Source organism: Candidatus Formimonas warabiya (genome assembly GCF_002777255.1).
GTDB lineage: Bacteria > Bacillota > Dehalobacteriia > Dehalobacteriales > Dehalobacteriaceae > Formimonas > Formimonas warabiya.
On record NZ_CP017634.1, the window covers coordinates 922602 to 1153287 of the forward strand.

Here is a 230686-nt window from a genome sequence, read left to right on the forward strand (position 1 = left end):
TCCCTTTTCTGGCTGATAAATTTGGCGGTAGAAAAATTCGGGCAGTAGCAGTTGAACCGGCCGCTTGCCCTACCTTAACGAAAGGCGTGTTTGCCTATGATTTTGGAGATACTGCCAAATTAACACCGATTCTGAAAATGTATACCTTAGGACACGATTTTATGCCTCCCGGTATTCATGCCGGAGGATTAAGATATCATGGGGCTTCCCCCCTGGTAAGCCAGCTTTATCATGACGGCACGATTGAAACAGTTGCCTATACCCAGAATGAGGTCTTTGAAGCCGCAGTTACTTTTGCCCGCACGGAAGGAATTGTCCCGGCACCGGAAAGTGCCCACGCCGTGAAAGGGGCATTTGCCGAAGCCTTGGCGGCAAAAGAAGCGGGAGAAGAGCGGACCATCCTCTTTTCGTTGAGCGGCCACGGGTATTTTGACTTTGCCTCCTATGATGCTTATTTAGGAGGCAAATTGGAAGACATTGCATATAGTTCCGCTTCTGTCCAGGAGTCATTAAAGAAATTACCATCCATTAAATAAAAGCGCTTTGCGCTTTTTCGGAGGAATATTTTGATATCATAAGGGAAGCGCTTAGGCGCTTTCTTTTTTTACGCAGCGTCTTTCTTCCCCTTTCAAGTGGACGCTCCCTGTTTCTTTTGATATAATTAACAAATAATGCCGAAAAGGGAGATTATGATGGAACTGATTGTTTCACATAATAATGTGGATTTTGATGGCTTGGCTTCCATGATAGCGGCGCAAAAACTTTATGCCAAGGCTGTGATGGTTTTTACCGGCAAGCCAAAGAGAAACGTCCAAGAATTCATGGCTTTGTATAAGGATTCCATCGATATCAAGAATCCCCGTCTGCTGGATTTAACGAAAATAGACAGATTGATTGTAGTAGATACAAAAAACGCAAAAAGAATTGGTCATTTCCAGGATATTGCGGGGCAACCATCCGTTGAAGTAATCATCTTTGATCACCATCCGGACACAAAAGATGACCTTCAAGCTCATTTCATGGAATCTGAAACCGTGGGAGCCACCACGACCATCCTTGTGGAACATTTAATAAAGAACGAAGTCGGCATTAATTCTTTTGAGGCCACTGCTTTTGCCTTAGGTATCTATGAAGATACAGGCTCCCTTTCTTTTGCCAGTACCACCGTGCGGGATGTGAAAGCTGCTGCCTGGTTATTAGAGCAAGGAGCGAATCTTAAAGTCGTGAGAAACTATATGGAGCGGCCCCTCTCCGAAGAGCAGCAGGACTTATTTAATATCTTACTAAAGGAAACAAAAGTATCTTCCTTTCACGGCATCAAAGTCCACATTGCTTCCTGCTTCTTCCCGGAATACGTAGGAGGCCTGGATTCATTAACCCATAAGCTGGGAGAAATATTTGATAGCCAGGTGGTTTTTACCCTCGTAAAAATGGATGACCGCATTCATATGGTGGGAAGAAGTAATTTGGACACCGTCTCTGTGGGCGGGATTCTGAAATATTTTGGCGGTGCCGGGCATGAAAAAGCGGCGGCTGCGACGGTAAAGGACCAGGACTTAGCCCAGGTATTAGGTAAATTACAGGAAATTCTGCAGGAAAATATTAAACCGGAAATTAGAGCAAGAGATATTATGTCTGTTCCTGTGAAAACTATTTCTCTCAATCAGTCCATTCATGAGGCGGGAAAAATTATGGTCCGCTATGGCCATACCGGATTTCCCGTGATAGACGGGGAAAAAATGGTAGGGATTATCTCCCGGAGAGATGTGGAAAAGGCCCAATACCACGGGCTGGGGCATGCTCCGGTGAAAGGCTTTATGTCCCGAAACGTAAAAAGTATTGAACCGGATACACCTTTATCCCAAATTGAACAATTAATGATCGAAAAGGATATTGGCCGGCTTCCGGTGCTGGAACAAGACCGGTTACTAGGTATTATTTCCCGTACCGATGTCCTGAGGGTGATTCACGGCGCTTCTGTGCCGCACCCTTTTCAATCGCATGATTTTTCATCCTGTTCTGTGCATGAGGAGGATAACTTATGGGAAAAAATGAGGGCAGTGCTGCCGTCCCCTGTTTTTTACCTCATTGAACAAATCGGATCCTATGGGGACAGGGAATGTGTGCGCGTATACCTGGTTGGGGGGCTGGTCCGGGACCTTTTATTAGGAATTCCTAACGTCGATTTGGACGTGGTGGTGGAAGGAGACGGCTTATCCTTTGCCCGGGTTTTGGCAGAAACTTTTCGGGCCAAAATATCCTTACATGAGAAGTTTTCCACAGCCACATTATATTTGCCCGATGGGCTGAAAGTCGATGTGGCCACGGCAAGGACGGAGTATTATGAGTTCCCGGCGGCTTTACCCGTTGTGGAGACAGGGTCCTTGAAACAGGACTTGTACCGGAGGGATTTTACCATTAATGCCATGGCGGTAGGCCTTAATCAGGATACCAGGGGACATTTGGTTGATTTTTTTTGTGGAAAATCGGACCTGGAGCAAGGAATTATCAAAGTTTTATATAATCTTAGCTTTGTGGAGGATCCTACCCGGATCATGCGGGGAATCCGGTTTGTGCACAGATATGGCTTCAGGATGGAACCCGAAACCAAAAAATTTGCTCTTCAAGCCCTGGAACAAGGTCTGATGGAAAAAGTGTCTTTTTCCCGGCTCAAAGAGGAATTTATGTTAATATTACATGAAGAGAACTTTGCCCTGATCTTAGAAAATTTAAAGGAAATGGGCTTATGGGAACGAATTTTTCCGGAATGGACAATCTCGGAAGAAGTGATCAAGCTTTTAAAAGAGATTCCCCCCACATGGAGTTGGGTCAAAGAATATCTGGCCCCTCTTGACTTAAACCTGGTGATTTTATTGGTGTTATGCCATCATTGCTCGGAAATGCAAATTAGAACCTTAAACGAAAAATTTTCCTGGTCCAAGTTATATCGGAGCGCATTAGAAAAAATTTCTTGGAACAAGGAGCGTATTTTTCAGGAGTTGGCGACAAATTCCTTGTCCCCCAGCGGGGTATTCAGCCTGATCGGCGACTTACCGGCGGAAGCGATCGTCTATCTGATCCTGGTCAGCGATTGCCGGCAGAGAAAGGTGATCCGAAATTATCTTGAGGCGAAAAAAAACTTGTTTATGCATATTTCCGGGGAAGATCTAAAATGCTTAGGTGTAAAGCCGGGACCCAGAATGAAGCAATTATTGGACCGGGTAAGGAAAGAACGTTTAGATGGAAATTTAATTTCCCGTGCGGATGAAATGACCTATGTGAAAGCATTAATTCAAAGAGAAAGAGGAGATTAAATGCCGTTTGGAAATTTACTAGATTTTCTCATTTATATTCCGGCGATCCTAATCGGGATCACCTTTCACGAATTTGCCCATGGTTTTGTGGCCTACCGGTTAGGGGATCCGACCCCCAAGGATCAGGGCAGACTTACCCTCAATCCGGTAGCACATTTGGATCCTTTAGGCACACTGCTGCTCTTGTTTGCTCATTTCGGATGGGCAAAACCGGTTCAGGTAAATCCCTACTATTTTGAAGGAGATAAAAGACGGGGCATGATGATTGTATCCCTGGCCGGACCATTTATGAACGTGGTTTTGGCCTATTTAGGAGCTCTGTTGCTGGGACTGGCGTTGCGGCAGACCATTCCAATCAACGACATCATGCTCAAGTTTCTTTCCGATCTGGTTCAAATCAATTTGATTCTCGCTGCCTTTAACTTAATTCCGGTTCCCCCCTTGGATGGATCCAAAATATTGGCGGGAATTTTGCCCAGAGAATCGGCAAATTTTATTTACCGCATGGAACAGTATGGCCCCTTAATCTTAATGCTATTGATCGTAACAGGACTATCTCAGAATATTTTTGGTCCCATCGTCAAATTTTTAGCGATGATCATATTTACTGCCACAGGAATTCCTTATTCATATTAATAAAGAAATCAAGGAGCGAAAAAGATGAAAAAAGGCGTCATTTTTAGTGGGATGAGACCTACAGGCAAACTTCATTTGGGACATTTAAGCGTGCTGGAGAACTGGGTGAGACTGCAAAAAGAATATGAATGCTATTATGGCATTGTAGATTGGCATGCCTTGACTACGGGATTTGAAGACACCACAGAATTAAAAGAAAATATTAGGGAAATGGCCTTTGACTGGTTAAGCGTGGGCATCGATCCGGAAGAGAGTGCGGTGCTTGTGCAATCGGATGTGAAAGAGCATGGGGAATTACATCTTCTTTTATCCATGATTACTCCTGTTTCCTGGTTGGAAAGAGTACCTACCTATAAAGAGCAAATTAACCAGTTCGGTCAGGTCGGTAAAGATATCTCTACCTATGGATTTTTGGGCTATCCTTTATTGATGGCCGCCGATATCCTTGTATACCGGGCCACGGCAGTACCTGTGGGGGAAGACCAGTTGCCCCATTTAGAACTGACCAGGGAGATTGCCCGGCGCTTCAATAATATTTATCAAACCGGTATTATGACCGATCCCCAAGCTATTTTGGCGAAAGTAAAGCTTTTGCCGGGAATTGATAACCGCAAAATGAGCAAAAGTTACGGAAATGATATTGCCCTCAATGCCAGTACCGAGGAAATTCATGAAAAAGTCTCCCAAATGGTGACAGATCCTGCCCGCATTCGAAAAACAGACTTGGGTCACCCGGAAATATGCACCGTTCATACCTATCACACTTTTTATAATGAGCATGAAGTGCCTGATATCTGTGCCCGCTGTACCACCGGACAAATCGGCTGTGTGGCCTGTAAGAAACAATTAGCAGCAAAATTAGACCAGTTTATTGCCCCGATCCGGGAAAAGCGGGCGGAATTGGCCGCCCATCCGGAGATGGTGGAGGAAATATTGCAAAATGGCGCCCAAAAAGCCCGGGAGAAAGCTTCTCAAACGATGGAACTTGTGAGGGAAGCTATGAGAATTTGATGAAATACCAAATCAAATTAGCAGTATTTGAAGGCCCTTTCGACTTATTGCTTCATTTAATTGAAAAAAATGAAGTAGATATTTATGATATTCCAATTGCGGAGATCACCCGGCAATATCTGGCCTATCTGGATGAGATGAAAAATTTGGATTTAGAAATTGCCAGCGAATTTTTGGTGATGGCCGCTACCTTGCTAGCCATAAAAGCCAAAATGCTGCTTCCGAAATCTCCAGGTGTTCCGGATGACCCGGGTGAAGGGGCGGCGGATCCTAGAAACGAATTGGTGGAAAGGCTGCTGGAATACAAAAAATTTAAACAGCTCGCGGATTATCTGCAGGAGCGGGAAGAACTGCAGGGACAAATTTATTTTCGGCCCAATGAAGAAGAGGCTTTTCTTTCCGCCTTTCTGGATCAGAACCCTTTAGAAGGGGTTACCCTGGAAGATCTCGTAGCTGCTTTAGAAATTGTTTTGATAAAAACGGCTCAGGAAGATGTGATCAAAGAAATTCCCCGGGAAGAGATCACGATTAAGAAAAAGATGGATGATATTACCGCTCTTCTTCTTTTATCACCCCAAGGGATCTCTTTTTTCGGACTGTTCTCTTTTCCTGTTTCCCGGGTGGAAATTGTGGTGCAATTTTTGGCCCTTTTAGAACTAATCCGGATGCAATCCATTAAAGTCAGCCAGCCCGTCAATGGTGGGGATATTATGATTTTTACCGGCTGAGAAAAATAATCATGTGAGGGAAACGGAGTGGTGGCTGAAATGGGGATACTTTTTAGCGAGGAAACCAGATCCGGAATGGAATGCTTATTATTTTTAGCAGGAGAACCCCTGTCCATAGAAAAATTAACGGAGGTTACGGGAGCCGATCAGGAGACCGTGACCATTCTCCTCCAGGAATTACAGCAGTATTATCAGGGAAGAGGGTTTGAACTGGTGGAAATTGCAGGGGGCTGGCAATTTTGTACCCGCCCTGAATTTGCTCCGATCATTGAAAAGTTTTACCGTCCCAAGGCAAATCTCTTATCGAAGGCGGCTCTGGAAACTCTAGCCATCATTGCGTACAAACAGCCTATCACCCGGGTGGAAGTTGAAGAGATCCGGGGGGTAAAAATTGACGGCGTGCTGAGTACTTTATTAGAAAAAAATTTAGTCCATGATGTGGGAAGAAAAAACGGTCCCGGACGACCCATTTTATATGGGACCACGGTTCAGTTTTTAAATTATTTTGGACTTAAATCAGTGGAAGAATTACCTAACCCGGATCATCTCTCGTCTCCCTCTTCCGAAGAAGAAATATCAAACGAATCGTGAGATGATAAAGTTTTTCTTTGCATCTTGACAAACTGCCCATGCATATATTGTTAATACATGATGCGGGGGGTATTACGGTGCAAAGAGAAAACATGTTACCCGTTGTTCAGGAATTATTTAACTGGAAGAACAGTGTTCTTTTGACCGGCAATCTGGTGCATTTGGAAAGGCTTTATTCCGGTGATTCTGCCGCGCAAAAGTCTTTGGAAAAAGAAAAAAAGGTTCTTTCCGCCAAGCAAAGATCCGCATCCGCCAGAAATGCTAAATATATCGGCCATGTCACCCAAGTTTATCCCGGTCGAGTGATCCGGTCCGGCAATGTGATCAAAATGAACGTTAACGAAATCATTACCTGGGGATTAATTGAATTCGGCCGTTTACGGTATGAGCGCCAGCAGAATTTTCACGAGCTAACTTTAGAATATCAAGGGCAATGGCTGATAAAAACTGATTTCTACCGGTTGGAAGCCGGTGTTGCCACGATTCCCCGGCCCGTGGACAAAAATCTTCGTTACCCAGGGCAGCCCCGAAATACCGGGACAAATGTCTTTCGGGGTCAAAAATATGATCGGGCAGCCGCAGTACGGTACGCGCAAAAATGGTGGAATAATTATAATCCCAGCTTTCATTCCTTCTCTGTAGATTGCACGAATTATGTTTCCCAGGTATTGTATGCCGGAGGCATCCCCATGACCTATACGGGCAAAGCCAATACCGGGTGGTGGTATTCAGGAAGCGGCACACCGGAGGATAAGTGGAGTTATAGTTGGACGGTAGCCCATAGTCTCCGCTGGTATTTGGCATCAGGCAAAGGTACCTTGCGCGCTGAACCCGCGGATTCAGCACAGCTGTTACTTCCCGGCGATGTCATCTGCTATGACTGGGACGGTGACGGTGTTTGGCAGCATAATACCGTTGTGGTTGGCTTGAATGGAGACGGACAGCCGCTGGTGAATGCCCATACCAATAACAGTCAAAATCGCTATTGGGATTATCAGGATTCTCTAGCCTGGACAGAAAAAACCAAGTACCTTTTTTGGCGAATCCTGTCCTGAAAGCCCAAGAAGGTTGCCAACTCTTTCATTCAAAAGCGTAAATACTTACGCTTTTTTTGCTGCGCGGAATACTTTAAGGGAGAAAGAGGAAAAATATTGTAATCATAGATAGGATGGGGTTTCTTACCAGGGGTGAGACAGGTGAAATTTGTCATTTTATTTTTCGTGCTTTTAGGGGCTGTTGTTACCATTAGTTGGATTCCCCTACGGTTTAGAATTCATTTTTGTAAAGAAGGTAAAAATGATTTTATCAGTGTTACCTGGCAGTTAATACCCGGGATTTGGGGTATCACGGCAGAAATCCCCTTTATTAAAATTTCTTCCGGGGCGATTTGGCCGGCGATAAAAATGATTGCCCATGTAGAAGGAGAAAAAGGCCGCCACTTATGGGAGGAAGAAAAAATCTTGGACTTAAATTTAACGAACATGAAAAAAATTATGGCCTATCTGCCGGTAATCATGGAAAATACAAGGGAATATAGAATACTTAGCAAATGGCTTCTCAGTAAAATAACGGTGCGGGAGTTTTCCTGGTTCACGGAAATCGGTACCAATGAAGCGGCAAATACAGGTATGCTAACAGGAATACTATGGTCTGTAAAGCCAATGGCTTTTGCCTGGTTTTATCATTACGTAAAGAAATTTACCCGGCCCCCTGCCATAGGGGTAATTCCCAATTTCCAGAAGCAAATCGCCGCCTCAAATGTGCGCTGTATATTTGATGTGCGTTGCGGTCATATTATCATTGGTGGAATCAAAGCCCTATACATTTTCAAGAGAAAAGGTGGTGATAAATTTTGAGTGACCATCCCATTGAAGCCTTAATGAAAACTGCCATGGAAAGTATCAAGGAAATGGTTGATGTCAATACAGTGGTAGGAGACCCCGTGGAAACCCCGGACGGAACGGTAATCATTCCTGTATCCCGTGTTTCATGCGGTTTTGCGGCGGGGGGAGGCGAATATGATGTTCATCCCCCGGAGGAAAAAAACCAGCCGGGGAAATTACCTTTCGGCGGGGGCAGTGGTGCGGGAGTTTCCGTTCAGCCCATGGGATTTTTGGTAGTGGGTCAGAATCAGGTTCGACTGCTTCCGGTAGATGGTAACATGGTAGTGGATCGGTTGATTGATGTAGCACCACAGGTTCTGAATCAAATTCAGTCTATGTTTCAAAAAGGAAAAAATTATGGCAGCAATCACATGAGTAACGGTAGTATGTAATGAAAAATCCTGAAAGACTTTTTTCGGGATCCGGCTACCGGTTAACCGGAGGCCAGGAGAAAATTCTTTCTCCCGGTATAAAAAATTTCATTGATTATCCAATAAAGCGCTTTTTTTGAGCGCTTTTTTCGTTATTTTCCGTATTTTGGGGGAAGGAATTTCTTAAGGTGATCTTGAATAAACAAGATTGTCTTTTTTATTTTGGCAAAAATAATTTGGTATTATTTGGTTGTATTTTGCGGAGGTGACAACTTGAAACGTTTTTTCATTTTTTTACTTACCTTGTTTACTTTTTATTGGGGGATTTCCGGCGTAGCATTTGCCGCACTGGAGTTGAGCGCTAAATCAGCCATATTGATAGATGCCAGTTCCGGCCGCGTATTATTTGAAAAAAACGCCCATGAGAGTTTACCTCAAGCGAGTACAACCAAAATTACCACCGCTCTTATAGCTTTAGAACAAGCCAAACTTACCAAAAGAATCCGGGTACCCGATAATTTTGTAAACCCGGGAGAATCCAATATTTATCTGGAGCCCGGAGAAGTCCAAACCTTAGAAGATCTCATGTATGCTTTACTTTTAAAATCAGCAAACGACGCCGCGGAGGCCATCGCAATCGGCATAGCGGGCTCGGAAGAAAAATTCGTCGCCATGATGAACGAACGTGTGAGAGAATTAGGATTAAAAAATACCCATTATACCAATCCCCACGGATTACATAATGATGATCATTATACATCTGCCTATGATTTAGCCATGATTGCTCGGGAAGCCCTAAAGCATAAGGAATTTCAGGATATTATCGTCACAAACCGACATCTTCTGTCCTGGCCGGGCCATGATTACTCTAGAGTAGTCTATAATGCCAATAAATTGTTGAAAACATATGAAGGGGCAGACGGGGTTAAAAACGGCTATACCAAACAAGCCGGAAACTGTTTGGTGGGGTCGGCAACCCGGGACGGCATGCAGTTAATTGCCGTTGTTTTACATTCAAATGGCATGTATGATGAGGTATCGGCCCTATTGGATTACGGCTTTCAGAATTACCAAAAGAAAAATTTTTATGGATCTCGTCAGTTGATTAAAGATATTATGGTTGAGGGAGGAAAAACAGAACAGATCCGGGTCTTCACAAAATCCCCTGTTTCCGTTGCCTTAAGAGACAGCGAAATCGATCAGGTGCACCCAAAGATTTACCTTCCGGACAGTATTAAAGCGCCTGTAAAAGCAGGTCAAAGATTAGGTGCTGTGGTGATTCAAATCAATAAGGACATGACCGTCACCACAGAACTAATTGCAGGAGATAGCGTAAACCAGAAATCGTTTTTTGCTTATTTGTGGTATAAATTTATCAGTGCCTTTGATTTGTTTTTAGCTTAGACCCCGAAAAAAGCCCTTCCAAGGGCTTTTTTGCTTGGTATATTTTATAATTTGTCCTCATAAGAATGCAACATCAGTATGTTGGGAAAGGACAAATAATTTTGGTCAATATTATTTGGTTAATCCTATTGCTGGCAGGAATACTGGTGGCAGGAATAAACGGACGGATCGAAGTGGTAACAGAAGCGGCATTCCATGCAGCGAAAACCGGCGTGGAAATCTCTATTGAAATCATTGGCATCATGACTTTGTGGCTGGGGTTGTTAAAGTTAGCGGAAAAATCCGGTTTGGTCCAACTTTTGGCTAAATTTATCCGTCCCTTAGCAATATTGTTATTCCCCAGCATTCCGAAAGACAGTCCGGCATTAGGCTCCATTATTATGAATCTAAGCGCAAATGTTTTAGGATTGGGAAATGCCGCCACTCCCTTTGGGCTGAAGGCGATGAGTCAGCTTCAGCAGTTGAATAGGAACAAAGATGAGGCCTCCGACGCCATGATTACTTTTTTGGCCTTAAATACCTCTTGTATTACTTTGATTCCTGCCATGGTCATCAGCCTCCGGGTAAAAGAAGGTTCCGCAAATCCTGTGGAAATCGTCGGAACAACCATTGTGGCCACCGCCTGCGGGACAGTGCTTGCTATGATTTCCGACCATTATCTCCGGAATAAGTATTACCGTAACCACAAGAGGTGACCGACATGATGTACGCCCTTACTCAAATATCCCGTTGGGCGATTCCTGCTCTTTTATTCATCATTCCGCTCTATGCCCACCTGAAAAAAGTAAGTGTGTATGAAGTTTTTGTGGAAGGGGCTCAAGAAGGAATTACCACAGCAGTAAAGATTTTGCCTTACCTTGTGGGAATGCTCATTGCGATTAGTGTTTTTCGGGCTTCAGGAGCGATGGATTATTTGGTGGGATTTTTGCACCCTTTAACCGCTTTATTAGGGATACCGGGTGAGGTTTTGCCGCTGGCAGTGATGCGGCCATTATCGGGGAGCGGGGCATTAGGAATTACGGCGGAATTAATCCATCAATATGGCCCGGATTCCTTTATTGGTCGTTTGGCTTCCACCATGCAAGGGAGTACAGACACTACTTTTTACGTTTTAACCGTCTACTTCGGCTCTGTGGGTATCCGAAAATTTCGTTATGCAGTTGCGGTAGGACTCATTGCTGATGTTACCAGCTTTATTGCTTCGGTGATTATTTGTCACCTGTACTTTGGAGGATAATATAAAAACAGATTCCATGTTAGGTTTCAGTGAGACGACAGCAGGCAAAGTTGCCTGTTTTATTTTTTATTGTTATAATTTTCCCAAAGCATATAGAAGTGAGGTGGCATTGTGGAAGAAAGACTGCAAAAAATTCTTGCCCATGCCGGTGTGGCTTCCCGGAGAGCCTGTGAGGAATTGATACTTTCGGGAAAAGTAAAGATAGACGGCCGGGTGGTCACAGAATTAGGTGTGAAAGCTGATCCTGAACAAAATGTCATCGAAGTAGATGGGAAAAAAATCACGGAAATGGAAAAACTGATCTACATACTTTTGTTCAAACCTGCCGGGTATGTTTCTACCGTGCACGACCCGCAAAAAAGACGTACTGTGCTGGATCTAATCAGCGGAATAAAGGAGCGGGTTTATCCGGTAGGAAGACTGGATTATGATACTTCCGGACTATTGATTTTAACCAATGACGGTCAACTGACCCATGAACTGATCCACCCTAGCCGGGAAGTAGAAAAGACTTATCGGGCCATGGTAAAGGGGATTCCCCACAGTGTCAGCTTAAAGAAACTGGCAACAGGAATTGAGCTGGACGATGGGAAAACCGCCCCTGCCCAAGTAAAAATAAAAAAGACAGACGGAGATCATGCTTTAATTGATATTACCATTCATGAAGGGAAAAACCGTCAAGTAAGGCGTATGTTTACCGCAGTAGGCCATCCGGTGATTTGGCTTAAACGGATCGCCTTTGGTTTTTTGGATTTGGGGAAAATGAAACCGGGAGAATGGAGATATTTAACCAAACAGGAAGTGGAGAGATTAAAAAGCCTGAGCAAGCCTAAAGGGCCGGTACCCGGGTCCCGGTTACCGGAGTCCGGGAAGACCCTATAGACAAACTCCTTACTTTTTTAAAAATCATGAAAAAGCGCCTTGCGCTTTTTTCACCTGACTTAATTGGCGTAATTCTCCCTAGGGTGGGAGTCCAACGCCAATTAAGTCATGCATTAGCAGTTCTCACGCTGTATTAGCAGTTCTAAAACTTGCTTCAATGATGGGGGTATAAGGGTTTACCCAGGTTTTTGCCCCATTTTTCCACAAATTCTCCTCCTTGTTCCGTGAGGATATTTGCTACTTGATTTACTTTATCCTGATTAGTTTCAATGAGGACCAGTGTTTTTCCTTGGTCCACCTGGTCTGTATAAAAGTCGGCTCTCTCCTCGGATAACCCATAGTGCATTAAGGCGCGGGAAATACCGTTTTCCGGTTCCCGCTGGAGAAGTCCTGCCAGAGGACCGCCGGCGCTGATCTTTCCAAAGTCGGGGATATCTATGGTACCAGCCCCAATTAATACCCATTTTAGATCCGCTAAAGGGTTTAATTCTTCTGCGGTCTCCGCGGCAAAATCTCCGCTTATTTTCCGTACAAGAGAAATTTCACTGTTTGCCAGCCTTTTTGTTTCAATTTCTTTGAGGGCTTTTGCCCCATGGGTATAATTAAAAAATACTGCCGTTACCGCCCGGTGCATACTCATCTTTCTCATCTCCGATCATTTTTTTTTGCCGTGCTGTTGGTAATATCATGAGATAATCTTTTGTTTAATATTCAATATTACGGCAAACAATATGAAAAAAAGGTGGTGACATCCATGCCGCAATGTTTAAGATGCGGAAATACTTCTAATTTTGGCAGCAGCCGGCTGCCCAATACTACTCCTTGGGTAAATGGCGCTGTTTCGGCACTTGTGGGCAATTTCTCCGGAGAGGAGGTGAATTACCTGGAAAACATGGGCACAACTTTGGAAAACTCTGAGCAGGCTTTTGCTCATCCGGAAAGATATTTCGATACCTGTTCCGCATGTGGTTCTACCGATATTATTTGGCCCTAATTTTCGGCAAAATTTTATCAGATAAAAGGAAGTAAAAATATCATCTAGAATATTTTAGGGGGAGGGGATCATGATGGAGAAAGAAAAACTAGAAAAAGGCCTCATCCAGGTTTATACAGGCAATGCCAAAGGTAAAAGCACTGCCTCATTTGGATTGGCTCTTCGGGCGGCCGGGCATGGATTTAAGGTAGTGATTATTCAATTCATGAAAACCGGATCATTTTACGGGGAAATCACCAGCTTTAAACGTTTAGCCCCCGAAATAGAAATATACTCTTATGGAAAAGAGGGTTTTGTCCATCGAAGAGGGGTAACGGAGGAGGATATTGCGCTCGCCCATAAAGCCTTAGCGCATGCTGAGAAGGTAATGCTGTCACCGGATACCGATATTTTAATTTTGGATGAAATTAACAATGCCCTTTACTTTCAACTGCTCACAATTCAAGAAGTGATCAGCCTTCTTGATAAGAAGCCGGAGCAGGTGGAAATTGTTCTGACTGGACGGAATGCCCCCGAAGAAATTCTGGAAAGGGCCCACCTGGTCACAGAAATGAAAGAGATTAAACATCCCTTTCACCAGGGAATTAACAGCCGGAAGGGTATCGAGTATTAAGGGCGAGGAGAGATCAGAAAAATGAAATTTGTGCGTTTTGAGGTAGAAAATAAATGGTCTTATGGCATATTGAAAAATGATATTGTCCATCCAGTCCAAGGTTCCATTTATCATGATTTCACGGAAAGCGAAGCTGCATACCGTTTAGATGAGGTAAAACTTCTTGCCCCATGTGAGCCAAGCAAAATCCTGTGTGTGGGCCTGAATTATTCCGACCATGCCGCAGAAGTCGGCCTGACCATTCCTAAGTGGCCGGTCATTTTTATGAAGCCCCCCACCACAGTGATAGGCCCGGAAGAAAATATTATTTATCCTTCTTCTTTTGTTAAACGTTTGGATTTTGAAGCGGAATTGGCTGTAGTGATCAAAAAGAAAGCCCGGTACGTGGCTGAGGACAAAGCCTTGGAATTTGTCTTGGGGTATACCTGCGGGAATGATATTACCGCGAGAAACCTGCAGCCCAAAGAAGGACAATGGACGGTCTCGAAATCATTTGACACTTTTATGCCTTTGGGCCCAGTGATTGTTTCCGATCTGGGCTGGGACAATTTAGATATTCAGTGTATCCATAACGGCATGGTGAAGCAGTCATCCAATACCCGGAACCTGATCTGGGGGGTGCCTTTTTTGGTCAGCTACTTAAGCCAAGTGATGACGCTGTTGCCCGGAGACGTAATTATTACCGGCACACCTTCCGGAATTTCTTCCATGGAACCGGGGGATCGGGTTTCTGTGTCAATCACGGGGATTGGGGAATTAAGAAATACGGTGGCAAAACAAAAGGAGAGAACCCAGTGAAAAATGTCATTGTCGTAGGAGGTGGGGCTTCCGGAATATTCGCAGCAGTGAAGGCCCGGGAAATGGGCGCACGGGTAACCCTGATGGAAAAAAACAACCGGTTGGGGAAAAAAATGCTTATTACAGGAAAAGGAAGGTGCAATATCACCAATGCGGGAACACTGGATGATTTTATCGCCAATATTCCCGGTAACGGCCCCTTTCTTTACAGTGCTTTTTCCCTTTTATCCAATCAAGATACCATGGACTTTTTTCACCGTTTAGGCGTGCCGACGAAGGTGGAAAGAGGGGACCGGGTATTCCCGGTATCCGACCGGTCTGCTGATGTGGTGGAGGCTTTAAAAACTTATTTGCAAAAAATTGGCGTATCCTGCAAATATCATCTGACAGTAGAAAGCTTGGCTATTTCCCAAGGGGTGATGAAAGGGGTTGATACGGCCCACGGTTTTTTTTCTGCCGATGCCGTGATTGTCGCCACCGGGGGGGCATCCTATCCCGGCACCGGTTCTACCGGAGACGGATATCAAATGGCCCGGCAAGCCGGCCATACTATTGTTCCTCTGAAACCTTCCTTGGTTCCCCTGGAAACGGTAGAGCCCTGGGTAAAAGAACTTCAAGGTTTGACCTTAAAAAATGTGAAAGTCACGGCCTGGGCCGACGGGAAAATTCTATCCAGCGAATTTGGGGAAATGCTCTTTACCCATTTTGGGGTTTCCGGGCCGGTAATTTTGTCTTTAAGCAAAGTGATTACGGCATCCTTAGATCAGCATCCCCGGTCACCGGTTCAAGTGATCATCGACTTAAAGCCGGCGTTGTCCTTTGAACAACTGGATCAGCGCTTGCAAAGGGATTTCCAAAAGTATTCCCGAAAGTATCTGGCAAATTCTTTCACCGACTTGCTCCCCAAGTCCCTGATTCCTGTTTTTGTGCAATTATTGCCCATTTCGGGGGATAAGTTTGTCCATCAAATTACGAAGGAAGAAAGGGGGCAGATCATCAAGGGATTAAAAGAATTTACCGTGACGATTAAAAAGCCCCGGCCTTTAGCGGAAGCTATTGTCACCTCCGGAGGGGTTAGTGTAAAAGAAATCAACCCCAAAACCATGGAGTCAAAACGGGTGAAAGGTTTATTCTTTGCCGGAGAGGTTTTGGATATTGACGGGTTTACCGGAGGCTACAACCTGCAAGCCGCTTTTTCTACCGGTTTTGCCGCAGGCAAGGCAGCAGCCGAATAAAACAGTTGTCCATCGCATATCTTATAACGATAAACGTTGTTTAAGATAGGCGGGAGTGATTACTTTGAATAAACGGAGCTGGGAAGAAAAACTGTGGATCATCGTCGACAAAGGAGAAAAGATACTCCTCAGAGTGATCATTGTAGGTTTTGTTGCTTTAGTAGTTGTTCAATCCATGCTTACCAGTGATTCCATGCGGTTTTATTTAAGCTGGGCCGAACGTTTAGAGGGTCAACCCTTGCAAGAGTGGTCCAACCCTTCCGCACGGGTGATGGAATCCGAATCGACGGTTTTTGCTTACTTGACCGTGGAACTTGCTGATTTTTCTTCTTTAGCCAAAGCAAGAATTTTGATCAACGGCACAGAGGTTGCTGATTTCAGAAACAAACAGGTAACCATCAAGGTGTACCCGGATGATTTGATTGAAATCGACGGTTCTTTTTATGACCGACGATTAAAGTTTGAAATCATCGGCGTGTCCGATTCTATTGGGGAACCGACGCTTCATCAAGTGATCCAGACCTACCGCTCCGTGACGTCCTTGGGAAAAGTAAAGTTTAAATAAGTATTGCTATTTTGGCCATCTCTTCTTATAATAGGATTGTAGGATGGAAGGATGGTGATATAATGGTTGAATATTACACTCCTACCTGGAGTGTTTTTTTATTATTTTCTCCTTAAAATAAAATATTGGTTTGATGGCGAAAGGAGGCAAAGGGCCTTGACTTCATCTGGAAGCAAAAAAGTAGCATCAGCGGCCATTAAAATGGCGTTAACGGAAAGCCGGGAAGAGGAAAAGGATTTAAAAAAAGTTTATCAGGACCAGGGTATTCGAACTGCTGCAGTAGATTATGGGGGAGAATTTCTGTCATCGGTATCAAAGGTGATTGAACGTGCTGTGGTAGCCGCCAAAAGAGAAGGAGTCATCAAAGATACCCATTCCGATGAAGGCGCTGTGGCAGGAGCAACCCATGAAGCCTTATCTCAAATCATGCCGAAGAGCATCGGCTTAAATATCGGCGGCAAAATAGGCATTGCCCGGCAGCATGATCATGTGAGTGTGGCGGTATTTTTTGGCATCGGCATGATTCATTTGGATGAGGTAGCCGTGGGCTTGGCTCATCGAGCGGTATCGGAGGGAAGATAATGCCAGTACGGGGGATAAGAGGAGCAACATCTGTGGAAAATAATTCCCGGGAAGAAATCAGTCAGGCCACCAGGGAACTGCTCAGCATGATCATTGAAAAAAATGAGATCTGCTCGAAGGATATTGCCAGTGCTTTTTTTACGGTAACGAAGGATTTGAATGCGGAATTTCCCGCCCGGGTTGCCCGGGAAATGGGTTGGCAAACCGTCCCCATGATGTGCGGTTGGGAAATGGACGTGCCGGGAGCCTTGAAAGGGATTATCCGCATCATGCTTCATGTTAATACGGAAAAGTCTCAGAAGGAAATCAAACACATTTACCTGAAAGAAGCCGTGAAGCTTCGTCCTGATTTAGTAGGGTAGGTGAAAACATGCGCCTGTATTTTACCGGAATCACCAGTGTGGAGGATGCCCGAAAGGCCGTGGCATGGGGTGCCGCAGCCATTGGTATCAAAATGGGATACCAGGAAAGAGATGTCCACCCGGAAAAGGCCCGGGAGATCTTTTTAAAACTGCCGGTTTTTGTTTCCCGAGTGGGAATTTTTGCGAATGAGAAAAGATATGCCATTCAAGAATTAATTACCTTTTGCAGGCTGGACACCCTCCATTTTATTGGCAATGAGCAACCTCAGGATGTGGCACGCTTCCAGGAGCATGTGCTCAAGACCTTTAAGGAAGAGGAATTTGCCTCTATTGCGGACTATCCGGTTGAAGGAATTGTCTTACATGGGAAAACACACACCTTATTTCAAGAAAAACCTACTCTTTTTCAGGAAAAACTGTGCATTCTCACGGGACTACGTTCTGAAAAAGAATGGTGTGCGGCGGTAAAAAGCTGCCGACCTTTTGCTCTTCAATTGGATTTGTCCGATTTAAATGATGAAACGATAGAAAAACTGTTGAAATTATCATAACGAAACTGTGTTTATTCCCATGAATGGGACATACTGATCTTAAGATAAGGGGGAACGTATCATGATTGTGGTGATGAACCACGGGGTAAAAGATAATCAAATTGAAGCAGTGGTTTCCCGTTTACAAAACGAAGGTTTTAATATCCATCTTTCCAAAGGAGTAGAAAGAACCATTATCGGTGCGGTGGGAGACAAAACCAGGTTAAGCTGTATCGCCATTGAAGCCATGGCGGGAGTGGAAAAGGTAGTGCCGATTTTACACCCCTATAAATTAGCCAGCCGGGAGTTTAAACCGGAAAGAACCGTGATTCGGGTCCATGGGCTGGAAATAGGAGGGGACCAGGTACAGATCATGGCCGGCCCCTGTGCGGTGGAGAGCCGGGAACAGCTTTTGGAAACCGCCCACATTGTCCGGAATGCCGGGGCCACCATCCTCAGAGGCGGGGCTTTTAAACCTCGGACTTCACCTTACTCTTTTCACGGCTTGGAAGAAGACGGCTTAAAAATATTGGCGGAAGCACGGGAAGCTACCGGGATGCCCATTGTCACTGAAGTGATGGACACAAAAAGTGTGGAACTGGTGGCGGAATATGCCGACATTTTACAGATCGGGGCCCGCAACATGCAGAATTTTTTTCTTTTAAGAGAAGTGGCCAATACCAACAAGCCGGTTTTATTGAAACGGGGTCCCTCCGCCACCATTGAAGAGTGGATTCTGGCTGCGGAGTACATTATGGCCGGAGGAAACCGTCAGGTTATTTTCTGTGAGCGGGGCATCCGCACATTTGAAACAGCGACAAGAAATACTCTGGATTTAAGCTCCGTGCCTTTAGTAAAGAGCCTGACCCACCTGCCGGTGATTGTTGATCCCAGCCACGGCACAGGAAAATGGGCTTTAGTGACCCCGATGTCTAAAGGGGCCATCGCCTGCGGGGCCGATGGTTTGATGGTGGAAGTCCATCCTCGCCCGGCAGAAGCCCTGTCCGACGGACCCCAGTCGCTGACCGAAGAAAATTTTACGAAGCTTATTTCCGAAGTAGAAACCATCGCTGCCGCCCTGGGACGCCCCTTAGGCCGGCTGTAGGGTAAAGGGTTATGATGAATCAAATTACCATCATAGGGCTAGGTCTAATAGGGGGTTCCTTAGGCCTAGCCCTTAGTAACAGTAAAAAGATTCCTCAGGTAGTGGGATATGACATCGGACTTTCCTCCATTCAGGAAGCCGTAGCAAAGGGGGCGGTTCACTGGGGTACCACTGGATTGAAATTGGCTGTTGAGCATGCCGATGCAGTACTTTTAGCTGTTCCGGTGGGTCAAATGAAAAAGATTGTGCAGAATATTCTTCCTTTCTTAAAAAATCATTGTATAATATTTGATGTTGGGAGCACCAAGAACGATTTACTGCAGGAGCTTTCCCCCATGATTCCTCCTAAGATCTATTTGATTGGGGGACATCCTATGGCAGGTTCGGAGAGAGCCGGTATTTCCGGGGCACATCCCTATCTATTCGAAAATGCCATATTTGTGCTTACTCCCCAAGGACATTCAAATGAGCAAGCGCTGAAAACCGTAGTGGAACTGGTGGAACTGGTAGGCGCCAAAGTCAAAATGATGTCACCTGAAGTGCATGATCAGATCGTGGCCGGAGTGAGTCATTTACCTTATTTGGTGGCTGTTTCCCTTGTTAACACGGTGCATGAGCTGTCGGAAGAGCTTGTCGATGCTCCCTTATTGGCCGCCGGTGGCTTCCGGGACACCACACGGATTGCGGGGGGAGACCCTGTGATGTGGCGAGATATTTCTCTGTCCAACAGGGATAATATTATTAAGATGATTGATTCGTTTGAGAAACATTTAGCAGAAATAAAAAATACTTTAGAAATAAGGGATGAAAATAATTTAATCCATACTTTTACCCAGGCCCAGAAGAACAGGGAACAAATCCCCATCACTTACAGGGGGGCTTTACCCGAGGTCTATGAGCTTCTGGTCACGGTTCCTGATCAGCCGGGCATGCTATCCATCATTACCGGCAGTCTGGGAAACAGGTCGGTAAATATCTCTGAGATCGAGGTCCTCCAGGTCAGGGAAAACCAGGAAGGAACCATCCGCTTGGCTTTCCAAAAGAAAAGCGATTTGGATTGCGCGTTAGATATTTTGTTAAAGCAGGGAATCCCTGTTAAAAGGAGATAGATGATGAACGAAGTCATAAAAGGAATTTCCGGGAAAATTCAAGGGACCCTCTCTGTTCCCGGAGACAAATCCATATCTCACCGGGCGGTACTTTTAGGCAGTATTGCGGAGGGCCGTACAGAAATAGAAGGTTTCTTAATGGGGGAAGATTGTTTAAGCACGGTGGCCTGTGTGAGAAAGCTGGGCATCGAGGTGGAAACCCTTGCCCCGGGCCAGCTTCATGTTTTCGGCAAAGGACTCTTCGGTTGGCAGGAACCTAGAGAAATCTTGGATGCCGGGAATTCGGGCACCACCATGCGCTTGATGTTAGGGCTCTTAGCGGGCCATCCTTTTCATGCCGTAATGAAAGGCGATGCTTCTTTAAGCAGCCGCCCCATGGCTAGAGTGGTCGATCCCCTGCGCGCTATGGGTGCCAGGATAGACGGCAGGAATGAAGGGAAAAATGCTCCCTTGTCCATTCGGGGAGGAAATCTCCACCCCATCACCTATTCCTCTCCTGTATCCAGTGCTCAGGTAAAATCAGCTGTTTTACTGGCCGGGTTGTTCACGGAAGGCGAGACCACCGTGATCGAACCCGCCAAATCCCGTGACCATACGGAAACCATGCTGGCCTCTTTCGGCGCCCAAGTGAAGACAACGGGTTGTATCTCTACCGTCAAGGGCCTGCCCCGTTTAAAGGGTGAGAAAATTATGGTTCCGGGAGATATCTCCTCCGCGGCATTTTTTTTGGTCGCAGCGGCAATTACTCCTGGGTCGGAGTTAATGCTGAAAAATATTGGGGTTAATCCTTCCCGGACCGGCATTATTGATGTTCTTAAAAGAATGGGTGCCCAGATCACTTGTCAAAACGAAAGAATAGAAGCCGGAGAACCGGTAGCGGACATCCAGGTCAAACATAGTCATTTGCAAGGTATTACGGTAGAAGGCGACGATATTCCCCGCCTGATTGATGAAATACCGGTTTTAGCCGTGGCAGCCGCCCATGCTACGGGGACCACCGTGATTAAAGATGCGGGTGAACTGCGCGTGAAGGAAACCGATCGAATCATCAGCGTGGTTTCCCAGATGGCTGCTTTGGGCATGGATATTGAGCCGCGAGAGGATGGGATGGTAATCAGGGGAGGTCGGACCTTAAAAGGCACGGCCGTCAATAGTTTCCATGACCATAGAATCGCCATGGCTTTGGCTGTAGCAGGCATCTCGGCGGCAGGGGTAACAACGATTGAAAATGCCGAAAGTGTAAAAATATCTTTCCCCGGTTTTTTTGAGATGTTAAAATCTTTTTAATGATCTTACGGAGGAGCAAAATGGCAAAAAAAACAATTGCCATTGACGGGCCGGCGGGGGCGGGAAAAAGCACGGTAGCCCGTTTGGTGGCAAAACGGTTAAATTATCTCTATATCGACACCGGCGCCATGTATCGAGCCATCACATACAAGGTCATGCAGCAAAAAATACCCCTAGATGATCATCACGCGCTTACGGAACTGGCCCAAAACACGAATATCAAACTAATTAATAGGAATGGCAGGAATTTGGTTTTTTGTGACGAACATGACGTTACAGAACAAATCCGGGACCCGGAAGTTTCAAGAAATGTGTCCTTGGTTTCCTTAGTTCCCGGGGTGCGTCAAAAAATGGTCCAGCTCCAGCGTGAGATGGCCAGGGACGGCGGTGTGGTGATGGATGGCAGGGATATCTGTACGGTGGTATTGCCTGATGCCGACTGTAAGATATTTTTAACAGCCTCTGTGGAAGAAAGAGCCTGGCGAAGACGGAAAGAGTTTGAGGTAAAAGGCTATCCCATTTCTTGGGAAAGCGTCAAAGAAGATATTATGCAACGGGATTTACTGGATTCCCAAAGAGCGGTAAGCCCCCTTGTGAAATCACCGGATGCTTATTTGATTGACACCACCGGCCTGACGATAGATACGGTAATTAAGAGAATATTAAACCTTTGCCTGGGGGACGATTAAGGTGTACAGCTTTCTAAAAGGATTATTTACGTTGGTGCTCATTTTATTGGGACGGTGGAAAGTAAAAGGGAGGGAGCACATTCCTTCATCGGGCCCTCTGGTCGTTGTGTGTAATCACCGGAGTTATTGGGATCCCATTTTAGTGGGATGTGCCCTAAACCGGCAGGTACATTTTATGGCCAAGGCAGAGCTTTTTTCTTATCCCCTGCTGGGGACCGTTTTAAATAAAGTTGGCTCTTTTCCTATCAAAAGAGGGCAATCGGACAGAAATGCTTTAAGAACTGCCATAAATTTGCTGAAAGAAAATAAGATCATTGGGGTATTTCCTGAGGGCACAAGGAGTAAAACAGAAAATCTTTTGCCTTTTAAACCAGGTATCAATATGGTGGCCTACAAAGCCCAATGCCCCATTCTGCCTATGGCAGTAGTAAATTCAAGGAAAGTTCTTTTAGGCTGGTTTTATGCGGTAGAAGTGCGAATTGGTAAACCGATCGCATTTGCCTCCATGGATCAGCGGCCTTCTTCCGAAGTTTTGGAAGATCTCAGTGAACAGATTCGGCAGGCTGTCTCTGATCTGCTCAAATAAAACTGAAATACCGTTTTTTTTATCCTTGTGCAGGAATAATCTTTTTTTTACCGAATTGAAATAATGTTTGGGAAAAAAATGTATAAACTAATTAAGGTAGGTTTTCTTAGGGGTGAAACAGACCATTGCGGATTACGGTAGCAGAAAATGCCGGTTTTTGTTTTGGCGTAAAAAGAGCGCTGCAGTACGCGGAAGAGGCTGCAGCCAAGTTTGGTGAAGTTTTTTCTTTGGGGCCGCTCATTCATAACCCACAAGAAGTTGAGAGATTGGCTCATCATGGCATAAAATGGGTTAATGATATCAACGAGGTGGAAGGGAGACATGTGATCATCCGCTCCCACGGCGTAAGCCCCGAAGTATTTTCCGCTTCCAGTGAAAAAAATTTGGAGGTCATCGATGCTACCTGTCCCTTTGTCAAAAGAGCGCAGGGATATGCGAAATATTTGGCTGAAAAGGGTTTTTCTATCGTCATTGTTGGTGATAGAAACCACCCGGAAGTGGAGGGAATTATCGGATGGTCTAATCATACCGCCCTTGTTGTAGAAAGTGCTGAGGAAGCGGCAGAAATCCCCTTAGGAGAAAAAGTAGGGGTAATCGCTCAAACTACCCAGCCGGAAAACAGCTTCCAAAAAGTAGTTGAAGTACTCCAAAGGAGAAACCCTCAACTAAAAGTTTTTAATACAATTTGTCATACTACGGCCGAACGGCAAAACGCCGCTGCCGCACTGGCAAAAAAAGTCGATGTCATGTTTGTGATTGGCGGATTAAATAGTGCCAATACCAAAAAGCTGGCACGTATCTCCAGAGAAACCGGTACAACTACTTTTCATGTGGAAGAGGCATCCGATATTGATGTTTCTTGGCTAACGGGTGTAGAGAATGTCGGCATCACGGCCGGAGCGTCTACACCAGATTGGATTATTGAGGAGGTATTACAGAAGATGATGGAAATCAACGAGCATGAAGAACAAATGACACCGGAAAACAGTAACCAGAGTGAAATTCCGGAACAAGAGCTGACCCCGGAAGCACCCGAGGCAGAACCCACCCAACCGGAGACATCTTTTGCGGAGGCCTATGACGGCGAAATTAAACAAGTACGTCGAGGCGAAAGAATCTGTGGCACAGTGGTTCAGGTTCGGGATGGGGAAGTTTTAGTAGATGTAGGAAGCAAGTCTGAGGGAGTGATTCCCAGATCCGAGCTGTCCTTCTACGAAGCGGAAAACATACATGACGCCATTAAGGTAGGCGATCAAATAGAAGTTCTTGTCCTGAAAAGAGAAAATGACGAGGGTCATCCGGTGTTGTCCAAAAAACGTGTAGACCAAGAAAAAGTCTGGGAAAATCTGGGGAATGCCTGTTCATCCAAAGAAATTGTTGCCGGAAAGGTGATCGAGGTAGTAAAAGGCGGATTGTTAGTTGACGTAGGTGTGCGGGGGTTTGTTCCTGCATCCCTGGTCGATCTTGGCTATGTGGAAGATTTGTCCTCCTATGTGGGAAAAGACTTGCGCATGAAAATCGTGGAATGTGACCGTTCCAAAAACAAATTGGTTCTTTCTCCAAAAGCCGTTTTAGAAGAAGAGCTGCAAAACAGGAAAGCAGATACCTGGGCCAAATTAGAGGAAGGAATCACGATTAAAGGTGTGGTGCGCCGGCTTACCAATTTTGGTGCTTTTGTTGATATCGGAGGCGTCGATGGGTTGCTCCACGTCTCAGAAATGGCCTGGTACAGAGTAAATCATCCTTCTGATGTTTTGAAAGAAGGAGATAGTCTGGAAGTCTATGTTTTAGGAGTGGATAGAGACCACGAAAAAGTATCCTTAGGTCTGAAGCAATTGCTGCCCAACCCGTGGACCAATGCCGGAGAGAAATACCCTGTGGGATCCATCGTTGATGCAAAAGTGGTGCGTATAGCTCCTTTCGGTGCTTTTGTACAAGTTGAACCGGGTATCGAAGGACTGGTACACATTTCTCAGCTGGCACCCCAAAGGGTGGCCAAAACAGAAGATGTGGTGAAGCCCGGAGATCAGGTGAAAGTAAAAGTATTAGGTATTGACCTGGAAGCGAAAAGGATGAGTTTAAGTATTAAAGAAGCGAGCGGCGTCACGGTAGAAGAAGAGAAAAAAGAAGAAAATGTGGTGATCCCGGAAGAGGAAGGGCTGGGTGTGACCATCGGCGATATGCTTAAAATTGACGGGGAATAAAAGTTACCGGCTCGCGAGACGAAAATTTTGATACTTTTATGCACCAAAAAGCATGACATTTGTCATGCTTTTTTGTATATTCCTTGCGCATTTCGCAAAGCCTAACTAGTGAAAAAATGCATTCGGGAAAGGAGTTCAAATGATGCCGAAAGTACCCATTGGCATGATTATTTTAGTGATACTTTCCGTTTTAATTTACTTTGGCCTGGCCCAAAGAGTATTGGACCGCATGAAATTAACAGATAAAGGAGCCCTTGTCGTTATTGCCGGGATCATCCTCGGAAGTTTTATTGATATTCCCCTTGTCTCAGGAAGAACTGCTTTAAGTATCAATATAGGAGGGGCGATCATCCCTCTCATTTTTGCCGTTTATCTTCTTGTCACTGCCGGGACGACGAAAGAATGGGGCAGAGCATTGTTTGGTACAGCGGTCACAGCAGTATTATTGGTGACTGCCACCAGATTGCTTTCTGCTGAACCGGAAAATATGATGATCGATCCCTTATGGGTATATCCCATTATTGCAGGCGCGGTTGCTTATTTATTGGGACGGTCGAGAAGAGGCGCTTTTGTGACGGCGACGATGGGCGTAATGTTTGCCGATTTAGCCAATTTCGTTTGGTTGGCAGTAATCAATAGTCCGGGTCGTGTGGATATTGGAGGGGCAGGAGCTTTGGATGCCTTAGTGCTGGCCGGTATTCTTGCCGTCCTGCTGGCGGAAGGCGTGGGCGAGCTGCGCGAACGATTGCAGGGAGGCCCGGCTCTGGCAGATCGCCCCAGAAAACTTCTCCAAGGGTTAAAGAACCCTTCCCATTCGGATGAGGAAAGACAAAAGAAAGGAGAAGATCGTGATGAAAAATAGATTACGCTTGGTTGCCCTGCTTGCGGTTGTAATGATCGGATTTCCTTTCGTTGCCGGAGCGGTCTCTCACTGGACCCACTTACGCACCGTCGCTACGGCGGGGTGGTTTAGCTTTCTTGGCGTCAGTAATGAAACGGAAGCCCCGGAAGGGCATTATTTCACCATGGTGGATAATCTGAATAATGTCATTACTAAAACGGCCCTTCGTGTTAATGTTGGAGATGAATACTGGGCTGCCAACAACAAGCATTACCGGGTGATAAGCGTAAAAGGCTATACCGCAACCTGCAAATACCTGGGTACAGAAAATATCGTTTGGCAGGATGAATGGGATAACATTCCTGCTGTTACCGATCTCCCGGTACAATCAGACGCCAACAAAAAGAGTGTGATTGCAGTTTACCATACCCACAGTGATGAATCCTATATTCCTACCGACGGAAAATCCAGTATTCGGGCCCAAGGGGGAATATTTAAGGTAGGCGATGTCTTTACGGAAAAAATGAAAGACCTTGGCCTGACCGTCTATCATGATAAAACGCCTCACGATCCTCATGATGCAGGAGCATATCAGAGGTCCCGCAGGACCGCCGTAAAATTGCTTAAAAAACAACCGGCTATTGCCTTTGATGTGCATCGTGATGCCGTACCGGCTGAAGTATATGAACAAAAGATCGGCAGCCAACCCGTAACGAAAATAAAAATGGTCGTAGGGCGCCAAAATCAAAATAAGCAAGCCAATTTGGAATTTGCCAAAACCATGAAAGCAGCTATGGATAAGGCTCACCCCGGCTTATTTGAAGGAATTTTCCTGGCTCATGGGAATTATAACCAAGATCTGGGTCCCCGCATGATGTTGATAGAAGTTGGGTCCAATAAAAACAGCCGGGAAGATGCCCAAAGAGGAGTATCCTTATTTGCCGATGCTGTGCCCAAAGTCTTAGGAGTTTACCAAAACAGAGGAGCCCAATCCCCTTTTAATCAGATTGCCTCCCCTGGGCTGACAAGGTCAAAACCCGGATCCTGGCCTGCTGTTTGGTGGTTGCTGGGCATCCTGGTGGTAGGCGGTGGATTATTCCTCATCATTAGCACGGGCTCAGTGGGCGGTGGTGTGAAAAAATTGAAAGAATTTGCCGGTAGTGAATGGAAAAATGCGCTCAGCAAAAGAAAGCCCAAATAGGATGAGAACTTTTGTAAAAAATTTTTTCATGGCATGGAAGAGAACATGAAGATTATCTACTGCTGTTACGGAGGAAGTCATTCTTCTGTTACTGCCGCGGCCATCCATTTGGGGATGCTGCCCGGTACCAGAAGACCTACTTTTCAGGAGCTTCTCTCCGTACCCTTTTATGAGCAGCAAAAAGCGAAAGACCATGGCTATTTCCGCTTTATGGGCTTTGATGAATATCGAAATGAAGTGTATATCATCGGCAAACATAACTTAGGTCCTTCCTTTGAAAAAATAATTCGCCAGATCGGAGAAGCATTTCACATTGACCAACAAGAAATCGTCCTGGTTGATACCATGCCTTATGTGAATTTAGCGATGATGATCGGCGGGTTTACCTCAAGAAGGTTAGGGCTGGAAAGAATTGGCCGGCCCATTGTGATTCTGGGCACACAAAATGCCTATTTCAATTTAGTTTCTCTGGTGCATAGACTAAAAATTACTGTAGCCGGCGGGAGAACTACTAACGGAGGCACCACATGATCATACTATATTGCGGGTACAGCGGGGTACACTCTGCTGTGGTGGCTGCAGCTGCTCATTTGGGGAAATTACCCGGTAAAGGAGCAGTCCAGCCTCAACTGCCAGAGGTACCCTTTTTTGGTTCGCGGGTAACTCCCTATCAAATGCTTTTTCACGGAACCGACCAGAAAGGAAATAAAATTTACTCCTTAGGAGTAGGCCATGAAGCAAAATTGATATTTAAAGCAATCCGCAGTTTTTTAGATATTATGCATATTCCCTCAGGGCAACTGATTGCGGTTAACACAGCATTTCCTTTGGGGAGGATGTCCAAATGGGGAGAATATTTGGCTTTCAGAGGTTGGTACAAGGCAGGCAACTATCTTTCCCGGAAAGGCCTGAGGGAGGATTTGCCCGCCCTTATGGACTATCTGGAAAAGGAGCTAAGCAGGCGGGGCACTATTGACTTAATCCCTGGTATGATGGATAATAATGGGGAAATCATAGAAAGTGGTGGGTCCCTATGAGAGCAGAAATTTCCGGAGTTGTTCCCGGAAGTATTGGAGAAGAACTGGGCGTAAAAAAAGGGGACTTATTAAGAACCATTAATGGGATAGCCCCTGCCGATTTATTGGATTATCGTTATTTAAGCGCAGATGAGTTTATCGAATTAGAAATTGAAAAACCCCATCAGGAACGAGTAATCTTTGAAATTGAAAAGGACGAAGACGAAGATTTAGGTATCATTTTTGACCAGGATACATTTGACGGTATAAAAAGATGCAAAAATAAATGCATCTTTTGTTTCGTAGATCAAATGCCTCCTGATTTAAGAAATACCCTTTATTTAAAAGACGATGATTATCGTTTGTCTCTGCTCTATGGTAATTTTATTACCTTGACCAACATATCCACCCGTGAAATCTCACGCATCAAGGATATGCATATCAGTCCTTTATATATTTCCGTCCATTCCACAAACCCTGCTCTCCGGCAAAAGATGCTGGGTCATTCCCAAGCAGGACAAATTGTCTCTTATTTACGTGATCTAGCCCAAGCAGGTATTGAAATGCACACCCAAATTGTTCTATGCCCCGGTGTGAACGATGGAGAGGACTTATATGAAACCGTACATCAACTGTCCGCCTTTTGGCCTCACGTGCAATCCGTTGCGGTAGTCCCCGTAGGTGTGACAAAGTTTCAAAAAAATCCTTTGATCAGACCATTTACCGGGCCGGAAGCGCAGCATGTGGTTGAAACTGTTTCTCAATGGCAAAATAACTTTCAAAAGCATTTAAAAACTAATTTCGTGTATCTGGCGGATGAATTTTATCTTTTGGCCCAAAGGGAAATACCGCCCTATGACCATTATGAAGGATTTCCCCAAATTGAAAATGGGGTGGGACTGGTCCGGTCCTTTTGGACAAGTTTTCGGCAAGCGTCAGCACTGCTGCCGAAATCATTGGACCAGACCCGGAAAATAACCTTTGTAACCGGGCGTTCGGCACAGCCGGTATTAGGCCCCATCGTAAAAAGATTAAATCAAATCGATCAATTAGAGGTTGATTTAATTTCCCTGACCAATCATTTCTTTGGCCCGTCGGTTACTGTCGCGGGTTTACTTACGGGACACGATTTAATGGTAGGGCTCCGGGATTGGCGCCGGCAGTACAAACAAGATGATTGTCCGGAAATATTTGTTTCTTCTGTCCTGCTGAAATTTGGCGAAGACCTTTTTTTAGACAATATGACGGTTGATCAGGTAGAGAAAGCTTTAAAGATTATGATTCATGCCGTGGACCCGGTGGGGGAAAGCTTGATTCATGAAGTGATGCACCAGGGAGGCAAAAACCAGATATGATTCCTAGAAAGGCTGGATGGATATGAAACCGATTGTAGCAATTGTAGGTCGTCCTAATGTGGGAAAATCGACTTTATTTAACCGTTTTACCGGTGGCCGTACCGCTATTGTGGAAGATACGCCCGGAGTGACCCGGGACCGTTTATACCGGGATGCGGAATGGCTGGGCCGGGAATTTACCGTCATTGATACAGGAGGAATTGAGTTCTACGGGAAAGGGGGTATCATCGAAACCAAGGTGAAACAGCAGGCCCAGCTGGCCATTGAAGAAGCGGATGTCATTCTCTTTGTCGTGGATGGAAAAGCCGGGATTTCTCCCGATGATGAAGCGGCAGCCAATTTGCTGAGGAGAAGCAATAAACCGGTGGTACTGGCTGTAAATAAAATTGAGAATTATCAAAATCAAGATCTGATTTATGAATTTTTTAATTTAGGCTTGGGAGACCCTATCCCCATTTCAGCGGCCCATGGGATGAACACAGGCGACCTTTTGGATGTCATTGCCCAAAATTTCCCCCCCGATACCGCAGAAGACCTTCCCCCGGAAACGGTTAAAATTGCGGTGATCGGCCGACCGAACGTAGGGAAATCTTCTCTCGTTAATAAAATATTAGGGGAGGAAAGGTTAATTGTATCGGATGTGGCCGGAACGACCCGGGATGCCATCGATTCATTGTTTGAGCAGGATGGAAAGCATTATGTGATTATTGATACTGCAGGAATGAGAAGGAGAGCCCGGGTTCTAGAACCAACGGAAAGATACAGTGTGATTCGTTCTTTACGGGCTATTGATCGCAGCGATGTCGTATTGATGCTGATCGATGCTCTGGATGGGGTCACGGAACAAGATAAGAAAATTGCCGGCTACGCCCATGAAGCGGGCAAAGGAATGATCATCGTGGTGAACAAATGGGATGCCTTGGCAAAGGATGACAAAACCATGAACCGTTTTGACCGTCAGGTTCGGGAAGAAATGGCCTTCCTCCATTATGCCCCGATCTTATACATTTCGGCTCTTACAGGGCAAAGAGTCAATAAAATCCTGGAGATTGTTGATTTTGTCGCAGAACAACAGAATCTAAGAGTTACTACCGCCCGTTTAAATGAAGTCATTGATGAGGCTTTGGCCGTTACTCCTCCCCCTACCGACAAGGGACACAGATTAAAAATATTTTATGTGACCCAAATTGGGGTGAAACCGCCAAAATTTGTTCTGTTTGTGAATGAACCGGAGCTGTTACATTTTTCCTATGAGCGCTATCTGGAAAACCAGTTCCGGAAGAATTTTGGTTTTGAGGGTACGGCAATTTGGTTCATCATTCGCAAGAGAGAAAAAGAACAAGCATAAGTGTGCTACGATTTGAGACCAACTTATCCAAAATCGGGGGAGCGATAGGGAATGAAAATAGTGCTATTATTGTTAGCGGCATATTTTCTTGGCGGCATACCATGGGCATATCTCATTGCGAAGTGGACGCGAGGGATCGATATCCGTCAGTACGGAAGCGGAAACGTAGGATTTACAAATGCTTTGCGTACCATCGGCAAGGGTCCCGCTGTGCTGGTTCTCATTGGCGATATAGGGAAAGGAATTCTTGCCGTATTACTCGCCAAATATTTTGGCAACCCTACCATTGCTACCCTGTCGGGGCTGATGGTAGTGGTAGGTCATAATTACCCTTTAGTCTTAGGCTTCAGAGGAGGTAAAGGTGCTGCAGCAGGCTTCGGTGCCCTTTTGGCTTTACTTCCTTTTGAAGCTTTATTGGCTGTTTTAGTCTGGGGAATCACGGTTTTTTTTACGCGTTATGTTTCATTAGGTACTATTTTGGGTGCTTTTACAGTTCCCATTGCCACATTGATTTTGCAGGAAGATATTAATTATATTGCCTTCGGTGTGTTGGGAGCAGCATTTGTGATCTTAAAACACCACTCCAATATTTCACGATTATTTAAGGGAACCGAACGAAAAATAGGAGAGAAGAAATAGGAAGAATGATGAATCACATTACGGTTTTAGGTGCGGGGAGCTGGGGGACGGCCCTGGCCACACTTTTAGCAAGTAAAGGACTGGCTGTGAACCTGTGGGCACGGGATGCCAAATTTTGTGCAGAGATAGCCCGGGACCGGGAAAATCCCCGGTATTTACCCGGTATTAAAATTCCCCAGGAAATAAAAATATGTGCTGATTTGCCTCAGGCTCTTAAAAAACATCAAATGATTGTTTTATCCGTTCCATCTCAAAGCGTGCGGGAAATCGCCAAAGCGATCAAGCCCTATCTGTCGCCGGAGACAATGATCGTAAATACGGCAAAGGGATTTGAAACCGAAACTTTGTTGAGACTTTCCCAAGTTTTATGTGAGGAACTTCCTACTTATTGCGGGGAACAGATCGGGGTTTTGTCCGGGCCGAGCCACGCGGAAGAAGTAGCCGTCAGACTGCCCACCGCCGTCGTGGTGGCCGCCAATCATCAAGATGTGGCGGAAACTATTCAGGATACGTTTATGACTCCTTTTTTCCGAGTTTACACCAATATGGATCTGGTGGGTGTGGAAATTGCCGGGGCTTTAAAAAATATCATTGCTTTAGGCACGGGAATTTCCGACGGATTAGGATACGGTGATAACACCAAGGCCGCCATGATCACCCGTGGTTTGGCAGAAATCACCCGGTTGGGGCTGATCTTGGGCGCAGAGGCGCAAACTTTTGCCGGTTTGGCCGGCATCGGCGACCTGGTGGTTACGTGCACCAGCATGCACAGCCGAAACCGCCGGGCCGGGATCCAAATTGGACAGGGACATCCCATAGATCAAGTGTTAAGTAAGATGGGAATGGTGGTAGAAGGTGTAAGCACTACCCGTGCGGCCCATGCTCTTGCTCGGAAGGTGGGCGTAAGCATGCCGATCACAGAAGAAACTTATCAGGTGCTTTTTGAAGGAAAGGAACCGGTCGAAGCTGTAACAAGCTTAATGAGCCGATGCAAAACCCACGAAGGCGAAAAAGAAATGCTGGGATAAAAAATTATACATATTCTGATGCGAACGAGCATAAAAAGTATGGAAAAACTTCCGTACTTTTTTTGTTGGTCATAATTCCCAGTACGAATCATATATATAAGATTAAAAAGCATGTCAAGGAAAAATGGACATTCCGCCTGACTGAGGGAGGGATGATGTGATAGTTTTGTATAAGATTCGTCTGGAAAATTAATGTTTACTAAGAGGGAGGGAAAAGTTTGATGGAAAAGTTTGATATTCTGCGTGACATTGCAGAACGTACCGGAGGTGACATTTATTTAGGGGTAGTCGGGCCTGTGCGGACAGGAAAATCTACCTTCATTAAGAGGTTCATGGAATTGCTTGTCCTTCCCAACATTGTGGAATTCCATGAACGGGAAAGAGCGCAAGATGAATTACCTCAAAGTGGCGCTGGCAGAACCATCATGACAACCGAACCAAAATTCATTCCATCCGAGGCAGTGGAAATATCCGTGCGAGATGGTATTGACATGAGAGTAAGGCTGGTTGATTGTGTCGGTTATGCGGTTCCGGGAGCTTTAGGTTTTGAGGAAGAAGAAGGACCTAGAATGGTGCGCACACCTTGGTTCGATGACGAAATACCTTTTCAGGAAGCGGCGGAAATTGGCACCAGAAAGGTGATCACCGACCATTCAACCATTGGAATTGTAATCGTAACCGACGGAAGCGTTACGGATATCCCCCGGGAAAATTATTTAGAAGCAGAAGAAAGGGTTATTTTTGAATTGAAAGAATTGAACAAACCTTTTCTCATTGTATTGAATTCGGTTCACCCTTATGCACCCGAAACCTTAGCCCTGTCTGAAGCATTATCTGAGAAATACAATGTTTCGGTACTTCCGGTCAATGCCTATTCCATGGATCATGATGATGTGATGAGAATCTTGCAGCAGTCTCTCTATGAATTCCCTGTGACTGAAGTCAATATTAATCTGCCACGATGGATAGAAGAACTTGAGGGCAAGCATTGGCTGAGAAGTCAATGTGAAGAAAATGTGAGAAATGCCGTCGCCGGCGTAAAACGTTTACGGGATATAGACTTGGCCATCAACGATTTAAGCAAGCCGGAAATTGTGGAGGCAGTTAATTTAAGTCATATGGACCTGGGAACAGGTGTAGCCTCTATAGAAATTAGCGTCCAAGAGGGGCTTTTCTATCGTATTTTGGAAGAGGTGACGGGAACCGCCATTGAAGGCGATCATACCCTGTTGCGGTTGTTAAAAGATTACAGCTATGCAAACCGGGAGTGGGTCAAAGTTGCCAGCGCCATTGAAGAAGTAAAAACAAACGGTTATGGGGTGGTAACGCCCCGGTTGGATGAGATGTATCTGGAAGAGCCTGAGCTGATCAAACAGGGAGGCCGTTTTGGGGTAAAACTAAAAGCCAGTGCTCCTAGCTTTCATTTAATCAGAGCGAATATTTCCACTGAAATCACTCCTTTGATCGGTACCGAAAGACAATGTGAAGATCTGGTCCGTTACATTTTAGATGAATTTGAAGATGACCCCCAAAAAATCTGGACAACGAATATCTTCGGGAAGTCTTTACAGGAACTGGTCCAAGAAGGGATTCAGTCTAAATTATATCGTATGCCGGAAAATGCTCAGGTTAAGCTGCAGGAAACCCTACAGCGCATTGCAAATGAAGGAGGCGGCGGACTGATTTGCATTATCTTATAAAGCCCTACGGGCTTTGTTAATTATATTCAATCAACAATTTTCAGGTGGTTAAATACCACCTTTTTTTTATACTTTCAAAATTTAAAGTTTCAAAAGGTTGAAAGTATAAGGGCAACTAAGGCTTGCACTGTCGTCAAATGGCGCAAGCCAAGTTTTCTAATAAATTTTTCTTGCCTAAAAAGGGGAATTTTTGATATACTGTACGCAATGATGAGATAAAAGTATGCGTGCAGGATACATCCGAGGGGGGACTAGGGATGAAAACAAACCGTCAGTTTTATATTGTTTCCGAGGCAATTCTTCCTGAAGCTGTTGTAAAAACTGCCAAAGCTAAAGAATTATTGGCCAAAGGTAAAGTAGAAACAATCAATCAGGCCGTCGATCTCGTCAATCTGAGCAGAAGTGCCTTTTATAAGTATCGGGACGGTATTTTCCCTTTTTATCAGGAGAGAAAAGAAAAGATAGTAACCATTAACATGATTCTGGACCATCGTTCCGGTGTCCTTTCCGGTGTGATCAATACCATAGCGGATGTTCAAGGAAACATTTTAACGATTAACCAGGGACTTCCCTTGCAAGGAATGGCAAATGTCACCGTATCCTTAGAAGCAGCACAAATGCAGGTGAATATTCCCGAACTATTAGAGAAATTTTTAACTACCCCCGGTGTATTAAAGGCTGAACTGGTAGGACAAAGCATTTGATTTCCTTAATAAAGTGATTGTAAGCAATAATAAATATAGAGGAGGATTGAAATGCACATATCACAAAGGAATAAAATAAACATTGGGATCATGGGAATGGGTACAGTCGGTACCGGAGTTGTGAAAGTATTGCTGGAAAACAAGGAAACCATTTCCCGAAAAGTAGACGCACACATAGAAATAAGAAAAATTCTCGATCAGAACACAACAGTAGTTTTGGATAAAATTCAAGCCTTCGATTTACCCGCTGATGTTCTTACGGACCAGGCGAAGGATTTACTTGATGATCCGGAAATCGATATTATTGTGGAAGTTTTGGGTGGTATCCAACCGGCGAAGGATTATATGATTCGGGCACTGGAAAACGGGAAAAGTGTGGTCACGGCCAATAAGGATTTAATTGCCGCCCATGGGAAAGAACTTTTTGATGTTGCCGCCCTTCATGACGTAGATCTGTTTTTTGAGGCCAGTGTAGCAGGCGGTATTCCTATTATTCAGTCCTTAAAAGAAAGTTTGGCGGGAAATCATATCAAACAAATTATGGGGATTGTCAATGGCACCACCAACTTCATTCTGACAAAAATGTCTGAGGAAGGAAAAACCTTCGATGAGGTTTTGGCCCAGGCCCAGGCCCTTGGCTATGCTGAGGCTGATCCTACAGCCGATGTGGGAGGATTCGATGCGGCAAGAAAAGTAGCTATTTTGGCCTCTATTGCCTTTAACACACGCATTACAGATGCTGCCGTATTCGTGGAAGGGATCACAAAAATTTCCCATCTGGACATTACCTATGCCAAAGAACTTGGTTATACGATCAAATTATTAGGTATCACCAAGGAAATCGATGGGGAAGTAGAGGTGCGGGTACACCCCGCCATGATTCCCATCTCTCATCCATTAAGCAGCGTAAAGGATGCATTTAACGCAGTATTTGTGGAAGGGGATGCCGTAGGGAAAACTATGTTTTATGGGCGGGGGGCAGGGGAACTTCCCACAGCCAGTGCAGTTGTCGGTGATATTATTTCCGCTTCCCGCAACATTCAATTTTCTTCCCGAGGTCGGTTGGGATGTACCTGTTTTGAACATAAAAGGATTCGGTCTATCGGGGAAATTAAGACAAAATTCTATTTACGGATGGTGGTGAAGGATCGTCCCGGGGTATTGGCCAGCATCGCCGCGGTTTTGGGCAATCAAAATGTGAGCATTGCTACTGTGATTCAAAAAAGGATTGATGAAAAAGGACGGGCAGAAATCGTTTTGATTACCCACTTGGTGGAAGAAAGACATTTTCGGGACGCCATCGCCGTGATTAACGGCTTATCCAGCGTGGAAAACATCGAAAGCATCATTCGGGTGGAAGATGCCGACTAATCTAAAATGAGGGAAAGCAGGATGCAAGATGCTGAAAATTCGCGTACCCGCCACCTCAGGGAATCTTGGCCCTGGTTTTGATACCATCGGCATGGCTTTTGAGTTATATAATGATATTTCGTTTGAGTTGATTCCCTCAGGTTTAAACATAGATATCCTGGGTGAAGGAGCCAGTGAGATTCCCCGCCGGGAAAACAACAAAGTATTCCAGGCAGCAAAAAAGGTCTTTGATAAAGTTAATTTTTCGCCCAGTGGCCTGAAAATCATTTTGGAAAATAATATCCCCATCGCACGGGGTCTAGGCAGTTCTGCTTCGATCATTGTGGGGGGAATGGTAGCGGCTAATGAACTGTCGGGGAAAAGATTGTCCGACCAGGAAATCTTAAAAATGGCGGTTGAAATGGAAGGGCATCCGGATAATGTGGCCCCTGCTCTTTTTGGCGGGGTAACGGCTGCGGTTTCCGGAATCAGCAGCGTGGACTACCTTAAAATTCTTCCCCCGAGGAAACTTCATGCGATTGTAGCAATTCCGGATTTTCAACTGTCTACCGAAACTGCCCGGCAGGTTATTCCCACCATGGTTGACCGGTCTGATGCCGTATTTAATATCGGTAGAACATCTTTAATGATCGGCGCACTGTTAAAAGAAGACTTGGCCTTGTTTGGTAAGATGATGGAGGACCGACTTCATCAGCCCTATCGGATGTCCTTAATTCCAGGCATGAGAGAGGTCTTTTCCTTGGCGAAAGAAGCGGGGGCCTTATCTGTGGCCATAAGTGGGGCGGGGCCCACCTTAATAGCTTTTGTGGTGGGAGATGGAAGACCTGTAGCGGAAGCAATGTCAAAGGCTTTTACCCAGCAAGAAATCAGCTGTAAAACCCTGGATCTTTACCCGGACCTTACCGGTACGAAAATAATCTCTTCTTAGGGAGAATTTTTACTTGCAAAGTTTAAAATGATATCTAAAATATGTATTAATGACAAATTTTCGGCGGAGAGGAAGAACTTACAAATGGCAATCATAGTACAGAAATTCGGAGGCAGCTCCGTAGCTGATGCGGAATGTATTAAAAGAGTGGCAAAAAGAGTTGGGGAGACGTATGATCAAAATAATAAAGTAGTCGTCGTTGTCTCTGCCATGGGTGATACCACAGATGATCTAATTTCTTTAGCAAAACAAATTTCTCAGGATGCGCCTAAAAGAGAAATGGACATGCTTCTTGCTACCGGTGAACAGCAATCCGTAGCCCTTTTGGCCATGGCTTTACATGATTTGGGTTATCAATCCGTTTCTCTCACGGGTCAACAGGCAGGCATTCTCACGGATCAGGTACATTCCAAATCCAAAATTCTAAGGATCGACTCCACCAGGGTGGAAGAGGAGTTAAAGTTGGACCGCATTGTCATTGTGGCCGGATTTCAAGGAGTAACCGAGGAAAATGAGATCACCACATTGGGACGCGGGGGATCAGATACCAGTGCCGTAGCTTTGGCGGCAGCATTAAATGCGGATATTTGTGAAATATTTACCGATGTGGATGGGGTTTTCACTGCCGACCCCAGGTTGGTTCCCACAGCCCGAAAATTAGCGGCAATTTCCCATGATGAGATGCTGGAATTAGCCAGCTTAGGGGCGCTGGTATTACAGCCCAGGAGCGTTGAAGTAGCCAAGCAGTTTGACGTAAAAATTCATGTCCGGTCCAGTTTTAATTACCATCAAGGAACAATAGTACAGGGGGTTGAAGAAATGAACAAAATTATGGAAAAAGAAATGGTTGTGAGCGGAGTGGCCCACGACCTAAACGTAGCCAAAGTGACATTATTTGACGTTCCGGATCAACCAGGTACCGCTAGTAAGCTGTTCCGGGCTTTAGCTGATGAAAGAATTAACGTGGATATGATCATTCAAAGCCAGCAAAGAAATGATATAACAGATATCTCCTTTACGGTAACAAAAGATGACCTGGAAAAAACTAAGCTGGTGATGGAAAAGGTCAAGGATGTGCTGGGAACCAAAGATTATTCCTGTGACCCGGATGTGGCTAAGATCTCCATTGTAGGTGCCGGAATGATTACCAACCCGGGCGTTGCCGCCCGCATGTTTGAGGCATTGGCGGAGCATGAGATCAATATAGAAATGATCGCCACCTCAGAGATTAAAGTGTCCTGTATCATTCGATCCGATTTGATCAAAAAAGCGGTCTTAATCTTACATGAGGCTTTTGAATTAGACGAACAATAATAAAAGAAACATTTCTCTGCCCTTGACATGGTGATTTAAATGTTATACAATTATCCTTGTCGTTTCGGGGCGTAGCTCAGTTTGGCTAGAGCGCTATCTTGGGGTGGTAGAGGCCGCTGGTTCAAGTCCAGTCGCTCCGACCAGGAAATTCTTAGAGCCGCAATGGTTTGCGGCTCTTTTATTTTTGCCTTTTTATCAATTTTTAGCAAAAATCAACCATTTTTCAACCATTAGTACCTTTTATGAGTACATAAAAAAATTTTATTAATATAGTTGACTCATTTTTTCTGCTGCATCTCTTTGCATACCCGACTGAACGTGTCCATAACGCCATGTGATCGTCTCCTCGGTATGTCCAAGCCTTTGGGCTACCACATGCACTGGAACCCCATTCTTAAGCCACAGCGTGGCGCAGGTGTGACGTAAACCGTGAAAGGTTACCTTTACCCCTAACTTCTTTTTTAAATCGGCCCATATGTGGGTCACACGCATTGGGGTTAAGGGAGACCCGTCCCCGTTGGCAAAAACGTAACCAGCGTCATTATATGGATTCTCAAGGGTACATTTAAGTTTGTCCTTAGTTTGTTGCAATTTGAGTAATCTAAACAAAGCAATGTCTTTTTTTGTGATATCAATAGTTCGGAGTGCCCGGTCGGATTTACCGTAAGGAGCCCAGTAAAAAGAACTGCCTTTTCTTTTCATAGAACCCGTTACGCTAAGAGTTTTCCTTTTTAAGTCTATATTAGGCCAGAATAGCCCACACAATTCTCCGCTTCGCATACCTGTAGAAACAGCTTCTGATACTAGCACAAAATTTCTCACATTTTTCATTTTCCTAAGTTTTGCTTTGGTGGTCCGAACATCTTCTTCAGTCAAGGTTTCAACTGCTTTTTTGGGCACCTTTACATTTGTGACATTTTTCTTTTTGATTTTGTGCTTACATGGGTTTCGGGGAAGTCCGGCTTGGTCTAGGGCACTACTAAGAGTGTTTAGAATGCCTTTTACCGTTTCAGGCTCAAGACCTTTGCCACCTTCCTTTTTCGGCTTCAATAACAAGCCTTTAAACTTCAATATGTTTTGGGGCTTAATGCTTAAGAGTTTCATATTTCCATCGTCGAAGAAGGGAATATAATGAGTATAAACATAAATTGAATAGCGGTCGTAAGTACCGGGGGATACATCGATTTTTTGGAGCTCCAACCAATCCTCGAAATATTCTTTAACAGTCTGGTAATTCGGCTCCACAAAGGTATTATTGGCAAGTTTATTTTCAATTTCTTTTTTAACACCATCAGCTTCTTCATAGGTTGCCCTGCGTTTAAGCCCAAGATACTTCCGGACACTATATAATGGACTAAGAAAACTAGACAACAAAACAGCCTGATTTAAAGTGTATAATGAGGTATGCGAAAAACATTTACAGGAGAATTTAAAGCCAAGGTTGTACTGGAAATTCTAAAGGAAGAAAAATCCATATCCCAGCTTGCTGCCGAATATGAAGTACATCCAAATCAGCTGTCTAGTTGGAAGAAAGAAGCAATTGAAGGGCTCCCTCAGATACTTGCAGATGGACGCAGGAAGGATGACGAAAAAGAAGATCTAAAAAAGCAAGTGCAAGATCTGTATACCCAGCTTGGAGAGGTCACCGCCCAATTCAATTGGCTTAAAAAAAAATCTGGGATCGACCCTGCCAAGAAGTGAACGGATTGCCCTTGTAGATTTTGACGATCCCGAAATGTCCGTTTTTGTGCAAGCTCAAATGCTTTCTCTCAATCGGAGCAGTCTTTACTATAAACCAGTTCCACCATCAGAAGAGGAAATTCGGCTTAAGCATGCCATTGACGAAATTTATACTAAATCACCCTATTTCGGTTCGAGAAGTATTACGACGGTCTTAAAACGAGAGGGACACTTGGTTAGTCGGTCAACGGTTCAAAAATATATGCGTGAAATGGGCTTGGTTGCAATACATCCTGGTCCTAACCTCAGCAAAAGAAACCATGAACATAAGGTTTATCCATACCTACTTAGAAATATTACCGCCAGTTATCCAAACCATATTTGGGGAACTGATATTACCTATGTCCGCTTACGACGCGGCTGGCTTTACCTTGTAGCATTTCTGGACTGGTATTCACGTTACGTGGTTTCATGGGAATTAAGTGATAACCTTGAAGTTGATTTTGTTCTTTCCGCATTGGAAGCAGGTCTAAAAATCGGAAAACCTGTAATTGCCAATAGCGATCAGGGTAGCCAATTTACATCCAGACGATATATAGATACGCTGATAAATAGTAGCATCCAAATTAGCATGGACGGAAGAGGCCGGGCATTAGATAACATTTTCACAGAACGATTATGGAGATCTGTTAAGTACCAAGAAATATATATTAATGATTATGCAAGCCCTAGAGAAGCCAGGTATGGTATTGGAAGATATCTTGAAAGCTACAACACATACCGGCCACACCAAGCATTGAAGGAACTTACTCCGGCAGAAGTTTACTTTAAAAAATGACTTCTTAAAACCCTGGAAGGGCTCTGCCCCTCCAAACCACCCCGCCCTCGCCGGGAGGCAACCGGTCTGTTATGAACAGACCGGAAACAAAAGGGTCTTGCTGATCAACATGTCAAGGGCAAGCAGCTTCGCTGTCGGCAAAGCCGACCCTTGACATAATATCTAATCCAGTGGAAATAATTAACGGAATTACCAATACGTTTTTAAATAAACTTACAATTATATACAATTATCAAGGAGCGAAAGGTGGTGTGAATACACCTTAAACAGGGTCAAAAAATTGTCTTGACAAAGTAGTCCACCATACTAATCCATTTGCGGTCTCTTTCCCCAAATTCATCGATATCATCATAAATAATGTAATAGACCGGCTTTTTCTTACTTCCTTTGTTAAAAATAGACGCCATTTTTCCACCTCACATTTATGTTGCGAACATATGTTTGGATAAATTAATTATAACACTTATCTACATTTTGGGAATAATTAAAACGAATTGAGAAGTAAAAAAATTTAAGGACCCGCTAGGCAGGTCCTTAGTAAAATTTCATTTTTATGTTTCATCATTTTTAAAAACTGATTATGATAGAGAAACATTTGTCATTCCTTTCTCCCATATCATCAAAAATCTGTTTGGGTCCTTCGTAAGCCAAAAGTTAAATGATTTTTAAATATTAGTCTTCCAATATTTCAAAACTTCGAACAATGTATTTATCGATTTTTTTTATGTCATCAATTGTGGAAAGAATTAACCGAGATTCACCCATACCCTTTGGAGCAGCTTCCGAATGCAGCCCATTTGCTAAAATATTGGCCTCATCAAGAGTAAGTCTTGACACTACATATTTAAATGATCCATCAATATTGAATCTTAGAAACCATCCATTTATATTTTTTTTATAAACAGCAAAATAAGTGGTAGTGTCTTTATATCCAATTTTAGAAATGTCTTTCTTCGCATTTTGTAAGATCGATTTGATATATTCAAATGTTTTAATTTCATCTTCAGATGTAAAGATGTGTTTCTTTTCCATCTCATTATGGGCTGCTTCTTCAACTGATTCCTGTTCGATTGGTTTCACGGTTTCTGACTCAGTTTTATTAAGATCGTCTTCAACGTTTTTCAAAATCCCTTGACTGATTATTTCAAGCAAAGCAGATTGAATAGCTTTTTTTACCAGAGGCTTAAATCGTTCAATAACATTGCTGGTTATTCTTGTTTCACTGAAGTCTTTTATCAAAAACCTGATAAATTCATCTGATGGGTTCTTAAATAATTCTTTTAGCGTATTATTTAGATTGGCCATATAGACTAGTTCTTCAGCATACTTTATCAAGTTTTCATTCTCGAAGACATCTTTTTTAAATCTGCTTAATGCCTCAATTTCTGAGTCTTTCAGATCAGTTATGTCCAACTCGAAAAAAGGAGCACTATCCATAATATTGTTTTGGTTTAAATCCGTAAAAAACTTATATTGGACGCCGTTAGTAAGGATTCCAATCTTTACATTCGGAGTAGAATTGAAATAACGACTTAGCTGGGCATTATGGTTTTCAAGGTTTTCGTTTACTGACTTAGATTCAATAAAGAGAATCGGATTTCCATTTTTGAAAATAGCATAATCAACTTTTTCTCCTTTTTTCTTTCCAAAGTCAGCCACATATTCTGGTTGAACTTCCAATGGATTAAACACATCGTAACCTAAAACCTGGATAAAGGGGATTATCAAGGAGTGTTTGGTGGTCTCCTCATTTGAAATGTGTCTTTTACGTTCCCCAATCTGGACGGATAAACGCAACAGATCTTCCTTAAAACTCATAATAAATTCTCCCCCTTTTTGTTGATAATTTTTTCAGGCTATAAACGCCCATGCTTTGTCCATTTTATAGACTTTAGCAGCTACGTCTTTAACTCAAATAAATCATGGCCCCCGTAGCTTGAGTAGTATCTAAAAAATTATTACCAGTAGGGTAATAAAGCACATAACAAAAAGTATAGAAAGAAGACAGCCTGTTCTAGCAGCATGTTTTTTGGGGCTAGACCTGGATGAAGTGGCTGCAGTTAAGTCATAATTAATTTGATAGGTATTCTCATCCTTGACTACATATTTTTCTCCTTTTCTTTTTTCCTTTTTCTTAACTGCTATAGCAATGTCCTTGCCGTTTTCCCATTCTGTGACGTATTCCCAAGATTTATTGGTTTTAGGATTGATTGTGTCGGGAAATGCTTTTAATTTCTGCTCAATTTTTTTAGGATTAAGAGCAGGACATAATAGATAGGGCTCAAGATTAGTTGAAACTGCATGAATTAATCGATTTTTATCAACAGCGAAAGAACCGTCGGATTTTATTTCCCCGAAACCATTCAGGCCATGCCATCCATAAACGTCGATGCCCGTGTGACGACAACCAAAGTCATTGTCATTGCCGTTATAAGCATCATCTCTCCCGCAGCAATATTCATCTGGATCAAAAGCCTTCTCTCTTTGCTTATAACAATACATGCTCTGACAAATCTTTTGCGAGGGAATCTGCTGCCCTCCCATGTAGATTGCGGTGCTTTTCCATCCACTTACCAAATCATATAGTTCAAAAAATGGATTAATGTTTGCTAAAGAGTAATTTGCTGTATGTTTTACGCTCTTTCCTTGACCGGTTTCAGTGTAGGTTGGATTCTTTTTAATATATTCAACGGCAAGATCATAATTTTGAGAAGTAGACTTTCCAAATTCTAAGGTAATTTCTGGTAATTTTGTTGTTTTAAAATTATTTTCTTCAGGTAAAGTGGACTCAGCCATTTTATCTCCTCCCTTAAAAGTCAAAACTTGTCTAATTCTGTCGAATTGTTTATATAACATAAAGACCCGCTTTCCTTGTTAAAGTAGCAGGTCTTATTTTTGGAATTTATAAACTACAAGCTCTTTTGGCACTCCAAAGTATTGGGCTATTTGATCACAGCTCATGTCTTTTATCATATTCTTGTCGATATCATAAATTAAGAATTCTGCGGCGAATTTATTTGCCTCATTTTCCTGTATCCCTTTAGGGAACAAGGTGTACTCCCGGATCATATAAGTGCCGCGGTTAGAGTGGAGGATGGCATGTCCCAGTTCATGGGCCAGGACAATCCGTTGTTCAAATTCAGGTAGGTTTTTGTTGACCACAATGAATTTGTTGCGAAGGGTATTAATGAAATATCCTTTGGTATGATGGCTGTAAGATTTATATTTAATGGTTACTCCGATTGCTTGAGCGATTTTTGCCGGGTCCCGGGTCTCGTATTTTTTCACGAGGCGACGAACGCAGAGTGGGATGTTCTGCATATATGTAACCTCCGAGTTAAGTCTATTTACTGGAAGTTCTTTTACGCTTATTTAAGACTGCAATATGAATATCATGGTTTTCAACCTTCTCTTCAATGGTGTCCAGACGGGTGATCACGCGATCTATCTTTTCATTATTAGCATTCAGGCCATCAAAGAGGGCGGATATTTGAGTATCAAATTTATTTTCTATCCGAACCTGGCTTTCATTGTTCGCTTTTATATCTACTTCCATATGGTCCATTCTTTCATCCATCTTAACTATTTTACTTGCGATAACTTCGAGATAATTTAAGACGGATTCTTGAAACTTATCGTTTTGTTCTAGTTTAGATAAAACTAGGTCTTGAAATTTTTCATTTTCCATTTTTTATTTACCCTCTTTTTTTCTACCATACTTTTTCTTGTTTTTTTCCTTTGACTCCCAAAAAAGTTCTGTTATGTCGCGGAAAATTTTTTCCTTATCTTCATCTGCAACTTCATCATCCATGAAGAAGGTTTGGGCATGGTTTCTGAAGTTTTCATATTGTTTGATGTCACGTTTGGTTACAGGGGTAGAAGCGGGGAGATAGCCGGCAGCCGCCAACATTTTTTCATAGGGATAATTATAAGCCTTAGATAAACTCTTAAGAGTATCTGGTGACGGATATAATGGTTTCCCTGTTCGCGGGTCGCGCCCTTTTTCTAAATGACTTAAGTAACTATGACTTATTTGTGCACGTTTAGCCACGTCTCTTAAGGATTCATCGCCTCTTAATTTAATTAATAATCTTGATAGATCGGACACTTATAACACCTACTAAATAAAAATGTAATACGTCTACCACAAATTGTAAACCATGCAAGACTAAAAATAAACAAAAAGTCCCTAAATATTTGTTGCACATACTTGACATTTAGTTGCACATGAAATACAATTCAAATGTAGCACGTGGTTTACAGAAAAGGAGGTGTGCCTTGATATGAAAAATTTGGTTCGGAAATATCGTAGGGAACTTGAAATGACCCAAGAGGAATTGGCGGGACGGGCCAGCACCAGCAGACAAACCATTATAGATATTGAGAAGGGACGTATTAAAAATCCGTCTTATAAGCTGGTTAGTAATATTTCGATAGTCCTTGGGAAGGAAGTGCATGAAATTTTTTTTGCCGAGGATGTTGCACCTGTAGAACAATTCAAGACTGATTCCAGCACTACCGGCAACCCCAGGATAGCGTAGAAGGAGGTGAGAGACATGGACCAACTGGGCGACAAAGTAGCTTATACCATTCACGAAGCAATCGAGGCGACGGGCTTAGGTAAAAATTTCATATATGAGCTTATGAATACCGGTCAATTAGGTTTTGTTCGCAGGGGGAAAGGGGGGACGAAACGGGTTATTCCCAAGTTTGAGTTGGAGAGATGGCTGAAGGAGAACCTGGAGTTTGCCGAGAGGCCAAGGAGAAAGACGGGGTAAAGAAAAAGGTCCCGGCCCGGGGAGGCAGACCGGGGGAGAGGAGGTGAGAAGGTGAAAGTTTATACGGATTACGGCAATTCTTCCGTAAAAGCATTGGAGAGCTGCGTGATCGTCATTGAAGATGTTAGCGAATGGTCCTTAATGGCACAGCTACTTGAGAAAGAAGCCGAACGCCTGCAAGAAACAATAGAAAAATATCCTGATGCTGAAGAATTGGTTAAGATGTGCCAAGAAGATCTAGACTTCATTAAGCGCATAATTCCTCAACTTAATCATAGAAATTCTCTTCCTCTTAAACAATTAGATCTTAATAAGCTGCCACTAGGCTTATGGAGGAAGAAATAGACTTGACCCCAGGGGGATAGGCCGAGGGAGGGGGTGATATTGATGCCAAAGCGGAGTGAAGGTGATTGGGAACAAGCCTATAAAGATTTGAAATATTTTGTAGTTCATAATCTCGAAGGTGAAGCTCTTGCAAAAGTGAGAGATGAGATTCAAGTTATCGAGAATCATGAGCCAATTAAGGCAAAGGTCCAGGAGAAAGAAAAGAACTTTGTTATGCGTTGCATTAAGTCTGAAATTAATTTTATTTTGGATTCATATGAAAAATGGATAGATAAAACTTCACATGGGTCAGAGATTTTGCGTTCGGAAAAAGAGAGTGTGCTCTCAGGTATTAGTTCAGCTATTCATTATGTGGGTTATAAAAATGAATCCAATATTATTAGTGATATTGTAAAAAAATTGATTTATAAGGATTTGCCTGCGGCGAGGGAACTGCTTGAAAAGCTGATGGACAAAGAATAAAAGCATCCCGGAGAGGGAGAAAAAGTCGGTCCCCGGGGAGGTGGGGACCGGGAAGGGGAGGTAAGAGATAGGGCTTCAACATATTTGATACTACTCCATGATCCTGCAAATAAAAACCCGGCAAAAGTTCGCAAGATGTGAAAGGAGGTGAAGGCATGTTCGCACTAGCAGAGGTGATACGTGACGAAGTAGCCAGATGTGATATGACATTCCGGCAATTGGCCAGCAAAGTATCCGTGGCGCCAAGTACCTTAAGCCAGTACGTTACCGGCGAGAGGCCAATCCCACGGGAAACCGAGGCCAGCATCATAGAGAAACTGAATAGCCCGCGGATGTCCGAAGAAAGGTGCTCCCTATGTCGCGGCAATCTTTTCCCAACACGGTATTTGGACAACATTGATGACCACCCAGTGGTTGCTTTAAACAAGGTGATCGGGGAAGCATCGGAATTTATTAAAACCGCTAATATTGCGCGGGATGCCCTGATTAACAAGAAACAGGGAGTTTGTTTGGATAAGTCTGTTGAGGATGTTGTCAGGTCCATGGAGGATGAAGCGGCAGATCTCATTACCGGGGCCAAGACCGTGCTTATTAAGATGCAGGAGTGGTTCGGCCGGCCGGTTATCGAGACAATGAACAGGCACATTGAAAAGCTGGAGAAAAGCGGATACTGCAGCAAAAGAATGGTCAATGAAGGGAGGTAAACTGATGTTTATAAACATAACAAAAGAAAAAGACGGCCATGTTGAGCCGCCAGTAAATAAAAATCTCCAATCCCATTATAGCAGACCTATATTGGACAAATCAACTAAAATCGGGGACCTGGTTTTGGCCCGGGAGGAATCATACGGATCCTATGTCTGCCAAGTCGAGAAGATCATCCCCGGGGGATTCATTGAGGTGACGGTGTTGTCCGTTGAAGAGTACCCGAGTCAGCATGCAATTTTCTGGAGAGAAAAAATATCTCCCCGAAAGCCTCACGGCTTTCGTTCCCAAAAACGTTTCCACAATTATGAACCATATCTTGGGGCTACACCGGATTATCGGCAGTCATTGCTGAAGGCTATTGACACTGCCATGTTTCTGGCCGGGATCCGAGGTGATCGCGAGGAGCTCGAGGTCCTGCAAAGCCATCGGGATGAATTGATCCCCCGAGCGATAGCTTGAATAAAAAAAATAGTGAGGTGTAGAAAAAATGACAGAGCCTTTACAGGTTCAAAAAATAGGTGCTGCCGCGGTTGAACTTAATTCCGGAAGCATCCGGGAAATGGAAGCCAGGTTGGCGGAGATAGAGGCGAAATTGAAACTTTCTCAAGATTTTTTTAAACGGGTCATGGAGAAAGATACCGATTACGGTATTATCCCTGGAACAAAAAAACCTTCACTTCTTCAGCCTGGGGCGGACAAGCTGAACTCTCTTTATGGGTTTGCGAAAACGATTGTAGATAAAATGGAGAGCAAAGATTATGCTACCGGCCATTATGATGTCAGCGTAAAAGTCAGGCTGGTTCATAAAGCTACCGGCATAACCGCTGGAGAAGGTGAGGGCTCAGCCTGCACCAGAGAATCAAAATACCGATATCGCTGGGTTTATGAAAAAGATTTACCTAAGAGCCTGGATAAAGATTCCCTAGTTTCTAAAGATATGGAAGGACAGTACGGCCCCTTTAAGCTCTATCGCATTGAAAATGAGGATCTTTTTTCCCAGTGGAACACCGTCTTGAAAATGGCCATTAAGCGGGCTTACGTGGGAGCCACTCTGGCATCAACTGGGCTAAGCAGCATTTTTACTTATGCAGAAAATGAACTGGATGCCTGGATCGATGGGGAGCCCGGAGACGGTCAGGAAGGCCAGGATGGTCAGAAAAAACAGGGACAAGCCCCAGGCCAGAAAAACCAGCAGCCCCGTGGTCAAAACCAAAACCAAAATCGGTCTGGGCCCGGTTCAAGCAATAACCGGGGCGGCAACGCAAATGTTGCCTCAGAAAAACAAATAAAAGCCATTTTTGCTATCGGAAAGAGCAAAGGGCTTTCCCAGGAGGATGTAAAGCAATTGGCTCTGGTACAAGTCGGGAAAGAACCAAACAATGGCATGAGCTCCCAGGAAGCAAGCAACCTTATCGGTTTTATGCAAAGTGCTTCTCCGGAAGAACTTCAGGATTTGCTTCGTGGAGGCGAAGATTATTCAGGGTATGACGATGATAATCTTCCTGAAGACCTATTCCCTGACCAGGGAGGAAACTACTAATGAAAATTGCCCATATCGGTGATATCCATTGGGGCCTGAATTATCCGGGCCCCACCCCGCAGTCAAGATTCAATGATATCTGCACTATTATGAATTGGTCCGCCGATCGGATTATAGAGGAAGGATGCGAGCTTGTTCTAATGGCTGGGGACGCCTTTAAAGATGCCCGTGTCTTTATCGACCGGGCGAGTATTGAGATTAAGGCTTTTGCTGATTGGCTCAGAAGACTAACTTCCGCTGGCATCGATGTGATTGTGATCAGCGGAACCCCGTCTCATGATGCGGTGGCAGCCTATGAGATCATAAAAGAAATGTTAATTCTGGGTGTTAAGATTCATACTGTACCGGCAGTGGAGACTTTCAATAATGTATCTATTGTCTGCCTTCCAGGGATGAATCGTTCCGGCATTCTTACGGAAGAAGAATGCCGGGGACTGGCCCCCCATGTGGTCCATCAAATAATGACGGATCGAATCACTGAAACCTGCCAATCCCTACGTAACTTGTGTGGATATGAGCCTCGCATTCTAATGGGACATCTAACTTTTGACATGGCTGAAAAGGGCTTTGAGGATGTTCTGATGCAGCATGAGCCGGTCTTAACCCGGGAGGCAACAGAAGGGTTTGACCTTGTCCTGCTGGGGCATATTCATCGACCTCAACGGAATGAGAATGTCTTTTATTGTGGCAGCCCAGAAAGGCTCAGCTTTAATGATGAGCATATCACCCCAGGGTTTTGGATCCATGAAGTTGGAGGTAGTTCTAGATTTATTGAAACACCAGCACGGCAGTTTTATACAGCTCAATGGAATGAAAGAGATGTTGAGAGGTACCTCGACGGCAATAATTTAAGCTTTGTGTTTGATGGCGCCATTACCCGTATCCATTATACCTGCTCTGAGGAATTGAATAGACGTCTCAACCGTAAAGCATTGGAAAAGGATCTTTATGATGCCGGCGCCTTTTTTGTCCAAGAAATCAAAGCAGATATCCAGCGTACAGACCGGGCCCGGGATCAGGAAGTCACCGAATCCTTAGGGCCGGTGGAAACCGTGGGTAAATGGGCTGTGAACCAGAACATAGCCCAATCAGAAATCGAGGCACTGCAAAGAATGACAGCCAGCCTCATCGAGGAGGTGTCAGCATGATCCCCTTGAGAATTGAAGCAACCAATATTGGGGCGGTACCCCATGTAGATATTGACCTTTCCAACATCAACCTAGCCTCTATTTGCGGCCCCAACGGGGTGGGGAAGAGCACCATTTTCACTATTGCCCCAGTATTTGCTCTGTTCGGAGAAACCAAGAATAGCTGCGGAATGGACAACATGGTCCGGCTAGGAACCCAGGAGATGGACTCAACTTTAGAATTCGAACACCGCGGGGAGATATACCGAGTGATCCGGACCCGGTCCACCAAGGGCAAAGGGAAGACTACTCTGGAGCTTCAGAGGTTGATCGAAGATCCGGAACTGAGTGCCAGGAAGTGGGATAGCCTATCAGGTACAACTACCTGGGAAACAGAGGATAAAATCAAGGAACTTTTGAATCTGGACGCAGAGACATTTCTGGCCAGTAGCATGATCCTCCAGGGAAAGGCCAATGAATTCACTTCCAAGCCTGCTGGCCAGAGAAAGGCTATCCTGGCCCAGATCCTGGGACTTGAAATCTATGACCGCCTCCTTGAAAAGGCTAAGGAGAAGGAGCGGGCTGTAAACATCGAATTGGAAAAGGCTAAAGCAAAACTCTCTGAATTGGATACCAGGCTGGTTGCTAAACCCGCCGTAGAATCAGAACGCGCCGTTTGCCTCGATGAAATCTCAAGGATAGAAGCAGAGATTCAATCAAAAGAGTCAGAACTGCGGCAAGCCCGGGACAGAGTCCGTCAACTAGAAATCAAGCAGCAACGTGCAAGAGAACTCGACCGACAGATCGATACCCTCTGGACTGAGATTGAGCAGAAGGAAAGCGAGAAGTCGGAGCATGGGGATAAGCTGGTCCGGGCGCAAAAGATTCTGGATTCTGAAGCTCAGATTCTTTCAAAATCGAATGAACATGAACAGGTTAAGCAGCGTATTACTGTATTGCAAACCAAGCAACCCCGCCTTTCTGAATTAGACATCCAGGAACGACAGATCCGGGGGGAATTGGTAAAAATAGAAAGCCAATTGACTACCACTTCCCAGCAGGTTACAAAGACCGAAACAATACTTGCATGCCAGTCAGAGCTTGAACAAGCTGTCAATGAATTCAATCTGTTAGGCGCGGATATTGAAAGACTGGACAAGTTGGCTGAAACTTTCCGCATCCAAGAACTTAATGCTATTCAGAAAAAAGCCGCATGGGAGAAAAAGGATACGGAAATAGAAAACCGAGCAAAGGAATTAAATGATCAAATCTCAGGACTCAAAAAAAAGGTTGAAATGCTCGGCAATAGCGGCTGCATCAATCCGGAGAATGCTCAGTGCAGATTCCTGGCCGACGCTCAGGATGCAAAGAAGAAGCTTCCCGATCTGGAAAAAGAACTGGCGAGTATCGATGGGTCCCAGATCCAACCGTATTGGGAAGAATACCAGAATGCAAAAAGATCCGTGGAAGAACTGAAATATGACCCGCTGCAACACAAGCAAAGTAAAGAAAGGCTGAATTTCCTCAGGCCGAAGGTGGAACAGGCGGCCCAGTTAGATTCTAAACAGGAACTCCTCCAAAACCTGAAACAGCAGAAATCACAGGCTGAAGAGCAAAAAGGACAGATATTGGATCGCATTAAGGGCTTTCAGGCCGAGAGGATCAAATTGGTCGAGGAATTAAAGCCACTAACGGAACTGGAAGCCAGACTTCCTAAGCTTGCCCAATGGGCTCAAGTCAAGGACCAGCTTCCTGCAGCCCGGGGAATGGTCGCAGTGACCAATGAGACGATCGCCAAATTGAAAACTGAGATTGAGCTGAAGCGAAAGACCGCATACCAGCTAGGGAATGAGAAGAATGAGATTGACCGTTGGGTGGACAATCTTCCTACAGAGCTAGGTGGTATCGCTGATTTAGAAGAAAATCTGGGAACGTTGCGCAAAGAACTGACTGACTATAGTACCAGGGCCGGAGTGATCGACGCCCAATTGAAATCATTAGAAAAAGACGAAGAGGAGCGCCGGCAGATTAAAGATCAGATCATCCCCCTTGCAAAAGACCTGGTGCGGTGGCAAACACTGGTGAAGGCTTACGGCCGGGACGGGATCCCCGCCCTGATCATTGAGAATGCGGTCCCCGAGCTAGAGCGTATCGCCAACGAGATCCTGGGGCAGATGTCCAAGGGTGAGCATTCTCTGCGATTTGAAACCCAGCGTGACCTGAAAAGCAGGGCGGGTGTAAAGGAAACCCTGGATATTATCGTATCAGATTGGATCGGGGACAGGCCTTATGAAACTTTCAGTGGCGGGGAGCAGCTGCGCATTGACTTTGCAATTCGGTTTGCCCTTGCGGAGCTGCTAGCCAGGCGAGCCGGCTCCCGGGTGGAATGGCTGACGATCGATGAAGGATTAGGAAGTCAGGATGCAGTACACAGGGGTCTGGTCCTGGAGGCAATCAAGAGCGTGGCAGACCGATTTAGAAAGGTCTTGGTTATTACCCACATTGAGGAGGCTCAGGCGGTTTTTGAACAGCAAATCTATTTGGAACCTGGGGAAGATGGGGTAAGAGTAAAGCTTGCTGCATAAATTTTTTTACCCCTCAGCGGAAAAATTTAACTCTGTTACCAAGAAGGAGGTTAAAAACGATGACGGCCATTTTAGAAATGGAGATGCCGATCACTTGCTGCGATTGTAAACTGTCCTGGTATGAGTCCGGTGATGATGGTGAGGTTCTAATATGTGTGCCTTTGTTATCGGATTCGGAAGCTGATCTTGTAGAAGGAACTTTTTTATCGCGCCGTCCGGATTGCCCATTACGAGCCGTTTAGTCAGGGCGATTACCGATTATGGATAAATTAACGCTTTGAACCCAATGAAGAGGCTCCGCCCGATGATGTAATGGGATACGCATAAGGCGTTAACTGGTCGGACGGAGGGCGGGGCGATTAAGAAAATAAATGAAAATGATTAGTGAAAAAACGATTATTTGAAAACCGAATGCGCGCAGCCGGAAGCCGGGGCCGACCAGCCGGGGACCGGTTAATGTAAAGGAGATGAGAATCTTGGGTAAAAAGCCTAAAGGTAGTTTTAAAGATTCGAGAGGAAAATTGTTTGTTGATTGTGCTGAATGTAAGCGAGGCGGCAATGGCGATGACGCAGACAAGTGTTCATCAGGATGGAATAAAAAAAGAATTAACAATGGCGGCTGTTTCTGCGGTGATCTAATGGAGAAGTTTGAGATTTAGGGGGCAAATATCATGACCAGATGCAGACGATGCCACCGGCGCCTGAAGGATCCTGTATCAATCGAGCGGGAACTCGGGCCCAGTTGCTACAAAAAGGTAGGGAAGCCCCCAATAATCAAGCAGTTAGAATTGTTTTTTGAAACTGATCAGAAGAGGGAGGTGCCAAATGCGTAAACTTTTTGTCGTGTTTTTGATCATACTCATCTTATTTTTTATCGTTCCTGGGGTGATCGATTCTTATGCACGGGTCCAGCCCGAGCGGCCCCAGCGGTATACCATGCATGTGGTCAGGCCTGGAGATTGCTTCTGGAACCTGTCTGAGGCATATATGCCGAAGGTTGATCCCAGGATCGGGGTGAGGTGGATTCAGGAGGCGAATGGGCTTGAGGATGAGCCGGGATACGTGATGCAGCCGGGCGACCGCCTAAATGTTCCGGATGAGGATGGGGAATTAGCAGAGCCATATGGGCAGGATTAGATTTATATAACGTGTTGGCGGAGTGATTCTATGAACTACATAAAAGAAATCAATGCCTTTTACGATTGGCTCGAAACCAACTCTATATCTGACTCCTGTATTGTCTTATGGCATGCCTTAATGCACATATGCAATAAAGCAGGATGGGTAACGGAGTTCGCAGTAGCTATATCCACCCTTGAAACCAAAACTGGGTTGAAGAAAGACGCGATTATAAGGGCGCGTCAAAGGCTGCAACAATCTGGAAGAATAATATTTAAAAGTAGATCAGGCCAGCAGTCAGCACTCTACATAATCATTCCGTTCGAAATTAATTGCGTCGTTTTAAACGACACTAACTACGACACTAACTGCAACGCAAACCGCGCACAAAGTGCAACACAAACCACAACACAAACCGCGTCCATTATTAAACTAAACGATATTATTACTACTCCTACTATCCCCGCATGTGAGGAATTCAATATTTTTAAATTCATCGAAAGGGAGTTAGGGTATCCGCTTAGTTCCACACAGATGGACATGATCATGAAGTGGCAGGGAAATAATTCCGACGAACTAATCAAGTGCGCGGTAGCGGAGGCACTGGCACAAAACGTCAGGACATTTGCCTATATTGACAAAATTATTTTGTCCTGGGAAACAAGTGGGATAAAAACTATTCAGCAGGTATCTGCAGCCAAAGAAGAATTCCAGAAAAGGCGTGAAAAATCTCGGGATAAAAAGGGGAGGAGAGGGCAAATAGCCGAACCCAAGAAGGAAGAAAAAGGAAAATATAATTGGCTATATGAAAATCTTAAGTAGATGGATTTGGAGGGATAAAAAATATGAAAAATGGTCTTGATGATTTACAGAATCATTTATTTGCCCAGCTGGAGCGGCTTGGTGATGAGGACCTGAAAGGGGACGATCTCTCGGAAGAAATTAATAGGGCAAAGGCTATTTCCGATATTGCAACGCAAGTAATAGCAAACAGCAATTTGGTGCTGAAAGCAATGACATTTACAAAGGAGTATGGCATTGGGGGAAATGAAAGTAAAAAAATGCCTACAATGCTGAAGGAGTTATTTTTGAAGGAGTAGAGGATGATCGTGAAAAACTATCCGGAAGAAGTAAAGGCTTTTATCGCTCAAAACGTAAAAGGAATGACGCTAAAAACCCTGATTGAGCTTGTTAATGCGAAATTCGGCATGGATTTCACAGAAAGTAAAATGAAGTCGTATAAGACAAATCATGGACTAAAAAGTGGAATTGGACAAGGTGTTCCGGCCGGACTGCCTACAAAGCTGTATCCCGAAGAAGTCCGGAAGTTTATCAACGATCATTATATCGGGGTTGGTCATCAGGGGATGGCAGATCTGCTGAATAAGATGTTTGGAACGAACTATACCAAGGATCAGATGAAAGCCTATTATGCTAGATTCAAGCTCGACAGTGGTTTAAAAGGATACTTCCAGAAGGGACGTAATCCCTGGAACAAAGGAAAAAAAGGTACTGGTGGATGGGAACCCACTCAATTCAAAAAGGGGCACACACCAACTAATTACAGGCCGGTTGGATCTGAACGGATTAATGTTGATGGCTATATAGAGATAAAGATTGCTGATCCAAACAAGTGGAGACCAAAACACCAAGTAGTATGGGAACAAACAAACGGTCCAATTCCAAAAGGCCATACCATCATTTTTGGCGACGGAAACAAGCAAAATTTAGAACCCAATAACCTTATTCTTGTTTCCCGGAAGCAGCTCGTAAGGTTAAATAAGCATAATTTGATTCAAAACGATGCTAATCTAACAAGAACAGCGATAGTGATTGCTGATATTTATAACAAAATTGGAGAAAGAAAGCGGAAAAATAAAATACGTTAGCGGAGGTGTAAAAAAATGCCTCGGAAGAACTGCAATGCCCGCCTACGTGAGCGGGGGAAAAAGATAAAAGCACAGCCGAATTTCCGGATTGAGGTTGACATTCCCTCCAGGCCGTGGCGGCTTATAAACGATTTTAGACCGGGAGTGATAGTGGCTGAGGCCAGAATTGAAAATTCTACTCTAAAATTGGACAAGGTGGTGTGAAAAATGTTTGATAAGGCAGTAGCTAAGATAAAGTCCGAAATGGACCAGAATAAAAATAATTCTTATATCCAGGTGGTCGGGGGATTCCTGCTGCAGCACCTGAACGAAAACCTGGGCGCTGCGGAGAAGATCATGCAGGAGGGCAAGACCATCGCGAAGAGCCTGGATTCCATGAGGAACGAAGCGTCAAAGAAGAAGGTCGGGAATTGCGCAATGTTTACACCAACAGAAGGATTTAATATTGTGCTGAAATATTTTAATATCGCCGGCACGCCTTCTCCTGATCCAGCTCCAGCAGCTACCACAACTCCTGCTCCTGAGCCGGTAAAAGAGGAGATTGGCTTTAGTCTCTGCTTGGAAGACTTATTGTAGGAGGGAAGGCAGATGCTGATCAAAAAAGAGTTAGAACAAATCCCTGTCCAGGCTTTCCCTGTTCTGCCCGTAAAAGGCAAGCGGGACAAATACGCGGCTGCTGTCCAGGTGATTAGCATGGAAAAGTGCGGAAATATCCTCGTCATTGACGTCTTCAGACGCGAGGGACAATTCCTGGCCATGCGGTTTTTCTCGGACGGAAACACATTTTTAGTCTCTAATGAGCGGCCAGGCAAGGGCTGGGAAAAACGGATGCCGAGCGCTGTACTGGAGGGTGTCTGCTCGTACGGATGGGACATAGACGCCGCGGCCGCCGACATACAGCTTGCCAACAGCGTGCTTAAAAATAAGCAGGTCTCTTGGCATTACGTCCGCGGAATCAGGGGCGAAATGGACGCCTTCGTCGGAGGAATCAACGAGAAAAAACGGGAGCAGTCCATGGAGCGTAAGTACGGCAAGATGAAGGAACATTTTGCAATGTTCCCGGACTACCCGGCAGACCTGCCTGAATTTTGCGAGACGCAAGTGTTTAAAAACACTGTCGTTTTTCTGGACAAAGTCCAAAAAACCACAAGAAAGGCGGTTTGCGGCCACTGCGGACACAAATATTCAGTGGCGAAAGAAATTAAGCCGGGCCAAAGCGGATCCTGCCCGAAGTGCAAAATGCCCGCGAAGTACCGCGCAAGCTGGGCAAAAGGCCTGTACAGGGAAAAGGCGAAAATCTGCATCACTCACAAGGTCAATAATCAGTTGCTGGTTCGCTGGGCGAATGTGGAGCGCATTTTCCCAAAGCAAAAATACCAGTATTCTTTCTGGGACTTTTACCGGAATCTGCATCTGTGGGAGCAGAGGAAACCGGTTTTGTACGCCTATGACTACAAGCCGATAATGCAATGGGGTGAAAACTGGTATCGCCAGAAAAACGGCTCAACACACCAAAACCCGGCGTACATCTACACGAATAACCTCCGGGAAGTTTTCGGCGAGTCATATTACCACGTTGACCTGCAGGCAGGACTGCAGAACACCGGCCAGCTGCCATTTAGCAGACTGCTCGACAACCTGGAAAACATCCCTGCGGCCGAATATCTATTTAAGATGGGCCTGACCGCCTTGGCGGCCGCCTACATGGGCGAGGAGAAGCTTGGCCAAAAAGCAGGTTTTGCCGAGGTGCTGGGCGTCAGCAAGCAGTATCTGCCCATGTATCAAAAATTTAACATCGAACCGCTGGAGCACAAGATTATCCGGGCGTCGAGGACCTGGGTGAGCGAAAAAAATTTCCTGAAATTCCGAGCCCTGGCACCTGACCCCTGGGATTATGGCTATATTGCGGGATACTTAGAAAAGATGTCCTTTGAGCGCTTCGCCAACTACTTCACAAAGCAAAAAGAACTGAACGGCAAGCAAAATCTCCACTACAGCCTGATGCTCTACCGGGACTATCTTGATATGTCGGACGCGCTGAAAGTGGACATGTCGCATAAATCCGTCCGTTTCCCGAGCAATATTCAAGCGGCCCATGACCAGATCCTGCCCCGGTTTAATCAGATGAAGCATAAGGTTGAGGATGAGAAGTTTAAACTGGCTGTTGAAAAGCTCTATTCCGGGATGAAAGATTACGCAAAGGGAGATTATTGTATCGTATTCCCGGCGCTCCGGAGCGATCTAATAACAGAAGGCCAATCCTTAAAACATTGCGTCGGCGGGCAGCGGTATGCCGATAACCACATGGCCGGTACTCAGATGATTTTCTTCGTCAGGCGGGCCCAGGAGCCAGGCAAGCCCTTCTTCACGATGGAAATTGACATGAAGGAACTGAAAATATTACAACTGCATGGCTACAACCACCGCGCAGCGCCGCCGGATGTGAAGAAATTCGCCCAAGAATTTTTAAGGACATTGCCCAGAAGGGAAATTAACAGGGTCCGGGTAACAATCCCGGCATAAAGGAAGGAGAATAAAGATGGAAGCACCTGCTATTTATAGAACGCCCGAGCTTATCGCGGCCGAAATTAATAATATCAAACGCCAAACCCGGACCATGCTTCTATATAACAGCATCGAGATAGGCCGGCGTCTTTACGAGGCCAAGAATTATATCCCCCATGGTGAATGGGGCAAGTGGCTCCAGGAGTCTGTGGAATATTCCCAAAGCACGGCCAATAATCTAATGCGGATCTTTGAGGAATATGGCGCCGACCAACTTAGCCTTTTTGACAACAATGCAAAATCCCAAGCGCTTGGGATTTTGAGCTACACGCAAGCAGTCGCCCTCTTGGGGATCCCCCAGGAGGAGCGGGAACAGTTCATCGAGGATCATGATGTCGATAATATGTCCTCGCGGGAGCTGCAGGCGGCGATTAAGGAGCGGGATAAAGCACTGAAAGAAAAACAAAAGCTGGAGAAGACGGTTGCAAACATCGGAGATACCGTCACTCAAATCTCCAAGGAGAGGGACAAGCTTCGCGATGAAGCGTCCCAGCTTCGATCTGATATGCGAGTGACCAACGATGTGCTGAAAGAGAAGCAGGATACTGTTAAGACGCTTGGGGATGTATTGAAAGCAGAGAGGGAGCAATCCAAGGCTGAGATGGAGAAATTATCAAAACTTTTAGATGAGGCAAGAAAGAACGGATCCTCGGATGAGAAGGTAAAACAGCTCGAGGAAGAGCTTAAGGTAGCTCAGAGGCAGATTGATGTCCTGAACGATGAACTGAAAAAACCGGTTGAGCTGGAGCCGGCCGTTGTGGAAAAGATTCCGGAAGAGGTTGAGAAAGAGCTGGAGGAGCTCCGGAAGAAAGCGGCCCAACAGAACCCGGCTGCAATCAAGTTTAAAGTGATCTTTGACGGGCTAGTGAAGAACTTTCAGGAACTACTGGCTACACTGGCTGAAATCGGGAAAGCGGATCCGGAGGCCCATGAGAAGTACAAGAACGCGGTGGCAGTGCTGATCGGAAAGATGGGGGAGCGGCTATGAGCAAAATCATCGTTTCAGTAAATCCTATTCTAGATTATTCTGTTCGCGAATTGTGCAAGAAGCCATATTACAGTCATCCAAACGGATGCCCGAATTTTAATAAAAAACAAGGTTGCCCTCCACAAGTTAAATATTTTGATCAGATATTTGATATAACAAAACCTATTTATGCGATATGCAATGTATTTAGTTTTTTAGAACATGTAAAAAGAATGAGGCGCCTCCATCCTGAATGGTCAGATCACCAATTAAAATGTTGCCTATACTGGCAGGGCACGGCTAGAAAACAGCTTAGAAGCCATGTGGCGGAATTTACAAAAGAGCATAATGGACATTTTGTTACATATTGCCCTGAGGGCATGGGAGTTAATGTGACCGAAACATTGAAAAACGTTGGGATTTTTCTTGAGTGGCCACCCGTATATGTGTCTTATCAAGTGGCTCTAGCTGGTATTATGGTTCAGAAAGGCGGCAAATGCGATGGCAAGAACGTCAAGACAGGCTGAAGCGGCTGCACCTAAAAGGCAATATGCTCTTCCGGATGTCTATGAGAGAAAATTACCCCGGGTAATGGGCAGATTGAAAGCGGCGGAGGACTTCGACTTCAACTGGGGGCGCTTTGATGCCTGGATTCAATTCCGGTATCAAGAGAACTTTTACCGGTTTGAGTATTCCATTCAAAAGAGTAAGGAACGGAATAAAGAAAACCCGATTGTCAAAGAACTCCATTATGGATCGGATTGTTTTGCGGTATTAGTGCTCCAACTAGAGGCCCTGGCCGGCATGGTGGAAAAAGGAATCTATGACCTGTCAGTTTGGGTGTCGGGTATGAAATACCTGCCGCCAGCAGTTGAGATCCCTAGTTTCTTTCGTGCTCTCGGGTTTGACCGGATCCCGGAGAGCTGCGAAAAAGTTAATATCCAGTACAAGCAGAAGGCCAAGATGTTGCACCCGGATGCCGGTGGAGATACGGCAGACTTTGAAATACTTACCCGGGCGAAAGAGCAATGTCTGCAATATTTGGGGAAAGGGGAGCGGAGTCATGGGTAAATGGATTGGAATCGGCCTACTGATCGCCTATGCTTTGTTCTTTATGGTTACTACTTACTATTTTGCAGATCAGGCACTCCGGTATAAGAAGGAGAATGAGAGGCTAAAAAAATTATGCAGCCGGTGAGAGCGAAGCCTAAGAATCGGAAATATGCCAATAAGGGAGCCATTTTCGAGCGAGAAATAAGGATGTCCAATGCGGGTTATGAAACCCGGGGCATCGCCCTGGTCCAGAAAATCAGCACTCCCTGGAATGTGGTCCGAGACGGTCCAAGGATCGTCTCGGCCTTCCCGGAGGAAAAGTCAACCCTGGATTTCAGGGGTACGGTCCGGGGCGGTACGTCAATTAGTTTTGATTGTAAGGAGTCGGAGGATGAACGAGGCCTCCCCTTGAAACACATCGAGCCTCACCAAATAGACTACATCCGGAAAGCCCTCCAGGTCGGAGAGATCAGTTTCATTCTCTGCTACATGAAACTATTGGACAAGCGGTACTTCATCCCGGGAGCAACGGTCCTAGAGCGCTGGGATGCTTGGCAACAGAATAAGGGGAAGCGGGGGTTCAATTACATCGATGTGGCGGATATGATTGAGGTCCGGTCCCGGAATGGAATAGTGTTGGATTATCTGGCTGGGCTGGAGGTTGGATGATGAATAGAAAAGGCCAAGCAAATTATGAAACATTTCCTTATCTGACAGACGAAAATGGAAACAACCTTTGCCGTACATGCAGAAAGCCTCTCAATTCAAAAAGGAAGACATTTTGCAATCAGCGATGTATACGAGATTTTTTTATGAAAACAGACTGGAAGAGAGTCCAAAAAGTGATTTATGCCCGCGATGGCGGGATATGCATGAAATGCGGGAAGGAAGTCAGTAAAGATAACTTCCATGTTGATCATATTGTTCCAGTCTCAAAAGGTGGAGATGAATGGGATTTAGAGAATTTGGAGCTTTCTTGCCCAGAATGTAATTTAAAGAAAGGTGCTAAGGAGGATTGTTAGGTGATGATGAAGCAACTGCTTAAAGCTAAAGACGACATACGCTTGGATGATTTCCTGAAAATAAAACTCAGCTCACTGGTACGGGTGCCCGTTATTGTAATTTATAAGAACCAGAAAGATTATCCAGACAAATATGTGGCCAGACTCTGGGATATAAAAAATAAGCCCACTCACTACGCAGTGGTCAAGGACACTCTGGAAGAAGTGAGAGAGGCCATACCTTCTGGTATGTGCCGGATGGGGCCATCATCAAAAGATGATCCCGTGATTGTGGAAACCTGGGCATAAGGGGGGAGTGTCAGATGACAAAAAAGATGCAATCGGTAATCATCTCTGAGCTGGACCGGCGGGGAATCAGATACGGGATCGATTCCACCGGCGCCCTTTTCTTCGAGGACGAGGATGACCGGGAGAGAGGGATGAAGATTATTGCCGGCATTATGGGGAGGCGGTAACTGTGGAGAAGATAGTGGAGGCCCGGGGCGAATATGTTACGATCGGGGATCTAGCACTGCAGCTGGGGACAAGCCGGAAGAGGATCGGGCAAATAGTAAGGGCCAATAAAATTGAGATTGCCAAAAAAAGAGTTCAGGCACCAAAAGGGGAATTCTACTATGCAAAAGCGGTTTCAGATACCTCTGTGATACAGATCCAGGAACTGCTTCAAAAATTTAATCCTCCGAAAGACAAAAGGCAAAAGAAAGGGAAAATAGAAGAGGTTCCCGCTGATGTCTCTTATGGAGAAGGAATAATTATCAGCCAGGATTTTAAAACTGGCCAAACCTGGGGGCAGGGGATCCGGGCTTGGTGGGAAAGAGAACGGGTGGAGAGGTTGATGATAGTCTAAAAGAGGATAACCAAGGGGAGGTGGGTCTCAAGATGGGGAAATCAAGCGTAAAGGTTCAAGAGATAGCAAAAGCTGCTGCACGGGAAGCCTTAAAACTTCAGAGGGATGAGGAGCGGCAGAGAATCCGGAAGAATCGTTTTCACAATACAGAATTACTTTTAAAGAATTATATGAGCCTAATGGACCATTATGAGAACGCCCAAGATAAGGCATCAGAGGAATTATTGGAATCGCTGGGATGCGATGATATGGATCCGGATGATGTGATAATCCAATCCATTAAGCGTAGCCGGGTCCGCACTCGAATCATGATCAACCATATTGAGACTTACATGGAGGTCTTAAGATTCCGATTGAAAAGTAGAAGCCAAGAAGAAAAGTATGAAGTAATATACCGGTTGTATTTAGACCGAGCAAGGAGAGACATCTCATGGGGAGAGAAGGTACAAATTATTGCAGAGGAACTACACTGCAGTACAGACTCGGTAAGGCGATGGAAAAATGAAATGGTAGACGAATTGAGCATACTTTTATTTGGTATAGATGGCTTAAAGCTAGAGATGTAGCGGGTTTTCAGGTTTGCAAAAATCTTGCAAAAAAGCTGCAATTTACATGCAAAATCGTCCATGGTAAAATTGTATCGTAAAATGTTGTCAGGAAAAATAATAAAAGAAGGGGGAGTTGCAGCCGCAGGTGTGCTCCCCCGCGTGATGAAAAAACCGCACGGTGACCCCGGAGCGGTTTTTATGTCTCCAAAAAACCAGCTAAAAATCGGCTAAAAATCGACTAAAATACTTGAACCAATAGGAATTCACTTCTCATTACCGAACCATTCTTGTGAAAGGAAGTGAATTTTATGGAAAAGAAGTCTGGAATTGTTGGTTGGGACTGCTGGGTTGATTTTATTGATCCCAATACAAATGCAGAAAAAGGAAAAGTTTTGAGGGTTGAAGAACATGGGATTATTATCTTTGATAGGTATAATCATCGTCAATTTATTCCATGGTGCCAAATAAAAGGCATTGTTGAGCGGACATAACGTAAAAATTTAAACTATTTAGAGCCTCTGGGCTCTTTTCTTTTTGCCAGAAAAGGAAGTGAGGCCATGTGCACAGATTTAATTCTATATGAGGTAACGGTTTTGAAAGCTCATAACAGCACCCGGGGCATCAAGAAAGCGCCAGGTGAGAAGTATTACTGTCTTGGAACAAACCCCGTTGAGGTAAAAGATTTGGTGGAGATCCATGACCGAATTCCCGGTATAAAGTTTGTCCTAAGTGTAAGGCCGGTGAGTCCGGAGGAGTATTTTGATCATAGTAAATTAATATCATAGAAGGAAATTCTCTCCTTTTGACGAAATGTGAAAGCTTAAAGGAGGCGTTAATTTGGAAGTAATTTGGGAAATATTAAAGAATACCATAATACCGGCTATTTTTGGCGTAATGGGATATGTTTTTAAACAAAAATATGATGAAGGATCAAAGATAAAGACAAGCGCTAGGTTATTAATATACGATATTAATCGAACGACGGAAATACTCAGATCTTTTTTGGATGGGGATGACCATTCGATTCCACTAGTTTCATTAACAGCTATTAATGATTGGAAGCAGTACTTTTGTGTAGTGAATACAAAGTTAGCAACGGAAACCGCAAAAAGTGTCTTTGAGTTTTATTCAAGGATTGAAAATTTGATATACATTCAAAAAGATGCTATTGGCATAATGGAACAAATTAATCCTCATTATCCAAATGATTATCTAAGACGTAGAATAATGGCACTAACCAAAGTTTTTGAAGAATATACCAAGGTAGTTCTAGAAACGCCGAGATTAGCTGATTCATTAAACAATTTAGATAGACTAACATAGTAGGAACGAATATTACTTCAACTGGAGAAGGAACATTTGTTTTTTTACGAGGTACTAAGGTGACGCCAAGAGATATTGAGTATGTCGAAGAAAAGTTGATGATTGATAAAACATTAACCGGCCAACAAAAGGTAATGGGATTAATTGGAAATTAGCTGAGCGGAGTTGGATCAATTAAACGATATTGCTACAAAAACGTTGGCAAAACAGCAAAAAATTAGAGGGAGTCTTCGGGCTCTTTTTCTTCTGAAAGGCTAGATTCTGACGACTTGCTTATAGTAAAGTGGTGTAGTAGATAACAGAAAATTATATTAAAGAAGGAGATATCTTTCTTGTGGTCGAAGTTTAAACCTTGAGGTGAGGAGGAATGTTCTCAGAAGATCCTATAAATATATGGTCCTATGTTTATTTCATTCAAGCAGGCTATGAGGGACCAATCAAAATTGGTTCATCAAACAATGTAGAGAAAAGGTTAAATAGTTTACAAACTAGTTGCCCTGATAAACTAATGGTTTTACACTTTACCACAGGTGGGCGAGCACTGGAAAAATATCTCCATAAAAAATTTGAAAAGCATGTTAAACACGGAGAATGGTTTTCTCCTGACCAAGAGATACTAGATTATATTGTTGAAATAAAGCATGAAGATGAGTTTTATGGCCGACCACTCTCCATCGTTGAATTTGCTTTGAATAATGGTTTTGAACTAAGTAAAGATGATTGGGAAGTTGCAGTATTACTAACTAGAGGTGGTATGATAAGCAGTTATAATAATGATCATATAAATTACAAACTAAAATTTTGGAAACTCTTAGATGCTTATTGGGAATATTTAAAACATATCCCGTCGAAGTTATATCACAAAAGAGAAATCACATGCTTGATTAATGAAGGGTATGGGATCGAGGATAAAGAAATAAAACGAAAGCTATGTATTCCTTTTTAACTTGTTAACACCTTAGTGATAAGGTGTTTATTTATTTCAACCCTTATCAAAACAAACTTAATACCCTGGGGGGTGGGTGATATGTAGTGGCACGTGAGCGAAATCCCAATAGAGAAAAGGCCAAAGAACTATGGACAGAACACCACGGAAATATTACAAACCGTAAAATTGCCGAACTTCTCGGGGAAAATGAAAAGGTAGTGGCCGTCTGGAAGCAGCGGGACAAATGGAATGTTGTACAACAAAAAAAAGAATGTTGTACAACAAAGAAACGCGGAGCCCCAAAAGGGAATAAAAATGCCAAGGATAACAAGGGCGGTGCTGCACCGGAGAAAAATAAGAACGCTGAAAAGCATGGTTTCTTCTCTAAGATCTTTCCTGACGATCCGGAGACGATGGATATCATTAATTCCATTGAGTTTAAAAGCCCTATTGATATTCTCTGGGAGAACATAGTTATACAATATATGGTGGACTACTTTGTCAAGACAATTTTTTGACCCTGTTTAAGGTGTATTCACACCACCTTTCGCTCCTTGATAATTGTATATAATTGTAAGTTTATTTAAAAACGTATTGGTAATTCCGTTAATTATTTCCACTGGATTAGATATTATGTCAAGGGTCGGCTTTGCCGACAGCGAAGCTGCTTGCCCTTGACATGTTGATCAGCAAGACCCTTTTGTTTCCGGTCTGTTCATAACAGACCGGTTGCCTCCCGGCGAGGGCGGGGTGGTTTGGAGGGGCAGAGCCCTTCCAGGGTTTTAAGAAGTCATTTTTTAAAGTAAACTTCTGCCGGAGTAAGTTCCTTCAATGCTTGGTGTGGCCGGTATGTGTTGTAGCTTTCAAGATATCTTCCAATACCATACCTGGCTTCTCTAGGGCTTGCATAATCATTAATATATATTTCTTGGTACTTAACAGATCTCCATAATCGTTCTGTGAAAATGTTATCTAATGCCCGGCCTCTTCCGTCCATGCTAATTTGGATGCTACTATTTATCAGCGTATCTATATATCGTCTGGATGTAAATTGGCTACCCTGATCGCTATTGGCAATTACAGGTTTTCCGATTTTTAGACCTGCTTCCAATGCGGAAAGAACAAAATCAACTTCAAGGTTATCACTTAATTCCCATGAAACCACGTAACGTGAATACCAGTCCAGAAATGCTACAAGGTAAAGCCAGCCGCGTCGTAAGCGGACATAGGTAATATCAGTTCCCCAAATATGGTTTGGATAACTGGCGGTAATATTTCTAAGTAGGTATGGATAAACCTTATGTTCATGGTTTCTTTTGCTGAGGTTAGGACCAGGATGTATTGCAACCAAGCCCATTTCACGCATATATTTTTGAACCGTTGACCGACTAACCAAGTGTCCCTCTCGTTTTAAGACCGTCGTAATACTTCTCGAACCGAAATAGGGTGATTTAGTATAAATTTCGTCAATGGCATGCTTAAGCCGAATTTCCTCTTCTGATGGTGGAACTGGTTTATAGTAAAGACTGCTCCGATTGAGAGAAAGCATTTGAGCTTGCACAAAAACGGACATTTCGGGATCGTCAAAATCTACAAGGGCAATCCGTTCACTTCTTGGCAGGGTCGATCCCAGATTTTTTTTTAAGCCAATTGAATTGGGCGGTGACCTCTCCAAGCTGGGTATACAGATCTTGCACTTGCTTTTTTAGATCTTCTTTTTCGTCATCCTTCCTGCGTCCATCTGCAAGTATCTGAGGGAGCCCTTCAATTGCTTCTTTCTTCCAACTAGACAGCTGATTTGGATGTACTTCATATTCGGCAGCAAGCTGGGATATGGATTTTTCTTCCTTTAGAATTTCCAGTACAACCTTGGCTTTAAATTCTCCTGTAAATGTTTTTCGCATACCTCATTATACACTTTAAATCAGGCTGTTTTGTTGTCTAGTTTTCTTAGTCCATTATAAAGCAGCAGCTCTATGATGTCCTTTGGGCGGAAATATCTAAATGGTTAAGTTCTTCAAAAATAAAGAACTTGCTTAAGTGGACCAAAACCCGGGTGTATATGGTTGGACATGAAGATCGATGGTTCGCTACGGCCAGGACAGCCACCCGACCTGAAAACATGCAGGGCTTCCATGAAGATTACATGCTTCTTATCGTGGATGAAGCATCAGGGGTTGCGGATCCAATCCTGGAGCCCATACTCGGTACCTTGACCGGTTATGAAAACAAGCTCTTAATGTGCGGAAACCCTACGAAGATCAGCGGGGTTTTTTATGATTCACACAATAAGGACCGGGACCTCTATAAGACCCATAAAGTATCTAGTTTAGACAGCAAACGGACCAGCAAGGAAAACATTGAGATGCTGATCCGGAAATATGGGAGAGATAGTGATGTAGTCCGGGTCCGTGTTTATGGCGAGTTTCCAAAAACTGAACCGGATACCTTGATTGCCCTTGAAGTTGTGGAGCTGGCGGCCAAGACCAGCAAAGTTAATCCGACGGGCAGTATTCTTCACCTGGGTGTGGACGTTGCCCGGTTTGGAGACGATGAGACGGTCATTGCCCCTCGTATAGGGGGGAAGGTCTTCCCCCTGCACGGTTACAATAAGCAGGATACGATGAAAACAGCCGGATGGGTGCTCAATATTGCCCGGTCTTTTCGAGAGCAAAGACCGGATATCTGGATGGTGGTAATCAAAGTTGACGATACCGGTGTTGGTGGAGGGGTAACCGATAGGCTGAATGAAGTAATTCTGGAAGATGGATTACCGTATATAGTTGTTCCTGTTAACAATGGCGGTAAGTCCGATGATGAAGAAGGTCACTTTGAGAACAAAGGAACTGAATCCTGGGTTGTAGTCAAAGAAATCCTGCAGCAGAACTTCTCAAACTTTGTGCAGGGTCAAGAAGCTCTGGTTGAACTGCCCAATGATGAAAAACTTATCAGCCAGCTGACCACAAGAAAATATCGGATGACCAGCAAAGGCCGGATTGCACTGGAGCGAAAAGAAGACATGAAGAAGCGGGGGCTGCCGTCCCCGGACCGGGCAGATGCGGTGGTATTATCGTTTATCGAAAGTGTAGTTGTCCCCCTAGACGAAATTAATAACGATTCGGCTTATGACAATGAAATTGAGTAGGTGAGAAATGTGAACCCATTAAAGCCTTTAGCCCAGAAAGTATTGAAAGATGACTTAAGTGTTATGCAGGAGAGTATTTCGAAGCTCTCTGAAGCCGTTTCCTCCCTTCAGATTGAAGAAAGAGGATGGATCAACGTATCTCAGGGCTTTGTCCCCTGGGAGATCACGGGGGAACAACGGCAGCATGTTATTGAGAAGGTCCGAGATGCTTTTAAGAAAAATCCTCTTGCCGGCCAGATAGCAGATATCAAGAAATACTTTACGATGGGGCAAGGCATTGGGTTTAAAGCTGAGGATCCGGATGTCAATGAGGTGCTTAAAAGTTTTTGGAATGATGAATCCAACAAATGGTTCCTGAGGCAAAGCCAGCTCTCCGATGACTTAGAGGTCGATGGAGAGTTTTTTATTAGGTTTTTCAAAAACGATATAACCGGCCGGGTCCAAGTCCGCTGTATTCCCGCCTGGCAGATTACTGACGTTGTAACTGACCAGGAAGATGCAGAGACTCCACTGTGGTACCGGCGGGAATGGGTGGAGCAAAAGTGGGATCCCCAAGCAAAATTATATGCTATCGTCAAATACCATATCGGTGTTGAAGCGGACTATATTCCTGCAGATGAGATCCTTCATGTTAAGGTTGGAGCTCCTTTGTACGCGAAGTTCGGGAATTCCCCTTTATACCGGACGCTGGGGTATTTGAACGCATACAAAGAATGGCTGGAAGATAGGGCCAAGCTCAATAAGGCCCGGGCTGCCTTCGCCTGGAAAAAGAAGATCAAGAATATGGGTAACAGTGTCGCTACGGCTGTCAACGGAGTTTTAAATACATTGAATAAAGCCTTTAATGGGAACGAAAAGCCGGTTCCGCCGAAAACCGGGGGTGTGATTGTCGAGAATGACGGTGTGGAGTGGACTGTCGTTAACTCCGACGTAAAGGCAGACAATGCCAGTGAAGACGGCCGTGCCATTAAACTAATGATCTGTGCCGGCTCCGGAATCTTCGAACATTACCTGGGTGATGCCAAGGTGGGGAACCTGGCCAGTACCAAAAGTATGGAGCTACCTATGATGAAGATGTTTGAATGGCGCCAGAAGCTATTTGAGATGGCAGTTTTCCTTCCGATATTCCGACGGGTAATTCGTGCCGCCGTTGAAGCGGGAGCACTCCCTGAAAAGAGCAAGGTGACCCGGCAGGAAGGTGGAAAACAAATTGAACTGGAGATCGAAACAGACCAGGTGTACATCGATATCGATTTCCCACCGCTGGTTTTGAAAGAAATCAAAGAGCTTACCGACGCCTTGGTGAAGCAGGTCCAGGAAAGGCTTAAATCCAGGCAGACAGCGGGCATGGAATTAGGTATAGAGGATTGGGAACAGGAAGTTGCTATGATCCTAGCTGAGGAGGAGGAGCTGAGAAAACGGCAGCGAGAGGATGATACAAATTCCTATCCCCCCTTTAACCCTCCCAAGGGGGATGAGGAAGAATGAGCCCTCCGGATCTTGATAAACTGGAAAAGCTCCATGGCAAATTAAACCGTAAATTGGCAGCTTGGGAAAAAAAGAAGTTAAGAGAGTTGCTTCGCACCTTCGCAGAGACTGAAGTTGAGATCAAAGCGCTTCTGGTAACGGCCGAGGGATGGGAAAAGACGCGGTTAGAATCATTACTCGCGGAAATTGACCGGATAATGGATAACATGGGGCGCGCTGCGGAAATGTGGGTTACCGGCCAGAGCGATGTTCCTCCGGAAAGTCCACTGGCGGGGTTGAGTCAATTCCCGGCTCTTTCTGGCGGGAGTGCGGCGTTTGCCTCCTTAGGGGTTACTGGATCATTTACAACGATCCATTTGCCGGTGCTCTCCTATATGCAGGATTACCAATTGGGACTCATCCGGAGGATCACCCAGGAAGTTCGGGACCAGATCAAAGAGGAATTGAAGCGAGGATATATCCAGGGTGAAAGCATTCCGGATATTGCAAAACGGCTACGGAATACAAAATTGGATAAAGGTGTCTGGCCCAGCGTAGAAAAAAGGGCCACGGTAATTGCCAGAACCGAGATCCTGAGAGCGTCCAACCAAGGAGCTCTTCATGTTTACAATCAGTATCAGGTGAAAAGAGTGATATGGTTGACGGCGAAGGACGAAAGGGTATGCAAAGTTTGCGGGCCATTGCATAAGAAGATATTCCCTATTGATCAAATTCCTTTCGGAGGACCTCCCGCTCATCCAAGGTGCCGATGCTTTATTGTCCCTCATATTGTCACTACGGAAGAAGAGGGCCGAGCAGGAGATCAAAAGGCAAAAGAAAACGTGAAATGGTGGAAAGAGAAACAGGCTGCTTAATGGCCTGCTTTTTTGAAAGGATGTGATATTTATGGGACTCAGGTGTCGATGCCCTACTGGAAACCAGACATAGTTGAAAATATAGAAGTACCGTAAGGACGGTGATTGTTCATGCCCGTAAAAAACATTGATAAAGCCCTAGCTGAAATAACGGCACTGTTAGAGGGTAGTAAAATTGAGTTGCCTGAGGCTCTAATAGAAGTAATGAGTTTTGACAAACTTGAACAGAAGATTAGGGATTTAATAGATCCCCGAGATTCAAACGGAAACCGCACCTGGCGATATTCAATCCGTGATACATACCCTGGCTTTGCTGTGGTCAAGGATACGGAAGCCGATAAGATTTATCGGGTTGATTATACGGTTGATGCCAATGATAACGTGACAATAGGTCAGTGGCAGGAAGCTGAATATGTCTTGCAAATTAAACCCGGGGGAAGCATTGGCCCGGCCCCATCGGTCACGGTGGTGACTGAAAGCGCATCAGTTCAGGAAATAGATTTCAGTGAACTGACACCAATCGTTGAAGCTCAAGCAAATGGAGAAGGGATGGCATTCCGGGTAACGGTTTTAAAACCGGGTTGGAATGTTGGCCTAAATGGGCGGCCGGGTGATAAGTATTATACCCGGGAGGCTTGCGGGACCCTGGTATCATTATTAGCCGGTGCCAAAGCCTATGCCGATCATCCTACTCGGGCAGAGGATAACTTGCGGCCGGAACGGAGCATTCGGGATTTGGTGGGGTGGTATTCGGATCCAAGGCAAGAAACAGACGGCAGGACAACCGCAATTTTTAACCTGTTTGAAAGTGCTGTTTGGCTGAAAGATATTCTTAAGGTGATTGCTTCCGGAAAGGCTCCCAAAAATTTAGCCGGGATTAGTATTAATGGTTTCGGCTCCACTAAAATAGGAGCCGCAGAGGGCAGGGCCGGGAAGATTGTTGAGTCTATAAAGATTTTGCGCAGCGCTGATGTTGTCACTGAAGCAAGTGCCGGCGGGGAATTTGAACAGTTAGTAGCAAGTGCAAGAAATTTAGAAAAAGGAGAGGATATTGTGGATTGGAGTAAAATCACATTGGATGAGATCCGTCAAAATAGACCTGACCTGGTTCAGACCATCGGCCAGGAAAGGCTGACTGAGGCCAAAACAGATTTCCAAAAGGATCTCGAAGCCATCAGGGAAAGTGTCACGGTAGTGAGCGGTGAGAATAAGAAACTCCGCGATGAACTGGCAGCAGAACGGATTAAGGTTAGTATCAAAGGAAAAATCACCGATTTACTCCGGGAAAGCAAGCTGCCCGAAATCTCCCAAAAGAGATTAGCGACCGTATTGGAAACCCGGGATTACACCAAAGAGGGTGTCCTTGATGAAACTGCCCTCAAGGAAGCCGTTACTGCGGCTGTTACAGAGGAGAGGGAATACCTGACTAAGTTAACCGAGTCCGGAAGAGTAGTCGGGATGGGTGCCGGTGGAGACCAGGGAACCCCCGGGGACCGGCTCCAGGAAGTGCAAAACAAATTTGATAATATGTTCGGTGTGGCCATGCCCACTGAACAGAAGTAAGGAGGAGATGGATCATGGCAAAAAATTTCGTGCAAGAAGGGCGCCGGCTTTTCTTAACTGCTGGGTCCGGTGTTAAATCCGGAGATCCCGTTGCAGTCGGGCAAATCGCCGGTGTCGCAGTAGCAGACGTTGACAGCAATAATCAAACCACCGTTGATACGGAAGGGGTTTACAAACTGTCTGTCAAGGGCATTGATGGCAGCGGGAATAGTGCTGTGGCTATAGGGGATGCCATCTATTTTGTTTCTGGCGACACACCTAAGTTGAGCAAAAAGGCTACCGGAGTCTTATTCGGGTATTCCTTGGGAACTGTCGATTCCGGAGCTACCGCGATCATTCCAGTTAAACTTAAATAAGAAAGTGAGGGGATAATGGTGTTTGAGAAATTAACCGAAAGCCAACAGGCGAAACTCAATGAAGCCATTGAATTAGGCAGTATCAGACGTGTTTATGAAGTACTGGTTGAAGCGGCCAGTACTTCTGATTTTCCATACCTACTGGCCAATACAATGGGAAAGGTGCTGCAGCGTGCTTATCAGGCTGTGCCGGATCAATGGCGCCGGCTTGTAAACATTGCAACGCTGCCCGATTTTAAGGATAAGACAATCCTCCGGGTATCTGAAGCGGACGATCTCGAAGAAATTAAGGGAGAACTGGGCGAATACAAGGACAGCACCCTAGAAGAAAGCAAAGAGACGTATCAGTTGTCCATCTTTGGCCGAACTTTTTCAATTACCTACAAGTCCATTATCAACGATGATATGGATGCCATTCGGAAGCAGCCGGACCGCTTTGGAAAAGCAGCCGCCAGGTTATTAAATCAATTGGTATTTGGAATATTGATTAATAACCCGAATATGGGTGACGGTAAAGCTTTATTCCATGTGGATCATAAAAATCTTGGGAGTGCAGCTTTAGCTGAAGCTAGCTTAACTGCTGCTATTACAGCCATGCGAAACCAAACGGATGACAAGGGCAATAAAATTGTCGTACAGCCCAAGTATTTGCTTGTACCCAACGAGCTGGAATGGACAGCCCGGAAGCTTTTGCAGAGTGCTCAAGTACCCCAGGCAGGAAATACCAGTGCCTCTTTTGCTCCAAATGATCAGAACGTGCTTCGGGATGTTGGCTTAGAGCCGGTTATTTGCCCATGGTTGACAGATGCAAATGACTGGTACCTGACTGCGGACCCTGCAACCATTGACACCATTGAAGTCGGTTTCCTCCGTGGAGTAGGGGAGAGTCCCCAATTGTTCCTGAAGTCTCCCGGGTGGACAACGATCAGTGGCATGGCAGTTGATCCCTTCGGTATGGATGATGAGCCTATCAAGTATAAGGTTCGTCATATTGCAAAGGCAAAAGCAGTGGATTGGCGTGGAATGTATAAATCTGCGGTATCGAATTAATAAATCCTAAAGGTTCAAAAATAGGGGAGGCATTTTGTCTCCCCTATTTCTAAATAGGAGGGGATCATTATGGCAGCTATTCAAAAGCCAACCATAGGCAGAATTGTTTTCTTTGTGACCGAAGAGGAGGAAACTCTTCCCGGGATAATCACCAAGGTCAACGATGACGGAACTATTAATCTTCGAGTATTTACCAACCAAGAGCACGGTTCGGGAGCAATACTTTTGACCAATGTTCACCAGGGCAAGAAGGAGAAGCAATGGAGCTGGCCGGCCAAGGACGGTGAGTAAGCATGACAGATTTGGAATTGGTCCGGGCGAATGTCGTCGATGAGGTAGAGCCATATACCTTTAATGATCCAATGATTACAGCTTTGCTGTCGCGATATAACAACGATGTTAACCAGGTCAGCTCCCACATTTGGCTTATCCGGGCTGGTCAAGCTGCAAAAAGAAATTTTAAGTTTACAGTTGATGGCACGACGATCGACAAAACGATGACAGCAAAAGAGTGTCGGGAGCAGGCAGTATTTTTCAAGGAACTGGCCATGCTTACTCCTGGTGATGGGCTGGCAGAAATTGAGTGGACCAATGCCTTCGATCCGCCGGAGGGATATTAATGATTACTACAGATGATATGGACTTTATTCGAGAATGCCTTTCAGACGTAGCCGGGGACGTAGAGGAATCTATTGTCTACAAGAAATATCTTAATACCACTCCTGGTGATCAGGTGATGGGTATTCCTGATACTCCGAATTACGAGAGCTTTGATATTACCGCAAGAGTGAGAGCATTAACCCTTGAAGAGATTCAGGTTTCCGGCGGGGCCTACATTTTCGGCGATGTAGAGTTTAAGATTCGTAAACAAGACTGGATGCAATGGGATCTTAATCTAACCGGGGGGTATGATCCAGAATCATCCACCATAAGGCCGGATTATCCTGATCGTATTATTTACGATGGGTTGACCTATAAACCTAAAAGCTACAGTCATGCATGGCTTGGTGGTGTACTGTGGTACAAGGTAAAGGCAGGGAAGTTGTGATGGAAAAGGATCTGTTTAATATCACTTTTAAGGGCGTGGATGAGTTAATTAAAGTAGCCGAGAGGAAAGCGCAGCTGCTTGATGCAAACGTGAGAAATGCAGTCGCTCGGACGGTGCTTTGGGGAGCAGGGAGAATCGCGGAAGAGTGCCCCACAGACACAGGGCGGCTGAGGGCGAGTATTCTGGGATACCTGGTGCATAAATATGGACTAAGAGTAGAGGGGGACCCGGTCGCGGTCGCCGACGGGATAAGCCAGTCGGTGACGCAGATAAATGGATATGAGGGCAGAATCGGTACCAACGTCGCCTATGCCAGCCATCAGGAGTATGGATTTAATGCTACTGGCCCCAAAAAGTTAACGGACAAACAGCGGCGGTACTTATTTGCTGTTGGCATCTTGCAAAGTAAAGACGGGAGGGTTGTGCCGGGTACCGTAACCGTCTTAGTCCGTAAATCCGGAAAGATTACTGGCGGGAAGACCTATATAGGGGGCATCAATAAAGTGATTAACCGACGCGCGGGGAGTGTTTCTCACGTGAAGGGGAAGGGCTTTTTTAGGCGCAATCTGGTGCTAATAGACCAGTACTTTCAAGAGCAGATGGAAGAAGCAATAAAAGCAACGGAAGAAGATCGGCTAATCCCGGTCACGTTTTAGAGGGATTATGTCGGCAGGCTTGTCCGGCTTTTTTCCTTCTAAGCCGAATGTTTTTCGGATCATAGGGCCGATATCATGCTGGATAATGATCGTTTCAGGCCAATCTTTATTGATGACTGTCAGCCGGCGGGTCGGAAATAGATCTTTTTCCTTTGTCAAAGTTACCACCCCCTTTCTGGCATGTAAATTCGCTACAAACCAAAATATTCCTGCCGAGGTGAGACCATGAACAATACAATGATGAGTATAGCGGAATACATTGCCACCAATTTTTCTGTTTTTGGATTGGGGTCCAAAGAGGATTTAATCACTATTGAGAAGCCCAAGAAAAGATTAGTCAACGGTGGCAAATGGCTTATCATGCTTCCTTTGCGGACCCTGCCAGACACCGATTTCAAAGTCCCTTTCGGGAATCTACTTGCCAATGGGGTTAGGGGTGAGAGGTTCCTGACCATGGTTGAATTTGAGTGCAAGACCCGTGCGCCAGAACCGGAAAAAGATTTTCTTTGGAATACAGCCAGAAAGTTGCGGGATAAGGTTTATAATGTGCTGGCCGGTCCTTATCGCGGAGGATTGACGGTCCCCCGTAAGGACTGGACGGATCCTCAAAACCCCATGCCGGCCGGCGAGATCTGGTTCGAAGTAGATCCAGAAAAGAACTCTCCTATTGAGGACCCAATAGAGGATCCAAATGACCCGGCAAACAAGAGCATATTTCTTACGTATAACGTCCACTGGGTAAGACCAGTGACGTAAAGGAGGGCTTATGTCAAAGGTAAAAATTAAACTTGACTCTAAACCCCAGGACTCTTATGTTGAGGTAGATGGAGAAAGGGTAAATAGCGTTACCAAGGTGATAGTTGAGGGTGTGGCCGGGAAGGCCCAAAAGGTACTGGTAGAATTGGATCCTCTAATGGTGGAGATAGAGGCCGATGCAGAGGTGGTATCAAAGGATCATTTAAAAGTAACCGTTAGCCTCAAACCCTGGTATAGTATGCTACAAAAGAACACTATTGAGGTAGTAACGGGAGCTGTAGAGATGGGAATGCCATCTAGGATTGCTGAGGAAATATTAAAGGATACATTATATACTGCCTTACGGGAAGGAATAGAAATAAAGGGTTAGCGAGGTGAATGATCATGCCTGAACCGTTTAAGTTGTCGTGCCCCTGCGGGTACGATTTTGTTTTTCCTGCAAAGCCCTGGTGCAAGACGGAGGTAAAATGCCCGGAATGCGGCCAGGTAGTCGCCTATGATCCTAAAGAAAAACCTAAGAAAAAAGGAGAGTGATAATTAATGTCCTTTGAAAAGAAACGGAATGCAAATTTGCTGGTGCTTTCCACCCCGGCAGTTTTTGCCGGAACCTTTACCGATTCGGCCGGCGTGACGGCTGCCATGGCAAATAATGCAATCCCTGGGGCTACTGACTTCGGATATGACCATGACCTTGGAGTCACGCTTCAGGGGAAAGGGCAATTCGGGTTAAACAAGCCTGTTGGTCTCACCGACGAATATGGCGGAATTAAAGGAAACTTTGACATTCAGGGGACAGATGGGGAGGCTGCGGTACTTGCCGCGGTTAGCCGTATTGCCCGGTCCGCATTCGTCAACGCAAACTACAATAAGTTATATGAATGTTTTCTAATTGCGAATATATTAGAGGATGACGGCGCTGCCCTACGGGCCCATTTCTGCGAGACATGCCGGATCGATGCTGTTCCCAAAAAGGTGGGCCCTGATGCAAAGCGTTTCTCTTTCCAAGGTGTTATCGGCCGTGACTTCGTAAATAAGAAGATCAGGGTAGCCGTGATAAACGGAGCTGCATCGCCGGTGACTGCCGTGAACTATCCTACAGGAGAAACTGCAGCTGCATGGATCGATGATAACGGGACCAGCAGGTATGCTTTGTTGGTTCTAAAGTACAAGGACTCTGACAAGACTGTCAAACGGCTAGAACTGGCATCAGCGGCCGCGGCGGGCTATTATTCCGAAACCGGTAGCGCAATTACCTTGCACACCGCGGATGGGTTAGCCACAAATGACAAAGCATTGATAGTGTATCTGGCATAAAGGCGGGTTATTTAACCCGCCTTTTCCTTTACCAAATTCCCAAGCGCTTGGGAATTTGAATTTATGAAAGGTGGTATTTGTTATGGCCGAATTAACAAATGAAATGATTCAAAAAAGATTTGAGACGGTATCTTCTGGCACCTATTCTCCGGAGATCCCGGGCCTGCCGGGCATCACTTTTATAAAGCTGGGACTGAAAGAGCGTGGGCAATCCTCCCGGGCCTATAGCGCCCGACTGAAGGAACTTATGGCTGCCGGCGGATATTTCTCTGAGGCTCTATTGCCTACAGTCCTGGAAAAGGCCTGCAGGGAGAATGGAATGGATCTTTCCGTAATCGGGAAGCAGCGGGCTATCCAAAAGAGATTCTATGACAGCATCCCCCCGGAGCTAATGGATCCTTACGACAAACTGACCGAAGAAGAAGTGGCCTTGCTTCCGGAAGAAGTGAAAGCGGAAAGGCAGGAGGCCATCGAGGAGCGCGGCCGGCAGATCATGGAGTTTATGCAGAACTTTTACAGCGTAGCAGATAAAAAGGTGTTCGAACAGTGTCGGCAGATTGAGGCGCTGGAACAACATCTTAAGGCTAACACGGCAGAGCATCACGCCCGGAAACACCAGATGGAGACGGAGATCCTCCTATGCGCCAGGCGGTCGGATGATATTAATATCCCTTACTTTTCGAGCATTGAGGACATTCAGGAGCTGGAGGACCGGAATAGAACAGGGCTTGTACAGTTGTACTTGAAATGGAAGCAGTTCCGAGAAGGGCTAACGCCAGAATTTTTTCGTCCCAATAGTGCTGCTCTGCAATGAGTGGATATACTCCTTTAGGGATGCAGGAGAAAACACCGGGACCATATTTCCCGGCGCGGTTGCAGCATGGACAGCTGACCAAAAGCGCTTGGTCTCAGTAAGTAAAGAATATGCAAATGTCTTTTCATCTCTGGCCATGCGGGGCCACGACCGCCCCGATGAAGAGATCCTTCATAATTATCGCAAGTTTCAGGAGTGGTGGGATGAATACACCCGGGATCCGGAGATAGGGGAAAATCCGTACAAGAAATATAGCCAGGGATTTAGTACACGAGGTTAAATATCTTTCTGACACGAGCAGGAAAAATGCAAGTATAAAGGAATATTTAGGGGTGAAAGGAGGTTCTATTTTGGAAAATCTTTTAGCATATATTTTGTTACTTGCTCCTGGCCTTGTAGTTATGCTAATCAATGAAAGAGCTGGCTCTCATCCTGCCTCTAAATATACTAATACAGAAAAAATTGTAATGGCGGTATTGTTCTCGGTTCCAGTTTTTATTCTGAATCTAGTGTTACTTGGATTCAAAAATAGAAATATCGGGGAGGCAAGTGCGACTGGGTTATTAATAGAAATTCAATCATTGGGAAATTTGTTATTTTATTCAATTACAAGTATTTTATTTTCTTTCCTTGTGTGCTTATGTTGGCATACCTTTGTTAAGAGAGAATTGGTTGTCGATTTTATTAACAAGTTAAGAAAGACTGGAGATAAAGCGGAAGTCAATGAAGGTAATTTGGTTTGGGAGGATGCCTTTCATGGCGCCGAGAGACAGGCAGTAAGGGTCACTATTAAAGACGCAAGGTTTTATGGAAGTCCTGTTAATATGTCTGAAATCATTTCAGATGAGCGGTGTTTGCTACTTGATGATTCAGAAATAATTAGGGATATCGTAGAACGGTACAATATCCCTGTAAAAAAGGTTTATGTTGATACAAAGTCAGGTGTTGCTGTTGAAATATTTGATTCTAACAAGTTCGTTGAAGCTTATTATAGGGGTCGCTATATAAAATATTAGTTATTTATTTTCCTGGCTTTTTGCCGGCGTGATCGGAGGAACAATACTATCCTTCTTTACTGAGAAGTTTTCATGTTGCTTTATCCCTGAAAGGTCTCCTGTGCTTTTTTGTATTGTCTGCTGTTGATCTTGTTTTGGTATAGGCGGTATAATGCTTGATTTTGTTACTGATTCTATACATTTCTCTAGCTTGTTTTTCTCTGATGTTTTATTTGTTTCATCTGCCATAAGGCTTCACCTCCTTCCTGACGTATGATCCTGTCAACTCATATTTCGACAGGAAGGAGGTAATTCCTGTAAAAGATTGAATTGGGCAACAGGATAAATTTCCCTTCTGTCGAAAATATAAGCAGAAGGGAGGTGAGTTCTGTATGGAGCGAGATGCAAAGCAAACAGTATTATTGGCTATATATACTGAGTATCAAAAAGATATACCTGATATGGAAAATGCAATAAAAGCTGCAAACCTTGGTTTAGAGAAAAATGTATTTAAAGTTGCTTTAGATAAACTTGAGAATGAAGGATTAATCAACGGGGTTGAATTCAGAAGGGGCGGGAATACAGCGATACCTCTGACGGCTTTAACAACATATATAAAAATAACTCCTATTGGCATAAGATACGTGGAAGACAAGCTGAATATTGATGGAGCATCGACTGGGGAACAAAAAGTAAAAGGATTATTAAGTAGGTTTACTGAGTGGGGATGGGAGCAATTAAAAGATGTGGCAGCCAGAACACTGGCAGAAATGGCAAAGAATTAATGGGTGCCGCCAGGCTCTTTTTGTTTGTCGTAAAGTGTCGGAATTTTGGGTAAGGATTTTGCCTCCCTGTGGCGAAATAAGGGGGAAGAAGGGAGGCGAAGAAATGCCAATATGTGTATCAAGAGAAGACTATCCAAATATAACAGAAATTTGGGGACATGGGGAAAATACAATTGTTGTAAATACAACTGACGGAAGACGTGTAAAAATTACTGCTGCGCATAATATACGTAGTGGAGCAATTCCAAATTATTATGCTGATTACGAAGAAGTAAGAGAAATTGAGATTGACGGTGAGACGTTAGAAGTTTGGGTAGATGCTCATTATCCTTGGCAAGATGGAGATACTGTTGAGGACTGTTTATTAGGTGCATTGGTTTGGGTTAATAGCGGCGAGAAGGACAATTGAGAAGCACGAAATGAGTTGATTGAGTTGAAACGTATTCTAATCAAAGAGTCCTCCGGGCTCTTTTCTTTTGTCGTAATATGTCGAAATTTTTGTCAAGGAAAGTCGCATTTTATGTTGAATAATAGTGATAACCGGAAAATATCTTTAAAACTCAATAGTATTGCTTGCGATAGGCTTAATTTTTCCATATTTGGTTGACTTTTTCTTTGGCTAATAATACTATTCTATAGAGAGGTTCAATATGTGGCAAACTGTTAAGAATTTCCTCTTACAGTACTCTTTAAAAGATTATATTGAGGCAATAATTGCAATATTGGTAGGGTGTTCTGCTTTGTATAGTGCCAGAATTTCAAAGAAAGTAGAAGAAGGAATCACAAAAATTACCGATATTCAATATTATAATAAAAGCAGAAAAAAATTAGCTGGAAATTTAAAAGAATGCGAACGGTTTTTTTCTGATAAGGATATTAAAATTGACTTAACAGTAATTTCCAAAACCCAAAAGGCAATACAAGATTTACGAGTATATTCTATAATATTTAATAAGAAAGAGCAGAAAAAGCTAAATCAGGTATTAAAGTTAATTAATGAGAATGAGAGTAATTATGCAAATGCGGAAAGAACCCAAATTTTAGAGATTATTAATGCATTTATTGCAAAGCTTGAGAAGGGGGATATATTGTTATGAATGTAACCAATAAAATTAAGGAGCTAATTGAGAGTTTAACTGCCTTGACAAAACAAAAAAAGATTGAATGGAATACCATTGCTGAGTATATGGAAGAAAATAGGAATGAAGTTCTGCGGTATCTGATTATTAATAATAACCGGTATTATGATAGTAATTGGAGGGAACCACATCTAAACGAATACTATTCTTATTGTGCGCCATTTATGGAGGGACTTGTATATATATTTATGTATCATAATTATCCCTCAGAAAGTAGATATTTTATTTTGAGTGTACAGAATAAAAAAGTTAGTCAGATTATTCCTTTAAACACGGCCGAGACTTTCCAAAATGAATTGGAAAACCTTGTATTTTATATAAGTAACGAATTTGACAATATAGATTCATTTGTGGATTTGATTATTGCCAAAGGAAAATCTCCCGAGTAATTGAAATCAATTAACAACATGATGGATAAAAGAGGCAATAAATACAGAAAAATATGTGATGAAAGACGAATATCAAGCCACCAAAAATATATTCAGCATCTGAATGGCCTATCCATTAAATATGGTGTCCCTAAAAATATATTAATTGGAATATATTTCATAGAGACAAGCTTTCGCCCTTTATATTTTAGGATTTGTGAGTATATATTTGTTATTTTGGGGGTCTTGTTAAATTTTGCATTTAAAGTACCTTTAAAAAATTATACCATTGGAAGATGTCAAATTGGTATTTCATCAATTTTAATTTTTTCAGGGAAAGATATTTATAAACATAGTCGATATATAAAAAAGGTCAGCAAGTCAGACTTCTTAAATATTGTCAAGGCTATGCATTATAAAAGAAACCTTGAGATTTCCGCATTAATAGTTCGTAGACTATATGTTAAATCTTTTAAAACTGCAAATAACTATAACAACCAATTACGCCACATTGGAGAAAATTATAATGGGCGATATTCTTATGGATTGTTATTGGATGAAATAGTAAGCTGTTTGGATAAAAGAAATAAAGTTAACAAATTAATGAAACGTCCCGATACGAAAAATTCCATAATAGTGGAACGCAAATAACCAGACTAAAAAGCACCCATGCGGGTGCTTTCGTTGTTGAAAGGGGGAATTATTTTAATCACACTGCTATCATCTGTTTTAGCATAGGGTATTGATTCATGATATCTTTACCCCCGAAGAATAGTTCATAAGATATCCCGGCCTCATTGTAGGTTAGCTGGATCAGATTGCCATTTGCCGGATTACTTCCTGACATGGCAGCACCTGCAAAGGCTCCGGCGGGACCGAGGAGTAAACCGCCGAGCGCGGCTCCGGCGAGTACATTGCTGGAATCAGAGTGTGGGATGAATTTGATTTCCTTAATATCAGTTTTCAGAAGTTCAATGTCGTGAATTAGGAGGTTATTATTTTGAGGCTTGACGTAAATAAGTTTCGGTCCCTTTAATTTAGGGTGACCGCCCAGGTAATATATTTGGAGCCGGGTATTTTTATTCTTATAATAGTCAATAATTTTGTATATACCTACTGCAATAAAGGCTAAAGAAACAAACAGTGCAAATATCCAGGACTCCATTAATAACCACCTCCAAAAAGGGAATTTCACTATATTATTCTTCTTTTGGCCCATTTTACCTTTCTATTAATAATATTTTTTAAACAGGCGTAAATTGCCTGTTTTAATTTTTGCCTAAAAATATAAGGAGGTGATACCTTGTCAGAGGCAGTTCTACAGGCTACCATCCGTGCTTTTGACGAATTTTCTGCTTTGTTTCAAAAGTTTCAGCAAGAACTGCAAAAAACTGAACAGGCTGAGAAGCAGGTAGAGACATCTACGGTAAGTGTAAACCAGGCAATGGGAGAATTGGTCAAAGCAAAGAATAGGGCTCGGGAAGCAACAGAGAGCTTCAACAGGATCTTAGCAGAGATGGCCCGAGGAGAAAAGCAAGGGATAGACATCACTAAACAGTTTGATGCAGCTTTCACGGAATTTGTTGCTGCAGAAAAAGCGGTGGAGCAAGAAACAAATCGACTGAATCAAGTATTTGCACAAAATGGGGTTGCAGGGAAGCAGGCCCAGACGGCTCTAAAGCAAGTCGATCAAGCGTTAGATGGTGTCGATAATCAAGCAAAGCAGGCTCATAGATCCACATCGGACTTTTTGCAGACTATAGGCCAGCTAGGGGCCTTGTATTCTTTTAAGCGCGGGCTGGAAGAAGTCCTAATAACGGGTAGAGAGTTTGAACGTACTATCACACAAGCCCAAGTTATTGTCGGAGATTTTAGCGATACTTTAGAAGAGTCTGCCATGTCAATGAAAGATAGTATTTTTCTACCGCGCCAAGTTGCAGAAGCATACCGGGAATTGGGAGCTGCGGGACTTGAAACTAATGAGGTATTGATGTCCAGTCCGGACATAATGAATTTCGCAACCGCGGCCATGATCGACATGACCAGTTCGGCAGAAGCAACAATCGCTGCAGTAAAGGGGTTTAATCTTTCTTTTGAACAGTCTGAGGATGTTGTTGATGCCTTCTCGGTGGCCATGGACAAGACAACATTGGCAGGAGAAGATTTTGTCCGTGCCCTGGCTTCTGTAGGTCCTGTGGCTGGCGGATTGGCGAAACAGTCCTTAGAAGATACTTTGAGCTTAGTGGCTGCATTAAAGGATATGGGGGCCTCTGCGGAAGACTCATCAACCTCGGTCCGTAGTATGCTTCTCCAATTAATAAATCCTACAAGAGAGGCACAGGAAACTCTGGAAGCTTTAAGTATTTCACTTTATGATTCAGCTGGGAACATGAAATCTCTTCCGGATATCATCGCCCAATTTGAAGTTGCTCTGGCGGGCTACAATGAGAGATCAAGGCAGTTAATCATGACAACTGTAGCTGGAAGTGATGGAATTAGGGCATTAGCTGCAGGATTAAGTATGGGAAGCGATAGACTTAAAGAGCTATCCCGGGCAATGGCAGAAGGTCAAGGAAGAGCCGCTGAATATGCCAGCATCATGGGGGACACATTCGATGGAAGCGTTCGGAAAGCTGCGGCGAGTTGGGAACGCCTCAAGATCGCAATGTTTGAAAGTGCTTCTCCAAAGATAATGGATTTACTAAATGGAATTACTGCTCTGGTAGATGGCTTTAATTCCCTTGATGAATCAACGCAAAAAGTAATTGAATCCTTAGTCGGCAACGGCGGTTTTATAGTAGCTTTAGGATTAGCAACGGCAATGCTCAGAACATTTCTCATAACTCTTGGGCTGGCAGCAGGACCAGCAGGAATAGCTGCATTGGTTACCACTGGGTTAATTGCTTTAACAGGGGTAATTATAGGAATTACAGGAGCTCAGCAATCAGCCAAGCAAGCCCAGGACGAGGCCAACAAATCCCTGGCCGAGTACCAAAAACTGATCGCCGGCACGGCCACCACCGAAGAAATTAAAAACCTTGACACGCGGATCGAGAAGCTAAAGGAGTTGACCCAGCGGTACGATGAGTTGAAAAAGAAAATGTCTGAGCCAACAACAAAAATGGTTGAACCGACTGGTGAAGTAGAAATAGTTGCTTTTGGACGTGGCGGGGGAGTAGCACGTACGGTAGCAGACGGGATGCGAGAGGTAAACGCCGAACTTGAAAAGCTGGGACTGACCTACGAAAAGGCCCAGGAGGTTATTGCCGCCTACAGTAGGGAGCAGGAAAAGGCGACCCTTCTCGACTACCAGTCAGCTGTGGCCACGGCGAACAGCACGATACAGAAAGCCCTAGATGCCAAGGCGACATCGTCACTTATGAACGAATACCTGAGGCTCACGGCCAACGTCAAGTCCGATACAGACGTCGCGAAGCTGTCGATCCAGACTAAGGCGCGCCTTTCCACGGTTGTGGACCAGCTCTCCGGAAGTTACGGCTACCTGGTTAGCGCCATCGATGGACACGGGAAAGCAATGCTTCTTGACCGTGAGGGAGTCCAGCGACAGATTGACATCACCAGCGGACTTGCCCAAGCAGAAATGGCTGAAGCCCGGACATCTATGGAGACCCAGCGACAGAAAACCCAGGTGGTGATCGAAGAAACAAAAACCCGCTTGAAAGTGTTACTCGAAGAACAGAACTCACTGTTTAAAGGCCAGCTTAATTATGGTGATGCATTCGTTACGGTACACCGCATGGAAGATATACAGGCTATTCCAGGTCTCCAGGAGCAGTTGAACCAGGCCCAGCAGGCCGCCCTGGCTTACGAAAAAGCCATCAGCGCATTGAATAACATGAAGCCTGTGAACCTTGGTGGCATTTCCGGCGCCGGCACAAAGACGTGGACGCCGCCAGAGACCGATAAAAAATCCAGCAGCGAGAACAAGGGCCTGGAAGAGGCGAAAGGGAAAATTGAATATATAACCAGTATTCTTTCTCCATTCAAAGATGCCACTGAAGCGGCCGCAAATGCCGTGTCTATACTTGGAGCAAAGGAACAATATCTTTTTCAGGTCATGGAGAGCGGGCAGGGCACCCTGCTGAAAGCGGCTGAGCTGAATAAAATTCGCATCGACCAGGTTGGCCAGTTGGGGGCCCAGCAGCAGGCACTACATAAAGAAAATAATGAGTATGAATATCAACTTCAAAAATTACGGGAATTGGAGCAGGCATACAAGGCTGCCAACAACCCTGAAGCTGCCAAGGAAGTCAGGTCCGAAATAGATAACATCACCCGTAGCATCGCCCAGAACTCCCAGGCATGGTGGCAGTTAGAGCAGACGCAATTCCAGATCAACCAGAAGATCGCACAGGAGCAGGAGAAGAAATACAATGATGCCTATCAGCAGGCAATGGATCTGATGCGTCACGAAATAAATATGGCCAGTATGAGCGCTGATCAACAGATTGCCTATCTTGAAAAGGTCCGGGAGCGGCATGAATGGACTGAACAGCAAAAATGGCAGCTGGAGGAACAACTTTATAATCTCCGTAGGCAGCAGCTGAGCAAATACCTGGAGAAACTGGATGAGGCTTATCAGGATCAGGTTGATGATATTAACAAAAAAGTAGAAAAGAAGATTGAGAAGCTCCAAGATCAGATCGATTCTCTCGATGAGGAGGACACCTCCTCCGACCGGGAGGAAACCGAACGCCAGCATAACCAAAAGATCGCCGACCTCCAGGAAGAGTATAACTACCATGATTTGCGCACCGGGAAAGAGCATGAAGAAAAGAAAAACGAGATCCTGGAGCAGATCGCGGAAGAGAACCACCAATGGGAACTGCAGCAGCAGAAGTGGGAGAGGGAAGATCAAAAGAAGCACCTGCAGGAGCAGATCGACCAGACTCGGGAATGGGGCGAAGAGGAAAAAGAAGAGCTTCAGGAGCACTACGACGAAGCCCAGAAGATTGCGGAGGAGAGTATTCTGGATACCATTGCCGCCTTGGCTGCAACGAATCCAGAGTGGCAAAAAACTGGTGAGGACCTCATTGATGCTCTCATAGAGGGCCTAGAAACTGGAGATTACAGCGGAATTAGGCGGGATCTGGAGAGGATCAAGGAAGAGTTTGAAGAGACCTTTCCAGGCGTTGACCCGGATGTTCCTGATAATGAAGATGAGGATGAAGACGAAGACGAGGGAAGCAGCGGAGGCGGCAAAAAGAAGCTTATCGCAACCATAACCCCTGATAAATATGAAATAATCAATAATCAGGCAGCCATGGCCGCAAGGGCATTGGGCGACATCCTTAATAAGAAAGTTGAATGGAAGAATGGCCAGGTCGTCATCGGGGGGGAAGAAGTGGATACGCTGAAAAATGTCAACGGGACCGCCTATGTGTCCATTAGGGAGGCTGCTGAGGCATTGGGCTACACTGTTGACTGGAATAAGTCGGATGGCGTGAAGATTTACAAGGCGGCTCTTGGGGGGATCTTTACTCAACCATCATTGGCCATGATCCGGGAAGCCGGCGAGGATGAAGCGGTGCTGCCCCTGAAAATGCTGCAGCCCATGATCGATGAAGCTATGCAGAAGGCCATGGCTGTTGATCTGTACGAAGCTATCCGGAGAGAAGTACTCCCTAAATTAATCATATCCGGATTCGGAACCGGGGGAGCTGGGGCGGGGGGCGTCATATATCAGAACAATTACAACGCCCCGTTGTATGGCACAGATAAAACCTATATCAACGACGAGACTGATGCCAGGCTGGTCGCCCGGGAGATTTACGGGCTGCAGCAGTCAGCACTCCGGGTGAGGGGAGCAAAGGGGAAATAAAGGGGGGATGATCCTTGGCAGAAGGTTTCACTTTTAACGGGATACACAGCAGCACATTCGGGCTATCCGTCCTAAGCAAAGAGGATCCTGTACTGCCTCCCATTAAAGACTACAAAGAAGAAATCCCAGGTATGGACGGTGCCTGGGATTTTGGCTGTGATTATGGGCCTCGGCCGCTTGCGTATGTAATTGCATTTAAAAAGGATTCCAGGCCGGATATAAGGTCCGCTATCCGGCAGATTGCCGCATGGCTAAACCCGAAGGCGGGATCTAAGCCCTTAATCGACGATGAGGAGCCCGATAAGTACTACATGGCCCGGGTGACGGGGAACATTCCCCTGGAACACTTGATGAACACGTACCGGGAGGTAACGGTCAACTTTATCGCATACGATCCCATGGCCATGAATGATTGGATTACCTGGGATCAGATCGTTGACTCCGGTGCCTTCGTGATTAATAACCCGGGTACCTATGAAATGGCGCCAGTGATCACTATCACGGCTCTGGACGGCGGGATGCCAGGGGATGTAAATTTAACCGGGGGATACGATCCGGCCGAGGCGGTGGTGGATACGATCACAGACCCGGTTATCACCCTAGGAGGTAAAACAATCCAGTATGCCGGAGTGATTGCCTTAAACAAATCTCTGATCATTGACTGTTTTAAGAAGCAGGCTTCTTATGACGGGTTAAACGCTGCCACGGCTATCTCGGGAAGCTTCCCGGTCCTTCGGCCGGGCAACAACATATTAACTGTGACCGACTCTACCAGCACCAACGGGGCAAGGGTAAGGGTTCAATATCGTGGGAGGTGGTTATAATGACTCAGTATGCTCAACCTTTAAATCAGGATCAAAACACCAAATTAACGAGCTCTTTCTGGGATGCAAATGTGACCAAGTGGGTCCAGGCTACCCAGGGATATGCCTTAAACACGGGGGGAATTCTGGTCCCTCTGAAAAGTGATGACTCGGGCAATCTGAAAAATGATGTCATTGACCGGGCGGCGAGACTACTTGGAAAAATCACATCAGATGACGGCGCCATTGCCACACTGGGAGCATTGGCGAACGCGGCAGTAACGGATCCGACTGCAAGCGGCAGCGTTGTGGCCCTGCTGAAAGGAGCCCTGACAGACTTGGGACAGATTTCCGATGCAGTGGTGACGGCCGGGGCCACCGGGTCCCTGAGTGCAAAGATTCGAAGGTTATCCACGGATCTCAATGACCTGCTCACACGAATCGGCGAGGTGCAGGCTAGCCCCACGGCAAATACTGCCTTGGACAGGCTAAAAACATTGGCCACAGTATTGGGAACAGTGGCCGATGCCGCTGTCACTGATCCGGCAGCTTCCGGAAGTCAGACCGCACTTTTAAAGGGAATAATCAAGCAGTTTCAGGGGGCAGGCAGCGGAGCTGCACCCGTAAAGCCGGTAGGTAATGATAGCCTCCTTCAGGGCAACCTCATCCTGACCGGGGCCGCCCAGCAGCTTAATGCCGCCAGTGTACCAAGCAAGATCGTAACACCCCAGGCTCATCCGGAGAATAAAGGATATGTCTACGTTGGGAAATCGGATATTAACCCTAACACACCAGTGTATATGTTTGTTCTTTCCCCTGGCAGCAGTATTACCGTTACCTGCTCAAACCTTAATTTGCTTTGGGTTTGGGGAACGGCCGGAGAAAAGCTATCCTACGGGGGTGAAGTCTAATGGTCAGCAGACTCGATTATGTCCCGATCCCGGACCTCTCGGCCCAACAAGCTTTCTTCGCCCGGAATGTCTTAAACCCCCGAGAACGCAACAAAGTTATGGCCTCCGTTGCTGGGGCAGTGGGAAATGTAATCCCCATTCCCACGGATGCCATGAGAGATTATATGCAAATGCTCATCAAAGGACAAACATTAAAGCCTGAAACTCCGTATACACCAAGTACGTGGGTAGAATGGTCAAAATCTTCAGGAGTAGTAGCAGATTTAACCGGACTAACCATTCCTGCTGATTTAAGTGTAGATAAAGAAATAGTATTAGGAGTTCATATGAAACCTAATACAAAGTATGGTTTATTGTATGTATTGGTGTCAAATAGCTTGGCGAGTTGCTCGTCTAGGCTTTATAGTCTTACAGATTCTGCAGTATATTTAATAGATTCTGCTTCACCTTTAGGAAATAGAAAAAATACTTTCACAACAAGCGCTTCTTTGTCTTCTAATGGCAATTTTAGATGGCGCGTAAATTCTGGAGGATCTGGAGAAATAAAAATAAAAGATATACGTGTTTTTGAGCTTCCTAGTGGTAGCGAAATTGAAACTGATTTTACAAATTTAACTGCAGATCAACTTGCAATAAAGTACCCATTTATAACGGGAGATATATGTAGTGTTCAGGCATTAATGGCTCGAGGTATTGGAAAGAATTTAACGAAAAACGATGTGTCTTCTTTTGTTGCTCCTGATCAGAGTTCATATTCACATAATGTAACATTCAATCCAAATGGAACCATCACACTTAACCCGACTGGATCAGTAGGCACTTATGCGCATTTAGTTCAAAGAATTAATGGATCAGATAACAAATTGATTAGACAAAATTCACTCAGAGTTTTTCCAAGTACATCATATAAATTATGTCTTTATTTCGATTCGGCCGATAATGGTAAAGTAATATCAACATTAATATTGAGACAATCAGATGATTTTACAAGTACTGTAGGCACAGCAACGGCTGGTACCGAAATTAGCAAAACTGTTACTGATGGTAAAATAGTATATAACATGACAACTCCTATTGACGTAAAAAAATATATTGGTCTCCAACCAAGATGTAATGCTTCTCTAACATTAACTCATATTGCTTTGTTTCGAAGTGATGTAATAGATACTACTTTTGAAGCTCATGCAGAAACTTTTGCAATTAGTCCAATAATTTTACGTCGTATTGGGACTGTGGCAGATATTTTTGATCCTGTTACAGGTGTTCTCTCAAAAAGAATTGGGGATCCTGCAAATTTACCTGGAAATTTAAACTGGGCACATCACAATAACTATTCAGGATATAAAGCTGCAAGCGTAGCTAATTTTATAACTAGTCTTGGCGGGATACCTAATGCCTATTCAGCAGCAAAAGCCGGAGAAGTATATAGATATGATAATTATCTTGCTAATTGGGGCGCAGCATCTGATGGGGCTTATAATTTTAACTTTGTTAATGGAACTTTTTACTTAACAGTTCCAAATAGTGAAACGGGATTTTCTGAAGATATGGTCCCTATATCAAATGAATGGAAAGCTTATTTTTATGGTTGGCGTATGTGCAACCCAGATGGTTCCGTTCCTTGGGATGGCATTCAAACAAAATCATGGAAAAAAATTACTGATGGTACAGGAATAACTAGTGTATTACCAACTGCATCATATACTGGATATCTTCCTTATCGTGTATTTTGTCAACTTGTTAACCCAATTATCACTCATTTTCAGCCTCAGCCTCTTTTTGCGCAGCTTTATGGAGTTTTAATTATAGAACCAGTTATTCGGGATTGTAAGAAACCGGTCGCAGGAACCGGCAAGATCACCGTCACTGACGCCTCCGCGCCGATAGATAGCATTAGGAAGGTTGAGCGGGTGGATATGCTTGGTGGTCTTGTCCGATATGTGGATGTGACCAGCAGTTGCACGATCACGGACTCAGGGACGACTCTTACGATCACCGGCTTCGACCCGACCAAACAGTATGTGTATGAATGCGGCATCACGTCCTGGTACTCGTGCCTCCCGACGATCGACTATCAATATCCCCAAGCCGACTATGTTAAGTTTGATACGGCATCCCATGACTACCAGGCGGCAGCCGCAGACTGGACGCTATCGGATGCAGAACAGAAATGCTTACTGCTTACATTAACCAATGCGGGGGCGGCAGTAAATATCATTGCAAAAGATTTAGAGGGCTGGCCTCACGCAGTGAGAAATCTATCAGGGCAAGCGGCTACGATCAAAAAGAGTGGTGGAACTGGTGTAGTAATAGCAGCAGGTAAAACAGCATGGGTTATTCATAACGGAACTGACTATGTAAGATTAACGGCGGATGCCTAAAGAAAAGGAGAGGATATTATGCAAATTAAACTTAAGGTAGCAAAGATCACTTATAACGAGGACGGCACAGTAACAACAAAACTTACCACGGAGCTGGCCGGGGCAGTCGAAGGAGCAACTCCTTCAGGTGCTCTTTTTATCACAGTGCCCTCCCAAGCGGACCAACCAGAGAGTTTGACTTATGGAGCTGAACTGAACAGTGACCTAGCCCCATTCGTGGACCTCACGCCTCCAGAGCCGCCGGAGGCACCGGGAGAATGATCTCCCAGCAACGAATCGTATTTAACAAAGGACTGATCTATAACATAAGCTTTAGACCTAAAGATATTTCCCATGACTCCGATATATTTATTTGAGGGGGGTGGCAGATACATGAAAAAAGTGGTATCAATGAATGAGCTAATATGGGGTACATTATTTTCAACAGTAATCGTGATGGAAATAATTGTCTTATTCATTGAAACTACTTTAAATACATTTTATTTGTTCTTAATAATGGCTAGTATTATTTTATTAGAGTGGTTGATAATTTTTTTGATTCTTAAGTATGTTTTAGGTAAAGGATTACCATTAGATTCTATTCTTAGTCCATTCGGATTTATTGAACCACATGTAGGAAGAAAATGTCGTAAAAATATTTTTTATTTCGAAAAGGTTTGTCTTGAGATTACTATTATTGCTATTCAGAAAAAGAAAGATATCCTTATTGATTCATGGTTAATATCAAAGCGAAATCTAGAGAAATATTTTGGAAAATCGGTAGAATATTTTGGACCTACTTGCATCCAAAAATTTGTAAATTGGATTAATAGGGTAACCTTTCAGCGAAAAAATAGGAAGAAATGTATCCGATGTGTTATTCACACTAATGCGCTTACAAGTGAACAAATAGGGGTAATTGATGCAAAACTTAAAGAATTAGAAGAGAGAAATAATTAACAGTACAGACAATAGAGCCGAAAGGCTCTATTTTGTTTGGAGGTGATGCCTAATGCTAGCAGCAGAGTACATGGAAGTGCTTAATATCAATGATTCCCGTTCCGCCTTCCTCAGCCCATCTTCTGATGGGGTAAAACAGGCCAGACTGAAACGGGTAGTCAACGGGGAATGCGAACTGAAGTTCATCCTCCCCCGCACTTCGGAGAAGTGGGCCTATATTGATGGCTTGCACAAGATCAGGGTCAATGGCCATATCTTTTGGATCGTCGGGACCGAGGAGGAGAGGGATCAGCAGGGGAGGCTGCTCTCAAACGTCCAATGTGAAGAGATCTGGGTCAAGGACCTGGGGGCTAAGAGAGCCAATTACCTAACGGTTGAGATCCTCAGCTCCACAGCTGAAAATGCCTTGACAACTCTTCTGGCCGGTACCGGGTGGTCCATAGGATTAGTTACTGTGGGCACCGACCTTCACGATCTGGAGACCGAAAAGGGGACCTGTCTATCGAACCTTAAAAAGGTCCAGGAGCTCTGGGGCGGAATTCTCGATTTCAACAGCGCCGAAAAGAAGGTTAATCTATTCGCTGATGCCGACTTCGGGCAGAATCGTGGGGTGCAGTTCCGGTACGGGAAGAATCTTAAATCTATTTCCCGGAAGATTGATTACAATGTGATAACCAGGCTTTTCCCATTCGGCAAGGATGACCTTGACATCAGCTCAGTAAACGAAGAGCATCTGTACATTGATAACTTCCAATATACAACCGAGGTATGGGAGGATAACTGGGTCAATCAGGACTATGATGACCCGGCCGAACTTAAGGCGAAAGCTATTGAGTATCTTGACACAATATCCCGACCCCGGGCAAATTACGCTGGCGAAGTAGATGATCTTTCCTCCCTCACGGGCTATGAAGTAGAGTCCTTTGAATACGGAGACTGGATCACTATATTTGATCCGGACATTGCCCCCACCGGCATTTTAAATCGGATATATCAATATGAGTATGACGTGTTCCAGCCATGGGATGCCGATGTAGAATTCGGCGATCCACAGGAGACCCTGGCTGACATCCTGGCCGGCCACCAGGTGGCAGCTGAGGTCGTGAATAACGTGGTAGTTAAGAACCCTACGCTTCAGAACCTGTTTAAGGGGTTCGTCAATACCTTTACGACTCTCATCAATTCCGCAAACGGTAAACTTAGGTGGGAGAATGGGGTACTTGAGGCAATTGAGGTAGATGGAAGCGGTAATGAAACCGGCCAGCGGGTCCGGTTGACACCCGGGGGGTTAGGCATCAGTGAGGATTTTGGACAAACATATGTTACAGCTGTTACAGGTCAAGGCATACTTGGGGATAAGGTTATCGCTAATTCGGCTTATGTGCTTAGAATTTTGACTGGTGGTATCTCAATCCAGGACGGCCTCTCGGACGATCAGATTGCCGGCGCCGGCACATGGAATGCAGCTGCAACGATTGCTGCCAATTCCGTACAGAAAGGGGTGCCCTATAACAGCGTGTCGATTACCCCGCTGGATGGGATCTTAGCTGCTTTGGCAAATGGAAACTATACTCGCCTTTCAGGATTAGGGCTAAAACATCAGATAGTTTTGTCGGCTACCTTAGCAAGTCCCGGAATGACCGATAGTGCAACTACAGCAACACTGACGTCAGACGTTTTACTACCAGCCCCATTTTCTCTCCAAATAGATAATGAAATCATGATAGTCAGGACAAAAAGCGGGACTTCTTTAAGTGATATATTAAGGGGCCAAAGTGGATCTACAGCAACAAGTCACAATGCAGAAACACCAATTCTGCTTATCAAGGATTACCACTTTTTGACAGAGATAAGTAGAGTATCAACGGTAGGAGGTGGGTCTCATACTTCTTCCCCATGGTGGGATGAATCAGACGTTTTGTCACAAGTCCCTATAATTACGATTCAGTTGCCTGAAGATTTCAAAGAAAAGATATTTAAAATATCTGTAGAACCACGCATGAGTGATGCAAATATGAATTATATGTTTGACGGATTTACTTTTGCAGGTTCAGGAAGCGCATACTGGCAATTAAGAAAAGTTATTTGCGAGGTAGTGGGGACGCCTGATTTTGTAAATGCAACCTTTCAAATTAAGGCATATGCTCAATTTAGACGGGGGACCTCGGTTACAACCACATCTTACGAAGGATGTTCCGGAATAGATGTCACTTATACCGTTACTGCATAAGTCCAGCTAAGAAAAGTCAAGCAAAAAAATAAAAAAGTTAGAAATATTATGCTGGGGCAAAAAAGGGTAACCTTAACAAAGCTTTTTCAGACATTGAAAAAAGCGCACCTTGGCAATGTATAAAAAATTATGTATGTTTATGCAGCATTCGTTAGCTTTACTGAATATTCTGCGCAATGCTTATGGTGGACTACTTTGTCAAGACAATTTTTTGACCCTGTTTAAGGTGTATTCACACCACCTTTCGCTCCTTGATAATTGTATATAATTGTAAGTTTATTTAAAAACGTATTGGTAATTCCGTTAATTATTTCCACTGGATTAGATATTATGTCAAGGGTCGGCTTTGCCGACAGCGAAGCTGCTTGCCCTTGACATGTTGATCAGCAAGACCCTTTTGTTTCCGGTCTGTTCATAACAGACCGGTTGCCTCCCGGCGAGGGCGGGGTGGTTTGGAGGGGCAGAGCCCTTCCAGGGTTTTAAGAAGTCATTTTTTAAAGTAAACTTCTGCCGGAGTAAGTTCCTTCAATGCTTGGTGTGGCCGGTATGTGTTGTAGCTTTCAAGATATCTTCCAATACCATACCTGGCTTCTCTAGGGCTTGCATAATCATTAATATATATTTCTTGGTACTTAACAGATCTCCATAATCGTTCTGTGAAAATGTTATCTAATGCCCGGCCTCTTCCGTCCATGCTAATTTGGATGCTACTATTTATCAGCGTATCTATATATCGTCTGGATGTAAATTGGCTACCCTGATCGCTATTGGCAATTACAGGTTTTCCGATTTTTAGACCTGCTTCCAATGCGGAAAGAACAAAATCAACTTCAAGGTTATCACTTAATTCCCATGAAACCACGTAACGTGAATACCAGTCCAGAAATGCTACAAGGTAAAGCCAGCCGCGTCGTAAGCGGACATAGGTAATATCAGTTCCCCAAATATGGTTTGGATAACTGGCGGTAATATTTCTAAGTAGGTATGGATAAACCTTATGTTCATGGTTTCTTTTGCTGAGGTTAGGACCAGGATGTATTGCAACCAAGCCCATTTCACGCATATATTTTTGAACCGTTGACCGACTAACCAAGTGTCCCTCTCGTTTTAAGACCGTCGTAATACTTCTCGAACCGAAATAGGGTGATTTAGTATAAATTTCGTCAATGGCATGCTTAAGCCGAATTTCCTCTTCTGATGGTGGAACTGGTTTATAGTAAAGACTGCTCCGATTGAGAGAAAGCATTTGAGCTTGCACAAAAACGGACATTTCGGGATCGTCAAAATCTACAAGGGCAATCCGTTCACTTCTTGGCAGGGTCGATCCCAGATTTTTTTTTAAGCCAATTGAATTGGGCGGTGACCTCTCCAAGCTGGGTATACAGATCTTGCACTTGCTTTTTTAGATCTTCTTTTTCGTCATCCTTCCTGCGTCCATCTGCAAGTATCTGAGGGAGCCCTTCAATTGCTTCTTTCTTCCAACTAGACAGCTGATTTGGATGTACTTCATATTCGGCAGCAAGCTGGGATATGGATTTTTCTTCCTTTAGAATTTCCAGTACAACCTTGGCTTTAAATTCTCCTGTAAATGTTTTTCGCATACCTCATTATACACTTTAAATCAGGCTGTTTTGTTGTCTAGTTTTCTTAGTCCATTATAGCTGATCCGGAGTTTTCATCTCATATGGTTTGTTATCCCGGAGCATGGCAAATATCGTGTTGCACACCTTATGCATAACTGCACCAAGTGCAACCATCTTACATTTAGATTGACACTTTTTCAGGTAAAATTCACGCAGGACAGGGTTCTTAGCAACTCCTTTCTTATCACTGCCGATTGCCTGAAGTGCCATCGTGTAAACTACTCTGCGAGCCAGAGCAGATCCCCGCTTGGAAATCTTGACATCGGTGCCCTTAAAGTTACCGGACTGCTTTACCTCCGGGTCTAATCCAAAGTAAGCATAAAGCTGTTTTGGTTTACGGAAAGCGCCGAAATCACCGATTTCGCACATAAGAGTTACCGCGCTTAGGAAACCGGCACCTCGATAGGATTCCAGCAAATGAATCTGCTGGATAAAGGGTTCTTCCGGATGGGCATCCACAATGGAGGCCATCTCAGAAAGAACAGCCTGAGTCTCCTCATCATATTTCTGAATGAAAGAGATATGTTGGCAGATCAGAAAAAAGTTGCTGTCCAGAGCATGGCCGAAAGAAAAAGATTCTTTAGCTGCCAGTACCAGTTGCTCATATTTTGCAGCGGCGGAGGCAATCCCTTTCCTGGAGGCTTTTGCAATGGCAGGAATCAAGGTGCTGGGGTCGGCATCAAGGATAGCCTGAGGGGAGGTATATTCCTTTAAAATCATAAGAGAAGCACTTCCCGTCACTTTGGAGAAGATACCGAGGTATTGCGGAAAAGCAACCCGGAGCTGGCCTAAAAGCTTGTTCACATAAGCAGAACGGGCATCCATGAGATTGTAATATTCCCTAGTAAGATTGCGCAGGTTTAAAACCAGGTCTGTCGGTATGAGAGATAACTTGATGTTTGGATTCAAACCGAGGATGGCAGCCTTTTTGGAATCGAAGCTATCATTATGAACTTTCCTGATGTTCATGTTTCTGCTAGAATTGGTGATGAGGGGATTGATGACGGAAACGTCAAATCCCGACTCACGGAGATAGCAGAAGAGAGGGAAATGGTAGATTCCCGTGGATTCCAGAAAGATACGAGCTTTCAAGGAATTCAACTCTTCTGCTTTTTTAATTCTGTCAACGGCAGAAGAGAGAGAATCCAACCGATTATGAAAAATCTTAAAGGGCTTACCAAGAAGTTGGAAATTGGGGAGTGCTATGGACATTTCAGAGAAATCGGCACCCACATCAATCCCAACAGATAAATAAGGTTCAAAAGTTTGGTGCATGAGTAATCTCCTTTCGAATAGGCATCCATTTCCAGACAATAGCTACACAGCCTAGCATGTGATGCAGGTATAGCACAAAGGCTCCCAACCAGCCGAATCATAAAGGACTATTGAATGGATTAATTGACTTATTTACAGGTATAGGGCAATAAGAAAAGCCCGCCCTAGGAGGAGTCCATTTATCTTCCTATTCAACAAATGAATATACCTTAAAAACGGTCTGGTGTCTATTAGGAGCCTGTGTACATGATGAATAAAAATACATTGTTTTAAAGTTGGAAGATAGGAAAGAAACCAGACTACTCTTTGTCCAACTTAGGTATAAAAAATTATTAACCATATAGCTTTAATGCTATATCAATATGATACTAGGAGGGGTAAAAGTGTTATTGCTTTACAAAAAGTCGACTGGTCATATTGTAGGGACAAACAATAGTCCCCTGGCTACGTTTGAAAACATGTATCCCCATGCTACAGAAGAATTCAAGCAAATGTATGGGGGATTAGTAGTAGAAGATGATCCTGAATATGACAGAAATAGGCAATGGTATAAAGTTGAAGATGATATTAGGGTTGTAAGACTGGAATCTCCTTGGATTGAAGAACAGGTTAGACCACCAGATCCGGGAGATCAGCGTATTCTTGACTTAGAACTGGCTGTAGCCGCTATCCTGGGAGGTGCGTCATGATGCCGGAGTGGAAGCGAAATATCTTTGTCCGGGCGATAACAGCCCGGATGGCAGGGGAGGGGAGGACAAAGGAGGATCTGATTGCCGAATATGTCTTACTGACGGAGGAGGAGAAAGCGGAAATACTGAGCTATATTTGAGCCTAAAAGGCTCATTAATTTTGTTACCGAGGAGGGGGTTATATTGGGCATCATAGAAATGTTTGCAGGCACTATCAGTAAAGTAGGGGAGAACCACTGGGCGCAGTTTTGGGGTGTGTTGCTAGGGATCTTTTTTTATCTGGTGGAGCCGGGAGCAGCTTTTGGGGCATTATGGATTGCCGTGGCTGGCGATTTATTCAGCAGACTGATAGCCGAGGCAAGGACCCATGGTGGACTGTATCATGCAGCCAAAGAAGGATTTATTAATTCCGAAAAAATGTTTTGGCAAACGGCGGTAAAGATTACCGCATATTTTTTTATGTGCGTGATGGCCAATCAGAGCAAATACATATTCAGGTATGACGCACCGTCGGAGCTGTTCTCAACTATTGTTTATTCAATTCTTTTTTTGGTGGAGTTTTTCTCGGTCTCTAAGAATTTTCAAGACGCAGGCGTCAATTCTTTTAAATGGTTGGCCATGTTCGCAAAGCAAAGATTAGATAAAATTGTACCTGGTGGAGGTGATATTTGTGAGGGAGATAAACCTTCTTCATCCGGACCTACAGACTAAATGTAATAGGTTGATCGACCTGGCAAAAAGTAAGGGGCATAACATCATTATCACGCAAACACTCCGGAGCAAGCAGGAGCAAGATGATATGTATGCCCAGGGCCGGACAAAGCCTGGAAAAATTGTTACCGAGGTTAAATATCCCCGGTCGATGCATTGCTGGGGATTGGCGTTCGACATTGCTGTCTTGCTAAACGGTCTGGTTACCTGGGATACAAAGTTTTATGATCAGATCGGGCCATTGGCTGCGGCCATCGGCCTGGAGTGGGGCGGATCCTGGAAGAGCTTTGTAGACAAGCCTCACTACCAGCTTCCCGGGTACGATGTTGATGATCTGATCAAGAAGTATGGTGCACCGGAGAAATTTATGAAATCGTGGGAGGGGATTAATGTGCCGGGATTTGAGGGGCCAGCCAAAGTAATTTTTAAAGGGAAGGAGCTTTCAGCAGGACTGCTGGAAGGGAGAACTTACGTGGAGATTCGGGCCCTGGCTGAGGCCATGGGCCTGAAGATTTCCTACGACAATGCCACCAAGACTGTAACCCTGTCATAGGGTTTTATTTTTTTACCAAAATTTAAATGGAGGGGATCTTTGATGAGTACAATGTTCTATGATGTGTTTCAGGTTTTGATCTGCCTTTTGGCGGTTCTGCTGGCCGGCGGTCTGGTCTGGTTTATCAAAGAAAAAATCGGCGTCGAGAAAATGAAGAAAATATCCAGTGAGCTTTATGCCAATAAGGAGCTGGCTGCTGCAGCCGTCCGATATGCCCAACAAGTTTTTTGGAACCAGGCCGGCGAGATTCGGTATCAGAAAGCTGCAGAGTGGATGTCTACACAGTGCAAGAAGGTTGGCTTAAATATTGCTGATAGTGAAATCAAAACATTAATTGAAAGTGCCCTCCGAGCCTTCAAAGACGAATTCGGTGAGGAGTGGGGAAAAGCCATTGCCGAGCCGGCCGGCGCGGAAGGAACTGAATAAGGGGGTGATCCCTATCTGCCGGCCCACTACGACCCCAGCATACGAGCCCTGTCTCTTCGGAGGCAGGGCCTTTTTATTTTTTCCGCCACTTGACAAAACAGAGAAAAAACTGTAAAATCATTTACAAGATAATCGTCAATGATTTTACAGTTTTGGTGTTATTTTGTCAATCTTAAGGAGGATAGTTAAATGGATCCAAAGCTTTTTATTGAGAATTGCTTTCCTAAAAAAGTACAAATGGAATTTTTAAGCTGTGTTCGGGATGGCTATAAGTTAGCCGATAGCATGTATGAATTATTGCCTGTTAAAGCTAAATATTTCGATGAGTTTAGAGTCAGAGCAATTAATTATACTGTTGAGGCGACTCTTATTTATGCAGTCAAACAAAACAAAATACCGTTTAATTGGATAGAAGAAAGAAACTCTGCTAACAACTGCTCACATCTTAAACTACATAGGGATGATGTTATTTTGACCGTAAGTCAAGTTGAAAGAAGGCGTTTAATGCCTAGGGAGGCTGTGTTCCGTACTTATCACAGTCAAGGAAACCAAATGTCCCTTTTTGAAGAGTTGTTAGGAGAGATTCCTTATGTTATTTTAACACATGGATATAAATCTAAAGAACCAAAGTTTGCGATGCTTGGGATGCCAGAACCACCATCTGCAATGGGTTGGGCCGGTGAACCTATTGACATAACAGATTCAATAGTTGTTGGGAGTATCGAAGAAAGAATTCCAGAAAAAGATGCTTTTAAAATGAAGAATGAGGTCCTTGAAAGGTTGAGTCGAGAATGAGAAACAGTAATATGATATATGATGTTAATCCTTTGCCAGAAAGAATTAAAGAAGCTAGGATGGCTAAGGGTTATACTATGTCTCAGTTAGCTGAAAAACTGAGTATTTCTCGCCAAGCGATTTCCCAGTACGAGCTAGGTGTTAATACCCCCAAGGATGAAGTTTTTAGTAAAATGGTTGATTTTTTGGGGTTTCCAGTTAATTATTTTTACAAGCCAATTGAATATCGGTTAAATAATCCAGTTTTTTTTAGAAGCTTTAAAACAGCTGAAAAACGGGTTCGTGATATTTCGAGGGTACGAATTGGATGGATGATTGAAATACTTTTATATTTAAAAAGATATATAGAATTTGAACAAGTTACTGAAGGTTTAATAAGATCAGCACCATCAAAAGATGATTATTACGATGACGAAATTGAAGAAATAGCTCTAAAAGTTAGAAAAAGTTTTGGACTAGGTTTAGGACCAATTAGTGATGTTGCCTTGCTGTTAGAAAATCATGGTTTTATTGTTTCCAAAATGGCATTAAATGAACAAAAAGTAGATGCTTGTTCAGTACTTAATACTTTTGAAGATAGAAGGCCGCTTATTTTTTTGACTGAGGATAAAACTGCTGTTCATTCTAGGTTTGATGTAGCGCATGAACTAGGACATGTTGTTTTACATTCTTGGGTAGATGAGGAATATTTAGAAGATCCTCAGAATCTGAAAAGAATTGAAAAAGAAGCATTTAGATTTGCATCAGCATTTTTAATGCCAGAGGAAACCTTCTCAAGAGAAATTTATTCAACTTCGCTTGAATCTTTTTTACCATTAAAAAAGCGATGGAAAGTATCAATTCAAGCGATGATTCGTAGATGTTATGACCTTGAGCTATTTAATCAGAATCAATATGAATATTTACAACGACAGATTTCTTCTAGGAGGGCCAGAATAAATGAGCCATTAGATGATGAGATCTGTCATGAGCAACCTAAGACTCTGAAAAAGGCAATGCAGATGTTAATTGATCATAAGGTTCAGACTCCAGTAGAAATTGTAGAAAATTTACGTCTTCCAGTTGATCAAATTGAAATGCTTTGTGGATTAGAAAAAGGGATATTGCGTGATAAAAAGGAACCTTACTTGAGAATTGTTAAGAACAATTAATATCTTTAAACTTTACTTACTGTAGTGGCTTTATGGGGGTGAAGAATGCAATATTTTGAAATAAAAGCAGACCTTCAGTTTATGAAGGATTTTTTAAAAAATGTATATGATTTGTGGCAAATTGAATCAGAGGTTGCAAAGAAGATCGGACGAGGCCACTGGGTGTTGCATAATGAATATAAAAAAATTGTACGAAATCAGGCGGCTAGCGTTGGAGGTTACCAACATATTCGATCATTAGTTGCAACTGGTTCTCTAAGAGCCATAAAAATTGCAGATGCTTTCGGAATACCTATTCATGCAAATTCGTTCCCGGCACCGGCAGTTGGTGGACCAGTTATACCTCTTAATCTTTTTTCCGCAATTCTAAATGACACTTCCTATAATGGGATTGACAAACAGGTGATTATTGATGCAATTAATCAAACAATTGAGGCTTGCGAAATAAGGGTAAAACAAGAACTCTGGAATCTAATAAACCCTTTATATTGGGTTAAAACAATTTTTATATTTATTATACGAATACCGTTTTTGCTTATCAAATTTTCGGGTTTCAACGTAGATAAAATTGAAGAACACATCTTTTCAAAATTATTTAAGGTAATAGAGTTGGGAGTGTTAATAATTATACTCCTAAAATATGGTTTTAATCTTGATGAAATTGTAAAACAGGTTATGCTCCCAATTTTTACAAAGTGAGATTCTTAGCAAGTCAAAGCGCGTTCGATATGATAACAGTACCACCATCAAGGAGGTACTGCTTATTTTATCTGCCGATCCTAACCAAGCCCGCCATCTTGATTATTTTTTGAAATAAGACTGTCCGAAAGGCACTTATATTATAAGTGGGCAGAGGACAAATTTTCACTTGAAAAATCATCAAAAAATACATGAATACTTGATAAACCATTCCCTTCAAATTCCCAAGCGCTTGGGAATTTGCCCTCATGGAATCGTGACCAGCTCGGCTGGCCGGACAAGAACTATGATCAAAAACCTCAAGAAGTACTGTCCGGAATTTTCCGGGTCTCTTTGTTTTATTGGAGGAATTTGGAGATTTATGTGGAAATACATTTTACAAAATTTGTGCTGTTAAATGGAGGAGAAAATTGTGAAGAAACTTGTTGATATTCAATCTTTTGGATCTATAGATGCCGATAATGATGAGTATCTTTTACAATCTTTCGAGGATCATGAAGCCTATATAAAGGTATTAAAACGTGAAAAATTCTTAGTAACGGGAAGAAAGGGTTCAGGAAAAACTGCAATTTATAAGAAAATTATTACGACTAAAGAAAGAGATTTTTTTACATTCGGGCATGCATTTTCAGACTATCCTTGGCATTTCCATGAAAAACAAGCAAAGGAGGGGGTTCCTGACTTTGATAAATTCACTCATAGTTGGAAATATTTGATATTGCTCACAACGGCAAAAATTATTTTAAATCAGGACCAATCACTCCCATTTGATGATGCGTCATTTGAATATTTATCAAAAATTGAAGGCTTTGTAGTTGACTCATACGGAACAAGAGATCCTGATGTAACGCAAATATTTTCTCCATCAAAAAAACTAAAATTAAAACCAACCTTTGATATTGATGTTGGAATTCTACATGCAGGCATATCCCCTGAAAGTGTTCCTATAGCTGAGTTACCACTTATAGTATCGGAAGTTAATAAAAATCTTGCCCATTATATTATTTATAGTTTAAATCCGAATAATGGATATTACATTTGTTTTGACCAGTTAGATTTAGGGTTTGATCCAAATAGTCCGCAATATTATAATCGATTAATAGGACTTATTCTTGCTGCTCGGGACCTTAATATACTAGCAAAAGAAATGAAAAGAAAATTTTTTGTAGTAATATTTTTACGAGATGATATTTATGATCAGTTACATTTTGAGGATAAGAATAAAATTACCGAAAATTTTTATACTCTAATTGAATGGGATACTCAGCGGACTAGTCGTACATTAAAAGGTCTTATGGAGAAAAGATTCAAGGCAACAATTGGTGAATTTAAGGATGAGGTTACTTGGGAACGGGTGTTTGATGAAGCCCAGGAAATGCCTGGTCACCAGACAAAGTATAAATATATTACTGAACGAACTTATTTAAGACCTCGCGATATTATTAAATTTACGAATTCGGTTCTCCAATCGTATAAAAATAGTGTAGGTTTAGAAGGTGGCGATCAATCAAATTTATTTTTAAACCAAGATTTGCATAATGCTCGTGAAGAATATGGAAGATATTTTCAAAGAGAGATAGATGACGAGATACATAAGCATATTCCTGCATATAATAAGTATTTTGAAATTTTAAAAGGGATAGGCGTCTACAGGTTTAGGAAAGATCAGTTTATAATGGAATATCAGAACAGAACAGCCATTCTCCCTGAAGGAATAACTCCTTTGCAAGTCTTAAAAGAACTTTATGAGTTTTCAATTTTAGGTTACTATAAAAGAGGTGGAAAAGGGTTTGGAGGTTCTGAGTATGTGTTTAAATATAAGGAACCTTCCCAAGAGTTTGATGAAACCTCCGATTTATTTCAGGTGCACTTAGGTTTGATTGATTTTCTTGGCCTAAAAAGGTATGAAAAAAAATAATTATTTCCCGACTCTGATAAAGGATCCTAAAAGGCAGGATCCTTTCATTGTATTGTCCACCATTCTTCTCCCAGGTTGTATAGCTCAACCTCCTGGCCGTTAATCCCGCACCGCCAACGGAATGCTCCATCATAAAGCCGGATACTCTTGACCGGATTGACAATCTCGATAATCTCATCCTCGTAGATCAGTTGAAAAGGCATGTTGTCTCCCCTAGGGGTGATCTTTGCTTCGATTTGCAGGGGCACCTTTTCAAGTGTTTTAGTTTTGCCCATCGGTTTAACCTCCTTGACGAACATACGTTCTTTTGATATTATAGACCCGCAAAGACATACCTGTAAAGTAAAATTTGTTATGGAGATAGATAAGAGCAGTGATAATCAATAAATCTACTTTAAGAATAACTCAAATTACCAAGCGCTTGGGAATTTGGCCTAATGGTCACATGATCATCTCGGCTGGGTAGTGCGAACCCCATCAAAAAAATTTTCAGAAATACTTCCCAAATTTTACAGACTTTATTGTATTGCTGGAGGGATTTGGTGATTAATGTGGAAATATGCTGTTAATCATTGACTGTATTATGGGAGTTTAGCAAAAACACTTTATTCAATATGTAAATTACACTATTTTACGCTATAAAAAGCACTTGGGTTCCCAATGCAAGAGTTAGGCCAAGGCACTGCTTATCAAATTGGTTAGGAGGAAGGTAAGATAGAAAACGATTGCACGAAAAACCAACACTACGTACCTCAAGGTTATTTAAAGAACTTTACTTTTGACCAACAAATGACCCAAATACACTGTTTAAATAAATTAAATGATAAAAAGTTTATAACCAATATTAGAAATGTAGCCTCGGAAAATTATTTTTATGAATTACCTCCAGATGATGCGAAGAAATTCGAAACGGAGATGGGATATAGTGATTTTAATTCTGATGAAAAATGGTTTAGAAACTTTGAAAGTGTAGCACTTCCTTTGTTGGATACTTTAATCTCTATATGTAACAATGATCATCAAGATAATTTAATAAACTTTTTATATAAAGAAGAAACCAGAATGTGGATAGGTGTATTCATATTACTTCAGTTCTATAGAACTAAGAAGTTTCGGCAGGATCTTTATAAAGAAGGGTTATCTTTAGGAGAGCAAACAGTTAAAGAAAGAAGCGATTACTCCAAAGAGCAGTTAGTCGCTGACGCCCAGAAGTATAGTATTTTTCAACAGATAATTAATTATTTAGATATATATAAGCTAAATGATGAAGTAAACCTTATTGGAAACTATCTTTGGCAAATTGGTAGAAATGACATAGAGATTCCTTTGGTTACCTCAGATAGTCCTATAATTGAGTTAATAACAAATTTTGCGAATGGTATTTCTGTAAAAACATGGGTATTCCCTTTAAATGATAAATATTGCTTATGCATATATTTTGATTTTTTTACTGGTAAACTTAGGTATTTAACACATCAACCAATCATAGATCTAAATAAGGTCGGTATATTATTATATAATTCCTTGCAATTGAAACAGGCTCATACATTTGTGTTTTCAAAGTTACCGATAATATCCGGCTTTTTTAATAACTGACAAGAAATATTTGCTCGGGTAATTTTTTAAAGAAAGAGAAGGACTTGGTCTAATAACATATTCCCAAAATTTGAGAGAATATGAATGAATATAGTAACCAAACTTTGGAAATCCAAGAGATTTTATATGAAATTGGTGCAAAAGCTGCGCCGCCCTGGGGTGGATTAAGCCAGTGTAAATTCTAAGGTTAGTGAGGATAATTATTTGAAGATACACAAATATAACATCATCTTAATGGTGATAATATGTGTTTTTTCGATAATAATTGCTTTCATTTTCAATAAATATAATGTTGGGTTTTGGGTAAATATCTTTATTGGTATTTTTTCGAGTGGTGTACTTGCATTAATTTTATCAATAATTGGCTATCAAATAGAAAGAATGAAAACACTTGAAGAATTTTATACTTATGTTTTAAAAGCTATAGCAAATTTTAACCGCTTTGAAAATAATGGTGATCCCCAGTATACTATGGATATAGTCCTTAAAATAAATGATTTCGATTATACAGCCTTGGATATGTCATATGGTAACATTGATTTCATGTTTGCGAATAATACACATCGAAAATACATCTACGATAGAATTTATAAAAGGGTATGTAATCTAAAACATATAATTAATGATAAATCGTTTCATTTTAAAGAATATAAGAAAGCAATAAATGGAAATTTGCCTGTAATGGAGCTTTTTATAAAGAAAATTGATGAAGAAATCATGGCCAGAAAAAGAGAAGATATCACTAACGAAGATGGTTCAGTATGTATAGTATCAAGTAGCTATAATAAATTTAATAATGAAATTATGGACGAGTTAAACGGAAAGTATTATAAGATTATGTATGGTCGAAAAACTAATATCTAAAATACGGAGCTTTGGGGATTTAGGGCGGCGCCCATGGCGACGGCTGAATATGAATGATTGTATTTATTTTAACAGCGTATTTCCAAATCAAAAGGTGGATATAATCATCCTTTTCCCAGGTTAAAAAGGTATACCTCCTGGCACTTGAGTCCACATATCAAAAAATCCTCTTTGGTGGATCCAAAACTGTTTACTCAAAAATAAAACCATTGATATACTAGCATTTAGCGGCTGCAATCAAGGGATTAAATGGCACAGTAGCTAGATTCAGGTTCTAGCGGGCGTGATTTAGGAATTAGGAAAGAAATCTCGTGCCGGCGATGAGGTAGTAAGTGCCCAACAGCAGAGAAATAGGAAGCTACTTTATATTTCTTCCTATTATAAGGCGTTAGTTTACAAAAAAGTTCAACCATTTTTTCAACCATCATTCCAGAATTGATTAAGAATTTTTGAGTCTCTTTAGGAAGAAGAATCCCAGGAAATCCTTGGTACACAAGGAATGTAGAGCACATTTAATAGTTTTTAATTTTGTTTAAATACCCACTTTTTGGCCTTTGACGACCTTGGGGTGGTAGAGGCCGCTGGTTCAAGTCCAGTCGCTCCGACCAGGAAATTCTTAGAGCCGCAATGTTTTGCGGCTCTTTTATTTTTGGCTTTTTATCAACTTCTGATAAAAGTTCTAATATTATTCTACCAGAAGGCAAAAAAATAAATACCATCGATCGGTATTATTTAAAACAAATTTGCCATTTTTCCGCTGCATCTCTTTGCATGCCGACTGAACGTGTCAATAACACCAATAAGCTTTAGGGGTTAGGCTGGTGAGCCCTAGAGGAATATATTTGATCAGAGTAAAATTTTTAATTTTCACTTGTAAAAGTTCTTCTGCGGGATAGAATAACATCAGGATACTTGCAGGAGGTGGTCGGCAAAGTGAAAGACGAATATCTTAGGAGAAATGTTGGCTACATAGACCAGATTGTCCGTTTGGTAATGGGTGCTGCATTGATTGTTATCCCTGTCCTTTACAAATGGCCATCATGGACAGTAGCGATTCTTGCAGCAGTAGGCGGGTCAACAATTCTTGAAGGAATTATTGCTTATTGACTAGTACTAGACCTTTTAGGGTGGTCTACCCGAAAAAAATTGATTTAGAACGTTCAAGTCCAGTCATTCCGACCAGTGGATAAAACAGCTAATATTAGACTAGCTGTTTTTTATTTTCGATTCGTCTTGTCATGATTTCCATTTTGTGTTATAGTATGTTTGGTATTAATCTGAAGAAGCGTGGATCAGAGTGGGTTCCGACCCACTTTTTCCTTTAAAAATAGCGTTCATTTTTTCCCGAACAGGAAATGCACCAAAAAAGAATATTATCCCAAGTACTGGGGTAAAGATATGGTCTAGAACCAAATTATTCAGCTCTGTCAGGGAGGAATACCATGCTGAAAGAATCCAAAGTGGAAAACCTGGTAAGAAATATAGTTCTTCCCCTTATTGAACCTGCCGGATATGAATTAGTTGATGTGGAATATCAAAAGGAAGGTAATCATTGGGTATTACGGTTGTTTATCGATCACGAAGAAGGTATTGATCTGGATGATTGTCAATGGGTGAGCAATTTGGTGGGGGAAGAATTAGATAAAGCAGACCCGATTCCCCAGGCTTATTTATTGGAGGTTTCTTCTCCCGGTATTGAGCGGCCCTTAAAAAATGCCAAAGATTTTGACAGATTTAAGGGGAAAAAAGTAGAAATTAAACTATTTAGCCCCAAAAACAATCAAAAAGAGTATGTGGGGATCCTTTTGGGAATCGAAAACAGTCAAGTTGCTCTGATGGCGGGCCAGGTAAAAATATTATTTAATATGGATGAAATAGCCAAAGCAAAGCTAGTTTTTGATTTTAACTAAGTTAATGGGCTGAAATCCGTATTTTTTTAAAACTAAATAAGGAGGTTCAATGATGAATGTCGATTTTATTGAGGCATTAAAGGAGTTGGAGAAAGAAAAAGGTATTGCCCTTGATGTACTGATTGAAGCAATAGAAGCAGCTTTAATCTCCGCTTATAAAAAAAATTTTGGTTCCTCTCAAAATGTCAGGGTAGAAATCAACCGGGACACTGGTGAAATTCATGTTTATAACCGGCGTACTATCGTCGATGAAGTCGAAGATCCCAGACTGGAAATTAGTATTGAGGAAGCCCGAAAATTAAGACCCAGTTATGAAGTCACTGATATTCTGGAAACAGAAGTAACACCCCGAACATTTGGCAGGATTGCTGCCCAAACTGCAAAACAGGTAGTGGTTCAACGGATTCGGGAAGCCGAAAGAACCATCATTTATGATGAATTTATTAATCGCGAAGGAGATATTGTGACCGGGATTGTCCAGCGGCACGAAATGAAAAATGTTTTTATCGACCTGGGTAAGACGGAAGCAGTAATCATGCCCACGGAACAAATTGCCCGGGAACAATACAACCAAGGCGACAGAATAAAAACATATATTGTGGAAGTAAAAAAAACAACCAAAGGGCCTCAAATCCTGGTATCCCGTACCCATCCGGGCCTATTAAAACGATTATTTGAATTAGAGGTCCCGGAAATTCATGATGGGATTGTGGAAATTAAATCCGTAGCTCGGGAAGCCGGCGCCCGCTCCAAGATAGCTGTATACAGCAAGCATGAAAATGTTGATCCTGTCGGGGCCTGTGTTGGTCCAAAGGGTATGCGGGTACAGGCTATTGTCAATGAATTGAGGGGAGAAAAGATCGATATTGTCAAGTGGAGTGCCGACCCGGTCGTTTTTGTGGAAAACTCTTTAAGTCCGGCAAAGGTTTTGTCCGTTCATGTCAATCTTTCTGAAAAAATTGCCAAAGTTGTTGTTCCTGATTATCAATTGTCTTTGGCCATCGGCAAAGAAGGGCAAAATGCCCGTTTGGCAGCAAAATTAACCGGGTGGAAGATCGACATTAAGAGTGAATCACAAGCAGAAGAAAATAACGAATAAGGAGGAATTTTAGTTGATACGGGTAAAAAAAATTCCTCAGCGCATGTGTGTGGGATGTAAAGAAATGAAAAACAAAAAGTCCCTCATCAGAGTAGTGAAAACTCCGGAAGAAATGGTACTCATTGACGTTACCGGGAAAAAGGCAGGGCGAGGAGCTTATGTTTGCCCGAATGCAGACTGTCTGCAATTAGCAATAAAATCGAAAGGATTGGAAAAATCCTTAAAGACTAAAATCTCTCCTGATATTTATGCTACTTTAAAAGAACAACTACCAAAGGAGCCGTTACCCCTAAATGAGCCATAAATTATATGCATTATTGGGATTTGCCCAAAGAGCAGGAAAGATTATTTCCGGGGAAACTGGTTGTGCATCCGCAATCAAACAGAAAAAAGTTTTTTTAGTAATGGTTTCTGAAGATGCGTCTGAACACACGAAATCAGAGATGAAATCCTTGAGTCGTTTTTATGGGGTAGAATGTTTGGTATGGGGATCGAAGTTGCATATCGGTACTAGTATTGGTAAGTCACCACGGGCCACTGTCGGAATATTAGATAAGCATTTTGCCGATGAAATGCGGAAAATGATTCTTCAGGTGGTTCATTGAGTAACAACAATGGGGGTGGTTTCATGGGTAAACTAAGAGTATATGAATTAGCGAAAGAATTATCGATGGAAAGTCGCGAAGTAATTCGTCGCCTGGGTAAAATGGGATTAGAGCTGAAAAATCATATGAGTACGGTTGATGATAAATATGCAGATTCTTTACGGGAAATGGTTAAACCTAATCCCCCAAAAACGGATCACCATGTTCAAAATTTTGAAGTTGGTGCCAAGAAACCCGAGCAACGTCAAGAAAACAAGTCTTTTCATAAAACAGAATATAGCCAGGAGCGGAACAAGCCAGGCCAGTCGGCGGTGGAGCATAAAAATCCTCAGCGATTTGACAATACCAGAGTAAATAATCAAAACAAGCCTGATTATTCCCGGGGCAATAACCAAAACAGGGCTGATAACTTCCGGGGCAATAACCAGAATCGGCCCGATCAGCCACGGGTTAACTACCAAAATCGGCCTGACCAGGGGCGACCCAATAATCAGAATCGACCTGATCAGCCACGGGTTAATTACCAAAACCGGCCTGACCAAGGTCGACCTAATAATCAGAATCGACCTGATCAGGAGCGGGCTAATCACCAGAATCGACCTGATAACTCTCGGGTTAATCACCAAAACAGGCCTGATTATTCTAGAAACAGAAATAATGAGAATACTGGTGGCCCCGGTTCTAAACCTTTTCCTCCCAAACAAGAAAAGAAGCCGGATAGGGGACCGATCCCTCCGAATCTTACCAAGCCTGGCGCTCCCAAGAACGTGCCCAAGCCAAAAGAACCGTTCAAATTTGGGGAAAAAGATTTTGATGAGGACCATGAAGCGAAAGCAAAAAATCCCCGGTTTACTTCTTACCAACATGGGGATAAAGATGGCTTTCGACCTGGGGGAAAGCGCAAGAACCAAAACAGGAAGAAAGGGTCTTTTGCCCAGAAGATGGAGCAGCAGCCGGTAACACCCAAAAAAGTGGTGATTGGGGAAACGGTTACAGTGCAAGAATTAGCGAAAAGCATGGGAAAGACCGGTGCAGAGGTGATTCGCAGACTGATGGAACTAGGCGTATTAGCCACCATCAATCAAGAAATTGATGCGGAAACTGCTGTTGTAATCGGTCAGGAATTTGGTATTCCCGTGGAAATCCGGCTGGATAAGACCATGGAAATGATGGAGGACCAAGAGGATGAGGATGAGGAATTATTAGTAGAACGTCCTCCTGTGGTCACTGTGATGGGTCATGTGGACCATGGAAAAACATCTCTTTTAGACGCCATTCGCAAAGCAAATGTCACTGCTACAGAGGCTGGAGGGATTACCCAGCATATTGGGGCCTATCAAGTAGAAGTGAATAATAAAAGAATCACCTTTTTGGATACCCCCGGCCATGAAGCATTTACGGCGATGCGGGCCAGAGGGGCCCAAGTTACGGACATCGCCATTATTGTAGTCGCCGCTGACGACGGGGTGATGCCTCAGACAGTAGAAGCCATTAATCACTCAAAAGCCGCCAAGGTGCCCATCATTGTGGCGATTAACAAAATGGATAAGCCTAATGCCAACCCCGACCGGGTCAAACAAGAGCTCACTGAGCACCAGCTTGTCGCAGAAGAATGGGGAGGAGAGACCATTATGGTGCCGGTTTCTGCAAAAACCCATGAGGGAATTAGTCATTTGTTAGAGATGATCTTGCTTGTGGCAGAAGTGGGCGAGTTGAAAGTAAACCCGGAACGGATCGTCAGAGGAACTGTGATCGAGTCGGAGCTTGACAAAGGACGGGGGCCGGTAGCAACTGTTTTGGTGCAAAAAGGCACCTTGAAAATTGGTGATAATATCGTGGCCGGAACCGCCTTTGGTAAAGTGCGGGCGATGATTGACGATAAGGGACGCCGGGTCAAGAATGCAGGCCCTTCCACCCCTGTAGAAGTACTGGGCTTTTCGGATGTCCCTCCGGTGGGTGAGCCCTTTGTCGGGGTACAAGATGAAAAAGACGCCCGTTACATTGCCGGTAAATATCAAATCAAAAAACGGGAAGAAGATTTAAATAAAACCGCCCGGGTAAGTTTAGACGATTTGTTTAAACAAATTTCCGAAGGGAACGTGAAAGACCTGAACATTATTATTAAGGCTGATGTTCAGGGATCCATTGAAGCCCTGAGTCAATCCTTAACCAATCTTTCTACCAGTGAAGTCCGGGTCAATACCATTCATAGTGGAGTAGGCACCATTTCCGAATCCGATGTGATGCTGGCTGCCGCATCAAACGCCATCATTATCGGCTTTAATGTTCGGCCCGATGCCAACACCAGAAAGGCTGCGGAAAACGAAAAGGTTGATATTAAGCTGTACCGGGTGATTTATGATGCTATCGACGACATTAAAGCCGCCATGGCAGGATTGCTGGAACCTTCTTATAAAGAAGTGGTCATTGGCCACGCGGAAGTAAGGGCCACTTTTAAGGTTCCTAAAGTAGGTGTAATTGCAGGGAGTTACGTTTCGGAAGGCAAGATTACCCGTCAAGCAGGTGTACGGGTGATTCGAGACGGTATCGTGATCCATGAAGGCCATATTGATTCTCTGAAAAGGTTTAAGGATGATGCGAAAGAGGTCTTAACCGGTTACGAGTGTGGGATTGGTGTAGAAAACTTTAATGACCTAAAAATTGGCGATGTCATTGAAGCATACATTATGGAAGAAGCAAAGCGAGAACTATAAGGGAAGGTTGGGAAGATGGTCCAATATCGTTCCGGCAGGTTATCTGAAGAGTTTAAAAAAGAAATTTCCGATGTCATTAAAAACCACGTCAAAGATCCCCGGGTGGGTTTTGTCTCCGTCGTTTTTGTGGATGTGTCAGGGGATTTACGGCATGCGAAGGTATTTGTCAGTGTGTTGGGGAGTGAAGCAACCGTCAAAGATACCATGGCTGCTTTGAAGAGTGCTTCCGGATTTATTCGGCGGGAAATCGCCCACCGCATCCAGCTCAGGTATACCCCCGAAATCACCTTCGTTTATGATGATTCCATTGCCCACGGGGCAAAAATATCCAAAATTCTAGCCGATGTGATTCCGGAAGAGGAAAAAGATGAACAGTAGCCTTCAAGAAATTTGCCAAACAATCTTAAAAAGCAAGCATATCCTGATCACGGCTCATGTTCTCCCTGATGGGGACAGCATCGGGTCCGTGATCGGTTTAGGTTTGGCTTTAGAATCTTTAGGTAAAAATGTGACCATGGTGATGCAGGACAAAGTACCGGACATGTATCGGTTCTTAGCGGGCAGCAATAAAATAATCTTTCCCGCGGCCCTCACCGTGCCGTCAGATTTAGCCATCTTTTTAGATTGTACAGATTTTTCCAGAGTGGGTGATGATTGGTTTCAGCCCTGGATCAGGGAGATTCCGGTAATTAGCATCGATCATCACGTGAGCAACAAGTTTTTCGGAAAATACAATTATGTGGATGTGGAAGCAGCAGCCACAGCAGAAATTATCTACTTTTTGCTAAAAGAAATGCAGCTAAACCTAAGCATCGAAACGGCTACCGCTTTATATACAGGGATCGTCATGGATACCGGTTCCTTTCAGTATCAAAATACTACCTCTCGAACCCTGAAAACTGCCGCCTGTCTGCTGGAGCAAGGCATAGATCTGTCCCAGATTCGGGAAAAACTTTATGAAAGCAAATCCTGGAAGAATTTACAGTTAGTTGCCGTAGCTATTGAGCGGCTTCAGTTTGTGTCAGAGGGAAAAATCGCCTGGACCTATCTGGATCAAGAGATCATGAACCAGCTTCAGGCAGAGTCGGAACACTGTGAAGGTGTGGTAAATTATCCCATATCGATGGAAAACGTAAAAATCGGCTTATTATTCAGAGAAATGGAAAACGGCACCGTTAAAGTGGGTTTGCGCTGTCGCACAGGATATGATGTGAACAAAATTGCTTCTTTTTTTGGTGGGGGAGGACATCAGCTAGCTGCCGGGTGCACCCTGGATGGTCCCTTGGAAAGAGCTGTTTCCCGCGTACTTGATCAAACGCGTATGGTTTTGGGGGAATTTTGATGACGGACGGCTTTATCAATCTGCTCAAACCACCCGGGATGACATCTCATGATGCAGTAAGCTTGATGAGAAAAATATTAAACATAAAAAAAATTGGACATACAGGCACTTTAGACCCGGGAGTGGCCGGTGTTCTGCCTCTTTGTGTCGGTAAAGCAACCAGGTTAGCGGAATATGTCACAAACAGGCCCAAAAGTTATCGCGCCGAAATCACCTTTGGTTTGAGCACAGACTCTCAAGATGCTTATGGCCATGTGGAAAGAGAATCAGCATGTACAGATTTGCGTTTTGAGCAATTTTTGGACTTAATCCCCTCCTTTGTGGGGGAAATTAGGCAAATTCCGCCCATGGTTTCCGCTGGCCGGATAGGAGGAACCCGGCTCTATCAATTAGCCCGGGAAGGAATTGAAGTAGAACGAAGACCAAAATTAATTTTTATCTATAAAATTGCAGTTTTCCAAAGTCACTGGCACTTGCCCAATCCCAGCGTAATTTTTGATGTTGTTTGTTCCAAAGGAACCTATATCCGCACCCTATGCCATGATATGGGCGAAAAACTGGGGGTAGGGGCCTATCTGTCTTTCCTGATCAGGACCCAATCAGGCCCTTTCAAAATAGAGGATTCCCTAACCATTGAAGAAATAACCCGTTTAGCGGGAAAAAACAACCTGTCTTTTGTTCGCCCCATGCAGGAAGGAATTTTATTTTTTCCGCCCATCACGGTGAGCGACGATCAAGCAAATGCTGTTCTTCATGGCAACTCCTTTATTTTACCGGGAAGTGAATTTAGGGAAGATCGATTATACCGGGTAGAAAACCAGGAAAATAGGCTCTTGGCTGTGGGACATGCTATCCATACCACGGAGGGGGTATTTATATTTAAACCGGAAAAAGTATTTGGATAACTCCTTTTTTAGATGATCCTGTTCCATAGATGATTGTTTCTTCAATAAGGGGAGAGTTGCGTGATAGTAGTTACCAGACTGCAAGAATTTCCTTCTGCACCTGGTTTCGTAGCAGTAGCTTTAGGAAACTTCGATGGGGTGCATCAAGGACATCAAACACTCATTAAAAAACTCGTTGACAGAGCGCACAAGGAAGACGGAATTAGTGTGGTATTTACCTTCCACCCCCATCCGTTAAAAATATTAGCACCGGCGCACAATCTTCTGCTGTTGAATACAACGGAAGAAAAGGAAAATTTAATTCGAAGATTAGGCGTTGATTTTTTTATCCCTTTTCCATTTACCAAAGAGATCGCTGATATGGTTCCGGGAGAATTTGTCCAGACCATTTTGTTGCGCGGCCTGCGGGCAAAAAGTATTTTTGTGGGTTATAACTTTACTTTTGGCAGGAAAGCAGCAGGCAACCCGAACATGCTCCAATCCATCTGTTTGGAACAAGGGTGTGAGGTGAATATTATCTCAGAAGTGAAAGAACACCATGTTACCGTAAGCAGCACCAATATTAGAGAATTTTTACTTTGCGGCAATATCAAAATGGCAAATTTATTGTTAGGATATACCTATAGTTTATTCGGGCCGGTCATTCCCGGTAACCAAGTGGGACGGCAATTAGGATTTCCTACCGCCAACTTAGATGTTTCTCCAGGCGTAATCATACCTGCGAACGGTGTCTATGCGGTGAAAGTAAAAATTGACGGCGCCTCTTATGATGGTGTGGCGAATATTGGAAACCGGCCTACCCTGGGTCATGATCTTCTGCAAAGTGTGGAAATCCACATTTTAGATCAACGGTTAGATCTCTATGGAAAAAGCATGCGGGTATTCTTCATTGAACGGTTGCGGCCGGAAAAAAAATTTTCCGGACTGCATCAATTGACGTCCCAAATCCAGCATGATGTAGATTTAGCACGAAGCATTCTCCGGACGACAAGTTATTCCATGTTATTTTAGGGGATGGGTGAGAGGTATAATAAAAAGAAGTTTTTCATAAATATTTGGTAATAGTTGTTCGAATAGCAATCTATTTAGAAGGTGAATAGTTTGCGCGTGATTATTACCAGCCATGCTAAAAAAAGACTTCGAGATCACCGGCAGGGAAGCCTGACCATTGATGATATTATTACAGCGGCTCAGCTAATTCCTGGAAGTATTCCTACCGCAACAAGGTTTAGAGGATTTTTTGCGAAATCGGGCCGTATTTTTGATATCGTGGCGAAAGATATCCCTGGAGGCCGGTTAGTGATCACAATTATTGGGAAGTAGCTTGCTATCGAAAAGAAAATAAAGTATAATTTGGATGTGCCAAATTGGCTAACCACATGCTAGGATTTGCGAACACTCCGACGCTTTTCTTGGCTGGCGGTGATCATATTGAAAAAAGGAGGTGAAGTGCTGTGACCATGCTTCCAGAAAAGAAACATGAGATTATTGAAAAATTTAAGATCCATGACACCGATACCGGTTCTCCTGAGGTGCAAATTGCTATCCTCACGGAACGGATCAACCATCTTAATGATGAACACTTGAACAAGCATAAAAAAGACCACCATTCCCGCAGAGGCTTGTTAAAAATGGTTGGGCAGCGCAGGGGGTTATTAAACTATCTGAAAAAGAATAATTTTGATCGATATCGTCAGATTGTCGAAGCCCTTGGCTTGCGTAAATAACTGTGCACACAACAAAGAGCGGTTTTTCCGCTCTTTGTTTTTTCAGATCTCATAAAACGAAAAGTGAAGCTTTTCTAGATTTTTACTTATAGTATTGCCATAAGAAGGAAATAATATCATACGTGTCGAAGATGTACATAAAAATAAAGAAAAAAGAAAGAGACTGGCAAAATAGGAGGTTTAATTTAGTTTCTATGCAAAACAATTATTTTAAAAAAAGTTTGGAACTGGGGGGACGTACCCTCACCCTGGAAACAGGTAGAATGGCGAAACAAGCCAGCGGTGCCGTATTTACCGTTTATGGAGACACAATGGTTCTCGCTACTGCCACAGGTTCATCAGAACCACGCGAAGGTATTGATTTTTTTCCTCTTACCGTAGATTATGAGGAAAGATTATATGCCGTGGGCAAAATTCCCGGAGGATTCATTAAACGGGAGGGAAGACCCAGCGAAAAGGCGATCCTGTCTTCCCGCATCATTGACCGGCCGATCCGGCCTTTATTTCCCAAAGGATATCGAAATGATGTGCAAATTGTCACAACAGTGATGTCTGTCGACCAAGACAGCCCTCCGGATGTTACAGCCATTATTGGTGCTTCCGCAGCGTTGCATGTTTCAGACATTCCATTTTTAGGACCCATCGGCAGCGTGATTGTGGGAAGAGTGGACGGGAAACTGATCACCAATCCCACGGTAGAGCAAGCTGTCAAGAGTGATATGCATATTGCGGTGGCTGGAACGAAAGATGCCGTAAATATGGTGGAAGCAGGGGCCTTGGAAGTCCCGGAGGAAGAAATTTTAGAAGCCATTATGTTCGGCCATGAAGAAATAAAAAAAATTGTGCAATTCATTGAGGATTTTCGCAACGAAGCCCTGGAATTAGGACTGGCTAAAGAAAAACAGGTATTCGTCCCGGTCAAACCGTCTGAAGAGTTGGAACAAGCAGTGCGAGACGTGGCGGTGGATATGATTTCTGAAGCCGTGCATAAATGTGCTGCAGAAAAAATGAGCAAATTGGACAGAGAAAACTATCTGAAAGAAATAAAAAAAGGTATTCTCGCTCAATTTGAAGAACAATATCCCGAAGACGTAAAAGTAATCGCCGGTCTGGTAGATGGGATTGAAAAAGAAGTGGTCCGGCGCATTATTGCCCGGGAAAAAATTCGCATTGACGGCAGACAGATTAATGAAGTCCGTCCCATTACCGTGGAAGTAGGTATCTTAAGCAGAACACACGGTTCTTCTCTCTTTACCCGGGGTCAAACCCAGATTCTCAATGCCTGTACCTTAGGGGCAGTCGGGGATGAACAGATTCTCGACGGATTAGGTGTGGAAGAATCAAAACGATACATGCACCATTATAACTTTCCGCCTTATAGTGTGGGGGAAGCGCGACCGATCCGGGGACCCGGACGGCGTGAAATCGGTCATGGTGCTTTAGCGGAACGGGCTTTGGAACCTGTGATCCCCTCAGAAGATGATTTTCCCTATACCCTTCGTTTGGTTTCAGAAGCCATTGAGTCCAACGGATCAACCTCTATGGGCAGTGTCTGCGCCAGCACTTTGTCATTAATGGATGCGGGCGTACCCATTAAAGCCCCTGTGGCCGGTGTTGCCATGGGACTAATCAAAGATGAGGACCATATCACCGTGCTGACCGACATTCAAGGAATGGAAGATGCCTTAGGAGATATGGATTTTAAAGTAGCGGGGACGGCCAAAGGGGTTACCGCCATTCAAATCGATATTAAAATTGCCGGGATTGACCGTCAAGTAATTACCCAGGCGTTGGCACAGGCGAAAGAAGGCAGAATGCATATTCTCGGGAAAATGCTTGAAGTCATCAGCGAACCGCGCAAAGAACTCTCCCCTTATGCTCCCCGGATTATCAGAACCAAGATTAATCCGGACAAAATTAGAGATGTGATCGGAGCCGGGGGTAAGATTATTAAAAAGATTGTGGAAGATACGGGCGCCAAAATTGATATTGAAGATGACGGACGGATCTTTATTGCCAGCATCGACGGCGCTGCGGGAGAAAAGGCTTTAAAGATTATCGAGGCCATTACCCAGGAAGTGGAAGTAGGCCGTACCTATCTGGGCAAGGTGATCAAAATCATGGATTTTGGCGCCTTTGTAGAAATCATTCCCGGAGTATTAGACCTGCCGGGGAAAGACGGTATGGTTCATATTTCTCAACTTTCGGATAAACGGGTGGAAAAGGTAACAGATGTGCTTAAAGAAGGTGATCAAATCCTGGTGAAGGCCATCGGCATCGATAACCAAGGTCGGGTTAAATTATCCCGAAAAGAAGTATTGCGAGATCAACAAAAAGAAAGTGAATCATAATCACGGGGAATCCGGGACCCGGTTACGGAGGTTCAAGAACACCCAAAAATAAAACTACTTATTAAAAAGCACCCTTGGTGCTTTTTCATTTACCTTTCATAATTTCTTCCTTCCCCGAATAACATAAACTAAAAAATGGGGGGGGATCACATGAGAGTCTATTACTTAACGAAAAAACAGGTCACAAATGGGATGGTCGGCGTACTAATTCTATTACTGATCGGATACCTGATCAGCAACTATATTTACCACAGTTTAGTAGTTCCTACGACCGAAATAACGCCCATTTACCAAGGCAGTGCTGAAAAGAAACAGATCAGCTTTGCCATAAATGTGGATTGGGGAGAAGAATATATCCCGGAAATGTTAAAAGTATTCAATACCCATCAAATTAAATGCACCTTCTTTTTAACAGGACGGTGGACAGAAAAATTTCCTGAATTAGCAAAATCGATTGGGGAAAACAAACAGGAAATCGGTAATCATGGCTATAAGCATGACAGCCCTAACGGCATGTCATTGGAAGAAAACAAGGCAGACATCGAAAAAGCAGCCCAAATCATTCAATCTGTGACCGGCAAACAAACAGTACTTTATGCCCCCGCTTCCGGAGAAAGCCAAGCCCATGTATTAAAGGCAGCCCATGAATTAGGCTATCAAACCATTTTGTGGAGCATCGACACTATCGATTGGAAAAATCCTCCGCCAGAGCAAATTCTCAATAAAGTATTAACGAAGGCCCATAACGGCGCTATCGTCCTGATGCATCCTACGAAACCAACGGTGGCAGCTCTCCCGGCTTTAATCAGTGAATTAAAAAAACAAGGATATCAGTTTGTCACCGTATCCGAGAGTATTGTAGATGATCATCATGAATAGATTCCTTTTTTATTTATTTCTTTTTACCCTTTCCCTGATTTCTTTGCCCGTACTGGCGTCCGCACCGGTCATTCAAGCAAAAGCTGCTGTTTTAATGGACATGAAAACTGGACAGGTAGTATGGGAAAGGAATTCTAGAGATCCCTTACCCCCGGCAAGTACGACGAAAGTCTTGACGGCTATTTTAGCTTACGACATGGGAAATACAAATAAATTATGCGCCGTGTCTCCCAAAGCTGCCTCTGTTGGTGAGGCATCCATCCACTTAAAAGCAGGGGAAAAAATACTGCTTGGGGATTTGCTGAAAGGAGCCTTAATCTGTTCAGGGAACGACGCCTGTGTAGCCATCGCGGAAAATGTTTCAGGCAGTGAATCCCTTTTTGTACAGTGGATGAACTTAAAAGCAAAAATACTGGGAGCGGGGAGTAGTGAATTTGTAAACACAAATGGGCTCCCGGCAAAGGATCATTATGTTACTGCTTATGATTTAGCCTTAATCAGCAGATATGCCATGCAAAACCCCCAATTTTCCGCTGTAGTCGGTAGCCGTTATCAGACCATTGGCCAGGGAACTTCAAAAAGATACTTAAAGAGTACGAATAAATTACTTTGGCAGTATCCCGGGTGCATCGGCATCAAGACAGGTACCACTGTGTCTGCGGGACCCTGTTTGGTTTCCGCAGGGGAAAGAGGAGAAAAGAAATTTTTATCTGTCGTTTTAAACAGCCCTGATCGTTTCGGGGACAGTTCCAAGCTTCTGGATTATGGTTTAGAGGATTTTTCCTCTCGAACTTTGTTTCACCGAGGTGATCTGATTAGAACAGTACCTGTGATCAACGGCATGAAAAAAACCGTAGCAGTAATTATTTCTCAGGATGAGACAGTCGTTCTTCCCAAACAGCAAACGAAAGTGCCCCAGACTGAAATTTTTATTCAAGAACAACTTGCCGCTCCCGTGCAAAAGGGGCAATCCTTAGGACATATTGATGTTCTGGACAACAATCGGGGGCTCCTATCACGCATAAATATCGTTGCCGATGAAAGCATTCCGGAAAGACTGACTTTATGGGAAAAATTAAAAAGGCTTTGCCAGCTTGTGATTTAAAGGAATTTTTCGTCCTTCATAGAACAATAAAAGGGATAACGTATTTTAGGAGGGGAAAATGCTATATAAAGACATATTATCCAATGGAATTCGCGTGGTAACGGAAGAACTGCCGTTTGTCCACTCCGTATCCCTCGGCATTTGGGTGGGGACCGGATCACGGTTCGAAGATAAAAGGATCCATGGGGTTTCTCACTTTCTCGAGCATATGCTCTTTAAAGGAACAAAAAACCGGAATGCCAAACAAATTGCAGAAAGTCTTGAAGCAGTAGGAGGTCAAATTAACGCTTTTACCTCCAAAGAGCACACCTGTTACTATGCCAAAGTATTAAGTGATCATTTTGACTTGGCCGCAGATATTCTGGCGGATATGTTTTTAAACTCCCTTTTCTCGGCTGAGGAAATGGATAAAGAACGAAACGTGATTTTGGAAGAGATTAAAATGTATGAAGATACTCCTGATGAGCTGGTTCATGATGTTTATTCACGTACCCTCTGGCCCCAGGATCCGTTGGGACAGTCCATCATCGGCACTTCCAAATCCGTGGAGAATATTTCCCGGGATCAATTAATTGCTTATTATCAATCAACCTATGTACCCCAAAATGTAGTGATTGCCATTGCCGGTAAAATTCAACGGGAGGTAGTATTAGAAAAACTGGAGAAACTATTCTCCCCGCTTTCCGGTCAGTTTCAACCCCCATCCTTAAATGAGCCGCAAGCTTTTAGCGACGCTTCCTTCGTGGCAAAGGATATTGAGCAGATGCATCTGTGTTTAGGTACGCCGGGCCTTTCCAGTCAGCACGACAATATTTATGCTCTCTCCGTACTGAACAATGTTCTGGGCGGGGGGATTAGTTCCCGTCTTTTTCAGGAGGTACGGGAAGAAAGGGGACTGACCTACACCATTTACTCCTATCATTCCGGGTATTCTAATAGTGGAATATTTGGGGTTTATGCCGGTACAAGCCTGCAAAATTCCCAGGCAGTCACGGAAATCATCCTCAAACAAATTTCCGACATCAAAAGAAATGGCATCACACCACAAGAATTGGAAAATACCAAACAACACATTAAGGGAACCGTTCTCTTAAGCTTGGAAAACGTGAGCAATCGGATGAACCGATTAGGGAAATCGGAAATCAGTTTTGGCAGATTAATTACCCCGGAAGAAATTGTAGATTCTGTGATGAAAGTTTCCCATGAAGTAGTGATAGAGACGGCCCGTCAAGTGTTTGATTTTGAAAAATGTGCTTTTGCTGCCGTGGGCCCGGAAAAACCGGCTTTCCATTTATCCACCCTGGTGGAAAAAATTAAGTAAGGAGAAAGGCATTGGGTACCGTAAAAATTGGAATAAACTATTGCCATCATTATGAAGGATTGCCCAAACCTGAATACCAGACCGCAGGAGCCGCCGGTTTCGATCTGTTAGCCGCCATTGATCATGACCGGGAGCTCAAACCGGGGGACTTTCAGCTGATGCCCACAGGAATAAAAATTGAATTGCCTTTTGGTTATGAAGGTCAGGTCCGACCGCGGAGTGGTTTAGCATTAAAACATGGCATTACCGTATTAAACAGCCCTGGAACCATTGATTCGGATTACCGGGGGGAAATCCAAGTAATTCTGATTAATTTTAGTAAAAACATTTTCCTGGTGACCCGAGGAATGCGTATTGCCCAACTCGTGGTGAGCGAAATTACCAAAGTAGAACTGGCGGAAACCCTCTCCCTGCATGAAACAGAGAGAAATTCCGGTGGTTTTGGCCATACCGGCTGGTAATTTAGAAGCATACCTGTCTCTTTATCTTCATATCATTGTTATAGGAATAAAGAGAAGGTGATGGGATGAAATTAAGTGAATTAATCGGAAAAAAAATTGTTAATGTGTACGATGGAGGGATTTTAGGAACTGTGGGAGACTCGGATTTGGTGATTGACCCCTTTTCCGGAGATATTGAATCCATTATTTTACCGAACAAAAGTAGTGTCTTTAATTTATGGTTTCAAAAACAACAGCTGATAATCCCATGGGCCTCCATAAAAAAGGTGGGATCTGAAGTAATTGTTGTTGATATCGATGAATCTCACAGTAAGATGTGGTAACGGCTCAGGACCTCGAAAACCGGTTTAAATCTTTCCCCCCGGGTTGTTATTTGTGCGTCTCCCTTTCCGGCACAATAACCCGGGGCATTTTTTATTTTAAGAAATATAAATTATTTTTCAGGTAAAAAATGCAGATGTAACCAGGATTTTTTTTATTTTCATGGAATAATACTAGTTATACATTTTTTAGGGAGGTTGTGATTTCGCATTGTCGGAAAAAATCAAAGTAATATTAACGGGTGTGAGCGGAAAAATGGGTAAAACCATTTTGGCCGGAATTATCAACGAACCTGACATTCAAGTAGTTGGGGCTGTTGATATTAAGTTTTTAGGAAAAGACATTGGATTTTTTACCGGCGGAGAGCCTGTGCAAATTTATGTGGAGGAAAATCTCGAGCAGGTAATGAAAGATAAAAAACCTGATATCATGATTGATTTTACCAATCCGCAAGCAGTTATGAAAAACATCCGCACCGCCATGAACCATAAAGTTGCCAGCATCATTGGCACTACCGGATTAACCGGCCATGATATGGAAGAGATTGGTGCTCTTTCGGAAAGAAACGGCACCCCTATTTTCATCGCGCCGAACTTTGCTTTGGGCGCTGTATTAATGATGAGATTTGCCAAGGAAGCCAGCCGCTATTTTCCTTGTGTGGAAATCATTGAAAAACACCATGATCAAAAAATGGATGCTCCTTCCGGTACGGCCGTGAAAACGCTGGAACTGATTGCCGAAGAAAGAGAGGAAGTGCACCAAGGTGCTTCCCATGAATTTGAAAGAATTTCCGGCTGCCGGGGAGGAGAATTCCAGGGAATGCGCGTGCACAGTATCCGTTTGCCCGGTTTAGTCGCCCATCAAGAAGTGATTTTTGGCGGTGTGGGACAAACCCTGACGATCCGGCACGACTCCCTCACGAGGGAGTCTTTTGTGCCAGGTGTCCTGTTGGCACTGAAAAATATCCTGAAAATGAAGGGAGTGGTTTATGGCTTAGAAAAATTGCTCTGGTAGAAAACAAAAATTATATCCAAGCACCTCCCTTGTTTGATGCTCATATATTGGTATTAGTTACGAGCCTCTTTATTCTGGAGGGATGGAGATGCATCCAGATACCCCAAAAAGACGTTTGGCTATTCTAGGCGGAGATGATCGCGAAATAATTCTCTTAAAAGCCCTTCATGATCAGGGTTATCATCTCAAAGTATTTGGTTTTCCAGCTTCATTACTGCCGGTGGGTATCCCATTATTGGATTCTATTTCGGAAGCAATGAGAGATGTAGATGCTATCATTCTGCCTATGCCGGGAATAAGCAACAAAGGGATGCTTTTCGCCAAGCATATGACCCAGGAAATAATTGTATCTCCGGACAATTTTGCCGGTATTCCTCCAGGTATTCCTGTTTTTGTGGGAGCAGCTTCTCCATACCTGAAAAACCTGGCAGATCAATTTGATTTTGTGCTCATTGAAGTAGCAGACTTAGATGAAATTGCCATTCCTAATTCTGTTCCTTCCGCTGAAGGTGCGATTCAATTGGCCATGGAAAAATTACCGATTACCATTCATCGTTCTCATTCCCTGGTCATCGGTTATGGAAGAGTTGCTGAGACGCTCTCTTTGATGTTGAAAGGCTTAGGCGCCGAGGTAACTGTTGCGGCCAGGAACCCATCCCAATTGGCAAAATGCCGGGTATTAGGCTACCACGTGAAAGAGCTTCAGGACCTTTCTCAATACGTGGAAAAGGCAGACGTTATTTTTAACACCGTACCCGCCCCTGTGATCGGCGCATCCATTCTCGCTCACCTAAAAGAAGGCGCATGGATCATTGATCTGGCCTCAAGTCCGGGGGGAACAGATTTTGAAACAGCAAAAAAATTAGGTGTAAACGCGTGTTTGGCTCCGGGATTACCCGGAAAAGTCGCTCCAGTGACCGCAGGAAAAATACTGGCCAAAGCCTATCCAGTTTTGCTTGAATCTTGGTTTTCCAAATCCGGTTAATTTTTCAAGTACGTGCGTCAGCGATTTGGAGGTGCTGGAAATGCGTTTAATGGGTAAGAAAATTGGCTTTGCTCTTACCGGTTCTCACTGTACCCTTGGGCAAGTAATCAAAGAAGTGGAAAAGCTGGTTACAGAGGAAGGCGCAGAAGTTTATCCCATTCTATCGGGTTCTGTGAACAATACAGATACTCGTTTTGGTACGGCCCAGTCTTGGAAAGACTCTTTGGAGAGAATTACCAATCATCAGCTTATTACTACGATTGTTGATGCCGAGCCCATCGGACCCCAAAAATTGTTAGATCTGGTGGTCATCGCACCCTGTACGGGAAATACCCTGGCAAAACTTGCCCACGGCATCATTGATTCTCCGCCCCTGATGGCAGCAAAGGCGGTTTTACGAAATCAGAAACCAGTGGTTGTCGCCATTTCGACCAATGATGGATTAGGTTTTGGTGCTTACAACATCGGTATCTTATTAAATACAAAAAACATTTACTTGGTTCCTTTTGGGCAGGATAGCCCCATGAGCAAAGCGAACTCCTTGGTCGCACATATGGAGAAAATTTCCGATACCATTATGGAAAGCCTCCAGGGTAGACAAATACAGCCTTTGCTAGTACAATACTAAACTAGAATATGGATCCGGAAAAAATTTGGAGGGACTATTGTGAAACGATATAATGTGGCAATTGTTGGTGCAACAGGAGCAGTAGGACAGGAAATTCTAAAAATATTAGCCAATCGAAATTTTCCCGTGCAGGAATTAAAGCTCTTGGCTACAGAAAGATCCCATGGAAAAAAAGTCCTTTTTCAGGGAAAGGAATATCTGGTTGAGGCCACTGTTCCTGAGTCCTTTGAGGACATGAACATAGTTTTATTTGCCGGAGGATCGGCCAGTAAAGAATTTGCTCATGAAGCGGTCAAAAGAGGTGCCGTGGTCATAGACAACAGCAGTTCTTTTCGCATGGACCCCAAAGTACCTCTCGTGGTACCTGAGGTCAATCCGGAAGATGTCCGGTGGCATCAAGGAATTATTGCCAACCCCAATTGTTCTACCATTCAAATGGTAGTGGCATTAAAACCTTTACATGATGCGGCCAAAATTAAGAGAATTGTTGTGTCCACATATCAAGCGGTTTCCGGTGCGGGAAAAGAAGCGATTGATGAATTGGCAGAACAAGTGAAACAGGTTATGAGCGAAAAGGATGTAAAACCTGAAATATTTCCTTATCAAATTGCCTTTAATTTGATTCCCCATATTGATGTGTTTGTGGAAGGGGATTATACTAAGGAAGAAATGAAAATGGTAAATGAAACACGGAAGATGTTTCATGACGGCGATATTGCCATTAGTGCCACCACAGTGAGAGTGCCTGTTTTCCGCAGTCATTCAGAAGCGGTAAATATTGAAACGGAAAAAAACCTGTCCCCGGAAGAAGCGAAGGAAATTCTGAAAGGGGCTCCAGGCATTATTGTAGTTGATGATCCCGCCACCAAACAATATCCCATGCCTTTATATGCGTCGGATACTGATGAAGTCTACGTGGGGCGGATTAGGAGAGACATCTCCTGCCCCAATGGGAATGGTTTAGTGTTGTGGGTCGTAGCGGACCAGTTACGAAAAGGTGCAGCCACAAATGCAGTGCAAATTGCTGAATTACTAATCAAAGACAACCTGATTTAGAGGTGACAAAATGAAAATTCTGGTACAAAAATTTGGGGGTACGTCTGTCGCCACCGGTGAGCAGCGGAAACTGGTAGTGGGCAAAATTTCTTCCGCCTTACAGGAAGGGTATAAAGTAGCTGTTGTGGTATCCGCCATGGGCAGAATGGGTGCTGCCTATGCTACGGATACCTTAAAGGGATTGGTCGGTGATGAAAACGATCTGGAAATCTCCAAAAAGGACATGGATCTTTTAATGGCCTGTGGAGAAATCATTTCCGGTGTGGTCATGGTAAGCGAATTAAAAGCAAATGGCATCGATGCCACCTGTCTTACCGGGGGGCAGGCAGGCATCATTACCGACGACCGGTTCAGCGATGCCCGGATTATCCGGGTGAAACCGGCAGAAATTCTCCGGGAATTTGATGATGATAAAGTAGTGATCGTGGCTGGTTTTCAGGGAGTAACCAAAGATGGCCGTATCACAACATTGGGAAGGGGGGGAAGTGACACCACAGCCTCTGCCTTAGGTGTTGCCCTGAATGCGGAGAGAGTTGACATTTATACCGATGTGGACGGGGTTAAAACAGCGGATCCCAAAATCGTCGATAATGCCAAAACTTTGGAAAAGGTTACATATAACGAGATTTGCCAGCTCGCTCATGAAGGGGCCAAGGTGATTCATCCCAGGGCAGTAGAGATTGCCATGCAAGGCAACATCCCGCTCCGGATTCTCAGTACATTCTCGGATGCCGAAGGAACCTGGGTCACAAATGGTGGGTCTAAAGGCAACCTGGTCACCGACATTAAAAATGACCGTACGATCACAGGAATCACCCAAAAACCGAATGTATGCCAATTTATCATCGACAACCCGACAAAAGATCAGCAATTATCTTTGCAGGTATTCCAATCTCTTGCCCAGGAGCAAATTAGCTTAGATTTCATTACCATCAGTGAAACAAAAATTATCTTTACGGTGAAAGAGTCCGATCAGAATAAAGCGGTTTACATTCTGAAGGGGTTCGGTCTTGATGTGTCTATCAATGCCAAATGCGCGAAAGTAGCGGCAGTTGGCGCAGGGATGACCGGCGTGCCCGGAGTAATGGCCCAAATTGTAGAGGCCTTGACAGAAAAAGGTGTAAGAATTCTGCAAACGGCAGATTCCTATACCAGCATCTGGTGTTTGGTTCCGCAAGATGACATGAAAAAAGCGGTCAGGGCGCTACACGAAAAATTTCAATTAGGATGAGGTGGATAACCGTGAACTTTGGGTCAGTAATTACCGCCATGGTTACACCGTTCAAGGAAAACGGAAAAGTTAATTTTGCGCAGGCGCAAAAGCTTGCTCAATTCCTTATGGAAAACGGGTCTGATGGGGTTGTGGTATCAGGCACTACCGGTGAAGCCTCTACCATGAGTTTTGGGGAAAAAGCAGATTTATTTACCGCAGTCAAAGAAGCGGTAGATGGTAAAGGACTCGTGATTGCCGGTACCGGCGATAATGAGACCAAGACATCCGTGGAACTGTCCGAAATCGCCACCAAGATTGGTGTGGACGGATTATTATTAGTGGTACCCTATTATAACAAGCCTCCTCAAGAAGGACTCTATCAACACTTTAAAGCTGTGGCCAGCACCACTCCTTTGCCCATTATGCTTTACAATATCCCGTCCCGGACCGGAAGCAATTTGCTTCCTGAGACGGTTCAAAGGTTGGCCCAGATGGATAATATTATAGCCATCAAAGAAGCAACCGGAGCCATGGATCAGGTTTCCGAATTACGAAAACGGCTGGGCGATACTTTTGCTATTTATTCCGGGGATGATTCGCTAACCCTGCCCATGCTGGCATTAGGTTGTTCCGGCGTGGTAAGTGTCGTGGCCCATTTAGTAGGCAAAAAAATAAAAATCATGATTGAGTCCTTTCAAGCAGGAAATATTCAACAAGCCTTAAACATCCATTTAGAGCTGTTTGATCTATTCAGGGGTATGTTTATTACAACCAACCCCATTCCTGTAAAGACTGCCTTAAATTTAATGGGTTGGGATTTAGGCGGGTTTCGGTTGCCCATGGTTGCTGTTTCCGAAAAAGAAAGGTCCTTTATTGAAAAACTTTTGAAACAATATCAATTAATATAAAATAAAAATTTTTCTATGTGATATTTTCCCTTTTAGTGGAAATAATAGAAGATACCTGTATTTTTAAAAAATAATAAATTTTTTATTTTTATGGCTTATGCCAAATATTTTTTTGTAAAGGAGGTGGACAAGTGGTTGGAAAAAATGCCAAGGTTTCTCTCATTCCCTTGGGCGGTCTAGGTGAAATCGGGAAAAATATGATGGCGATCAAATATGAGGACAGCATCATCGTGATTGATGCCGGAATGATGTTCCCGGAAGATGAACTTTTGGGCGTGGATATTGTCATTCCTGATTACACCTACTTATTGGAGAATAAAAGCCAAATTAAAGGTATCATTCTTACTCACGGACATGAAGACCATATCGGCGCATTACCCTATGTCTTAAAAGATTTAGACGTACCTGTTTATGGCACGCGCTTAACTTTAGGCTTACTGCAAGGAAAGCTTAAAGAACACCAGATTAACAGCGCAAATCTCAATGTGGTGAAGCCCAGGGATATTCTGAAGATCGAACCCTTTAAAATTGAGTTTATCCGGGTAAGCCATAGTATTGCAGATGCCGTAGCTGTTGCCGTTCACACCCCGCTGGGTATTATTCTCCATACAGGAGACTTTAAGTTTGATATGACGCCTATTGACGGGGATACGTTGGATTTTCATAAATTCGCCTCCATTGGCGAACAGGGTGTATTAGTGATGATGTCTGACAGTACCAATGTGGAACGGCCGGGATATACTCTTTCGGAGAAGTCCGTGGGGGAAACATTTGATGAGACCTTTCGTTTAGCGAAAAGCAGGATCATTATGGCCTCCTTTGCCTCCAATGTGCATAGGGTTCAGCAGGCCATCTGGGCAGCGGCAAAATATAACAGAAAAGTGGCTGTCGTAGGACGTAGTTTAGTCAATGTAGTGAGTATTGCCTCGGAGCTGGGATATCTGAAAATTCCCCGTAATACCTTAATTGACATTGATGAGGTGGGGCAGGTGCCGGGAAATCGTGTTGTGATCCTTACCACAGGAAGTCAGGGAGAACCGATGTCCGGCCTGACAAGAATGGCCCTGTCTGAGCACAAACAGATCCAAATTATGCCCGGGGATACCATCATTATTTCCGCTGTGCCGATTCCGGGAAATGAAAAATCTGTAGCACGTACCATTGACCATCTGTTTAAACTAGGCGCAGATGTGATTCATGAATCGATTGCCGGCATCCACGTTTCCGGGCATGCTAGTCAGGAAGAACTAAAACTGATGATCAATTTGGTAAAACCCAAGTTTTTTGTTCCAGTACACGGAGAATACCGCATGTTGTACAAACACGCCAAATTGGCCGAACAAATGGGCATTCCCCCTGAGAATATCTTTGTGGGCGAAAACGGTCAAGTGCTTGATTTTACAAAACGCAAAGGCCAGGCAAATGGCCGGGTGCATGCAGGGAGAGTTCTCATTGATGGTTTAGGTGTCGGTGATGTGGGCAACGTGGTCCTGAGAGACAGAAAGCAGCTTTCCCAGGATGGGATTTTCATTATTACCCTGACCATCGAAAAATCTACCGGCGCCGTTTTAGCCGGTCCTGAAGTCGTATCCCGGGGATTCGTGTATGTAAAAGAATCTGAAAGGCTCATGGAAGACGCCCGGGAAAAGGTAAAAGATGTGTTAGCAAAAACAGATCCGGAAAAAATTAAAGATTGGGCGGGGATTAAATCCGGTATTCGGGACACATTAGGCAAATTCTTATATGAAAAAACGAAACGAAAACCAATGATTCTCCCGATTATTAGTGAGATGTAGTGAATTCGGTATCCGGGATCCGGGAAACCCAACCATATGCCTGTTTTTCTTAGCTTTCAAGCCAAAAGGGCTTCACCGGATGCTAAGGCAAAAAATACACAGTTTATTCGACTGTGTATTTTTTTGTGCCGATGTTCTCATACTAGAAAGGATAATTCGGAAGGAGTGAGGGCAAATATGGAAGAACCTGCCACAAAGCCCAAAAAGACAAAACAAGCTGTAAAAAAGACAGAATTAATTAACGAGTTGGGGCAGACTCAATTGCCGGAAGCGCAAAGCAACATCCATGTCATTACCATTGTCGGTCAAGTGGAAGGGCACCTGGTCATGCCTCCCCAGAATAAAACCACCAAATATGAACATATTATTCCTCAATTGGTTGCGGTAGAACAGAACCGGGATATAGAAGGGCTCCTGGTGATCTTAAACACAGTGGGAGGGGATGTAGAAGCAGGCTTAGCGATTGCAGAAATGATCAAAAGTCTTTCCAAACCAACTGTATCCTTAGTTTTAGGCGGTGGACACAGCATCGGTGTTCCTATTGCAGTAGCTGCCGATTATTCTTTTATCGCCCATTCTGCCACGATGACCATCCATCCTATTCGATTAACCGGACTTGTAATCGGTGTGCAACAGAGTTTTGACTACTTGGATAAAATGCAAGACAGAGTGATCCATTTTATCACCTTAAATTCTAAAATAAGCGAAGATAGCCTGAGAAAGCTAATGATGACTACCGGAGAACTGGCCCGTGATATTGGCACGGTCATCGTCGGCAAAGAAGCAGTGAAGCTTGGTCTCATGGATGCCGTTGGAGGAGTAGGTGAAGCGATCAGAAAACTAAATGAGCTTATGGAACAAAATAAGACGAAAAGTGCAGAGGTGCATTAACTTGCTGCTATGGACCATTATGCCCGAAGAAATAGTTTTAGACGGCTTTGATCAACAACGTAGGTTCCAACAAGTCGATTACTTAGGGAAAAAAGTGATTGTAGAAACAAAAGATGAGGGGAAAGGAGTGATCGTTCAATTACTTAGCTCCGACCCTCACGACTTTCTTGACAAGCACTTTTCTCCTGGTACAGAAATATTCTTACATTAACCTGTAAATATTATGAAGCAAAATATCTGAAAAATATAGAAAAAAGTTCTATAAACACTTTCTGAAAGGGAAGTGTTTATAGGTTAGAAGGGTTAAAAAGGGGTTAATAAATTAAAAGCATAGAAAAGCCGAAGATCGCATGCTATAATCTAAAAGTAACCTATTTTCATTTTTCATAAAAAGCGCAACAAACTGTTGCGCTTTTTTAAAGGAATTCTTAGGAAAACAGCGAAAAATAAAACAACAACCGGAGGTGAAATCATGGCGAAAGCATCTCATTCTGTAAAGCCAATCAAACCAGGTAAACCAGTTAAGAATGAAACGAAACATGAAATTACGGGCATTTCATTGATCGCCCTTGCCATATTGCTTTTAATTAATTTTTATTTAGTGCCTGGGGACGCTGTCACGGATACCTCCAAGATGGGAGCGATCGGAGTTTTTTCGGTTCGAGTGTTAGCGGGTATTGTAGGCCTGGGCAGATTCATTATTCCGGTGATCATGATTTTATGGGGTTTTTTTCTTCTCCGAAATCAACCGTATGATTTCATTAAGCAAAAATTAATCGGGATGACGGTTTTATTTTTTAGTTGTATCACTTTTTTGCATTTTTACATAGAAGCTACCACCCTCAAATCATATTTAATCTCCGGTCTGAACGGGTCGGGCGGTGGTTTTATTGGTGCCTTATTCTGCTGGATCATGCAGAAAGGTTTTGGCGTCATCGGGGCAAAGATTATCTTAGTTGCCCTTTCAATAGTCAGCGTCGTCTTAATTACTGAAGTTTCCTTAGCATCAACGATCAGAAAACTTGCTGTAAGCGTGTTTCTGTTTTTAAAACGAGCAAAAAATTTTCTGGTGAACTTTCTCTTTGAAGAAGTGGAGGATAGCGGGCCTGTAAAAGAAAAAGGACACGGGAAAACAAAAACTCTAGAACCGGACTTCCCGGTAATTATTACCCATGAATATGACGATACCGCTGAAACCTCTGAAAACCCGGATTGGGCAACGAACCCCTTAGAAGAGCCCCTACCGAAGCCCTTGGAAATAATTCCCCAAGGCCAACAGAGTACCCTTTCTACAAATAAGGCAACGGCTCATCAACCACAAAAAGAGAAAGTAAAAGTCGAAGAAGGACATTATTTAATACCGGGAACAGAAATTCTCCAAACCGCCGTTAAGATTAAAAACCCCCGCATGAACAAGGATATTACCGACAGTATCCGCATTTTAGAAGATACTTTAGACAGTTTCGGTGTAAAGGTAAAAGTTACCCAAGTCAGTTGTGGACCTGCCATTACCAGGTTTGAGATGCAGCCTTGTCCGGGTGTCAAAGTCAGTAAGATTGTAAATTTGGCAGACGACATTGCCTTAAATTTGGCTGCTCCTGCAGTGAGAATCGAAGCTCCCGTTCCGGGGAAGTCGGTAATCGGTATTGAAGTGCCCAAAAAAGAAATTTCTACCGTCTGTTTTCGCGAGGTTTTAGAGACAGCTCAATTCGCTCAGTCACCATCCAAATTAACTGTCGCATTGGGCAAAGATATTTCCGGCAATCCGGTAGTGGCGGACTTGGCCACCATGCCCCATTTGTTAATTGCAGGGGCTACGGGATCTGGAAAAAGTGTCTGCATGAATACTTTAATCTGCAGCATTTTATTTAAAGCGAAACCATCGGAAGTAAAATTACTGATGGTGGATCCCAAAATGGTAGAATTGACAAATTATAATCGTTTACCCCACTTAGTATCTCCTGTGGTAACGGATCCTAAAAAGGCTGCGGGTGCTTTAAAATGGGTTGTCAATGAGATGGAAAACAGGTACAATATTTTTGCCTCAACGGGCGTTAAAGACTTATTTCGCTATAACGAATTGAAACAAAATACCGGGGAAGAATTACCCCAAATCGTTGTCCTGATCGATGAATTGGCCGACTTAATGATGGTATCCCCTGGGGATGTGGAAGATGCGATCTGCCGTTTAGCCCAAATGGCCCGGGCGGCAGGAATTCACCTGGTGGTGGCGACACAACGGCCCTCGGTGGATGTAATTACCGGTTTAATCAAAGCGAATATCCCTTCCCGGATTGCTTTTGCTGTTTCCTCCCAGGTTGATTCCAGGACAATCCTGGATATGGGGGGAGCAGAAAAACTTTTGGGCCGGGGAGATATGCTGTTTAATCCGGTGGGTGCCCCTAAACCGATTCGGGTACAAGGCGTGTATCTGTCGGAAGAGGACATTAATGCGATTGTCAGCCATTGCAGTGACCAGGCAAAACCCCAATACCTGGAAGGCATCCTGCAGAATGACTTCGCTTTAGAAGAAAAACGTTCCAACCATGACGAGTTATTTGAGGAGGCAGCCAAACTGGTCATAAACTCCGGCCAGGCATCCGTATCCTTGCTCCAGCGCAGGTTTCGTATCGGCTATTCCAGAGCAGCCCGTTTAATGGATATTTTGGAAAACCGGGGAATTGTGGGCGGCTACGAAGGATCTAAACCAAGGAATGTCCTCATGACGTTTGATCAATTTGAACGTCTGGAAAAAGGTGAAATGAAAAAATAGGAAAACATTTTAAAAAATCCTTGACTATAGCTTTGTTTTTCTAATCGAGGGGAACATTGTCAACGGCAGTTACGTCCAAACTTGTATCATCTTTTTTTCAGTGGTATACTTGTGCTAATAATTCTTAATCTTTCTGGAGCCCGAGACATGATTACAGATCTAGATTTTGACGACTCCTTAAAAATGCCTCGTCCTTTATACATCGATGTTCGTTCCGAAAGAGAATACCAAGAGGACCATATCCCTCATTCTCTGAATATTCCCGTTTTTAATGATGAAGAAAGAATACAGGTAGGTCTCATATATAAAAATGAAGGCCCTGAGAAAGCCAGAAAAGCCGGCCTAAACATTGTTGCACCGAAATTGCCCCAATTAGTCAAAACAATTGAAGAAGCTGCCTTGGGCAAGCAACTAATCTTATACTGTTGGAGAGGAGGATTGCGTAGTTATTCCCTGGCAACCATTCTTGACTTGATGAATATCCGGGTTTTCCGTCTCAAGGGAGGGTATAAAAGGTACCGTCAGTGGATTAATAACTATTTTCAGCAAGAGCGATTTTCTTTTGAAGTAATAGTTATTCATGGTTTAACCGGCACAGGAAAAACAGGTGTGATCCAAAAATTAGCTCACCTTGGGGCAGGAGCCGTTGATCTAGAGGCCTTGGCCAATAACCGCGGTTCCGTATTTGGGAATGTCGGTCTTGAGGAACAGCCATCTCAAAAATTATTTGAGTCACGATTATGGGATGAACTTCATAAAAACCAGGAAAAGAAATTTATTATTGTCGAATGTGAAAGCAAACGGATTGGAAAAATAACGATTCCTTTATCTCTCTTTCGGGGAATGAGAGAAGGAAGACATATTTTATTGTTTGATACGATAGACAATCGGGTTAAACGCATTATTTCCGAATATCATGTGGATCGTTACGGGAAAGAATTAATCGAAGCCTTGACTCGGTTGAAAAGCAGGCTGGGAAATGAAACCGTAGCGTCTTTAAGTCAAATGATTGAAAAAGAAAATTATGCTTCCGCAGTGGAAAGGCTCTTAATTGATTACTACGATCCGTTATATCAATATCCCGCCTGTCCGTCTCGTGAGTATGATATGAGCATCCCATTCTCGGATATAAGCCAAACGGCAGCCATCATTCAGAAATATCTATCCACATTAGAGAGAGAAATGAGGTGATCTTAGTGGGCCAAATCGGGGAAGAATTACGAAGAGCAAGAGAACTGAAGGGATTAAGTTTACGTGATGTGGAAGAAGCAACGAAAATTAGAATGAAATATTTGATTGCTTTAGAAGCAGACGACTTCGAAGCTCTGCCGGGAAGAGTTTATGTCATTGGCTTTTTGCGCACTTATGCTCGATTTCTGGGCATTAACGATGAAAATTTAGTTAACCAGGTAAAATCACTCACCCCAGTGGAAGTACATGATGAAGAATTGGTGGAGAAACCCAAGCCCGTGAAGAAAAAGAAGAAGGGCCTTATCTTTACTGTTTTCGGGGCCCTCATTTTCTTAGTCGCCTTAGCGTTCGTTTTCTCTTATCTGACAAATCCTACTCAGGATCAAACAGGAAAAAATGATGTTCCCCAGGTCCAAACCCCGGAAACCCAACAACCTGAGAAAAATGAACCGGAAACACAGGAAAATAACGACTACAACAATATTCCTGATCAAGAGAATGAACCCAAAATCAGTGGGGTCTCGGTGATTGTGAATGTAAAAGAGGCGAGCTGCTGGTTAGATGTGAACATTGACGGGGCAGACTATTTTACCGGAACCCTAAACGCCGGCGAAAACCGGACTTTCATCGGCCAACACAGTATCGATATTGTGTACGGTAATGCCGGTGCTGTTGAAGTCATCTATAATGGGAAAACGATGGAGCCTTTGGGAAGTTCCGGACAAAGAGTAGTCAAGGAATATCGGGAAGAATGACCTTTATTAAAATCAGAAAAGAGGATGATGATTGAAATTTAAAGTAGCTTTCGCGAGTCTAGGCTGTTCAAAAAACCTGGTGGATAGTGAAATTATGTTAGGCTTGCTAAAGGACCATGGCTATGTGATCACGAACGAATTTGCCCATGCAGATGTGATCATTGTCAATACCTGTGGTTTTATTTTACCGGCAAAACAGGAATCTATTGACACCATTTTATCCCTGGCCGAATATAAAATAACTGGAAAATGCAAAATGCTGGTGGTTACCGGTTGCCTGGTGCAAAAATATCGGCAAGAATTGCTGGAAGAAATCCCGGAAATTGACGGTGTATTGGGAACATCGGATTTTCGAGAGATAGGGACACTTCTGGATACCAAACTAAAATCGTCCTCTCTTCATGATCTGGATCCGGACCGTTTTTCTTATGAAAATAGATATCTCACAACCCCCAGGCATACGGCATATGTAAAAATTGCCGAAGGCTGCGACAATAGATGTACCTTTTGCCTGATCCCGGAGTTAAGAGGCGGCTATCAAAGCCGTCCTATGGAGTCGATCATTTTGGAAGCACGAAAGCTGGTTTCCTTAGGTGTTAAAGAAATCAATCTTATTGCTCAGGATACCACCTCCTATGGAGAAGACTTATATGGGGAAAGAAAGCTGCCTGAGCTATTGGAAAGACTGGCCCAAGAAAAAATCGCCTGGATCCGGGTTTTATATTGTTATCCGGTCCGAATCTCTCCGGAATTACTAAAAGTAATGGGCAAATATCCAAACATTTGCAGATATCTTGACATGCCGATACAACACAGTGATGATCATATTTTAAAAAAAATGGGCCGAAAAGAACATCGGGAATTCTTAGAACAACTAATTAAGCGGATCAGAAATACCATGCCGGATATTGCTTTACGCACCACCCTGATGGTAGGCTTTCCCGGTGAAACGGAAGAACAATATCAATCCTTACTGGATTTTGTGTCTGAACAAAAATTTGATTGGTTAGGCGTTTTTACTTATTCACAGGAAGAAGACACTCCTGCTGCCTCCTTGCCGGAGCAGATTCCCGAGCAGATCAAAGAGGACCGCTATCATCGGCTGATGTCTTTACAAAGCCAAATTTCTCTGGAAGAAAAACAAAAATGGATCGGGAAAACAATTTCTGTATTAATTGAAGGAAAATCCTCAGATAATCCCGAATATTTTATAGGTCGCTCTCAATATCAGGCCCCGGATGTGGACGGGGTGGTCTTCATAAAAGGGGACTTATTACAAATTGGTGATCTGGTTCAGGTGATCATTACCGGCGCCGATGTTTATGATTTAATAGGAGAGATCAAAGAAAAATGAACCTGGCAAACAAACTTACTTTAGCAAGAATATTTCTCGTTCCCGTGTTTATGCTGATTCTGCTCACCCGTATTCCCAAATACGGAGACTACCTGGCCGCAATCGTATTTATTATTGCCGCCAGCACGGACGGTTTGGACGGATATATCGCACGTTCACGGAAACAGATTACAAATTTGGGGAAATTTATGGACCCTTTGGCGGACAAATTGCTTATTTCTGCTGCTTTGATTTCTCTGGTCGAGCTGGGATTAATAAAAGCATGGGTCGCCATTATTATTATTAGCCGGGAGTTTGCTGTTACAGGATTAAGAGCGATTGCCGCAGGAGAAGGCGTGATTATTGCGGCTTCAAAATTAGGAAAATACAAAACAGTCTCTCAAATCGTTGCTATTGTGGTGATATTGCTTCATGATTTTCCTTTAAGCTTTTGGAAAATTCCTATTGGTTCTTTTTTGCTTTATATTGCCGTTGGTTTTACCATCGCATCAGGTGTTGATTATTTTCTCAAAGCGAAAAAGCTGCTAAATAATAGTTAAAAAGCCCGTAGGGCTTTTTTCTGTATCCCTCATGTTCACGAAAAAACGCGAAAGGTCGCGTTTTTTTTATTGCCATCCATTTCATAAGGTTTCCTTACACCACACATGGTATACTTTTGTACATCAGGTTTAGGGGAGTGATGATGTGAAACAACAGTTAAAAAGCGCCGGGTTAACGCTGGTTTTTGCGGGTCTTTTTTTAAGTCTTCTCATTGGCGGCCAATTTTTCTTTCAAAACTACTACGTTGCTGACCATTTTCAGGAACAATTGTTAAAAATAGATGGGATTAAGAGTGTTCAAATAGGGGATGAAGACATCACCATTACCATGGATGTTGTTAGTAATATTAAAGAGTCCTACCAACAAATTGATAAAATTATATCCAGCAAAAATTACCAGATCATCATTAAAGATAACCCTTCTCAACAGTTAAAAGAAGTGGCAGCGGAAAGTGAAACAGCCATTCAGGAGGCAATGACCCGGGGAAACTTTACGGAAATGGAACACTATATTAAAAACATGGCCCAAAGGCAGGGCATAGAGACGAAAATTTTTGTCGACAGCCAAAGGGTCTTTTTACAGTTTAAATCAAAAGATAAATTTCTTTACCGCATCCTTGAACGGCCTAACTCAGGCTTGCCAACACTTGGGGAGTAAAGGAGGAATCAACGTGGGGAAAGAGATCGTGATAGGCCTCATCCTATCTCTTGTGATATTTATGGGATATTTGGGATATGATATTGTTCCCATTATCGTCTTGAGTATTATGGGTATCGTGATCTATTTTTTACTGGAACGGAAAGGTATTTTAAAAAATAATTCCGTAGGAACCGGTATGAGTCATAAGCCCATTGACTTTAATGATATCGGGGGGCAGACTCCGGCAAAACAGGAAATTCAAGAAGCGCTTGAGTTCATGCGAAAATCCGACCGGTTTAAAGCGATGGGAATTAGGCCGCTGAAAGGAATATTGCTCACCGGCCCTCCCGGGACAGGGAAAACTTTATTGGCGAAAGCAGCCGCCACGTATACCGATTCGGTTTTTATTACCGCATCCGGCTCTGAATTTATTGAAATGTATGCCGGGGTGGGGGCCCAACGGGTACGCAGTCTTTTTGAATCCGCAAAAAAGCAGGCCAAAAAATTTAAGAAAAATAGTGCCGTAATTTTTATTGATGAGATTGAAGTTTTGGGGGGAAAACGGGGAAGCCACTCCAGTCATTTGGAATACGACCAAACCTTAAATCAGTTATTAGTAGAAATGGACGGCATGAAAACGGATCCGGAACTGCAAATTCTTGTGATGGGAGCTACCAACCGGGCAGATTTAATTGATGCCGCTTTGCTGCGCCCGGGGCGTTTTGATCGCATCGTCAATGTTGACCTGCCTGATGTAACAAGCAGGCTGCAAATTCTCACCATTCATACGGCAAACAAGCCCCTGGGAGAAGATGTCAGGCTCTCCATGATTGCCAAAGAAACTTTCAGTTTTTCCGGGGCCCAGCTGGAAAGTGTGTGCAATGAAGCCGCAATTTATGCCATGCGGGAAGAGGCTTCCTTCATCCTGTCCCGCCATTTTAAAGAAGCCATTGATAAGGTGATTATGGGGGAAAAAGCGGAAAAAAAACCTACCAATGAGGAAAAAAGAAGAATTGCCATTCATGAATCGGGCCATGCCTTCATCAGTGAAACTTTAGAAAAAAATTCCGTGTCCTATGTTACCATTACATCAAGAGGGAACGCTTTAGGCTATATGCGGCAGATCCCTGCCTCAGATATTTATCTATACACCAAAGATCATTTATTAAAACAAATAAACATCTGTTTAGCCGGCGCCGTGGCAGAAGAAATCCTGATCGGAAATAAAAGCTCAGGTTCCTTAAATGATTTTCGGCAAGCAGTAAAATTAGCCCGCCAGATCATCGACTGCGGTTTATCCAATTTAGGGATTGTGGACAGTGAATCCATACCCCAGCAGTCCATTCACGACGAGGTACGGGAAATCATTCAGCGGCAGGAACAGGTTACAGGAGAATTGATAAAGGGAAACTTGGCTGTGTTAAACCGGATGGTTGATTTACTCTTGGAAAATGAGTATATTGCCGGTGAACAATTACACGAGTTGTGGGAGAGCAAAAAATCAGCACAGCAGTCGCTCAGTGCCTAAAAAAAGCCCAAAGGGCTTTTCGGGATCCGGGTACCGGAAATAAAACAAATACGAAAAAAAATGAGCCGGAACCTTTGGGATCCAGGCTTGTTTTTTTACTATAAAAGTTTCTTTAATCACATATACTAAAAATTAGGTTTGAAAAAAAGGGATTCATGTCTTCATCGCGAATTTTTCTGAAGATAGCACTTGAGAAGTGGATGACTGTTTCCATCTTTGTGCTGCAAGTTTTTTTATCTATTAGGTGTTTCCGGTCCCCGGATCCCGTTGATGGTGGTGAATTTGTAAGATGAAAAATGCTTTGGTCATTGAACAACTCAAAAAAAACAGTTTTACGATCTCTGTTGCCGAGTCTTGTACCGGTGGACTGCTCAGCGCTGCTTTAACCAGCATTCCGGGAAGCTCCGAATGCTTTGGTTATGGGGCGATTACATACAGCAATCAGGCAAAGCATGAAACGCTGGGCGTTCCCTGGGAAATACTGCAAGAGTTTGGGGCAGTCAGCTATCAGACTGCTTTTTGGATGGCAAAATGCGTCCGAAAAATAGCCCAATCCCACTTGGGCGTCTCCATTACAGGTATTGCGGGACCAGCGGGAGGAAGTGAAAGAAAACCTGTCGGTCTTGTTTTTATGGCACTGGCAAAAGAAGGTTTTTGTGTTGCGCAAAAATATTATTTTCAGGGAGATCGGGAAGAAATAAGAAGGTTAACAGTCAGCCGAGCCCTTGACTTAATTATTCAATATGGAGTAGTAAATGATGAGAACTTTTATCGCACTTGAATTAAATTCCCCGGTCCGGGATCAATTGGCCCAAATCTCCGCTCCTTTTTTGGGGAAAAACCGAGAGATAAAATGGGTAGCACCGGAAAATCTTCACCTTACCCTTAAATTTTTAGGAGAAATCACTGCAAATCAATGTGAGGGTATCAAGAACGCCCTGAAGGAAATCTGTGCCAAACACCATCCTTTTTCATTAACCTTTCAAGGACTAGGAGCATTTCCTCATTTCCGTTCTCCCAAAATCATTTGGGCAGGAGTAAATGATTCTGCCCCTTTACTGGGACTGGTTAAGGATATCTCTTCCCTCATCAAAGCAGGGGACGGAAAGGACTTTCGCCCTCATATCACATTAGCAAGAATTAAAGAAAATTCACCCCGCCTTCTTGACGTCATAAAGGATTTGGAAGAAAAACGGAGCCACCTTTTCGGGACCGTAAAAATTGAGGGAATATCCTTCATGGAAAGTGTCTTAAGACCCGCAGGACCGATCTATCAAAAAATTAGTTTCAGCAAACTTAAAATAGTTGACAACTAATTCCAATACCACGTATAATAGAGTCGAACGTATGTTTGTGGAGGGGGAATTTAATCATGTCAGATAAATTACGTGCTTTAGATGCAGCGTTAAATCAGATTGAAAGACAGTTTGGCAAAGGGTCTATCATGCGGCTGGGCGAAGCTTCTACCAAAATGGGTATTGAAGTGATTCCTACAGGCTCCCTGGCACTCGATCTTGCCCTGGGAGTAGGCGGTGTACCTAGAGGCAGAGTTGTGGAAATATACGGGCCGGAGTCTTCCGGAAAAACCACCGTCGCCCTGCATATTGTGGCTGAAGCCCAAAAGATGGGTGGGAACGCCGCTTTCATCGATGCCGAACATGCCTTGGATCCTATTTATACGCAAAAATTAGGCGTGGATTTAGATAACTTGCTGGTATCCCAGCCCGACACCGGGGAACAGGCCTTAGAAATCGCGGAAGCATTGGTCCGAAGCGGGGCCATCGACGTCATTGTCATCGACTCTGTTGCGGCCTTAGTTCCCAGAGCGGAATTAGAAGGAGAGATGGGAGATGCCCATGTCGGTCTCCAAGCAAGGCTAATGTCCCAGGCCTTAAGAAAGCTTACCGGATCGATCGGAAAATCAAGGACCACCACGATCTTTATCAATCAGATCCGGGAAAAGGTGGGCATCATGTTTGGCAACCCGGAAACCACACCGGGGGGACGGGCCCTAAAATTTTATTCCTCGATCCGCATGGAAGTACGCCGGACGGAAACCCTGAAGCAGGGATCAGAGATGATCGGGAACAGGACAAGAGTAAAAATTGTCAAGAATAAGGTAGCCCCCCCGTTTAAGCAGGCTGAGTTTGATATTATGTATGGACAAGGGATCTCTAAGGAAGGGAACCTGTTGGATATCGGTACGGACTTAAACATCATTAATAAAAGCGGCTCCTGGTATTCTTATGGCGAGGAAAGAATCGGCCAAGGAAGAGAAAACGCCAAGGACTATTTAAAAAGCCACCCGGAAATTTCCCTGGAAATCGAAAAAAAGATCCGGGACTCGGCTAAGGAATGTAATATGTTAAGCGTAGGTGCTTCCGGCACGCAAGATTCATATGATGAATGATCCATTGAAACAGAAAAATGCTTTGACTTATGCGCTGAAACTTTTAAATTTGCGCCCCCGTTCCAAAGAAGAGATGAAAAAGGTTCTCGCTGCTCATGACTATCCCGTTGAGGAGATTAATCAGGTTGTTTTCTCCTTGGTTCAGCTGGATTACTTAAATGACGTAAAATTTATGGAAAGCTGGTGTTATTACCGGAAGCAGATATCTCCCCGGGGCAGATGGTTTGTCAAAAGAGAGCTTCACGTAAAGGGCATTTCTGTCCAGGATCTGGAAGCCTATTTTGATCATTTTTATTCTTTAGAAGAAGAAAAAGATTGTTTGGATCGCCTCATCCATAAACAAGCAACCCGAAAAATGGGATCCGGGAATATTTGCGCCGAAACCGAAAAAGAACAGCATAAAATTTTTTCCAGCTTGATGCGGAAAGGCTTTGATCGGGAACTGATTTTTCAAGCCCTTAACCTGCTACAGCCCAAATAGCTTGACATTTATGGTAAAAAATAATAGAATATTTCTGTTGGAACACGGATTAGAATAGGGTGCCTGATTGCGGGTTAAATATATCTTGAAACTGAGGCATTTGTGATGTGCACGCATAGATGAGAATACATAGTGGTAAATATGTATATTTAAGTGTGTTCAAAGCAAGGTGAGGTTAAAGACTTATGGTAGTTTGCGACCCCGCAAAACACATCTATATTCTAAATCGCCGAGTTTCTACTCGGTTTTTTTATTGTCAGGAAAGAAATAAATAACAAATTAATACAAATTAACAGGGACTAGGAGGTGAAAAAACAAGTTGTGTTGTACTATGCAATTGATATTTTATTAGGCATCGCAATTGGATTTTGTGTAGGATATTTTCTCAGAAAAAGTTTAGCGGAAGCTAAAATAAGTACGGCGGAAGAAGCCGCCAAAAAAATAGTTGAAGAAGCGAATAAAGAAGCGGAAGCAAAAAAACGGGAAGCCTTGGTAGAAGCAAAAGAAGAAATTCATCGCATGCGTTCGGAAGCAGACAGAGAAAATAAAGATCGCCGCAACGAACTTACCCGTCTGGAGCGCCGCATCCTTCAAAAAGAAGAGACTCTCGACAGAAAAACGGAGGCCATTGAACGCAAGGAAGAATCTCTCAATAAAAAAGATCAGGAGATCGAGAACCGGTTAAACACGATATCCGAGCTGCAAGTACAAAAAGTAGCTGAATTAGAGCGCTTATCCGGTATGACTTCCGAAGAAGCGAAAGAAATACTTCTGTCCAACGTGGAAGAAGAGATTAAACATGAAACAGCCATGTTAATCAAAGAAATTGAGACCAAGGCAAAAGAAGAAGGGGAAAAGAAGGCAAAAGAGATCATTACCCAGGCCATCCAAAGGGTTGCTGCAGATCACGTAGCAGAGACCACTGTTTCAGTTGTTGCTCTGCCCAACGATGAAATGAAGGGAAGAATTATCGGCCGCGAAGGGCGAAACATTCGCACCCTGGAAACCCTAACCGGAATCGATCTTATTATTGACGATACTCCGGAAGCTGTTATTTTATCAGGTTTTGACCCGGTACGCAGGGAAGTTGCCCGGGTAGCCCTGGAAAAATTAATTTTGGATGGTCGAATTCACCCTGCTCGTATCGAAGAAATGGTGGAAAAATCTCAAAAAGAAGTTGACCAAAGAATTCGTGAAGAAGGGGAACAGGCCACTTTTGAAACAGGGGTGCACGGCTTACATCCCGAACTTGTAAAATTATTAGGAAGATTAAAATTTCGCACCAGCTATGGTCAGAATGTCCTGAAGCACTCCATTGAGGTTGCCCACTTAGCAGGAGTCATGGCAGCGGAACTGGGGGCAGACGTTCAACTGGCAAAACGGGCCGGACTTCTGCACGATTTAGGTAAAGCTGTTGACCATGAGGTAGAAGGTCCTCATGTCACGATTGGGGCAGATTTGGCCAAAAAATACCGGGAGACACCGGACATTATTCATGCTATTGCAGCCCACCACGGAGATATCGAAACCAAAACCATTGAGGCTGCTCTCGTACAAGCTGCCGATGCCGTTTCTGCGGCACGACCCGGGGCACGAAGGGAAACCCTGGAATCCTATATTAAGCGTTTGGAAAAGCTGGAAGAGATTGCGGATTCCTTTGAAGGAGTGGAAAAAGCTTTTGCGATCCAGGCCGGACGGGAAATCAGAATTATGGTAAAACCGGAAAAAGTTGATGACGTATATTCGGTAAGATTGGCAAGAGATATCGTCAAGAAAATTGAATCCGAGCTTGAATATCCAGGTCAGATTAAGGTTGTAGTGATCAGAGAGACACGAGCTGTTGACTATGCGAAATAACCGTTTTTAGGAATGGTTCAACTGAATCACGGAGAGGGAGACTCTGTTTAGTGTTCTCCCTTTTCTATTTGGAAAAAAACATCTTCTCCTGGTATAATATAACTTGTCATAGGCAGGGGAGAAAAGCAGGAATTTTTGTGGCAAGTGACGAATGTCAATACGACTTTTGCGTAACTAAAGGTGGTGCTACTTTTGTCAATTAAATATAAAAATGGAGATGACGTATCTGATAGTATCGGCTTGCTCATCTCTATTTTGGTGCGTTATCCGGAAGTCGGAACGATCAATTTTGATCCCCAATCCCATGAACTACGCTTAACTTTTATCATGGCAGGGATCCTTGACCACAATGATTTCACCGGATTTAACCAAATAATCACGGACTCCATTAACATCTATCATCAGTTGGAAAGAATTAAACCTCAGGTTTTTTCCACTGAATGGCACCAGAATGATCAATATACCATTCTTGATGTAAAAAGAGATGTGGATACTTTATCCAGACATGAAATCTCCTTTATCGTGGAATTATTTCAAACCCATTTTGAAAATTCTCTCATCATTGATAACAATGATGATGTCTGGGAGGAAGATCTTCAAATACAAGAGGAGCTCATTGGCCATATGTTAGAAAACCTGAAAAATGGTATGCCGGACAAAAAATTAATTGCTTATCGGGAGGAAGGCAAGGTACTGGTTTTTAATAAATAGTCCTTTTTTGCTAGGAGGATTTCATTTTTGAGAATACTATTTATTGGTGATATTGTCGGTAAACCGGGTCGCGATATTTTACGACAGCAATTACGCAATATTCAGGATAAATTTTCTATTGATTTTACCATCGCGAACGGGGAGAATGCCGCCGGAGGAGCCGGAATCAACAAAAGAATCTTTGATGAGATTAGTAATTACGGCGTGGATGTGATCACGATGGGAAACCACGTCTGGGATAAGAAAGAAATCTTTGATTTTATTGAAAATGAACCACGCATCCTTCGTCCGGCAAATTATCCGAAAGGGACACCCGGGAAAGGGTGGAATATTTTCTCCTTTCCTAACCAATTAAAAATTGCGGTGATTAACCTGTCGGGGCGGGTTTTTTTGCCCGCCCTGGATTGCCCTTTTCAAAATATTGATCTGATTCTTTCTCAAATCAAAGGTCAGACCACGCACATCATTGTAGATTTTCACGCAGAAGCCACATCCGAAAAGCAAGCCATGGGCTGGTATTTGGATGGACGTGTGAGTGCTGTTTTAGGAACTCATACTCATGTGCAAACTGCTGATGCCAGAATATTAAACAGAGGCACCGCCTATATTACTGATGTGGGCATGACTGGACCAAGGGACTCCGTGCTCGGAGTTGATAAAGAGCTGGTGATTAAGAAATTTACCACCAGCTTACCGGTGCGATTTGAAGTAGCCGGCGGGGATATTCAATTAAACGCTGTAATTATCGAAATTAATCATAAAGGCCAGGCTGGTTCCATCTATCCTTTTCAATCGGTGCAAGAGGCGCTATAAAAAAAGAGGCAGGTAAATAATTTATTTCCCGGTATACGGAAAAAAATTGTGTGAATTTTTTTAAAAAAATCCTTTTTCCAAAGGATTTTTTCTTACTTGCGCGAATATATTTATTTCAAGACAATGTAATAATATTCGACCAAGTTAAGGGGGTTTAATTCATGGAAGTGTTAAAAGTATCAGCTAAGTCTAGCCCAAACTCCGTTGCTGGAGCACTGGCTGGAGTCCTTAGAGAACGTGGCGGGGCCGAGATTCAAGCCATTGGAGCTGGTGCCTTGAACCAAGCAGTCAAAGCCGTAGCCATTGCCCGTGGTTTTGTAGCTCCCAGTGGTGTAGATCTAATTTGTATTCCAGCCTTTACGGATATTATTATTGACGGAGAACAACGAACAGCCATTAAATTAATCGTGGAGCCTAGATAAATAAATGCAGAGGCCTGCTGATCCAGCAGGCCTATTTATTCACAATGATGTTTATCCGCAAAACCGGGGAGAAGGAGGTAAAAATGATTATCGCCGATGCCCATTGTGATACGTTGTTAAAGATAACGGATCAAAACAGCCTGTATGATCTGGGAGATCATGCCCATGTCGATCTGAAACGATTAAAAAACAATGTTCATCTACAGGTTTTTGCCGCTTTTATTCAGTCCCGTTATAAACCTTTTCAATCTTTGCAAAGCGGCTTAAAATTGATTGAAATCTTTCATAGAGAAATGGAAAAGAATCATCCGTATGTAAAAGTTGTCACCACACGGGAAGATTTAAAGAACCTGGAAAACGATGAAAGAATCCATACCCTGCTTTCGATTGAAGGCGGGGAAATACTCTGTGGTGATATTTTTCTTCTTAAGGTTTTGTTTCGTTTAGGGGTGAGAAGCATTTGTCTTACCTGGAATCAAAGAAATGAGATCGCTGACGGGTGCTGGGAATCAAATTCCGGAAGTGGACTAACATCCTTCGGTATTACAGTGATCAATCAAATGAACCTCTTGGGCATGCTAATCGACGTATCACACATTTCAGAACGGGGATTTTGGTCCGTTCTGGAACATACCCAACAGCCCATTCTAGTTTCTCATGCCAATTGTAAAAGGCTCTGCCCCCATATACGTAATTTAGATGACGGGCAGATTAAAGCCCTGAGAGCAAACGGTGGTGTCATGGGAATTACCTTTACCCCGGATTTCTTGGGGTCTGGAATGATTACCGTTGATGATGTGCTCAAACACATTGATTATGCCGTTAGTCTTGTGGGACCGGATTATGTCGGTTTGGGATCGGATTTTGATGGGACAGATCATCTTCCCCAGGGATTAGAGGACGTCACAAAGATTTTTTTAATTGCAGAAGGTTTATTAAAAAGAGGATACCGTAGCACGGATATCGAAAAAATAATGGGGGACAATTTTGTACGTTTATGCAAAAAAGTGCTTCCGGAAAAATGATTCTGATATGACAAAGGAGAAATTATGCCCGGATTTGACATGCACGTCCATTCTACGGCGTCTGATGGAACCTTAGATGTAGACGAGATCATTAATTTAGCGATCTACACCGGACTTGAGGGTATTGCTCTGACTGATCACGATACCATTGGCGGGTTAGAGAGAGCAGAAGCCTTAGGGCATAAATTAGGATATCCGGTGATACCGGGAATAGAACTAAGTACAGAGCATCAAGATCAAGAAATCCATATTCTAGGTTATTTGTTTGATTACCGTCTCCCCAGGGTTTTAGAAAAACTGCAGGAATTGCAGGATGCAAGAGTAAGCCGGATTATAAAGATGGTTGATAAACTCTCCCAATTGGGTTATCATGTTGATAAAGAAGAAGTTTTTGAGCTAGCAGGATCTGGTTCTGTGGGGAGACCCCACATTGCTTATGTCTTGCTGAAAAAGGGGTATATTTCTTCCATTCAGGAGGCTTTTCAGCGCTTAATCGGCCGGGGATGCAGCGCTTATATACCTAGATTCAAGCTATCACCGGTTGAAGCCATCGCCTTTATTCGAGAAGCGGGAGGAATTCCCGTCATGGCTCATCCAGGTTTATCTTCATCGGATCAATTAATTCCCCTCCTTCTTGAACACGGGCTCATGGGGATTGAGGTCTTTCATCCCGACCATAAACCGGAGGATGAGGTAAGATACCTGGACATGGCAGCCAAATATCACTTAATTGTCACCGGTGGGTCGGATTTTCACGGATATAAGGAAGGAAACCGCTGCTCATTGGGATGTAAGACTGTTTCACCAGAGATTTTGTCACAATTGAAATTCCGCAAACAAATGGAGAAGAACAATGAAAATTTCTAAAAGGTTATCCCGATTAGACGCGGGAATTTTTTCTGAATTGGATCAATACAAAAATGAGTATGCGGCCCAAGGCGGAGATATTATTAATTTAAGCATCGGCAGTCCCGACCAGCCTCCTGCCCCCCATATCATGGAGGCATTAAAGGAGGCTGTCTGTGATCCCCGGAAGTACGGTTATGCATTAACGGCAGGATTGATTGGTTTTAAGCAAGCCATCGCGGATTGGTACCTTCAAAGGTTCGATGTAGTTTTAGACCCGGAAAAGGAAATATTAAGTTTAATGGGATCTCAAGACGGATTAGGGCATATCTTTTTGGCTCTTTTAGACGGGGGAGACATTGCTCTGATCCCGGATCCGGGATATCCTATTTATTCGGCAGGAGTCATTCTTGCGGAAGGCAATATTTTTGCCCTTCCCTTGTTAAAAGAAAACAATTACTTGCCTGACTTGGACAAAATTCCTGAGGAAATTGCCCGTAAAGCCCGGATCATGGTACTAAACTACCCCAACAACCCGCTTACCGCGGTGTGCGATAAAGGCTTCTTTGAGAAAGTAGTCTATTTTGCCAAAAAGTATGAGATCATTGTCTGTCATGATGTAGCCTACTCGGAATTATCCTTTGATGGATTTAAACCGGCCAGTTTTCTTGAGGTAAAAGGCGCAAAGGATGTGGGCGTTGAGTTTCATTCCCTGTCAAAAACATTTAATTTGGCTGGCTGCCGAATTGCTTTTATGGTGGGAAAGAAAGAGATCATTGGGGCTCTCGAACAGCTTAAATCCAATATAGATTATGGTATTTTTCAGGCCGTACAACTGGCAGGAATCGCGGCCCTTTCAGGCCCCCAAGATTATGTAAAGCAAACAGCACGTACCTACCAGCATCGAAGGGATACGCTTATCGACGGGCTAGCCTCATGCGGCTGGGCCATCGAAAAACCAAAAGCCACCATGTTTGTATGGGCTCCTCTTCCGTCCGGTTTTTCCAGTTCAAAGCAATTTGCCCAAGAACTGCTCCAAAAAACAGGAATTGTGGTTACACCCGGTATTGCTTTCGGTCAGAACGGCGAGGGATATGTCCGGATTGCCCTGGTGGCAGACCGTGAACGTTTAACAGAAGCCGTGCGAAGAATTGAAAAGACAGGTATTTGCGGACAAGCTATTTAAGACTAAAGTAAATCCTCTCCGAATATAATAAATTCAAACACAACTATTTGGGGGGGAACGTATGACAACCGACTATCAGGTCATGAAAAACCGCATTGAGGAATTGGAAGAACGGATCGAGCACCTGCGGGTAAGTCGGAGGGTGTTAATGAATTTAGTAGAAAAATTAGAAAAAGATAAAAACGCCATTCTCTCAAAATTGGAGAAAGAGAATCGCAAATTACAGCGCAATAATGCCATGTACGCCCAAAGCCTGTTATCAAAGAACAGAAGGATCATGGAATTAGAAGCGGAAATGCAAAACAAGCTTTCGTGAATGGAGACCCTTCATCATATAAAGAGTGATATGCCGGGATGTATATCCTCAGCTGGAAGGCTGAGGGTTTTTAATTGTGCTTGTGGAGAGGAATCAATGATGGTAAAAGATATTTTAATTGTTGTTACTTTTTTAACAAGAATCCCCATCAAAATCAATTTTGTTTTCGGCGAGGAAGAATTAGGCCGGACTTCCCGTTATTTCCCTTTGGTCGGGTTTTTAATCGGCATGCTTGTCGCCCTTATCCTTTATTTGTTTAGCGGCATTCATGTCCAATTGGCATCGGCGCTGGCCATTCTAACCGGTATTCTCTTGACCGGAGGACTCCATCTGGATGGACTGATGGACACCACAGACGGTATTTTTTCTGCCCGTTCTCGGGAACGAATGCTGGAAATCATGAAAGACAGCCGGGTAGGAGCCCACGGAGTTACTGGAGCTGTAATTATCTTGCTGCTTAAATTCGTTTTATACCAGATGGTCGTAGATGCCCACGGTATTTTTTGGATTGTGCCCATGGCCTTTGTCTTTTCCCGCTGGATCATGGTCTATACCATCTTATACTTTCCCGGAGCACGTAGTGAAGGGTTAGGACAGATTTATAAAAAGTTTCAGCGCCGGTCCGACTTTCCCATTGCCACCGGATTAACTTTGCTGCCCTTGGTGATCTTTCAAGACTGGTTTACGCTCGTGCCGATAGTTGTGTCCTTGGGGATGGTCTGGTTATGCTGCCGGTCGATCCAAAAGGCTTTAGGAGGATTAACCGGTGATGTATATGGCGCGATGGCAGAACTCTCAGAAGTATTATTTATCTTATCTTATCTCGTCCTTCAGGCAGTAACCTAGGTTCAGCCAATAAATGGTAACATGTTTTTTCCTTTTTGGGTTACACTATTCCCAAAAAGAGGGAGTGATTCTCGTGGAAGAAGATTTTCGTTCTCGAACCCCCTGGAATTGGCAGCCTTATTTAAGTGAAATGTGCGAAGAGGTAGGCGTAAATTATGACCGATTTATGGAAGGGTTAGCCAATAATAAGTCGGATATGGAAATCGCCGGGGAATTAGATGTTAATCCTCGCGCCATTGGCCATTTACGGGAACATTTTGAAAACTACGGGATTGGTTCTGTTCTGGGACAGGATTAAGAATTATTTACCGTAAAAGCTGCTGGTTGAGGAAATACTCAATCGTAACCAGCGGTTTTTTTTATATTTTTCAAGTACTTTCCTTTTCACCAAGATGCTGTTTTTCCAAGGGGTGATTCATTTGTTTAAAATGCTTTTTCCACTTTTGCTAATTGTTCCGCTGCTGGAATTGTATGTAATGATTGTTTTAGGGAAGAGTATTGGACTAATTAATACCTTGTTGATTATCGGTTCTACCAGTTTTTTCGGCATATTACTCGTGAAACGGGAAGGGTGGCAGGTAATTTCTAAAATTAAATCTAATTTAAACCAAGGTCAAGTCCCCGGGAACGAGGTATTGGAAGGGTTTCTCGTCGTGGTAGGTGCTCTGCTTTTTCTAACTCCAGGTTTGATTACAGACCTTCTCGGGGTTTTTTTCTTGTTTCCGGGAAGTCGTGTCGTCATCCGCAATTGGATTAAAATCCGATTATGGAAATGGATCGCACAGGGAAAAATAAAAATTTATTAATCCGGAAAAGCATAGAATGATTGAAAAAGTTGTGCTATAATAGGAAAAAAATTTTTAGAGACGGGTCTAACAAGAGAGGTGCAAAAATGGAGGATAAGTTTATTAAGGAAGGTCTAACCTTTGATGATGTATTGCTCATTCCCAATGAATCATCGGTTCTTCCAAAGGATGTGGACATTACTACCAACCTAACCCAAAGCATTAAACTAAATATTCCTTTGATGAGTGCCGGAATGGATACGGTTACCGATTCGCGTATGGCCAGAGCGATAGCCAGGGAAGGGGGCATCGGCGTCATTCATAAAAACATGTCCATTGAAAGGCAGGCCATGGAAGTAGATCGCGTAAAACGGTCCGAACACGGTATTATTACGGATCCTATTTTTTTATCTCCGGACCATACCATTCAGGATGCCTTAGCGATTATGGAAAGATACCATATTTCAGGTGTTCCTATTACGGTGGCAGGAAAACTGGTGGGAATTCTGACAAACAGAGATTTGCGCTTTGAAACAGATTTTACGAAAAAAATTTCTTTGGCAATGACGAAAGACGGGCTCATTACTGCTCCCTTGGGCACCACTTTAGAAGAAGCCAAAGAAATTCTTCGCCACCACAAGGTGGAAAAGCTTCCCATCGTTGACAAAGAAGGTTATCTCAAAGGCCTGATTACGATCAAAGATATTGAGAAAACCCGTCAATATCCCAATTCTGCCAAAGACGAGAGGGGACGATTACGGGTAGCAGCCGCAGTGGGAGTAACATCAGATACCATGGAACGGGCTGCGGCATTGTTTCAAGCAGGAGCAGATGCCATCGTCGTTGATACTGCGCATGGCCATTCTCTGGGCGTAATTAAGGCGGTAGCTGCTTTAAAAAAAGCTTATCCGGAAAAAAGCATTATTGCAGGAAACGTGGCTACCGGGGAAGCCACCCGGGCTTTAATTGATGCAGGTGCTGAGGCCGTAAAAGTTGGCGTTGGCCCGGGATCAATTTGTACGACCCGGGTTATTGCGGGGATCGGCGTTCCTCAGGTTACAGCTATCTACGATTGTGCCAAAGTTGCTTCCAAATACAATATTCCCATCATCGCCGATGGGGGAATTAAATACTCCGGTGATGTGGTAAAGGCAATTGGGGCGGGAGCAGATGTGGTAATGATTGGCAGCTTGTTTGCCGGTACGGAAGAAAGCCCGGGCGATATAGAAATTTACCAGGGACGAAGTTTTAAAGTCTATCGGGGCATGGGGTCTATTGCCGCCATGAAAGAAGGGAGCAAAGACCGTTATTTTCAAGAAGACCTTGCAAAACTTGTTCCGGAAGGAATCGAAGGGCGGGTTCCCTACAAGGGTCCCTTGTCTGAGACTGTCTATCAGTTGACCGGAGGGCTCCGCTCAGGCATGGGGTACTGCGGAACGCCAAATATTAATTATTTAAAAACCCACGCCAAATTTGTCCGCATCACCTCCGCTGGTTTGGTAGAAAGCCACCCCCATGATGTGCAAATAACCAAGGAAGCTCCCAACTATCGGCTTTAATGATGATAAAATAACAATTAGGTATCGATTTCCATTCATTGGCAGAGAAAAAATGCAGGAAAATGGGAACCGGATACCTAATTTTTATGATCAATAAACATGCATCATAAGGGAGCACCCCATGACAAAAAACAAACCCGGCATCTATTTCATCGTCGTCATATTGCTATGCCTAATAGGAGTTTTTTGGGGGAAAAATAGTTTTCCCGGGAATTCTTGGGAACAAGAAAAAGAAGAAAATTTAGATAAAAAAAACACTGCCAAAATTGAGGTTTTAGGATATTATGCCTTTGATTCCTTGCAGGCTTTGCAAACAAATGCCGATACCATTAGGGAAATGGCCGCCGCCTGGTACACCATCGATGCGCAAGGACGCATCAATGGGCAAACCAATGCTCAAGTACTGGCCCAAGCAAAAAAGGATCATATCTCCACTTTTGCTTTGATTCAGAATTTGACCCAAGGAAACTTTTCCTCAGCGGTGGCCCATCAGTTTCTGTCAAAAGCCAACAGGAAAGAGGCCATTAAAGAAATTGCCCACTTAGCCAAAAAGAATGGATTTGATGGTATCAATTTGGATATTGAACTGGTTGAGCCTGAGGATAGAAATAATTTTTCCCTTTTTGTGAAAGAACTGGCCAAAGAGTTACATGGCAATAGCCTTTCCCTGGCCCTGTCCTTACCGGCAAAGACTGGTGATCCTAAAAAAGGATGGCATTATGCCTACGATTATCAAGCCTTGGCCCAATGGGCCGACAAAATTGTCATTATGGCTTATGACCAGCACTGGTTTGGCGGAGACCCTGGTCCGGTGGCATCCGCCGGGTGGGTGAAGCAGGTAACGGAATATGCCGTACGAAAGATACCTGAAGAAAAAATTTTTATTGGTTTGGGCTATTATGGCTATGATTGGGGCACAAAGGGTTCTTATGTTTCAGGAAGGGAAATCTTTTCCTTAATTGCTACATACAAGGTCTTTCCTTTTTGGGATGAGGAAAGTAACTGTCCCACTTTTAAATACTACGATTCCCAGTCCAAACTTCATGAAGTTTGGTTTGAGAACCCCCAAAGTATCCAAGAGAAATTAGAGGTCATTGATCAATATCCCGTGGCAGGCATTGCTCTTTGGGAAATCAGTTTTTTAGATCGGAGTGCCTGGGAGGTAATTAAAGAATATTCACAAAAAATATAAAAAATTTGTAAAAAAAGAAGGAAAAGTCTCATGGATAGCGAACAGTTTCATTTGTGGTATTTGGCTTTTTCGTCTATTTATTGAAGATATTTTTCCGTAAATAGTAACAATAAAAACACGAAAAAAAGAATGGCGTAGTTCAATTTATTAATCTTTTGAGGAGGGTTACTTTGAAGACATTATTGGAGAAGACACGGGATATCAACAGACTGATTCAAATGGCAGCAGGATATCCGATCAGTTTTGCCGAAATGGCTGAAGTATTATGTCGGAATATCCATTCCAATACCTATATCATTGGAAGAAAAGGAAATGTCCTGGGTTATGCTTTTTTGGATAACTTTGATTGTCCTACCATGCAAGAGGTAGTGAAACAGGATGCCCAGTTTCCCAGTGAATATAATGAGGACCTGTTAAGAACCGGAGAAACCAAAGCCAATATCGACAGAAATGGGTTATGCGCTTTCCTGCCCGAGAGAAAATGTCTGGTGGAAAACAAATTTACCACCGTCATACCAATTGTCGGCGGTGGGGAACGGGTAGGCACCTTAATGTTATCAAAACCGGGAGAGTTCGACAGCAGTGATTTAATTCTGGCAGAATACGGGGCAACCGTAATCGGCATGGAAATTCTCCGTTCAAAAGCGGAAAAAATAGAGGAAGTGGCCCGGCAAAAAGCGGCAGTCAGCATTGCTTTTGATACCCTATCTTATTCTGAACTAGAAGCTGTTGATCATATTTTTAACGAACTTGGCGACAATCAAGGCCTCTTGGTGGCAAGTAAAATAGCGGATAAGGTGGGAATTACCCGCTCTGTAATTGTGAATGCCTTAAGAAAACTAGAGAGCGCCGGTGTCGTTGAGGTTCGCTCTTTAGGCATGAAGGGGACATATATTCGCGTGCTTAATGATTATCTGCTGGAAGAGCTGGAAAGAATTCAAGCCACCCACGGAAGAATCTAACAGCCTGTACAGGCTGTTTTTTTTTGTTTTCCTGGTTTTTATTAACCATTGAAGGTATGAGAAAAATGCGTTAAATTATAATAAAGACAGCGTTTTTGAAAGAAGGTGCTTTTTCCCATGAAATTCGCTTATTGGAAAATTGGTTTAATCATATTTGTCACAGGAATCATGGCCGTTTCCGGTTATTTAATGTGGGGTAAGCAGCCTACCGATACGAAGCCTGTAGAAGAAGATTGGATCCAGGTAAAAGGAAGAATAAATATTCTTTTACTCGGTACGGATGAAAAATTAGGCACCAATTCCCGCACAGATACCATTATTCTAGCCAGCCTTGACACAAAAGAGAAAAAAATTAGTTTATTATCCATTCCTCGTGATACCAGAGTAAATATTCCAGGTTTTGGAGAGAATAAGGTCAACGCCGCCAATCAATTAGGCGGGATAGAGCTGGCGAAAGAGACTATTTCCAATTTAATTAAGGTACCGATCGACTATTATGTGGTAACCAATTTTGACGGATTTAGCGCAATCGTGGATACCTTAGGTGGTGTAGAAATTGATGTGGAACAGAATATGAAGTACCATGTTTATGATGGAGATATTGATCTTAAAAAAGGGCTCCAGCGCCTTGACGGAGAAAAAGCCTTGCAATATGTAAGATTTAGACATGATAAATTGGGTGATATATCCCGGACCCAGCGTCAGCAAAAATTTTTAGCCGCCTTGGCCAAAGAAATGATGCAGGCAAAAAATATTATAAAACTGCCGGTACTGATACCAGAACTGAACAAAGCTGTGGAAACCGACCTAAAAATAACCGACATGATCGGGTTGGCCAAAGATTATCATAATTATGATGTCAGCTCTATTACGGTCCAAACACTTCCGGGGAATTTTGTAAATATAAACGGAGGAAGCTACTGGTTTGTGGATGCGGAAAAAGCCCATCAGGTTGTCTTAGAAGTTTTTGCCGGCAACTCTGCCGACATTATCGATGATGATGTTAAAGCCACTGCGGACTCTTCCAAGCCTAAAAAATCAACACCGTCCGCACCAAAGGAGAACAATGCTAAGACTGAAAAAATTCCTCCTGAGCAAGATGCGCCACAAAAGGATAATTTAGACAATAACACGGAAAACAATGATAACGTCCCTCCGGAAGAACAAAATAACGGATCAATAACGCCTGTAGATCCTGTTGATCCTACTGACCCTACTAACTCTACTGATCCTGAGGGAAGTGATGCACCATCTCCTGAAGAAAATCAAAATGAAGATCCGGTTGTCATCCCTGAACAAAATTCCCCCGGTGACATCCTTGCTCCGGAAAATCCCGAGAATAATCAAGATGTCCCAAATGAAGACAGCTTAGAAGAAACCAGTCCTGAGAATACAGTCGACTCCATCTAACCGGATAAACTTCACAAATTCTTATTTAGTTAGGAGGAAAAAGAAAAAACACTGGCGAAGTATAAAAGTAATTTAAATTAAAACGTGGAGGTATGCCCATGCTCTTCAGACAATGCGCTGGTGGAATAGTCTTTTTTAACGACAAAGTTTTACTTCTTCAAAATGAAAAAAATGAATGGGTATTTCCTAAAGGCGTAATAAAAAACGGTTTTCGGGCAAATGATATTGCCATAAACCGGGTAAAAGAGGAAACCGGAGTAGAGGCAAAAATTCTTGGACCAGTGGGCGAAACAAGTTACGAGTTTTATTCATTAACTCGACAGGAACCGGTGTGTAATCAAATTAATTGGTTCCTGATGGAGTCTTCAACGGGGACCTATCGAGTGAATAAAGAACTAGGCTTTAAAAATGGCGGTTTTTTCAATATTATTGATGCTCTGGGCAAGGTTACCTATAGCCAAGATAAGTCTTTGTTAAATATTGCTTATCGGAAATTAAAAGAATTAAGCGAATAAGAAAGTCGCCACTGGAACTTCAGGAATCAGGTTACTTGTTTCAGAAAATAAGAAGAGCCTGTTCAGAAACCCTCGGATACTAGACACAGCGAGCATTTCAGCGCGGGCGTATTTTGACGTGCGTCCGGAAAGAACATGCAGTTGAAAAGAAAGATGAGGGTTGATCAATAGGTTCATTTTTTTTGCTCGAGCAGGGGCATACTAATCCTGCAAAGGAGGTGTATTTTCGTGGCCCAGAAACAAAGAGTAGAAAAAGGCTTTGCCCTAAACCAGGAGCAAAAAACCACTGTTCATGAATTTAAAAAAGAATTAGCCCAAAATCCGGAAGGCGTGTCCGCGGAAAAAGAAAAATTTATTCATGGCATGAAAACCGACTGTCACAAAGTACTACCCCCCAACAAGAGTGAATAAATAGAAAGAAGGCCCACTGATCCCAGTGGGTCTTTTTCCATTCTTTTTGTTACAAATCCAGACAATGTGATATAATATTAAAAGATTTGCTCAGGGGGAAGTGCCGTCATGAAGCATAAATACCAAGTGGTGACATTTGGCTGTCAAATGAACGAACATGATTCGGAAGTATTGGCAGGGACGATGGAAACCTTGGGATATGAACATTCCGAGGACTTAGAAAAATGCGATGCCATCATTATTAATACCTGTTGTGTGCGGGAAAGTGCGGAAAACCGCATCTTAGGCTACGTTGGTAACCTGAAAAGGCTAAAAAGGATCAAGCCCGGTTTAGTCATTGCCATAGGCGGGTGTATGGTCCAGCAACCCGGAATGGCGGAAAAAATCAGAAAAAGGGCGTCCCACGTGGACATTATTTTCGGCACGCATCATATGCATAGACTTCCTCAACTGATTACCGAGGCCATCAACGGGGGAGAAGTCCAGATAAACATAGAAGAAAACGAGGGAGAAATTCCGGAAAACCTGCCTATCAAAAGGCAGGGGAGCATGAAGGCTCAAGTAACCATTATGTATGGATGCAACAATTTCTGTACCTATTGTATTGTTCCCTACGTGCGGGGGAGAGAAAGAAGCCGGGCACCGGAAGCGATCCAAAAAGAAATTGCGGCTTTGGGCCGGGAAGGCTTTAAGGAAATCATGCTTTTGGGCCAAAACGTGAATTCTTACGGGTTGGATTTTGAGGTGCCTTTTGATTTTGCCGATTTATTGAAATCAATTGACGGTAAAGGGGGGATCGAACGAATACGCTATATGACATCCCATCCGAGAGATTTTACCTCTAAACTAATTGATACCATTGCCGGTTCTAAAACAGTATGCGAGCATTTTCATCTTCCCATTCAGGCGGGAAGTAACAAAATTCTCAAGTTAATGAATCGGGGCTATTCCCGCGAAACTTATTTGTCTTTGATCGAGGAAATCAGAAAAAAATTCTCCCTATGCAGTATCACTACGGATATTATTGTGGGATTTCCCGGCGAGACGGACCAGGACTTTACCGATACCCTAAAATTAATGAAAGAAGCCCAGTTTGATGCTGCATATACCTTTCTTTATTCGTCCCGGTCCGGAACCCCGGCCGCTAAAATGCCGGAGCAAATTCCCTTAAATGTTAAAAAGGAAAGGTTACAAATGTTGATGGAAATTCAAAATGAGATCAGTCTATCTATCAATCAAAAATTGATCGGTCAAACAGTAGAAATCCTCGTAGAAGGGGAAAGTAAAACAAGTGATCAAATCATGAGCGGCCGAACCCGCACAAATAAAATCGTGAATTTTCCCGGTGATAAGAATACGGTAGGAAAATTAATTCACGTTGATATAAAAAACGCTAAAACCTGGCATCTGGAAGGGAAAATGATTAATTCCCCCCAATAGCCCAAAAATAAAGGAGGACGAACCATGGATATCCTGAATAAAGCCCAAGAATTAGCCGATGCTTTAGAAAAAAGCGATGAGCTACGCAACCTGCGTGAAGCGGAAAAAACAATGCAGTCCGACAAGCAAGCAATGAAATTAATGAATGACTTCCGGGTAAAACAATTAGAAGTATATAATATGCAGGTAGCCGGCGAAGAACCCTCCGACCAATTAACCGAAGAGTTAGACCAATTACGGGAAAAATTACAGGAGAACCTTTTTATTATGGATTATTTGTCCGCCCAGGAAAAGGTAGGAAAAATTTTGGAACAAATCAATAACATCATATCTCAGGTCCTGCATGGCGACAGTTGTAACGGAAATAGCTGTGCCAGCTGCTCCGGCTGTAACTAAATAGTCCAGTACGGAAAGTCCTTGAAAGGGTTCAAGGACTTTTTATTTTTTTGACATTTCGCCTGACTAACTTGGCGTAAATCTCCCGCCATCAGAGGTCAGGGGACACACCTCTCTTAGGAATGTCCCCAATATATGCGGGAGTCCAACGCCAATTAAGTCAGGCATTTGCAGTTCTAGAATTCAGATGGAGGAAAAGACTCTCCGTCTGAATTAAGAACTTGCTTCAATTTCCTTTATTTACATGATATAATTTTTTTATACTTTTAAAAGTAAATTTTGCCACTTTACCGGGAGGATGCACCGTGTCAGATCTTACACCCATGATGAAACAATACGAGGCAATCAAGATCAATCACAAAGATGCCCTTTTGTTTTTCCGGTTAGGCGACTTTTATGAAATGTTTTTGGACGATGCGGTAACGGCATCCCGTGAACTGGAAATTACATTAACGGCAAGAGACGGGGGAAATGGGAAAAAAATTCCTATGTGCGGTGTTCCTTATCATGCGGTTGACGGGTACCTGGCCAAACTGATCTCTCGCGGCTATAAAGTCGCTATATGCGAGCAAATGGAAGATCCCAGGTCTGCCAAAGGCATTGTGAAACGTGAAGTGATCCGGATTGTTACGCCGGGCACAGTTTTAGAAAGCAACATGCTCCAGGAGTCCAGTCAAAATTATTTGTTAGCCATCTCCCATCATGACAGCCATTTCGGTATCGCCTATACCGACATTTCTACAGGCGAATTCATGACCACGGAAATTTCCGGAGATACCACGGAACAGAAACTTTTTGATGAAATCGCCCGTATTAACCCGGCAGAATGCATTTTGCCCATGTCTCTTTATCATGACGAGCTGTTCCGGGCGAAACTTTTAAAGACTGTTTCCCTGACCATCACGAAAGTAGCCGACGATAATTTTCTTTTTCAGGATGCTTTGAAACAAGTATTATCTCACTTCCAGGTCGCTTCTGCCGATGCACTAGGGCTAAAAGATCTTCCTTCCGCTATTTGTGCCACGGGGGCGATCTTAAGTTTTTTAAAGGAAACCCAAAAAAAAGATTTATCTTACCTCAATCACTTGCGTACTTATTCTATTTCCTCGTTCATGATGATTGACCAAAGCACCAGAAGGAACCTGGAATTAATCTCCACGATTCGGGAAGGCCAGCGCAAAGGGTCCTTGCTTTGGGTTTGCGATAAAACCTCTACCGCTCTTGGCGCCCGCTTGGTTAAGCAGTGGATGGAAAAACCCCTCTTGGTCAAAGAACATATCGTGAAGCGGCTCAATGCAGTGGAAGAACTAACAAACAATGTTTTTGCCCGGGAAGATATCCGCCTGCTCCTAAAAAAAATCTATGACCTGGAACGCCTAATGAGTAGAATTGCTTACGGCAGTGCCAATCCCCGGGATTTAATTGCCCTAAAAAATTCGGTTACAGCCCTGCCTGAAATGGGACAGCTTATCAACACACTGCAAAGTGACCTTTTTCAGGATCTGGCCAAAAGCTTCGACCCTCTGGAGGATATCTCTATTTTAGTTGAAAAGTCTATCAACGACGATCCCCCCCTGTCTACCCGTGAAGGAGGCATCATCAAAGAGGGTTATGACGGGGAGGTTGATGAGTTACGCGGGATTACTTCCCATGGCAAACAATGGATCGCAGAATTGGAAGCAAAAGAAAAAAACCGGACGGGAATAAAGTCTCTCAAAGTAGGCTTCAATAAAGTTTTCGGCTATTTTATCGAGGTGACCCATGCCAATCTCTCTTCTGTTCCTGATCACTATGTACGGAAACAAACTTTAGCTAATGCGGAACGGTACATTACCCAGGAATTAAAAGAATGGGAGAATAAAATCTTGGGAGCCGGTGAAAAGCTGGCTTCCCGGGAATATGAATTATTTCATGCGGTCAGGGAAACCATTGCCCTGTCTGCGGGGAGGATTCAACAGACCGCCCGCGTAATCGCGCAAATAGATGTATTGTTGTCCTTTGCCATCGTGGCTTTGGAAAATAATTATGTGAAACCGGAAATCAATGAAAATGATATTATTCATATTATGGACGGACGCCACCCGGTGGTGGAAAAGATCGCCGGCACCAATTATGTTCCCAATGACACATACCTGGACAATCAGGAACACCAGGTTTGCCTTTTGACTGGACCAAACATGGCCGGAAAGTCAACCTATATGAGACAGGTGGCCTTATGTGTCCTGATGGCCCAAATTGGCTGTTTCGTACCGGCTGCTCAAGCCAAAATCGGCCTGGTCGACAGAATTTTTACCCGGGTGGGAGCGGCAGATGATCTAGCCGGCGGGCAAAGCACCTTTATGGTAGAAATGTGTGAGACCTCCAATATCCTGCGCCATGCCACCAAATCCAGCCTGATTATTTTAGATGAAATCGGTCGGGGAACCAGTACTTACGATGGCTTAAGCATTGCTTGGGCTGTCGTGGAATATATTTTGAAACCCCAAGTAGGGGCCAAAACCCTTTTTGCCACCCATTACCACGAGCTTACAGAGCTGGCGGAAAAGTACCCTCAGGTAAAAAACTATTCCGTCGCGGTAAAAGAAAAAGAAGGGGGCATTATCTTTTTAAGAAAAATAGTCCCCGGGGGAACCGATAAGAGCTATGGAATTCAAGTGGCAAAATTAGCCGGATTGCCCGAAGAATTGCTGAACAGAGCGAAAGAAATTTTACTGGAATTAGAGCAAACAGACATGACTGGAGACCTCAAAGGGAAAATGACTCCGGACAAGCATAAACCTCTTCAAATGAGCTTTTTTGTGCCGGATCCCCCCAAGCATCCTCTCGTCGCCGAGCTAGAGTCCTTGGACTTAAATAATCTCACGCCCTTGGATGCCTTGTTAAAGTTAAATCAATGGCAGCGCAAGCTGAAAAATTATAGCGGGTGAAATCAATGAATATCGGTATAGACGTGGGAGGTACTTTTACAGACACCGTTCTGGTGCATCAAGGAAAAGTGATTACCTCTTTTAAAACCGCCACCACAGCGAATATTATGACGTGTATCAACGAAACCATTAGGCAGGTTTCCCGGGAAGTTCCCGTCAAACAGTGGGACCGACTGGTGATCAGCACCACCATGTTGACCAATATAGTCGCACAGAGCCTCTTCGATCAAGTCGCCATATTAATTATACCCGGTCCCGGTATCAATCCCCATACCATAAAACTGCCGGGGCCAACTTTTTTTCTCAAAGGAGCAATAAACTTCCGGGGTCAGGAAATCGAAACACTTGATGAAAAAGATCTGGCTGTTCAAGGGAAGGAAATTTACCAAACAGGATATCGCCACGTAGCACTGGTAGGGAAATTCTCCGGACGAAACGGCCGGCAGGAAATCCAAGCCGCAGAACTGATGCGCAAAAGCTTTCCCGACTTAACACTGACGCTGGGACATCAGATCAGCGGACAATTGAATTTTCCCAGACGCTGTGTCACAACCTGGCTAACTGCAGCGACCCAAAGGCCCTACCGGCTTTTTCTCACCCAATTGGAAAATGCCCTACAGCAAGCCCAGGTTTCCTGCCCCGTGTTTATTATGAAAGCGGATGGGGGAGTAATTCCTTTACAGGCTGCAGCCAATCAACCGGCTGCTACGGTCTTTTCCGGGCCGGCAGCCAGTACCTTAGGCGCATGTGTGCTAACTCCGCCTGAACAATCATCAGTAATTATGGATGTGGGCGGGACTACCACAGACTTGGCCATGACATTATCCGGGATCCCGCTTATGGCTTCAAAAGGTCTTAGAGTGAACGGCTTTTTGACCCACGTGAGATCTTTATCCGTGAAACCGGTTCCTTTAGGCGGCGATTCCCCGGTAGAAATATCCCACAACCTTCCCCTTTTGGGGACGCAAAGGAAAGGGAAAGCGGCTTGTTTCGGCGGCGATCACCCTACCTTAACGGATGCAGTGAATATTGTGCATCATGTTCCCGGAACTCATATAGCGCTATCAAGAGCAGCTTTTGAGCGCGTTCTAGGTATTGAGCCGGATCAAGTACTGCTGTTCTCCCAAGAGGTGATCTCTTATGCGTGCCATAAAATCGCCGGGGCGATTGGTGAAATGATCCAGGAATGGCAGGATGAACCTGCTTATCAGGTCTGGCAGGTTGTCCAAAAAGCTGTTTCTTTCCCCCGGAACCTGGTCGGCATTGGCGGCGCCGCTCCCATTCTTACTCAACAGACAGCAAAACTCTTAAATATGGAACCCTCTATTCCTCCTTTTTACCAGGTAGCCAATGCCCTAGGATGTGCCGTCGCGAAACCCTCATTAACGCTAAACCTCCATATCGATACCGTCGCGCATCATATTATGGTATTGGAAGAAGGATGGCAGGAAGAATTCCATGAAGAAATATCCGAAAAGAAAGCCGTGAAAATTGCCAAGGAAATGCTGGTAGCACGGGCGAAAAAGTATTTTTTGCATCTATCGGAGTCGGATATTGAACTGGTGAATTGTGAAACTTTCAGTGTTCTCCAAGGATATTATCGTTCCGGATACATCATCAATGTAGAAGTCCAAATTCGTCCGGATCTGACAAGAATCCATTAACGAACTGCTTTTTTACGAATGGATGGAAAGGAAGTAAGAAAGTGTCCCTACCGACAGGTCTAATTTTCTTTCCCGCTTTTGATTGGAGTATTTCTCCTACCCATCCGGAGCGCCAGGAAAGACTTCTCTATACCCGGGATCAGTTGTTTGAGGAAGGGATCATGGACCTTCCCCAAATTAGAGAATTAAGTGCGGCCACAACCAACCTGAAACAGATCTACCGTACCCATATCTGTGTGCCTAATGCCGGGGAACAGGTGACAGATGCCCATTTAGTGGCGGTGGGAAGCTGCCTCAAGATGGCAGATGCCTTTTATGGAAAAGAAATCAAAAACGGTTTCGTCTTAGTCCGTCCCCCCGGACACCATGCCATGTGGGTGGTACATGGAAACAGGGGATTTTGCAATATCAATAATGAGGCAATTATGGTCAACTATATCAGAAGCAAATATGGCGTGAAAAAAATTGCCATTGTGGATACCGATGTGCACCACGGGGACGGCACCCAGGATATTTTTCACCATGATCCTGATGTTCTTTGCATCTCCTTTCACCAGGATCCCCAAACCCTTTATCCCGGAACCGGTTTTATTCATGAATTGGGCGGACCTACTGCCTTCGCATCCACGATTAATATTCCTTTACCGCCCGGGACGACCGACCAGGGCGTACAAATGGTCATGGATCATGTAATCATGCCGATTTTGGAAGATTTTGAGCCGGAATTAATTATTAATTCGGCAGGGCAAGATAACCATTTTACCGATCCTTTAGCCAATTTGCGCATGACTGCGGCCGGTTACGCCCGTCTGAATGAACAGCTGAAACCCCACATTGCCGTGTTAGAAGGAGGCTATGCGGTGGAAACCGCCTTACCTTATGTAAATACCGCCATTACGCTGGCAATGGCCGGCCTTGATTATTCTTTTGTCCGTGAACCGGGGCTGGAGGAATTTACCCAAAGTGAAAATGCTACGCGATCTATTAAAAGAACGATTTCTCAACTGATGGACCTGTGGAAAAACCGGAAAAAGGTGGATCTGGATAAAATTTTTGGGACGGACAGATTCTATTCCCGGCAACGAAATATTTATTACGACACGGAAGGTTTTTCCGATACCCAGAAAGAAATTGTCTACCGGTGTTCGGAATGTTCCGGCTATCTCCAGGTAGATTCCCGGGCCCGGCATCCCAATGGTGTCCAGTATCATATTTTCGCCGTCAAGGTCCCATTTCATTGCTGCCCCAGATGCGCTAAAATGGCTCAGGAGGCCTTTTCCCAAGAGATTGATAAGAATACCCATACCCATTATTATTTACAAGATATAGGGGGCCAGGAGTTTCATATGGTGTGGGGCAATAACCACCAAATCATTTATTTTGAGGAATAGGAAATGAAAAAAATAAAAATTTTAGATCCCTTAACCGCAAATCAGATTGCCGCCGGTGAGGTGGTAGAACGCCCCGTTTCGGTGGTAAAAGAACTGATTGAAAACGCCATTGATGCCGGCAGCACCCGGGTAAAAATCACCGTCTGGGAAGGCGGCATGAAAAGGATTCAGGTTTCCGACAATGGCTGCGGCATCTCGCCGGGAGATTTGAATATCGCCATTTTACGTCATGCGACCAGTAAAATAGAAACCGTACAGGACTTGAACTGTCTGCACACCCTGGGGTTCCGGGGTGAGGCATTACCTTCCATCGCCGCCGTGTCCAAGCTGGCGATTACGTCCCGCCTCCAGAACAGTTCGGTCGGATACATGATTCAAGTCAAGGACGGGCACTCTGGTGAAATAAGCGAAATAGGTACTCCTGTGGGTACTGAGGTCACGGTGGATCAACTTTTCTATAATACTCCGGCCCGGAAAAAGTTTTTAAAGACTCCCGTTACCGAGCTGGGCCAAATTTCCGACTTAGTAGGGCGGATGGCTCTGTCCCGTCCCGACATATCCTTCGCATTAATGGATGAAAAAAAAGTAATATTGAAATCACCGGGAAACAGTGACTTAGCTCAGGCTATTTATGCTGTTTATGGGGGTGAAATTGCCCGAAATATGAAAGAAATCAGCCACGAGGGGTTTCCCCGTATCTCGGGCTTTGTTACTTTGCCCCAAAGTACGCGTTCTTCCAGGCATTATTATAATTTCTTTATTAACGGGCGCTGGGTAAAAAGTCAAGAATTGGCCAGTTCCTTAGAAGAAGCCTATCATACCCGAATTCCTGACAAAAGATTCCCTGTGGCAGTGATCCACCTTGTGCTGGACCCAGAGCTGTTCGATGTAAATGTGCATCCGGCTAAATTGGAGATAAAATTTAAGGACATTTCACCTATCAAGGAAGCACTTTTAAGATCCGTACAAAGTGTTTTCGCCGTGCCCTCAAACTCTATCCCCCAAATTTACGCGCCACCGGTTAACCATAAAAAGTTGCCGGAAGCCCCAAAACAGGTGTACGATCAAATAACCTTGATAGAAGAAACAAAAGATGCTCATCATCCTTATTCCTTTGCGGATCAGGAGGCAGCGGTACCAAAAGTTTCTGAAATTCCTTCTGAAAAATATCCTGAAGAGTTCAAAGAAATAGCGGCGCCTTTTTTTTCGTCTTTAAAGATTTTAGGGCAGCTGGAAGGAACCTATATTATTGCCTCCGGAGACGAGGGCCTATACATCATCGACCAGCATGCCGCCCATGAAAGGATTCGGTATGAAAAAATTAAAAAGATTTTCTCAGAGCAGCCATCTGCTACCAACATACTGGCTGTTCCCATTCCCGTTGAGCTGACGCATCAACAGGCGGGCTGGCTCATTGAGCACATTCTTCATCTGACCGACCTGGGATTTGTTTTAGAACATTTTGGAGACCATACTTTTTTGTTGCGGGGAGTCCCCCGATGGCATCTGGAGGGAAATTCTCATGAATTATTATTGGATATTTTGGAAAAACTAGGTAACGATAAAGAATTTTTTACCAATGATACGCTGATGGAAGAAAAATTATTTTCTTTAGCGTGCAAAAGTTCTGTCAAGGCCAACCGTTATTTGACAGAATCGGACATCAGATTTTTATTGCAACATTTGGATTCCGTGGATAATCCCTTGTCATGCCCCCATGGCAGGCCGGTTTTAATCAAATTAACCCACGCTGAAATAAAACGGAGGTTTTTCCGCACTTGATAGTTCAGGAAGAGGGTGATAGAATCGAACGAGAAAAACTTGTCGTCATTGTTGGGCCTACAGCTGTGGGTAAAACTGAGATTTCGATACGCATTGCCGATCAGATAAACGGGGAAATTATTTCCGGTGATTCCATGCAGGTGTACCGGGGCATGGATATCGGCACAGCCAAGGTTCAGGAAAAAGAAATGATTTCCCCCAGGGGAAGAAAGATTCCCCATCATCTTATCGATATTATGGACCCGGATGCCAACTTTAGTGCGGCAGATTTCCAGCATCTGGCCCGCAAAGCCATCCATGAAATTAACGGGAAAGGTAAAATTCCTCTTTTAGTGGGGGGGACCGGTCTTTACGTTAATTCTGTCATTGACCCGTATAATTTTATGGAAATGGAGCATGATAAAAACTTTAGAATCACTCTTTTAGACGAAGCAGAGAGATCAGGGCCTGCATCCTTATATCATCAGTTATGCCGGATTGATCCCGAAGCGGCCCAGCGTATCCATCCTAACGATGTGCGCCGGATGATCAGAGCCATAGAAGTATTTTATCAAACCGGAAAAACCATCACGGAACTTCGAAGTCACCGGCCTGATCAATCATCGCCCTATTCTTTTGTGATGATCGGGCTTTATTTGGAACGGGATCTGCTTTATCCTAAAATAAACGATCGGGTTGACCAGATGATCAAAATGGGGCTCATAGAAGAGGTGAGTGAATTACTGAAAAAGGGATACCATCCCAGACTAAATTCCATGCAAGGGTTGGGATATCGTCAGATGGCGGCGTATTTAACAGGAATTCTTACCAAGGAGGAAGCCATTCGTCTCCTAAAAAGAGATACCAGGCGTTTCGCGAAAAGACAGTTTACCTGGTTTAAACGGGATGAGAGGATTAAATGGTATCATATCACTGATTTTTCGGAAAAAACCCTTTGTGCCGAAAAAATTACTGAATATATCGGAAGGACTCTGGGAATTCCTGTAGAATAGTATTAAATACCAAATGTTGGAGGGAAATTAATGACAAAGAATAATTTTAATTTACAAGACTTTTTTCTAAATCAAGTTAGGAAAGACAATACCGCCGTTACTATTTATTTAATAAATGGTTTCCAAATAAAAGGATTTGTCCGGGGTTTTGACAGTTTTACGGTGGTTATGGATGTGGAAGGCAAACAACAAATGGTGTATAAACATGCTATTTCCACTATTATGCCTGCCAAACCTGTTAATATTATGATGGAAAAACCGGAATAACCCAAACGGTCCACGAAAGGACAAAGGCTCTTAAAGCACAACATTGTTGTGCTTTATTTCTTTTTGTGCACATTGTGCCAGAAGAAAAAATATAATGATATTAATATCCCTTCTCTCAACGAGGTGACAGCTTTGGAAATAAAAATGCGGTTAAATCCAGGAGGGAGAAAAGTATTTGAAACCATATCTTCCCACGATCACAAAAAAGAAGAGACAAGTTTACTAAAGGTTGAGAAAGAAACGGAATCTTCTCCGGATAATCCTAAAGTAAGGGAAATATTTAAGGAGCTTGACAATCTCATTGGGCTACGCGAGGTAAAAAAGGTTATCTATGAGGTCCAGGCATTTGTCGAAATTCAAAGGCGCCGGGCAAAAGAAAAATTGTCCACAGAACCAACTGTCTTGCATGCTGTCTTTAAAGGGAATCCAGGAACCGGGAAAACCACGGTGGCAAGAATTGTCGCCAAACTTTTCAAAGAAATCGGGGTGCTGCAAAAAGGCCATTTAGTCGAAGTGGAAAGGGCGGATCTGGTGGGGGAATATATCGGTCATACCGCCCAGAAAACCCGGGACCACCTGCAAAAAGCGATTGGAGGTGTCCTTTTTATTGACGAAGCCTATTCTTTAGCCCGTGGGGGAGAAAAGGATTTTGGCAAGGAGGCCATTGACGTGATTGTCAAAGCCATGGAAGACCATCGGGACAATCTAATCTTAATTTTAGCCGGTTATAAAGACGAAATGGATTGGTTTCTGCGCACAAACCCAGGTCTAAGGTCCCGGTTTCCTCTCCATATCGATTTTCCCGATTATAGGATTGAAGAATTGATGGAAATCGCCAATTTAATGATTAAAGCCAGGCAGTACCAATTAACTACTGAATCTCAGGCAGCCTTGGAAAGGATTTTACGGGCCCAATTATTACCCGGACATGAACATTCCGGAAATGCCCGTTTAGTACGAAATATTGTGGAATCCGCCATGCGCCAGCAGGCGGTACGTTTAATGGAAAAAAGCAGAACTTCCCGGGAGGATTTGATGACACTGGAAACTATCGATATTTTAAGCGCCTCCAGAAGAGTCCACGAACACTAATAAAGATTGCGAAAAAACCAGAAAAAAGCTATACTTTTGATGATATTCCGTTACACAGATTTTGATATGGAGGAAATATGTTCAATGGACTTTGATTCTAGTCAACGATACGCCGACAATGTGGTATTGCAATGTGAGAAGAGCATTAGTGAAAGGACCCGTTTTAACCTAAATAAAGTATTGACCGCTTTTCGCAGAGCAAAAGTATCCGATTTGCACCTGCAGTCTTCCACGGGCTATGGATATAACGATATCGGGCGGGATGGCCTGGAAGACATATACGCAGAAATTTTCCGCGGGGAAGAGGCTTTGGTCCGGCATCATATTATTTCAGGGACCCACGCTATTGCCCTCTGCTATTTCGGCAACCTGTTTCCTGGCGATGAATTATTAGCGGTAGGGCGGCCTTATGATACTTTACATAAAGTAATCGGCACGGAAAAAAAGGAACCTGGGACACTGCGGGAGCTAGGCGTTAAATACCGGGAGTTTCCCCTAGAAGAAAACGGTACCGTAAATATCGATGCCTTGGTTCAAACGATTACACCGGCAACCAGGATCCTTTCGCTCCAACGCTCCAAAGGATATCAGTGGAGAGCCTCCCTCACCATAGAAGAAATTGAAAAAATTACTTTAACCGTAAAAAAACGATGGCCGAAAGTAATCATTTTTGTCGATAACTGCTATGGTGAGTTTGTGGAGGAAAGGGAACCGCTAGAAGCGGGAGCAGATCTGATTGCCGGCTCCTTAATAAAAAATCCCGGGGGAGGGATCGCCCCCGGGGGAGGATATATTGTAGGGAGAAGGGATTGGGTAACCCGGGCCGCGGCCAGGCTAACTGCTCCGGGAATTGGTAAAGAAATCGGTCCCAGTTTGGGGAATAACCGTTTGCTTTATCAAGGGCTTTTTTATGCCCCTCATATCGTCGGAGAAGCTCTCAGCGGAGCAGTATATGCTGCAGCTTTATGTTCCGCCTTAGGCTTAGAGGTACTGCCGGAGCCATCTGGTATGCGCACCGATATTATCCAAGCGATCAAGCTGAAAAAAAGGGAAAGGGTTATTGCCTTTTGCCGGGGAATTCAACGCTACTCACCTGTTGACTCTCACGTATCTCCGGAACCATGGGACATGCCCGGTTATGACGATCAGGTAATCATGGCTGCGGGAGCTTTTGTTCAAGGATCATCAATTGAGTTAAGTGCGGATGCTCCCATGAGGAAACCCTTCATCGTCTACATGCAGGGAGGTACCAGCCGTCACCATGTAAGGCTGGCGGTAACGGAGACCATGCGGGAGATGTTAGAAGGAGGATTATTATAGCGAAAAGATAAAGCGCCTTCCTGGCGCTTTTATTTCATTTTCCGGAACAATCCCACAACCCGGCCTAATATTTTTGCATCCTCCACAATAATAGGTTCCATAAAGCGATTTTCCGGCTGTAATCGAATATATCCATTCTCTTTAAAAAACCTTTTTACCGTAGCCTCCTCATCCAAAAGAGCCGCTACAATATCCCCATTCCGTGCATAAGTCACCTTTTCGATAATGACATAATCCCCATCTAGAATTCCCGCCTCAACCATACTGTCCCCGGAAACATTTAGCATAAAGAGATCATTATTGGCTTGAATAAAATCAAGGGGAACGGGAAAATTGTCCTCAATATTTTCCATCGCCAGAATAGGCTGCCCGGCTGTAATTTTTCCCAGGATCGGCACATTGATCATTTCTTTTAATATATTCACATTCCCTGATCCATCGGTGATTTCAATAGCCCGGGGTTTAGTAGGGTCCCGTCTCAGGTATCCCTTTTGCTCTAAAACATTCAAGTGACCATGGACAGTTGAACTTGAGCTTAAGCCGACAGCTTCACCAATTTCCCGTACTGATGGGGGATAGCCTTTCTTTTTTAACTCTTTCTTAATATACTCTAAAATATCTATTTGGCGCGAAGACAAATCTTCATACAAATTTTAACACCTCCCAAAAACATGAAATTATCTCCTTTGATTATAACATGATATTTTTGATATATCAAACATTTGTTCGAATTAATTATTGACACCGTACATTAGTTCGGTTACAATAAATCCAGAACATTCGTTCGGAGGGGATAATTAATGAGAATAAAACACAAAAAATATCGATTAAACTTAAATAAGTTGTTGACAGCAGGATTGTTTCTCTTTGTATGTGCAGGATGTCTCAGCCTAGGACTAAAAGTAGCCGCAGCTAATTTTTACAGCGCAAGTGGAAAAACCGCATATATCGAAGTAATCGTCAAAAGCGGAGATTCTTTATGGGACCTAACAGAAAAGCATTATACAGGCAAGGATGATATACGGAGGATTATTTATGAAGTAAAAAAGATGAATGATTTACCCAGTGCAAATCTAGTTCCAGGTCAAATTATTAAACTTCCGCAATACTAATAGTCCTAAATAAATTAATTGAGATTCAGGTCTTATACAGCTATAATGAAAATGCAGACTATTTTTTAGTCGGGGAGGAAATTATTGTGGAAGAAACTTTAAATAAGATATTAGCAGAACTCCAATTGTTAAATAATAAAGTCAGCGGCATTGAAGAAGGGCAGCGGAACTTCGAGCAAGGACAGTGGAATCTGGAACAGGGTCAACGAAGCCTGGAAGAAAGACAACGGAACCTGGAATTGGGTCAGCGAAACCTGGAAGAAGGGCAACAAAATCTGGAATTGGGTCAGCGAAACCTGGAAGAAGGGCAACAAAATCTACAAACTGAATTAAGATTAGGTTTTGAAAATGTCAGCAAGAAGCTTGATACGATTTCAGCCCAGGTTGCTCATAATACGGAACAAGAAATAAAGTTAAATGATGTGATTTCAAAGGTTGAAGAACATGACACAGACATTAAGCTGATAAAAAAGTTTTTTATCAGCCAGTCCAATAATCAATTATAGAAGCATTCATTCTAAATAATTTGATAACAATTCGGTTAAACATCTAAAATATAAAATAAATGGCTACAGAGCATTTCTGTGGTCATTATTTTTTTCATAATGTATGTTCAATTTTTATATAAATGAAAAAAGAATACAACAAGGCTATGATCCTGTTAACCCTAATTAAATACAACTTCCGATAATAATAATTATGTAAACTAGGATTAAATTTTCCAATCATACTTGATACGAGGCAAACCCATTTTATCGTAACGCCTAAATAACAAAGTATGACTAACAACCAAACCATAATTATCTTTAATATACTTGCATGCTAATCTAGAGGACCTAGTTTCCGAATAAATTTTATGACTTTCCATAATTTGATTATAAGTTAATTCAACAGGTGGACGACCAACAATACCTCTTTTCACAGGATACACCTCCAACAAGGTATATCCTAGCATACAATTATCATTACCGGAAGTTATTAAAATGTACTAAATTACCCACCCTTTCCCAATACTTTAACAATATCGTACACTTACTAAATTAAAATGTCAATATATGTCTAAATAATTTTTTCATTTAACTTATTATTTATTGAGCCTTTTTTAAAGGTTCTAAAAGACTATTAGCAGCGCCGATTAATGCACCTTCTATTACAGCAATCTTATGTTGTACCTGATCCATTTCTGCCTTATGTACCTGGCTATTATGATGCAAAGCAGATAACCATTCATGACTCTCTTCAATCTTTGATTTCAAGCCATATAATTCATCTACTTTAGGCTTTATACCATTTATATCCTCAGAAAGATTCTTTAATTCTGTCAAAATTTGTTGTAAAATTTTTTCCATCATCATTACCCCTTTATAAATTATTTAAAATTTAACAATACTTTATAGGATTTCACATATTTCTTAACAGTATTATCTATTTGATTATTATTAATATCAATCAATGTTCCGGCCAATGCACTTTTAACCTTTGAACGATAGGCACGAGTCAATTCATTTATAGGAAATCCACTTTTTACACCCATTACAAGACATCTTAAAACAGGATCATCAGTTTCACCATACACAAATAATTCCGGAATTGTTTCACGACTCTTATATGTTTCTAAATCATCTAAACGCCTTTTTATTTCCAAAGAAATCTCCACCCTTGTCCACTTAATCCAATCATCTAGTTTCCGCTCTTTAGCCTTATTATATACTTTAATACGCCCATATCCAACCCCAAAATAATGTGTTACATCATCTTTACCAAAACTAAAATATTTATACGTATGAAGTTTTCCCTTATCTATAAGTAAATTATTAATATGTTCTGCTATATCCCAAGCTACATCCGCAGACACCAATTCAACGGTATTTTTAGCAAAAAAGGTTTCAAGAATCTTTTTTAGAAACCCATCAATAGGTATTTTATTAGGATTATATTCTATATATAACCATTGCTTTATCTCTGGCCGGGAAATACTATTTGGAGAAAAACCTAAATAATAAGACTCAGATCCTCCAAAAACCAAGTTCTCAGCAATAACCCAATTATGACGACATACATTTAATTTAGTACTTGTCCAATATTTTTGCACCTCATAATCATTGCGCTTTAAAATATCTTCAAATTTTTCCCCCCTCTTAAAATCCTGAAGTAAAGCATCACAACCTAAAAAATCATTCGCCCACCTCTGAAACCATTCAAAATGAACTCTTGAACGTAAGCGGACCATATCAACAGAAATAGAAAAAATAGGAGAAGCAAAGTCCGTATTTTTAGCTTCAGAAGAAGAAAAATTTGTCTCAAGATCATTTAAACATTTTGGTCCCGATGTAATATATGACACGAAATCCGCCTTGTTAGATACTGGCGGATCATTTTTTTGATATTCTAAAAAGCTCATTTTAAACTCCCCCGTTAATATCATATTAACTGCAGCTAATATAAAAATCACTCGCACCAAAACCATACTGCCCAACAGACTACCAGCAAAGCATAGATATTGAGATCCTAACAGTTAATGTACTATATGCCCCTTCGGCATCCCGCTTCGATGGTCATATATACAGTACAAGTCTAATCGGCCTACTTATCTGGCAACTATTTATTTGACCGAGATTATAGGATTCAAATCAAATAAAATGCACATTCCGCAGAACAACAAGAACGATCATCACCAAAAAGGAAAGGGGAATCCCCTGCCCAGCCCCCAGCCAGACAAAAAGGATAAACAAATTGCAATAATTATTGCTTGCTGCATGCATAGTTCTGGTTGCTTAAATTGTGTCAAAATCATGAACAATTCAAGCAACCAGAACACCCAATAAAATATAAAAAGGTTACTTTTTGCTTATGCACACATCACGATCAGGACATTCTTGACATCCGCTGCTTTTATGTACTTGGCAAGTCTTTTCCTCCCAATTGGGACCCCAATAATACTCACTATTATAATTATCACAAACATTTAGAATATTTTTTAAATCACAATCATCAGCATACATACAGCTACTACAATTAATATCCAAATTTAACACCCCCCTTTCGATGGATCATAACCCGGCACAAAATCAGACAAAAGCCACCAAACTAAATCGTAATGCTCATGGTTAATACAATAAATCATCTGGCTAACAACACGATATTCCCTAGAATCAGAAAAATCATCTATAGCGTTAAGAGCATTTCTTAAACCACAAAGAAGGCCAAGATTAAAACTATCAAAAATAAAACATTTATGTTTGCCAAAAACACTATCAAGAATCTCTTCTTCAATACGAACCAAAATACGATACCGAGCAAGACTAATGGTATTTGGATACAAATAAAAAATATCACGTTTAACCATCATTTTAACAGCACCAACCTTTCTTTAATTATTTTACTCACTTCTTTAACTATATTGTATCACACCTTGACTATATTGTAAATAACTACTTTAAAAAATCTTGACTTTTTTTATCAACACTGATAATATAATGATCATAGAATTGATCAAAATAATTAAGTTGGAGGTATTAAGAATGATTATTAACAAACTATCAGCAATAATGGGAACAAAAAGACTAAAAATATCAGACGTTGTGAAAGGAACAGGACTTGCGAGAAACACAGTAAGTGAACTTTATTACGACCGTGTACAACAAATAAACATAAACACACTTAACAAATTATGTAATTACCTAAACGTAAACATAGGAGAAATACTTGAATTTACAAAAGACGAAAACCCGTCAAAGTAACCTATTTTCCCTTGGCAAATATTCTGTATTTTTCATTCTGTCAATCTTTTTATATGAATCAAATAAACCCCTTAAATAATCATCCATAATGTAATTTTTGCGCCATTCACGCCGAAGGCGCATTTTTTTATCTGGGTTATCAATTACCGCATTATAATCGTAGGCATCGAAAGCCCGAAGAAAAACCCACCTGCCCAGCAAGCAACGACATTCTACTACCTGAAAACATTGCTCCCTTATCTGTTTTACAACCCTGGTAAATGCCTGGGAAGTGGTAACAATCTTTACCCTTTGTTTTCGTTGCTGAGTAATCTCACGTAAAAGAGCTTCCGGAAAGTTATTCCATTTTGTGGAATCATATTCGTTTTGTATTTCATCAATTGCGAAAATGACGCCATCTTCACCATTACGAATTTCAAAGAATTGTTTCCAATCGACAAATGGCTCATCTTCTTTGTCATATCCAAAGTTAGTTAGTATTTTGCATTTTGGAAATTTTTTTCTCATACTTTCGAGATACCAAACCAAAGAAGTACTTTTACCGGCACCCTGACGACCACAAAAAATCGTGACACCAAATTCATTAAATTTCCTACCATTTTTGAGTACGTACCGCCAATCCCTATATACCCATAAAAGAAATAGAAATAGTTTCATAAAAAAACTATTTCTTTCAAAATCATGTTTTTTAGTCATTATAAATACCCCCTTATGTTTATATGCCAATTTCATTTTGAGCCCTCCCAGGCCCCCCTGGGACCCTGTGGGAGGGCTCAAAATCATGAAATACCAGGAACCTTTCTAACAATCCACATCACAACTTGATATATGGAATCGCTCATGGACAAAACTACCCAACCACCAAGACAAAGACCCAATACATTCATAGGCATAAAGTAGGATACTGCCTGAAAAACCTCAATTAAACCAGTTAGAGGTGTAGACAAATGAAAATCAAATACCGGCAACATATCAACCATGCTCCGTACAAACGAAAACAAAAAACCCAGTACTGCCTCAGTAACCATCATAACCCCCCCTGCCCTGCTATCATGGCACTTATTTTACGGATCGAGTAGGCTCCAAATAACAAGATCAAAAATCCTCCAAGCCAGAACCTAATCTTAGGAGCAATATAATTTACAAAAGTAGGATCAACAACTGTAACTGTAGATCCATGCCAATTAATAGTTATTCCCTGCCAATCTGATTGATCAGTTAAGCTATCTGATAAATCGGAAAAACTAGATTCTATTTCAGAAACAGCAGGAAATTTAACTGAAAAAGCATCCATAATAGATCCCAATTGATCATCAAACCAACCATCAGCAGGAACAAAAGCAATAGCAACAAAAAAATTCTCAGAATATGGATTAAGATACGAAATCACATTTGTTATACCATTAGCCAAATTTGCAAAACCATTTTCAAGCGACGTCCAAACATCAGATAATTTAAGTAAAAGACTGTCTTTCATGCCTATAATGTTATCTTTTATAGCAAAAAGATAGCTTACTAAAGTATCTATAACGTCACCGAACCAACCGGAAACATCCTCTTTAAATTCTCCAATGCGATCAAAAACATCAATAATATGAATAGCCAAAGATGCAACGGCATTAATTATCCAGGTATTAATTGAATTAGAGATATTAGTTAAAGTGGTACGGACATTTGTAATGCCATTGCCTAATGCAGTAAACGCATCACCCAACCCCGAAAGCGCCGACTGAATAAGGCTACCGATAGCATTAAGGCCAGGATTAATAACGCTTTCGGCAAAATCACCGAGCAAGTCGCCAATAGTGTCGGTAACAAATCCGACAATTCCAGACCATATGGATTCGTAATCGGGGGGTTCGGATCCTCCCCCGGGTTCTCCCCCTCCCCCGGGGTCCCCTGAGGGTCCAGTTCATCAATTGTCATTAGATATGAAGTGGTACATAATAAAGCACCATGAGACTCAGTAGCTATGGACCCTGAACGACTCATTCTTAAATATGACTGCTCATCTGCAGTATGGAGATAATACGAACTACCACTCCTATACAACGTACAACTAACATCATTGCCTATAAGTTGCCACCAAGTATGCTGGTCCCAAATAAAATAGACATAATCCCCATTTAATTGACTATAAAAACTTTCCAATTGCGCTGAAGATGGTTTAGAACCTTCAGGTACAGAACTAAAGTAATCATCCCATTCCTCAGGATAAGCAAAGGCAGATGAAAATAACGAAAGCAACAACACCAAAGAAAACAAGAATACCTTCAGGTATTTTTTCATACATAAATCTCCATCCTTTCTAAATTTTTAAGGCCCAGGGCATCAGCCCCAGGCCACCCCGGAAAAAACCGTTAAAAGAATTTATACACAATACGGGGAATCAATGCAACACCGATCATAATAGCCATAAGGCCTACACCGATGGGCAACAATACGGCTAAATTATCGGTTAATGCCGCCGTAATAGGTGCTAATTGAGCAGAAGTTAACAATGCGCCGCCAACAGGATCCAATTAATTTCACCCCCTTCCAATCCAGCCTAAAAGCCGGTTTTTAGAAGAACTTGTAAATAATGCGGGGAATAAGGGCCACACCGATCATAATGGCCATCAGACCAACACCAACCGGCAGTAATACACCAAGGTTTTCAGTTACAGCGGTGGTAATAGGTGCTAACTGTTCAGCCGTTACAATCGCAGTACCTAATGTAAACATTGCTTTCCCTCCTCTCACATAAACATTTTCCAAATTGGCCGCAAAAGGAAAAACCAGACTATAAGAACTGCCGATCCAATCACAACCAAAAAATAAAGCAATACATGAATTTCCGTAACGGTAGACACCAAAGAGTCTACTTTATCAGCTATGTAAATGATTTTTTCTAAGGCATCACCGCTCAGTATTACTTCTTGTGGCATAGCAAAAACCTACCTTAAAATTTCTTTTCAACCTTTGGGACCAAAGAAACCGACTTGACTTTTATGGAGCTTTTACCCTGCCAATTCTCAAAAGCAAGGGCCAAATCAATAAAGTCACCCGACTTTAACCCTTCCGGCAAAGCTACATCACTGGTCAAAAAAATCTCATACTTTTCGAAATCTTCCGGGTTTCGAAGAACCAACACCCGGTATTCGTTACCAGAACCCTTTGCAATACCTTTCTTCAGTTCGTGAAATTCCGCAGTAATAGAACCCTTAGGTTTCATTATTACCCTCCTTTTTAAAATGTTTTTTCTTCAAAACAGTCCAGGCAAATCATTTTATTGTCCCGAACTAAAGCAAAACCAAAGACTATTTTCCTTCCACAACAGGCACACGGTGTACGATAAAATATTTTCATGCCACCCCCTACCCTTCCATGGTTTTTGTATCTAAATAGAGTTTTATTATTTCATCCTGGATCAAATCCACCAAATGAACTTTATAAAACTCTAAACTGTTTATAGCCAATTTGGGCCGGTCGAAAGAATTCATAACAACCAGTTTTCCGCTACTCCTAATTTCCATAATCACTTGATATAAAGTTTTCATGCAAATTCCCCCTAGTTTTTTGCCTCAATTTTACCACTTTTTAGTTTCGTAAGTGTACTAAATTCTATGAATAATAATTATGTAAACTAGAAAGTTTTTTGATGCTTGGGAGGAGTCTTCTGGACCCGCTCCTCAGAGTATTTCGGTCAATTGTAATTCCTTTAAAACATCTGCTAATTCCCTCATGAGTTACCCCGATCTTTATTTGACCTTCAGCATTAATCCATGTCGAAATACGCAAGGTTCAGTTCATTTTACCGATGCGAGGATCAAATAATACGATAAACTACGACGCTCTAATTTGCCCTGTAGGCCGTTATAATGACGTGGTAAGGTATTTTCCACCTCGCAAAGATATCTAGGGTCCTTACAATGCACTTTAAAACCCAACTCATTATGTTGATTATTGTGTGCTTATATTGGCATATATCATGAGAAATCAAAAAGTTCTTGCTCATATTTGTTAATCAGGTTTTATTCTCCTTTTTTGGCGGAACAACAGTCAATCAACATAGACCATAATGCCCACCTATTTTTCAGGTCATTCTTCCCTCCCAAATTTTTAAATTATCTAGTTATGTAAACTAGATAATTTTAATATAATTTATTCTAAACCTGCCTTATATCTTTTCTTAAAACTATCAACTGATGCAGTATACCCTGTTGCCAAAAAACACTGGCACCCAAGGGTAAAATAACAAGGGGCAGAGCATGAAAAACTTCCTTCCATTAAAAAATAGGGTGAAACTCCTTACTGTTACTAGACTGGAGAGAAAGGAGTTAATCACCCTATTCTACTTGAAATGAGAACAGCTAATTTAACTTAGCTTCATTGCTTTATATTGTTGTGTGATTTTTACAATTGCTTCTTCAGTCGGGATTCTTTCGCCACTTGAGCCAGATGCGTAGCCCACCGCACTGGAATACTTGATTGAATACTGAGCAGTTTCAACATCGCAGAAAGGACCGCCATGGGTTAAGACATTGATATCGGGATTCACACCTTTTGCAGCCTTGATCATCTCTTGCACATCCTTAGTTGCTTTCTCCAGTGAGATTACTTCAGACTCCCCCGACATTCCACCGGTAGTCACACCGATCATAGCTCCTAGAATGTCAGCCCCAGCCTTTGCCATTGTACAAGCCTCTTGTGGAGACATTACCCAGGCAATGGTAAAGATGTTTTTGGCTCTGGCGCGTCGAATTAATTCAACTTCAGTTGAAAAACCCAGCCCTGCACGTTCCAACTGATTGGCAAAGTATTCTCCATACAACCCAACAAAGGGTTCATTTGTCACGCCTGAAAAACCCATTTGAACGACATGATCAAGAAACGAATCCATGTCCAAAGCAGGATCATGTGCGCCAATTCCCGCAATACAAGGGGTACTTTTAACGGTTGGAAGAATCTCCTTAGACATGTTGAGCAGATGCTCATTAGCATTGCTGTACGGTAACCAAGCCATTAAGGAGGGTATGCCGCGCATTCGATATATTGCTGTGGAGTACACACCAATAAGATCCGCTCCGCCCTTCTCTGCACATTTTGCTGTAAGCCCACTGCCTGCGCCGAACATAATTAGGGGTTTGCCGGATTTTATTTGTCCGTGCAACCTCTCCATAATCTGTTCACGAGAGTATCTTTGTGCCATCACCGTACCCCCAATCACACAGATTGAACATATGCCAAATCGCTGCGGGAATTCTTTTCCCATTTGCCATTCAACATATCGGATAAAATCCCTGACATCAGATCGGAAAATTCCGGTTCATTCATATGTTTATCGACGATTAATAATTCAATATTTGGCTTATCCAGATTTAGATAATCCTTCAGGCCATCAATAAAGCGCTTGCTTCTTAATGACCATTCGGGCTTATCCGGATCGGCTATCCAGGTTGGTCCTGCACTCGGGCCTGCCCAACCAAGATTTTTATCAGGTATCTTCAGATCGCAGGCACCCCACCCGCGCATGGGTACACAGATAACCGCAGGTCCTGTAGCTTCGTTTAATTTCTTGGCCATATTCTCGGCAATACGATACGCTTCTTCCGGAAGAATGCCAATACATGTTACGTTTGGATTATGTTCATAAATAGAACGGCCTGGAAGGTGTATTTGGTTCATATAATGCTCAGGTATCGTATTCTTAGGCCCAAAATTAATCAGGTCTAGCCCTCCGGGAGCAATGACCTGCGGGATGCCTTTTCGGCTGGCAGCCGTTAACCTGTTAGGCCCTGCACTTAAGACACCACCTAGCATTTCGTCGGCAATTTCATGTGTGGTAATGTCCAGGATCCCCTTAATAAAACCGTCATCAATCAATTGCTCCATGGACATGCCGCCCGAGCCTATGGCATGATTAACCATCACCTCGTAGCCTTGTTCCTCCATGAACTTGGATGCCCGCAATACACAGGGCGTCGTCACACCAAACATCATACAGCCTATCATTGGTTTATCATTTTGAGTATCAATTTTAGGTGAATTTGCCATTCCGACAATGGCACCCGCAGCATTGGTTAAGATCCTCTTGGTTAAAGTATTAATCCCTGCTTCTGCAATCGGATACATCATACAAATGTCTTTCGTGCCAACATAGGGACGAACATCACCGGATGTCATTGTCGTGACCATAAGTTTGGGGATACCGATGGGCATACTCTGCATAATAGCCGTTCCAATGCTTGCGCCCATGGAGCCTCCACAGACGATAATTCCGTCAACTTCTCCCTGATTCACCAATCTGTTCACATACTTAATAGCCCCTTCAGTCACCCAAGTTGAGGCCTGATAACGATCTACCTTATAAACATCCTCCGGCTTTTTTTCGATCCCGGACAGGATTTCACTCAACCCGATATCAGCCCATCCAACTTCTTTTCCCACACTCAGTTCTAGAATAGTAGGTACTCCGCCGGCAGCAGCCACCTGCTGTGCCAGATATTTGATTTCCTCTCCCTTCGTGTCAAGAATACCTGCAACAAGGATTTTAGCCTTCATTCTATCTCGCCTCTCCTCCTATTTTACCAATATTTCTTGTACCAAGTAAAAATTATTAGAAGACGCATGAATTATGGAAGTGTAGTCAGATCACTTTCTAAGGGACTGATTTTTGAATTCCTTAACAGCTTCCGTCAAGGGTACTTCAATTGGGATACGCTCGATGCTGGAAGCTCCAAGGAATCCTACTGAATCAGTATGCTGATAGATATAAGCAGTATCTTGCGGTGATGATATAGGTCCGCCATGGGCAAAAATCAAAATATTCGGATTACCATTGCGCGCTGCTGCAGACATGCGGTTAACTAATGCTGCGGCATCTTGCAGCGAAATTTTTTCAGAGTATTTTGAGCCGATTGCCCCACCCGTTGTTAGCCCCATGTGGCAAATCATCACATCCATCCCTGCCTTGCCCACTATTTCTGCCTCTTCTTCGTTAAACGCATAGGCAATTGTAAACATTCCCATCTCGGATGCCAGTTTTAAAGTTTCAATCTCCTTGCCATAACCCATTCCAGTATCTTCAAGTTCTTGGCGAAAACGTCCGTCAATCAGACCAACAGTGGGAAAATTCATCACAGCGGAAAATCCCAAATCTACCAGGCTTTTCAGATATGGTCTCATTTCACGTGTGGGATCAGTACCGCAGATTCCCGCGATCATTGGCGCTTCCTTGATTTGGGGAAAAACCCGATGTGCCAGATCAATGACAATTTGATTTGCATTCCCGTAAGGCATCAATCCCGCAAGAGAGCCATTACCATCCATCCGATAAAGACCGGAATTATATACTCCTACGAGATCTGCACCTCCACGTTCAGCAAATTTACCCGAAATACCTGTACCTGCGCCTGCAATAATGATTGGCTTGCCTTCAGAAATACTTTTCGTCAGCCTGTCTAGTACCTGTTTTCTTGTGTACTGTTTTGCCATCGTGAGATCCTCCCTTTTTTTATTTTTTGTATTTATTTGTATTTATTCAAGCTAACCTTTTAAATCAAAAATTCCGCCTTTTGCTTCCGAATAAATTCCCCAAGCTTCAAGTGCTGCACCAAGCTCAGCATACTGTTTGCCTGCTTCCTCCAACCTTACCGACGCCATGACGGCATTTATTGCCTGACGGAACGCTTTTGCCCCTGCTCTCGGACCCATTGGATGACCATGGATGGCGCCTCCGGCCGCGATAATCACATCGTTACCTAACTTCTTAACGATATCTTCTACATGGCCTTGCGTGGTTCCACCACCTGGCATAGGAAATACCGGTTTAATGTTATGAAGAGAAGAAAGCATCTGATATCCTAACATAATAAATGTATCCATCATCATGGGAAATTTGCCATATGGGCTAAGACCAATGATCATGTCTAATCCTGCAAGCCTTGGCAGCTTTGCTCCCACCAGTGAAGCACTTACTCCCGACCAGGGTGACTCATAAACAGCACCTGTAAAATCAGAATGTGCCAATATTGGTACGTTAATGCTCATATCTTCTGTAAGCATATGCGCAGCATCCAAACCGATGGTGAAATAATTAACCATCAAACAGTTGGCTCCCGCCTCTATGGCACGATAAGCATTGTCCTTAAGCTTGTCAGTACGGTCAGTAATATTAAATGCATAAAGAGTTTTTTCTCCCTTTTCCTCATCCGCACGTTTCAAAGCCTCCATAACCGCTTTCACACGATCAAGCAGTTTACAATGAGGTGCGTCCGCTACCAGTTCGTCATCTTTAATGATGTCAACACCACCTCGCGCCGATTCATAAGCTAGCTGTGCGGTTGTGGCAGCATCCAAGCCGGTGCAGGGCTTAATCATGTTGTTGAGCAGAGGTCTATCGTAAACACCTAAAAGTTCTCTGATTCCCTGTACGCCAAACTTTGGCCCTTTAAACTGTGCCAAAAACATTTTCGGAAATTCCAAATCGATTAATTTAACTTTTCCAGAGCTTGAAATGTTTCCAATTACTGTACTCAGCATCATGGCAAATTGAGCCCCGAAATTTGCCCATGGATAGGCGATTCGAATGATAAAGTGTCTTTCACTAACATCCTTGGGAATCTCAATCTGGTATGAAGGGGCTTCATAGACGCCAACAACCCTGCCAATACATCTCTCCCGGACTTCAGGCGTTTCTGCAGGAACCTTCAACCAAGTGCCGGTAGTCTGTTCAACTGCCAAAGCAGCAGCAAATTTCATCATGTTTGTACTGGCTTTTGTTTCACAATAATAGGTTGCGATCATGAAACGATCATCATCTAATGCCTCGGGAAATTGACAAATAATCGGGTCAATATACATTTCTTCTCCTCCAAAATCTGTTAATTAGGGTCCCCTTAATTACATAGTAACAGTGTTTAAAAATAAGACCATATTGAAAATATTTTCAATATTTTTCCGTTAAAAATTGCTTCAATATTACCAATTCGGAAGATTACCTTAGAATAATCATGACCACCCGCTCAGCGGGTGGTTTGCTCTAGCCCTATAAGGGCATGATACCAGGCTGAGCCTAAAGGCTCACTGTGTCAACACCAATTTAAAACTGAACAAAATTTTCGGTTTAAAAATGAACACTTTGCCCTAATGGTAACCTAAGCCATGCTTTTGGTGAATCCCCTGAGGATGGATCCAAAAACCATCGCTTGTTTAGTCTTGACAGACGGGGTCCCCAGGCGTGGTAGAATGTTTAATGCGGCGGGAACTAAGCTTATACATGCTTTTAGGAGCCACCCCGTCGGTACCTTTTGGAGACCACGCATGGGGTGGATGTCAGGACCGATGGTTTTCTTCATTAACTGCTGTTTCGGTTGCTTTGAATACGAAACCGGCTTTTTTCTTTTCCCGTAGCCGGTACGATTCGCCACGAATCTGAAATGCCTTGCTATGGTGCAGCAAGCGATCCAAAATAGCTGTGGCCAGTGCAGCATTACCAACTATTTCCGCCCATTCAGAAACAGAACGGTTTGATGTGATGATTATGCTTCCACGTTCGTACCGTTGAGCAACAATTTGCAATAATAAATTTGCACTATGGCTATCCATCGGTTCAAAACCGAATTCATCCAACAAAAGGATATCTGTCTTGGTTAACATCCGCACAAAGCGTTTGGTATCACCTTTTTCCATAGCTTCTTTTGCTTTTTCTAAAAACTCATGACTGGTTAAACATAACGCCCGGTAACCCTTCTTAATCATTTCATAGGTAATAGCTAAGGCCAGATGCGTCTTTCCCACACCGGGCGGGCCTAAAAACAAAATATTTTGGGCATCCCTGGGGAACTCCCGGGCAATCACATCCCGTATTCTCTTCTCATCCAGTGAAGGCTGAAAGGTAAAATCAAAGTTATCAAGAGTTTTGATTTGCGGTAACCTTGATTGCTGCAACCGGTTTTTCAGTGCCCTATCTGCTTTACCTTTTTCTTCTAGTGAAAGAAGGGTGTCAAGAAATGCGGAATATGATAAACTATCTCTAGCTGCATCTTCTAGTAAAGCTTCTAAATGGTTGGCAATTTCATTCCATCCCATTTTAGTGAGGCGGTCCGGCAGACTGTTAGTCATTCCGACTCACCTCCTCCAGAAGCTGTTCATACCATGCTAGAGATCGGGCAGTTGCTTCAGGAGCTTGCGAAATGCGGGAAGAGGTGGCAAAACTCGTTAACCCGTTAGCTTGCTCCTTTTTCATTTGTTTCTCAGAAGAATTAGCGATCACTAATTTAAATGGATTGCCGGTTAGTTTGTGCTCAGCAATAATATTACCATCATAGCGAACATGAAAGGTATTAGTATCGATATACCGGATTTCAACGTCTTTACCACCAAGGGCGTTGGAAATTGGATAAAGCCGACCTTCAACACTGATATGCCCACTGGGAGAGACCTTTCGTTTTTCCCATTCTTCCACCAGATATTCCGGTTGTTTGCCCCAAGGGAGTAGTTCGGATGTTTCCTCGGAAAACCTTTCCTTGGGCGGCATACCTGTTGTACCGTTAGGTAAATTGTTTGCTGTTTTCTCTAACCAACGTAGAGCATCATGATTCCAGTTTTCTAAGGTTTGTCCGCTTCTTATGCGAGGAAGAAAATTTTTTCGTACATAACCCGCAAAATTTTCAACTTTCCCTTTGGATCGGGGTTTTCCGGGCGTACATAGTCTGACTTCGAAACCATAATAGTCACTAAAATCGGCAAACTGCTTGGTTAAAATGATTTCATTTGCTAATCTTCTTTGGACAACTGTTTTCATATTGTCGAAGTTATTCCGTATTCGGAATAATTATGATTATGCCGCAGAAATGATTATCGGTGATGCATACAGCAAAGCCGCCTGAAATCAGCATTCTTTTTAAAAAGTGCGGAATAATTTAAATAAAGCTTGTCGATACTTTCGTATACAATACCTAAAACGGAAGTGATAATATACCTCAAATATCTGACCATATAAATCTATCGAAAGAGCTGAAAAGTATCCCTATCTCAGAACTAATTGAGAAAGGAAAATTGCAGGTCAAAGCAAAAGGTTACTCTCAGTCTACAATATGGCATTACAATGAAAGGTTCCGCGACCTGCAACATGGCGCAGCGCTATTTGGCACAGAAAAACTCTCAGGAGAGTTTATTGCTCAATACATTAAAGAAGGAAAGCAAAAGAGTCCCAAGCTTACCGGCAGCAGTGTCCAAAGAAAATCGCTTCTTAATTTGATTGCAACAGCAGTTAATACTGCCCATATTTTCGTAAACGGAAATGAAGCTGATAATATCCAAATCAAGTCTCTCCGGGAAAATCTACATTCCTATGAACAACATCTCAGAGATCAAGAAAAAAGGTATGAAACGATAAAATCATATCTTCAGGTAGCAACAAAATTCCTACTTTATCTGGATAGGATTAAAAAGAGCAATCCTACTGAGGTCATGGTAATTGATATCCGAGAATTCATAACTGATTTAAGTAGTAAATGGTCACCGAGGAGCATGCGGATTGTTCCGTCACTTCTAAAAACCTATCTGAAATTTGCAGAATATCCCATAGACATCGTGCTTTTTTCGAGCTTTCGAACCCCCTGTAAAAGCAAACCTGTTCGCGCAATGAGTTTTGAAAATACAGAGGCTCTTTGGAAATATATCGAGGGCGATGATGGGGATTTAAGATCAAAAGCGATAATGACAATACTGCTTGCAACCGGCATGAGGCCAGTGGACATTACCGAACTCAAACTTGATGATATTAACTGGGACAATGACAACATCAGCTTTATTCAAAGCAAAACAGGCGAGGGTATGAATATTAAACTCTTTCCTGTGATGGGTTCAGCGATTATCAGATATATTACCGAAGAACGCCCTAAAGGAACAGGATCTAAACTAATTTTTCTCACAAAAAAGGCTCCATACCGCAGACTCACTCCATCCATTTGTGGTCACATTTTGAAAGTTGCCTTAGAAAAAATCGGCGTCGCTTTTGTTGCAAACGGTCTTCATTGTCCTAGAGCAGTCAGGCGCAGTTTAGTATCACGAATGATTGCAAAAGGTGTCCCTGTACAAAAGGCTGCGGCGGCAATCGGGCATGTAGATGAAAAATCTGTTGATTTGTATACTGAACTGGATGTGAAAAAGATGAGATCTATTTGTCTGCCTATACCGAATCCTATGAAAGAGTGGTTGTCAACCTAATGGCTGATAAAAAACAACAAGATAGGTTTCCCGGCCCCTTAACTAAAGAAATCGAGGAATTTATTAATTTCAAGCGGCAATCAGGCTCCCTGTATACAAGTTCTGAGTTTGCTCTAAAAGCCTTTGATAAATTTTGTGCCGCGGTGGAAAACCAAGCCTTGACTCCTCAGCAATTAGCTGAGGCCTGGGTAAAGCCAGGTGATGATAAACCGAAATATGATGTTGGTTGCTGTGTCAGGCAACTCGGACAGTACCTTACCGCTCAGGGATACCCTAAAGCATTTACTGTACTCAGTGCTAAAGGAAACGCTCCCAGGCTGCTTGGTATAAATTCTGGTCCTTTTGTCAGGGAAATCAAGGAGTTTGTTGATCAAAAGAGATCAGCAGGTCGAAAATATATTTCTGAGGAGTACTGTCTAAAAGCCTTTGATAAATTTTGCGCCATAAAGGAGAATGAATTTTTAACTCCCCAGCAGTTGGCCGACGCCTGGCGCAGGAAGGTTAGAGCAAAAAACACCACAAATATTGGGATGATAAGAGAGTTAGGCATGTACCTCACCATGCAGGGTAGTACGAAATCTTTTGTGGTTCCTTATGCAAACGGAGATATGCCAAAACTGGCGTTTACTGGGTACACAGGCTTGTTTGCGGAAGAAATCGTATCGTTTCTTAAAACAAAAAGATCTGTCGGTTTGAAGTACAGGAACGAGGAGTTTCGTCTGAAGGCCTTCGATAAGTTCTGTAATGAGCAATCCAATTTGAATTTGTCTCCACAGCAATTGGCTGACACATTTATACATTTCCAAGAGGAATGCGGTAATTCTGAGAGCAGAAGAAGCATCTCCGTTATTAAAGCACTCGGTAACTATCTTACTGATAATGGTTGGTCAAACGCGTTTACTATCATTGATAAAAATTCCGTTACTGGCCCATATGCAGAAGAGATATCACCTTTTATTGCTTTCAAAAAATCAAGTGGCTTTAAGTACCTTCATTCCAGCTATATTCTACGGACTTTCGATGTGTTTTGTGCCTCAAAAGAAAACGAATCTCTGACACCTCAACAGTTGGCTGATAAATGGGTCATAAAAAGAAACAACGAGCATCCTAATACACGCGCTGGCCGGGTAGACCCAGTCAGAGTTTTCGGAAAATATCTTACAAGCATTGGACATCCCAAAGCTTTTATGATTGCGGTTGATGTCGCACAAAGGAGGGCTCCTAAGCCTCCATATCTGTTTTCAGAAGACGATATTGATACATTTTTTTGCGCATGCGCTGAATTGAAGCCGGATGAAAAAGAGCCATCCATGCACATCGTTCTTCCGGCGGCGTTTTTGTTCATGCACTGTATGGGTGTCAGAACCTGTGAATTAAAAATATTGATGAAGAATGTGAATTTTGAAACCGGCGAAGTCATCATTGTCGACGCCAAGACTGGCGATCGGGCCGTATATATGAGCGAGGAATTGTCTGTAGTTTTATACAAATACAACTCAGTGATTGAAAAGCTTTTCCCTTGTCACAAATATCTGTTTCCAGCATCCGTAGGCCGATCCCGTAATGATTTTGCCAAACGCTTCAGGAATATTTGGGCGTCTAGTGTCCCCGACGGGAATCACGGAGAACCCAGGTTATATGATTTTCGTCATCATCTGCTCTATCGAAATGTTGAATTATGTATGCGTAGCGGAGGCGATGTAAATGTCCTGCGGCCATATTTAATGAGACATATGGGGCATAAGTTGCCGGAAAGTTTCCAATATTACTTTCATCTATCACCACCAATTCGGAAAGAGATATCCCATATCAAAAAGAATCTGGACTGGATGATACCTGATGTGCTGGAGGTTCCATATGAGTAAAAGAAAAAAAGACACTGACGTTAACGAGTTCTGGTCAATGGCCCGATCGTTTCTTAAAGTGTATTTACCAAATGCGCGAGAAGTCTCTCCAAACACCGTAAAAGCCTACAAGCAGGCGCTTGAAACTTTGATTAAATATCTTGAGGGTTCAGGGTTTACCAGAGACACTATCACGATCGGAACGTTGACGCCCGCATGCATTGAGGGATTCATGATATGGATGTCCAAAGAACAGAATTGCAGGCCGCGAACCTGTAATTTAAGACTTTCAGCGATCAAGACCTTTCTTCGTTATTGTGGTCATCATGTAATTACCAATGAATCAATTAGCCGAGAAGTACTTGGACTTCCGATGAAAAAGGTTCGAAAAGAAAAGATTGAATACATGTCCAATAAAGCTGTAGGCGCTATTTTGAATACTCCAGACAACAGGAGAGCTATGGGCAGACGAAATAAAGCTATGCTGTCTCTGCTCTATGATAGCGCTGCCAGAGTTCAAGAACTCAGAGGCTGAATAATAATCCGTGTAAATGTCAATAATCTCCATATAAACAAAACGGAGGTTATTAAAATGAGACAGTCAAAAAACATTCTCACTGAAAAGGAAATGGAACTGGTAAGCCTGCTGATGCAGGACTGCCAAAGCACGGGAGATATTCAGTCAAAATTAAAACGTCTTTTTGCCGGAACAATCGAACAGATGCTGGAAGCCGAGATGGAAGAGCACCTGGGTTATGAAAAAAACAGCATTGAGGGGAACAATTCCGGCAATAGCCGCAACGGCTACAATCACAAGACGATCATAAGCGATTATGGAGAGAGTGAAATTGCCGTGCCCCGGGACCGAAACGGCGAGTTTGAGCCGAAAGTCCTCGAAAAGCGGCAGACCAGGACGGATGAAATCGAGCAGAAAATCATGGCTATGTATTCCAAGGGGATGAGCCAACGCGACATTGAGGACAATCTGCGGGAGATTTACGGGGCGGAGATATCGCAGATGCTGATTTCCAAAATAACGGACAAAATCCTGCCGGAAGTGAACGAGTGGCAGAACCGGCCGCTGGAGTCGGTCTACCCGGTCGTCTACTTTGACGGGATTATGTTCAAAAGCCGCAAGGACAGCCAGATCATCAAGAAATGCGTCTACTCGGTGCTGGGCATTGATATGGACGGCCAGAAGGACATCCTGGGCATCTGGATCAGCGAAAACGAGGGCGCAAGCTTTTACGCGTCAATCTGCTCCGATCTGAAAAAGCGCGGCGTGCAGGATATTTTCATTGCCTGCCACGACAACCTAAAAGGACTTGGCGAAGCCATAAATGCGGTTTTTCCAAGGACAGAGCAGCAGCTTTGCATAGTCCATCAGATCCGCAATTCCACTAAATTCGTGCAGTACAAGGACAGGAAGGAAATCTGCACTGGCCTGAAGAAAATCTACGGTGCAGTAAACCTTAACGATGCAGAGTATGCAAAGGAGGAATTCAGGGAACAATGGGACAGGAAGTACCCGTCCATTCTGCGCTCCTGGGATGCCAACTGGGCAGAGCTCACCACGTTTTTCAGCTATCCCGAACAGATCCGGCATTTGATTTATACGACAAATGCGGTGGAAGCGTACCACAGAATGGTACGGAAATTTACGAAGACAAAATCCATTTTCCCCACCGACGACTCGATCCGGAAAGTGGTATTCCTGTCGGCTAAGGAAATCACAAAAAAGTGGACTCAGCCGTCAAGGGACTGGGCAATGGCATATAGCCAGATTATGATATTCTTTGCAGACAGGATTACGGCGTAAGGTCTTGAGGGCTCTGCCCTCAAACTCCCGAGGTTTATCCGCTCAGGGCTTACCGATGAACAGAAAAACGGCGAACAATAAGGATCGCCGTTCATCGTATAAGCCGCAGCAGGCGTTGGGGCGCTCCTCAGCGTTGCCCGATTTATGCTGCAATAATATTATTGTCAAATCTTTGGATGATTATTCCATTTACACTAAAAAATATTCACACCCAGAACTCATTGACATCAAGTTGGATGATCTGTACGTGGATGAGAAAACTAGCGGGAATGATGAGTCCTTTGTTACTCTGCGCGGAAAAGGCAATAAGTTGCGGAACGTCAATTTGTCACCCAAGACTGTTAAACTAATTCAATCATACTTGAATGAGTTCCACCCTAAGGAGAATCGAAGCGCGCCGCTATTTTATACAAAGCGGGCTGGTTCGCTGTGGCCACTATCTGTAGACTCTGTTAGCAGAATTTTAAAGGAAACCGCAGATAAAGCCCGTTTGGGTGTTCCAGACATTCCGGAAAGAATTCATTGCCATTTGTTAAGGAAGAGCCGGGCTATGCATTTATATATAGCAGGTGTACCTTTGCCTGCGATCATGGAATTACTGGGACACGCAAGCATGAATACCACATCCGGCTTCTATGCTTTTGTCACATGGGAAATGGTGAGTGAAGCGATGAAAAAGGCAAATGAAGGTCATTTGGAAGGCGAAATGTTGTGGAAGGAACCTAATGTCCGAAAACAATTGTATACTTTGGATTAAAAAAATTATTCCGCACTTTTTAAAAAGAATGCTGATTTCAGGCGGCTTTGCTGTATGCATCACCGATAATCATTTCTGCGGCATAATCATAGACCTGTGTTTTAGGTATGCCGTTAAAGTATCTAAAACCGTTCATATGGCATCTAAGCAGTGTTTTTAGATCCATAGTCTGAGTGATTTCCAAGTAATGCATCCTTGAGTAGGATAGAGTCATTAAAAATCCATATAGTTGCCGCTTCTTGCCATCAATCCAGTGGCGGCCGAGATGAATCCAATCTACCTGTGCTTGTTCTCCCGGCGGTGTTTCAAATCGTATTGGGGCCTGTTTGCCAGGTGATTCCCTATATGGTTGTACAAAATCAGCTAAGATGGTTCTACCTCCGGTGTAACCCATTTCCCTGATTTCATCGATTAAAACCATGCAGTTGGTTACACCATCATCAAAGATTCTTTTAAGGATATAGGGCTTATATGGATCAAGCTTACTTGGGCGCTTTGCCCGTTCTTGAGAAACCGGCAAATCATTAGAATTGAGATACTTGTAAACTGTAGTTCTGCTGCAATTCATACGTTCGGAGATTTCTGTCACGGTAACACCTTTGTTGTACAGCTCTTTAATCATGAACATGTCCTCCAGTCTGTACAATTGAAGTCACCCTTCCTAGTTGTCAGATGAATCAATTGTCTCATATATTTTAGCCGGGGAAAATGTTCATTTTTATTCCGGTAATATTGTTCATTGTACAACCGGCGCTAACACACTGAAAAGTTCCACCAACTGCACTTTTTTTCAAACAACCCCTAAAGGGGTTATTTTTTACTGTTTTTGTCTACGGGCTCACCCGTAAACGGGTCTATATACTCCTTTAGTGTCATCTGGTCTGATGCTATATCCTCTTGTAGTTGCTTTCTTATATACTGTTCTATTACTTTTTTGTTGCGTCCCACCGTATCCACATAATAGCCTCTGCACCAGAAGTGCCTATTGCCATATTTATACTTCAAATTTGCGTGCCTATCAAATATCATTAATGAGCTTTTCCCTTTAAGATATCCCATGAAACTTGATACGCTTATTTTCGGCGGTATCGATACCAACATGTGTATGTGATCTGGGCAGGCGTTTGCTTCTAATATTTCTACTTTCTTGTAGTCACATAGTGTCCTTAGTATTTTTCCTATATCGTCTTTAATTTTTCCATATATTATCTGTCTCCTATATTTTGGTGCAAATACGATGTGATATTTACAATTCCATTGCGTATGTGATAAACTTTCGGTATCCATTTGGATAACTACCTCCTTTGTGTTAGTGCGGTTGGCGAAACCTACACTATTTTATCAAATGGGGGTAGTTTTTTCTGCTCATAGCTAAAGCCTTTTGGAACCACCTGCATAGCAGGTGGTTTTCGTTATACAAGAAAAAGCTACTGACAAACAGCCAATAGCTTCACCTTAAAAGTGGTAAGGAGGATAACCCCAAAAACAGCCTGTACGAAAATTAAACCTAATCCCATTGATTAGGTGGTCGAGTTCTCCATAACAACTGCTTGAGCTAGCTTCCTATCTATGATTAAAACATCTATTAATCCGCCCTTCAATGCCGCTTGAAGAGTTTTAGCCTTCTGAACTCCTGATACTACAACTATTTTACGTGGGATTTTTTTATATGTGTTAATGTCAATAGCCAGAGTACGCTCCTTAATCTCACCGTCGCACTCCTCGCCATTCCCGTCAAAAAAGCGTAACATCATATCTCCGTAAACTCCCTTACTTTGTAAAAAAGTAAGCTCTCTCGGCTGAAGATACTGCAGTCGGGAAAGCGGAGAATCAAGCCTCGGGTAGAAAGAACCCAAACCGCTTATAGATATGGTTAACCGCTGGAACAGAGAGAAAATTTGCTTAACATCGTTTATGTTTTTTATTAAACTTAAACTCTCAACGTCTTTATGAAGCCCTGCAGAAGAAAGTGAATAATAATTTCCTCCAAATGCCATACTCATGCGGGAGACCAGATTGTGCACGTCAAGCTCATAATCACAGCAAGTCAGGCTGCCATGTAAGGTGACAAAAATCGTATCCGTTCTTTGGCATGGATTGAGATAATGGATCAGGTAATACATGGTTCCGCCCCAAGCAATACCTAAAATATCTCTTGAAGTAATGATCCTTTGTAAATAACGGGCACCTTCAAGTGCAACCATCATTTTATCTTTTTCCGGGTCTGCCGGATTTCCATCTTCTGAGCCGGAATGGGTTACGATTACTTCTTTTAATGGGTATTGTTCCAGAAGCTGATCCTCCAAATCGAGGCATTGTTTATATGGATTTCCAATCACAAACTCAACGATTTTTTCTTTTTTGGCACGCTGTATTAATCTTGACACCGTTGATTCAGAAACATTGAGAATCAGTGCTACTTCCTTTAATGACTTACCCTGCTCAAAATAGTAACTGGCAGCTTTTAGAGCAATCCACGTTGATTGATTGTACACTTCTCCCTTCATAGATTAAATCACTCCTCAAATTACATTATATAAATAAAAAGAGTTATTAATCCACTAACTTGCTCTAATCAAAGTGGGATTAAAAGGGGTTATAACTTATGAAATGTCGGCACCATTTGGTGATAAGTAGCGTAGTATTTCACCCCGGCGCGCCGAGCTAATTCAACTGCATCATCAAAACGATAGCCAATATGCTCTGTTATATGTGCATCGGAACCAAAAGTAACAAATTCGCCTCCCAACTCTACATATCTGCGTAGCCAATCCCCCCCCGGAATATCCAGACTACCTAGATGACGATAGCTTGCAGTGTTAATCTCAACACACTTACCTAGTGGAATAATATATTGAAACAGTGCATCAATCTCATCCGGAGCATAACTATAAAACAGTCGGGCGTCCTTGACCGTATGGGCTCCCTTTGACGGGAAATCAATATGTCCCACACTACTGAACAGTCCAGGGCTAAGTTGCCTAACTCCTTTTAGAATGGAACTAATATAGTCCTTAAATACCTGACTAATGGTTTTGCCTTCGTAGAATTTCGGATTAAATGGATCAATACCATTTACAGTATGAACACTTGCAATCACAAAATCACAGGATACTGAATTCAGCTCAGCTTCCAGCTCCGGAAAATATTCTGGCGCTATGGCAACTCCTGCTTCAACACCAAATTTCACCTTAACCTGGCTTTGGTCAAACCGTTTAAACTGCTCACAATAGTTTCTTAGGTCAACATGCCAGGCATCGCCTTTATAAAAATGCAATTCCAGATGTTCAGTAAAGCAGATTTCCTCCAAGCCTAGAAGAGCGGCCCGTTTAATCTGCTTATCTGGATCAGTTTGACTATCGGCTGAAATGGAAGAATGTACATGATAATCGCAACGCACTAGTGGAATACCTCCTGTAAGAATCTTCCTTTAATATGCAACTGGGGCAGCGATAAAGAAGGGCCCGAACAAAAGCAGCCCTACTTTTAAAATATATATACATTGATGAAACTAAACAATATTGAAATATCTTTCAATATGAAAAAAATCAATTGATATATTTAATGCCTTTATTTTTTTCCTAGCGTGAGAAATGCTAGGACTAAGCCCATCCAATAATTATCATTAAAATTACTTTTTACACATTTCACCCTTTCTGGCTCTATAGATTGCCCGCAAGAACCACAAAACTTTTGCCCCGCCGGAGCCTTAGCTTGACAACCAGGACATACTATAAATACAGCCGGACCGGTTTCTGTATCTGCCGGCTGGCGGCCAAATTCTTTCATAGTAACAATATTCCATGTTCAGTATATCATTTATCACTTGCAAGCTAAATATGTCTGTGTCTATAGACATCACTTTTTTTGTTTTGATTTATGAGACAGTAAAATATTTAGAATCGCACCAAAACGAGCATATGGTTGTTGAAATCTATTCATGATCATGTATAATAAGAATAGCAAACACACGTTCGAGGTCAAAATTAATTTCGAAAGTGGTGACAAACAGGATGAGCGACATCTTAACGGGGCTTAATGAACAGCAACGACAAGCAGTATCTGCCACGGAGGGTTTCATACGCGTGATCGCGGGTGCGGGGTCAGGTAAGACCCGCGCGCTGTCCCATCGGTTTGCCTATCTTGTCAATGAGATTGGCATTATGCCGTCCAACGTCCTCTGCGTCACATTTACCAATAAATCCGCCCATGAGATGAAGCATCGCATCCGCCGGCTCACCGGCGACAACGATACCGGTTATATCAGTACTTTCCACAGCTTCTGCGTAACTGTTTTGCAGGAGGACATCAACGTTGTCCAATATCCGAAAAGCTTTCTTGTTCTTGACAATTCCGATATAGACGATATGCTGAAGATCATTTATGAAGAACGCGGCCTTACGTTGCGCCATATGACCTTCTCTCGGGCGAGGGACATGATCGAAATCCGCAAGTTGTTTAAAGATCCGGAGTACTACAAATTTATGATCTCGCTTTCTTTTGAAGAGTTGCATCAAAAGTATCTGAATGCCATAGAAGCGGACGACATCATCTTTTGGGGATACCTGTATCAGGAAAAGAAATGCTTCGGACTCGACTACAATGACCTGATCAAATATGTACTCCACATCTTCAGCGTGGACGATGCGATCAGGGTAAAGTGGCAGCAGCGGCTGGAATACATCATGATCGATGAGTACCAGGATATTGACGATTTGCAGTATCGGCTGATGAAGGTACTGTGCGACTATCACAAAAACCTTTTTATTGTGGGCGACCCAGATCAGACGATCTACACCTGGCGCGGTGCCAATGTGAAATATTTGCTGGACTTTGACAAAGAATTCCCCCATGTCCGTACCGTCATGATGATGGAGAATTATCGCTCCACACCACAGATTCTTGCGGCAGCTAATTCTTTAATTGGAAACAATAAAAACCGCATTAAAAAGAATTTGCTTCCTACTTTACCGCACGGGGTTCCGGTTGTTTACCATCATGCCAAAACAGCGGAGGCGGAGGCCAAATGGATCGCGTTTCAAATCAAAGAATTGGTTGATCAAGGTGCAAAGCTAAGCGACGTAACGATCCTCTATCGGGCACATTTCATCTCCCGTACGCTGGAGGGGGTGTTTCTAAAAGAAGAGCTCCCCTACACGATCTATAGCGGTGTCCAATTCTTTGGTCGTATGGAGATTAAGGACACCCTCTCCTATCTCCGGCTTATTGTTTATAAGGATGACCTGTCCTTCCTGCGGGTGGCCAACGTGCCAAAGCGTAACATCGGCGAGCGGCGCATGAAGTTTCTGAAAGATTACGCCGCCCAAAATCAATGCTCGCTTTACCATGCGCTGGAGAAAACAATAGATAACGAAATTTTTAAGAACACGAAGGCGAAAAGGCTCCTTGACTTAATCGAGGGCTTTTCCAGAACCTATCAGGATGTGCCGATTTCCGAGCTGTTAAATTCACTCCTTGAGCAAAGCGGCTATGAGGCAATGCTCCGGACGGAAGGAAGCCAGGAGCGGCTGGACAATCTGGCTGAGTTCAAACAATCGGTTTATGAATACGAGACCGCCAGCGGAGAGGAATGCACTTTAGAAAACTATCTGTCTCATGTGGCGTTGCTGACAAACACCGACACTGCCTCCGGCAGAAATGCGGTTAAGCTGATGACTGTGCATACGGCGAAGGGCCTGGAGTTTCCCTATGTTTTTCTTTGCGGTCTTGAGGAAGGCGTGTTCCCGTCAAAAAAGACCGCGACGCTGGAAGCCATGGAGGAAGAGCGGCGGCTTGCCTTTGTCGCGTTCACGCGTGCGGAAAAAGCTTTGTACCTGACCGATGCGGAGGGCCGGAACTTGGACGGCTCATACCGGTACCCGTCCCGTTTCATCTTCAATGTGGACAAGGACCTTCTTGCCTACACGGAAGAGCTTGATCAAAGTCTGTTAAATGACTCAAATTGGCATATCGGCAGCAGCGAGAAATTAATGGAAGGGATGTCCTCTCAGTTCGCCTTTAACCCCGGCGACCGTATCGTGCACAGCATCATAGGCGCCGGTGAAGTGATCGGAATCGACCGTGACAAAGCTGCCTACTTAATTAAGTTCGACAATCTTAGGACGGCGAGGAGTATCAGCCTGAGAGCCAAAATCGAAGCGGAGAACGGTAGAAATTGAACGAAAGGCTTTATCATGGAAAGGAAAAATAATTTGATCGTTTGCTGGTTCGGGACGTTTGTAACATCGGTAGGAATGAGCCAGATTGCTCCTATATTACCCCTTTATATAAAACAGCTTGGTATAAATGATACAGGTTCAATTGCACAATGGTCAGGGATCGCATTTGGCGCTACGTTTATCATTTCAGCACTATTTTCACCAATTTGGGGGCAAGCAGCAGACAAATTTGGAAAAAAGCCCATGCTACTACGTGCAAGTTTTGGCATGGCGTTTGTTGTGTTTTGGATGGGCTTTGCGCAAAACGTATACCAATTCGTAATATTAAGACTGCTCCAAGGGGTTATTACCGGATATAGTACGGCTTGCAATGCATTAATCGCAACGCAGACCGATAAGGAACATGCCGGCTGGGCATTGGCGACCCTATCAACAGGCTCCATTGCAGGTTATTTATTAGGACCAGTGATTGGGGGATATCTAGGAGAAAAATTAGGGATACCAAGTGTATTTTTTATAACAGCTGCATTACTAATGATTGCTTTCATGGCAACCCTAATATTTGTAAAAGAACAATTTATTCGTTCAGACCGAAAGGAACTTACTATTAGAGATGCTTGGAACCGTATTCCAAACTCAGCGTTAATTATGACAGTTTTTGTAACGACATGCATTATAAATTTTGCATTTATGTCCATAGAGCCAATTATTACCGTATATGTCATACAATTGTCCCATAATACAGCACATGTTGCACTACTATCTGGCATCGCATTTTCTGCTTCAGGATTGGCAAGTATCCTGTCTGCCCCACGGCTAGGAAAACTTTCGGACAAAATCGGAACCCCAAAGGTTATATTAGTGGAACTTATCATTACAGGGGTTTTCGTAATACCACAAGCCTTTGTGAACAGCCCTTGGGAACTGATAGGACTTCGTTTTTTATTAGGATTATCCTCCGCAGGATTGCTTCCGTCACTGAATGCGCTGGTTAAAAAAATTACACCAGATTTCCTGATTGGTAGGGTCTTTGGATTTAACATATCCGCACAATATTTGGGCATATTTGGAGGCTCAGTATTGGGAGGAGAAGCGGCAGCCCATTTCGGCATTCAAAGCGTATTCTTTATAACCAGTATATTATTATGGATAAATGCTTTATGGATCTACAAAACAGTGTATAGGGAAATAATTTAAAAGTTCTTCTACATTCATAACCAGGCTCAAAATTCCACTCAACACGACAATAATAAACCCCAATCTTATGATTGGGGTCTAGTTAGATTTATTGCTGCTTCTTGATATACACGATACGTTTGATCGTCAAAACAAACCATTAGTACCTTCTCAATACTTGCATTTATTTCAAGAAACCTTATAATTTCCTGAACAGCTATTCCCGCTGCCCTGTCGACCGGGAACAGATAAGCTCCCGTACTGATAGAAGGAAAGGCGACGGTTTTAATGCCACCGTTTCTTACGGCCAGTTCCAAAGAATTTCTGTAGCATGCTCCCAGCAGCGTATCTTCTTCACGATTGCCCCCGCGCCATACGGGCCCCACCGTATGAATTACCCATTTAGCCGGCAATTTATAGCCTTTGGTTATTTTTGCTTCTCCGGTTCTACATCCGTTCAGCTTTTTACATTCTCCCAGCAATTGAGGGCCTGCTGCTCTGTGGATAGCACCATCCACACCCCCGCCTCCCAGCAGTGAATGATTGGCTGCATTCACAATGGCATCAACATTTTGCTTGGTAATATCACCTTTAATCACTTCAAATCGATCCATACTCAGGAACCCTCCCTTCTATTCCGCATCTATTTGACGGAATACTCCTGCAACAACCTTTGTTTCATCTCCCATAATGGCTTTGACAAATCGACGTAGTAATTATGGGGATTCTCAAAACGTAGTACCTCGTCCCACAAAGTCTCAATCTGACCCTTGCAATAGCTCTTGATCTCTTTCAATTCAGGGCTTTGGTAGACACAATTTCCCTGATCAAAGATCTTGGTTAAAAGCCTTTTGGCGTAAAAATTGGTCACCGTCTTTCTTTTCCAGATATACTCGGGGTCAAAGATCACATAAGGATTTTTCTCATCAATCGTCTCATCGTAAATAGTAATTACATCAGCAATCGCTTTATGGGTACTTTTATCAAAAAGTCTCCACACCTGTTTGAAGGCAGGGTTGGTTATCTTGCCTACATTTTCACTCAACTTGATCTTAGGAATAATCATCCCGTCTTCTTCAACAGCAGTAAGCTTATATACTCCACTGAATACAGGCTCGGACTTTGAGGTAATCAGACGTTCCCCCACCCCGAAAGAATCCACCTGTGCTCCTTGAATTAGGATATCCCGAATAATATACTCATCCAATGAATTGGATGCGACAATTTTACAATCCGGGAAGCCTGCCTCGTCCAGCATCCTCCTGGCTTCCTTTGACAGGTAGGTGATATCCCCGCTGTCTATCCGGATGCCTTTGGGTCTAAATCCCCTTGGGACTACTTCCTCATGAAATATTCTGATCGCATTAGGAACACCGGATTTCAGTACATTGTATGTATCCACCAGGAAAGTACACTGGTCGGGGTAAGTTCTCGCATAAGCCCGAAAAGCTTCCAATTCATTTGGGAACATTTGAATCCAGCTGTGCGCCATCGTACCGAGAACAGGTATCTCAAAATCTCTCTCTGCAATCGTACAGGCTGTTCCAATGCAACCACCGATGTATGCCGCCCTTGCCCCATAAATGGCCCCATGATACCCTTGGGCTCTTCGCGATCCGAACTCCATCACGCCACGCCCCTGGGCCGCTCTGACAATTCTATTGGCCTTTGTCGCAATGAGGCTTTGATGGTTGATTGTGAGCAGCACCATAGTTTCCACAAACTGAGCTTCGATCACCGGTCCCCGGACGATCACAATGGGTTCATTGGGGAAAATAGGCGTTCCTTCCGGTACAGCCCAAACATCACAGCTGAATTTAAAATTTTTCAGATAGCGGAGGAAATCTTCACTGAAAAGCTTCTTACCACGCAGATAGTCAATGTCTTCTTCAGAGAAGCGCAGATTCTTTAAATATTCGATCAGCTGTTCAACCCCTGCCATGATCACAAAACCGCCGTTATCGGGAACCTTGCGAAAAAACATATCAAAATAGGCGATGCGGTCTTTCAACCCATGCTCCAAATAACCATTTGCCATGGTAATTTCGTAAAAATCCGTCAACATGGTTAGGTTCATTTGATCCATTTATCTCAACCCCTTAGATGACTATAATCTGCCTTGCGCATCTAACCAATTGCCTGCACTACCTCAATCCCATTTCCCAGCATATTATATAATGCCAGCATGTTCATGAGATCAGCGTTGTGCACACCCAAATCATAGGTCTCAACAGCGTTAGCAGGAACTATAATTCTTGCTTTTTTGTCGTGAAGATTAAACCAGGTTTTCAGCGTAATGGCAAATTGCTGAATACAAATATCCGTGCAGTCTCCCGTAATGATAAAATTAGTCATCCGGGGATTTTCCTGAAGCCATTTCTGAAAATCTTCTTCCAGAAAGCCGTTGGTGGAATTCTTTAATATCAGCGTGTATCCCCCCACCGTTTTGACTTCATCTACTAATTCCCCTTCCAGAGTCCCTGCCAGACAATGTACCGGATAGACATCAAATTCCGGGCATTTCTCAGTATGGCAATCTGCAAAAGCAAGTATTGGGATGGCTAATTCACGGCATGCTTTTATTAACCTGATGATTTCAGGAATAAGTTCTGCAACCCTGGAACTGTGGAGCGCTCCTTGCCTGGCAAAGCCATTTACCAGATCAATCATCACCAGTGCGGTTTGACCGGCAGGCAAATTGTTTAACTGCTGCTCCGGAAGCTTGGCAATGAGCTCCCATATTTCCCCTAGCGTTTCCGCACCTTTTTTTTGGAAATCGTTTTTCAGCATCATTTTTATACCCTTTCCTCCTCTCACTCCATGTTGTTGATCCAATTTGGATTAAATCTGAACAGTTTTGAAGGCCGATGGCCCGCATCCTTGGTGTACTCATTGGTCTCGATCACCATCTCGGCTGTCTTTCTACGGAAATTAGCCTTAAGCAGTTCTTTGTCAAGGATGACTTCGTACACCTGTTGCAGTTCTGTCAGTGTAAATAGTTCCGGCATCAGGTTGAATGCGATGTCCGTATACTTAATTTTGCTGCGCAGCCTTTCAATCCCATAGGCGATGATCTTGGCGTGATCAGCGGCGATCCCATTGGATTCAACCACTTCCCTGTTGACCTTTGTGACCTTTCCTTCCACAGTCTTCACTGTTTTCACCAGGGCAGAGAGGTCATCATCTTCATTTGACAGGTTTAACTTAATTAGCTGCTGCAGGACATACCCTTTTTCCGTTACCGTCTTTTGCTCCTGATACAATTTAGCCGAAACCGAAAACCATTTGGCATCATCCGCATCATCACTAGCTCGGATATCCATTGTGGAGCTGTCAACTAAAGACATATAGGAAACACTGATCACTCTTGTGCGCGGGTCTCTGCCGACATCTCCCCATGTGTATAGCTGCTCCATGTAGATATGATCAATATTGGTTTCTTCTTTCAGTTCCCGTAAGGCTGCATCATCAAGACTCTCCTTCATTTGCACAAACCCGCCCGGTAGAGCCCATTGACCGATGAAGGGGTGATCGCCTCTTTTAATCAGCAACAGCTTCAAGACCTTTTCCGACAGTTTCCGGTAATTCTTCTTTTCCTCTTTCGTGACGGTAAATATCAGCATATCCACTGTCACTGACGGCTTTTCATATTTTCCGGCATCGTAAATGGACAAGAATTGTTCTTCCGTCATACCCTGTTTATTTTTTATTTTATTTTCACTCATCTGAGTCACCCTGAGTCTCTTATTTTCTCCATGTTATTATCATTTTGTAAATATCATTATATTACTATGATTTGCCTTCTGTCAAAGGTTTTTCCAAAAAAAATGGCAGATGGAAAGGTTGCTCTTCCCACCCGCCTTGTTTACTCTATTTATTAATTGCGTACGCGAGACAAAATGCTATTCTATTCTAACTGCCGTGCCCGATGCGGTTACCATCAGCATATTCCCTTGTCCAAGCACTTCATAGTCTATATCGACACTAACTACGGCATTTGCCCCCATTCTTTCCGCTCTTTGTTCCAATTCTTTTAAAGCATCCTCCCGGGCTTGAATCAGCTCCCCTTCATAAGAAGTGGATCTCCCCCCGAAAATATTGGTTAACCCGGCAGCAAAATCTTTTACAAAATTCACACCGGAGACAACCTCCCCAAAAATGATGCCTTTGTACTCCACAATTCTTTTTCCCTCAACATTGGGTGTAGTTGTAATAATCATCCTTTGCCCTCCCATTTATTTTGATATTTCTCAGAAATTGCCGAAGACTATCTCTCATTCTAAATGAAATTTCGTCGGGATACAACTCTCACAAGGTACTTTTACCTGGCATTTTCCACAGCCAAATCTTGGTTTATATTTTTCTCCTGTCTCAGCTAAAAATCTCGAACAGATCGCGTGGTTTTTTCCCTTTTCTAAAGATATGGCATGGACCGGGCAATTCTTTGCGCAGGCGCCACACATAGAACAGTATTCATAAATGCTTTCGTAATCTCTTTTGTCAGGAGAGAGAGCTAATTCCGTAATGATGCTGCCGAACCTGCCCGCAATACCCTTTTGGGTGATCAGGCCTTTGGATAGCCCGAATGTTCCCAGGCCGCACACAAAAGCCACATGTCTTTCGGACCAATTACTTGTAAATATTGTGTTTTCGTCATTTCTGTCGGCATGGTCAAACCGGGTTTTGGCCCAAAACCTTTCCTCCAGGGAAGGCACCAGGCTAATATAACCAGCACGAATTAATTCCGACTGCACATGCCGGCACAAGGTATTTAAAAATGCTTGACCTTCAATCCGCCCATGAAGCCATTCTTCGGACGGCCACAACATATCTCGGCTATTCCCCTTTCTTACGGCTTCCGTAAAAGGCAAAAAAAAGGAAATTACGGTTTTAGATTGGGGCAGCCATTCTCTGGGAAGTAAAAAATGCTTTCCGATTACCGAAGGCTTTTTTAATAAGTTGAAATATTCATCATCTGCTGCACCGAAAGCAAAAATCGGCGTTTCAAAGATCTTCATCCCTACAACCGCTTTTGAAAGTGCCATTTTCTCCGTTATAACATTCTCTTCCGATCTCTCCACAAAGGAGGACGCCAGATTCATTACATCCTGCTTATTCATACTATTCCTCCATTGGCAATGTGGCAAGGGAACATTTTGTTTACCACTTCCGCTCCCCTAGCCGTATAAGCCGTTTAATATTTTTATTTGTATCAATCGCCTATCGGGCAATTTTACATGATAGCGATTGTGAATGTTGTATTGATCCTTAATCAGCGATGGGATTTTGAGGGCCGGTCAGATTGAATTGATAAAATACCAAATCCAGCCACTTACCAAACTTGAAGCCCGCCCTTTTGATGGTCCCGGAGTAATGAAAACCTAATTTTTCATGCATTCTAATACTGTCTTCATTCATGGCATCAAAGCCGGCAACCAGGGTGGCAAACTCTCTTTCCTCAGCAAGCCTGATTATTTCTTTGACAAGAGCCGTGCCAACACCACGATTTCTATATTTTTTATGTACATATACGGAATGTTCGATCGTGTATTTATAGGCCGGCCAAGGTCTGAAAGGTCCAAAGGTTGCAAAGCCCAGCACAAGATTATTTTCTTCAAATACAAGTACCGGAAATTGATCCTCCTTTTTTTTATGGAACCATAACATTCTTTCTTCTATTGTCTGGGCATGATAGGTATATACTGCAGTAGTATTCAGGATCGCATCATTATAAATCTCTCGGATCTCACCTATATCCTTTTCCACTGCTTGTCTTATCATTTCCATCAACACCTCTTAAGATTAGTTTACCATCATTTGCGTCCCTCTTGAATGATAAATCATACAAAATTATTTTAGCTAAAAAGTCCTTTTAATTTTTTTTTGGAATTAAAATTCAGTTTGTTTCTATCTAATTCATCTTTGTTGGCAGAAAAAATTTTATGAAAACCCGTATCTAAAATGATATGATCGAGAAATTCAATAGGAATAATATCCTCCCTCGGGTTGTATAACATAAAATCTTGATCCTGCAGCTTTTTAGATATTTCTTCATCTCGAATAAACCAGATATGTTCTCGTATTTTTGTAGATTGCAGGCCCCTCCAAAAGGTATAGCCTTCAATTTGGATGGAATCGTTCATGCCATCTTTCTGTTCCTCCTCCAGGGGAGCGCACGCAGACCATTTATCGACAGAGGTAACCAAAACGACTTTGGGGAAAGCGCTCTTATTCCTGCTCCGGTATTCCCTGGCCAGGTTGACTACAGAACTATGTCCAGACGAATGTTTAAAAAATTCATTTGTGAATCCATTTGCCCCAACCATAATGAAGTGAATATGATTATTTTGGATAATATTCCCTACCACTGCATCCGGGATGAGGATGACATTTTTAAAATTTCTCTCCAGCAATGAATTAGCATACTGAAAACCATCATGATATAACAAGTTTTCCATTCTGCCTATTTGAGTTTTGGGTTGTCCTTCACAGATAAATAATCTGATTTTTTGTGAGGCATTTTCTTCTAAAACAGTATTATAAAAACCTTTTCGATATCTGTTAAGCATGTTCGTATCGTTATTGACCTGTTGTCCTATCAAAAGATCCCGAAAGCCGCACAGGGCTTTTATGACTAGTTCACTATAGCCAAAGAGGAGTATATTAATCATCTCAGAATCATCATAATCAAGATTTTCCTTTTCCATCATAAACTCTTGAAAAAATAGGCTGCCATGATACCTGATTTGATTCCTCGATTGATTATAATTCTGGTAATAAAAGTCAATTCTTTTCATGAACTCTTCAAAATTATTGGGTAATAAGGCAAGAGATTTTTTGCATTGTTCAATTAATGTCTTTAAACCTAAATGGCAGGATCTTTTTCTTAAAATGTCCCGCTCTAGAATCGAAATGAAGTCTTCAATGGCTTCTTTTCGTTTATCCAGTGATTTTTCAATCGTAAACTTTGTCGGGGGGGGAATTTTTAATTAAACGATATCCCCCAATATTGGATATGGTTAATAAAATTAGTTCCAATAATTTTGAAGCACTGGGCGCTAATAAAATATCATAATTTACAATTAAGCCGATCAAATCATTTAAAGTTTGATTGTCCATGGAAACGGTGACTTCATTTTTTTGGATATCAAGATAATAGGTGATTCCTGAACGGGTCAACACATTCATGACGCCGGATAATTCCTCTCTTAAATCGCTAATAACCAGGTCAATAATATAATCGATTTTACTTTTCACCCAGGCGGGATCAACCTTCAATTTGACTAATTGGGACGAGTCCGGGGTGTTGAATTCCACCCGAATCAGGTGCTCTTTTTCATTAATACCAATACCGCCCACAATCCGGCTTTTGATCCAATGGAATTTTGATTCAGCAGGGATATCGTAGGCAAGACAAACAGCATATTCGGAAGAAGGGGTTCTGGTGCTGTCAATATGTAGGGCATCGGCTAAACGCAAATAAGCGGCTAAAAGTTTTAACCGGTGTTCTTTATTATGTACCAAGATACTTTCCGGACAAGTATTCAGATCCTCCTGCCTGCGATGGTACCGACAAAGCTTAGAAATAAATATTTTATCGGCCTCATCAATACCACACCGTTTGTATTGCTCAATAATGAACTTTTCCGATGTTTCGTGGTGTCGCTTGCGAATTTCCGCATCTGTTAAGGATTCTCCTTTCCAGACGTCTTCCGCAACAGATCGAAGCATGCCCAGATCGTGTAGCCATGCTGAGGCTAATAGATAAAAACGCTCTTCTTCCAGCAGCTTTTCATGGGTATAGTCTGGAATCAGCCGGTGAATAAACCCTTCCACGGCTTTACAATGATCCGGACCATGTGGCGTGTAATAAGGAGGATCAGCATTCGTTTCTTTATTCTGCTCATATATTTTTAGCACATTTTCTCTGACTTTGTTTAAATAATTCTTGTAATTGTTGTTTAAAGCATTTTCCCACATTTTAACACCCCTCATTTAGCTCATCTGCAACCTGATTGCTACCATATCTATTCGACTGATTTCATGCATCTTCCTTGTCCAAAATTTCGACATCTTCTGACATGCAAAAGGCCACTAGAAAGCTTGGCTTGCGCCAAGCCTCTGGCGACGGCGGAAGCCTTAGTTGCACTTATACTTTCAACCTTTTAAAACTTATAAATTCTGAAAGTATAAAAAAAGGCTGCCGGATAAAAAACTATCCACAGCCTTTACGAACCATCTACTTTAACATACTAATCTTATTTACACTAAAGCCAGTTTGCTTTTTGATTTTCTTTTTGAAAATAAAATAATCTAAGCCGATCCTGGAGGCATTGATACCCGCGACTAGTAAGATGAGTGCGGCAGTATAAAGAATAGGGTTTGTGCTCGTCGCACCAGATAACATAAAATTAAGATTCAGTAGCGCCCCGCCAATCAATGCGAAAGTTGTTAAGCACCCGAGTATCAGTCCTATCCCCACCGCAACTTCCCCAAAAGACACAAGGTAACTGAATATTTTTGCGTTGGGCAAGGCAAAATTTTGGAGAAATGATGCGTACCAGCTCTGCACAGCCGGATGCTCCCCACCGGCTAATTTAACAGCATTTGATAAAAAGCCTGTTACAGCAGTACCTGCTTTATCTCCCGTCCAAGCTGGGTTTCCCATTTTACTTAAGCCTGCTTCCAGCCATTGCACGCCAAGCCAAATCCTAATTATGGTCCAAAGTAAGGCAAATTTCGGATCGGTAAATAATCGCTTCATGGCTCTCCCTCTCTTTGAATGTTGAATTCGTCACATGATACTTCATTTGCTCATGATCGTGATCATATGACGAATTCATTTTAACACACGCAAAGAGGCTTAACTATTTGTAAAATTGGGTTCAGGTTGTGGATATTCCCAAGGAAATATCTGCTACTCCCCATATTCTTTCGCCTTCTCAAGTCCATTCAAGACCCGATACGCCCCATCGGTCAGCGCTTCCAACTCATTTTCCCCGGGGCTCACTTCAACCGGTGCAATAAAATTGATTCTTTCCCTAATCCAATCCACCAGCAACTTCGAATAAGCCAAACCCCCAGTCAAAACAATAAAATCCACCTTTCCTTTTAAAACCGCAGCGCAGCCTCCGATCTCCTTTGCAATTTGATAAGCCATAGCCTCGAATATGAAAAAAGCCTTTCGATTTCCCTGTTTTATCAATGCTTCTACTACCCTGGCATCATTCGTCTCTAAATAGCTTACCAAACCGCCTCTTCCCTTAATCTTTTGATAGACCTCTTTTTTGGATAGTCCTGATTCAAAACACATTTCCACGATACTTTCCACCGGCAGTCCACCTGTTCTTTCGGGGGAAAAAGGGCCATCGCCGTCTACTCCGTTATTAACATCAATGACCCGCCCCTTTTGGTGGGCTCCTACAGTGATTCCCCCACCTAAATGAGCGACGATCAAATTTAGCTCCTCATACTGCCTGCGGTGCTTTTCGGCAATCTTTCTTGCTACAGCTTTCTGGTTGAGGGCATGGAACAAACTTTTCCTTTCCACTCCTTGAAGTCCTGATATTTTGGCCATATCAGTCATTTCATCGACAGCGATAGGATCGACGATAAAAGCAGGGATCCCTCTGCTGTCAGCCAGGTCTTTTGCAATTAAAGCCCCCAAATTTGAGGCATGCTCTTTGGAGGAATTCCGCAGGTCATGGCACATGATCTCATTAACCCTGTAAGTACCGCAAAGGACAGGTTTTAAAAACCCCCCTCTCGCTACAATACCGTTCAGGCTATCCAGAGAAATATTACTCTCATCAAAAAAACCTAAAATCAGCCTTTTTCTGAAAGGGCATTGTTCCAAAATCGACTTAAAAGAACTTATTTCACGAGGAGAGTGGGGAATACTCTTTTCCTTGATGATTTCCTTGTCTAGAGAAACTGCGACCTTCGTGGAAGTTGACCCGGGATTAATGGCAAGTATTTTCATAGAGGACATGTTTTTTTCTCCTAAACAGGTCAGTCTTGGGCTGTTATGCCCTATTGTAATATTCGCCTTACTTCTCCAATTTCCTTGGCAAAGGATCCATATGTTTTGCCAAGAAAAGTTTTCCTCCTTTCGATCCGGCTCCGGAAAGATGCTATGCCGGATTTAACAAATGGTGGCTCCTGGCGAACTCACCTTCACTGCCTTGGAAGAATATACTACATTGAATTAAATCGATGGGGTGAAAAAGATGAGAAAACGCATGTTAATAAAAAGTCCGGACATGCTAAAAGATTATTTGTTTGATATTAAAGATTTCCTCCAAGAGTTTAAAACCGGGCTTTCTCAAGACGGGAAAGAGAATTCTCTTTCCGTGAGCCGGCAGGAAAATCGGGCATTAGATTTCCTCCCAATTGAAATCTGGGAAACGAAAGAAAAATACTTTATTCAAACATACCTTGCTGTGATAAAAGACCTGTCTGATGTACACATATCTATTAGAGATGGCCATACTTTGATTTTCAAGGTCCGTGTCTCGCCCCAACAACCATTGGAGACCTGTTGGGCCGTTCATACGGAGTATCCAAATTTTCTTCAACGAGAGGTTGTTTTTCCCCATACCATTATTTATAGCGGAGCCACCCTGCAAAATGGCGTTTTAAATATCGTTTTGGAAAAACAAATCTGGCATTTCGAAAGTCCCGTCAGCTATGACAAAATAACGGATGAGAACAACACACCGTCAACATGATTACTTTCCCGTGATCAGAATTCTTTTTCCTCTAGTTTAGCCGATAAAATGCTGTGTAAAGATTTTCTGATAGGGCCCCCCGTTAGAAACCCCAATCCCCACACGGGTGAAGTTAGGATTCAAAATATTAGCCCGGTGGCCCGGACTGTTCATCAGGGCGAAGTGGGCGTCTGTTACACTGGTGTTTCCCGCAAGATTTTCCCCTGCGTAACGATAAATAATTTCATGCGTCTTTATCATATTGCTAAAAGAACCATAAGTAGGGGAATAATGCCCAAAATAGCCCTTATTGATCAGATCCTTGCTCTTTAGCCGGGCAGTTTTTGTCAGGCGCATATCTACCTGGAGGAGTTGCAACCCCCGGGAAGCCCTTTCTAAATTCACCAAGTCCACCATCCTGTGCTCTTCCGCTACTGTGTTTGCCCACAAATAAATTGGCAACTTCTGCGAACCGGGATACTCCATACTCGGCACGCTGTCCTTCATACCCAGAAGGCCTATTTGTTGACCAAACTCTAAAAGGACCATGATGTTGTCGAATAAAGCTTCGACACCTTTATGATTCTTTTCCGTCATCCTTTCACCCCCACACTTTACATACATCGCTTGCCACCGCCTGCCCCTGAATGGTAATCCCAAGCTCTTGCTTCAAAGGATTAACGATTGGACTGGCATGCTTCTCCCTTATAATATTTTTGGCAGCGTGGGGATGTTACACCTATCACCGGTTGAATATCTTTAGTATCTCCTTTATTGACCGCTTTTTCTATTTTTTCTGACCAGGAGCACGCCAAGCAGGATTAAAGTTAAAAGGGCCAGGGCCGGAAGAGCTGTAAAGAACCATACCATGACACTCCCTATAGCACCGGTTAAGGAATTGAATCCATAGACCAAGGCCCGCCCACAGCGGGAAAAAATATTTAGATTTTCTACATTGACATTGATTTCACTATTTGCCGGTTGATAAAGGGTTACAAGAATTGTCGCATATTCTATGCTGTTATGGAGAGCCTTAAGCTGCCCCTCCAAAGACTCCCGTTCCTGCCTGGTTGCAGTGATTTGGGCCTTGATCTTAAGAATGTCATCAATTTTCTCTGCCTTGTTCAAGATGGTAAGCAAGCTATCTTCTTCCGTTTTCAAAACCTTAACTCTAGCGTCAAGGTCGATATACTCCAGGGTAACGTCATTGGTATATTCCCGCTTAAAGTCCGCCTTACCCTGCTTCACGATAAAATCCAGGAGCTGGGCATAATTGGTGCTGGGCACCTTTAAGGACAGGCTGGCATTGCTCTGGTTCTCATTCGTGACGACTGTATAATCGTTTGGGTAACCCTCTAATTCAATGGTCTTATTTTTTATCCTGTCGCATACCGCGTCCAGATCTTCCACACGGAGCTTGATCTCCGCATTCTGAATAATTTTCCGTTCTAGATTCTTTACCTCCGATGTATTATTTCTTTCCGAATTTTCTCCTGCCTCCGGCGTAAGGGCTTCGTCATAGGCAACACTGGAGCTGTTTTCCACCCTGCCTGAATTTTCCTTTGCGCTTTGATTAATGCTCCCACAGCCAGAAACACAAAAGAGGATCAGCACGAAAAGAACCAGGGCTTTTTTCATTTTGTTTACCTCCCATAAATAGGCTTTACCCTCTTTGACTATAAATGAGGCAATTTTGTTCCAAAAAAAGGGTTGCCTCAAAGCCCTTTCAGGCTTCAGGCAACCCTTTCAGATCATACAGTTATTTCATTTTTTCCTAGTCTGGGTGCAGCTAAGTACCGCTTATTATTTCCCCAACAATATTAAATTGCTGTCACCACGTTTGCCCAGTTTCAGTGTCTTGGCGGTAGGAATCCACATACCGGTGTTCTCATCTCTGCCTTGAAGCACCACTTGAGGAGTTTTACTTTGCAGCTGACCTTCGGCAATTTTGCATAAATCATAAAGTTCATCCGTTTTCAGCCGGTTTATAATCAAAACTAATTTTGTAGGAGGAAGATTATTTATTTTCTCCACATTATTTAACCCGGAAAGCTCCACCATCATTCCGTAGTCCCCATTACTGTCGCCGGCAATAAATATGGGATTGGATTGGTGTTTGGGCACCAAAATATTATTAATATTAACCGCTTTTCCATGTTTCGCATTAATCGCATATTTCGTTTTATCAGGAATTTCCGACTGATAACGTCCGTTTGCATCTAAAGTCAATTGCATCCCAATCACGTTTTGCTCCGGTACATTATAACCATATTTGGGGTTGCCGGCAACCGCCCTGATCACATCGTTCAAAGATGCCGTGGAGATATAAACGTCAATCCCGTTCGCTCTAAAGACATTCATTAAATTCGTCACTTCCGTGGAAAGACGCAACCCTTGCCGGAAATAGTTTCCAAAATCCGGGTCACTGTTCAAAATAACTCCGGCTTCTCCAGGCAAGGATTCCGGGCTGTCAAAGTATACTTTCTTACTTTCCTGTGCCAAAGCCCAATCGACGGCCTCAACAGTTAAAGCTTTTAATTCTGCCGGTGTATAACCGGTAAAGAAATTAAGCAGCCAGGTCCAAGAAATATCAAAGTCAAAGGTTACATCAAGGGCATAATAAGTAAACCAGAATTTAGCTTTAAAATCTTTAAACTGATCTGTGCTTTGTATTTGCTCCAAGGTCAGATCATTGGTGGCGTTAGGATTTAACCCTTTATAATTATCCCAGAAAAACTGATAATCTTTGCATAGATCATCGGCTATCTTGGTGATATTGACTGGTTCCCCTGCTTGATTCTTAAAAGTGTCTTCCACAAAATTTGTTTCCGGGATTAGGGCATTATCCCCATGAGTAAAGGCATAACGGAACTGTTCCGGAGTCATCTTATATTTTAGGTTATTTAATTGATAGATGAGCGTATGTTCTTCTGTATCTGCATATACGCAAGTATTATCCCAGTCAAATACAGCATATGGTTTTTGGGCCGCATTATAATTCGGGTTCTTTTTACCATTTTGATCGATTAAGCTTTGCACAGCTTTATAGGCATTGGGTGCCCATCTGCCTTGATCCAAAGTTGGCAGACCACTGGATACCATCTGGGATTGCCCAGCAGTATTGGCCGATGCGGCAGCTAAAGCAGCACCTGAGCCAACCGGTAATACCAATGATAAAGCTAGGATTACACTTAAGACTGACTTTAACCAACCATTTTTCTTACGCATATTCAACACTCCTTCTCGAAATAATTAAATTACTTGTGTCAACTATAGCAACAATTGTCTCTACAAGTAATGTGTGGAATTAACTTTTTTTATCTAAAATTAACGAAATAAAAAAGCCCTTTAGGGCTTTTGGGAAAATTATTTTCATTTAACTCCTTGAGGTCTCTCGCCGGTAAACGGATATAGACTGATCTTGAGGGTTTCTTTTTAGGGGTTAAAATTCCTATTTCGGAATTCTCTTGGCGTTACTCCGGTAAGCTTTTTAAATACCACACTAAATTGCTGGATATTGGGGTAACCCACCTGTTCCGCGATTTCGTAAAGCTTATGATTGGTTGACAGCATCATCCGCTTTGCTTCTTCCAGCCTTACCTTTAAAATATAATTGATAAGATTTTCCCCTGTCTCTTGTTTAAATAATCTGCAAAGATAGACCTTATGGAGGTTTAGAGCTTTTGCCACATCACGGAGACCGATATTTCTCCGGTAATTCGCTGCAATATACTCCATAGCATCTTTAATATGTCTGCTGTATTTTTTGTCATCTATTTTCTCTTTTAGAGCAATCAGATGCACAAATACATTTTGAAACCATTCTCCCATTTCAGACGCCGTATCCAAATCATCCAGTTGATGGAGAGGAATATAATTACAGCCAAATAGATCGGCATAAGTGATGCGAGAGGCATGGCAGGCCCCTGCAATCAGCCCATACATTTGCGCATTTGTCTCTTTAAGATAATTGTACTGCATAAAACCTTGCACATCTTCCCGGTATAGTGCCCTGACTTCTTGCGAGAGCTGTGCCCTATTATTCTCGTCTATCGCCCTTTGAATTTGGATGATTCTTTTTGCCATCATGTCCTTATTCCCGGCATGTAACCGGGAAAAAATTTTATTATAAAATAGAATTTTTCCTTTACCAAAAAAAATCTTATATTTAATCACCTCTAAAGCTTCCCGATAGCGCAGGGGAACATCCGTCAGGCCATAAAATCCTTGGCTGATGCCAATGGTATAGCTAGCCTTTTCAGCCCCGCGGACCTTCCTGTGCAGACGATCTGCTATTTCATAGCTTTGAGAAATAAATTTTAATTGGCTGCCGATTTCCTCCAGCCTTGCGATCAAAATGAACTGCCCATTCTGATAATAAAAACACTCTCCTCCCAGTCCCCCTTCCAGGGCATCTTTTATGGCATAGTAAATTCTTTCCTTCACTTCTTTCCAGGCAGAATAATCCAGGATGTTTTTCTTCTTCTCATAATCATCGAGCTGCACCAAGAGAAGCACAAAATAATGGCCCGTTAAATTTAAGCCAAATCGTTCTGCAAGGCTTTGTTTTGCTCCGGCAGGAACATTCTCCAAAATGATGGTCTTCAAGGCCATGTTTCGCAAGGCATCATCAAATTCATCCCGTTCGGCAGGGACATTTTTTCCACTTCCCGGAGGGATAACTGTCTTTTGTTCCTCCAGCTCCTTTTCTACCTTCACCAGTACGGCATATAAATCCTGGGGGGTAATCAAATCTTTGATCAGGTAATCTGTTACCCCCATTTGGATGGCCTCCCGGGCATAAGAAAACTTTTCGTGGCAGCTTAAAACGATAAACTTTTGCCGGCTGTTTTCCTGTCTAATCGTTTTAATCAAGGCCAGTCCATCCATCACAGGCATTTGGATATCTGTAATAATGAGATCCGGGTGCAAGCTGTAATACTTATCCAAGGCATCTCGGCCATCTTTTGCGGTGGCCGCTATTTCAAAAGCAGTTTCCTTCCAATTAATCAGAAAAGACAAAGTCTCCCTTGCCGGCATTTCATCATCTACCACCAGCACCTTCAGCTTTCTCATAGTTTCGCCTCCCCAGCCTTTCAGATCTTGGAATCGTAAACCAAACACAAGTACCTTGCCCCAGCTTACTTTGAATTTTTAGGCTATAGGCATCCCCATAATACAAGCGCAACCGGGCATTAATATTATTGAGTCCGATATTATTAAAACCGCTTTTGGTACGTCTCTCCTTTTCCTTAAATAAATTGTTTAATTCTTCTTCATCCATACCGACCCCATCATCACTGACCAAAATATTAATTTGGTTCTGGGTTGGATATATTTTAATCCGGATTGTTCCCCTGGTATCCTTGGGAATAATCCCATGATACAAAGCGTTTTCCACAATAGGCTGGAGAATCAGTTTCGGAATGGGTATCTCATTTAGCCCTTCCTCTACTTCATAAACCACCTGCACTTCATTGTCATAGCGATATTTTTGAATGTTTAAATAACTATCTACACAATCCAATTCTTCCTTGATGGAGATAAAATCCCTCCCCACCGACATACTCGCCCTGAGCAGCAGATTAAAGGACTGGATCATTTCTCGAATATCGTCGGCGCCTCTTTTTAAGGCCAAATACTGCAGGGCGTTTAAGGTGTTATGCACAAAATGGGGGTTAATTTGGGCCTGCAATAACTCCAATTTTAATTCTAGCGTTTCCACCTCTACTTTTTTCTTCTCTTCATGTTCTTGATGCACCTGGTCCAGCAAGGCCCGAAACTGTTCTACCATATGATTGAACCCGTTAATAAGACTTTTTAGTTCATCCTCTGTCTTCACTTTCAGCTTTCCCGGCCATTTTCTTTTTTCAAACTGAGCCATAGCTTGATTGATGTCCAGGATGGGATCAGTGACTTTCTTTGATAAGAAATAAGAGATCAGCACGGCAATTAAAATACTAATTGCTCCTATCAGGTAAACAATTTTTAAAATGAATAGGGCATCCTCTTTTACCTTTCCATAGGCCATTCCTCCCACAACCTTCCAATCCGGATAGGACCCCAAAGGCTGGGTCATGAGATAATAGTCGTTGCCATTAATTTTTTTAATCTCACTGGCATTTTCATTTTCTGTCCCATAAGCTTGGATCATCTGATCCGTAAAAGGAGGTGCGCCCACTTGATAAATGATGTTGCCTCTTTCATCGATAACATAGGTAAAATCAAACACTTGGGCGCAAATTGGCTCCACATCGCGGAAAAGATAATCTTTTTTAATATTAATGAGAATATAACCTAATTGTCTAAAATTGTAATTGCTTAAATACTGGCTAAAGTATGTAATGGTAGATTTTTCTTCGTGATCAGCACCATCTACGCTGTTTGGAAAAGTGGAAGGCGGGGAAAAAGCATTAAATTTTCCGGATACAATAAAATCATCAAAAGCCTGATATTGAGAAATCATCTCCCGATAAGGGGAAATCTGATACAATGGATCATAGACTTGCTTTTTTAATCCGAAGGCAAAAATAGAATTGATTGCCGTATGGGAATAAACACTCTGCCTCAAAACCTTGGAAATGTCTCGGGCCTGCTCATAGGCTTCCTCTTCCGGCAAATCCTCACGTGCCATCATTTCCTGCAATACTTCCTGGTCCCGAATGCTATCACAAAGTCCCAAAATAACATTAATTTCTTCATCGATTCCTTTGGTAATGATGTGCATGTTTTGTTCAGCAATGGTGCCGGTTTGTTCCACCAATTTTTTACTGTAGATCAAGCTTACAGAACTACTAATCATGATCACCATCAGGGCAATAATCATGGAAAGATACAGGGCAATACGCACACGAATATGTTTGATGCGCGGTAATTTAATGAGAATCCCCCCCGGCCAACACCTTGTCCAATTCCCGTTGAGACTTTTCCTTTGCTTCCTTCAAAGCTGTCTGGGCAGGAATATTATGAATTTCCACCTTCTCCGCCGCCACCTTTAATGCCTCGTAAATCTTTCCCCCCGTAGGATCAAAAAACATCCTTGTGGCGAGCTTGGTCTGTTGATAGGGAATCATGATCTGCGGGTTATCCCGGGTAAACTTCCGGTAGCTCTCCGTATCCATAGCTGATTCCCGCACGGGAAGGTACCCCGTTTGCATGGACCATCGGGCGGTTACTTCGGTGCTGGTGATATACTTAATCCATTGAAAGGCTGCTTCCTTCTGCTCTTCCGGAATAATGTCGGGAATACCAATGGCCCGGGCGTGGGCAACCGCCCGGGGATAGCCCTCATATCCTTTCCAGGCCGGCTGGATATGAGCACCGATGATATTAAAATCCAAATCTCCCTGATCACCGCTGGAACCGGTATAACCTGCCGCTCTCCCCTGCATCACGTCATGGATGGTGGCATACCAGTATTCCCAACCGTTTCCCCCATAATTCACCTTCATTACCTTCGCCTCATGAATGGCCTTGCGAAAAAACTCCCAAGCCTCGATCCAGGCCGGACCATCAATGGTAACAGTTTTACCGTCGGCACTTAAAAATTTTCCTCCCCTGCTGATAGCGGCATCAATCAGGTTTTCCGGCCCCTGCATCGGTTCCCAGCCATAAACGAGGACTTCCTGTCCATTGACCTTCGTCAATTTTTTTGCCGCCTCAGCTAACCCCTCCCAAGTGCCCAACATTTCAGGGTCAACTCCCCCTTGGGCAAAAAGGTCTTTTCGGTAGTATAAAACCTGTGTAGTGCCATACATCGGCAAGGCATAAGTAACCCCGTGGAATTCTCCTTGGCTCAAAAAGGAATCTACAAAATCCTCTTGATGAAAATCCTGATCTGCATGGATATAAGAATCCAGCGGACTTAAGGCGCCTATATTGGCAAAAAACTGCATCCGCTGATCTTCCAGCAATACTGCGGCCGGAGGCTTCTGTCTCACAATAGCCGCTCTTAGTGCCTGAGCCGTTTCTTCATAGCTGCCCTGGGCAACGCCAATGACTTGAACCCCTGTCTGTTGTTGGTTAAAGTCATCAATAATTTCCTTCATCAATTCTCCCAGATATCCGCTCAGGCCATACCAAAATTCTATTTTGATCACATCCGGCTCTGCCTTCTTTTTACTCTCTATAGGATGATAGACACAGGACACCAGTAAACCCAGCGTCACCGCCAGCCCCAACCAGATCAGGGATTTCGCCTTTCGTCTCATAAAAACGCTCCGTCTTTCATCTTTGTTCACTGATCGTTACCCCGGAATAAATTCCCCCACGTTGGATGAAATTCCTTCTTACATAAAAAAAAGTCCTCGGATTTTTCCGAGGACCTGGTATCCCTTACTCTGCTAATCCAAAACGAGAAATCTTTACTTCGGCATTGACTTGTATGGGAATCTCCGGATAGATTTTATTCCACTCTTTTATTTTCTTAAAATCTTTCGGGTATTTATCCAAAAAAGCCTTGCCAAAGCCCAAATAATCTGCTTTAAACACGTGTTGGGACTTATAGATGGCCTTTTCTACCTCTGTCTTTATTTCTTGATCTAAAACCTTTTCTAATTTTCTAATATTCTCAGGTTGGGAAAAATCTTTATTCTCCTCCTTTTCCTCGATCAACAAACCCTTTGTTTTCACTTCTACCTGAAACAAAATCTGCTCATCTCTTTTGACTGGTGTGATTTTCGCGGAACAATTGTCGGCAAGGTAAGCATACAGTCCCCCATCCATTTTGGTTTCCACATGGAATACCGGTCTGCTGAGAAGCCAGTTTGCCCCCTGGGTTTCCTCCCCGCTGAGCCACCCGATCAATTCCCAGTCCTTAAAAACAGCCCCACCGTCACAGATCGGTCTTTTCGATCCTTTTTCCCCGGCGCTAATGACTCTTGACCCTAAAGCAGTCCCCTGATTATATTGCATATCCACCGAAAAGTCGGAGTATCTGCTTGTTCTGGCCAGGGCCAATTCTTTGCCGGCCTGGGACAAGGATACCAATTCTCCAACGATCGTCCGCTCAAATTGGGGTTTATCCTTTAAGAACTCCTGAGCAGTCTCACCTTGAACGAAGAAAAGCCTCATCCGCATGGTAATATCCGGATTTTTAGAAAAATAGCTGAAGGTATTTCTAAAATCTACTTTGGCGAATTCTTCTCCCATTAGAACGACTCTTAAATGGTGAAAGCTAATGGTGCGGGATAGTTCTGCCTGAATTTTTTCCAATGCCTTGGTAACTGTATTCGCTTCTGCGCTAAAATATTCCGTGTAAACCTCCGTTGAATGGTTTTTAATCCCTTTTGGCATAGGAATGATGAGGGTTACCTTATATGAAGGGGTATCGCCATCATCGGCCACATCCAAGGCGATTCCGGTGACAAAAGCCCTTTCTGTAACATCTTGCAGATCCCAACAACCTGTTCCGGTAAGACAAAGCAAAACAAAAAGGCCGATCATAACTGCAATTCTATTCATGAGAGTCCCTCCTGTTGCCCACAATGGCCACAAAGTACGTGAGTATGGGAATCAAGTAAGTAAAAACTAATGTGGCATAATTAAGGGTTTCCCTCACCTTTATTTGCCAGGCAAAGTTGGGGAATAATGTGGTACCGACAATCACAAAGGCTGTACCGGCAAAGACCACCGTCTTTTTATTCCGGAGAGAGAAGAGCTGGCAAACACCATAAAAAACCAAATAGGTAAATAAGCAGATAGTGGTGAACACCCCAACAATCCAGGGTAAAGTGAGGAAGAACTCCAACCTTTCTGCGTACATGCCGGGAAGTTCTACCCGCGTAATTACTTCATATCCCGGATATACCGCCTCAAGGGCATGAGGTACTCCGAGAATACCTATTGCGGAAAAAACCTGCACGAAGGAAAAAAAAATAACCACTCCTGTTCCTAGCAAAGCCGGTTTTAGTGCTTTCTGGGCATCCGTTAAAAAAGGAAGGGCAAATAGAATGATTTCAAGACCTTGCAGGACACCGGCATAATTGATCGCCCCTTTGAGTACAGGTAAAAATCCTTCCGGTAAAATAGGTAAAAAATTTTTAAAATCAATTTCTGTGAACACAACCAGAGAGATAAATAGCAAAGGTAGAATCATAAACCAGATGGTAATTTGAAAGAACCGGATCACTGCTGTCAAACCATACAAGACCAACCAAGCGGCAATAATCGCGAATAGCGCGATAGGCACTAAGGGCGGCGTGTTTTTTAAGAAGAAAAATTCATTTGCCATGCTCGTTTCTTTATGGAGGAGAACCAAATAGACGAACCAGTAGAGGATAAATAAAAATATCAGGATCAGAGCAGTAGGTTTTCCCCACACGACTCTGCTGTATTGAAAGAAATTTTCTTTGGGAAAACGGGACCCCAGCTTGACCATGAGACAGGTGATCACTAATGCGAATGCTCCCCCAAGTAATACGGAGATCCAGGCATCCTGCTTGGCAATTTCGATCACCCCTTTGGCAAAGGTGAACAATTCAAATTCTATTACCCCTACAATTAATAGAACAGTTAAAACCTTGGGATCCAGTCTGTCGTTTTTGCTCACCAAATTTTCTCCTTTCATGGTCTCACCTCTGCTCCCCCAGTGGTTGGTACGTTTCATCCTGTGGCATCTGTTCCGTAGTTTTCCTCAGGATGGTATGGCCCCAACCGCTTGGTTCCAGGGGGGCCAAGGGCGCTGTGTAAGGAATACCGAATGACTTTAAGGTGGCCAGATGAACTGTGATCATAAAAAATGCCACGGCAAACCCAAAAATACCGAGTACCGTTGTCATAAGCATGGTAAAAAACTGAATCATACGCACGGAAATGCGGAGGTCAAAATTAGGCAATCCAAAAGATGCGATCATGGCCAAGGTTGCCATAATCACGACACCGGGGCCAATAAATCCGGCTGATAAACCTGCAATGACCAATGTGATGCCGGATAACAGGGCAATAACAGTACCAACCTGGGACGGCATCCTGATCATCATCATCCTGATCGCTTCAATCACCCCCATCATGATGAAGGCCTCTATATAGATGGGCAAAGGAGTTTCTTCTCTTGACGCCAACAACAACAGGAGGAACTTCGTGGGCAGCATTTCAGGATTATACGAAGACAAGGCAATGAAAAGGGCCGGCAAAGAGGTGGCAATAAAAAACATCACATACCTGGCGATGCGGAAAAAAGATGCCGCAATAAACCAGCGCATATACACATCATCTTTGGTGTCCATTAGGTCAAAAAAAGTTGCCGGGGCGAGCAGGACATCGGGACTACTATCAACGAAAATCGCTACCCGTCCTTGCAGCAAGGCGGATTCGGCAACATCAGGCTCTTGTGTTGCTTCAATTTGGGGGAAGGGACTCAAATGGGAATCTTCAATATTTCGTTCAATATAGATACTATCCAACACGATGTCCGTTTTGATCCCTTTTATTCTCTCTCCGACTTCTTGAACGATGCCCGGATTTGCCCTGTGATTTAGATAAGTGAGAATGACTCGGGTCTGAGAAATATCTCCGACCAGGAATCGCTCACATAATAGATTCTTTGTCGGCAGGAGTTTCGTAAGTAGGGAAAGGTTGTAGTCGATTTCTTCAGAAAACCTCTTTTTTGAGCCGCGCAAAGATTGCTGCATGTCCCGGGGAACCACCTCACTAAGAGGTAACTGGATCATTTTCTGATCCACACAGGGGATATTTTCTGACACCTGGGTCGGGATTTCTTCTTCCTTATGGGGGGAAGTTCGTCTTCTCTTTCTAAAAACTCGCATCAGGCATCCATCCTTTTTTAGAAACAGCTCTATACATTAAAATGGCCCGATCCGCTGATTAATATGTGAAAAGTAATAAAATAGGAAGGATTATGTCTGCGTAAATAAAAAAACAGGGAGCGTTTTCAGCTCCCTTCATCAAATATCTACTCTGCTAAAGATTTACCCATAAACTGTGATAAAAGGCTAGGATAATAAAGTTTCCATACACCGTCCGTTTTTACAAAGGTCAAAGGAAAAGGTTGGGCTTGATCGCCGGAATCTGCTGTAAACAAATAAGTAACCCGGGCATGTGTCTCATCAATGAGTTCCACATCATAAACCTCATAATAGACCTGCCACCCGTTTCCTTGCGTCAGTTCAGCCAGTTGCCGGGCCTTCATCAGCCGGTCGGAGGCAGAAATAAGCCCATCCTTCACATTTTTGATACTTTCCGGCCCTGGATCTACGTACTGCAACATGGTATCAAAATCCCGGGTTAAAAATGCCTTCATGAACGTGTCTGCACTTTCCTCTACCCTGGCTTTTTCCTCTACTTCACGGTACGAATCCCCTACCACTTCGGCAATGGATTTTCCCAAGGGGGATCCCACATATCCCACCAGTACCAAAATCAGCATTCCTAGCATAAGACAGGAAAAAGTTAAAAAAGATTTAGACATCCCATGCCCCTCCCGCCTAAAGCTTTTGGACCGTAGAAATTAGCTACCCGGAAAAACTTTATGGGTCTAAGTTATCTATAATATAGTAAGAACGACAAATTTTAGAAGCAAAATTTATCTTCCATAACAAAAAAGCCCTAACCTTTAAGGTTGCGAGCCCCTGATAGTCCATAATTATTACAGCATAAGCCTATATCTGCTCCCGTTGATATTGAAACAGTAATTTGATAATTTGGTCCTGTTCTTTTTCTTTGATCCCTACAAATTGAACACCCACTTGGTAAGGATAGTCCTGATTTTGATTGGGTGCAACCCGGAGGACCTTTCCCACCAACAAAAATTTTTGATGATCAGTAAACTCTATCATCAGATTTAATAAATCCCCTATGCTGAGTTTTTCCCGTGTCATAAAAAGGAGTCCGCCGGCACTAAGGTCGATCAGGGGAGCCGTAATAAAATCTGTGCTTCCTGGAGCCAGACCGGCATTGCTTTTGCTATAAATCAGATCCATATGTACCGGCAAACGAAACCAGCGGCGTTTCTCATCTTTCCTGACCTGATAAGAAAACCTCTCAGGAATTGCTGAAGGATTTTCCCCGGTTAAACGGGTATTCAGTTCCCTCACCTTCTTTCTTTTCTTGGCTGAATAAATAGAAATACTTACCACACCCCCAAAAAGAATGGCCAGGATCAATAGCAAAAGGGGATGATCCAGGAAAATTTGCTTGCCATTTAAATGATCACGTAGTGATTTTGAAAAAGCATCAAAGCTTTCTTGATCCGCCCAAGCCATATCCATGGTGCACAGGATGCTCAGACAAATAGACAGGCTCATTCCTTTACGCCAAAATTCTTTCTTCATTCTATCCCCCATTGCAATATGATTATTTTTTACACCTTAGTTGCACAAACGTTAATAGTTTGGGATTATTTTCTGTCTACATTATTTCGCATCTGTTTACGTTTTCCTCTTTAACGAATCATAAAATTTTCTTTCAGTCACATTCTAACGGTTTGTTGACATGTTTCTGACAGGTAGAAACCTGGCTTTACTACACTCCTCAAAAAAATTGCTTCTGCATTTCCTGATGCTGACTGGGAGAATCTCCATCATAGACCACCACCATCACATTCCCCACAATAATGAGAAAAACTCCGATCAGATCCCACACTCTCACCAGTTCTCCCAAAAGCAAAAATCCGATCATAAAAGAAAAAACACTGCTGCTCATGGAAAGAATTCCTCCCACAGCGGTACTACAGTATTTATACGAGGAAGTCATGGTTACTTGCCCGATAAACCCCAGCACCCCTGTAGACAAAATCAATGCCCACCCGCGGGTATGGGGCCATTGCCAGTAGGGAATAGCCAAAAGTAAAGATATCAGGGCTCCAAACACACAGAAATAAAAGAAAATCGTCCAAACAGATTCGTTTTTCTGTCTGAGCTCCCTTACCGCCGTAACGGCCAAACCTCCAAGGAGCCCGGAAATAAGAGCAAATATATCACCCAGCCGAATACTGCCGATTTCCGGCCGGATCAGCACAATAATCCCTAAAAAGGTGAGCATCAGAAAAAAAGCCAGCCTTAAGCTTACCTTTTCTTTTAAAAAATACAAGGAAAGCAATGCCGCAAATATGGGGTAAGTATTCTGGAGTACCACACTGTTCGTCATGGTCCCTTTCTCAAGGGCAAGGAAAAACAGCAGCACGGCTATTCCTCCAAAAATGCCCCGGACAAAAAGTAATTTGAAATTCTCTGTCATCAATTTTACTCTGCCTTGGGCAACCAGAACCAGCGTAACAAAAACCCCTAACGCCAGCCGAAAAAATGATACCTCAGTACTTGGCACATCATAACTGGCCAGTTTTGCGAAATAAGACATAAATGCAAAAGAGACAGACGAGAAAATCATCTGAATCGGCCCCATCACATAAAACCTTATTTCTTCGTTCTTAATCATCATTTATCTTCCTCCCGCATGCCTAATCCAGCATTTCCCATCTATGAATCAGTCTCCAGTTCCTCACAAAAAAATAGCCCTGGATGGTCCCAGGCTTGAAGGACGGATCACGTCTGTCAGGATCGTTTTATCTCATCTACCTACATTATAACAAAATCTGCCTGATCTGTTTAATGGAACTAAAAATATTTGAAGTAACAATTTTTCCTTGTCATACTGGTATTGACCCCAAAAGGGTTTCATGGTAGCCTATTCTACAGAACATTATTTTTCTTCAGAGGTACAAAATGAACTATAAAGAAAATTTGGAATATCTGACTTTGGTGGAAGACATTCTCTCTCATGAAAAGTTTTTGACGCTGGTAGATTACTATCACCATAACTCTTCCATTCTCGAACACGCGCTCTCTGTTTCATTTTTATCCTACTTAATCTGTAAAAAATTAAAGTTGGATTATGTTTCCGGAGCCAGGGGGGGCTTGCTCCATGATTTTTTCTTATATGATTGGAGGGAGTACAAAAGAAACCCGAATAATAAAAATCATGGGCTGTATCATCCGAAAGTAGCACTGAGAAACTCTCATGAGTGTTTTGAAATAAACGACATTGAATGCGATATTATTTTAAAACACATGTGGCCTAAAGTATTGGGATTGCCCAAGTACTGGGAATCTGTGGTCGTTTGTTTTGCAGACAAATTCTGTACCTGTAATGAATACTTGGTGAAATCCCTCTTGTTTACCTCAAATCAATCCAAAAAATTGCGTCACCGGAACCGGTACAGGAAAAAGGCCGCTTAAGAGCGGCCATTTGAATAATCTTCCACGGGTTGGGAAATGATTTTTTAAAAAAATGGTGAAGAAGATGATGAATGATCTAACCCCTCTTGAAGCAAATCTCTCCGAAAAGAGGATTTCACCTAAAAACCACCTCATAGTGAAAAGTTACTTCGAAAGCACAGAATTTAAAAATCATAAAGAAACCTATCAAGAAATCGTAAAAAATGTGATTTTGGATTTCTTTATGACCCTATCGAAGGATCTGGATATGATCACCAGTTCTGATATCTTTCATTGGCTCAGCCATTTTTATGAAGAAAATTCTTATCAAGGTGTTGACGGCCGTTTTTTAATTATCATGGATTTGTTCGATTTTTGCGTAGAAAGAAATTATATTAAAGCTTCTCCTCTGGCAAACATTATCACCATTGGTTTGGCAAAAGGCTATCCCTTTTTTAAACCGATCAGGGGTTTAAAATAAAATAAACAAAATACAGGATAATTTATTTTTCATCCCGAATTATATCACATGCTGATGGAAGAATTTTTATACGATTTCAATTTCTGGATGGAGGAGATAAAAAATGAGGGGCGAAAATTTCGATACTTTGAGCGATCTTCAAATTGATGTTTTGCGGGAAATTGGCAATATCGGCGCAGGCAATGCCGCTACCGCGTTGTCCACCATGCTGTCTCAACGAGTGGATATGGGGGTGCCTAAAGTAAGAATTATCGACATCAAAGAAATTGCCGCTGTCTTGGGGGGACCGGAAAACCTGGTGGTAGGGATTCTTGTTACCATTCACAAAGATGTGGAAGGCATGATGATGTTTATCCTAGAAAAACAATTTGCCCATTTAATTATTAACTTATTGATGGGTCGGGATCTCACAAATTTTGACTCCTTTGAAGAAATGGATTTGTCCGCATTGAAAGAAATCGGTAATATTATGGTCAGTTCCTATGTGAACGCCATTGCAAGTTTAACCAGCCAGGAGATTGACATTTCCGTACCGGATATCGCCATTGATATGGCCGGTGCTATTTTAAGTGTTCCAGCCATCGAATTTGGTTCCATCGGCGACAGAGTATTATTGATTGAGGAAGAATTCAGCGGCGGGAGCGATCATGTGGCCAGCTACCTGATGCTGATCCCGAAAGTTGATTCCCTGCACAAAATTTTGGAAATATTAGGTGTAAAATATGAGTAATCCAATCATCGTGGGCATATCTGACTTGAACGTTACCCTTTCGCCGGGTGTCTTAGTTTCCTACGCTTTAGGCTCATGCGTCGGCATCTGTTTGTATGACAGTACCACCAGGATTGCCGGCCTTTCCCACATTATGCTGCCTTCCATTACGGGTTTTAAAAAAGATGCGAATATTATGAAGTTTGCCGACACCGCAACCGTGGAACTGGTTCGGCGCATGGAAAACCTGGGGGCAAAACGGTCCAGAATGGTGGCCAAGATCGCCGGTGGAGCCCAAATGTTCAGCCAGCAGGGAATTTCCGATGCCGCCCAAATTGGAAACCGCAATATTTCTGCCACCAAAGAAGTTCTTCGCTCCTTAAATATCAAGCTAGTTGCCGAAGATACAGGTTTAAATTACGGTCGCACCGTGGAATTTTTCGCAGAAACAGGTCTTCTGCGGGTTAAATCTATTTCCTATGGAACGAAGGAGATTTAACCTATTTTAGTTTTCGGATTAACCTTAGGGTATCACTGAACAATCCGTAGCCGGTCTGCTCAATTTTCGGATTGTCGGCCATAATGGTGATAGAACCCATTAAATCCGTGGTTAGGGACAGAATGGATGACGTGCCCCTCATACCGGCAAATATGTGGTCCTTTTTGATTTCCCGGGGGGCAACTTCCCCGATCATGTGACCCTTTTGCCGCCACCCATGGCAAACCAGTTTAATGACACGGTTCCTTTTTTTCGCATCAATGATATCTTCCCGGGTGATATGCACTATCCCCTGCCTCTTTATTTCCGTAGGCTTAATATCTGCCTCCATGAATACGTTAAGTAAGGCGGCTGTTTTTGCCGCCGCATCCCATCCCTCAATATCCAGTGACGGATCAGCCTCGACAAATCCTTTTCTTTTCCCTTCAGCGATCGCTTCATCCCAGGTTTTTCCCCGGGAAATTTCCTCTAAAATAAAATTTGTGGTTGAATTTAAAATTCCTGTGACTTCACTGACCCGGCACATCGGTAAGGTTTCATCCATCAGATTAAAAACAGGGGTTCCATCCATCACCGTAGTCTCATAGAAAAAGTAGACTCCCTGCTTTTCCGCCTCATTTTTAAGTTCTCGGAAAGCCCAGGCAATGGGCCCTTTATTAGCGGTGATCACATGTTTTTTTCTGCCAAAAGCCTGTCGGATGTGGTCAATAGCCGGTTGTCCGGAAAAAATCTCCAGGGGAGTAATCTCCATCAATACGTCATAAGCGGTTTTTTCGATGATCTCTGCAGTCGTACGGCTACTGTATGATTCTCCGTTTCGATCAAATTTGCCCGTAGACTGAAGCTCACGAAGAATTTTTTCCAAGTCAATCCCCTGTTCATGGGACAGATTCCCTCGAGTGGCCGTAGCAATAGCGACTATTTGCACGTCATAGTCCATGGTTTCCAGAATCTCCTGCCGTTTCCCTAAAAGAATTCTGGCAAAGGCTTTTCCGGCATTTCCAAATCCAATCATGGCAATCCTTAAGCGATTCATCTTCATCCCCCTGTTTCATCCAGCCTGTAGGTTATACGACACTTTCCAAAAAGACATAGACAATTTGGGGATCAAATTGTTTACCGGCATTTTTTAATAATTCTGTTTTTGCCTGGTGATGGGACAAGGCCCTTCGATAAGGCCGGTCATTAACCATGGCATCATAAGCATCAACAACGGAGATGATCCGGGCCAAAAGGGGAATTCTTTCTCCTTTTAACCCTTGAGGATATCCTGCCCCATCCCATCTTTCATGGTGAGACAAAATATATTCCGCAATTTGGGCCAGTTCCGGGGCCGATTGAGCAATCCGGTAACCAATGCCTGAGTGCTTTTTCATTTCGATCCATTCTTCGCTGGTTAACTCCGCAGGCTTTGTGAGAATACTGTCATTAATGGCTATTTTTCCGATATCATGAAGCATGGCCAATAATTCTAATTCATTCAGTTCGTTTTCCGTCAAACCCATCACAATGCCTATTTTTCTGGATAATTTCCCCAGTCGTTCCGCATGCTCTTCAGTTTCGTGGCTCTTTTCAAAAAGACTTTTTTTCATAGAGGCAATAATGGAACTGCGCAGGCTTTTACTTTCCAGAAGTTTCCGTTTATACATAAAGTCTTCCGCTTTTTTCAGTACATTCATAATATCTTCCTGGGCCTTCGTTTTTGTGGCATATCCCAGGGAGATGCTTAACCTGGATGTCTCGGTCGAGGCCTCCAGACATGCCTTCCGAATGCGTTTACAGATGATATCGGCAATCTTCTCAGGTGTCTGAGGCAAAAGAATGACAAATTCATCCCCTCCCCACCGGGCAATTAAATCCTCCGCCCGGCAGGATTCTTTTAATATATAGGCAATAGACTGCAACAGGTGATCTCCCTCCCGATGACCATAGACGTCATTTGACATCTTTAACCCGTTCACATCGCCCATAATCAAGGAGATGGGCAGCTGTCTTTCCGTATCTAAACGTTTGGTTTCCTCTTCAAAAAAAGCCCGATTATATAGCCCGGTCAGCCTGTCATGGTAATTTAAATAAACGATGGCCTCCTTTTTCTTTCTCTCTTCCGTCACATCCTGCGTAATATCTCTCCCTATAGAGTAAATATATTCTCCGTCTAGACCCAATCTCCATTCAATAAAGCGCGCCGAACCATTTTCCGCATAGCAACGGTTGACAAAACACCCTACCTGTTCTTGATTCATTAACTCTTTGATGGTATTTACCGTGGACCCTACATCATCAACATGGACAAAATCCATGATATTTTTCTTTGCCAAGTCTTCTTTTGTATACCCCATCATATCTTTCCAAGCATCATTGCTATATACAAACCTACCTTTTTTATCTGTAATGCATAATAATTCCCTGGCTAAAGAAAAAAAGCGCTGCAAATCTTCCGGTTGCAAAATAAAATGTTTTGTATCGGCCATTTATGATCACACCTTTATTGAAATTCCAGGTAATTTGTGGGCTTCGACATAAATTTGTTATTTTCCTGCTATCTCACTGGGCTTATTTTTTTGATTTACGTCCAGAACTATTTTACTAATCAGGCCTAAGAGAATCAAAGTTCCCCCCACCATCCCATAAGGCGTGGGGATCTCACCGATAAAAATAAATACCCAAATGGGATTGAGAACCGGTTCCAATAATGCGATCATGGTTGCGTTCTGGGCGGATGTAGTTCTTAGTCCCAGGGAGTATAAGGTATAGGCAGCTCCCATTTCGAATACCCCTAAATAAGCCAGCATCATCCAATCAGAAACATGAATCTCAGCCAGTCCGATACCTGGGGGCACAAATATAAAAATGAAGGGTGCCGCCAACAGGTTACAAATACTGACCGAACCGATCACATTGTTCTCCCCGACCTTTTTAAACAGAACTGTGGTACAAGCAAACAAAATTCCGCTTCCCGCCCCGATTAGATTACCTAAGGCACTGGTACCGGAAGCAGGCTCCAGCA

The 230686-nt window shown here is 43.1% G+C and carries 256 protein-coding genes and 1 tRNA gene (2 of these 257 only partly in view); 193 read left to right on the forward strand and 64 right to left on the reverse strand.

Annotated elements, in window-relative coordinates; genetic code table 11:
• From DCMF_RS04230 to DCMF_RS04290, 13 genes are all read left to right on the forward strand, one after another.
• Nucleotides 1–536, forward strand: partial view of a TrpB-like pyridoxal phosphate-dependent enzyme gene (locus DCMF_RS04230; protein WP_148133265.1) — the 3' portion only. The gene continues 829 nt to the left of window position 1, outside the view; 536 of the gene's 1365 nt are visible here — the last part of the coding sequence; the start codon falls outside the window, past its left edge; the stop codon is at nt 534–536.
• Between the two features lie 153 nt (nt 537–689).
• Complete coding sequence (locus DCMF_RS04235) at nt 690–3314, forward strand: CBS domain-containing protein (RefSeq protein ID WP_214659083.1); 2625 nt, start codon at nt 690–692, stop codon at nt 3312–3314.
• Nucleotides 3315–3950, forward strand: a complete 636-nt coding sequence (locus DCMF_RS04240; RefSeq protein ID WP_148133267.1) for a site-2 protease family protein — start codon at nt 3315–3317, stop codon at nt 3948–3950.
• Between the two features lie 24 nt (nt 3951–3974).
• Nucleotides 3975–4961 carry a tryptophan--tRNA ligase gene (trpS, locus tag DCMF_RS04245; RefSeq protein WP_148133268.1) on the forward strand — a complete coding sequence of 329 codons (987 nt, stop codon included), beginning with the start codon at nt 3975–3977 and terminating at the stop codon, nt 4959–4961.
• Complete coding sequence (locus DCMF_RS04250) at nt 4961–5689, forward strand: segregation and condensation protein A (protein WP_148133269.1); 729 nt, start codon at nt 4961–4963, stop codon at nt 5687–5689. The genes trpS and DCMF_RS04250 overlap by 1 nt, the downstream gene beginning before the upstream one ends.
• A gap of 27 nt (nt 5690–5716) precedes the next feature.
• Nucleotides 5717–6280 (forward strand): SMC-Scp complex subunit ScpB, encoded by a 564-nt coding sequence (gene scpB, locus DCMF_RS04255; RefSeq protein ID WP_335582382.1) that lies wholly within the window; start codon nt 5717–5719, stop codon nt 6278–6280.
• Between the two features lie 77 nt (nt 6281–6357).
• A complete protein-coding gene (locus DCMF_RS04260; protein WP_214659084.1) occupies nt 6358–7335 on the forward strand; it encodes an amidase domain-containing protein in 978 nt (325 codons plus the stop codon).
• Between the two features lie 141 nt (nt 7336–7476).
• The gene (locus DCMF_RS04265) at nt 7477–8136 is read left to right on the forward strand and encodes a DUF2953 domain-containing protein (RefSeq protein WP_148133270.1); all 660 of its coding nucleotides are present in this window, start codon (nt 7477–7479) and stop codon (nt 8134–8136) included.
• Nucleotides 8133–8555 carry a GerW family sporulation protein gene (ytfJ, locus tag DCMF_RS04270; protein ID WP_148133271.1) on the forward strand — a complete coding sequence of 141 codons (423 nt, stop codon included), beginning with the start codon at nt 8133–8135 and terminating at the stop codon, nt 8553–8555. Before DCMF_RS04265 ends, ytfJ begins: the two co-directional genes overlap by 4 nt.
• A gap of 252 nt (nt 8556–8807) precedes the next feature.
• On the forward strand, nt 8808–9938 hold the full coding sequence (locus tag DCMF_RS04275; protein ID WP_148133272.1) for a D-alanyl-D-alanine carboxypeptidase family protein: 1131 nt from the start codon (nt 8808–8810) through the stop codon (nt 9936–9938).
• A gap of 101 nt (nt 9939–10039) precedes the next feature.
• Nucleotides 10040–10633, forward strand: a complete 594-nt coding sequence (locus tag DCMF_RS04280; RefSeq protein WP_148133273.1) for a nucleoside recognition domain-containing protein — start codon at nt 10040–10042, stop codon at nt 10631–10633.
• Between the two features lie 8 nt (nt 10634–10641).
• On the forward strand, nt 10642–11175 hold the full coding sequence (locus tag DCMF_RS04285; protein WP_214659376.1) for a spore maturation protein: 534 nt from the start codon (nt 10642–10644) through the stop codon (nt 11173–11175).
• Nucleotides 11176–11286: 111 nt separating this feature from the next.
• A complete protein-coding gene (locus tag DCMF_RS04290) occupies nt 11287–12057 on the forward strand; it encodes a pseudouridine synthase (RefSeq protein ID WP_214659085.1) in 771 nt (256 codons plus the stop codon).
• Between the two features lie 154 nt (nt 12058–12211).
• Here DCMF_RS04290 and DCMF_RS04295 read toward each other — a convergent pair whose 3' ends face one another.
• Nucleotides 12212–12697: a hypothetical protein gene (locus DCMF_RS04295; protein ID WP_148133276.1), complete on the reverse strand. Its 486-nt coding sequence runs from the start codon at nt 12695–12697 to the stop codon at nt 12212–12214.
• Nucleotides 12698–12811: 114 nt separating this feature from the next.
• Here DCMF_RS04295 and DCMF_RS04300 point away from each other — a divergent pair, with 114 nt between their 5' ends.
• The 28 genes from DCMF_RS04300 (at nt 12812) to DCMF_RS04435 (ending at nt 38304) form a co-directional block, all read left to right on the forward strand.
• The gene (locus DCMF_RS04300) at nt 12812–13051 is read left to right on the forward strand and encodes a hypothetical protein (RefSeq protein WP_148133277.1); all 240 of its coding nucleotides are present in this window, start codon (nt 12812–12814) and stop codon (nt 13049–13051) included.
• 73 nt (nt 13052–13124) lie between these two features.
• Nucleotides 13125–13664, forward strand: coding sequence for a cob(I)yrinic acid a,c-diamide adenosyltransferase (gene cobO / locus DCMF_RS04305; protein ID WP_148137733.1), 540 nt, complete (start codon nt 13125–13127; stop codon nt 13662–13664).
• A gap of 21 nt (nt 13665–13685) precedes the next feature.
• Nucleotides 13686–14462: a fumarylacetoacetate hydrolase family protein gene (locus tag DCMF_RS04310; RefSeq protein ID WP_148133278.1), complete on the forward strand. Its 777-nt coding sequence runs from the start codon at nt 13686–13688 to the stop codon at nt 14460–14462.
• Nucleotides 14459–15697, forward strand: a complete 1239-nt coding sequence (locus DCMF_RS04315; RefSeq protein ID WP_148133279.1) for a BaiN/RdsA family NAD(P)/FAD-dependent oxidoreductase — start codon at nt 14459–14461, stop codon at nt 15695–15697. Before DCMF_RS04310 ends, DCMF_RS04315 begins: the two co-directional genes overlap by 4 nt.
• A gap of 64 nt (nt 15698–15761) precedes the next feature.
• A complete protein-coding gene (locus tag DCMF_RS04320; protein ID WP_148133280.1) occupies nt 15762–16262 on the forward strand; it encodes a hypothetical protein in 501 nt (166 codons plus the stop codon).
• A 156-nt stretch (nt 16263–16418) separates the two neighbouring features.
• Nucleotides 16419–16844, forward strand: coding sequence for a HutP family protein (locus DCMF_RS04325; RefSeq protein WP_148133281.1), 426 nt, complete (start codon nt 16419–16421; stop codon nt 16842–16844).
• Entirely contained in the window at nt 16844–17206 is a 363-nt protein-coding gene (gene aroH, locus DCMF_RS04330; RefSeq protein ID WP_148133282.1) for a chorismate mutase, read from the forward strand. The genes DCMF_RS04325 and aroH overlap by 1 nt, the downstream gene beginning before the upstream one ends.
• 8 nt (nt 17207–17214) lie before the next feature.
• The gene (locus tag DCMF_RS04335) at nt 17215–17757 is read left to right on the forward strand and encodes a beta/alpha barrel domain-containing protein (protein ID WP_148133283.1); all 543 of its coding nucleotides are present in this window, start codon (nt 17215–17217) and stop codon (nt 17755–17757) included.
• A gap of 61 nt (nt 17758–17818) precedes the next feature.
• Nucleotides 17819–18841, forward strand: a complete 1023-nt coding sequence (gene aroF / locus DCMF_RS04340) for a 3-deoxy-7-phosphoheptulonate synthase (protein ID WP_148133284.1) — start codon at nt 17819–17821, stop codon at nt 18839–18841.
• Nucleotides 18842–18852: 11 nt separating this feature from the next.
• On the forward strand, nt 18853–19950 hold the full coding sequence (locus DCMF_RS04345; RefSeq protein WP_148133285.1) for a prephenate dehydrogenase: 1098 nt from the start codon (nt 18853–18855) through the stop codon (nt 19948–19950).
• Complete coding sequence (gene aroA / locus DCMF_RS04350; protein WP_335582383.1) at nt 19951–21237, forward strand: 3-phosphoshikimate 1-carboxyvinyltransferase; 1287 nt, start codon at nt 19951–19953, stop codon at nt 21235–21237.
• A gap of 20 nt (nt 21238–21257) precedes the next feature.
• Nucleotides 21258–21926, forward strand: coding sequence for a (d)CMP kinase (cmk, locus tag DCMF_RS04355; protein ID WP_148133286.1), 669 nt, complete (start codon nt 21258–21260; stop codon nt 21924–21926).
• Between the two features lies 1 nt (nt 21927).
• Entirely contained in the window at nt 21928–22512 is a 585-nt protein-coding gene (locus DCMF_RS04360; protein ID WP_214659086.1) for a lysophospholipid acyltransferase family protein, read from the forward strand.
• A gap of 125 nt (nt 22513–22637) precedes the next feature.
• Entirely contained in the window at nt 22638–24716 is a 2079-nt protein-coding gene (locus tag DCMF_RS04365; RefSeq protein ID WP_148133288.1) for a bifunctional 4-hydroxy-3-methylbut-2-enyl diphosphate reductase/30S ribosomal protein S1, read from the forward strand.
• 139 nt (nt 24717–24855) lie between these two features.
• On the forward strand, nt 24856–25578 hold the full coding sequence (locus DCMF_RS04370; protein ID WP_236860188.1) for a DUF1614 domain-containing protein: 723 nt from the start codon (nt 24856–24858) through the stop codon (nt 25576–25578).
• On the forward strand, nt 25568–26758 hold the full coding sequence (spoIIP, locus tag DCMF_RS04375) for a stage II sporulation protein P (protein ID WP_214659087.1): 1191 nt from the start codon (nt 25568–25570) through the stop codon (nt 26756–26758). The genes DCMF_RS04370 and spoIIP overlap by 11 nt, the downstream gene beginning before the upstream one ends.
• Before the next feature lie 45 nt (nt 26759–26803).
• Nucleotides 26804–27289, forward strand: a complete 486-nt coding sequence (locus DCMF_RS04380) for a DUF3189 family protein (RefSeq protein ID WP_148137736.1) — start codon at nt 26804–26806, stop codon at nt 27287–27289.
• Nucleotides 27286–27795 (forward strand): DUF3189 family protein, encoded by a 510-nt coding sequence (locus DCMF_RS04385; RefSeq protein ID WP_148133290.1) that lies wholly within the window; start codon nt 27286–27288, stop codon nt 27793–27795. The genes DCMF_RS04380 and DCMF_RS04385 overlap by 4 nt, the downstream gene beginning before the upstream one ends.
• Nucleotides 27792–29129, forward strand: coding sequence for a DUF512 domain-containing protein (locus tag DCMF_RS04390; protein ID WP_148133291.1), 1338 nt, complete (start codon nt 27792–27794; stop codon nt 29127–29129). The genes DCMF_RS04385 and DCMF_RS04390 overlap by 4 nt, the downstream gene beginning before the upstream one ends.
• Nucleotides 29130–29151: 22 nt before the next feature.
• On the forward strand, nt 29152–30477 hold the full coding sequence (gene der / locus DCMF_RS04395; RefSeq protein WP_148133292.1) for a ribosome biogenesis GTPase Der: 1326 nt from the start codon (nt 29152–29154) through the stop codon (nt 30475–30477).
• 51 nt (nt 30478–30528) lie between these two features.
• Nucleotides 30529–31116 (forward strand): glycerol-3-phosphate 1-O-acyltransferase PlsY, encoded by a 588-nt coding sequence (gene plsY / locus DCMF_RS04400; RefSeq protein WP_148133293.1) that lies wholly within the window; start codon nt 30529–30531, stop codon nt 31114–31116.
• A 5-nt stretch (nt 31117–31121) separates the two neighbouring features.
• Nucleotides 31122–32144 (forward strand): NAD(P)H-dependent glycerol-3-phosphate dehydrogenase, encoded by a 1023-nt coding sequence (locus DCMF_RS04405; protein ID WP_335582384.1) that lies wholly within the window; start codon nt 31122–31124, stop codon nt 32142–32144.
• 221 nt (nt 32145–32365) lie between these two features.
• Complete coding sequence (gene spoIVA / locus DCMF_RS04410; protein WP_148133294.1) at nt 32366–33844, forward strand: stage IV sporulation protein A; 1479 nt, start codon at nt 32366–32368, stop codon at nt 33842–33844.
• Between the two features lie 257 nt (nt 33845–34101).
• On the forward strand, nt 34102–34548 hold the full coding sequence (locus DCMF_RS04415; protein ID WP_148133295.1) for an ACT domain-containing protein: 447 nt from the start codon (nt 34102–34104) through the stop codon (nt 34546–34548).
• Between the two features lie 51 nt (nt 34549–34599).
• Entirely contained in the window at nt 34600–35919 is a 1320-nt protein-coding gene (locus DCMF_RS04420; protein ID WP_148133296.1) for a homoserine dehydrogenase, read from the forward strand.
• A 28-nt stretch (nt 35920–35947) separates the two neighbouring features.
• Nucleotides 35948–36847, forward strand: a complete 900-nt coding sequence (thrB, locus tag DCMF_RS04425) for a homoserine kinase (RefSeq protein WP_148133297.1) — start codon at nt 35948–35950, stop codon at nt 36845–36847.
• A gap of 84 nt (nt 36848–36931) precedes the next feature.
• Nucleotides 36932–38161, forward strand: a complete 1230-nt coding sequence (locus DCMF_RS04430) for an aspartate kinase (RefSeq protein WP_148133298.1) — start codon at nt 36932–36934, stop codon at nt 38159–38161.
• A 65-nt stretch (nt 38162–38226) separates the two neighbouring features.
• A tRNA-Pro gene (locus tag DCMF_RS04435) sits at nt 38227–38304 on the forward strand.
• 121 nt (nt 38305–38425) lie between these two features.
• Here the strand turns inward: DCMF_RS04435 and DCMF_RS04440 are convergent.
• Entirely contained in the window at nt 38426–39532 is a 1107-nt protein-coding gene (locus DCMF_RS04440) for a tyrosine-type recombinase/integrase (RefSeq protein ID WP_214659088.1), read from the reverse strand.
• Nucleotides 39533–39565: 33 nt separating this feature from the next.
• Between DCMF_RS04440 and DCMF_RS04445 the strand changes: the two genes are divergently transcribed.
• Nucleotides 39566–40679, forward strand: a protein-coding gene (locus tag DCMF_RS04445; protein ID WP_148133300.1) for an IS3 family transposase whose coding sequence is annotated in 2 segments (ribosomal slippage) — nt 39566–39835 and nt 39837–40679 — 1113 coding nt in all. Because the reading frame shifts where the segments join, the coding sequence is not laid out codon by codon here.
• A gap of 272 nt (nt 40680–40951) precedes the next feature.
• On the opposite strand, the gene DCMF_RS30035 is transcribed toward DCMF_RS04445, so the two are convergent.
• The 6 genes from DCMF_RS30035 to DCMF_RS04470 form a co-directional block, all read right to left on the reverse strand.
• The gene (locus DCMF_RS30035; RefSeq protein WP_257790946.1) at nt 40952–41086 is read right to left on the reverse strand and encodes a hypothetical protein; all 135 of its coding nucleotides are present in this window, start codon (nt 41084–41086) and stop codon (nt 40952–40954) included.
• A gap of 265 nt (nt 41087–41351) precedes the next feature.
• Nucleotides 41352–42497, reverse strand: coding sequence for a type I restriction endonuclease (locus tag DCMF_RS04450; protein WP_148133301.1), 1146 nt, complete (start codon nt 42495–42497; stop codon nt 41352–41354).
• Nucleotides 42498–42626: 129 nt separating this feature from the next.
• On the reverse strand, nt 42627–43475 hold the full coding sequence (locus DCMF_RS04455) for a hypothetical protein (RefSeq protein ID WP_148133302.1): 849 nt from the start codon (nt 43473–43475) through the stop codon (nt 42627–42629).
• A 93-nt stretch (nt 43476–43568) separates the two neighbouring features.
• Entirely contained in the window at nt 43569–44000 is a 432-nt protein-coding gene (locus DCMF_RS04460) for an ImmA/IrrE family metallo-endopeptidase (protein ID WP_148133303.1), read from the reverse strand.
• 22 nt (nt 44001–44022) lie between these two features.
• Nucleotides 44023–44367 carry a hypothetical protein gene (locus DCMF_RS04465; protein ID WP_148133304.1) on the reverse strand — a complete coding sequence of 115 codons (345 nt, stop codon included), beginning with the start codon at nt 44365–44367 and terminating at the stop codon, nt 44023–44025.
• Between the two features lie 3 nt (nt 44368–44370).
• Nucleotides 44371–44787: a helix-turn-helix domain-containing protein gene (locus tag DCMF_RS04470; RefSeq protein WP_148133305.1), complete on the reverse strand. Its 417-nt coding sequence runs from the start codon at nt 44785–44787 to the stop codon at nt 44371–44373.
• A gap of 175 nt (nt 44788–44962) precedes the next feature.
• Here DCMF_RS04470 and DCMF_RS04475 point away from each other — a divergent pair, with 175 nt between their 5' ends.
• From DCMF_RS04475 to terS, 32 genes are all read left to right on the forward strand, one after another.
• Entirely contained in the window at nt 44963–45220 is a 258-nt protein-coding gene (locus DCMF_RS04475) for a helix-turn-helix transcriptional regulator (RefSeq protein WP_148133306.1), read from the forward strand.
• A 15-nt stretch (nt 45221–45235) separates the two neighbouring features.
• The gene (locus DCMF_RS04480; RefSeq protein WP_148133307.1) at nt 45236–45457 is read left to right on the forward strand and encodes a helix-turn-helix domain-containing protein; all 222 of its coding nucleotides are present in this window, start codon (nt 45236–45238) and stop codon (nt 45455–45457) included.
• 51 nt (nt 45458–45508) lie between these two features.
• On the forward strand, nt 45509–45802 hold the full coding sequence (locus DCMF_RS04485) for a hypothetical protein (protein WP_148133308.1): 294 nt from the start codon (nt 45509–45511) through the stop codon (nt 45800–45802).
• Nucleotides 45803–45844: 42 nt separating this feature from the next.
• Nucleotides 45845–46264: a hypothetical protein gene (locus DCMF_RS04490; RefSeq protein ID WP_148133309.1), complete on the forward strand. Its 420-nt coding sequence runs from the start codon at nt 45845–45847 to the stop codon at nt 46262–46264.
• Nucleotides 46265–46419: 155 nt separating this feature from the next.
• A complete protein-coding gene (locus DCMF_RS04495; protein ID WP_148133310.1) occupies nt 46420–46968 on the forward strand; it encodes a helix-turn-helix domain-containing protein in 549 nt (182 codons plus the stop codon).
• A gap of 4 nt (nt 46969–46972) precedes the next feature.
• Nucleotides 46973–47431 carry a hypothetical protein gene (locus DCMF_RS04500; RefSeq protein WP_148133311.1) on the forward strand — a complete coding sequence of 153 codons (459 nt, stop codon included), beginning with the start codon at nt 46973–46975 and terminating at the stop codon, nt 47429–47431.
• Between the two features lie 28 nt (nt 47432–47459).
• Nucleotides 47460–48512, forward strand: coding sequence for a hypothetical protein (locus DCMF_RS04505; protein ID WP_148133312.1), 1053 nt, complete (start codon nt 47460–47462; stop codon nt 48510–48512).
• Complete coding sequence (locus tag DCMF_RS04510; protein WP_148133313.1) at nt 48512–49660, forward strand: metallophosphoesterase family protein; 1149 nt, start codon at nt 48512–48514, stop codon at nt 49658–49660. Before DCMF_RS04505 ends, DCMF_RS04510 begins: the two co-directional genes overlap by 1 nt.
• On the forward strand, nt 49657–52224 hold the full coding sequence (locus DCMF_RS04515; RefSeq protein ID WP_214659089.1) for an AAA family ATPase: 2568 nt from the start codon (nt 49657–49659) through the stop codon (nt 52222–52224). Before DCMF_RS04510 ends, DCMF_RS04515 begins: the two co-directional genes overlap by 4 nt.
• Nucleotides 52225–52283: 59 nt before the next feature.
• Nucleotides 52284–52466, forward strand: a complete 183-nt coding sequence (locus DCMF_RS04520) for a hypothetical protein (RefSeq protein ID WP_148133315.1) — start codon at nt 52284–52286, stop codon at nt 52464–52466.
• Between the two features lie 429 nt (nt 52467–52895).
• Entirely contained in the window at nt 52896–53057 is a 162-nt protein-coding gene (locus DCMF_RS30430; RefSeq protein ID WP_418219622.1) for a DUF6011 domain-containing protein, read from the forward strand.
• The gene (locus tag DCMF_RS04525; RefSeq protein WP_148133316.1) at nt 53050–53361 is read left to right on the forward strand and encodes a LysM peptidoglycan-binding domain-containing protein; all 312 of its coding nucleotides are present in this window, start codon (nt 53050–53052) and stop codon (nt 53359–53361) included. Before DCMF_RS30430 ends, DCMF_RS04525 begins: the two co-directional genes overlap by 8 nt.
• 30 nt (nt 53362–53391) lie before the next feature.
• Complete coding sequence (locus tag DCMF_RS04530) at nt 53392–54165, forward strand: DnaD domain-containing protein (RefSeq protein ID WP_148133317.1); 774 nt, start codon at nt 53392–53394, stop codon at nt 54163–54165.
• Between the two features lie 23 nt (nt 54166–54188).
• A complete protein-coding gene (locus DCMF_RS04535) occupies nt 54189–54443 on the forward strand; it encodes a hypothetical protein (RefSeq protein ID WP_148133318.1) in 255 nt (84 codons plus the stop codon).
• 3 nt (nt 54444–54446) lie between these two features.
• A complete protein-coding gene (locus DCMF_RS04540; RefSeq protein ID WP_236860189.1) occupies nt 54447–55232 on the forward strand; it encodes an HNH endonuclease signature motif containing protein in 786 nt (261 codons plus the stop codon).
• Nucleotides 55233–55439: 207 nt separating this feature from the next.
• Nucleotides 55440–55808, forward strand: coding sequence for a hypothetical protein (locus DCMF_RS04545; protein WP_148133319.1), 369 nt, complete (start codon nt 55440–55442; stop codon nt 55806–55808).
• A gap of 12 nt (nt 55809–55820) precedes the next feature.
• Nucleotides 55821–57755 (forward strand): PcfJ domain-containing protein, encoded by a 1935-nt coding sequence (locus DCMF_RS04550; protein WP_148133320.1) that lies wholly within the window; start codon nt 55821–55823, stop codon nt 57753–57755.
• 16 nt (nt 57756–57771) lie between these two features.
• The gene (locus DCMF_RS04555) at nt 57772–58785 is read left to right on the forward strand and encodes a DUF3102 domain-containing protein (protein WP_148133321.1); all 1014 of its coding nucleotides are present in this window, start codon (nt 57772–57774) and stop codon (nt 58783–58785) included.
• Nucleotides 58782–59291 (forward strand): hypothetical protein, encoded by a 510-nt coding sequence (locus DCMF_RS04560; protein WP_148133322.1) that lies wholly within the window; start codon nt 58782–58784, stop codon nt 59289–59291. The genes DCMF_RS04555 and DCMF_RS04560 overlap by 4 nt, the downstream gene beginning before the upstream one ends.
• Nucleotides 59266–59835: a J domain-containing protein gene (locus DCMF_RS04565; protein WP_148133323.1), complete on the forward strand. Its 570-nt coding sequence runs from the start codon at nt 59266–59268 to the stop codon at nt 59833–59835. The genes DCMF_RS04560 and DCMF_RS04565 overlap by 26 nt, the downstream gene beginning before the upstream one ends.
• Entirely contained in the window at nt 59828–59962 is a 135-nt protein-coding gene (locus tag DCMF_RS30040; RefSeq protein ID WP_257790947.1) for a hypothetical protein, read from the forward strand. Before DCMF_RS04565 ends, DCMF_RS30040 begins: the two co-directional genes overlap by 8 nt.
• Nucleotides 59950–60486 (forward strand): Holliday junction resolvase RecU, encoded by a 537-nt coding sequence (locus tag DCMF_RS04570; protein WP_148133324.1) that lies wholly within the window; start codon nt 59950–59952, stop codon nt 60484–60486. The genes DCMF_RS30040 and DCMF_RS04570 overlap by 13 nt, the downstream gene beginning before the upstream one ends.
• A complete protein-coding gene (locus DCMF_RS04575; RefSeq protein WP_148133325.1) occupies nt 60483–60839 on the forward strand; it encodes an HNH endonuclease in 357 nt (118 codons plus the stop codon). Before DCMF_RS04570 ends, DCMF_RS04575 begins: the two co-directional genes overlap by 4 nt.
• On the forward strand, nt 60840–61127 hold the full coding sequence (locus tag DCMF_RS04580) for a hypothetical protein (RefSeq protein WP_148133326.1): 288 nt from the start codon (nt 60840–60842) through the stop codon (nt 61125–61127).
• 14 nt (nt 61128–61141) lie between these two features.
• Nucleotides 61142–61294, forward strand: coding sequence for a hypothetical protein (locus DCMF_RS29070; protein WP_214659090.1), 153 nt, complete (start codon nt 61142–61144; stop codon nt 61292–61294).
• Nucleotides 61295–61296: 2 nt separating this feature from the next.
• The gene (locus tag DCMF_RS04585; RefSeq protein ID WP_148133327.1) at nt 61297–61686 is read left to right on the forward strand and encodes a hypothetical protein; all 390 of its coding nucleotides are present in this window, start codon (nt 61297–61299) and stop codon (nt 61684–61686) included.
• Entirely contained in the window at nt 61647–62252 is a 606-nt protein-coding gene (locus DCMF_RS04590; RefSeq protein WP_236860190.1) for a hypothetical protein, read from the forward strand. The genes DCMF_RS04585 and DCMF_RS04590 overlap by 40 nt, the downstream gene beginning before the upstream one ends.
• A 290-nt stretch (nt 62253–62542) precedes the next feature.
• Nucleotides 62543–62725 carry a hypothetical protein gene (locus tag DCMF_RS04595; protein ID WP_148133328.1) on the forward strand — a complete coding sequence of 61 codons (183 nt, stop codon included), beginning with the start codon at nt 62543–62545 and terminating at the stop codon, nt 62723–62725.
• Between the two features lie 66 nt (nt 62726–62791).
• Nucleotides 62792–63019, forward strand: a complete 228-nt coding sequence (locus DCMF_RS04600) for a hypothetical protein (protein WP_148133329.1) — start codon at nt 62792–62794, stop codon at nt 63017–63019.
• Nucleotides 63020–63071: 52 nt separating this feature from the next.
• The gene (locus DCMF_RS04605) at nt 63072–63557 is read left to right on the forward strand and encodes a hypothetical protein (RefSeq protein WP_148133330.1); all 486 of its coding nucleotides are present in this window, start codon (nt 63072–63074) and stop codon (nt 63555–63557) included.
• Nucleotides 63558–63924: 367 nt separating this feature from the next.
• On the forward strand, nt 63925–64503 hold the full coding sequence (locus DCMF_RS04610; RefSeq protein ID WP_148133331.1) for a GIY-YIG nuclease family protein: 579 nt from the start codon (nt 63925–63927) through the stop codon (nt 64501–64503).
• Between the two features lie 86 nt (nt 64504–64589).
• Nucleotides 64590–65003: a phage terminase small subunit gene (gene terS, locus DCMF_RS04615; protein WP_148133332.1), complete on the forward strand. Its 414-nt coding sequence runs from the start codon at nt 64590–64592 to the stop codon at nt 65001–65003.
• A gap of 272 nt (nt 65004–65275) precedes the next feature.
• Here the strand turns inward: terS and DCMF_RS04620 are convergent.
• Nucleotides 65276–66389, reverse strand: a protein-coding gene (locus tag DCMF_RS04620; RefSeq protein WP_148133300.1) for an IS3 family transposase whose coding sequence is annotated in 2 segments (ribosomal slippage) — nt 65276–66118 and nt 66120–66389 — 1113 coding nt in all. Because the reading frame shifts where the segments join, the coding sequence is not laid out codon by codon here.
• Between the two features lie 152 nt (nt 66390–66541).
• Here DCMF_RS04620 and DCMF_RS04625 point away from each other — a divergent pair.
• From DCMF_RS04625 to DCMF_RS04670, 10 genes are all read left to right on the forward strand, one after another.
• Nucleotides 66542–67630 carry a terminase B gene (locus DCMF_RS04625; RefSeq protein ID WP_214659091.1) on the forward strand — a complete coding sequence of 363 codons (1089 nt, stop codon included), beginning with the start codon at nt 66542–66544 and terminating at the stop codon, nt 67628–67630.
• Nucleotides 67631–67639: 9 nt separating this feature from the next.
• A complete protein-coding gene (locus tag DCMF_RS04630; RefSeq protein ID WP_148133334.1) occupies nt 67640–69118 on the forward strand; it encodes a phage portal family protein in 1479 nt (492 codons plus the stop codon).
• Nucleotides 69115–69972 carry a phage head morphogenesis protein gene (locus tag DCMF_RS04635; RefSeq protein WP_148133335.1) on the forward strand — a complete coding sequence of 286 codons (858 nt, stop codon included), beginning with the start codon at nt 69115–69117 and terminating at the stop codon, nt 69970–69972. Before DCMF_RS04630 ends, DCMF_RS04635 begins: the two co-directional genes overlap by 4 nt.
• A gap of 111 nt (nt 69973–70083) precedes the next feature.
• On the forward strand, nt 70084–71535 hold the full coding sequence (locus tag DCMF_RS04640; protein WP_148133336.1) for a hypothetical protein: 1452 nt from the start codon (nt 70084–70086) through the stop codon (nt 71533–71535).
• 14 nt (nt 71536–71549) lie between these two features.
• Nucleotides 71550–71891, forward strand: coding sequence for a DUF2190 family protein (locus DCMF_RS04645; RefSeq protein ID WP_148133337.1), 342 nt, complete (start codon nt 71550–71552; stop codon nt 71889–71891).
• Nucleotides 71892–71906: 15 nt separating this feature from the next.
• Entirely contained in the window at nt 71907–72941 is a 1035-nt protein-coding gene (locus DCMF_RS04650; RefSeq protein ID WP_148133338.1) for a phage major capsid protein, read from the forward strand.
• Nucleotides 72942–73010: 69 nt separating this feature from the next.
• Nucleotides 73011–73232, forward strand: a complete 222-nt coding sequence (locus DCMF_RS04655; protein WP_148133339.1) for a hypothetical protein — start codon at nt 73011–73013, stop codon at nt 73230–73232.
• Between the two features lie 2 nt (nt 73233–73234).
• Nucleotides 73235–73561: a hypothetical protein gene (locus DCMF_RS04660; protein WP_148133340.1), complete on the forward strand. Its 327-nt coding sequence runs from the start codon at nt 73235–73237 to the stop codon at nt 73559–73561.
• Complete coding sequence (locus tag DCMF_RS04665) at nt 73561–73989, forward strand: hypothetical protein (RefSeq protein ID WP_148133341.1); 429 nt, start codon at nt 73561–73563, stop codon at nt 73987–73989. The genes DCMF_RS04660 and DCMF_RS04665 overlap by 1 nt, the downstream gene beginning before the upstream one ends.
• Nucleotides 73959–74645, forward strand: coding sequence for a phage virion morphogenesis protein (locus tag DCMF_RS04670; RefSeq protein ID WP_148133342.1), 687 nt, complete (start codon nt 73959–73961; stop codon nt 74643–74645). Before DCMF_RS04665 ends, DCMF_RS04670 begins: the two co-directional genes overlap by 31 nt.
• Here the strand turns inward: DCMF_RS04670 and DCMF_RS04675 are convergent.
• Nucleotides 74625–74804 carry a hypothetical protein gene (locus tag DCMF_RS04675; RefSeq protein ID WP_148133343.1) on the reverse strand — a complete coding sequence of 60 codons (180 nt, stop codon included), beginning with the start codon at nt 74802–74804 and terminating at the stop codon, nt 74625–74627. The genes DCMF_RS04670 and DCMF_RS04675 overlap by 21 nt on opposite strands.
• Nucleotides 74805–74870: 66 nt before the next feature.
• On the opposite strand from DCMF_RS04675, the gene DCMF_RS04680 reads away from it, so the two are divergent.
• The 6 genes from DCMF_RS04680 to DCMF_RS04700 all read left to right on the forward strand — a co-directional run bounded on the left by DCMF_RS04680 (nt 74871) and on the right by DCMF_RS04700 (nt 78545).
• Nucleotides 74871–75401 carry a hypothetical protein gene (locus DCMF_RS04680; protein ID WP_148133344.1) on the forward strand — a complete coding sequence of 177 codons (531 nt, stop codon included), beginning with the start codon at nt 74871–74873 and terminating at the stop codon, nt 75399–75401.
• 10 nt (nt 75402–75411) lie between these two features.
• Nucleotides 75412–75771, forward strand: a complete 360-nt coding sequence (locus tag DCMF_RS04685; protein ID WP_148133345.1) for a hypothetical protein — start codon at nt 75412–75414, stop codon at nt 75769–75771.
• A 14-nt stretch (nt 75772–75785) separates the two neighbouring features.
• Complete coding sequence (locus DCMF_RS29075) at nt 75786–75935, forward strand: hypothetical protein (protein ID WP_214659092.1); 150 nt, start codon at nt 75786–75788, stop codon at nt 75933–75935.
• A 6-nt stretch (nt 75936–75941) separates the two neighbouring features.
• Complete coding sequence (locus tag DCMF_RS04690; protein WP_148133346.1) at nt 75942–76715, forward strand: hypothetical protein; 774 nt, start codon at nt 75942–75944, stop codon at nt 76713–76715.
• An 82-nt stretch (nt 76716–76797) separates the two neighbouring features.
• A complete protein-coding gene (locus DCMF_RS04695; RefSeq protein ID WP_148133347.1) occupies nt 76798–77529 on the forward strand; it encodes a hypothetical protein in 732 nt (243 codons plus the stop codon).
• A gap of 350 nt (nt 77530–77879) precedes the next feature.
• Nucleotides 77880–78545, forward strand: coding sequence for a DUF6338 family protein (locus tag DCMF_RS04700; RefSeq protein WP_148133348.1), 666 nt, complete (start codon nt 77880–77882; stop codon nt 78543–78545).
• On the opposite strand, the gene DCMF_RS04705 is transcribed toward DCMF_RS04700, so the two are convergent.
• Complete coding sequence (locus tag DCMF_RS04705) at nt 78546–78773, reverse strand: hypothetical protein (protein WP_148133349.1); 228 nt, start codon at nt 78771–78773, stop codon at nt 78546–78548.
• Between the two features lie 143 nt (nt 78774–78916).
• Here DCMF_RS04705 and DCMF_RS04710 point away from each other — a divergent pair, with 143 nt between their 5' ends.
• From DCMF_RS04710 to DCMF_RS04730, 5 genes are all read left to right on the forward strand, one after another.
• Nucleotides 78917–79309 carry a YjcQ family protein gene (locus DCMF_RS04710; protein WP_148133350.1) on the forward strand — a complete coding sequence of 131 codons (393 nt, stop codon included), beginning with the start codon at nt 78917–78919 and terminating at the stop codon, nt 79307–79309.
• 103 nt (nt 79310–79412) lie between these two features.
• On the forward strand, nt 79413–79718 hold the full coding sequence (locus tag DCMF_RS04715; RefSeq protein ID WP_148133351.1) for a hypothetical protein: 306 nt from the start codon (nt 79413–79415) through the stop codon (nt 79716–79718).
• 241 nt (nt 79719–79959) lie between these two features.
• Entirely contained in the window at nt 79960–80406 is a 447-nt protein-coding gene (locus DCMF_RS04720) for a hypothetical protein (protein ID WP_148133352.1), read from the forward strand.
• Nucleotides 80403–80837: a hypothetical protein gene (locus tag DCMF_RS04725; protein WP_148133353.1), complete on the forward strand. Its 435-nt coding sequence runs from the start codon at nt 80403–80405 to the stop codon at nt 80835–80837. The genes DCMF_RS04720 and DCMF_RS04725 overlap by 4 nt, the downstream gene beginning before the upstream one ends.
• Nucleotides 80838–81467 (forward strand): hypothetical protein, encoded by a 630-nt coding sequence (locus tag DCMF_RS04730; protein ID WP_214659093.1) that lies wholly within the window; start codon nt 80838–80840, stop codon nt 81465–81467.
• A 58-nt stretch (nt 81468–81525) separates the two neighbouring features.
• Here DCMF_RS04730 and DCMF_RS04735 read toward each other — a convergent pair whose 3' ends face one another.
• Complete coding sequence (locus tag DCMF_RS04735) at nt 81526–82035, reverse strand: hypothetical protein (protein ID WP_214659094.1); 510 nt, start codon at nt 82033–82035, stop codon at nt 81526–81528.
• 84 nt (nt 82036–82119) lie between these two features.
• Between DCMF_RS04735 and DCMF_RS04740 the strand changes: the two genes are divergently transcribed.
• The 7 genes from DCMF_RS04740 (at nt 82120) to DCMF_RS04770 (ending at nt 93922) form a co-directional block, all read left to right on the forward strand.
• The gene (locus DCMF_RS04740) at nt 82120–86658 is read left to right on the forward strand and encodes a phage tail tape measure protein (protein ID WP_148133356.1); all 4539 of its coding nucleotides are present in this window, start codon (nt 82120–82122) and stop codon (nt 86656–86658) included.
• 14 nt (nt 86659–86672) lie between these two features.
• Nucleotides 86673–87482: a distal tail protein Dit gene (locus DCMF_RS04745; protein WP_148133357.1), complete on the forward strand. Its 810-nt coding sequence runs from the start codon at nt 86673–86675 to the stop codon at nt 87480–87482.
• A complete protein-coding gene (locus tag DCMF_RS04750; protein ID WP_148133358.1) occupies nt 87482–88372 on the forward strand; it encodes a hypothetical protein in 891 nt (296 codons plus the stop codon). The genes DCMF_RS04745 and DCMF_RS04750 overlap by 1 nt, the downstream gene beginning before the upstream one ends.
• A 164-nt stretch (nt 88373–88536) precedes the next feature.
• Nucleotides 88537–90753, forward strand: a complete 2217-nt coding sequence (locus DCMF_RS04755; RefSeq protein ID WP_214659095.1) for a hypothetical protein — start codon at nt 88537–88539, stop codon at nt 90751–90753.
• Nucleotides 90754–90771: 18 nt separating this feature from the next.
• Nucleotides 90772–91014 (forward strand): hypothetical protein, encoded by a 243-nt coding sequence (locus DCMF_RS04760; RefSeq protein ID WP_148133360.1) that lies wholly within the window; start codon nt 90772–90774, stop codon nt 91012–91014.
• Between the two features lie 111 nt (nt 91015–91125).
• Complete coding sequence (locus DCMF_RS04765; RefSeq protein ID WP_148133361.1) at nt 91126–91692, forward strand: hypothetical protein; 567 nt, start codon at nt 91126–91128, stop codon at nt 91690–91692.
• A gap of 52 nt (nt 91693–91744) precedes the next feature.
• Nucleotides 91745–93922, forward strand: coding sequence for a phage tail protein (locus DCMF_RS04770; protein ID WP_148133362.1), 2178 nt, complete (start codon nt 91745–91747; stop codon nt 93920–93922).
• A 487-nt stretch (nt 93923–94409) separates the two neighbouring features.
• On the opposite strand, the gene DCMF_RS04775 is transcribed toward DCMF_RS04770, so the two are convergent.
• A protein-coding gene (locus DCMF_RS04775) for an IS3 family transposase (protein WP_148133300.1) occupies nt 94410–95523 on the reverse strand; the annotation gives its coding sequence in 2 pieces (ribosomal slippage) (nt 94410–95252 and nt 95254–95523; 1113 coding nt in all).
• A gap of 54 nt (nt 95524–95577) precedes the next feature.
• Nucleotides 95578–96840, reverse strand: a complete 1263-nt coding sequence (locus tag DCMF_RS04780; RefSeq protein WP_148133363.1) for an IS110 family RNA-guided transposase — start codon at nt 96838–96840, stop codon at nt 95578–95580.
• Nucleotides 96841–97223: 383 nt separating this feature from the next.
• On the opposite strand from DCMF_RS04780, the gene DCMF_RS04785 reads away from it, so the two are divergent.
• The 9 genes from DCMF_RS04785 (at nt 97224) to DCMF_RS04820 (ending at nt 103782) form a co-directional block, all read left to right on the forward strand.
• The gene (locus DCMF_RS04785; RefSeq protein WP_148133364.1) at nt 97224–97529 is read left to right on the forward strand and encodes a hypothetical protein; all 306 of its coding nucleotides are present in this window, start codon (nt 97224–97226) and stop codon (nt 97527–97529) included.
• Entirely contained in the window at nt 97526–97669 is a 144-nt protein-coding gene (locus tag DCMF_RS29080; protein WP_214659096.1) for a hypothetical protein, read from the forward strand. The genes DCMF_RS04785 and DCMF_RS29080 overlap by 4 nt, the downstream gene beginning before the upstream one ends.
• A 43-nt stretch (nt 97670–97712) precedes the next feature.
• On the forward strand, nt 97713–98240 hold the full coding sequence (locus DCMF_RS04790; protein ID WP_148133365.1) for a phage holin family protein: 528 nt from the start codon (nt 97713–97715) through the stop codon (nt 98238–98240).
• Nucleotides 98200–98793 carry a M15 family metallopeptidase gene (locus tag DCMF_RS04795; protein WP_214659097.1) on the forward strand — a complete coding sequence of 198 codons (594 nt, stop codon included), beginning with the start codon at nt 98200–98202 and terminating at the stop codon, nt 98791–98793. The genes DCMF_RS04790 and DCMF_RS04795 overlap by 41 nt, the downstream gene beginning before the upstream one ends.
• A 42-nt stretch (nt 98794–98835) precedes the next feature.
• The gene (locus DCMF_RS04800; RefSeq protein WP_148133367.1) at nt 98836–99219 is read left to right on the forward strand and encodes a phage holin; all 384 of its coding nucleotides are present in this window, start codon (nt 98836–98838) and stop codon (nt 99217–99219) included.
• Nucleotides 99220–99408: 189 nt separating this feature from the next.
• On the forward strand, nt 99409–100014 hold the full coding sequence (locus DCMF_RS04805; RefSeq protein WP_148133368.1) for a hypothetical protein: 606 nt from the start codon (nt 99409–99411) through the stop codon (nt 100012–100014).
• Nucleotides 100011–101165, forward strand: coding sequence for a helix-turn-helix domain-containing protein (locus tag DCMF_RS04810; RefSeq protein WP_148133369.1), 1155 nt, complete (start codon nt 100011–100013; stop codon nt 101163–101165). Before DCMF_RS04805 ends, DCMF_RS04810 begins: the two co-directional genes overlap by 4 nt.
• Before the next feature lie 45 nt (nt 101166–101210).
• Nucleotides 101211–101864 (forward strand): hypothetical protein, encoded by a 654-nt coding sequence (locus DCMF_RS04815; RefSeq protein ID WP_148133370.1) that lies wholly within the window; start codon nt 101211–101213, stop codon nt 101862–101864.
• A 412-nt stretch (nt 101865–102276) separates the two neighbouring features.
• Nucleotides 102277–103782, forward strand: a complete 1506-nt coding sequence (locus DCMF_RS04820; protein ID WP_148133371.1) for a P-loop ATPase, Sll1717 family — start codon at nt 102277–102279, stop codon at nt 103780–103782.
• Between the two features lie 44 nt (nt 103783–103826).
• Here the strand turns inward: DCMF_RS04820 and DCMF_RS04825 are convergent, their stop codons facing one another.
• Nucleotides 103827–104057, reverse strand: a complete 231-nt coding sequence (locus tag DCMF_RS04825; RefSeq protein WP_148133372.1) for a hypothetical protein — start codon at nt 104055–104057, stop codon at nt 103827–103829.
• A 439-nt stretch (nt 104058–104496) separates the two neighbouring features.
• Between DCMF_RS04825 and DCMF_RS04830 the strand changes: the two genes are divergently transcribed.
• From DCMF_RS04830 to DCMF_RS05160, 67 genes are all read left to right on the forward strand, one after another.
• Nucleotides 104497–105378 carry a DUF4238 domain-containing protein gene (locus DCMF_RS04830; protein WP_148133373.1) on the forward strand — a complete coding sequence of 294 codons (882 nt, stop codon included), beginning with the start codon at nt 104497–104499 and terminating at the stop codon, nt 105376–105378.
• A gap of 204 nt (nt 105379–105582) precedes the next feature.
• Entirely contained in the window at nt 105583–106242 is a 660-nt protein-coding gene (locus tag DCMF_RS04835) for a hypothetical protein (RefSeq protein ID WP_214659098.1), read from the forward strand.
• Between the two features lie 933 nt (nt 106243–107175).
• Nucleotides 107176–107349, forward strand: a complete 174-nt coding sequence (locus tag DCMF_RS04840) for a YgaP family membrane protein (RefSeq protein ID WP_148133375.1) — start codon at nt 107176–107178, stop codon at nt 107347–107349.
• 335 nt (nt 107350–107684) lie between these two features.
• A complete protein-coding gene (locus tag DCMF_RS04845; RefSeq protein WP_148133376.1) occupies nt 107685–108152 on the forward strand; it encodes a ribosome maturation factor RimP in 468 nt (155 codons plus the stop codon).
• A gap of 49 nt (nt 108153–108201) precedes the next feature.
• Nucleotides 108202–109251, forward strand: a complete 1050-nt coding sequence (nusA, locus tag DCMF_RS04850) for a transcription termination factor NusA (RefSeq protein WP_236860192.1) — start codon at nt 108202–108204, stop codon at nt 109249–109251.
• 13 nt (nt 109252–109264) lie between these two features.
• Entirely contained in the window at nt 109265–109555 is a 291-nt protein-coding gene (rnpM, locus tag DCMF_RS04855) for an RNase P modulator RnpM (protein ID WP_148133377.1), read from the forward strand.
• Nucleotides 109545–109856, forward strand: coding sequence for a L7Ae/L30e/S12e/Gadd45 family ribosomal protein (locus tag DCMF_RS04860; RefSeq protein WP_148133378.1), 312 nt, complete (start codon nt 109545–109547; stop codon nt 109854–109856). The genes rnpM and DCMF_RS04860 overlap by 11 nt, the downstream gene beginning before the upstream one ends.
• 23 nt (nt 109857–109879) lie before the next feature.
• Nucleotides 109880–112570, forward strand: coding sequence for a translation initiation factor IF-2 (gene infB / locus DCMF_RS04865; RefSeq protein WP_148133379.1), 2691 nt, complete (start codon nt 109880–109882; stop codon nt 112568–112570).
• Nucleotides 112571–112585: 15 nt separating this feature from the next.
• Nucleotides 112586–112948, forward strand: a complete 363-nt coding sequence (rbfA, locus tag DCMF_RS04870) for a 30S ribosome-binding factor RbfA (protein WP_148133380.1) — start codon at nt 112586–112588, stop codon at nt 112946–112948.
• Complete coding sequence (locus DCMF_RS04875) at nt 112938–113912, forward strand: DHH family phosphoesterase (protein WP_148133381.1); 975 nt, start codon at nt 112938–112940, stop codon at nt 113910–113912. Before rbfA ends, DCMF_RS04875 begins: the two co-directional genes overlap by 11 nt.
• On the forward strand, nt 113912–114817 hold the full coding sequence (gene truB / locus DCMF_RS04880) for a tRNA pseudouridine(55) synthase TruB (RefSeq protein ID WP_148133382.1): 906 nt from the start codon (nt 113912–113914) through the stop codon (nt 114815–114817). Before DCMF_RS04875 ends, truB begins: the two co-directional genes overlap by 1 nt.
• Nucleotides 114818–114877: 60 nt before the next feature.
• Nucleotides 114878–115828: a bifunctional riboflavin kinase/FAD synthetase gene (locus tag DCMF_RS04885; protein ID WP_148133383.1), complete on the forward strand. Its 951-nt coding sequence runs from the start codon at nt 114878–114880 to the stop codon at nt 115826–115828.
• 90 nt (nt 115829–115918) lie between these two features.
• Complete coding sequence (locus DCMF_RS04890) at nt 115919–116140, forward strand: hypothetical protein (RefSeq protein WP_148133384.1); 222 nt, start codon at nt 115919–115921, stop codon at nt 116138–116140.
• Between the two features lie 131 nt (nt 116141–116271).
• Complete coding sequence (rpsO, locus tag DCMF_RS04895; RefSeq protein WP_214659099.1) at nt 116272–116544, forward strand: 30S ribosomal protein S15; 273 nt, start codon at nt 116272–116274, stop codon at nt 116542–116544.
• 194 nt (nt 116545–116738) lie between these two features.
• Nucleotides 116739–118895, forward strand: coding sequence for a polyribonucleotide nucleotidyltransferase (locus tag DCMF_RS04900; RefSeq protein ID WP_148133385.1), 2157 nt, complete (start codon nt 116739–116741; stop codon nt 118893–118895).
• 150 nt (nt 118896–119045) lie between these two features.
• Nucleotides 119046–119774 (forward strand): polysaccharide deacetylase family protein, encoded by a 729-nt coding sequence (locus tag DCMF_RS04905; protein ID WP_148133386.1) that lies wholly within the window; start codon nt 119046–119048, stop codon nt 119772–119774.
• Complete coding sequence (locus DCMF_RS04910; protein ID WP_148133387.1) at nt 119758–120879, forward strand: D-alanyl-D-alanine carboxypeptidase family protein; 1122 nt, start codon at nt 119758–119760, stop codon at nt 120877–120879. The genes DCMF_RS04905 and DCMF_RS04910 overlap by 17 nt, the downstream gene beginning before the upstream one ends.
• Nucleotides 120880–120937: 58 nt before the next feature.
• The gene (locus DCMF_RS04915; protein ID WP_148133388.1) at nt 120938–122200 is read left to right on the forward strand and encodes a M16 family metallopeptidase; all 1263 of its coding nucleotides are present in this window, start codon (nt 120938–120940) and stop codon (nt 122198–122200) included.
• An 11-nt stretch (nt 122201–122211) separates the two neighbouring features.
• On the forward strand, nt 122212–122661 hold the full coding sequence (dut, locus tag DCMF_RS04920; protein WP_148133389.1) for a dUTP diphosphatase: 450 nt from the start codon (nt 122212–122214) through the stop codon (nt 122659–122661).
• A 65-nt stretch (nt 122662–122726) separates the two neighbouring features.
• On the forward strand, nt 122727–122984 hold the full coding sequence (locus tag DCMF_RS04925) for a YlmC/YmxH family sporulation protein (RefSeq protein WP_148133390.1): 258 nt from the start codon (nt 122727–122729) through the stop codon (nt 122982–122984).
• Nucleotides 122985–123192: 208 nt separating this feature from the next.
• The gene (gene dapB, locus DCMF_RS04930) at nt 123193–123996 is read left to right on the forward strand and encodes a 4-hydroxy-tetrahydrodipicolinate reductase (RefSeq protein WP_148133391.1); all 804 of its coding nucleotides are present in this window, start codon (nt 123193–123195) and stop codon (nt 123994–123996) included.
• Nucleotides 123997–124084: 88 nt separating this feature from the next.
• On the forward strand, nt 124085–124981 hold the full coding sequence (gene dpsA / locus DCMF_RS04935; protein ID WP_148133392.1) for a dipicolinate synthase subunit DpsA: 897 nt from the start codon (nt 124085–124087) through the stop codon (nt 124979–124981).
• Nucleotides 124982–125021: 40 nt separating this feature from the next.
• Complete coding sequence (locus DCMF_RS04940) at nt 125022–125609, forward strand: dipicolinate synthase subunit B (protein ID WP_148133393.1); 588 nt, start codon at nt 125022–125024, stop codon at nt 125607–125609.
• Nucleotides 125610–125648: 39 nt separating this feature from the next.
• Nucleotides 125649–126665: an aspartate-semialdehyde dehydrogenase gene (locus DCMF_RS04945; RefSeq protein ID WP_148133394.1), complete on the forward strand. Its 1017-nt coding sequence runs from the start codon at nt 125649–125651 to the stop codon at nt 126663–126665.
• A gap of 10 nt (nt 126666–126675) precedes the next feature.
• Complete coding sequence (gene dapG, locus DCMF_RS04950; protein WP_148133395.1) at nt 126676–127896, forward strand: aspartate kinase; 1221 nt, start codon at nt 126676–126678, stop codon at nt 127894–127896.
• A gap of 11 nt (nt 127897–127907) precedes the next feature.
• Nucleotides 127908–128786, forward strand: coding sequence for a 4-hydroxy-tetrahydrodipicolinate synthase (gene dapA / locus DCMF_RS04955; RefSeq protein ID WP_335582386.1), 879 nt, complete (start codon nt 127908–127910; stop codon nt 128784–128786).
• Between the two features lie 131 nt (nt 128787–128917).
• Nucleotides 128918–130582: a ribonuclease J gene (locus DCMF_RS04960; protein WP_148133397.1), complete on the forward strand. Its 1665-nt coding sequence runs from the start codon at nt 128918–128920 to the stop codon at nt 130580–130582.
• Between the two features lie 177 nt (nt 130583–130759).
• Entirely contained in the window at nt 130760–131473 is a 714-nt protein-coding gene (locus DCMF_RS04965; RefSeq protein WP_148133398.1) for a ClpP family protease, read from the forward strand.
• Nucleotides 131474–131492: 19 nt separating this feature from the next.
• On the forward strand, nt 131493–131684 hold the full coding sequence (locus DCMF_RS30435; protein WP_418219641.1) for a YlzJ-like family protein: 192 nt from the start codon (nt 131493–131495) through the stop codon (nt 131682–131684).
• Nucleotides 131685–131945: 261 nt separating this feature from the next.
• Complete coding sequence (locus DCMF_RS04975; protein ID WP_148133400.1) at nt 131946–134246, forward strand: FtsK/SpoIIIE family DNA translocase; 2301 nt, start codon at nt 131946–131948, stop codon at nt 134244–134246.
• A gap of 81 nt (nt 134247–134327) precedes the next feature.
• Nucleotides 134328–135437 (forward strand): tRNA 2-selenouridine(34) synthase MnmH, encoded by a 1110-nt coding sequence (gene mnmH, locus DCMF_RS04980; RefSeq protein WP_148133401.1) that lies wholly within the window; start codon nt 134328–134330, stop codon nt 135435–135437.
• Complete coding sequence (locus DCMF_RS04985; RefSeq protein ID WP_148133402.1) at nt 135434–136192, forward strand: helix-turn-helix domain-containing protein; 759 nt, start codon at nt 135434–135436, stop codon at nt 136190–136192. Before mnmH ends, DCMF_RS04985 begins: the two co-directional genes overlap by 4 nt.
• Nucleotides 136193–136223: 31 nt before the next feature.
• The gene (gene rimO / locus DCMF_RS04990) at nt 136224–137546 is read left to right on the forward strand and encodes a 30S ribosomal protein S12 methylthiotransferase RimO (protein WP_148133403.1); all 1323 of its coding nucleotides are present in this window, start codon (nt 136224–136226) and stop codon (nt 137544–137546) included.
• Nucleotides 137543–138085: a CDP-diacylglycerol--glycerol-3-phosphate 3-phosphatidyltransferase gene (pgsA, locus tag DCMF_RS04995; RefSeq protein ID WP_148133404.1), complete on the forward strand. Its 543-nt coding sequence runs from the start codon at nt 137543–137545 to the stop codon at nt 138083–138085. The genes rimO and pgsA overlap by 4 nt, the downstream gene beginning before the upstream one ends.
• Nucleotides 138086–138230: 145 nt before the next feature.
• The gene (locus DCMF_RS05000) at nt 138231–138743 is read left to right on the forward strand and encodes a hypothetical protein (protein WP_148133405.1); all 513 of its coding nucleotides are present in this window, start codon (nt 138231–138233) and stop codon (nt 138741–138743) included.
• A 13-nt stretch (nt 138744–138756) separates the two neighbouring features.
• Nucleotides 138757–140253 carry an AAA family ATPase gene (locus DCMF_RS05005; RefSeq protein WP_148133406.1) on the forward strand — a complete coding sequence of 499 codons (1497 nt, stop codon included), beginning with the start codon at nt 138757–138759 and terminating at the stop codon, nt 140251–140253.
• A gap of 289 nt (nt 140254–140542) precedes the next feature.
• Entirely contained in the window at nt 140543–141034 is a 492-nt protein-coding gene (locus DCMF_RS05010; RefSeq protein WP_148133407.1) for a CinA family protein, read from the forward strand.
• On the forward strand, nt 141009–141569 hold the full coding sequence (gene thpR / locus DCMF_RS05015; protein ID WP_148133408.1) for an RNA 2',3'-cyclic phosphodiesterase: 561 nt from the start codon (nt 141009–141011) through the stop codon (nt 141567–141569). Before DCMF_RS05010 ends, thpR begins: the two co-directional genes overlap by 26 nt.
• Nucleotides 141570–141625: 56 nt before the next feature.
• Nucleotides 141626–142663: a recombinase RecA gene (recA, locus tag DCMF_RS05020; protein WP_148133409.1), complete on the forward strand. Its 1038-nt coding sequence runs from the start codon at nt 141626–141628 to the stop codon at nt 142661–142663.
• 4 nt (nt 142664–142667) lie between these two features.
• Nucleotides 142668–143144: a regulatory protein RecX gene (locus tag DCMF_RS05025; RefSeq protein ID WP_214659101.1), complete on the forward strand. Its 477-nt coding sequence runs from the start codon at nt 142668–142670 to the stop codon at nt 143142–143144.
• A 321-nt stretch (nt 143145–143465) separates the two neighbouring features.
• A complete protein-coding gene (gene rny / locus DCMF_RS05030) occupies nt 143466–145001 on the forward strand; it encodes a ribonuclease Y (RefSeq protein ID WP_236860193.1) in 1536 nt (511 codons plus the stop codon).
• A 183-nt stretch (nt 145002–145184) separates the two neighbouring features.
• Nucleotides 145185–145712 carry a hypothetical protein gene (locus DCMF_RS05035; RefSeq protein ID WP_236860300.1) on the forward strand — a complete coding sequence of 176 codons (528 nt, stop codon included), beginning with the start codon at nt 145185–145187 and terminating at the stop codon, nt 145710–145712.
• A 27-nt stretch (nt 145713–145739) separates the two neighbouring features.
• On the forward strand, nt 145740–146525 hold the full coding sequence (locus tag DCMF_RS05040) for a TIGR00282 family metallophosphoesterase (protein ID WP_148133412.1): 786 nt from the start codon (nt 145740–145742) through the stop codon (nt 146523–146525).
• A gap of 161 nt (nt 146526–146686) precedes the next feature.
• Nucleotides 146687–146947 (forward strand): stage V sporulation protein SpoVS, encoded by a 261-nt coding sequence (spoVS, locus tag DCMF_RS05045; protein ID WP_148133413.1) that lies wholly within the window; start codon nt 146687–146689, stop codon nt 146945–146947.
• Between the two features lie 83 nt (nt 146948–147030).
• A complete protein-coding gene (locus tag DCMF_RS05050) occupies nt 147031–147972 on the forward strand; it encodes a dipeptidase (protein WP_148133414.1) in 942 nt (313 codons plus the stop codon).
• Nucleotides 147973–147996: 24 nt separating this feature from the next.
• Entirely contained in the window at nt 147997–148839 is an 843-nt protein-coding gene (locus DCMF_RS05055) for a PHP domain-containing protein (RefSeq protein WP_148133415.1), read from the forward strand.
• A complete protein-coding gene (locus tag DCMF_RS05060; protein ID WP_148133416.1) occupies nt 148826–150004 on the forward strand; it encodes an LL-diaminopimelate aminotransferase in 1179 nt (392 codons plus the stop codon). The genes DCMF_RS05055 and DCMF_RS05060 overlap by 14 nt, the downstream gene beginning before the upstream one ends.
• Nucleotides 150005–150065: 61 nt before the next feature.
• Nucleotides 150066–150320: a translation initiation factor 2 gene (locus DCMF_RS05065; RefSeq protein WP_148133417.1), complete on the forward strand. Its 255-nt coding sequence runs from the start codon at nt 150066–150068 to the stop codon at nt 150318–150320.
• A 96-nt stretch (nt 150321–150416) separates the two neighbouring features.
• On the forward strand, nt 150417–151166 hold the full coding sequence (gene cobS / locus DCMF_RS05070; protein WP_214659102.1) for an adenosylcobinamide-GDP ribazoletransferase: 750 nt from the start codon (nt 150417–150419) through the stop codon (nt 151164–151166).
• 73 nt (nt 151167–151239) lie between these two features.
• On the forward strand, nt 151240–151464 hold the full coding sequence (locus DCMF_RS05075; protein ID WP_148133419.1) for a helix-turn-helix domain-containing protein: 225 nt from the start codon (nt 151240–151242) through the stop codon (nt 151462–151464).
• 130 nt (nt 151465–151594) lie between these two features.
• Entirely contained in the window at nt 151595–151972 is a 378-nt protein-coding gene (locus DCMF_RS05080) for an FxsA family protein (protein WP_236860301.1), read from the forward strand.
• Nucleotides 151973–152058: 86 nt separating this feature from the next.
• A complete protein-coding gene (gene guaB, locus DCMF_RS05085; protein WP_148133421.1) occupies nt 152059–153510 on the forward strand; it encodes an IMP dehydrogenase in 1452 nt (483 codons plus the stop codon).
• A 121-nt stretch (nt 153511–153631) separates the two neighbouring features.
• The gene (locus DCMF_RS05090) at nt 153632–154702 is read left to right on the forward strand and encodes a glycosyl hydrolase family 18 protein (RefSeq protein ID WP_148133422.1); all 1071 of its coding nucleotides are present in this window, start codon (nt 153632–153634) and stop codon (nt 154700–154702) included.
• A 170-nt stretch (nt 154703–154872) separates the two neighbouring features.
• Nucleotides 154873–155664: a GTP-sensing pleiotropic transcriptional regulator CodY gene (codY, locus tag DCMF_RS05095; RefSeq protein ID WP_148133423.1), complete on the forward strand. Its 792-nt coding sequence runs from the start codon at nt 154873–154875 to the stop codon at nt 155662–155664.
• Between the two features lie 117 nt (nt 155665–155781).
• Nucleotides 155782–157074, forward strand: coding sequence for an LCP family protein (locus DCMF_RS05100; protein WP_148133424.1), 1293 nt, complete (start codon nt 155782–155784; stop codon nt 157072–157074).
• Nucleotides 157075–157172: 98 nt separating this feature from the next.
• Complete coding sequence (locus DCMF_RS05105; protein ID WP_148133425.1) at nt 157173–157589, forward strand: NUDIX hydrolase; 417 nt, start codon at nt 157173–157175, stop codon at nt 157587–157589.
• Between the two features lie 228 nt (nt 157590–157817).
• Nucleotides 157818–158000, forward strand: a complete 183-nt coding sequence (locus DCMF_RS05110; protein ID WP_148133426.1) for a hypothetical protein — start codon at nt 157818–157820, stop codon at nt 157998–158000.
• A 108-nt stretch (nt 158001–158108) separates the two neighbouring features.
• Nucleotides 158109–159440, forward strand: coding sequence for a tRNA (N6-isopentenyl adenosine(37)-C2)-methylthiotransferase MiaB (gene miaB / locus DCMF_RS05115; RefSeq protein WP_148133427.1), 1332 nt, complete (start codon nt 158109–158111; stop codon nt 159438–159440).
• A 24-nt stretch (nt 159441–159464) separates the two neighbouring features.
• On the forward strand, nt 159465–159836 hold the full coding sequence (locus tag DCMF_RS05120) for a YlbF/YmcA family competence regulator (protein ID WP_148133428.1): 372 nt from the start codon (nt 159465–159467) through the stop codon (nt 159834–159836).
• A 305-nt stretch (nt 159837–160141) separates the two neighbouring features.
• Nucleotides 160142–162763, forward strand: coding sequence for a DNA mismatch repair protein MutS (mutS, locus tag DCMF_RS05125; RefSeq protein ID WP_214659104.1), 2622 nt, complete (start codon nt 160142–160144; stop codon nt 162761–162763).
• A 5-nt stretch (nt 162764–162768) separates the two neighbouring features.
• Nucleotides 162769–164427: a hydantoinase/oxoprolinase family protein gene (locus DCMF_RS05130; protein ID WP_148133429.1), complete on the forward strand. Its 1659-nt coding sequence runs from the start codon at nt 162769–162771 to the stop codon at nt 164425–164427.
• Nucleotides 164428–164468: 41 nt separating this feature from the next.
• The gene (locus DCMF_RS05135; RefSeq protein ID WP_148133430.1) at nt 164469–165818 is read left to right on the forward strand and encodes a histone deacetylase family protein; all 1350 of its coding nucleotides are present in this window, start codon (nt 164469–164471) and stop codon (nt 165816–165818) included.
• A gap of 3 nt (nt 165819–165821) precedes the next feature.
• A complete protein-coding gene (gene mutL, locus DCMF_RS05140) occupies nt 165822–167600 on the forward strand; it encodes a DNA mismatch repair endonuclease MutL (protein WP_148133431.1) in 1779 nt (592 codons plus the stop codon).
• Complete coding sequence (miaA, locus tag DCMF_RS05145) at nt 167597–168592, forward strand: tRNA (adenosine(37)-N6)-dimethylallyltransferase MiaA (protein ID WP_236860194.1); 996 nt, start codon at nt 167597–167599, stop codon at nt 168590–168592. The genes mutL and miaA overlap by 4 nt, the downstream gene beginning before the upstream one ends.
• Before the next feature lie 30 nt (nt 168593–168622).
• Nucleotides 168623–168859 carry an RNA chaperone Hfq gene (gene hfq / locus DCMF_RS05150; RefSeq protein ID WP_148133432.1) on the forward strand — a complete coding sequence of 79 codons (237 nt, stop codon included), beginning with the start codon at nt 168623–168625 and terminating at the stop codon, nt 168857–168859.
• A 132-nt stretch (nt 168860–168991) separates the two neighbouring features.
• A complete protein-coding gene (locus DCMF_RS05155) occupies nt 168992–169951 on the forward strand; it encodes an AAA family ATPase (protein WP_236860195.1) in 960 nt (319 codons plus the stop codon).
• 84 nt (nt 169952–170035) lie between these two features.
• Nucleotides 170036–171271, forward strand: coding sequence for a methionine gamma-lyase family protein (locus DCMF_RS05160; RefSeq protein WP_214659105.1), 1236 nt, complete (start codon nt 170036–170038; stop codon nt 171269–171271).
• Nucleotides 171272–171300: 29 nt separating this feature from the next.
• Here DCMF_RS05160 and lexA read toward each other — a convergent pair whose 3' ends face one another.
• On the reverse strand, nt 171301–171921 hold the full coding sequence (lexA, locus tag DCMF_RS05165; RefSeq protein ID WP_148133434.1) for a transcriptional repressor LexA: 621 nt from the start codon (nt 171919–171921) through the stop codon (nt 171301–171303).
• A 150-nt stretch (nt 171922–172071) separates the two neighbouring features.
• Between lexA and DCMF_RS05170 the strand changes: the two genes are divergently transcribed.
• Together DCMF_RS05170 and DCMF_RS05175 are read left to right on the forward strand one after the other, a co-directional pair.
• A complete protein-coding gene (locus tag DCMF_RS05170) occupies nt 172072–172383 on the forward strand; it encodes a LysM peptidoglycan-binding domain-containing protein (RefSeq protein ID WP_148133435.1) in 312 nt (103 codons plus the stop codon).
• Between the two features lie 86 nt (nt 172384–172469).
• Nucleotides 172470–172889 (forward strand): hypothetical protein, encoded by a 420-nt coding sequence (locus DCMF_RS05175; RefSeq protein WP_148133436.1) that lies wholly within the window; start codon nt 172470–172472, stop codon nt 172887–172889.
• Nucleotides 172890–173095: 206 nt separating this feature from the next.
• Here the strand turns inward: DCMF_RS05175 and DCMF_RS05180 are convergent, their stop codons facing one another.
• The 4 genes from DCMF_RS05180 to DCMF_RS05195 all read right to left on the reverse strand — a co-directional run bounded on the left by DCMF_RS05180 (nt 173096) and on the right by DCMF_RS05195 (nt 175732).
• On the reverse strand, nt 173096–173305 hold the full coding sequence (locus tag DCMF_RS05180) for a hypothetical protein (RefSeq protein WP_148133437.1): 210 nt from the start codon (nt 173303–173305) through the stop codon (nt 173096–173098).
• A gap of 166 nt (nt 173306–173471) precedes the next feature.
• On the reverse strand, nt 173472–173738 hold the full coding sequence (locus DCMF_RS05185) for a hypothetical protein (protein WP_148133438.1): 267 nt from the start codon (nt 173736–173738) through the stop codon (nt 173472–173474).
• A 14-nt stretch (nt 173739–173752) separates the two neighbouring features.
• A complete protein-coding gene (locus DCMF_RS05190) occupies nt 173753–174784 on the reverse strand; it encodes a hypothetical protein (protein ID WP_148133439.1) in 1032 nt (343 codons plus the stop codon).
• 627 nt (nt 174785–175411) lie between these two features.
• Nucleotides 175412–175732, reverse strand: a complete 321-nt coding sequence (locus DCMF_RS05195) for a hypothetical protein (RefSeq protein ID WP_148133440.1) — start codon at nt 175730–175732, stop codon at nt 175412–175414.
• Nucleotides 175733–175904: 172 nt separating this feature from the next.
• Between DCMF_RS05195 and DCMF_RS05200 the strand changes: the two genes are divergently transcribed.
• Complete coding sequence (locus DCMF_RS05200) at nt 175905–176123, forward strand: helix-turn-helix domain-containing protein (protein WP_148133441.1); 219 nt, start codon at nt 175905–175907, stop codon at nt 176121–176123.
• Here DCMF_RS05200 and DCMF_RS05205 read toward each other — a convergent pair.
• The 14 genes from DCMF_RS05205 to DCMF_RS05260 all read right to left on the reverse strand — a co-directional run bounded on the left by DCMF_RS05205 (nt 176115) and on the right by DCMF_RS05260 (nt 186909).
• Nucleotides 176115–176855: a zonular occludens toxin domain-containing protein gene (locus DCMF_RS05205; RefSeq protein WP_214659106.1), complete on the reverse strand. Its 741-nt coding sequence runs from the start codon at nt 176853–176855 to the stop codon at nt 176115–176117. The two genes, DCMF_RS05200 and DCMF_RS05205, sit on opposite strands and share 9 nt — an antisense overlap.
• Before the next feature lie 47 nt (nt 176856–176902).
• Entirely contained in the window at nt 176903–177154 is a 252-nt protein-coding gene (locus DCMF_RS05210) for a hypothetical protein (RefSeq protein WP_148133442.1), read from the reverse strand.
• Nucleotides 177151–177837, reverse strand: a complete 687-nt coding sequence (locus DCMF_RS05215; RefSeq protein ID WP_148133443.1) for a hypothetical protein — start codon at nt 177835–177837, stop codon at nt 177151–177153. Before DCMF_RS05215 ends, DCMF_RS05210 begins: the two co-directional genes overlap by 4 nt.
• Nucleotides 177813–178412 carry a hypothetical protein gene (locus tag DCMF_RS05220; protein WP_148133444.1) on the reverse strand — a complete coding sequence of 200 codons (600 nt, stop codon included), beginning with the start codon at nt 178410–178412 and terminating at the stop codon, nt 177813–177815. Before DCMF_RS05220 ends, DCMF_RS05215 begins: the two co-directional genes overlap by 25 nt.
• Before the next feature lie 71 nt (nt 178413–178483).
• Nucleotides 178484–178645 (reverse strand): hypothetical protein, encoded by a 162-nt coding sequence (locus DCMF_RS29085; protein ID WP_214659107.1) that lies wholly within the window; start codon nt 178643–178645, stop codon nt 178484–178486.
• 40 nt (nt 178646–178685) lie between these two features.
• Entirely contained in the window at nt 178686–178847 is a 162-nt protein-coding gene (locus DCMF_RS29090) for a hypothetical protein (protein ID WP_214659108.1), read from the reverse strand.
• A 217-nt stretch (nt 178848–179064) separates the two neighbouring features.
• On the reverse strand, nt 179065–179337 hold the full coding sequence (locus tag DCMF_RS05225) for a hypothetical protein (protein WP_148133445.1): 273 nt from the start codon (nt 179335–179337) through the stop codon (nt 179065–179067).
• A 142-nt stretch (nt 179338–179479) separates the two neighbouring features.
• Nucleotides 179480–179662 carry a hypothetical protein gene (locus tag DCMF_RS05230; RefSeq protein ID WP_148133446.1) on the reverse strand — a complete coding sequence of 61 codons (183 nt, stop codon included), beginning with the start codon at nt 179660–179662 and terminating at the stop codon, nt 179480–179482.
• An 818-nt stretch (nt 179663–180480) separates the two neighbouring features.
• On the reverse strand, nt 180481–181314 hold the full coding sequence (locus DCMF_RS05235; RefSeq protein ID WP_214659109.1) for a phosphoenolpyruvate hydrolase family protein: 834 nt from the start codon (nt 181312–181314) through the stop codon (nt 180481–180483).
• A 14-nt stretch (nt 181315–181328) separates the two neighbouring features.
• Entirely contained in the window at nt 181329–182666 is a 1338-nt protein-coding gene (locus DCMF_RS05240) for a Tm-1-like ATP-binding domain-containing protein (protein ID WP_148133448.1), read from the reverse strand.
• 90 nt (nt 182667–182756) lie between these two features.
• A complete protein-coding gene (locus DCMF_RS05245; RefSeq protein ID WP_148133449.1) occupies nt 182757–183599 on the reverse strand; it encodes a phosphoenolpyruvate hydrolase family protein in 843 nt (280 codons plus the stop codon).
• Between the two features lie 51 nt (nt 183600–183650).
• Nucleotides 183651–184967, reverse strand: coding sequence for a RuBisCO large subunit C-terminal-like domain-containing protein (locus DCMF_RS05250; RefSeq protein WP_148133450.1), 1317 nt, complete (start codon nt 184965–184967; stop codon nt 183651–183653).
• Nucleotides 184968–185438: 471 nt separating this feature from the next.
• Nucleotides 185439–186227, reverse strand: a complete 789-nt coding sequence (gene istB, locus DCMF_RS05255; RefSeq protein ID WP_148133451.1) for an IS21-like element helper ATPase IstB — start codon at nt 186225–186227, stop codon at nt 185439–185441.
• Nucleotides 186220–186909, reverse strand: a complete 690-nt coding sequence (locus DCMF_RS05260; RefSeq protein ID WP_148133452.1) for a Mu transposase domain-containing protein — start codon at nt 186907–186909, stop codon at nt 186220–186222. Before DCMF_RS05260 ends, istB begins: the two co-directional genes overlap by 8 nt.
• Nucleotides 186910–187163: 254 nt before the next feature.
• On the opposite strand from DCMF_RS05260, the gene DCMF_RS05265 reads away from it, so the two are divergent.
• The 5 genes from DCMF_RS05265 to DCMF_RS05285 all read left to right on the forward strand — a co-directional run bounded on the left by DCMF_RS05265 (nt 187164) and on the right by DCMF_RS05285 (nt 192756).
• Nucleotides 187164–188336, forward strand: coding sequence for a tyrosine-type recombinase/integrase (locus DCMF_RS05265; RefSeq protein WP_148133453.1), 1173 nt, complete (start codon nt 187164–187166; stop codon nt 188334–188336).
• Complete coding sequence (locus tag DCMF_RS05270; protein ID WP_148133454.1) at nt 188336–190201, forward strand: tyrosine-type recombinase/integrase; 1866 nt, start codon at nt 188336–188338, stop codon at nt 190199–190201. The genes DCMF_RS05265 and DCMF_RS05270 overlap by 1 nt, the downstream gene beginning before the upstream one ends.
• A complete protein-coding gene (locus DCMF_RS05275; protein ID WP_214659110.1) occupies nt 190194–190715 on the forward strand; it encodes a tyrosine-type recombinase/integrase in 522 nt (173 codons plus the stop codon). Before DCMF_RS05270 ends, DCMF_RS05275 begins: the two co-directional genes overlap by 8 nt.
• A 93-nt stretch (nt 190716–190808) precedes the next feature.
• Nucleotides 190809–191999 (forward strand): IS256 family transposase, encoded by a 1191-nt coding sequence (locus DCMF_RS05280; RefSeq protein WP_148137747.1) that lies wholly within the window; start codon nt 190809–190811, stop codon nt 191997–191999.
• A gap of 55 nt (nt 192000–192054) precedes the next feature.
• Nucleotides 192055–192756 (forward strand): tyrosine-type recombinase/integrase, encoded by a 702-nt coding sequence (locus DCMF_RS05285; RefSeq protein WP_148133456.1) that lies wholly within the window; start codon nt 192055–192057, stop codon nt 192754–192756.
• Between the two features lie 37 nt (nt 192757–192793).
• Here DCMF_RS05285 and istA read toward each other — a convergent pair whose 3' ends face one another.
• From istA to DCMF_RS05305, 4 genes are all read right to left on the reverse strand, one after another.
• A complete protein-coding gene (gene istA / locus DCMF_RS05290; protein ID WP_214659111.1) occupies nt 192794–193378 on the reverse strand; it encodes an IS21 family transposase in 585 nt (194 codons plus the stop codon).
• Nucleotides 193379–193566: 188 nt separating this feature from the next.
• Nucleotides 193567–194043, reverse strand: a complete 477-nt coding sequence (tnpA, locus tag DCMF_RS05295) for an IS200/IS605 family transposase (RefSeq protein ID WP_148133458.1) — start codon at nt 194041–194043, stop codon at nt 193567–193569.
• A 233-nt stretch (nt 194044–194276) separates the two neighbouring features.
• Nucleotides 194277–195263, reverse strand: a complete 987-nt coding sequence (locus tag DCMF_RS05300; protein ID WP_148133459.1) for a sugar-binding transcriptional regulator — start codon at nt 195261–195263, stop codon at nt 194277–194279.
• Between the two features lie 89 nt (nt 195264–195352).
• Nucleotides 195353–196156 (reverse strand): histidinol-phosphatase HisJ family protein, encoded by an 804-nt coding sequence (locus DCMF_RS05305; protein WP_214659112.1) that lies wholly within the window; start codon nt 196154–196156, stop codon nt 195353–195355.
• 613 nt (nt 196157–196769) lie between these two features.
• Here DCMF_RS05305 and DCMF_RS05315 point away from each other — a divergent pair.
• Both DCMF_RS05315 and DCMF_RS05320 read left to right on the forward strand, forming a co-directional pair.
• The gene (locus DCMF_RS05315) at nt 196770–198935 is read left to right on the forward strand and encodes an ATP-dependent helicase (protein WP_148133462.1); all 2166 of its coding nucleotides are present in this window, start codon (nt 196770–196772) and stop codon (nt 198933–198935) included.
• Between the two features lie 15 nt (nt 198936–198950).
• Nucleotides 198951–200132, forward strand: a complete 1182-nt coding sequence (locus tag DCMF_RS05320) for a multidrug efflux MFS transporter (RefSeq protein WP_418219623.1) — start codon at nt 198951–198953, stop codon at nt 200130–200132.
• Nucleotides 200133–200197: 65 nt separating this feature from the next.
• Here the strand turns inward: DCMF_RS05320 and DCMF_RS05325 are convergent, their stop codons facing one another.
• The 11 genes from DCMF_RS05325 to buk all read right to left on the reverse strand — a co-directional run bounded on the left by DCMF_RS05325 (nt 200198) and on the right by buk (nt 210102).
• The gene (locus DCMF_RS05325) at nt 200198–200725 is read right to left on the reverse strand and encodes an O-acetyl-ADP-ribose deacetylase (RefSeq protein WP_148133464.1); all 528 of its coding nucleotides are present in this window, start codon (nt 200723–200725) and stop codon (nt 200198–200200) included.
• Nucleotides 200726–200754: 29 nt separating this feature from the next.
• The gene (locus DCMF_RS05330; protein WP_148133465.1) at nt 200755–202197 is read right to left on the reverse strand and encodes a nicotinate phosphoribosyltransferase; all 1443 of its coding nucleotides are present in this window, start codon (nt 202195–202197) and stop codon (nt 200755–200757) included.
• A 41-nt stretch (nt 202198–202238) separates the two neighbouring features.
• The gene (locus DCMF_RS05335; protein WP_472297457.1) at nt 202239–202904 is read right to left on the reverse strand and encodes a cysteine hydrolase family protein; all 666 of its coding nucleotides are present in this window, start codon (nt 202902–202904) and stop codon (nt 202239–202241) included.
• A gap of 20 nt (nt 202905–202924) precedes the next feature.
• Nucleotides 202925–203836, reverse strand: a complete 912-nt coding sequence (locus tag DCMF_RS05340; RefSeq protein ID WP_148133466.1) for an NUDIX hydrolase — start codon at nt 203834–203836, stop codon at nt 202925–202927.
• 177 nt (nt 203837–204013) lie between these two features.
• A complete protein-coding gene (locus DCMF_RS05345) occupies nt 204014–204331 on the reverse strand; it encodes a putative heavy metal-binding protein (RefSeq protein WP_148133467.1) in 318 nt (105 codons plus the stop codon).
• Between the two features lie 54 nt (nt 204332–204385).
• The gene (locus DCMF_RS05350; RefSeq protein WP_148133468.1) at nt 204386–205231 is read right to left on the reverse strand and encodes a 4Fe-4S binding protein; all 846 of its coding nucleotides are present in this window, start codon (nt 205229–205231) and stop codon (nt 204386–204388) included.
• Between the two features lie 148 nt (nt 205232–205379).
• Nucleotides 205380–205898, reverse strand: a complete 519-nt coding sequence (locus tag DCMF_RS05355) for a GNAT family N-acetyltransferase (protein ID WP_335582387.1) — start codon at nt 205896–205898, stop codon at nt 205380–205382.
• Nucleotides 205899–205966: 68 nt separating this feature from the next.
• Nucleotides 205967–206821 (reverse strand): hypothetical protein, encoded by an 855-nt coding sequence (locus DCMF_RS05360; RefSeq protein WP_148133469.1) that lies wholly within the window; start codon nt 206819–206821, stop codon nt 205967–205969.
• Nucleotides 206822–207065: 244 nt separating this feature from the next.
• On the reverse strand, nt 207066–208091 hold the full coding sequence (locus tag DCMF_RS05365; protein ID WP_214659113.1) for an HD domain-containing protein: 1026 nt from the start codon (nt 208089–208091) through the stop codon (nt 207066–207068).
• Between the two features lie 259 nt (nt 208092–208350).
• Entirely contained in the window at nt 208351–208875 is a 525-nt protein-coding gene (locus tag DCMF_RS05370; protein ID WP_148133471.1) for a DoxX family membrane protein, read from the reverse strand.
• A 153-nt stretch (nt 208876–209028) separates the two neighbouring features.
• Nucleotides 209029–210102, reverse strand: coding sequence for a butyrate kinase (gene buk / locus DCMF_RS05375; protein ID WP_148133472.1), 1074 nt, complete (start codon nt 210100–210102; stop codon nt 209029–209031).
• 238 nt (nt 210103–210340) lie between these two features.
• Here buk and DCMF_RS05380 point away from each other — a divergent pair, with 238 nt between their 5' ends.
• Nucleotides 210341–210841, forward strand: a complete 501-nt coding sequence (locus tag DCMF_RS05380; RefSeq protein ID WP_214659114.1) for an Hsp20/alpha crystallin family protein — start codon at nt 210341–210343, stop codon at nt 210839–210841.
• Between the two features lie 36 nt (nt 210842–210877).
• Here DCMF_RS05380 and DCMF_RS29095 read toward each other — a convergent pair whose 3' ends face one another.
• The 12 genes from DCMF_RS29095 to DCMF_RS05440 form a co-directional block, all read right to left on the reverse strand.
• Complete coding sequence (locus DCMF_RS29095; protein WP_236860196.1) at nt 210878–211417, reverse strand: CAP domain-containing protein; 540 nt, start codon at nt 211415–211417, stop codon at nt 210878–210880.
• A gap of 174 nt (nt 211418–211591) precedes the next feature.
• Entirely contained in the window at nt 211592–212458 is an 867-nt protein-coding gene (locus tag DCMF_RS05390) for a DUF4349 domain-containing protein (protein ID WP_148133475.1), read from the reverse strand.
• A gap of 165 nt (nt 212459–212623) precedes the next feature.
• Nucleotides 212624–214048 carry an HAD family hydrolase gene (locus tag DCMF_RS05395; RefSeq protein WP_148133476.1) on the reverse strand — a complete coding sequence of 475 codons (1425 nt, stop codon included), beginning with the start codon at nt 214046–214048 and terminating at the stop codon, nt 212624–212626.
• Between the two features lie 207 nt (nt 214049–214255).
• Nucleotides 214256–215896: a response regulator gene (locus DCMF_RS05400; RefSeq protein ID WP_148133477.1), complete on the reverse strand. Its 1641-nt coding sequence runs from the start codon at nt 215894–215896 to the stop codon at nt 214256–214258.
• On the reverse strand, nt 215865–217670 hold the full coding sequence (locus DCMF_RS05405; protein ID WP_148133478.1) for a cache domain-containing sensor histidine kinase: 1806 nt from the start codon (nt 217668–217670) through the stop codon (nt 215865–215867). Before DCMF_RS05405 ends, DCMF_RS05400 begins: the two co-directional genes overlap by 32 nt.
• A 25-nt stretch (nt 217671–217695) precedes the next feature.
• Nucleotides 217696–219030, reverse strand: a complete 1335-nt coding sequence (locus DCMF_RS05410; protein ID WP_148137750.1) for an ABC transporter substrate-binding protein — start codon at nt 219028–219030, stop codon at nt 217696–217698.
• Between the two features lie 124 nt (nt 219031–219154).
• On the reverse strand, nt 219155–220282 hold the full coding sequence (locus tag DCMF_RS05415; protein WP_148133479.1) for a Ger(x)C family spore germination protein: 1128 nt from the start codon (nt 220280–220282) through the stop codon (nt 219155–219157).
• Nucleotides 220275–221369 (reverse strand): GerAB/ArcD/ProY family transporter, encoded by a 1095-nt coding sequence (locus DCMF_RS05420; RefSeq protein ID WP_214659115.1) that lies wholly within the window; start codon nt 221367–221369, stop codon nt 220275–220277. Before DCMF_RS05420 ends, DCMF_RS05415 begins: the two co-directional genes overlap by 8 nt.
• Nucleotides 221370–221391: 22 nt before the next feature.
• On the reverse strand, nt 221392–222585 hold the full coding sequence (locus DCMF_RS05425; RefSeq protein ID WP_148133481.1) for a spore germination protein: 1194 nt from the start codon (nt 222583–222585) through the stop codon (nt 221392–221394).
• A gap of 146 nt (nt 222586–222731) precedes the next feature.
• Nucleotides 222732–223247 carry an MTB12 C-terminal domain-containing protein gene (locus DCMF_RS05430; protein WP_148133482.1) on the reverse strand — a complete coding sequence of 172 codons (516 nt, stop codon included), beginning with the start codon at nt 223245–223247 and terminating at the stop codon, nt 222732–222734.
• A gap of 190 nt (nt 223248–223437) precedes the next feature.
• Nucleotides 223438–224109 (reverse strand): flagellar brake protein, encoded by a 672-nt coding sequence (locus DCMF_RS05435; protein WP_214659116.1) that lies wholly within the window; start codon nt 224107–224109, stop codon nt 223438–223440.
• A gap of 199 nt (nt 224110–224308) precedes the next feature.
• Nucleotides 224309–225214 (reverse strand): DMT family transporter, encoded by a 906-nt coding sequence (locus DCMF_RS05440; RefSeq protein WP_148133484.1) that lies wholly within the window; start codon nt 225212–225214, stop codon nt 224309–224311.
• A 284-nt stretch (nt 225215–225498) separates the two neighbouring features.
• Here DCMF_RS05440 and DCMF_RS05445 point away from each other — a divergent pair, with 284 nt between their 5' ends.
• The 4 genes from DCMF_RS05445 to DCMF_RS05460 all read left to right on the forward strand — a co-directional run bounded on the left by DCMF_RS05445 (nt 225499) and on the right by DCMF_RS05460 (nt 227679).
• The gene (locus tag DCMF_RS05445) at nt 225499–226011 is read left to right on the forward strand and encodes an HD domain-containing protein (RefSeq protein ID WP_214659117.1); all 513 of its coding nucleotides are present in this window, start codon (nt 225499–225501) and stop codon (nt 226009–226011) included.
• A 64-nt stretch (nt 226012–226075) separates the two neighbouring features.
• Nucleotides 226076–226471: a hypothetical protein gene (locus tag DCMF_RS05450; RefSeq protein WP_214659118.1), complete on the forward strand. Its 396-nt coding sequence runs from the start codon at nt 226076–226078 to the stop codon at nt 226469–226471.
• Between the two features lie 103 nt (nt 226472–226574).
• Nucleotides 226575–227201, forward strand: a complete 627-nt coding sequence (locus DCMF_RS05455) for a chemotaxis protein CheC (RefSeq protein ID WP_148133486.1) — start codon at nt 226575–226577, stop codon at nt 227199–227201.
• A complete protein-coding gene (locus DCMF_RS05460) occupies nt 227194–227679 on the forward strand; it encodes a chemotaxis protein CheD (RefSeq protein WP_148133487.1) in 486 nt (161 codons plus the stop codon). Before DCMF_RS05455 ends, DCMF_RS05460 begins: the two co-directional genes overlap by 8 nt.
• 1 nt (nt 227680) lies before the next feature.
• Here DCMF_RS05460 and DCMF_RS05465 read toward each other — a convergent pair whose 3' ends face one another.
• The 3 genes in view from DCMF_RS05465 to DCMF_RS05475 are tightly spaced (at most 57 nt apart) and all read right to left on the reverse strand, a layout consistent with a single transcriptional unit that may run on beyond the window.
• Nucleotides 227681–228715 (reverse strand): hypothetical protein, encoded by a 1035-nt coding sequence (locus DCMF_RS05465; protein ID WP_236860197.1) that lies wholly within the window; start codon nt 228713–228715, stop codon nt 227681–227683.
• A gap of 31 nt (nt 228716–228746) precedes the next feature.
• The gene (locus DCMF_RS05470; RefSeq protein WP_148133489.1) at nt 228747–230150 is read right to left on the reverse strand and encodes a diguanylate cyclase domain-containing protein; all 1404 of its coding nucleotides are present in this window, start codon (nt 230148–230150) and stop codon (nt 228747–228749) included.
• Nucleotides 230151–230207: 57 nt separating this feature from the next.
• Nucleotides 230208–230686 carry the 3' portion of a DMT family transporter gene (locus tag DCMF_RS05475; RefSeq protein WP_148133490.1) on the reverse strand. 385 nt of this gene lie beyond the right edge of the window, so the window shows 479 of its 864 coding nt (coding positions 386–864); the start codon falls outside the window, past its right edge — the gene reads right to left on this strand; it ends in the stop codon at nt 230208–230210.

Coding starts and splice junctions, on each gene's coding strand:
- DCMF_RS04925 (WP_148133390.1), top strand. CDS start 122,727: ATGAAATTAAGTGAATTAATCGGAAAAAAAATTGTTAATGTGTACGAT.
- DCMF_RS05400 (WP_148133477.1), bottom strand. CDS start 215,896: ATGAGAAAGCTGAAGGTGCTGGTGGTAGATGATGAAATGCCGGCAAGG.
- DCMF_RS04905 (WP_148133386.1), top strand. CDS start 119,046: ATGAGAGTCTATTACTTAACGAAAAAACAGGTCACAAATGGGATGGTC.
- DCMF_RS05470 (WP_148133489.1), bottom strand. CDS start 230,150: ATGGCCGATACAAAACATTTTATTTTGCAACCGGAAGATTTGCAGCGC.
- DCMF_RS05250 (WP_148133450.1), bottom strand. CDS start 184,967: ATGTATATTGACCCGATTATTTGTCAATTTCCCGAGGCATTAGATGAT.
- der (WP_148133292.1), top strand. CDS start 29,152: ATGAAACCGATTGTAGCAATTGTAGGTCGTCCTAATGTGGGAAAATCG.
- DCMF_RS04900 (WP_148133385.1), top strand. CDS start 116,739: ATGCAAAACAATTATTTTAAAAAAAGTTTGGAACTGGGGGGACGTACC.
- DCMF_RS04575 (WP_148133325.1), top strand. CDS start 60,483: ATGATGAATAGAAAAGGCCAAGCAAATTATGAAACATTTCCTTATCTG.
- DCMF_RS04720 (WP_148133352.1), top strand. CDS start 79,960: ATGTGGCAAACTGTTAAGAATTTCCTCTTACAGTACTCTTTAAAAGAT.
- DCMF_RS05225 (WP_148133445.1), bottom strand. CDS start 179,337: ATGAAACCTAAGGGTTCTATTACTGCGGAATTTCACGAACTGAAGAAA.
- DCMF_RS30435 (WP_418219641.1), top strand. CDS start 131,493: ATGCCCGAAGAAATAGTTTTAGACGGCTTTGATCAACAACGTAGGTTC.
- DCMF_RS04565 (WP_148133323.1), top strand. CDS start 59,266: ATGGCAAGAACGTCAAGACAGGCTGAAGCGGCTGCACCTAAAAGGCAA.
- DCMF_RS05120 (WP_148133428.1), top strand. CDS start 159,465: ATGGATATCCTGAATAAAGCCCAAGAATTAGCCGATGCTTTAGAAAAA.
- DCMF_RS05450 (WP_214659118.1), top strand. CDS start 226,076: ATGATGAATGATCTAACCCCTCTTGAAGCAAATCTCTCCGAAAAGAGG.
- DCMF_RS04600 (WP_148133329.1), top strand. CDS start 62,792: ATGTGCACAGATTTAATTCTATATGAGGTAACGGTTTTGAAAGCTCAT.
- DCMF_RS04545 (WP_148133319.1), top strand. CDS start 55,440: ATGTTTGATAAGGCAGTAGCTAAGATAAAGTCCGAAATGGACCAGAAT.
- DCMF_RS05260 (WP_148133452.1), bottom strand. CDS start 186,909: ATGAAAACAGTTGTCCAAAGAAGATTAGCAAATGAAATCATTTTAACC.
- DCMF_RS05090 (WP_148133422.1), top strand. CDS start 153,632: ATGACAAAAAACAAACCCGGCATCTATTTCATCGTCGTCATATTGCTA.
- DCMF_RS29095 (WP_236860196.1), bottom strand. CDS start 211,417: ATGACGGAAAAGAATCATAAAGGTGTCGAAGCTTTATTCGACAACATC.
- hfq (WP_148133432.1), top strand. CDS start 168,623: ATGACAAAGAATAATTTTAATTTACAAGACTTTTTTCTAAATCAAGTT.
- DCMF_RS04520 (WP_148133315.1), top strand. CDS start 52,284: ATGACGGCCATTTTAGAAATGGAGATGCCGATCACTTGCTGCGATTGT.
- DCMF_RS05275 (WP_214659110.1), top strand. CDS start 190,194: ATGAGTAAAAGAAAAAAAGACACTGACGTTAACGAGTTCTGGTCAATG.
- DCMF_RS05220 (WP_148133444.1), bottom strand. CDS start 178,412: ATGAAAAAATACCTGAAGGTATTCTTGTTTTCTTTGGTGTTGTTGCTT.
- DCMF_RS05325 (WP_148133464.1), bottom strand. CDS start 200,725: ATGGATCGATTTGAAGTGATTAAAGGTGATATTACCAAGCAAAATGTT.
- DCMF_RS05390 (WP_148133475.1), bottom strand. CDS start 212,458: ATGAAAAAAGCCCTGGTTCTTTTCGTGCTGATCCTCTTTTGTGTTTCT.
- DCMF_RS04705 (WP_148133349.1), bottom strand. CDS start 78,773: ATGGCAGATGAAACAAATAAAACATCAGAGAAAAACAAGCTAGAGAAA.
- DCMF_RS04300 (WP_148133277.1), top strand. CDS start 12,812: ATGCCGCAATGTTTAAGATGCGGAAATACTTCTAATTTTGGCAGCAGC.
- DCMF_RS04760 (WP_148133360.1), top strand. CDS start 90,772: ATGCAAATTAAACTTAAGGTAGCAAAGATCACTTATAACGAGGACGGC.
- DCMF_RS04685 (WP_148133345.1), top strand. CDS start 75,412: ATGTCAAAGGTAAAAATTAAACTTGACTCTAAACCCCAGGACTCTTAT.
- guaB (WP_148133421.1), top strand. CDS start 152,059: ATGGAGGATAAGTTTATTAAGGAAGGTCTAACCTTTGATGATGTATTG.
- DCMF_RS04420 (WP_148133296.1), top strand. CDS start 34,600: ATGCACATATCACAAAGGAATAAAATAAACATTGGGATCATGGGAATG.
- DCMF_RS05360 (WP_148133469.1), bottom strand. CDS start 206,821: ATGATGGAAAAGGAAAATCTTGATTATGATGATTCTGAGATGATTAAT.
- DCMF_RS05370 (WP_148133471.1), bottom strand. CDS start 208,875: ATGAAGCGATTATTTACCGATCCGAAATTTGCCTTACTTTGGACCATA.
- spoIIP (WP_214659087.1), top strand. CDS start 25,568: ATGAAAAATAGATTACGCTTGGTTGCCCTGCTTGCGGTTGTAATGATC.
- DCMF_RS29075 (WP_214659092.1), top strand. CDS start 75,786: ATGCCTGAACCGTTTAAGTTGTCGTGCCCCTGCGGGTACGATTTTGTT.
- DCMF_RS04510 (WP_148133313.1), top strand. CDS start 48,512: ATGAAAATTGCCCATATCGGTGATATCCATTGGGGCCTGAATTATCCG.
- DCMF_RS04665 (WP_148133341.1), top strand. CDS start 73,561: ATGATTACTACAGATGATATGGACTTTATTCGAGAATGCCTTTCAGAC.
- DCMF_RS04415 (WP_148133295.1), top strand. CDS start 34,102: ATGAAAACAAACCGTCAGTTTTATATTGTTTCCGAGGCAATTCTTCCT.
- istA (WP_214659111.1), bottom strand. CDS start 193,378: ATGATTAAAGAGCTGTACAACAAAGGTGTTACCGTGACAGAAATCTCC.
- DCMF_RS05055 (WP_148133415.1), top strand. CDS start 147,997: ATGCCCGGATTTGACATGCACGTCCATTCTACGGCGTCTGATGGAACC.
- pgsA (WP_148133404.1), top strand. CDS start 137,543: ATGAACCTGGCAAACAAACTTACTTTAGCAAGAATATTTCTCGTTCCC.
- DCMF_RS29070 (WP_214659090.1), top strand. CDS start 61,142: ATGACAAAAAAGATGCAATCGGTAATCATCTCTGAGCTGGACCGGCGG.
- DCMF_RS05010 (WP_148133407.1), top strand. CDS start 140,543: ATGAAAAATGCTTTGGTCATTGAACAACTCAAAAAAAACAGTTTTACG.
- plsY (WP_148133293.1), top strand. CDS start 30,529: ATGAAAATAGTGCTATTATTGTTAGCGGCATATTTTCTTGGCGGCATA.
- DCMF_RS05455 (WP_148133486.1), top strand. CDS start 226,575: ATGAGGGGCGAAAATTTCGATACTTTGAGCGATCTTCAAATTGATGTT.
- DCMF_RS05410 (WP_148137750.1), bottom strand. CDS start 219,030: ATGAGACGAAAGGCGAAATCCCTGATCTGGTTGGGGCTGGCGGTGACG.
- tnpA (WP_148133458.1), bottom strand. CDS start 194,043: ATGGATACCGAAAGTTTATCACATACGCAATGGAATTGTAAATATCAC.
- DCMF_RS04800 (WP_148133367.1), top strand. CDS start 98,836: ATGAGTACAATGTTCTATGATGTGTTTCAGGTTTTGATCTGCCTTTTG.
- DCMF_RS05465 (WP_236860197.1), bottom strand. CDS start 228,715: ATGAATCGCTTAAGGATTGCCATGATTGGATTTGGAAATGCCGGAAAA.
- DCMF_RS04965 (WP_148133398.1), top strand. CDS start 130,760: ATGGAAGAACCTGCCACAAAGCCCAAAAAGACAAAACAAGCTGTAAAA.
- DCMF_RS04755 (WP_214659095.1), top strand. CDS start 88,537: ATGCAAATGCTCATCAAAGGACAAACATTAAAGCCTGAAACTCCGTAT.
- DCMF_RS05300 (WP_148133459.1), bottom strand. CDS start 195,263: ATGAAGGGAGAAGTGTACAATCAATCAACGTGGATTGCTCTAAAAGCT.
- DCMF_RS04735 (WP_214659094.1), bottom strand. CDS start 82,035: ATGGGCCAAAAGAAGAATAATATAGTGAAATTCCCTTTTTGGAGGTGG.
- DCMF_RS04495 (WP_148133310.1), top strand. CDS start 46,420: ATGTTCGCACTAGCAGAGGTGATACGTGACGAAGTAGCCAGATGTGAT.
- DCMF_RS05380 (WP_214659114.1), top strand. CDS start 210,341: ATGAGAAAACGCATGTTAATAAAAAGTCCGGACATGCTAAAAGATTAT.
- DCMF_RS04345 (WP_148133285.1), top strand. CDS start 18,853: ATGATGAATCAAATTACCATCATAGGGCTAGGTCTAATAGGGGGTTCC.
- DCMF_RS05315 (WP_148133462.1), top strand. CDS start 196,770: ATGAGCGACATCTTAACGGGGCTTAATGAACAGCAACGACAAGCAGTA.
- DCMF_RS04645 (WP_148133337.1), top strand. CDS start 71,550: ATGGCAAAAAATTTCGTGCAAGAAGGGCGCCGGCTTTTCTTAACTGCT.
- thpR (WP_148133408.1), top strand. CDS start 141,009: ATGATGAGAACTTTTATCGCACTTGAATTAAATTCCCCGGTCCGGGAT.
- trpS (WP_148133268.1), top strand. CDS start 3,975: ATGAAAAAAGGCGTCATTTTTAGTGGGATGAGACCTACAGGCAAACTT.
- DCMF_RS05160 (WP_214659105.1), top strand. CDS start 170,036: ATGGACTTTGATTCTAGTCAACGATACGCCGACAATGTGGTATTGCAA.
- DCMF_RS05240 (WP_148133448.1), bottom strand. CDS start 182,666: ATGAAGGCTAAAATCCTTGTTGCAGGTATTCTTGACACGAAGGGAGAG.
- DCMF_RS04480 (WP_148133307.1), top strand. CDS start 45,236: ATGGACCAACTGGGCGACAAAGTAGCTTATACCATTCACGAAGCAATC.
- buk (WP_148133472.1), bottom strand. CDS start 210,102: ATGTCCTCTATGAAAATACTTGCCATTAATCCCGGGTCAACTTCCACG.
- DCMF_RS05430 (WP_148133482.1), bottom strand. CDS start 223,247: ATGTCTAAATCTTTTTTAACTTTTTCCTGTCTTATGCTAGGAATGCTG.
- aroF (WP_148133284.1), top strand. CDS start 17,819: ATGATTGTGGTGATGAACCACGGGGTAAAAGATAATCAAATTGAAGCA.
- DCMF_RS04780 (WP_148133363.1), bottom strand. CDS start 96,840: ATGCACCAAACTTTTGAACCTTATTTATCTGTTGGGATTGATGTGGGT.
- DCMF_RS04715 (WP_148133351.1), top strand. CDS start 79,413: ATGCCAATATGTGTATCAAGAGAAGACTATCCAAATATAACAGAAATT.
- DCMF_RS04650 (WP_148133338.1), top strand. CDS start 71,907: ATGGTGTTTGAGAAATTAACCGAAAGCCAACAGGCGAAACTCAATGAA.
- DCMF_RS05415 (WP_148133479.1), bottom strand. CDS start 220,282: ATGAATAGAATTGCAGTTATGATCGGCCTTTTTGTTTTGCTTTGTCTT.
- DCMF_RS04765 (WP_148133361.1), top strand. CDS start 91,126: ATGAAAAAAGTGGTATCAATGAATGAGCTAATATGGGGTACATTATTT.
- DCMF_RS04915 (WP_148133388.1), top strand. CDS start 120,938: ATGCTATATAAAGACATATTATCCAATGGAATTCGCGTGGTAACGGAA.
- rbfA (WP_148133380.1), top strand. CDS start 112,586: ATGGTCCAATATCGTTCCGGCAGGTTATCTGAAGAGTTTAAAAAAGAA.
- dpsA (WP_148133392.1), top strand. CDS start 124,085: ATGCATCCAGATACCCCAAAAAGACGTTTGGCTATTCTAGGCGGAGAT.
- DCMF_RS05320 (WP_418219623.1), top strand. CDS start 198,951: ATGGAAAGGAAAAATAATTTGATCGTTTGCTGGTTCGGGACGTTTGTA.
- DCMF_RS04295 (WP_148133276.1), bottom strand. CDS start 12,697: ATGAGTATGCACCGGGCGGTAACGGCAGTATTTTTTAATTATACCCAT.
- aroH (WP_148133282.1), top strand. CDS start 16,844: ATGCCAGTACGGGGGATAAGAGGAGCAACATCTGTGGAAAATAATTCC.
- DCMF_RS05130 (WP_148133429.1), top strand. CDS start 162,769: ATGAATATCGGTATAGACGTGGGAGGTACTTTTACAGACACCGTTCTG.
- nusA (WP_236860192.1), top strand. CDS start 108,202: ATGATGAATGTCGATTTTATTGAGGCATTAAAGGAGTTGGAGAAAGAA.
- DCMF_RS04910 (WP_148133387.1), top strand. CDS start 119,758: ATGATCATCATGAATAGATTCCTTTTTTATTTATTTCTTTTTACCCTT.
- DCMF_RS05065 (WP_148133417.1), top strand. CDS start 150,066: ATGACAACCGACTATCAGGTCATGAAAAACCGCATTGAGGAATTGGAA.
- spoVS (WP_148133413.1), top strand. CDS start 146,687: ATGGAAGTGTTAAAAGTATCAGCTAAGTCTAGCCCAAACTCCGTTGCT.
- DCMF_RS29080 (WP_214659096.1), top strand. CDS start 97,526: ATGATGCCGGAGTGGAAGCGAAATATCTTTGTCCGGGCGATAACAGCC.
- DCMF_RS04250 (WP_148133269.1), top strand. CDS start 4,961: ATGAAATACCAAATCAAATTAGCAGTATTTGAAGGCCCTTTCGACTTA.
- DCMF_RS04975 (WP_148133400.1), top strand. CDS start 131,946: ATGGCGAAAGCATCTCATTCTGTAAAGCCAATCAAACCAGGTAAACCA.
- DCMF_RS05440 (WP_148133484.1), bottom strand. CDS start 225,214: ATGATGATTAAGAACGAAGAAATAAGGTTTTATGTGATGGGGCCGATT.
- DCMF_RS05100 (WP_148133424.1), top strand. CDS start 155,782: ATGAAATTCGCTTATTGGAAAATTGGTTTAATCATATTTGTCACAGGA.
- DCMF_RS04550 (WP_148133320.1), top strand. CDS start 55,821: ATGCTGATCAAAAAAGAGTTAGAACAAATCCCTGTCCAGGCTTTCCCT.
- DCMF_RS05355 (WP_335582387.1), bottom strand. CDS start 205,898: ATGGAAATGATAAGACAAGCAGTGGAAAAGGATATAGGTGAGATCCGA.
- DCMF_RS04335 (WP_148133283.1), top strand. CDS start 17,215: ATGCGCCTGTATTTTACCGGAATCACCAGTGTGGAGGATGCCCGAAAG.
- DCMF_RS04610 (WP_148133331.1), top strand. CDS start 63,925: ATGTTCTCAGAAGATCCTATAAATATATGGTCCTATGTTTATTTCATT.
- DCMF_RS04940 (WP_148133393.1), top strand. CDS start 125,022: ATGCGTTTAATGGGTAAGAAAATTGGCTTTGCTCTTACCGGTTCTCAC.
- DCMF_RS30040 (WP_257790947.1), top strand. CDS start 59,828: ATGGGTAAATGGATTGGAATCGGCCTACTGATCGCCTATGCTTTGTTC.
- DCMF_RS05245 (WP_148133449.1), bottom strand. CDS start 183,599: ATGGCAAAACAGTACACAAGAAAACAGGTACTAGACAGGCTGACGAAA.
- DCMF_RS04825 (WP_148133372.1), bottom strand. CDS start 104,057: ATGGGCAAAACTAAAACACTTGAAAAGGTGCCCCTGCAAATCGAAGCA.
- DCMF_RS04640 (WP_148133336.1), top strand. CDS start 70,084: ATGCCCGTAAAAAACATTGATAAAGCCCTAGCTGAAATAACGGCACTG.
- DCMF_RS30430 (WP_418219622.1), top strand. CDS start 52,896: ATGACCAGATGCAGACGATGCCACCGGCGCCTGAAGGATCCTGTATCA.
- truB (WP_148133382.1), top strand. CDS start 113,912: ATGACGGACGGCTTTATCAATCTGCTCAAACCACCCGGGATGACATCT.
- DCMF_RS04310 (WP_148133278.1), top strand. CDS start 13,686: ATGAAATTTGTGCGTTTTGAGGTAGAAAATAAATGGTCTTATGGCATA.
- DCMF_RS05190 (WP_148133439.1), bottom strand. CDS start 174,784: ATGAGCTTTTTAGAATATCAAAAAAATGATCCGCCAGTATCTAACAAG.
- DCMF_RS04240 (WP_148133267.1), top strand. CDS start 3,315: ATGCCGTTTGGAAATTTACTAGATTTTCTCATTTATATTCCGGCGATC.
- DCMF_RS05080 (WP_236860301.1), top strand. CDS start 151,595: ATGCTTTTTCCACTTTTGCTAATTGTTCCGCTGCTGGAATTGTATGTA.
- DCMF_RS04385 (WP_148133290.1), top strand. CDS start 27,286: ATGATCATACTATATTGCGGGTACAGCGGGGTACACTCTGCTGTGGTG.
- DCMF_RS05350 (WP_148133468.1), bottom strand. CDS start 205,231: ATGAATAAGCAGGATGTAATGAATCTGGCGTCCTCCTTTGTGGAGAGA.
- DCMF_RS04690 (WP_148133346.1), top strand. CDS start 75,942: ATGTCCTTTGAAAAGAAACGGAATGCAAATTTGCTGGTGCTTTCCACC.
- DCMF_RS05345 (WP_148133467.1), bottom strand. CDS start 204,331: ATGATTATTACAACTACACCCAATGTTGAGGGAAAAAGAATTGTGGAG.
- DCMF_RS05235 (WP_214659109.1), bottom strand. CDS start 181,314: ATGGCACAAAGATACTCTCGTGAACAGATTATGGAGAGGTTGCACGGA.
- DCMF_RS05285 (WP_148133456.1), top strand. CDS start 192,055: ATGAACAGAAAAACGGCGAACAATAAGGATCGCCGTTCATCGTATAAG.
- DCMF_RS04815 (WP_148133370.1), top strand. CDS start 101,211: ATGCAATATTTTGAAATAAAAGCAGACCTTCAGTTTATGAAGGATTTT.
- miaB (WP_148133427.1), top strand. CDS start 158,109: ATGAAGCATAAATACCAAGTGGTGACATTTGGCTGTCAAATGAACGAA.
- DCMF_RS04635 (WP_148133335.1), top strand. CDS start 69,115: ATGAGCCCTCCGGATCTTGATAAACTGGAAAAGCTCCATGGCAAATTA.
- DCMF_RS04655 (WP_148133339.1), top strand. CDS start 73,011: ATGGCAGCTATTCAAAAGCCAACCATAGGCAGAATTGTTTTCTTTGTG.
- DCMF_RS04465 (WP_148133304.1), bottom strand. CDS start 44,367: ATGGAAAATGAAAAATTTCAAGACCTAGTTTTATCTAAACTAGAACAA.
- DCMF_RS04810 (WP_148133369.1), top strand. CDS start 100,011: ATGAGAAACAGTAATATGATATATGATGTTAATCCTTTGCCAGAAAGA.
- DCMF_RS05395 (WP_148133476.1), bottom strand. CDS start 214,048: ATGCGTAAGAAAAATGGTTGGTTAAAGTCAGTCTTAAGTGTAATCCTA.
- DCMF_RS04845 (WP_148133376.1), top strand. CDS start 107,685: ATGCTGAAAGAATCCAAAGTGGAAAACCTGGTAAGAAATATAGTTCTT.
- DCMF_RS04660 (WP_148133340.1), top strand. CDS start 73,235: ATGACAGATTTGGAATTGGTCCGGGCGAATGTCGTCGATGAGGTAGAG.
- DCMF_RS04535 (WP_148133318.1), top strand. CDS start 54,189: ATGAAAAATGGTCTTGATGATTTACAGAATCATTTATTTGCCCAGCTG.
- DCMF_RS04390 (WP_148133291.1), top strand. CDS start 27,792: ATGAGAGCAGAAATTTCCGGAGTTGTTCCCGGAAGTATTGGAGAAGAA.
- dapG (WP_148133395.1), top strand. CDS start 126,676: ATGAAAATTCTGGTACAAAAATTTGGGGGTACGTCTGTCGCCACCGGT.
- DCMF_RS04560 (WP_148133322.1), top strand. CDS start 58,782: ATGAGCAAAATCATCGTTTCAGTAAATCCTATTCTAGATTATTCTGTT.
- DCMF_RS04460 (WP_148133303.1), bottom strand. CDS start 44,000: ATGCAGAACATCCCACTCTGCGTTCGTCGCCTCGTGAAAAAATACGAG.
- DCMF_RS04515 (WP_214659089.1), top strand. CDS start 49,657: ATGATCCCCTTGAGAATTGAAGCAACCAATATTGGGGCGGTACCCCAT.
- DCMF_RS04725 (WP_148133353.1), top strand. CDS start 80,403: ATGAATGTAACCAATAAAATTAAGGAGCTAATTGAGAGTTTAACTGCC.
- DCMF_RS04475 (WP_148133306.1), top strand. CDS start 44,963: ATGAAAAATTTGGTTCGGAAATATCGTAGGGAACTTGAAATGACCCAA.
- DCMF_RS29090 (WP_214659108.1), bottom strand. CDS start 178,847: ATGTTTACATTAGGTACTGCGATTGTAACGGCTGAACAGTTAGCACCT.
- DCMF_RS04525 (WP_148133316.1), top strand. CDS start 53,050: ATGCGTAAACTTTTTGTCGTGTTTTTGATCATACTCATCTTATTTTTT.
- DCMF_RS05335 (WP_472297457.1), bottom strand. CDS start 202,904: ATGATGCTGAAAAACGATTTCCAAAAAAAAGGTGCGGAAACGCTAGGG.
- DCMF_RS04405 (WP_335582384.1), top strand. CDS start 31,122: ATGATGAATCACATTACGGTTTTAGGTGCGGGGAGCTGGGGGACGGCC.
- DCMF_RS04505 (WP_148133312.1), top strand. CDS start 47,460: ATGACAGAGCCTTTACAGGTTCAAAAAATAGGTGCTGCCGCGGTTGAA.
- DCMF_RS04595 (WP_148133328.1), top strand. CDS start 62,543: ATGGAAAAGAAGTCTGGAATTGTTGGTTGGGACTGCTGGGTTGATTTT.
- DCMF_RS05060 (WP_148133416.1), top strand. CDS start 148,826: ATGAAAATTTCTAAAAGGTTATCCCGATTAGACGCGGGAATTTTTTCT.
- DCMF_RS05435 (WP_214659116.1), bottom strand. CDS start 224,109: ATGAAGAAAGAATTTTGGCGTAAAGGAATGAGCCTGTCTATTTGTCTG.
- DCMF_RS05170 (WP_148133435.1), top strand. CDS start 172,072: ATGAGAATAAAACACAAAAAATATCGATTAAACTTAAATAAGTTGTTG.
- DCMF_RS04490 (WP_148133309.1), top strand. CDS start 45,845: ATGCCAAAGCGGAGTGAAGGTGATTGGGAACAAGCCTATAAAGATTTG.
- DCMF_RS04680 (WP_148133344.1), top strand. CDS start 74,871: ATGAACAATACAATGATGAGTATAGCGGAATACATTGCCACCAATTTT.
- thrB (WP_148133297.1), top strand. CDS start 35,948: ATGCTGAAAATTCGCGTACCCGCCACCTCAGGGAATCTTGGCCCTGGT.
- DCMF_RS05280 (WP_148137747.1), top strand. CDS start 190,809: ATGGAACTGGTAAGCCTGCTGATGCAGGACTGCCAAAGCACGGGAGAT.
- infB (WP_148133379.1), top strand. CDS start 109,880: ATGGGTAAACTAAGAGTATATGAATTAGCGAAAGAATTATCGATGGAA.
- DCMF_RS05050 (WP_148133414.1), top strand. CDS start 147,031: ATGATTATCGCCGATGCCCATTGTGATACGTTGTTAAAGATAACGGAT.
- DCMF_RS05195 (WP_148133440.1), bottom strand. CDS start 175,732: ATGATGGTTAAACGTGATATTTTTTATTTGTATCCAAATACCATTAGT.
- DCMF_RS04370 (WP_236860188.1), top strand. CDS start 24,856: ATGATGCCGAAAGTACCCATTGGCATGATTATTTTAGTGATACTTTCC.
- DCMF_RS04235 (WP_214659083.1), top strand. CDS start 690: ATGATGGAACTGATTGTTTCACATAATAATGTGGATTTTGATGGCTTG.
- DCMF_RS04430 (WP_148133298.1), top strand. CDS start 36,932: ATGGCAATCATAGTACAGAAATTCGGAGGCAGCTCCGTAGCTGATGCG.
- DCMF_RS05330 (WP_148133465.1), bottom strand. CDS start 202,197: ATGGATCAAATGAACCTAACCATGTTGACGGATTTTTACGAAATTACC.
- DCMF_RS04380 (WP_148137736.1), top strand. CDS start 26,804: ATGAAGATTATCTACTGCTGTTACGGAGGAAGTCATTCTTCTGTTACT.
- DCMF_RS04805 (WP_148133368.1), top strand. CDS start 99,409: ATGGATCCAAAGCTTTTTATTGAGAATTGCTTTCCTAAAAAAGTACAA.
- DCMF_RS04875 (WP_148133381.1), top strand. CDS start 112,938: ATGAACAGTAGCCTTCAAGAAATTTGCCAAACAATCTTAAAAAGCAAG.
- DCMF_RS04455 (WP_148133302.1), bottom strand. CDS start 43,475: ATGGCTGAGTCCACTTTACCTGAAGAAAATAATTTTAAAACAACAAAA.
- spoIVA (WP_148133294.1), top strand. CDS start 32,366: ATGGAAAAGTTTGATATTCTGCGTGACATTGCAGAACGTACCGGAGGT.
- DCMF_RS30035 (WP_257790946.1), bottom strand. CDS start 41,086: ATGGCGTCTATTTTTAACAAAGGAAGTAAGAAAAAGCCGGTCTATTAC.
- DCMF_RS05105 (WP_148133425.1), top strand. CDS start 157,173: ATGCTCTTCAGACAATGCGCTGGTGGAATAGTCTTTTTTAACGACAAA.
- DCMF_RS05365 (WP_214659113.1), bottom strand. CDS start 208,091: ATGTGGGAAAATGCTTTAAACAACAATTACAAGAATTATTTAAACAAA.
- DCMF_RS05425 (WP_148133481.1), bottom strand. CDS start 222,585: ATGCGAGTTTTTAGAAAGAGAAGACGAACTTCCCCCCATAAGGAAGAA.
- DCMF_RS04750 (WP_148133358.1), top strand. CDS start 87,482: ATGACTCAGTATGCTCAACCTTTAAATCAGGATCAAAACACCAAATTA.
- istB (WP_148133451.1), bottom strand. CDS start 186,227: ATGACTAACAGTCTGCCGGACCGCCTCACTAAAATGGGATGGAATGAA.
- cobS (WP_214659102.1), top strand. CDS start 150,417: ATGATGGTAAAAGATATTTTAATTGTTGTTACTTTTTTAACAAGAATC.
- DCMF_RS04555 (WP_148133321.1), top strand. CDS start 57,772: ATGGAAGCACCTGCTATTTATAGAACGCCCGAGCTTATCGCGGCCGAA.
- DCMF_RS04770 (WP_148133362.1), top strand. CDS start 91,745: ATGCTAGCAGCAGAGTACATGGAAGTGCTTAATATCAATGATTCCCGT.
- DCMF_RS05445 (WP_214659117.1), top strand. CDS start 225,499: ATGAACTATAAAGAAAATTTGGAATATCTGACTTTGGTGGAAGACATT.
- mutL (WP_148133431.1), top strand. CDS start 165,822: ATGAAAAAAATAAAAATTTTAGATCCCTTAACCGCAAATCAGATTGCC.
- aroA (WP_335582383.1), top strand. CDS start 19,951: ATGATGAACGAAGTCATAAAAGGAATTTCCGGGAAAATTCAAGGGACC.
- DCMF_RS05460 (WP_148133487.1), top strand. CDS start 227,194: ATGAGTAATCCAATCATCGTGGGCATATCTGACTTGAACGTTACCCTT.
- DCMF_RS04695 (WP_148133347.1), top strand. CDS start 76,798: ATGGCCGAATTAACAAATGAAATGATTCAAAAAAGATTTGAGACGGTA.
- DCMF_RS04710 (WP_148133350.1), top strand. CDS start 78,917: ATGGAGCGAGATGCAAAGCAAACAGTATTATTGGCTATATATACTGAG.
- DCMF_RS05205 (WP_214659106.1), bottom strand. CDS start 176,855: ATGAAATTGGCATATAAACATAAGGGGGTATTTATAATGACTAAAAAA.
- DCMF_RS05230 (WP_148133446.1), bottom strand. CDS start 179,662: ATGAAAACTTTATATCAAGTGATTATGGAAATTAGGAGTAGCGGAAAA.
- DCMF_RS04500 (WP_148133311.1), top strand. CDS start 46,973: ATGTTTATAAACATAACAAAAGAAAAAGACGGCCATGTTGAGCCGCCA.
- cobO (WP_148137733.1), top strand. CDS start 13,125: ATGGAGAAAGAAAAACTAGAAAAAGGCCTCATCCAGGTTTATACAGGC.
- DCMF_RS04530 (WP_148133317.1), top strand. CDS start 53,392: ATGAACTACATAAAAGAAATCAATGCCTTTTACGATTGGCTCGAAACC.
- recA (WP_148133409.1), top strand. CDS start 141,626: ATGTCAGATAAATTACGTGCTTTAGATGCAGCGTTAAATCAGATTGAA.
- DCMF_RS05340 (WP_148133466.1), bottom strand. CDS start 203,836: ATGAGTGAAAATAAAATAAAAAATAAACAGGGTATGACGGAAGAACAA.
- DCMF_RS05185 (WP_148133438.1), bottom strand. CDS start 173,738: ATGATGATGGAAAAAATTTTACAACAAATTTTGACAGAATTAAAGAAT.
- DCMF_RS04540 (WP_236860189.1), top strand. CDS start 54,447: ATGATCGTGAAAAACTATCCGGAAGAAGTAAAGGCTTTTATCGCTCAA.
- cmk (WP_148133286.1), top strand. CDS start 21,258: ATGGCAAAAAAAACAATTGCCATTGACGGGCCGGCGGGGGCGGGAAAA.
- DCMF_RS04450 (WP_148133301.1), bottom strand. CDS start 42,497: ATGAGTTTTAAGGAAGATCTGTTGCGTTTATCCGTCCAGATTGGGGAA.
- DCMF_RS04860 (WP_148133378.1), top strand. CDS start 109,545: ATGAGCCATAAATTATATGCATTATTGGGATTTGCCCAAAGAGCAGGA.
- DCMF_RS05210 (WP_148133442.1), bottom strand. CDS start 177,154: ATGATGGTTACTGAGGCAGTACTGGGTTTTTTGTTTTCGTTTGTACGG.
- DCMF_RS05200 (WP_148133441.1), top strand. CDS start 175,905: ATGATTATTAACAAACTATCAGCAATAATGGGAACAAAAAGACTAAAA.
- DCMF_RS04285 (WP_214659376.1), top strand. CDS start 10,642: ATGTACGCCCTTACTCAAATATCCCGTTGGGCGATTCCTGCTCTTTTA.
- DCMF_RS04570 (WP_148133324.1), top strand. CDS start 59,950: ATGCAGCCGGTGAGAGCGAAGCCTAAGAATCGGAAATATGCCAATAAG.
- DCMF_RS05270 (WP_148133454.1), top strand. CDS start 188,336: ATGGCTGATAAAAAACAACAAGATAGGTTTCCCGGCCCCTTAACTAAA.